The organism is Burkholderia seminalis, assembly GCF_001718535.1.
Classification (GTDB): domain Bacteria; phylum Pseudomonadota; class Gammaproteobacteria; order Burkholderiales; family Burkholderiaceae; genus Burkholderia; species Burkholderia seminalis.
Window position 1 is genome coordinate 1,643,372 of record NZ_CP013398.1, and the last position, 228,192, is coordinate 1,871,563.

Annotated in this window: 207 protein-coding genes, 5 tRNA genes, 1 pseudogene and 3 riboswitches (2 of these 216 only partly in view); of the genes and pseudogenes, 141 read left to right on the top strand and 72 right to left on the bottom strand. The window is 67.5% G+C overall.

What is annotated here, in order from left to right; all coding sequences use genetic code 11:
• From WJ12_RS07445 to WJ12_RS07465, 5 genes are all read left to right on the top strand, one after another.
• A protein-coding gene (locus WJ12_RS07445) for a 2-oxoglutarate dehydrogenase E1 component (RefSeq protein ID WP_034190136.1) crosses the window boundary here: on the top strand, positions 1-875 show its end. It extends 1,990 nt beyond the left edge of the window; the window shows 875 of its 2,865 coding nt (coding positions 1,991-2,865); the start codon falls outside the window, past its left edge; its stop codon occupies positions 873-875.
• A gap of 135 nt (positions 876-1,010) precedes the next feature.
• Positions 1,011-2,288, top strand: coding sequence for a 2-oxoglutarate dehydrogenase complex dihydrolipoyllysine-residue succinyltransferase (gene odhB / locus WJ12_RS07450; protein ID WP_059557826.1), 1,278 nt, complete (start codon positions 1,011-1,013; stop codon positions 2,286-2,288).
• Between the two features lie 81 nt (positions 2,289-2,369).
• A complete protein-coding gene (gene lpdA / locus WJ12_RS07455; RefSeq protein WP_034190134.1) occupies positions 2,370-3,800 on the top strand; it encodes a dihydrolipoyl dehydrogenase in 1,431 nt (476 codons plus the stop codon).
• Positions 3,801-3,898: 98 nt separating this feature from the next.
• Positions 3,899-4,996: a cell division protein ZapE gene (gene zapE / locus WJ12_RS07460; protein ID WP_034190133.1), complete on the top strand. Its 1,098-nt coding sequence runs from the start codon at positions 3,899-3,901 to the stop codon at positions 4,994-4,996.
• A gap of 145 nt (positions 4,997-5,141) precedes the next feature.
• Positions 5,142-5,552: a transposase gene (locus WJ12_RS07465; protein WP_034190132.1), complete on the top strand. Its 411-nt coding sequence runs from the start codon at positions 5,142-5,144 to the stop codon at positions 5,550-5,552.
• 103 nt (positions 5,553-5,655) lie between these two features.
• Here WJ12_RS07465 and WJ12_RS07470 read toward each other — a convergent pair whose 3' ends face one another.
• The 4 genes from WJ12_RS07470 to WJ12_RS07485 form a co-directional block, all read right to left on the bottom strand.
• Complete coding sequence (locus WJ12_RS07470) at positions 5,656-6,117, bottom strand: DUF2147 domain-containing protein (RefSeq protein ID WP_034190131.1); 462 nt, start codon at positions 6,115-6,117, stop codon at positions 5,656-5,658.
• Positions 6,118-6,282: 165 nt separating this feature from the next.
• Positions 6,283-7,968, bottom strand: coding sequence for a ShlB/FhaC/HecB family hemolysin secretion/activation protein (locus tag WJ12_RS07475; RefSeq protein ID WP_034190130.1), 1,686 nt, complete (start codon positions 7,966-7,968; stop codon positions 6,283-6,285).
• A 144-nt stretch (positions 7,969-8,112) separates the two neighbouring features.
• Positions 8,113-9,537, bottom strand: coding sequence for a collagen-like triple helix repeat-containing protein (locus WJ12_RS07480; protein ID WP_059557824.1), 1,425 nt, complete (start codon positions 9,535-9,537; stop codon positions 8,113-8,115).
• Positions 9,538-9,577: 40 nt separating this feature from the next.
• Entirely contained in the window at positions 9,578-11,185 is a 1,608-nt protein-coding gene (locus WJ12_RS07485; protein ID WP_059557822.1) for a collagen-like triple helix repeat-containing protein, read from the bottom strand.
• A 677-nt stretch (positions 11,186-11,862) separates the two neighbouring features.
• On the opposite strand from WJ12_RS07485, the gene WJ12_RS07490 reads away from it, so the two are divergent.
• The 14 genes from WJ12_RS07490 to WJ12_RS07555 all read left to right on the top strand — a co-directional run bounded on the left by WJ12_RS07490 (position 11,863) and on the right by WJ12_RS07555 (position 25,715).
• Positions 11,863-12,069, top strand: a complete 207-nt coding sequence (locus WJ12_RS07490) for a Flp family type IVb pilin (RefSeq protein WP_034190127.1) — start codon at positions 11,863-11,865, stop codon at positions 12,067-12,069.
• A 116-nt stretch (positions 12,070-12,185) separates the two neighbouring features.
• Positions 12,186-12,689 carry an A24 family peptidase gene (locus WJ12_RS07495; protein WP_059557820.1) on the top strand — a complete coding sequence of 168 codons (504 nt, stop codon included), beginning with the start codon at positions 12,186-12,188 and terminating at the stop codon, positions 12,687-12,689.
• Positions 12,686-13,132: a TadE/TadG family type IV pilus assembly protein gene (locus tag WJ12_RS07500; RefSeq protein WP_034190125.1), complete on the top strand. Its 447-nt coding sequence runs from the start codon at positions 12,686-12,688 to the stop codon at positions 13,130-13,132. Before WJ12_RS07495 ends, WJ12_RS07500 begins: the two co-directional genes overlap by 4 nt.
• A 93-nt stretch (positions 13,133-13,225) precedes the next feature.
• Complete coding sequence (gene cpaB, locus WJ12_RS07505; protein ID WP_034190124.1) at positions 13,226-14,152, top strand: Flp pilus assembly protein CpaB; 927 nt, start codon at positions 13,226-13,228, stop codon at positions 14,150-14,152.
• 67 nt (positions 14,153-14,219) lie between these two features.
• On the top strand, positions 14,220-15,551 hold the full coding sequence (locus WJ12_RS07510) for a type II and III secretion system protein family protein (RefSeq protein ID WP_059557818.1): 1,332 nt from the start codon (positions 14,220-14,222) through the stop codon (positions 15,549-15,551).
• A 60-nt stretch (positions 15,552-15,611) separates the two neighbouring features.
• Positions 15,612-16,886, top strand: a complete 1,275-nt coding sequence (locus WJ12_RS07515; RefSeq protein WP_059557816.1) for a fimbrial protein — start codon at positions 15,612-15,614, stop codon at positions 16,884-16,886.
• Positions 16,887-16,889: 3 nt separating this feature from the next.
• On the top strand, positions 16,890-18,257 hold the full coding sequence (locus WJ12_RS07520; RefSeq protein WP_059557814.1) for a CpaF family protein: 1,368 nt from the start codon (positions 16,890-16,892) through the stop codon (positions 18,255-18,257).
• Positions 18,250-19,248: a type II secretion system F family protein gene (locus tag WJ12_RS07525; protein ID WP_034190120.1), complete on the top strand. Its 999-nt coding sequence runs from the start codon at positions 18,250-18,252 to the stop codon at positions 19,246-19,248. Before WJ12_RS07520 ends, WJ12_RS07525 begins: the two co-directional genes overlap by 8 nt.
• A gap of 4 nt (positions 19,249-19,252) precedes the next feature.
• Entirely contained in the window at positions 19,253-20,242 is a 990-nt protein-coding gene (locus WJ12_RS07530; protein WP_034190119.1) for a type II secretion system F family protein, read from the top strand.
• Between the two features lie 18 nt (positions 20,243-20,260).
• Entirely contained in the window at positions 20,261-21,103 is an 843-nt protein-coding gene (locus WJ12_RS07535) for a tetratricopeptide repeat protein (protein ID WP_034190175.1), read from the top strand.
• The gene (locus WJ12_RS07540; protein WP_226103987.1) at positions 21,100-21,456 is read left to right on the top strand and encodes a DUF3613 domain-containing protein; all 357 of its coding nucleotides are present in this window, start codon (positions 21,100-21,102) and stop codon (positions 21,454-21,456) included. Before WJ12_RS07535 ends, WJ12_RS07540 begins: the two co-directional genes overlap by 4 nt.
• Before the next feature lie 71 nt (positions 21,457-21,527).
• Positions 21,528-23,453, top strand: a complete 1,926-nt coding sequence (locus tag WJ12_RS07545; protein ID WP_059557813.1) for a pilus assembly protein TadG-related protein — start codon at positions 21,528-21,530, stop codon at positions 23,451-23,453.
• A 108-nt stretch (positions 23,454-23,561) separates the two neighbouring features.
• Positions 23,562-24,953 (top strand): sigma 54-interacting transcriptional regulator, encoded by a 1,392-nt coding sequence (locus WJ12_RS07550; protein ID WP_034190117.1) that lies wholly within the window; start codon positions 23,562-23,564, stop codon positions 24,951-24,953.
• Positions 24,954-25,007: 54 nt separating this feature from the next.
• Positions 25,008-25,715, top strand: a complete 708-nt coding sequence (locus WJ12_RS07555) for a DUF2968 domain-containing protein (RefSeq protein WP_034190116.1) — start codon at positions 25,008-25,010, stop codon at positions 25,713-25,715.
• Between the two features lie 77 nt (positions 25,716-25,792).
• On the opposite strand, the gene hfq is transcribed toward WJ12_RS07555, so the two are convergent.
• A complete protein-coding gene (hfq, locus tag WJ12_RS07560) occupies positions 25,793-26,347 on the bottom strand; it encodes an RNA chaperone Hfq (RefSeq protein WP_034190115.1) in 555 nt (184 codons plus the stop codon).
• A gap of 295 nt (positions 26,348-26,642) precedes the next feature.
• Between hfq and WJ12_RS07565 the strand changes: the two genes are divergently transcribed.
• A complete protein-coding gene (locus tag WJ12_RS07565) occupies positions 26,643-26,918 on the top strand; it encodes a PXPV repeat protein (protein WP_059557871.1) in 276 nt (91 codons plus the stop codon).
• 27 nt (positions 26,919-26,945) lie between these two features.
• On the opposite strand, the gene WJ12_RS07570 is transcribed toward WJ12_RS07565, so the two are convergent.
• The 4 genes from WJ12_RS07570 to WJ12_RS07585 all read right to left on the bottom strand — a co-directional run bounded on the left by WJ12_RS07570 (position 26,946) and on the right by WJ12_RS07585 (position 32,062).
• Positions 26,946-27,863, bottom strand: coding sequence for a DUF1571 domain-containing protein (locus tag WJ12_RS07570; RefSeq protein WP_059557811.1), 918 nt, complete (start codon positions 27,861-27,863; stop codon positions 26,946-26,948).
• 29 nt (positions 27,864-27,892) lie between these two features.
• Positions 27,893-29,647: an AMP-binding protein gene (locus WJ12_RS07575; protein ID WP_059557809.1), complete on the bottom strand. Its 1,755-nt coding sequence runs from the start codon at positions 29,645-29,647 to the stop codon at positions 27,893-27,895.
• A 157-nt stretch (positions 29,648-29,804) separates the two neighbouring features.
• Positions 29,805-30,626: a TetR/AcrR family transcriptional regulator gene (locus WJ12_RS07580; protein ID WP_034190112.1), complete on the bottom strand. Its 822-nt coding sequence runs from the start codon at positions 30,624-30,626 to the stop codon at positions 29,805-29,807.
• Between the two features lie 215 nt (positions 30,627-30,841).
• Positions 30,842-32,062, bottom strand: coding sequence for an MFS transporter (locus WJ12_RS07585; RefSeq protein WP_049031897.1), 1,221 nt, complete (start codon positions 32,060-32,062; stop codon positions 30,842-30,844).
• 282 nt (positions 32,063-32,344) lie between these two features.
• Between WJ12_RS07585 and WJ12_RS07590 the strand changes: the two genes are divergently transcribed.
• The 3 genes from WJ12_RS07590 (at position 32,345) to WJ12_RS07600 (ending at position 35,399) form a co-directional block, all read left to right on the top strand.
• Positions 32,345-32,887, top strand: a complete 543-nt coding sequence (locus WJ12_RS07590; RefSeq protein WP_049031896.1) for a GNAT family N-acetyltransferase — start codon at positions 32,345-32,347, stop codon at positions 32,885-32,887.
• Between the two features lie 130 nt (positions 32,888-33,017).
• Positions 33,018-33,644, top strand: a complete 627-nt coding sequence (locus WJ12_RS07595) for a ParB-like protein (RefSeq protein ID WP_034190110.1) — start codon at positions 33,018-33,020, stop codon at positions 33,642-33,644.
• A gap of 24 nt (positions 33,645-33,668) precedes the next feature.
• Positions 33,669-35,399: a SulP family inorganic anion transporter gene (locus tag WJ12_RS07600; protein WP_059557807.1), complete on the top strand. Its 1,731-nt coding sequence runs from the start codon at positions 33,669-33,671 to the stop codon at positions 35,397-35,399.
• A 22-nt stretch (positions 35,400-35,421) separates the two neighbouring features.
• On the opposite strand, the gene WJ12_RS07605 is transcribed toward WJ12_RS07600, so the two are convergent.
• The 5 genes from WJ12_RS07605 to WJ12_RS07625 all read right to left on the bottom strand — a co-directional run bounded on the left by WJ12_RS07605 (position 35,422) and on the right by WJ12_RS07625 (position 41,381).
• Positions 35,422-36,357, bottom strand: coding sequence for a carbohydrate kinase family protein (locus WJ12_RS07605; RefSeq protein WP_059557869.1), 936 nt, complete (start codon positions 36,355-36,357; stop codon positions 35,422-35,424).
• Between the two features lie 130 nt (positions 36,358-36,487).
• Complete coding sequence (locus tag WJ12_RS07610; protein WP_059557805.1) at positions 36,488-37,432, bottom strand: ABC transporter substrate-binding protein; 945 nt, start codon at positions 37,430-37,432, stop codon at positions 36,488-36,490.
• Positions 37,433-37,515: 83 nt separating this feature from the next.
• On the bottom strand, positions 37,516-38,553 hold the full coding sequence (locus tag WJ12_RS07615; RefSeq protein ID WP_034190107.1) for an ABC transporter permease subunit: 1,038 nt from the start codon (positions 38,551-38,553) through the stop codon (positions 37,516-37,518).
• A 40-nt stretch (positions 38,554-38,593) separates the two neighbouring features.
• Positions 38,594-40,147, bottom strand: coding sequence for a sugar ABC transporter ATP-binding protein (locus tag WJ12_RS07620; protein WP_034190106.1), 1,554 nt, complete (start codon positions 40,145-40,147; stop codon positions 38,594-38,596).
• The gene (locus WJ12_RS07625) at positions 40,134-41,381 is read right to left on the bottom strand and encodes an ROK family protein (protein WP_034190170.1); all 1,248 of its coding nucleotides are present in this window, start codon (positions 41,379-41,381) and stop codon (positions 40,134-40,136) included. The genes WJ12_RS07620 and WJ12_RS07625 overlap by 14 nt, the downstream gene beginning before the upstream one ends.
• 361 nt (positions 41,382-41,742) lie before the next feature.
• Between WJ12_RS07625 and WJ12_RS07630 the strand changes: the two genes are divergently transcribed.
• On the top strand, positions 41,743-42,246 hold the full coding sequence (locus tag WJ12_RS07630; protein ID WP_059557803.1) for an Ohr family peroxiredoxin: 504 nt from the start codon (positions 41,743-41,745) through the stop codon (positions 42,244-42,246).
• Positions 42,247-42,466: 220 nt separating this feature from the next.
• On the opposite strand, the gene WJ12_RS07635 is transcribed toward WJ12_RS07630, so the two are convergent.
• Positions 42,467-42,553, bottom strand: a tRNA-Leu gene (locus WJ12_RS07635).
• A 237-nt stretch (positions 42,554-42,790) separates the two neighbouring features.
• On the opposite strand from WJ12_RS07635, the gene WJ12_RS07640 reads away from it, so the two are divergent.
• Positions 42,791-43,354 (top strand): flavodoxin family protein, encoded by a 564-nt coding sequence (locus tag WJ12_RS07640; RefSeq protein WP_049033213.1) that lies wholly within the window; start codon positions 42,791-42,793, stop codon positions 43,352-43,354.
• Between the two features lie 317 nt (positions 43,355-43,671).
• Here the strand turns inward: WJ12_RS07640 and WJ12_RS07645 are convergent.
• The 3 genes from WJ12_RS07645 to WJ12_RS07655 all read right to left on the bottom strand — a co-directional run bounded on the left by WJ12_RS07645 (position 43,672) and on the right by WJ12_RS07655 (position 45,285).
• A tRNA-Leu gene (locus WJ12_RS07645) sits at positions 43,672-43,758 on the bottom strand.
• A gap of 109 nt (positions 43,759-43,867) precedes the next feature.
• Positions 43,868-44,857, bottom strand: a complete 990-nt coding sequence (locus WJ12_RS07650; RefSeq protein WP_069245624.1) for an aliphatic sulfonate ABC transporter substrate-binding protein — start codon at positions 44,855-44,857, stop codon at positions 43,868-43,870.
• A gap of 341 nt (positions 44,858-45,198) precedes the next feature.
• Positions 45,199-45,285 (bottom strand) — tRNA-Leu (locus tag WJ12_RS07655).
• A gap of 268 nt (positions 45,286-45,553) precedes the next feature.
• Here WJ12_RS07655 and rnr point away from each other — a divergent pair.
• The 6 genes from rnr (at position 45,554) to WJ12_RS07685 (ending at position 52,767) form a co-directional block, all read left to right on the top strand.
• The gene (gene rnr / locus WJ12_RS07660; RefSeq protein ID WP_034187001.1) at positions 45,554-48,031 is read left to right on the top strand and encodes a ribonuclease R; all 2,478 of its coding nucleotides are present in this window, start codon (positions 45,554-45,556) and stop codon (positions 48,029-48,031) included.
• A gap of 148 nt (positions 48,032-48,179) precedes the next feature.
• A complete protein-coding gene (gene rlmB / locus WJ12_RS07665) occupies positions 48,180-48,923 on the top strand; it encodes a 23S rRNA (guanosine(2251)-2'-O)-methyltransferase RlmB (RefSeq protein ID WP_059557800.1) in 744 nt (247 codons plus the stop codon).
• Between the two features lie 99 nt (positions 48,924-49,022).
• Positions 49,023-49,895 carry an N-acetylmuramoyl-L-alanine amidase gene (locus WJ12_RS07670; protein WP_034186999.1) on the top strand — a complete coding sequence of 291 codons (873 nt, stop codon included), beginning with the start codon at positions 49,023-49,025 and terminating at the stop codon, positions 49,893-49,895.
• Positions 49,896-49,986: 91 nt separating this feature from the next.
• Complete coding sequence (gene rpiA, locus WJ12_RS07675) at positions 49,987-50,682, top strand: ribose-5-phosphate isomerase RpiA (protein WP_059557798.1); 696 nt, start codon at positions 49,987-49,989, stop codon at positions 50,680-50,682.
• A gap of 280 nt (positions 50,683-50,962) precedes the next feature.
• On the top strand, positions 50,963-51,679 hold the full coding sequence (locus tag WJ12_RS07680; protein ID WP_034186997.1) for a FadR/GntR family transcriptional regulator: 717 nt from the start codon (positions 50,963-50,965) through the stop codon (positions 51,677-51,679).
• Positions 51,680-51,780: 101 nt separating this feature from the next.
• A complete protein-coding gene (locus WJ12_RS07685; protein ID WP_059557797.1) occupies positions 51,781-52,767 on the top strand; it encodes a Gfo/Idh/MocA family protein in 987 nt (328 codons plus the stop codon).
• Between the two features lie 55 nt (positions 52,768-52,822).
• Here the strand turns inward: WJ12_RS07685 and WJ12_RS07690 are convergent, their stop codons facing one another.
• From WJ12_RS07690 to WJ12_RS07720, 7 genes are all read right to left on the bottom strand, one after another.
• On the bottom strand, positions 52,823-53,515 hold the full coding sequence (locus WJ12_RS07690) for an amino acid ABC transporter permease (protein ID WP_034186995.1): 693 nt from the start codon (positions 53,513-53,515) through the stop codon (positions 52,823-52,825).
• Between the two features lie 122 nt (positions 53,516-53,637).
• Positions 53,638-54,432 (bottom strand): cystine ABC transporter substrate-binding protein, encoded by a 795-nt coding sequence (locus WJ12_RS07695; protein WP_034186994.1) that lies wholly within the window; start codon positions 54,430-54,432, stop codon positions 53,638-53,640.
• A gap of 100 nt (positions 54,433-54,532) precedes the next feature.
• Complete coding sequence (locus WJ12_RS07700) at positions 54,533-55,570, bottom strand: quinone-dependent dihydroorotate dehydrogenase (RefSeq protein WP_059234588.1); 1,038 nt, start codon at positions 55,568-55,570, stop codon at positions 54,533-54,535.
• 98 nt (positions 55,571-55,668) lie between these two features.
• The gene (locus tag WJ12_RS07705) at positions 55,669-56,499 is read right to left on the bottom strand and encodes an arginyltransferase (protein WP_034186992.1); all 831 of its coding nucleotides are present in this window, start codon (positions 56,497-56,499) and stop codon (positions 55,669-55,671) included.
• A 33-nt stretch (positions 56,500-56,532) separates the two neighbouring features.
• A complete protein-coding gene (gene aat, locus WJ12_RS07710) occupies positions 56,533-57,297 on the bottom strand; it encodes a leucyl/phenylalanyl-tRNA--protein transferase (RefSeq protein WP_034186991.1) in 765 nt (254 codons plus the stop codon).
• Between the two features lie 11 nt (positions 57,298-57,308).
• Positions 57,309-57,854 carry an NUDIX hydrolase gene (locus WJ12_RS07715; RefSeq protein WP_021161562.1) on the bottom strand — a complete coding sequence of 182 codons (546 nt, stop codon included), beginning with the start codon at positions 57,852-57,854 and terminating at the stop codon, positions 57,309-57,311.
• A gap of 186 nt (positions 57,855-58,040) precedes the next feature.
• A tRNA-Met gene (locus WJ12_RS07720) sits at positions 58,041-58,117 on the bottom strand.
• A gap of 197 nt (positions 58,118-58,314) precedes the next feature.
• Here WJ12_RS07720 and WJ12_RS07725 point away from each other — a divergent pair.
• The 3 genes from WJ12_RS07725 to WJ12_RS07735 are packed head-to-tail and all read left to right on the top strand — an operon-like array spanning position 58,315 to position 60,340.
• Complete coding sequence (locus tag WJ12_RS07725) at positions 58,315-58,812, top strand: heme-degrading domain-containing protein (RefSeq protein WP_034186990.1); 498 nt, start codon at positions 58,315-58,317, stop codon at positions 58,810-58,812.
• A 9-nt stretch (positions 58,813-58,821) separates the two neighbouring features.
• Positions 58,822-59,154: a DMT family transporter gene (locus tag WJ12_RS07730; RefSeq protein WP_404824222.1), complete on the top strand. Its 333-nt coding sequence runs from the start codon at positions 58,822-58,824 to the stop codon at positions 59,152-59,154.
• A gap of 31 nt (positions 59,155-59,185) precedes the next feature.
• Positions 59,186-60,340, top strand: a complete 1,155-nt coding sequence (locus WJ12_RS07735; RefSeq protein ID WP_059557795.1) for an enoyl-CoA hydratase/isomerase family protein — start codon at positions 59,186-59,188, stop codon at positions 60,338-60,340.
• A gap of 108 nt (positions 60,341-60,448) precedes the next feature.
• Here the strand turns inward: WJ12_RS07735 and WJ12_RS07740 are convergent, their stop codons facing one another.
• Complete coding sequence (locus tag WJ12_RS07740) at positions 60,449-60,877, bottom strand: hypothetical protein (protein WP_034186987.1); 429 nt, start codon at positions 60,875-60,877, stop codon at positions 60,449-60,451.
• A gap of 341 nt (positions 60,878-61,218) precedes the next feature.
• On the opposite strand from WJ12_RS07740, the gene ssuD reads away from it, so the two are divergent.
• From ssuD to WJ12_RS07780, 8 genes are all read left to right on the top strand, one after another.
• Positions 61,219-62,376 carry an FMNH2-dependent alkanesulfonate monooxygenase gene (gene ssuD, locus WJ12_RS07745; protein WP_034186986.1) on the top strand — a complete coding sequence of 386 codons (1,158 nt, stop codon included), beginning with the start codon at positions 61,219-61,221 and terminating at the stop codon, positions 62,374-62,376.
• A gap of 17 nt (positions 62,377-62,393) precedes the next feature.
• The gene (ssuC, locus tag WJ12_RS07750) at positions 62,394-63,206 is read left to right on the top strand and encodes an aliphatic sulfonate ABC transporter permease SsuC (RefSeq protein ID WP_049036196.1); all 813 of its coding nucleotides are present in this window, start codon (positions 62,394-62,396) and stop codon (positions 63,204-63,206) included.
• The gene (locus WJ12_RS07755) at positions 63,203-64,162 is read left to right on the top strand and encodes an ATP-binding cassette domain-containing protein (RefSeq protein WP_059557793.1); all 960 of its coding nucleotides are present in this window, start codon (positions 63,203-63,205) and stop codon (positions 64,160-64,162) included. The genes ssuC and WJ12_RS07755 overlap by 4 nt, the downstream gene beginning before the upstream one ends.
• A 57-nt stretch (positions 64,163-64,219) precedes the next feature.
• Positions 64,220-64,435: a TOBE domain-containing protein gene (locus WJ12_RS07760; protein ID WP_006476104.1), complete on the top strand. Its 216-nt coding sequence runs from the start codon at positions 64,220-64,222 to the stop codon at positions 64,433-64,435.
• Positions 64,436-64,577: 142 nt separating this feature from the next.
• Entirely contained in the window at positions 64,578-64,775 is a 198-nt protein-coding gene (locus WJ12_RS07765; protein WP_034187036.1) for a hypothetical protein, read from the top strand.
• A 55-nt stretch (positions 64,776-64,830) separates the two neighbouring features.
• Positions 64,831-65,079 (top strand): hypothetical protein, encoded by a 249-nt coding sequence (locus WJ12_RS07770; protein ID WP_034186983.1) that lies wholly within the window; start codon positions 64,831-64,833, stop codon positions 65,077-65,079.
• A gap of 128 nt (positions 65,080-65,207) precedes the next feature.
• Entirely contained in the window at positions 65,208-66,194 is a 987-nt protein-coding gene (gene dusA, locus WJ12_RS07775) for a tRNA dihydrouridine(20/20a) synthase DusA (RefSeq protein WP_059557791.1), read from the top strand.
• Positions 66,195-66,248: 54 nt separating this feature from the next.
• A tRNA-His gene (locus WJ12_RS07780) sits at positions 66,249-66,324 on the top strand.
• Between the two features lie 365 nt (positions 66,325-66,689).
• Here the strand turns inward: WJ12_RS07780 and WJ12_RS07785 are convergent.
• A complete protein-coding gene (locus tag WJ12_RS07785; protein ID WP_226103988.1) occupies positions 66,690-67,778 on the bottom strand; it encodes a methyltransferase domain-containing protein in 1,089 nt (362 codons plus the stop codon).
• 417 nt (positions 67,779-68,195) lie between these two features.
• Between WJ12_RS07785 and WJ12_RS07790 the strand changes: the two genes are divergently transcribed.
• Together WJ12_RS07790 and WJ12_RS07795 are read left to right on the top strand one after the other, a co-directional pair.
• Entirely contained in the window at positions 68,196-69,308 is a 1,113-nt protein-coding gene (locus WJ12_RS07790) for a hypothetical protein (RefSeq protein WP_034186980.1), read from the top strand.
• Between the two features lie 615 nt (positions 69,309-69,923).
• The gene (locus WJ12_RS07795; protein WP_059557790.1) at positions 69,924-70,439 is read left to right on the top strand and encodes a GNAT family N-acetyltransferase; all 516 of its coding nucleotides are present in this window, start codon (positions 69,924-69,926) and stop codon (positions 70,437-70,439) included.
• Between the two features lie 42 nt (positions 70,440-70,481).
• Here the strand turns inward: WJ12_RS07795 and WJ12_RS07800 are convergent, their stop codons facing one another.
• Positions 70,482-70,946 carry a plasmid fertility inhibition factor family protein gene (locus WJ12_RS07800; protein ID WP_059557788.1) on the bottom strand — a complete coding sequence of 155 codons (465 nt, stop codon included), beginning with the start codon at positions 70,944-70,946 and terminating at the stop codon, positions 70,482-70,484.
• A gap of 313 nt (positions 70,947-71,259) precedes the next feature.
• Between WJ12_RS07800 and WJ12_RS07805 the strand changes: the two genes are divergently transcribed.
• Positions 71,260-71,661: a hypothetical protein gene (locus WJ12_RS07805; protein WP_034186977.1), complete on the top strand. Its 402-nt coding sequence runs from the start codon at positions 71,260-71,262 to the stop codon at positions 71,659-71,661.
• Between the two features lie 775 nt (positions 71,662-72,436).
• On the opposite strand, the gene WJ12_RS07810 is transcribed toward WJ12_RS07805, so the two are convergent.
• Positions 72,437-73,180, bottom strand: coding sequence for a DUF695 domain-containing protein (locus WJ12_RS07810; protein ID WP_059557786.1), 744 nt, complete (start codon positions 73,178-73,180; stop codon positions 72,437-72,439).
• 185 nt (positions 73,181-73,365) lie between these two features.
• Between WJ12_RS07810 and WJ12_RS07815 the strand changes: the two genes are divergently transcribed.
• The 4 genes from WJ12_RS07815 (at position 73,366) to WJ12_RS07825 (ending at position 75,399) form a co-directional block, all read left to right on the top strand.
• A complete protein-coding gene (locus WJ12_RS07815) occupies positions 73,366-73,674 on the top strand; it encodes a hypothetical protein (RefSeq protein WP_034187035.1) in 309 nt (102 codons plus the stop codon).
• Positions 73,675-73,864: 190 nt separating this feature from the next.
• Positions 73,865-74,104: a hypothetical protein gene (locus WJ12_RS37085; protein WP_082744692.1), complete on the top strand. Its 240-nt coding sequence runs from the start codon at positions 73,865-73,867 to the stop codon at positions 74,102-74,104.
• Between the two features lie 103 nt (positions 74,105-74,207).
• Positions 74,208-74,747 carry a hypothetical protein gene (locus WJ12_RS07820; RefSeq protein WP_059557867.1) on the top strand — a complete coding sequence of 180 codons (540 nt, stop codon included), beginning with the start codon at positions 74,208-74,210 and terminating at the stop codon, positions 74,745-74,747.
• A 178-nt stretch (positions 74,748-74,925) separates the two neighbouring features.
• Positions 74,926-75,399, top strand: a complete 474-nt coding sequence (locus WJ12_RS07825) for a VOC family protein (protein ID WP_034186975.1) — start codon at positions 74,926-74,928, stop codon at positions 75,397-75,399.
• Positions 75,400-75,464: 65 nt separating this feature from the next.
• Here WJ12_RS07825 and WJ12_RS07830 read toward each other — a convergent pair whose 3' ends face one another.
• Complete coding sequence (locus tag WJ12_RS07830; protein WP_034186974.1) at positions 75,465-76,436, bottom strand: sensor domain-containing diguanylate cyclase; 972 nt, start codon at positions 76,434-76,436, stop codon at positions 75,465-75,467.
• 263 nt (positions 76,437-76,699) lie between these two features.
• Between WJ12_RS07830 and WJ12_RS36345 the strand changes: the two genes are divergently transcribed.
• A complete protein-coding gene (locus WJ12_RS36345; protein WP_059557784.1) occupies positions 76,700-76,915 on the top strand; it encodes a hypothetical protein in 216 nt (71 codons plus the stop codon).
• A gap of 150 nt (positions 76,916-77,065) precedes the next feature.
• Here WJ12_RS36345 and WJ12_RS07840 read toward each other — a convergent pair whose 3' ends face one another.
• On the bottom strand, positions 77,066-77,689 hold the full coding sequence (locus WJ12_RS07840) for a phospholipase D family nuclease (RefSeq protein WP_059557782.1): 624 nt from the start codon (positions 77,687-77,689) through the stop codon (positions 77,066-77,068).
• 140 nt (positions 77,690-77,829) lie between these two features.
• A complete protein-coding gene (locus WJ12_RS07845; protein WP_034186971.1) occupies positions 77,830-78,318 on the bottom strand; it encodes a winged helix-turn-helix transcriptional regulator in 489 nt (162 codons plus the stop codon).
• A gap of 176 nt (positions 78,319-78,494) precedes the next feature.
• On the opposite strand from WJ12_RS07845, the gene WJ12_RS07850 reads away from it, so the two are divergent.
• Together WJ12_RS07850 and WJ12_RS07855 are read left to right on the top strand one after the other, a co-directional pair.
• Positions 78,495-78,932 carry a PaaI family thioesterase gene (locus WJ12_RS07850; RefSeq protein ID WP_034186970.1) on the top strand — a complete coding sequence of 146 codons (438 nt, stop codon included), beginning with the start codon at positions 78,495-78,497 and terminating at the stop codon, positions 78,930-78,932.
• A gap of 146 nt (positions 78,933-79,078) precedes the next feature.
• On the top strand, positions 79,079-80,131 hold the full coding sequence (locus WJ12_RS07855) for an NADP(H)-dependent aldo-keto reductase (protein WP_059557780.1): 1,053 nt from the start codon (positions 79,079-79,081) through the stop codon (positions 80,129-80,131).
• 77 nt (positions 80,132-80,208) lie between these two features.
• Here the strand turns inward: WJ12_RS07855 and WJ12_RS07860 are convergent, their stop codons facing one another.
• Complete coding sequence (locus WJ12_RS07860) at positions 80,209-81,495, bottom strand: MFS transporter (RefSeq protein WP_034186968.1); 1,287 nt, start codon at positions 81,493-81,495, stop codon at positions 80,209-80,211.
• Positions 81,496-81,530: 35 nt separating this feature from the next.
• Positions 81,531-82,952 (bottom strand): M20 family metallopeptidase, encoded by a 1,422-nt coding sequence (locus WJ12_RS07865; protein WP_059557778.1) that lies wholly within the window; start codon positions 82,950-82,952, stop codon positions 81,531-81,533.
• Between the two features lie 165 nt (positions 82,953-83,117).
• Between WJ12_RS07865 and WJ12_RS07870 the strand changes: the two genes are divergently transcribed.
• The 4 genes from WJ12_RS07870 to WJ12_RS07885 all read left to right on the top strand — a co-directional run bounded on the left by WJ12_RS07870 (position 83,118) and on the right by WJ12_RS07885 (position 86,836).
• Positions 83,118-84,065 (top strand): LysR family transcriptional regulator, encoded by a 948-nt coding sequence (locus WJ12_RS07870; protein WP_059557776.1) that lies wholly within the window; start codon positions 83,118-83,120, stop codon positions 84,063-84,065.
• A 69-nt stretch (positions 84,066-84,134) separates the two neighbouring features.
• On the top strand, positions 84,135-85,262 hold the full coding sequence (gene mnmH, locus WJ12_RS07875; protein ID WP_034186966.1) for a tRNA 2-selenouridine(34) synthase MnmH: 1,128 nt from the start codon (positions 84,135-84,137) through the stop codon (positions 85,260-85,262).
• Positions 85,259-86,317: a permease gene (locus WJ12_RS07880; protein ID WP_069245625.1), complete on the top strand. Its 1,059-nt coding sequence runs from the start codon at positions 85,259-85,261 to the stop codon at positions 86,315-86,317. Before mnmH ends, WJ12_RS07880 begins: the two co-directional genes overlap by 4 nt.
• 96 nt (positions 86,318-86,413) lie before the next feature.
• Complete coding sequence (locus tag WJ12_RS07885; protein WP_059557774.1) at positions 86,414-86,836, top strand: hypothetical protein; 423 nt, start codon at positions 86,414-86,416, stop codon at positions 86,834-86,836.
• A gap of 37 nt (positions 86,837-86,873) precedes the next feature.
• Here the strand turns inward: WJ12_RS07885 and WJ12_RS07890 are convergent, their stop codons facing one another.
• Entirely contained in the window at positions 86,874-87,707 is an 834-nt protein-coding gene (locus tag WJ12_RS07890) for an ABC transporter permease (RefSeq protein WP_034186963.1), read from the bottom strand.
• Between the two features lie 6 nt (positions 87,708-87,713).
• On the bottom strand, positions 87,714-88,628 hold the full coding sequence (nodI, locus tag WJ12_RS07895) for a nodulation factor ABC transporter ATP-binding protein NodI (protein ID WP_034186962.1): 915 nt from the start codon (positions 88,626-88,628) through the stop codon (positions 87,714-87,716).
• 332 nt (positions 88,629-88,960) lie between these two features.
• Here nodI and WJ12_RS07900 point away from each other — a divergent pair, with 332 nt between their 5' ends.
• On the top strand, positions 88,961-89,458 hold the full coding sequence (locus WJ12_RS07900) for a universal stress protein (protein WP_034186961.1): 498 nt from the start codon (positions 88,961-88,963) through the stop codon (positions 89,456-89,458).
• 83 nt (positions 89,459-89,541) lie between these two features.
• Here the strand turns inward: WJ12_RS07900 and WJ12_RS07905 are convergent, their stop codons facing one another.
• From WJ12_RS07905 to lexA, 3 genes are read right to left on the bottom strand one after another with little or no spacing between them, the layout of a single operon-like run.
• Positions 89,542-90,246: a DUF2939 domain-containing protein gene (locus tag WJ12_RS07905; protein WP_059557773.1), complete on the bottom strand. Its 705-nt coding sequence runs from the start codon at positions 90,244-90,246 to the stop codon at positions 89,542-89,544.
• Between the two features lie 29 nt (positions 90,247-90,275).
• On the bottom strand, positions 90,276-90,611 hold the full coding sequence (locus WJ12_RS07910; RefSeq protein WP_006476078.1) for a hypothetical protein: 336 nt from the start codon (positions 90,609-90,611) through the stop codon (positions 90,276-90,278).
• A 26-nt stretch (positions 90,612-90,637) separates the two neighbouring features.
• Complete coding sequence (gene lexA, locus WJ12_RS07915; RefSeq protein ID WP_006754655.1) at positions 90,638-91,285, bottom strand: transcriptional repressor LexA; 648 nt, start codon at positions 91,283-91,285, stop codon at positions 90,638-90,640.
• Between the two features lie 264 nt (positions 91,286-91,549).
• Between lexA and WJ12_RS07920 the strand changes: the two genes are divergently transcribed.
• From WJ12_RS07920 to WJ12_RS07995, 16 genes are all read left to right on the top strand, one after another.
• Positions 91,550-92,587 carry a sulfate ABC transporter substrate-binding protein gene (locus WJ12_RS07920; RefSeq protein ID WP_034186958.1) on the top strand — a complete coding sequence of 346 codons (1,038 nt, stop codon included), beginning with the start codon at positions 91,550-91,552 and terminating at the stop codon, positions 92,585-92,587.
• A gap of 121 nt (positions 92,588-92,708) precedes the next feature.
• A complete protein-coding gene (gene cysT / locus WJ12_RS07925) occupies positions 92,709-93,602 on the top strand; it encodes a sulfate ABC transporter permease subunit CysT (RefSeq protein WP_059557772.1) in 894 nt (297 codons plus the stop codon).
• Positions 93,599-94,540, top strand: coding sequence for a sulfate ABC transporter permease subunit CysW (cysW, locus tag WJ12_RS07930; protein ID WP_034186956.1), 942 nt, complete (start codon positions 93,599-93,601; stop codon positions 94,538-94,540). Before cysT ends, cysW begins: the two co-directional genes overlap by 4 nt.
• A 13-nt stretch (positions 94,541-94,553) precedes the next feature.
• Complete coding sequence (locus WJ12_RS07935; RefSeq protein ID WP_034186955.1) at positions 94,554-95,612, top strand: sulfate/molybdate ABC transporter ATP-binding protein; 1,059 nt, start codon at positions 94,554-94,556, stop codon at positions 95,610-95,612.
• 75 nt (positions 95,613-95,687) lie between these two features.
• Positions 95,688-96,614: a CysB family HTH-type transcriptional regulator gene (locus WJ12_RS07940; RefSeq protein ID WP_034186954.1), complete on the top strand. Its 927-nt coding sequence runs from the start codon at positions 95,688-95,690 to the stop codon at positions 96,612-96,614.
• 332 nt (positions 96,615-96,946) lie between these two features.
• The gene (locus WJ12_RS07945) at positions 96,947-97,333 is read left to right on the top strand and encodes a DUF805 domain-containing protein (RefSeq protein ID WP_059557770.1); all 387 of its coding nucleotides are present in this window, start codon (positions 96,947-96,949) and stop codon (positions 97,331-97,333) included.
• A 313-nt stretch (positions 97,334-97,646) separates the two neighbouring features.
• Entirely contained in the window at positions 97,647-98,597 is a 951-nt protein-coding gene (locus WJ12_RS07950; RefSeq protein WP_059557769.1) for a sugar ABC transporter substrate-binding protein, read from the top strand.
• Between the two features lie 145 nt (positions 98,598-98,742).
• Complete coding sequence (locus WJ12_RS07955; protein ID WP_069245626.1) at positions 98,743-100,356, top strand: sugar ABC transporter ATP-binding protein; 1,614 nt, start codon at positions 98,743-98,745, stop codon at positions 100,354-100,356.
• The gene (locus WJ12_RS07960) at positions 100,353-101,372 is read left to right on the top strand and encodes an ABC transporter permease (RefSeq protein ID WP_059557765.1); all 1,020 of its coding nucleotides are present in this window, start codon (positions 100,353-100,355) and stop codon (positions 101,370-101,372) included. Before WJ12_RS07955 ends, WJ12_RS07960 begins: the two co-directional genes overlap by 4 nt.
• Before the next feature lie 35 nt (positions 101,373-101,407).
• Complete coding sequence (locus WJ12_RS07965; RefSeq protein ID WP_034186950.1) at positions 101,408-102,439, top strand: LacI family DNA-binding transcriptional regulator; 1,032 nt, start codon at positions 101,408-101,410, stop codon at positions 102,437-102,439.
• On the top strand, positions 102,436-103,365 hold the full coding sequence (rbsK, locus tag WJ12_RS07970) for a ribokinase (protein ID WP_059557763.1): 930 nt from the start codon (positions 102,436-102,438) through the stop codon (positions 103,363-103,365). The genes WJ12_RS07965 and rbsK overlap by 4 nt, the downstream gene beginning before the upstream one ends.
• A 302-nt stretch (positions 103,366-103,667) precedes the next feature.
• On the top strand, positions 103,668-105,437 hold the full coding sequence (locus WJ12_RS07975; RefSeq protein WP_059557865.1) for a methyl-accepting chemotaxis protein: 1,770 nt from the start codon (positions 103,668-103,670) through the stop codon (positions 105,435-105,437).
• 546 nt (positions 105,438-105,983) lie between these two features.
• The gene (locus tag WJ12_RS07980; RefSeq protein WP_034186948.1) at positions 105,984-107,906 is read left to right on the top strand and encodes a PrkA family serine protein kinase; all 1,923 of its coding nucleotides are present in this window, start codon (positions 105,984-105,986) and stop codon (positions 107,904-107,906) included.
• A gap of 125 nt (positions 107,907-108,031) precedes the next feature.
• Positions 108,032-109,300 (top strand): YeaH/YhbH family protein, encoded by a 1,269-nt coding sequence (locus WJ12_RS07985; protein WP_034186947.1) that lies wholly within the window; start codon positions 108,032-108,034, stop codon positions 109,298-109,300.
• Positions 109,297-110,976 (top strand): SpoVR family protein, encoded by a 1,680-nt coding sequence (locus tag WJ12_RS07990; protein ID WP_049029302.1) that lies wholly within the window; start codon positions 109,297-109,299, stop codon positions 110,974-110,976. Before WJ12_RS07985 ends, WJ12_RS07990 begins: the two co-directional genes overlap by 4 nt.
• Positions 110,977-111,210: 234 nt before the next feature.
• A complete protein-coding gene (locus tag WJ12_RS07995) occupies positions 111,211-112,515 on the top strand; it encodes an MFS family transporter (RefSeq protein WP_034186945.1) in 1,305 nt (434 codons plus the stop codon).
• Between the two features lie 75 nt (positions 112,516-112,590).
• On the opposite strand, the gene WJ12_RS08000 is transcribed toward WJ12_RS07995, so the two are convergent.
• On the bottom strand, positions 112,591-113,520 hold the full coding sequence (locus WJ12_RS08000; RefSeq protein WP_059557761.1) for a LysR family transcriptional regulator: 930 nt from the start codon (positions 113,518-113,520) through the stop codon (positions 112,591-112,593).
• 101 nt (positions 113,521-113,621) lie between these two features.
• Here WJ12_RS08000 and WJ12_RS08005 point away from each other — a divergent pair, with 101 nt between their 5' ends.
• The 8 genes from WJ12_RS08005 (at position 113,622) to WJ12_RS08040 (ending at position 122,245) form a co-directional block, all read left to right on the top strand.
• On the top strand, positions 113,622-114,659 hold the full coding sequence (locus WJ12_RS08005; protein ID WP_059557759.1) for an agmatine deiminase family protein: 1,038 nt from the start codon (positions 113,622-113,624) through the stop codon (positions 114,657-114,659).
• 45 nt (positions 114,660-114,704) lie between these two features.
• Positions 114,705-115,619 carry an N-carbamoylputrescine amidase gene (gene aguB, locus WJ12_RS08010; protein ID WP_059557758.1) on the top strand — a complete coding sequence of 305 codons (915 nt, stop codon included), beginning with the start codon at positions 114,705-114,707 and terminating at the stop codon, positions 115,617-115,619.
• A gap of 10 nt (positions 115,620-115,629) precedes the next feature.
• A complete protein-coding gene (locus WJ12_RS08015) occupies positions 115,630-116,742 on the top strand; it encodes a polyamine ABC transporter substrate-binding protein (RefSeq protein ID WP_049031075.1) in 1,113 nt (370 codons plus the stop codon).
• 50 nt (positions 116,743-116,792) lie between these two features.
• On the top strand, positions 116,793-117,905 hold the full coding sequence (locus WJ12_RS08020) for an agmatine deiminase family protein (RefSeq protein ID WP_059557755.1): 1,113 nt from the start codon (positions 116,793-116,795) through the stop codon (positions 117,903-117,905).
• Between the two features lie 151 nt (positions 117,906-118,056).
• Positions 118,057-119,565, top strand: a complete 1,509-nt coding sequence (locus WJ12_RS08025) for an agmatine deiminase family protein (protein ID WP_059557863.1) — start codon at positions 118,057-118,059, stop codon at positions 119,563-119,565.
• A gap of 315 nt (positions 119,566-119,880) precedes the next feature.
• Positions 119,881-120,696: an ABC transporter substrate-binding protein gene (locus WJ12_RS08030; protein WP_034186939.1), complete on the top strand. Its 816-nt coding sequence runs from the start codon at positions 119,881-119,883 to the stop codon at positions 120,694-120,696.
• A 101-nt stretch (positions 120,697-120,797) separates the two neighbouring features.
• Positions 120,798-121,520 carry an amino acid ABC transporter permease gene (locus WJ12_RS08035; RefSeq protein ID WP_049031072.1) on the top strand — a complete coding sequence of 241 codons (723 nt, stop codon included), beginning with the start codon at positions 120,798-120,800 and terminating at the stop codon, positions 121,518-121,520.
• 2 nt (positions 121,521-121,522) lie between these two features.
• Entirely contained in the window at positions 121,523-122,245 is a 723-nt protein-coding gene (locus WJ12_RS08040) for an amino acid ABC transporter permease (protein WP_034186937.1), read from the top strand.
• Between the two features lie 28 nt (positions 122,246-122,273).
• Here WJ12_RS08040 and WJ12_RS08045 read toward each other — a convergent pair whose 3' ends face one another.
• Both WJ12_RS08045 and WJ12_RS08050 read right to left on the bottom strand, forming a co-directional pair.
• Entirely contained in the window at positions 122,274-123,539 is a 1,266-nt protein-coding gene (locus WJ12_RS08045) for a M23 family metallopeptidase (RefSeq protein WP_059557754.1), read from the bottom strand.
• 335 nt (positions 123,540-123,874) lie between these two features.
• Complete coding sequence (locus tag WJ12_RS08050; protein ID WP_034186935.1) at positions 123,875-124,525, bottom strand: TetR family transcriptional regulator; 651 nt, start codon at positions 124,523-124,525, stop codon at positions 123,875-123,877.
• Between the two features lie 150 nt (positions 124,526-124,675).
• Between WJ12_RS08050 and WJ12_RS08055 the strand changes: the two genes are divergently transcribed.
• The 8 genes from WJ12_RS08055 to WJ12_RS08090 all read left to right on the top strand — a co-directional run bounded on the left by WJ12_RS08055 (position 124,676) and on the right by WJ12_RS08090 (position 136,547).
• Positions 124,676-125,875 carry a MexX/AxyX family multidrug efflux RND transporter periplasmic adaptor subunit gene (locus WJ12_RS08055; protein ID WP_059557753.1) on the top strand — a complete coding sequence of 400 codons (1,200 nt, stop codon included), beginning with the start codon at positions 124,676-124,678 and terminating at the stop codon, positions 125,873-125,875.
• A 15-nt stretch (positions 125,876-125,890) separates the two neighbouring features.
• On the top strand, positions 125,891-129,028 hold the full coding sequence (locus WJ12_RS08060) for a multidrug efflux RND transporter permease subunit (protein ID WP_059557751.1): 3,138 nt from the start codon (positions 125,891-125,893) through the stop codon (positions 129,026-129,028).
• Positions 129,028-130,488 carry an efflux transporter outer membrane subunit gene (locus WJ12_RS08065; RefSeq protein WP_059557748.1) on the top strand — a complete coding sequence of 487 codons (1,461 nt, stop codon included), beginning with the start codon at positions 129,028-129,030 and terminating at the stop codon, positions 130,486-130,488. Before WJ12_RS08060 ends, WJ12_RS08065 begins: the two co-directional genes overlap by 1 nt.
• Before the next feature lie 857 nt (positions 130,489-131,345).
• Positions 131,346-131,858, top strand: coding sequence for a fimbrial protein (locus WJ12_RS08070; RefSeq protein ID WP_034186931.1), 513 nt, complete (start codon positions 131,346-131,348; stop codon positions 131,856-131,858).
• Positions 131,859-131,943: 85 nt separating this feature from the next.
• Positions 131,944-134,430 carry a fimbria/pilus outer membrane usher protein gene (locus WJ12_RS08075; protein WP_455578894.1) on the top strand — a complete coding sequence of 829 codons (2,487 nt, stop codon included), beginning with the start codon at positions 131,944-131,946 and terminating at the stop codon, positions 134,428-134,430.
• 16 nt (positions 134,431-134,446) lie between these two features.
• Positions 134,447-135,193: a fimbrial biogenesis chaperone gene (locus WJ12_RS08080; protein ID WP_059557861.1), complete on the top strand. Its 747-nt coding sequence runs from the start codon at positions 134,447-134,449 to the stop codon at positions 135,191-135,193.
• Positions 135,194-135,201: 8 nt separating this feature from the next.
• Positions 135,202-136,212 (top strand): fimbrial protein, encoded by a 1,011-nt coding sequence (locus WJ12_RS08085; protein WP_167361867.1) that lies wholly within the window; start codon positions 135,202-135,204, stop codon positions 136,210-136,212.
• Positions 136,213-136,271: 59 nt separating this feature from the next.
• Entirely contained in the window at positions 136,272-136,547 is a 276-nt protein-coding gene (locus WJ12_RS08090) for a hypothetical protein (protein ID WP_059557746.1), read from the top strand.
• 130 nt (positions 136,548-136,677) lie between these two features.
• Here WJ12_RS08090 and WJ12_RS36350 read toward each other — a convergent pair whose 3' ends face one another.
• Positions 136,678-136,815 (bottom strand): HHHH-motif protein, encoded by a 138-nt coding sequence (locus WJ12_RS36350; protein WP_167361868.1) that lies wholly within the window; start codon positions 136,813-136,815, stop codon positions 136,678-136,680.
• A gap of 46 nt (positions 136,816-136,861) precedes the next feature.
• Positions 136,862-137,089: a hypothetical protein gene (locus WJ12_RS08095; RefSeq protein ID WP_034187028.1), complete on the bottom strand. Its 228-nt coding sequence runs from the start codon at positions 137,087-137,089 to the stop codon at positions 136,862-136,864.
• A 294-nt stretch (positions 137,090-137,383) separates the two neighbouring features.
• On the opposite strand from WJ12_RS08095, the gene WJ12_RS08100 reads away from it, so the two are divergent.
• The 7 genes from WJ12_RS08100 (at position 137,384) to WJ12_RS08130 (ending at position 144,193) form a co-directional block, all read left to right on the top strand.
• Positions 137,384-138,052: an RNA polymerase factor sigma-70 gene (locus WJ12_RS08100; RefSeq protein ID WP_059557744.1), complete on the top strand. Its 669-nt coding sequence runs from the start codon at positions 137,384-137,386 to the stop codon at positions 138,050-138,052.
• Positions 138,053-138,138: 86 nt separating this feature from the next.
• The gene (locus WJ12_RS08105) at positions 138,139-138,381 is read left to right on the top strand and encodes an MbtH family protein (RefSeq protein ID WP_034186926.1); all 243 of its coding nucleotides are present in this window, start codon (positions 138,139-138,141) and stop codon (positions 138,379-138,381) included.
• A 44-nt stretch (positions 138,382-138,425) separates the two neighbouring features.
• Positions 138,426-139,433 (top strand): TauD/TfdA family dioxygenase, encoded by a 1,008-nt coding sequence (locus WJ12_RS08110; RefSeq protein ID WP_034186925.1) that lies wholly within the window; start codon positions 138,426-138,428, stop codon positions 139,431-139,433.
• On the top strand, positions 139,433-140,281 hold the full coding sequence (locus WJ12_RS08115) for an ABC transporter ATP-binding protein (protein WP_059557742.1): 849 nt from the start codon (positions 139,433-139,435) through the stop codon (positions 140,279-140,281). Before WJ12_RS08110 ends, WJ12_RS08115 begins: the two co-directional genes overlap by 1 nt.
• Positions 140,278-142,368: a Fe(3+)-hydroxamate ABC transporter permease FhuB gene (gene fhuB, locus WJ12_RS08120; RefSeq protein WP_059557740.1), complete on the top strand. Its 2,091-nt coding sequence runs from the start codon at positions 140,278-140,280 to the stop codon at positions 142,366-142,368. The genes WJ12_RS08115 and fhuB overlap by 4 nt, the downstream gene beginning before the upstream one ends.
• A complete protein-coding gene (gene fhuF, locus WJ12_RS08125; protein WP_059557739.1) occupies positions 142,365-143,165 on the top strand; it encodes a siderophore-iron reductase FhuF in 801 nt (266 codons plus the stop codon). The genes fhuB and fhuF overlap by 4 nt, the downstream gene beginning before the upstream one ends.
• Positions 143,162-144,193: an ABC transporter substrate-binding protein gene (locus WJ12_RS08130; protein ID WP_059557737.1), complete on the top strand. Its 1,032-nt coding sequence runs from the start codon at positions 143,162-143,164 to the stop codon at positions 144,191-144,193. The genes fhuF and WJ12_RS08130 overlap by 4 nt, the downstream gene beginning before the upstream one ends.
• Before the next feature lie 123 nt (positions 144,194-144,316).
• Here WJ12_RS08130 and WJ12_RS08135 read toward each other — a convergent pair whose 3' ends face one another.
• Positions 144,317-146,062, bottom strand: coding sequence for a cyclic peptide export ABC transporter (locus tag WJ12_RS08135; protein WP_034186920.1), 1,746 nt, complete (start codon positions 146,060-146,062; stop codon positions 144,317-144,319).
• 272 nt (positions 146,063-146,334) lie between these two features.
• Here WJ12_RS08135 and WJ12_RS08140 point away from each other — a divergent pair, with 272 nt between their 5' ends.
• From WJ12_RS08140 to bamE, 9 genes are all read left to right on the top strand, one after another.
• A complete protein-coding gene (locus tag WJ12_RS08140) occupies positions 146,335-155,994 on the top strand; it encodes a non-ribosomal peptide synthetase (RefSeq protein ID WP_069245736.1) in 9,660 nt (3,219 codons plus the stop codon).
• Between the two features lie 9 nt (positions 155,995-156,003).
• Entirely contained in the window at positions 156,004-160,980 is a 4,977-nt protein-coding gene (locus WJ12_RS08145; RefSeq protein WP_059557735.1) for a non-ribosomal peptide synthetase, read from the top strand.
• Positions 160,970-162,013, top strand: a complete 1,044-nt coding sequence (locus tag WJ12_RS08150; protein ID WP_059557732.1) for a GNAT family N-acetyltransferase — start codon at positions 160,970-160,972, stop codon at positions 162,011-162,013. The genes WJ12_RS08145 and WJ12_RS08150 overlap by 11 nt, the downstream gene beginning before the upstream one ends.
• Positions 162,014-162,045: 32 nt before the next feature.
• On the top strand, positions 162,046-163,422 hold the full coding sequence (locus tag WJ12_RS08155; protein WP_059557730.1) for a lysine N(6)-hydroxylase/L-ornithine N(5)-oxygenase family protein: 1,377 nt from the start codon (positions 162,046-162,048) through the stop codon (positions 163,420-163,422).
• Between the two features lie 46 nt (positions 163,423-163,468).
• Positions 163,469-165,712: a TonB-dependent siderophore receptor gene (locus WJ12_RS08160; protein WP_455578892.1), complete on the top strand. Its 2,244-nt coding sequence runs from the start codon at positions 163,469-163,471 to the stop codon at positions 165,710-165,712.
• An 86-nt stretch (positions 165,713-165,798) separates the two neighbouring features.
• Positions 165,799-166,638: a formyl transferase gene (locus tag WJ12_RS08165; RefSeq protein ID WP_059557857.1), complete on the top strand. Its 840-nt coding sequence runs from the start codon at positions 165,799-165,801 to the stop codon at positions 166,636-166,638.
• Entirely contained in the window at positions 166,638-167,654 is a 1,017-nt protein-coding gene (locus WJ12_RS08170) for a GNAT family N-acetyltransferase (RefSeq protein WP_059557727.1), read from the top strand. The genes WJ12_RS08165 and WJ12_RS08170 overlap by 1 nt, the downstream gene beginning before the upstream one ends.
• A gap of 470 nt (positions 167,655-168,124) precedes the next feature.
• Complete coding sequence (locus WJ12_RS08175; protein ID WP_059557725.1) at positions 168,125-169,288, top strand: M20 aminoacylase family protein; 1,164 nt, start codon at positions 168,125-168,127, stop codon at positions 169,286-169,288.
• A 157-nt stretch (positions 169,289-169,445) separates the two neighbouring features.
• Positions 169,446-169,985, top strand: a complete 540-nt coding sequence (bamE, locus tag WJ12_RS08180; RefSeq protein ID WP_034186913.1) for an outer membrane protein assembly factor BamE domain-containing protein — start codon at positions 169,446-169,448, stop codon at positions 169,983-169,985.
• A gap of 28 nt (positions 169,986-170,013) precedes the next feature.
• Here bamE and WJ12_RS08185 read toward each other — a convergent pair whose 3' ends face one another.
• From WJ12_RS08185 to cobA, 4 genes are read right to left on the bottom strand one after another with little or no spacing between them, the layout of a single operon-like run.
• Positions 170,014-171,318 (bottom strand): cobyrinate a,c-diamide synthase, encoded by a 1,305-nt coding sequence (locus WJ12_RS08185; protein WP_059557723.1) that lies wholly within the window; start codon positions 171,316-171,318, stop codon positions 170,014-170,016.
• A 2-nt stretch (positions 171,319-171,320) separates the two neighbouring features.
• Positions 171,321-171,923, bottom strand: a complete 603-nt coding sequence (cobO, locus tag WJ12_RS08190) for a cob(I)yrinic acid a,c-diamide adenosyltransferase (RefSeq protein ID WP_059557722.1) — start codon at positions 171,921-171,923, stop codon at positions 171,321-171,323.
• 34 nt (positions 171,924-171,957) lie between these two features.
• Positions 171,958-172,335 (bottom strand): cobalamin biosynthesis protein, encoded by a 378-nt coding sequence (locus tag WJ12_RS08195; RefSeq protein ID WP_059557720.1) that lies wholly within the window; start codon positions 172,333-172,335, stop codon positions 171,958-171,960.
• Complete coding sequence (gene cobA, locus WJ12_RS08200; protein ID WP_185732779.1) at positions 172,332-173,141, bottom strand: uroporphyrinogen-III C-methyltransferase; 810 nt, start codon at positions 173,139-173,141, stop codon at positions 172,332-172,334. The genes WJ12_RS08195 and cobA overlap by 4 nt, the downstream gene beginning before the upstream one ends.
• Before the next feature lie 110 nt (positions 173,142-173,251).
• Positions 173,252-173,487: riboswitch (cobalamin riboswitch) on the bottom strand.
• 114 nt (positions 173,488-173,601) lie between these two features.
• Positions 173,602-173,867: riboswitch (cobalamin riboswitch) on the top strand.
• A gap of 329 nt (positions 173,868-174,196) precedes the next feature.
• On the opposite strand from cobA, the gene cobW reads away from it, so the two are divergent.
• The 7 genes from cobW to WJ12_RS08235 all read left to right on the top strand — a co-directional run bounded on the left by cobW (position 174,197) and on the right by WJ12_RS08235 (position 182,473).
• Entirely contained in the window at positions 174,197-175,285 is a 1,089-nt protein-coding gene (gene cobW / locus WJ12_RS08205; protein WP_034186908.1) for a cobalamin biosynthesis protein CobW, read from the top strand.
• 6 nt (positions 175,286-175,291) lie between these two features.
• Positions 175,292-179,101 carry a cobaltochelatase subunit CobN gene (cobN, locus tag WJ12_RS08210; RefSeq protein ID WP_059557718.1) on the top strand — a complete coding sequence of 1,270 codons (3,810 nt, stop codon included), beginning with the start codon at positions 175,292-175,294 and terminating at the stop codon, positions 179,099-179,101.
• Complete coding sequence (locus WJ12_RS08215; protein WP_059557717.1) at positions 179,098-180,174, top strand: magnesium chelatase ATPase subunit I; 1,077 nt, start codon at positions 179,098-179,100, stop codon at positions 180,172-180,174. Before cobN ends, WJ12_RS08215 begins: the two co-directional genes overlap by 4 nt.
• 140 nt (positions 180,175-180,314) lie before the next feature.
• Complete coding sequence (locus WJ12_RS08220; RefSeq protein ID WP_059557715.1) at positions 180,315-180,851, top strand: vWA domain-containing protein; 537 nt, start codon at positions 180,315-180,317, stop codon at positions 180,849-180,851.
• Positions 180,852-180,912: 61 nt separating this feature from the next.
• Positions 180,913-181,365 carry a YaiI/YqxD family protein gene (locus WJ12_RS08225; RefSeq protein ID WP_049028295.1) on the top strand — a complete coding sequence of 151 codons (453 nt, stop codon included), beginning with the start codon at positions 180,913-180,915 and terminating at the stop codon, positions 181,363-181,365.
• Between the two features lie 177 nt (positions 181,366-181,542).
• Positions 181,543-182,115 carry a DUF1993 domain-containing protein gene (locus WJ12_RS08230; RefSeq protein ID WP_034186904.1) on the top strand — a complete coding sequence of 191 codons (573 nt, stop codon included), beginning with the start codon at positions 181,543-181,545 and terminating at the stop codon, positions 182,113-182,115.
• A gap of 31 nt (positions 182,116-182,146) precedes the next feature.
• A complete protein-coding gene (locus WJ12_RS08235) occupies positions 182,147-182,473 on the top strand; it encodes a low molecular weight protein tyrosine phosphatase family protein (protein WP_059557713.1) in 327 nt (108 codons plus the stop codon).
• A gap of 21 nt (positions 182,474-182,494) precedes the next feature.
• On the opposite strand, the gene WJ12_RS08240 is transcribed toward WJ12_RS08235, so the two are convergent.
• Positions 182,495-182,917 (bottom strand): NUDIX hydrolase, encoded by a 423-nt coding sequence (locus WJ12_RS08240; protein WP_034186902.1) that lies wholly within the window; start codon positions 182,915-182,917, stop codon positions 182,495-182,497.
• Between the two features lie 142 nt (positions 182,918-183,059).
• Complete coding sequence (locus WJ12_RS08245) at positions 183,060-183,296, bottom strand: hypothetical protein (protein WP_034186901.1); 237 nt, start codon at positions 183,294-183,296, stop codon at positions 183,060-183,062.
• A gap of 276 nt (positions 183,297-183,572) precedes the next feature.
• Between WJ12_RS08245 and WJ12_RS08250 the strand changes: the two genes are divergently transcribed.
• From WJ12_RS08250 to WJ12_RS08265, 4 genes are all read left to right on the top strand, one after another.
• A complete protein-coding gene (locus WJ12_RS08250) occupies positions 183,573-184,736 on the top strand; it encodes a CaiB/BaiF CoA transferase family protein (protein ID WP_059557711.1) in 1,164 nt (387 codons plus the stop codon).
• 103 nt (positions 184,737-184,839) lie between these two features.
• On the top strand, positions 184,840-186,141 hold the full coding sequence (locus WJ12_RS08255) for a CitMHS family transporter (protein ID WP_059557709.1): 1,302 nt from the start codon (positions 184,840-184,842) through the stop codon (positions 186,139-186,141).
• 37 nt (positions 186,142-186,178) lie between these two features.
• Complete coding sequence (locus WJ12_RS08260) at positions 186,179-187,345, top strand: acyl-CoA dehydrogenase family protein (protein WP_059557707.1); 1,167 nt, start codon at positions 186,179-186,181, stop codon at positions 187,343-187,345.
• 53 nt (positions 187,346-187,398) lie between these two features.
• On the top strand, positions 187,399-188,142 hold the full coding sequence (locus WJ12_RS08265; RefSeq protein WP_059557705.1) for an IclR family transcriptional regulator: 744 nt from the start codon (positions 187,399-187,401) through the stop codon (positions 188,140-188,142).
• 85 nt (positions 188,143-188,227) lie between these two features.
• On the opposite strand, the gene WJ12_RS08270 is transcribed toward WJ12_RS08265, so the two are convergent.
• The 6 genes from WJ12_RS08270 to cobG all read right to left on the bottom strand — a co-directional run bounded on the left by WJ12_RS08270 (position 188,228) and on the right by cobG (position 194,503).
• On the bottom strand, positions 188,228-189,583 hold the full coding sequence (locus tag WJ12_RS08270; RefSeq protein ID WP_059557703.1) for a chitinase: 1,356 nt from the start codon (positions 189,581-189,583) through the stop codon (positions 188,228-188,230).
• A 237-nt stretch (positions 189,584-189,820) separates the two neighbouring features.
• Positions 189,821-190,015 (bottom strand): type 2 periplasmic-binding domain-containing protein, encoded by a 195-nt coding sequence (locus WJ12_RS08275; RefSeq protein WP_049034975.1) that lies wholly within the window; start codon positions 190,013-190,015, stop codon positions 189,821-189,823.
• A 67-nt stretch (positions 190,016-190,082) separates the two neighbouring features.
• Positions 190,083-191,792 (bottom strand): precorrin-3B C(17)-methyltransferase, encoded by a 1,710-nt coding sequence (gene cobJ, locus WJ12_RS08280; RefSeq protein ID WP_059557699.1) that lies wholly within the window; start codon positions 191,790-191,792, stop codon positions 190,083-190,085.
• A complete protein-coding gene (locus WJ12_RS08285; RefSeq protein WP_059557697.1) occupies positions 191,789-192,523 on the bottom strand; it encodes a precorrin-2 C(20)-methyltransferase in 735 nt (244 codons plus the stop codon). The genes cobJ and WJ12_RS08285 overlap by 4 nt, the downstream gene beginning before the upstream one ends.
• The gene (locus tag WJ12_RS08290; RefSeq protein WP_034186893.1) at positions 192,520-193,146 is read right to left on the bottom strand and encodes a precorrin-8X methylmutase; all 627 of its coding nucleotides are present in this window, start codon (positions 193,144-193,146) and stop codon (positions 192,520-192,522) included. The genes WJ12_RS08285 and WJ12_RS08290 overlap by 4 nt, the downstream gene beginning before the upstream one ends.
• Positions 193,139-194,503, bottom strand: a complete 1,365-nt coding sequence (gene cobG, locus WJ12_RS08295) for a precorrin-3B synthase (protein WP_319000383.1) — start codon at positions 194,501-194,503, stop codon at positions 193,139-193,141. Before cobG ends, WJ12_RS08290 begins: the two co-directional genes overlap by 8 nt.
• 107 nt (positions 194,504-194,610) lie before the next feature.
• Positions 194,611-194,801, bottom strand: a riboswitch (cobalamin riboswitch).
• A gap of 322 nt (positions 194,802-195,123) precedes the next feature.
• Between cobG and cbiE the strand changes: the two genes are divergently transcribed.
• The 4 genes from cbiE to cobM are packed head-to-tail and all read left to right on the top strand — an operon-like array spanning position 195,124 to position 198,992.
• On the top strand, positions 195,124-196,404 hold the full coding sequence (gene cbiE, locus WJ12_RS08300; protein ID WP_049032346.1) for a precorrin-6y C5,15-methyltransferase (decarboxylating) subunit CbiE: 1,281 nt from the start codon (positions 195,124-195,126) through the stop codon (positions 196,402-196,404).
• Positions 196,404-197,492 carry a cobalt-precorrin-5B (C(1))-methyltransferase gene (locus WJ12_RS08305; RefSeq protein WP_059557693.1) on the top strand — a complete coding sequence of 363 codons (1,089 nt, stop codon included), beginning with the start codon at positions 196,404-196,406 and terminating at the stop codon, positions 197,490-197,492. Before cbiE ends, WJ12_RS08305 begins: the two co-directional genes overlap by 1 nt.
• Positions 197,489-198,220 (top strand): cobalt-precorrin-6A reductase, encoded by a 732-nt coding sequence (locus tag WJ12_RS08310; protein ID WP_059557691.1) that lies wholly within the window; start codon positions 197,489-197,491, stop codon positions 198,218-198,220. The genes WJ12_RS08305 and WJ12_RS08310 overlap by 4 nt, the downstream gene beginning before the upstream one ends.
• A gap of 43 nt (positions 198,221-198,263) precedes the next feature.
• Complete coding sequence (cobM, locus tag WJ12_RS08315; protein WP_034186888.1) at positions 198,264-198,992, top strand: precorrin-4 C(11)-methyltransferase; 729 nt, start codon at positions 198,264-198,266, stop codon at positions 198,990-198,992.
• Between the two features lie 26 nt (positions 198,993-199,018).
• Here cobM and WJ12_RS08320 read toward each other — a convergent pair whose 3' ends face one another.
• Complete coding sequence (locus WJ12_RS08320) at positions 199,019-200,197, bottom strand: MFS transporter (protein ID WP_059557689.1); 1,179 nt, start codon at positions 200,195-200,197, stop codon at positions 199,019-199,021.
• 131 nt (positions 200,198-200,328) lie between these two features.
• Between WJ12_RS08320 and WJ12_RS08325 the strand changes: the two genes are divergently transcribed.
• A complete protein-coding gene (locus tag WJ12_RS08325) occupies positions 200,329-200,832 on the top strand; it encodes a MarR family winged helix-turn-helix transcriptional regulator (RefSeq protein WP_059557687.1) in 504 nt (167 codons plus the stop codon).
• A gap of 333 nt (positions 200,833-201,165) precedes the next feature.
• On the opposite strand, the gene WJ12_RS08330 is transcribed toward WJ12_RS08325, so the two are convergent.
• A complete protein-coding gene (locus WJ12_RS08330) occupies positions 201,166-201,849 on the bottom strand; it encodes a glutathione S-transferase (protein ID WP_049031797.1) in 684 nt (227 codons plus the stop codon).
• Between the two features lie 135 nt (positions 201,850-201,984).
• Here WJ12_RS08330 and WJ12_RS08335 point away from each other — a divergent pair, with 135 nt between their 5' ends.
• On the top strand, positions 201,985-202,560 hold the full coding sequence (locus WJ12_RS08335) for a TetR/AcrR family transcriptional regulator (protein WP_059557685.1): 576 nt from the start codon (positions 201,985-201,987) through the stop codon (positions 202,558-202,560).
• 204 nt (positions 202,561-202,764) lie between these two features.
• On the opposite strand, the gene WJ12_RS34555 is transcribed toward WJ12_RS08335, so the two are convergent.
• Positions 202,765-203,223, bottom strand: a complete 459-nt coding sequence (locus WJ12_RS34555; protein ID WP_167361869.1) for a phosphotransferase-like protein — start codon at positions 203,221-203,223, stop codon at positions 202,765-202,767.
• Positions 203,224-203,508: 285 nt separating this feature from the next.
• On the opposite strand from WJ12_RS34555, the gene WJ12_RS35845 reads away from it, so the two are divergent.
• Positions 203,509-204,054: a hypothetical protein gene (locus WJ12_RS35845; protein WP_156444769.1), complete on the top strand. Its 546-nt coding sequence runs from the start codon at positions 203,509-203,511 to the stop codon at positions 204,052-204,054.
• A gap of 109 nt (positions 204,055-204,163) precedes the next feature.
• On the opposite strand, the gene WJ12_RS08340 is transcribed toward WJ12_RS35845, so the two are convergent.
• The gene (locus WJ12_RS08340; RefSeq protein ID WP_059557683.1) at positions 204,164-204,454 is read right to left on the bottom strand and encodes a hypothetical protein; all 291 of its coding nucleotides are present in this window, start codon (positions 204,452-204,454) and stop codon (positions 204,164-204,166) included.
• Between the two features lie 201 nt (positions 204,455-204,655).
• Positions 204,656-205,360: a glutathione S-transferase N-terminal domain-containing protein gene (locus WJ12_RS08345; protein WP_034186882.1), complete on the bottom strand. Its 705-nt coding sequence runs from the start codon at positions 205,358-205,360 to the stop codon at positions 204,656-204,658.
• Positions 205,361-205,485: 125 nt separating this feature from the next.
• On the opposite strand from WJ12_RS08345, the gene WJ12_RS08350 reads away from it, so the two are divergent.
• The 7 genes from WJ12_RS08350 to WJ12_RS08380 all read left to right on the top strand — a co-directional run bounded on the left by WJ12_RS08350 (position 205,486) and on the right by WJ12_RS08380 (position 211,042).
• On the top strand, positions 205,486-205,713 hold the full coding sequence (locus WJ12_RS08350) for a hypothetical protein (protein ID WP_059557682.1): 228 nt from the start codon (positions 205,486-205,488) through the stop codon (positions 205,711-205,713).
• Between the two features lie 277 nt (positions 205,714-205,990).
• The gene (locus WJ12_RS08355) at positions 205,991-207,157 is read left to right on the top strand and encodes an ABC transporter substrate-binding protein (RefSeq protein ID WP_059557681.1); all 1,167 of its coding nucleotides are present in this window, start codon (positions 205,991-205,993) and stop codon (positions 207,155-207,157) included.
• 50 nt (positions 207,158-207,207) lie between these two features.
• Positions 207,208-208,287: an ABC transporter ATP-binding protein gene (locus tag WJ12_RS08360; protein WP_059557680.1), complete on the top strand. Its 1,080-nt coding sequence runs from the start codon at positions 207,208-207,210 to the stop codon at positions 208,285-208,287.
• Positions 208,284-209,153 carry an ABC transporter permease gene (locus WJ12_RS08365; protein WP_034186878.1) on the top strand — a complete coding sequence of 290 codons (870 nt, stop codon included), beginning with the start codon at positions 208,284-208,286 and terminating at the stop codon, positions 209,151-209,153. The genes WJ12_RS08360 and WJ12_RS08365 overlap by 4 nt, the downstream gene beginning before the upstream one ends.
• Entirely contained in the window at positions 209,153-210,076 is a 924-nt protein-coding gene (locus tag WJ12_RS08370) for an ABC transporter permease (protein ID WP_059557678.1), read from the top strand. The genes WJ12_RS08365 and WJ12_RS08370 overlap by 1 nt, the downstream gene beginning before the upstream one ends.
• A 113-nt stretch (positions 210,077-210,189) precedes the next feature.
• On the top strand, positions 210,190-210,627 hold the full coding sequence (locus WJ12_RS08375) for a hypothetical protein (protein WP_034186876.1): 438 nt from the start codon (positions 210,190-210,192) through the stop codon (positions 210,625-210,627).
• 202 nt (positions 210,628-210,829) lie between these two features.
• Positions 210,830-211,042, top strand: a complete 213-nt coding sequence (locus WJ12_RS08380) for a hypothetical protein (protein ID WP_006497261.1) — start codon at positions 210,830-210,832, stop codon at positions 211,040-211,042.
• A gap of 196 nt (positions 211,043-211,238) precedes the next feature.
• Here the strand turns inward: WJ12_RS08380 and WJ12_RS08385 are convergent, their stop codons facing one another.
• Positions 211,239-212,204, bottom strand: coding sequence for a D-2-hydroxyacid dehydrogenase (locus WJ12_RS08385; protein WP_059557855.1), 966 nt, complete (start codon positions 212,202-212,204; stop codon positions 211,239-211,241).
• 241 nt (positions 212,205-212,445) lie between these two features.
• Here WJ12_RS08385 and WJ12_RS08390 point away from each other — a divergent pair, with 241 nt between their 5' ends.
• From WJ12_RS08390 to WJ12_RS08410, 5 genes are all read left to right on the top strand, one after another.
• Positions 212,446-213,636 (top strand): CaiB/BaiF CoA transferase family protein, encoded by a 1,191-nt coding sequence (locus WJ12_RS08390; RefSeq protein WP_059557677.1) that lies wholly within the window; start codon positions 212,446-212,448, stop codon positions 213,634-213,636.
• A 22-nt stretch (positions 213,637-213,658) separates the two neighbouring features.
• Entirely contained in the window at positions 213,659-214,621 is a 963-nt protein-coding gene (locus tag WJ12_RS08395; protein WP_059557675.1) for a hydroxymethylglutaryl-CoA lyase, read from the top strand.
• 21 nt (positions 214,622-214,642) lie between these two features.
• Positions 214,643-215,026, top strand: a complete 384-nt coding sequence (locus WJ12_RS08400; protein WP_034186872.1) for a VOC family protein — start codon at positions 214,643-214,645, stop codon at positions 215,024-215,026.
• A 210-nt stretch (positions 215,027-215,236) separates the two neighbouring features.
• Complete coding sequence (locus tag WJ12_RS08405) at positions 215,237-216,064, top strand: alpha/beta hydrolase (RefSeq protein ID WP_059557673.1); 828 nt, start codon at positions 215,237-215,239, stop codon at positions 216,062-216,064.
• A 94-nt stretch (positions 216,065-216,158) separates the two neighbouring features.
• A complete protein-coding gene (locus tag WJ12_RS08410) occupies positions 216,159-217,052 on the top strand; it encodes a LysR family transcriptional regulator (protein WP_034186870.1) in 894 nt (297 codons plus the stop codon).
• Positions 217,053-217,111: 59 nt separating this feature from the next.
• Here the strand turns inward: WJ12_RS08410 and WJ12_RS08415 are convergent, their stop codons facing one another.
• Both WJ12_RS08415 and WJ12_RS08420 read right to left on the bottom strand, forming a co-directional pair.
• Positions 217,112-218,563 carry an MFS transporter gene (locus WJ12_RS08415; protein ID WP_059557671.1) on the bottom strand — a complete coding sequence of 484 codons (1,452 nt, stop codon included), beginning with the start codon at positions 218,561-218,563 and terminating at the stop codon, positions 217,112-217,114.
• Positions 218,564-219,013: 450 nt separating this feature from the next.
• The gene (locus WJ12_RS08420; protein WP_059557670.1) at positions 219,014-219,652 is read right to left on the bottom strand and encodes a hypothetical protein; all 639 of its coding nucleotides are present in this window, start codon (positions 219,650-219,652) and stop codon (positions 219,014-219,016) included.
• Between the two features lie 234 nt (positions 219,653-219,886).
• On the opposite strand from WJ12_RS08420, the gene WJ12_RS08425 reads away from it, so the two are divergent.
• The 6 genes from WJ12_RS08425 to WJ12_RS08445 all read left to right on the top strand — a co-directional run bounded on the left by WJ12_RS08425 (position 219,887) and on the right by WJ12_RS08445 (position 224,763).
• Positions 219,887-220,813, top strand: coding sequence for a LysR family transcriptional regulator (locus tag WJ12_RS08425; protein WP_034186867.1), 927 nt, complete (start codon positions 219,887-219,889; stop codon positions 220,811-220,813).
• Positions 220,814-221,019: 206 nt separating this feature from the next.
• Positions 221,020-222,276 carry an MFS transporter gene (locus WJ12_RS08430; protein ID WP_049035546.1) on the top strand — a complete coding sequence of 419 codons (1,257 nt, stop codon included), beginning with the start codon at positions 221,020-221,022 and terminating at the stop codon, positions 222,274-222,276.
• Between the two features lie 211 nt (positions 222,277-222,487).
• Entirely contained in the window at positions 222,488-223,588 is a 1,101-nt protein-coding gene (locus tag WJ12_RS08435) for an NAD(P)H-dependent flavin oxidoreductase (RefSeq protein ID WP_059557668.1), read from the top strand.
• Between the two features lie 117 nt (positions 223,589-223,705).
• The gene (locus tag WJ12_RS08440) at positions 223,706-224,077 is read left to right on the top strand and encodes a GFA family protein (RefSeq protein WP_059557666.1); all 372 of its coding nucleotides are present in this window, start codon (positions 223,706-223,708) and stop codon (positions 224,075-224,077) included.
• Positions 224,074-224,202, top strand: a complete 129-nt coding sequence (locus WJ12_RS37025) for a hypothetical protein (RefSeq protein ID WP_257786206.1) — start codon at positions 224,074-224,076, stop codon at positions 224,200-224,202. The genes WJ12_RS08440 and WJ12_RS37025 overlap by 4 nt, the downstream gene beginning before the upstream one ends.
• Before the next feature lie 102 nt (positions 224,203-224,304).
• Entirely contained in the window at positions 224,305-224,763 is a 459-nt protein-coding gene (locus tag WJ12_RS08445) for a MarR family winged helix-turn-helix transcriptional regulator (RefSeq protein ID WP_034186863.1), read from the top strand.
• Between the two features lie 48 nt (positions 224,764-224,811).
• On the opposite strand, the gene WJ12_RS08450 is transcribed toward WJ12_RS08445, so the two are convergent.
• The 7 genes and pseudogenes from WJ12_RS08450 to WJ12_RS08475 form a co-directional block, all read right to left on the bottom strand.
• On the bottom strand, positions 224,812-225,528 hold the full coding sequence (locus tag WJ12_RS08450) for a GNAT family N-acetyltransferase (RefSeq protein ID WP_034186862.1): 717 nt from the start codon (positions 225,526-225,528) through the stop codon (positions 224,812-224,814).
• A gap of 166 nt (positions 225,529-225,694) precedes the next feature.
• The gene (locus WJ12_RS08455) at positions 225,695-226,024 is read right to left on the bottom strand and encodes a DUF4148 domain-containing protein (protein WP_049035551.1); all 330 of its coding nucleotides are present in this window, start codon (positions 226,022-226,024) and stop codon (positions 225,695-225,697) included.
• A 74-nt stretch (positions 226,025-226,098) separates the two neighbouring features.
• On the bottom strand, positions 226,099-226,428 hold the full coding sequence (locus tag WJ12_RS08460) for a DUF4148 domain-containing protein (protein WP_034187022.1): 330 nt from the start codon (positions 226,426-226,428) through the stop codon (positions 226,099-226,101).
• A gap of 60 nt (positions 226,429-226,488) precedes the next feature.
• Entirely contained in the window at positions 226,489-226,815 is a 327-nt protein-coding gene (locus WJ12_RS08465; RefSeq protein ID WP_059557853.1) for a DUF4148 domain-containing protein, read from the bottom strand.
• Positions 226,816-226,881: 66 nt separating this feature from the next.
• On the bottom strand, positions 226,882-227,301 hold the full coding sequence (locus WJ12_RS08470; RefSeq protein ID WP_034187020.1) for an organic hydroperoxide resistance protein: 420 nt from the start codon (positions 227,299-227,301) through the stop codon (positions 226,882-226,884).
• 273 nt (positions 227,302-227,574) lie between these two features.
• Positions 227,575-227,661: pseudogene (locus WJ12_RS37090) on the bottom strand (RidA family protein); the annotation flags it as partial.
• Between the two features lie 212 nt (positions 227,662-227,873).
• On the bottom strand, positions 227,874-228,192 hold the 3' portion of the coding sequence (locus tag WJ12_RS08475; RefSeq protein WP_059557664.1) for a shikimate kinase. It continues 245 nt past the right edge of the window; only the last 319 of its 564 coding nucleotides appear in the window; the start codon falls outside the window, past its right edge; the stop codon is at positions 227,874-227,876.

A 228,192-nucleotide genomic window follows, 5' to 3' on the forward strand; every position in this document is an offset into this window, starting at 1 on the left:
AGTTCACGGTGATCGACTCGGTGCTGTCGGAAGAAGCGGTGCTGGGCTTCGAATACGGTTACTCGACCGCCGAGCCGAACACGCTCGTGCTGTGGGAAGCGCAGTTCGGCGACTTCGTCAACGGCGCGCAGGTCGTGATCGACCAGTTCATCTCGTCGGGCGAAGTGAAGTGGGGCCGCGTGTCGGGCCTCACGATGCTGCTGCCGCACGGCTATGAAGGGCAAGGTCCGGAACACTCGTCGACGCGTATCGAGCGTTTCCTGCAGCTGTGTGCCGATCACAACATGCAGGTCGTTCAGCCGACGACGCCGGCGCAGATTTTCCACCTGCTGCGCCGCCAGATGATCCGCCTGTTCCGCAAGCCGCTGATCGTCGCAACGCCGAAGTCGCTGCTGCGTCACAAGGAAGCCGTGTCGGACCTGTCGGAACTGGCGAAGGGTTCGTTCCAGCCGGTGCTGGGCGAAACCGACGGCGGCATCGACGCGAAGAAGGTCAAGCGCGTGCTGGTGTGCTCGGGCCGCGTGTATTACGACCTCGTCGCACATCGCCGCGAAGCGAAGGCGAACGACGTCGCGATCATCCGTATCGAGCAGCTGTATCCGTTCGCGCACAAGCAGTTCGAAGCCGAAATGAAGAAGTACGAGAACGCGACTGAAGTGGTCTGGGTGCAGGACGAGCCGCAGAACCAGGGCCCCTGGTTCTACGTCGAGCACCATCTGAAGGAAGGCATGAAGGAAGGGCAGAAGCTGGCATACAGCGGCCGTCCGGCTTCGGCCTCGCCGGCGGTTGGCTACTACGCGAAGCACTACGAGCAGCAGAAGGCCCTGATTGAAGGTGCTTTCGGCCGCCTGAAGAGCGCATCGATCGCGAAATAACCGACGGAAGCGAAACGGGAAGGCGCGCGGCGCTTTCCCGTCTCTTCCGGCCTGCCGGGCGCGTGGCGCGCCGCATCGGCCGAAGGAATCGCACGAACCTCGTCATACCCCAGATTAAGCATCCAGGAAAATCACATGGCTATCGTAGAAGTCAAAGTCCCCCAGCTTTCGGAGTCGGTTTCGGAAGCGACCATGCTGCAGTGGAAGAAGAAGCCGGGCGAAGCAGTCGCACAGGACGAAATCCTGATCGAACTCGAGACCGACAAGGTCGTGCTCGAAGTGCCGGCACCGGCAGCGGGCGTGCTTGCGCAAGTGCTGCAGAACGACGGTGACACGGTGGTTGCCGATCAAGTGATCGCGACGATCGACACCGAAGCGAAGGCAGGTGCCGCCGAAGCAGCGGCGGGCGCCGCCGAAGTCAAGCCGGCCGCCGCGCCTGCTGCGGCTGCACCGGCAGCCCAGCCGGCCGCCGCGACGGCATCGAGCTCGGCCGCCGCATCGCCGGCTGCATCGAAGCTGCTGGCCGAGAAGGGCCTGTCGGCGGGCGACGTCGCAGGTTCGGGCCGCGACGGCCGCGTCACGAAGGGCGACGCGCTGGCCGCAGGCAGCGCACCGAAGGTCGCTCCGGCCGCCGCACCGGCCAAGGCCGCTGCCGCGAAGCCGTCGCTGCCGGAAGTGAAGGTGCCGGCGTCGGCAACGACCTGGCTGAACGACCGTCCGGAGCAACGCGTGCCGATGTCGCGCCTGCGTGCGCGTATCGCCGAGCGCCTGCTCGAATCGCAGCAGACCAACGCGATCCTGACGACGTTCAACGAAGTCAACATGGCTCCGGTCATGGATCTGCGCAACAAGTACAAGGACAAGTTCGAGAAGGAACATGGCGTGAAGCTCGGCTTCATGTCGTTCTTCGTGAAGGCGGCTGTCCACGCGCTGAAGAAGTTCCCGCTCGTGAACGCGTCGATCGACGGTAACGACATCGTCTACCACGGCTACTTCGACATCGGTATCGCCGTCGGCTCGCCGCGCGGCCTCGTGGTGCCGATCCTGCGCAACGCGGACCAGATGAGCCTCGCCGACATCGAGAAGAAGATCGCCGAATTCGGCCAGAAGGCGAAGGACGGCAAGCTGTCGATCGAGGAAATGACGGGCGGTACGTTCTCGATCTCGAACGGCGGCGTGTTCGGCTCGATGCTGTCGACGCCGATCATCAACCCGCCGCAGTCGGCCATCCTCGGCGTGCACGCGACGAAGGAGCGTCCGGTCGTCGAGAACGGCCAGATCGTGATCCGTCCGATCAACTACCTGGCGCTGTCGTACGACCACCGCATCATCGACGGTCGCGAAGCCGTGCTGTCGCTCGTCGCGATGAAGGATGCGCTGGAAGATCCGGCACGCCTGCTGCTCGACCTGTAAGCCGAGTCTCACTGCATCGACCCGCTCCGCGGGTTCGCGCACACGCGTGAACCCGCGGGCGTACAAGTAGAAAGGATTGTCATGTCCAAGGAATTTGACGTCGTCGTGATCGGCGCCGGCCCCGGCGGCTACATCGCCGCGATTCGCGCCGCGCAGCTCGGCAAGACCGTTGCCTGTATCGAGAAATGGAAGAACCCGGCCGGCGCGCTGAAGCTCGGCGGCACCTGCCTGAACGTCGGCTGCATTCCGTCGAAGGCGCTGCTCGCCTCGTCGGAAGAGTTCGAGAACGCGTCGCATCACCTGGTCGACCACGGCATCACGGTCGACGGCGTGAAGATCGACGTCGCGAAGATGCTCGGCCGCAAGGATGCGATCGTCGAGAAAATGACGAGCGGGATCGAGTTCCTGTTCAAGAAGAACAAGATCACCTGGCTGAAGGGCCATGGCAAGTTCACCGGCAAGACCGACGCCGGCGTGCAGATCGAAGTGAGCGGCGAGGGTGAAACCGAAGTCGTCACCGCGAAGAACGTGATCATCGCGACGGGCTCGAAGGCGCGTCACCTGCCGGGCATCCCGGTCGACAACAAGATCGTGTCGGACAACGAAGGTGCGCTGACGTTCGACTCGGTGCCGAAGAAGCTCGCCGTGATCGGCGCAGGCGTGATCGGCCTCGAGCTCGGCTCGGTGTGGCGTCGCCTCGGTGCCGAAGTGACGGTGCTCGAAGCGCTGCCGGCATTCCTCGGCGCGGCCGACGAAGCGCTCGCGAAGGAAGCGGCCAAGCTGTTCAAGAAGCAAGGTCTCGACATCCATCTCGGCGTGAAGATCGGCGAAGTGAAGGCGACCGCGAACGGCGTGTCGATCGCCTACACCGACAAGGACGGCAACGCGCAGACGCTCGACGCCGACCGCCTGATCGTGTCGGTCGGCCGTGTGCCGAACACCGACAACCTCGGCCTCGAGGCGATCGGCCTGAAGGCGAACGAGCGCGGCTTCATCGACGTGGACGACCACTGCCGTACGGCGGTGCCGAACGTGTACGCGATCGGCGACGTGGTGCGCGGCCCGATGCTCGCGCACAAGGCGGAAGACGAAGGCGTGCTGGTCGCGGAAGTGATCGACGGCCAGAAGCCGCACATCGACTACAACTGCATTCCGTGGGTGATCTACACGTACCCGGAAATCGCGTGGGTCGGCAAGACGGAGCAGCAGCTGAAGGCGGAAGGCCGCGAGATCAAGTCGGGCAAGTTCCCGTTCTCGATCAACGGCCGCGCACTCGGCATGAACGCGCCGGACGGTTTCGTGAAGATGATCGCGGATGCGAAGACCGACGAGCTGCTCGGCGTGCACGTGATCGGCGCGAACGCGTCGGACCTGATCGCGGAAGCGGTGGTGGCGATGGAATTCAAGGCGGCGTCGGAAGACATCGCCCGCATCTGCCATCCGCACCCGTCGATGTCGGAAGTGATGCGCGAAGCGGCGCTCGCCGTCGACAAGCGCTCGCTGAACAGCTGAGCATGGTGTAGCGCCTGTCGGCCATCGGCCGGCGCAGCCGTCTCTTGACGAAGGCGGGCGGGGTTTCCCGCTCGCCTTCGTTCTTTCCGGTTTGCCCGATGAACGTCACCGAATACTACACGCGCGAACTGACCACGCGCGGCTATCAGTCCGATCCCGCCCAGCGCGCGGCCGTCGATCGCCTGCAGCGTTGCTTCGACGAGTGGGTCGAATACAAGGCGCGCCGCTCGAACGCGTTCAAGAAGCTGATCAATCACCCGGATCTCCCGCGCGGCGTCTACATGTGGGGCGGGGTGGGCCGCGGCAAGAGCTTCCTGATGGACAGCTTCTACGCCGTCGTGCCCGTGCAGCGCAAGACGCGCCTGCATTTCCACGAGTTCATGCGCGAAGTGCACCGCGAGCTCGAGGAACTGAAAGGGCAGGCCGATCCGCTCGACGAACTCGCGCGGCGCATCGCGAAGCGCTACCGGCTGATCTGCTTCGACGAATTCCACGTGTCGGACATCGCGGACGCGATGATCCTGTACCGTCTGCTCGACCGCCTGTTCAACAACGGCGTGCAGTTCGTGATGACGTCCAACTACGATCCCGACGACCTGTATCCGGACGGCCTGCATCGCGACCGCATGCTGCCGGCGATCGCGCTGATCAAGGACAAGCTCGACGTGCTGAACGTCGACGCGGGCGTCGACTACCGTCAGCGCACGCTCGCACAGGTGAAGATGTATCACACGCCGCTCGGTGCGGACGCCGATCGCGAACTGCGTCATGCGTTCGGCAAGCTCGCGGCGGTACCCGACGAAAGCCCGATCCTGCATATCGAGAAGCGCGAGCTGAAGGCGCTGCGCAAGGCGGACGGCGTCGTCTGGTTCGACTTCGCGACGCTGTGCGGCGGCCCGCGATCGCAGAACGACTATCTCGAGCTGGCGAGCCGCTTCCATGCGATCGTGTTGTCCGAGGTGCCGCAGATGTCGCCGCGGATGGCGTCCGAGGCGCGACGCTTCACGTGGCTCATCGACGTGCTGTACGACCACAAGGTCAAGCTGCTGATGTCGGCGGCGGTGCCGGCGGAGGCGTTGTACGTCGAAGGCCCGATGGCCAACGAATTCGCGCGCACGGTGTCGCGAATCGTCGAGATGCAGTCGAAGGAGTATCTCGAAACGCCGCGTCGCATCGTCGATACGTCGCTGACCTGATTGCGTCGTCCGGGTAATCGACGGGATTCAAACGTCAATTCCGGTCAAATTCGCGCAATCTCGGGGTATTTTCGGATTTGTCTTATATTCATCGTTGAGGTGAGCCGATATCGTTGTGTCATGGTTACCAAGGCTGGAGATGTCCATGACACCGTATCGCGATCTGACCGACCACGAGTGGCGCTGCGTTGCGCCGCTTCTGCCCGAAATGCAGCCGCGCACCGAGTTGCGCGGTCGTCCGTTAGCCAATACGCGCGCCGTCCTGAACGGCGTGCTTTGGGTGATCTACAGCGGCGCAACGTGGTCTGCCATACCGCGCCGTTACCCGTCGTATCAAACTTGCCATCGCCGCTTCAAGGTCTGGCACGAGACGGGCACGCTGTTGAACGTGATGCGTGAACTCTACGGCGATTCGGGCGTGAATCTGTGCAATGAATTGTCCGCACGGATGCGCAAGCACACGCAATCGAAGGCGGCGGAGGCGCGTAGCAATGCGGTACCCGCGTATCGCACACCGGGCGCCTACGCGCCCGACTCGCTGAAGCACGCGGCGTGATGCGGATCGGTTTCCGTCACGCCCGCACCCAAAGAAAATCGGCCTGACGACTTCGTCGCAGGCCGATTTTTCATTGCGCCGCGCGAGTCGGCAGCGTGCTGCGTTATTGCTGGCGAACCCAGGTCTGCGACCGGCCGAGCAGCGATACGCCGATGTAACCGCGCACCACGAGTTTCTGGCCGCCGTCTTCAAGCGTCATCTTGCACTTGTAGACCTTGCCGTTTTCCGGGTCGAGGATGTTGCCGCCGTCCCAGTGGTCGCCTTCCTTCTTCATCGCCTTGATGATCGTCATGCCCTTGATGAGCTGATCCTTGCGCTCGTCCGTGCAGGCGGTGCAGCGGCGATCGGGCGTATCGTTCGCGCCGAGGCCCTTGACGACCTTGCCCGTCAGCGCACCGTCGCCGTCTTCGGCGATCTGCACGAGTGCCTTCGGCTGATGGGTGTTGTCGTCGATCGTCTGCCACATGCCGATGGGGCTGTCGGCCTGTGCGAACGTGGGGGCTGCGCAGGCGAGCAGTGCACCGGCAACGGCGATTGCACGCAACGGGCGGGTCAGTTGAATCATTGTCATCCTCCTTGTTTTGCATGTCGTGTTCATTCGCCCGCACGACCGTCTGCATGGGGCGGGCATGTTGCGAGCTTCGCCAGAATACGTGAAACCGCGTGCCACGTTTGATAGAGGGGACTCTAATCGAAACAGCCCGCATGACGCGGGCTGTTTGGTGTCCGATCAGTTGAGCTGATACGAGAAGGCCGCGTTGATGCGAGGGCTGCGCGATGCGCTTTCGACGGGTGCGTCGCCGATCGGCTTCGCGATGTTCAGGTCGAGACTGTAGAAGCGGCTGTCCGTGAATCGCACGCCGATGCCGACCGACGACATGCGGTTCGGTGACGGCGTGCCCGAGTGCAGGTATACGCGCGCCATGTCGTAGGCGACGTACGGCGTGATCGATTTCAGATACGTCCAGCCCGGCGTGAAGCCGCGATTGACCTCCAGCGACATCCCCCAGCCCGAGTCGCCCGACGTTTCGCCGGGCTGGTAGCCGAGCGCGTAGCGCGTCGAGCCGAACGAGATCTGTTCGGAGGTCGGTAGCGAGTCGGGACTGTATTGACCGGTCAGCGAAACCGACGTCCCGATTCGGAACGGCCATTCGTTGGTTTGCGTGAAAGTCGCCCCCGTGCGAACGAAGGTCAGCGAAATCGGGCTGTCCACCGAGGTCGTCGTCGTGCCGACGGTGATGTCCTGCGACTTCGACGCGCCGAGAATGTTGAAACCCTTCGCGACGTTGACGCTCAGCTTCTGGACCTGCTTCGGCTGGACGCTCGTGTAGTCGAGCTGCATCTGCAGCACGCGGACCTGCGAGCGCGTGTCGAGGCTCGCACCGTTGATCTGGTTCTGGTAGCGATCCTCGTTGTGCGATGCGTAGCCCGACACGGTGCCGAGCAGGCTGCGCTGATTATTCAACAAGATCGGATAGGATGCCGAAAGACCAAGCTTCTCGTTCTTGACCGTACGCTGCACGTACGACGGCAACCCCGGATTGTCGGTCGGCTTGCCGCGATACGTACTTGCATCGAGGCGCGTGATCAGGCCGCTGCTGCCGACGGGCACCGCGCCGCTGAACGCGAAGTAGGTCTGCTTGTCGCGTCCCGGCGGCGCGAGCGCCGAGATGCTCAGCTGCTCGCCGAATCGCGTGAGGCCGTTTTCGGTCGCGGTGATCAGGCCCTGGACGCCCGGGTGGTTGAAGTCGATGCCGGTGCTGACGTTGAACGGCTTGCGGTCGACCGCGAGTTCGAGCGTCGTGGCGCCGTCGGTGGTTTGCGGCGGCGGGACGTTCGCCTTCACCGTGAGGCCGGGCAGCAGGCCGAACGTGTTGACGTAGCGCTCGAACGTCGCGCGGCGCAGCGGGCGATCGTCGGTGATGTGCGCGGCGATCGCGCGGATCTTCGGTTCCATCGCACCGGGCTTGCCGGTGACCTTGACGTCCGACACGTAGCCTTCGACCACCGTGATGCGCACGACGCCGTTCTCGAACGTCTGCGCGGGAACGAACGCGAACGACAGCGCGTAGCCGCGCTCCTGGTACAGCTTCGTCACGCCGTTCGCGGTTTCGATCAGGTCGCCGATCGTGATGTCCTTGCCGACGAGGGGCGTGAAGCGACGCGAGATTTCCTCGAACGGCACCGACTTCACGCCTTCGACCTGAAACGTCGACGGCGTCAGGTGGCGCGACAGCAGCTCCTGCAGTTGCGGCGCTTGCGGCGCGACCTGCACGGTAACGTTCGGGCCGGTCTTCGGTGCGTTGATCTGCGGAAGGGAGTCGAGCGGGTTACCGCCGACGCGCGATTGTGCATGTGCCGTGCTTGCCGCCGCGACGGCGAGCAGCATCATCCATCTGTCGAGTCTGGATTTCATTGTTCTTCCTCGTAGGCCTTGCTTTTCGTCTTCTTTGTAATGCCGGCGCGCGACACCAAGGTGTCGCGCGCCGCGTGCCGCCATGCCGGTTGTGTATGTACGGCCGCGCCATTCGCTCCGGCTGCGATGGTGCGACCGTCGTCCTTACTTGCCAACGCTACCCAGCGTGCCCAGCAACCCCGTTACCGGTGCCAGCAGGCCCGTCGAACCGCTGCCCGACGATGCCGTACCCGTGACACTGCCGACCAGCGACGTGACCGGCGCGAGCGGGCTCGCACCACCCGATCCTGCTGCACCGCCCACTGCTCCGGTGACAGTATTCAGCAAACCGGTGACGGGCGCGAGAGGGTTTGCACTGCCTGCGCCGCCCGTTGCGCCACCGAGCGTGCCCGTGACCGTCGACACGAGATTCGTGACGGGGGCGAGCGGGCCGCCGCTGCCGCCTGCCGCGCCGCCCAGTGCGCCGGTGACCGTCGACACGAGGCCCGTGACAGGTGCGAGCGGGCCGCTGCCCGAGCCGCCGGTTGCGCCGCCGAGTGCGCCCGTGAGCGAGCCCAGCGGCGTCGAGCCGAGACCGGACAGCAGGCCGCCGAGCGGGTTCGTCGAGCCGGAACCCGACGACGTGCCGTTCTGGACGGTCGCCGTCGAGCCGCCGACGAGGCTCGTGATCAGGCCGGGGATCGGTGCGGCGCCGTTCGGGCCGTTCGGGTTGACGAGGCCGCCCGTGTTGGTCACCGTGTTGCCGACCGCGGTCACGAGCTGACCGACGTCGCCGACGAGCGGCTGGCTCGACGTGCCGCCGACTTGCTTGCCCGCCGAGCTGATCGCGCCGCCGATCTGGCCGAGCAGGCCGGAGACGGGTTGGCCGAGGCCGGTCGTCGTGCCGACCTGTTGCGTGACCTGGCCGGCCGTGATCACGAGCGGCGTGATCGCCGAGCTGATCGGTTGCGTGACCTGCTGGACGGCGCCCGACGACAGCGTCGAGCCGATCGTCGTGCCGGCGGCCGTCAGGCCGTTGGCGACCGTGTCGAGCACGGTGCCGACCGGCGTCGTGACGGGGGCGAGCGGCGCGAGCGGACCCGTGCCGAGCGCCTTGACCGTCGAGCTCAGGCCGGACACCGTGTTGCTCGTCGCGCCGACGACATTGCCGAGGCCGGCAACCGTCGTGCCGACCGGATCCTTCGTCGAGCCGATCTGTCCCAGCCCGTTGCTCACGGCATCGGCGGCCGCACCGATGATCGTGCCGGTGCTGGACAGCGTGCTGCCGACACCCTTCGTCACGCCGTCGCCGAGGCCCGGCAGGCTGATGTTGCCGACCGTGCTGCCAAGGTCGCTGGCCGTCTGGCCGACCGTGCTGACGACACCCTTGGTGCCGGTGGACGAGCCACTGGTGCCGCTGGTGCCGGACGTGCCGCTCGTGCTCGGATTGTTGTTGTTATTGCTGCTGCTCGGCGGCGAGCTGACGCCGCCGCCGCCGCACGCGGCCAGCAGGCAGGCCGCGGCGAAGGCGGTGAGGGGCGCACGCCACTGGCGCAGGGCGGCCGTCGTGATGGAACGTTGCTGGGACATGATGGACTCCTCGCTGTCTTTTCGATGAATGGATGTCGGATTACTTGCCGTGCGTGCCGCCGAGCAGGCCGCCGATCAGCGACGTGACAGGCGCGAGCGGGTTCGACGACGAGCCCGAGTTCGTGACCGCACCCGTGCCGCCGCTCAGTGCCGGTACGCCGACAGAGCTGGTGACCGTCGAGACGGCGTTCGTCACCGGGGCGAGCGGGCTGCTGCCGCCTGCGCTGCCCGCCACGCCGCCAAGCGCACCCGTGACTGCACCGAGGAGACCCGTGACCGGGGCGAGCGGACCGCCGCTCGTTCCGCCCGTTGCACCGCCGAGCGCACCCGTGACCGTCGAGACGAGACCGGTAACCGGTGCGAGCGGGCCGCTGCCGCCGCCTGCTGCGCCACCGAGTGCGCCGGTGACCGTCGAGACGAGACCGGTAACCGGTGCGAGCGGGCCGCTGCCGCCGCCTGCTGCGCCGCCGAGTGCGCCGGTGACCGTCGAGACGAGACCGGTAACCGGTGCGAGCGGGCCGCTGCCGCCACCCGTTGCGCCGCCGAGTGCGCCGGTAACCGTGGAGACGAGGCCCGTGAGCGGGGCGAGCGGGTTGGTCACGCCGCCGGTGCCGCCCGTGAGCAGGCCGCCGACGGCCTTCACGGTATTGCCCGTCGCCGAGACGGTGTTGCCGAGGCCTGTCGTGACCGGATTGCCGCCCGTCGACGCGAGCAGTGCGCCGGCCTGGTTCAGCCCGTTGCCGATCGTGCCGAGCAGCGTGTTGACCGGTGCGCCGAGGCCGGTGGCCGTGCCGATCGTCTGGGTCGTCTGGCCGACCATCGTCGTGATCGGCGTGATGGCCGAGCTGACCGTCTGCGTGACTTGCTGGATCGGGCCGGTCGACAGCGCATTGGTGAGGGTCGTGCCGCCGTTCGATACGGCGCCGCCGAGCGTCGACACGAGGCCGCCGACGGCACCCGTGACCGGTGCGAGTGGCGACAGCGGGCCGCTGCCGAGGCTCGTGACCAGTTTGCCGGTGTCCGTGACTGCGCCGCCCAGCTGGTTGACGACGCCTCCCGTGCTGGCGAGCGTGGTGCCGAGCGGATCCTTCGTTGCGCCGAGCTGGCCGAGACCGTTGCCGAGGCCGTTGCCGAGTGCGGTCACCGCGCCGCCGACGCTTTGCACGATGCCGCCTGCGGCTTGCGTGGTGGCCGGGTTGACGCCCGGCAGCGACTGGCTGCCGATGACCGAGCCGAGACCGGAGACGGTGCCGCCGACACCCGTGACGATATTGCTGCTGCTTGCGAGGACCTGTCCCACCGCGTTCGACGACACACCCGACGTGCCCGACGTACCGCTCGTGCCCGAGGTTCCGCTGGTACCGGAGGTGCCGCTCGTGCCCGAGGTGCCGCTGGTGCCGGAGGTACCGCTCGTGCCCGAGGTTCCGCTGGTGCCGGAGGTACCGCTCGTGCCCGAGGTGCCGCTCGTGCCGGAGCTGCCGCCACCCGACGTCGAGATCGTGTCACCGCCGCCCGAGCTCGAGCCGCCGCCGAGCCCTTGGCTGATCGAACCGGAACCGCCGCACGCGGAGAGGGAAAGCATGGCTGCAACGGTGGCCGCGATCAGAGTCGTCCGGAACACGCCATGAGGGATAACCTTGATGTCCATTTCTTCCTCGCATTAAAAATGTGTTGTGAACTGCGTTGTGTTGAGTGGTGCGAGGACTACTCTGCAACTGTCGTGCCATTTCGATGCCCGGCAGGTCGACAACCGGTTTTAAACGACGCAATTCCTTGTCGGGAAAGGAAGTCGAGGAGATTGAAAGATTGTTGAATCTGTTTAAGTGCAGATGAATGAGAACGGTTTCGGCCGTTTCGTAACGTAACGTCACAACATTGGCGTTACGCGTGCGGCGTAACGTGGGTGGCGAGCGGGCTTGATGGACGAGGCAATTGTTTTACTGGTGGATTAGGCGTGCACATCTAACCTATCGTAAATCCTATGTGTAAGTCGTACCGAAACGCCGTACAAATACGCTGTGCTCCTGAAGATTTTTTCCGACAGAGTCGTTAAAAGAGGTTGGAACTTAAATAGGATCGGATATAGAATCCGGAGCAGATGTAAGCAAATGTACGGTTCGGTACACAACGTTCGAGGAGGGTCACTATCGCGAATGTTAACTTGCATCAAATTGTGAGCAATGCCCTTCGGGGCGACCTATAAAGAAAGCGCACCCGGTTGTCGTTGCAGCAGATGTGGCGAACGAGCGGGGCAAAGCGGCCAGATATGCGGGGACGTATACGTATAAAAGGCCAGAAAACGTAAATACAGGCACGAGGAATAAAATGAAAGCAATGATGATTCGCTTCCTTCGGGAAGAAGACGGGGTTACCGCGATCGAGTACGGTCTGATTGCGGGTCTTATCGCTGTCGCGATCGTTGCCGGAGTGACGTCGATCGGCGGCAGTCTCGGTAACATGTTCACCAATCTCGGCACTTGCGTGAGTACTCGAACGGCTGCCGCCTGTTCGGCCGCTACCATCTGGGGCTGACCTTCCGTAAATAATTAGAACGACTTCTTCACGTCGTGAAAGTCGTTTTGGTTCGGTAGCGAGTTGATTGCCTCGGCAATCTGCTCGCGCCGACATTTGCGGCGGGCAGTTGCGCGATGGCACATCCTATTTTCGGCGGGGCATTCCTGGTCTGGGCGACGCTTGTTGCGGCCAGCGATATCCGATTTCGACGTATTCCGAATTCGCTCGTCCTAGCGGGGTTGGTCGTCGGGTTCGCCAGTGCATTTTTCAACGTGAATCCATTCGGAGTCTCGCCATTTCAGGCACTGCTCGGCATGCTGGTCGGGCTGGCCGGCCTTTTTCCCTTTTTCATGCTGCGCCTGATGGGCGCGGCAGACGTCAAAACATTCGGCGTGCTCGGTGCGTGGTGCGGCATGCATGCGCTGCTCTGGCTTTGGGTTGCCGCGAGCCTGGCTGCCGGCGTGCATGCCGTTGTCCTGATCCTGTTGTCTCGCTCGTCGCTTGGCGGCGCATTGTGGCGCCGCGGCGAACCTACGCTGATGCTCGGTCGATATCGGGCAACGCCCTACGCGGCCTGTCTCGCGATACCGGCTGCGGCGTGGCTCGTCTATCTGCTTGTAACGGGGGGCGTGCAATGAAGCGATTGAGGGAGCTCCGGGGGGCGCGGCGGCAGCGCGGGGCGACAGCGGTCGAGTTCGCGATCGTCTTTCCGCTGTTCTTCATGATTTTCTACGCGATCCTCAGTTTCGGGATGATTTTCGTCTTTCAGCAAAGCCTGACGCTGGCAGCCAGCGAGGGTGCGCGAGCGGGCCTGAATTACGCGCCGACCCTGGCGGCACGTGTGACGAACGCAACGACGACTGCACAGAATGTCGCGGGCTGGATGAATATCAACCCGCCGCAAGTGAGTGCGCCGCAGTGCAGCTACGACACGACGAATCCGCCGACGCTGTATTGCCTGACGGTGACGGTGAGTTACTCGCCGGAAGCGTGGGTCACGACCATGCCGTTTCTCGGAGCCATCATTACCCAGCCGCTGACGAGCACGGCGGTCGTGCAGATCCCGCAGGCCATCCTGTGAGCGGGGTTGCGTGACGCGACGGATTCGCGAGCACATGAATCGGGCAACAGGAAAAACTTACTCGGACTTTTATTCCGGCATCCATACAAACACATGGCCAACAACCTAACCAAGATCATCGCCGGGCTGCTGATCGCGATAGCCGTCCTGCTCGGAATCTATGCATGGATGCTTGGGCGCAGTTCGCCGGCGCCCGTGCCTGGGCAGCAGATTGCGGCGGCAACCCAGGTACCGGTCGTGATCGCGATGCGCACATTGCCGGCGGGCCAGCCGATTACCGCTGATGCGTTGAAGGTTCAGCCGACGGCGTCGATGCCGGCAGGCGCGTTCGGGAGTGCGGCCGAACTCGTTGGCCGGGTGCCGACGCGCGACATCCCTGCTTCGTCGCCGGTGGTCTCCGGCGCATTGGTGTCGGGTCTGGCCGAGGACGTGCAGCCGGGGGAGCGCGCGATCTCGATTCACGTCGACGAGACCAACGCAGTGGGCAACCGGCTGCGTCCCGGCAATTTCGTCGACGTGTTCCTGAATCTCAAGCGCGAGGGTAATTCGTCGATGTTCGACGGGGAAATCGCGCAGACGCAAGCCCGGCTGCTGTTGTCGAAGGTGCGTGTGCTGGCGTTCGGCGATGCAACACCTGAACGCGATAGTGGCAGCAACACGAACGGCAACAACGGCCAGCCGTCGAATGTGCGCATCGCGGTGCTGGCGGTGCCGACTGCGCAGGTTGACGCGCTGACGCTCGGCGAGGCCAGCGGCCGGCTGACTCTTGCATTGCGTAACCCGCGGGACGACGAACTTGCGATGCAGACGGTTGCGGTGCGCACGGACAACAAACTGTCGCCGTCGGCAATCGCGGCAGCCGGCGTGTCGCTACAGCAGTTGTCCGGCACGCAGCGCAACGCGGTGGTCAACGTACCCGTACCGCCGTTGCCATCACACCTGCCGCCTGCGGTGCGGCCGAGCGGGGGCGGCGGTATCGAGGTGATTCGCGGCGGCCGGTCGGAAACGGTGACCTACTGACAGAAATCGGCGGTCATCGGTATCAGCGACGACATGTAAAAAGGGTCGAGAGACGGTTCAACAAACAATGAAAAACACACTGATTGCATTCGCGATTGCTATCTGGACCATGACATTCGCATCGTTCGCCAGCGCGAGCGGTATGATCGAACTCGCCGTGGGCGCGCAACGGCAGATTTCGGCGGGCCGTGCACTGCAGCGCGTCGCGGTTGGCGATCCGGCCGTCGCCGACGTGCTGATCATGAAAGGCAGCCGCTCCGGATCGGTGCTGTTGACCGCGAAGGCGCCGGGTGCGACGAACGTGATGCTGTGGGAGCGCGGCCGCGACGAGCCGATGATCTGGAATGTCGAAGTCGTCGACGCAGCCGCCCACGCGGTGCTCGATGGATCGACGCCGCGCGTGAATGCTTATGGCGGCACGGCGGTGCTGCAGGGAACGTCCGCATCGCTGGATGCGCACGACCGCGCGGTCGCGGTCGGCAAGACCATGGGCGCGAAGGGCGTCGTGATCGATCGCTCGACGATCGCCGGGAAGAATGTCGTGCAGGTCGATGTGCGCGTCGTTGAATTCAGCCGCTCGGTGCTCAAGCAGGTCGGTTTCAATTTCTTCAAGCAAAGCAACGGGTTCTCGTTCGGCTCGTTCTCGCCGGGTGGCGTGCAGTCTTACGGCGGCGGATCGGGCCCCGGCACCGCCGCGTATATTCCGACGCTCGGCGCGCCGGTCGCGTCGGCCTTTAATCTGGTCGTGAACGCGGCCGGACGCGGCATTTTCGCTGACCTCTCGCTGCTGGAAGCAAGCAATCTGGCGCGCGTGCTCGCGGAGCCGACGCTCGTCGCGTTGTCTGGGCAGAGCGCCAGTTTTCTCGCAGGTGGCGAGATTCCGGTGCCTTCGCCGCAAGGCCTCGGCTCGACTGCGATTCAGTGGAAGCAGTATGGCGTCGGACTCTCGTTGACGCCGACAGTGCTGAGCCCGCAGCGGATCGCGTTGAAGGTCGCGCCCGAGTCGAGCCAGCTCGACTACGTGAACAGCGTGACGATCAGCGGCGTTGCGGTGCCCGGGATCACGACGCGTCGTGCCGACACGACGGTTGAACTCGGTGACGGTGAGAGCTTCGTGATCGGCGGCCTGATTGATCGCCAGACGTTGTCGAATGTGAGCAAGGTGCCGCTGCTCGGCGACTTGCCGATTATCGGTACATTCTTCAAGAATTTGAACTATCAGCAGAACGACAAGGAATTGTTGTTCATCGTGACACCGCATCTCGTTGCGCCAATCGCGAAGGGCGCGGTGTTGCCTGCGACGCCGGGTGAGCTGTCCGAGCAGCGCAACGGGCCGGTCTGGCAGTCGTATCTGGGCGGTGCAGCTTCGCCGGACGCTGCACCGGGTTTTTCGAAATGAGTGCGAAGCATCGCGCGTTGCGATGCTTCGGCACGCAATGCGTAATCGGGGGTGTTCAACATGAACGCGCGAATCCAATCATTGTGTGAACCCGCCGTGACCGACTATTTTGTTTGCGCATCGCAACAGGAGGCGCATGTCCGCTGGCTGGCCGATACGCTCGTGTCGGCCGGCGCGGTTGAGGCCGCATCGCTCGAGCCGGGCGTGCTGGCACAGCGCATCACGGGGCTCAATCCGGCGCTCGTCTTCATCGATTTCTCGGACGGCAGTCCGGCCGCGAGCGTCGCGGCTGCGGCAGTGCGTGCGACGCATCCCGGGCTGCCGATCGTCGCGCTCGGTTCGCTGGCGCATCCGGAGAGCACGCTTGCGGCATTGCGTGCCGGCGTGCGTGATTTCATCGACGTGTCGGCTCCGGCGGAGGAGGCATTACGCACGACGCGCGGGCTGCTGGCGAACGTCGACGAGCCAGCGAGCCGCCATGGCAAGCTCGTCGCATTGCTCGGCGCCCGCGCGGGCATGGGCGTGAGCACGCTTGCGGCGAATCTCGCCGTCTGGCTGCAGAAACGCGCGGCGAGCGCGGAGGCGGGCGGCATGCCGAATGGCGGCACGCCTGCCGGTCGACAGACCGCGCTCGTCGATCTGGGGCTGCCGGCAGGCGATGGCGCGCTGTTCCTGAACACCCGTTGCGAATTCCATTTCATCGATGCGGTTCACAATCTGCGCCGCATCGACCGGACCTTCGTGAATACCGCGTTGACGCGGCATGAGAGCGGGGTCGCATTGACGACGCTGCCGGCCGATCTTGGTGGATTGCGCGACGTGTCGTACGCATCGTGCGCCGGCTTGCTGAACCGGTTTCGTGCATTTTTCGATCAGCAGATCGTCGACCTTGGCGGTTTTTCGAACCGCGAGTTCGTCGCGCAAATCGCAAGCTCGGCCGACGAAGCGTGGCTTGTCTGCGATCAGGGCGTTGCGTCGATCGTGTCGGCGGCGGACCTGCTCACCGGGTTGCGCGACGCAGGTGTCGAGACCGACCGCGTGCGGCTCGTCGTCAACCAGTACGATCCTGCGCTCGACCTGACGCCCGGGCAGATCGCAGAGCGTCTCGGCGTGTCGTTGGTCGGCACCTTGCCGTCGCGCCGCGTCGCGATCGGCCATGCCGCGAACCAGGGCCGGCTCATCGTCGACATGGCGGAGCGCGACCCGTACGTGCGTGCGCTCGAGTCGCTTGCCGCGCGGCTACCGGGCGTGTCGATCAGATCGACCACAGCGCGTTCGGCATCCGGCCTGTCCGCGCTGAAGCGCTTCATTCAACCCTCGTCCAAGCGGTCGTAAGCGATGCCACACGACATTCAATTCGCCGACGGCGCAGCGCCGTTCTCCCAGACGCAGCAATTCCACGACATCAAGAATGCCGCGCACGAGCACTTGCTGACGCGCATCGAAGAACTGGGCGCGGAGTTCGGCCGATGGTCCCGCCAGGCGATCAACCAGTTTGTCGATCTCGAGATCGACAGCTTCGTGCGCCTGCGCCGCATTCCGCTCAACGAGAACGAGGTGCGTACGATCGCCGAGGCGTTGACGAAGGAACTCGCGGGCTTCGGGCCGATCGAGGACCTGCTCGCGGACCCGGCCGTCGAGGACATCCTGATCAACGGCTACAACGACGTGTACGTGTCGCGTCACGGGATCCTCGCGAAGCTGCCGGTGCGTTTTACCGACAACGCGCATCTGCTGCGGATCGTGCGACGAATCCTTGCGCCGATCGGTCGCCGTCTCGACGAATCGAACCCGATGGTCGACGCGCGGCTACCCGACGGTGGTCGCGTGAACGTCGTGATCGAGCCGCTGTCGATCGACGGGCCGGTCGTGTCGATCCGGAAATTCCGCAAGGATCCGCTGAAGCCGTCCGACCTGCTCGGCAACGGGACCTTCAACGAAGAGATCAACACGCTGCTTCAGGCAGCGGTCGAGGCACGCTGCAACATTCTCGTGTCGGGCGGGACGAGTTCCGGCAAGACGTCGTTGCTCAATGCGCTCGCATTCCACATTCCCGAGATCGAACGTGTTGTGACGATCGAGGATACGGCGGAGTTGTCGCTGAACCACCCGCACGTCGTGCGGCTCGAGAGCCGTCCGGGCGGATTCGATGGCACCGGTGTCGTGTCGATTCGCGACCTGCTGCGCAATACGTTGCGGATGCGCCCGGACCGGATCATCGTCGGTGAAGTGCGCGGCGGTGAAGTGCTGGAAATGCTGCAGGCGATGAACACGGGTCACGACGGCTCGATGGGCACCGTGCACGCGAGCTCGCCGCGCGAGTGCCTGTACCGTCTCGAGATGCTGGCCGGCTTTGCGGGCTTCCAGGGCACCGAGTCGAGCCTGCGCCGGCAGATCGCGAACGCGATCGACTTCATCGTGCAGATCGGGCGCCTGTCGAACGGCCGGCGGCGGATCCTGTCGATCACCGAAGTGACCGGTCTGTCCGACAACATCATCGCAACGCAGGAGCTTTATCGCTACGAGGCGCGCGTGACGGCGGAGGGCGAGGAAGTCGACCACTGGGAAACGCTGGGCATTCATCCGCACTCGCCGAAGCTTGCGCGCTTCCGTCAGGCGTTGACGAGCGGTGGGTTCGGGGAGGGCGGGTTCGGTGGCGGCTTCGGCGGTGGGTTCGGCCGTGGCGGCGGGGGCTTCAATGTATAGCGCGATGGTATGGGTGCTGGCGATCGCGATGCTGTGCGTCGCGGCCGCGATGATGCTGTGGCGGCACGCGGAGACCCGGCGCGTGCGGACCGATGCGAAGCGTTTCATCGACAGCCGGCTCGAGCCGGGCGCGCGCGCCGGTGTCGCGGCGCAGGCGGCACGGCCGGCGGCAGCCGGTGCGACGCGCGTCGTACCGCAGCCGGGTGCAGCACGAAATGCCTCGTCCGACGCATTCTGGGCGCACTGGTACGCGACGGCATCCGAGTATCTGTCGAACCTCGCGAGCCGCGCGGGAATCGAGGATGCGCGCGGCAAGACGCTTGTTGCGCTCGCTGCGCTTGTCGCGGTTGCGTTCATCGCCGGCAGCCGGGGCGGTGTACTGGCGTGCTTTGCGGCAATCACTTGCGGAAGCGCGATGCTCGGCGTCTGGCTCGCGTCGCGGATCCAGCGGCGGCGCTTGAAGATCGTCCGGCAGATCCCGTCGTTCCTGGACGGGATCGTGCGTCTGGTGACGCTCGGCAACAGCGTGCCGGCCGCGTTCCAGGCGGCGCTGCTGACGACCGAGGAGCCGCTGCGCGGCTGTCTCGATCTCGTATCGCGCATGCTGCGCGGCGGCATTGAGATCGATCGCGCGATGATGCACATCGCCAAGATCTACCGCACCGAAGAGTTCGAACTCGTGGGCTCGGTGCTGCGCTTGTCCGTCAAATACGGCGGCCGGGCCGATGTGATGCTGGAGCGCATGGCCGTGTTCATGCGTGACCTGGAGCAGGCGGAGCGCGAGTTGACCGCGATGTCGTCGGAAACGCGATTGTCGGCGTTCGTCCTCGTCATGCTGCCGATCGCGATCGCCAGCTTTGTCGTGATGACCAATCCCAAGTACCTGCACGGGATGTGGAACGATCCGAGCGGACGGACGCTCCTCACGATCGCGTTTCTGATGCAATTGGCCGGCAGCGTATGGCTGTATCGAATGGCTCGGCTCAGGTGAGGCTATGACAGCGACTCAAATCGGAGCGATTGCGTTGGCGGTGGGGGCGCTCGGGGTGCTGCTGCTCGGCATGGTGGCGATGCTGCGCGCGAGTGCGGCGACGCGCGCCGAACGTGCGCTGGTGGATGCGCTGGACCGGCGCATGGCCACGCTCGAGGCAGCGAAAGCGCGGACCGCACCGGACGGCGACGCGGCGGCGAAGCCCGACGTGCGCCGTCAGCGCGTCGAGCGTTTCCTCGATCGGCTGTCAGCCGCGGGCGTGCGCTGGCTCGATACCGGGCTCGGCAAATACGCGGTCGCGGAAGAGGATCGCCGCCTGCTCGAGCAATGCGGCTACGTCGACGCGCGCACACGCGGGCTGTTCCTGAGTGCGCGGGTCGCGTGCGGGACCGGGTTGCCGTTGCTGTTCGCAATCTTCGCGAGCGGGCGCGTGAAGGGCGGTATCTGGATGGTCGGCATGTTCGCCGTCTTCGGGCTCGGCTTCATGCTGCCGAAGCTCTATGTGCAGCGTCGTGCGGCGGCGCGCCGGCAGAGCGTGGTCGACGAACTCCCGTTGCTCGTCGACATGTTGCGCTTGCTGCAAGGCGTCGGGTTGTCGCTCGATCAGAGCCTTCAGGTCGTGACGAACGATTTTCGCGGAATGATGCCGGTGCTGTCATCGGAGATGGGGATCGCGCAGCGCCAGTTCGCGGCGGGCCGTACGCGCGAGCAGTCGCTGCAGCGGTTGTCCGGCGGATTCGACAATGAGGATTTGCGCGCGATCGTGCGTTTGATGATCCAGGTCGACAAGCACGGTGGTGCGGTTCAAGAGCCGCTCAAGCAGTTCGGAGACCGTCTGCGTGAGACGCGCCGGGCGATGCTGCGCGAGCGGATCGGGCGATTGACCGTGAAGATGACAGGTGTGATGGTGTTGACGCTTTTGCCTGCGCTGTTGATCGTGACGGCGGGGCCCGGCATGCTGGCGGTGATGCGAGCGTTGTCGTCGCATCATTGAAGGATGGAAGGAAAAACGATGAAGCGGATCGGCGGAATGGTGACACGGGCGGGCGCGGTGGCGGCGGTGCTGCTGCTGGGTGCGTGCGCGACCAAGGATAGCGGTTATGGCGTGAACGCGCAGACGGAGCGCGCTGCGCTGATACAGGCGGCCGACCGGAAGGAAGCCGTGCCGGACACGCCGGGGATGTACCTCGGTCTGATCCAGCGGATGCAGTCGCAAGGGCTCTATTTCGCGTCGCTTGCGCATATCGATGCGTACGAAAAGACCTATGCCCCCGTGCCGGAGTCGATCCTGCTGCGTGCAGACGCGTTGCGGATGACAGACCAACCGGCCGCGAGTGCGGCCTCCTACACGCAGTTGCTGAAAACGCCGCTCGCGGCGCGCGGCTATCGAGGTCTCGGGCTGCTCGCGGGTGCTGCGGGTGATTTCGAGCGTGCGGCGCAGTCGCTGACGCAGGCTTCGGAACTCGCGCCGACCGATGCGTCGATGCTGTCCGATCTCGCCTACGCAAAGTTGCGCAGCGGCGATGTCGTCGGGGCGCGCGTGCCATTGATGAAGGCTGCGGAGCTGGAGCAGCGCAATCCGAAAATCGTCAGCAACCTCGTGCTTTACCTGTTTGCAGCAGGCCGCGCGCAGGACGCGCAACGGCTGATGAACCAGCAGCATCTGTCGGCGGATGTCCGCAAGGACATCGTCAGCGATGCCGCGAAGATTGCGGCCGCGGCGCGTGCGCAGCAACGCGCGGTTGCGACGCCGCCGGTCGTGTCACGACGCGCTACCGCCGCGCCGATTACGCCGATGGCGAACAATTTTGGCTACGATCAGACCGTGCCGTTGCTGCAACGGTTTGCACAATGAACACGCACCGGGGGAACGACATGAACGATAACCAACAGCATCGCGGCGTGCGCGCGGGACGGATTGCGGCGTTGGCCGCGATCTTCTGCGCGGTGACCGGTTCCGCCGCAGCGTATGGGCAAGAGTCGGTGACGGCGGGCGCGTCCGATGTCGGCCGGTCGACCCGGGACTGGCTCACGATGCAGCGCGATAATCGCGCGTCGGCGCCCGCGCAGCCGTTGCTCGGTGACGTGGCCTCGCTTGTCTACCAGCGCTACCTCGACTCGTTCAAGAACAAGATTCCGAATTCGATGAGCTCGCAGTTGGGTTCCGCCGGCGGCATGTCGGGCGGTGGCGGTCAAGGCATGCAGTAAGCGGGACGGCGATGCGCGCAGATCAGCCACACATAGCGCGGCGGCAGCGCCAGCGCGGCACCATTGCGGTCATGGCCGCGATCTGGGTGTCGGTTGCGTTCATCATGCTGGGTGCGATCGATATCGGGCATTTTTATTCCGAGCGCCGCAGCATGCAGGCGGCCGCCGATCTGGCCGCGCTCTCGGCCGTGTCGCAAATCAGCGCCGATTCGACCTGCACGGCGGCGACGACCGCCGCCAATCGAATCGCGAACCCCGCATCGAATCCGCTGCCGGTCAACTCGACCGTCTCCGTGACGTGCGGCGTCTGGAATGCACCTCAAGGCAGTGGCAGTCCGCTGTTTACGCCGACTTCGGGCGCGACGACCAACGGTCAATGCGCGGGCTTGTCGTCCGGGACGGTCAACGCCCAATCGGTCGGCGCTGTATGCGTAACGGTTTCCGAGCCGATCTCGGGCCTCTTCACAAACGGGGTGACCGTCAGCGGGGCAGCAATCGCCAAGAGCGTGCCAACCGATACCTTCACGCTGACCACGTCGCTGGCGGCGTTGAACGGCGGACTGGCCAATCAGTTGCTGCAGGCGTTGCTGGGTACGCCCAATCCGTTGAATCTGCAACTCGTCGACTATCAAGGGCTCGCGCAAGTCAACCTGAAGCTCGCCGGCATTCTCGCCAATCTGCCGGTCGGCACGAGCACGTCCGTGCTGAACGGCACCGTGACGCTGGGTCAACTGGCCAACGCGGCAATCCAGGCGGCGACGCAGCAGAACCTGGTCGGCGTGAACCTGAACGTGCTGAACGCCATCGTCGCCGCGCTCTGTTCCGGCAGCGTATGCGGTGGCCCGCAAATCGCGCTCGGTCAGTTGGTTTCCGCCGCAACCGCGACGGGAACCTCGGCCGTCAACGCCAGCGTCAATGCGCTCGGTCTGCTGTCGACGGCGCTGCAGCTCGCGAACGGCACGAACTCGGTCAGCATTCCGAGTGTCACGGTCCAGACGCCGACCTTGCTCGCACCGTTGCTCAACGTGACCGTGTCCGGCTCCGTCAAGCTGGGGGCGAATCCGCCGTCCACCGCAAGCGGTCCGCCCGGGCCGGCGAATTGCGGGACGTCCAATTGCACGACCAACACGTCGACCGCGCAGGGGAACGTGTTCCTCAATACGTCGATCTCGTTGCTGTCGACGTGCTCGAACGGTGGGCTGGTCTTTCCGGGCGGCAGTTGCTCGTCCGGCACGGCGACGCCGCTTGCAGCGGTGCAATTGCCGGTCACGGCCTATGTGGCGCCGGCGACGGCGGGCCTGATGTCCGTCACCTGCACCGCGGATGGAACGAAAAGCGCGACGGTGAACGTGCAGACCGGGGTCGTGGCCGTCTACATCGGCGGCACGGCGAATACACCGATCAATCTCAATGCGCCGAGCGGCTATACGACCGGCAGCGGAACGCCGATCACGCTGGTATCCGTGAACCTGCAGAGCCTGCTCAACCTGCTGGGCCTCAATGCCGTGACCTCGGCGCTCAATGTGCTGACGCTGGGGCTGATCAACCTGAATCAGATCTCCGTCAATATCAGTCTGAAGCCAGGGCAGTTGACGGTTCCGGTTGCCAATCAAACGGCGACTCCGTTGACGTTCACGTATCCCGGCCCGGGTTCATCCGCTTCGCCGAGTCCGGCGTCACCGTACATGCTGGGCACGGGAACGGACCAGTTCCTGTCGCCTGCGGTTCAGGGTATCGTCGGCAGCGGCCTGTCGGTCTCCGTGTCGGCAGCCGGCGGATTGGCTGGCGTGCTGGCCGGCATCTTGAACCCGTTGCTGGATATCCTGACCGGCCCGCTTCTGACTGCATTGGGAAGCACGCTCGTCCCGCTCCTCCTGCAACCGATCGATTCGCTCCTGACCTCGGTCACGGGCCTGCTTGGTCTCAGCCTGGGGAACGCCTATGTCACGAACACACCGGACTCGATCAAATGCGGCAATCCCATGCTTGTTCAATAAATGCCTGAGCGTTCCGTTACCGAAGCGGGCGGTGTCGATGCCGTCCGTAACCGGTCACTGACCTGCAATGCCGAGCAACTCGTCAATTACTGAAGCCGTACCCGAAACATGAGAACCACGCCCGCAATCGAAGAGCTCGACCTGTACGTCTGGGAAGGCAAGGCGGACATTGTCGACCGCGTCGCCCGGTGCATGGCGAGCTTCGACGTCGAAGTGATCCGCGCCGACAACGCGGAGATCTCGCCCGAGCGCGCCGCATTGCGGCCGTCGCTCGCGATCATCAGCGTGACGATGATCGAAGGCGGCGCCGCGTTCCTGCGCGACTGGCAGGCCAACATCGGCATGCCGGTGGTCTGGGTCGGCGCGGCGCGCGACCACGACGCGTCGCAATATCCGCCCGATTATTCGCACATCCTGCCGCTCGACTTCACGTGCGCCGAGCTGCGCGGGATGATCGGCAAGCTCGTCACGCAGCTGCGTGCGCACTCGGCCGAAACGTCGCAGCCGTCCGAACTCGTCGCGCACTCCGAATCGATGCAGGCGCTGCTGCATGAAGTCGATACCTTCGCCGATTGCGACACCAACGTGCTGCTGCACGGCGAAACCGGCGTCGGCAAGGAACGCATCGCGCAACTGCTGCACGAAAAGCATTCGCGTTACCGGCACGGCGAATTCGTGCCGGTGAACTGTGGCGCGATTCCCGACGGTCTGTTCGAATCGCTGTTCTTCGGTCATGCGAAAGGATCGTTCACGGGCGCGGTTGTTGCGCATAAAGGCTATTTCGAGCAGGCGGCCGGCGGCACGCTGTTTCTCGACGAAGTCGGCGATCTGCCGCTGTACCAGCAGGTCAAGCTGCTGCGCGTGCTCGAGGACGGCGCGGTGCTGAGAGTGGGGGCGACTGCGCCGATCAAGGTCGATTTCCGGCTGGTCGCGGCGAGCAACAAGAAGTTGCCGCAGCTCGTGAAGGAAGGGCTGTTCCGCGCCGATCTCTACTACCGGCTCGCGGTGATCGAGCTGAGCATTCCGTCGCTCGAAGAGCGCGGCGCCGTCGACAAGATCGCGCTGTTCAAGTCGTTCGTCGCCCAGGTCGTCGGCGAGGAGCGGCTCGCAGAGCTGTCGGACCTGCCGTACTGGCTGACGGATTCGGTCGCGGACAGTTACTTCCCCGGCAACGTGCGCGAATTGCGCAACCTCGCCGAGCGCGTCGGCGTGACGGTGCGGCAGACGGGCGGGTGGGATGCCGCGCGGCTGCAGCGGCTGATCGCGCACGCGCGCAGTTCGGCCCAGCCGGTGCCGGTGGAGAGCGCGGCCGAGGTGTTCGTCGATCGCAGCAAGTGGGACATGAACGAGCGCAACCGCGTCATTGCCGCGCTCGACGCAAACGGTTGGCGCCGTCAGGATACGGCGCAGCAACTCGGCATCAGCCGCAAGGTACTGTGGGAAAAAATGCGCAAATATCAGATCTTCGACGAAGAACCCGAGACACGCGAAAGCGAGTAATTAATGCGATAAAATCGCGCTGAATCACAACGACTCGGGCGGGAATAAAACTTCATGAGCCATATGACGGGGTTGGGGCGGGTGAGCGTGTTGCTCGCCCTGGTAGGAGGCATGCAGGGCGCTTTCGCGCAGGGGCTGGCCGGCAGCGATTCGCCGGCGGTACAGCAGGCGTCGGCGCCGGTAGCAGCGATTCCGGCGATCGATTCGCAGGCCCAGACGTCGCTGCAGCCGCAAGCGGGCGAGACGACGGGGCCGAGCACGGTCGACGATCTGCAGCGCCAGATCCAGGCGCACTCGCTGACGGAAATGCGCACGAGCTACAACGGCAGCTACGGCGCGAGCCTGCTGTTCAATGTGAAGGACGGTGCGTACTTCGTCGCGCTGTTCCAGCAGAAGGCGTTCTGGCGCGTGATCAAGACGTACGACGAAACGCGCGCGGAAGCGATCTATCGCGATTTCTCGCGCCAGGCGGAGCGGTTGGCCGTCAACGAACTGCGGGCGGCGAAGCTGGAATCGCAGAAGGCGCAATTGGACAAGCAGCTCGAGGTCACGCAGGATCGCGCACGACGCCTGCAGGCCGACATCTCGATCGCACGCCAGCAGCAGGCGGCGGTCGCGGATCGCCAGAAGAGCGTTCGCAGCGAGACGGCGGCATTGCAGGCGCAACAAGCCGAACTCCAGTCGCAATTGCGCGCGTTGCAGCAGCAGGTACGTTCGTTGCAGCGTGAGGCCGACGCGGGCCTGCCGACGTCGGCACGCTGAACCCGGCGGCGGTGCGGCGACATGCCGCGCCGGCTGCACAAGCGAAAAGGGCAAGCCGGTTGGCTTGCCCTTTTGTTTTACTGGCCGTCCGGCACGATCCGCCGGCGGCGTGTGACGATCACCGGACCGTTGCCGCCGCGTGTATCCGGCGACGACGTGTTGCCGGAGGCATCGCCGCTGTCGCGCGGCGCGCCATAGCTCTCGCGCGGTTCACGGGGTTCGCGCGGGGCGCCGTAGCCTTCGCGCGGCTCACGCGAGCCATAACCTTCACGCGGTTCGCGGGAGCCGTAGCCGCCGCCGTCGCCACGCGATTCGCGCGGGCCGCCGTGCGAGCCGTACGGGCTGTGACCGCCGCCTTCACGACCGCCGGGGCGGCCGCCGGTGCGCGGCCCGCGGGGGCCGCCGCCGCCCGGGCGCGAGCCGCCCGTGTCGAGCTGGATGGTGGAAATCGCGCGCTTGTAGATGCCTTGCAGACCCACGGGGGTGCGCAGCATCACCAGGTACTGGTCGAACGACTCGATACACCCCGTCAGACGAATGCCGTTGACGAGATAGATTTCAACGCGCTTACGTTCCTTGCGCGCCGAATTGATGAAGTCGTTTTGCGGATGGGATTCTGCGGGATTGGCCATTGAGGTGCGGCAGGAGCCTGCGTCAGAGAATATGTTGTGCGTGTGTGTGGCGTGTTCGTCCACAAGGTGTTTGGCGGGATTCTACCCTGTTCAATAGGGAAGCGCGCAGTCGTGATTGTGTCGAACCGTAACCCACTATAGACGTTCCAGCGCATTTTCGCGATTCGGCCGAATGGCCGAAGCCGTTTCGTTACGTCGCGTTACGACTCTCGCAGCGCCGTATCACCTCGCCGCGTGCGGTGCGCTTACATTGGCCGCGCGAGCCGGGCAGGCCGGCGTACCAGGGGTGCAGAACATGAACACGAGGCAATGGGCGGGGTGGGTCGGGGGTGTGGCGTTGCTGGCCTCCGGCAGTGCAATGGCGCATGTCGACCTGTCGGTCGGCATCGGCGTGCCGGTCGCGCCGGTCTATGTCGAGCCGGCACCGGTCTATGTGGCGCCGCAGCCGGCCGTTGTCGCCTATCCGGGCTACGGATACGGCTACTACGGCGATGACGACGACGACCGCTACCGGAAGTGGCGCAAGCACTATGACAAGCATTGGCGCAAGCACCACGGCGACGACGATTGATCCCGACTTCAGCCGCGCCGGCGCGAATCAGAATGCGTAGTCGGGGTTTTTCGGGTCAAATGCGGTGTCGTCGAGCGTGGCCGGCGCGATTTTCTCGATGACGATCCGCTCGAAGATCCTGCCGTCGTTGTCATAGGACTCGACGGTCCGGAAATAGGGCGCGTGCAGGTCGAGCCCGAGGACTTCCTTTTTCGCATAGAACTGCGGCCGGCCGGTCGGCGTCTCGTAGGTGAGCGCGACCACGCGCACGCCGCCGATCGATTTTGCCTCGACCTGGGTCGGTCGCTGCACACCGGCTTCCAGGTACTTCTTCCCTTCGGTCAGGTACAGGTTCGTGATGAACTCGGTGCCGAGATCCTTCACCTGGTGATTCGACTGGGCACGCGCCAGCGCGCCGTCGAGCGACGTCCACAGCGGAATCTTGCCGAGCAGGCCGCCCAGGTGGCCATACATCTCGTCCTTGCGCTGCGTCGTGTCGTAGATGGTTTCCTGTCCCGCGTGCGCGCCGCCCGGCAGCCATTTCGCATAGACGCGCAGCGGCTCGCGGGTGGTCTTCACCAGCATGCGGTCGGGCGTGTCGGACCATTTTCCGCTGATGCGCTCCTGGCGCACCATCGTGAACTGGTACGACGGATAGCCGTTCGGACCGTTACGGATATAGAGCGGCACGGCAAGCGGATCGAGCGCCTTGAAGAGCGCGGTGAGCGTCGCGTCGTCGAGCTGCGCGAGCGTGCCGCGCTGCGCGGCCGTGCGCAGCCAGCGTGCCTGTTGCGCGAGCGGCTCGCGCGCGACTTTCGCCAGGTCCGCCGGCAATGCGGCCTCCTGCGCCGCACTCGCGGCATCGGCCGTTTCCTGCGCATGCAGGCCCGCGTGCGCGAGCGACAGCAGGCAGGCGACAGCCGCGGCGGCGGCATGTCGTGCGCGGCGCTTCATTCCTTCGTTCATCGACAGTGTCTCCCGGAGCGATGGATCGTTCAGCCTTGCTTCGCGGCCTTGATTTTGGCGAGCTCCTCGTCGCGCAGCGCGCGGCGCAGGATCTTGCCGACGTTCGTCTGCGGAAGCGCGTCGCGGAACTCGACGAATTTCGGCATCTTGTAGCCGGTCAGGTTCTTGCGGCAGTGCGCGAGCACGTCGTCGACCGTCAGCGACGGGTCGCGGCGCACGACGAACACCTTGATCCGTTCGCCCTGGACTTCGTCCGGAATGCCGATCGCCGCCGCCTCGCTGATGCCCGGATGCATCACGAGCACTTCCTCGATCTCGTTCGGATACACGTTGAAACCCGACACGAGGATCATGTCCTTCTTGCGGTCGATCAGGCGGATGAAGCCGCGTTCGTCCATCACGCCGATGTCGCCGGTGCCGAGCCAGCCGTCGGCGTCGAGCACCTTGGCGGTCTCGTCGGGGCGCTGCCAGTAGCCGCGCATCACCTGCGGGCCGTGCACGCACAGTTCGCCCGGCTCGCCGACGGGCGCCCAGGTGCCGTCCTCGCGGCGAAAGCGCACGGAGGTGGATGGCGCGGGCAGCCCGATCGAGCCGCTGAACGCGGCCATGTCGTTCAGGTCCACGGGGTTCATCGTGACGATCGGCGAGCACTCGGTGAGCCCGTAGCCCTCGACGACCGGCCGGCCCGTCACCTGCTGGAAGCGCTCCGCGACCGCGCGTTGCATCGCCATCCCGCCGGCCATCGCAAGCTTGAGCTTCGAGAAGTCGCGCTTGCGGAATTCCTCGTTGTCGAGGAACGCGTTGTACAGCGTGTTGATGCCGGTGATCCCCGTGAACGTTTCGTTGCGGATGATCTTCATCACCATCTTCATGTCGCGCGGGTTCGCGATCAGGATGTTGCGTCCGCCCAGTCCCATGAAGATGAACGCGTTCACCGTCAGCGAATAGATGTGATACAGCGGCAGCGGCGTGAGCACGGTCTCGACGTTGCCCGACACCTGGTCGGCGATCCACGCCTTCGCCTGCAGCAGGTTCGCGATCAGGTTGCCGTGCGTGAGCATCGCGCCTTTCGCGACCCCGGTCGTGCCGCCCGTGTATTGCAGGAACGCGAGGTCGTCGCGCGTCGTCAGCACGGGCTGCGGCTTGCCGCGCGCGCCGAGCGCGAGGGCGGAGCGCAGCCGGATGGCCTGCGGCAGGTGGTAGGCCGGCACGAGCTTCTTCACGTGCTTCAGCACGAAATTGATCAGGCGTCCTTTCGCATTGAAACCGTCGGCGAGCAGGTCGCCGAGTGCTGTGACGACGATGTGCTTCACCTGCGTTTCAGGCAGCGCGTCCTGCAGCGTGCGTGCGAAGTTCTCGAATACGACGATCGTCTGCGCGCCGCTGTCCTTCAGCTGGTGCGCGAGTTCGCGCACGGTGTAGAGCGGATTGACGTTGACGACGATCGCACCGGCCTTCAGCGTGCCGAACAGCGCGACCGGGTACTGGAACGTATTCGGCAGCATGATCGCGACGCGATCGCCCGGCTTCACGCCGAGGCTTTGCAGGTACGACGCGAATGCGTCGACCTTCCGCGCGAGCGTGCGGTAGGTCATCGACGCGCCGGCGCTCACGTATGCGACGCGGTCGGCGAAGCGGGTCGTGCATTCGTCGAAGAACTGCATGAGCGACGCGTATTGCGTGACGTCGATGTCGTGCGGGACGCCGGGCGGATATGACGCGTACCAGATGCCGTCGGTGTTCGGCGGGATCTGGGCCGTCGTGGTTGCTGCGGAAGATGACATGACGTGTCTCCGGTCTTTGCTTTCGGCGAGGGCGGGCGCTTCGGCGCCTGCCCATGCCCCGTGCTTCGCGGTCGATCGGCGCGGGCGCCTCGACGCCCCGCCTGACCGCGCGTATCAATCAAATCGTGAACAGGAAGCCGCGCGTGGCCTCGCGCGCTCAGTTCGTGGAATGCAGCGTCGCCGTGCCGGCGCTCGTCGCGCCCGATTGCGGCAGCCCGAACGCTTCGCTCGCGCCCGCGTCGTCGAGTACCGCGGCGAAGATCGACAGCTGCGCGCTGTCGGGCATCGGCGCCTTCAGCGCGGCGACGATCAGCGACGACAGCCGCGCGATCATCTGTACGTCGTTCATCGTGCGACCTTGCGAGAATTCGTCGATCAGGCTCTCCGTTTCGGCGCCGGCGAGCGCGCCGGACAACGCGCCGATCGCGAAATGCAGCCGCCAGCCGAGCTCGGTGCGCGGCAGGTGCGGCAGCGCGCGCTGGAATGCGTCGAAGAAGCGGCCCGCGACGCTCGCGTAGTGGGCGGTCAGGAAGTTGCGTACGAACGGCGACGGATCGGTATAGGCGCGCCCGATCAGCCGGAGGAACCCGGGCCCGCCGCGTTCCGGGTCGCGCGACGCCTTCAGCGCGGGGATGAACATCGCGCCGAGCACGTGCTCGCAGGTGATATGCGTGCCGAGCTGCGCATCGAAGCGGTCGAGGATACCGAGGCGTTCCTGGTTGAGCTGGTCGAGCCGGCGCGACAGCATCGCGTGGATCAGCGCCTCCTTGCTGCCGAAGTGGTAGTTGACCGCGGCGAGATTGACCGCCGCGCGCGACGTGATCTGCCGCATCGACATCGCCTCGAAGCCATGCTCGATGAACAGGTCCTCGGCCGCATCGAGGATGCGCGCCTTCGTCCCGCCGGTCTGCCGCGTGCCGGATGACCGTGCCCCGGACGGCCGTCCCGCGGATGGCCGCCCCTCCTGACTTACTGCCATGTTCCGCCTCCCATGCCGGTTTCCCGGCCGCGAACAGGTGATTTGATTATCTGATTCAAACAGTCGTTTTTATTAAGATAAAAAAACGCGGGCACGGCGGGCAAGCGGGGAATCTGGACAAATTCCTCTAGTTCGATGTGCGAATGCGGAAAGTGCGACGCGCGGCCCCGGCCTGGCGGGGCGCGCGCGATGGTGCGATGCGCAAACGTGCGGATTCAGCCGACGGTGCTACGCGTATTGACCGATTGCGTCATGTCGATGCCGCGCCGTTCGCGGCTGAACAGGATCAGCACGGCGATCACGACCGCGACGGTGCCGGCCACGAGCGCAAGCGCGAGGCTGTAGTTGTTGCCGTGCGAAACGGCGAGCGACGCCTGCATCGTCGCGTTGCCGGACGCGAGCAGGTTGCCGAGCTGATAGACGACACCGGGAAAGGTTGCCCGGATTTCGTCGGGCGAGATCTCGTTCAGGTGAACCGGGATCACGCCCCACGCGCCCTGGACCGAGATCTGCATCAGGAACGCACCGGCGGCGAGGGCAACCGGCCCGCTCGAGAATGCCCACAGCGGCAGCACGGGCAGCGCGATCAGTGCGGCGATGAAGATCGCGCGGCGCCGGCCGATCCGCTCCGAGATCGTGCCGAACGACAGGCCGCCGACGATCGCGCCGAGGTTCAGCACGATCGTGATCCACGACACGGTATGCGGGTCGAAGTGATGCTGTTCGCGCAGGAAGGTCGGGTAGAGATCCTGCGTGCCGTGCGAGAAAAAGTTGAACGCGGTCATCAGCACGATCGCGTAGACCGTGAGCTTCCAGTTCTGCTTCAGCGTGGCGCCGAGGCTCGGGCGCGGGCGCTTCTCCATCTGTTTCCATGCGGGCGATTCCGGCACGTGCGCCCGGACATACAGCACGAGCAGCGCGGGCAGCACCCCGATCATGAACATGCCGCGCCAGCCGATGTACTGGTAGAACAGGCCGAACACGACGGACGCGAGCAGGTAGCCGCTCGGATAGCCGGCCTGCAAGAGCCCCGATACGAAGCCGCGCGCATGGGTCGGCACGGTCTCCATCGTCAGCGCGGAGCCGACACCCCATTCGCCGCCCATCGCGATGCCGAACAGCGCACGCAGCACGAGCAGCGCGGTGAGGCTCGGCGCGAAACCGGACGCGAGCTCGAGCAGCGAATAGCACGCGATGTTGACCATCAGCGTCGGGCGGCGGCCGAAGCGGTCGGCGAGCCGGCCGAAGATCAGCGCGCCGAGCGGGCGCATCGCAAGCGTCAGCGTGAGCGCGAACGCGACGGCGGGGATCGTCGACGCGAATTCCGCGGCGATGTCCTTCAGCACGAAAACCATCAGGAAAAAATCGAACGCATCGAGCGTCCAGCCCAGGTAGGCGGCGATCGTGACGTTGCGTTGTTCGCGGGTCCAGCTCATGTCCGGGGTCTCCTCGTTGGCTTGCGCGCTCGCGATATGCATGCGGATGCCGGCCCGGCATGCGCGCGGCGCGGGAGGCACTGATCGAGTGTAGGCCTCCGCGCCGCGCGATGTGGGGCGCGATAAGCCCGAATCGGGAATAATCCCTACGAAATGAACTGTTTCGGAAATGGCAACGAGGCTGCGCGGGCCAAGCGACAGGCATCTGTATCATTCCGGAAGGCTTTTTGTATCAATTCTGTAATGCGCCCGATGCGCATCGTCACCGAATCAGGAGTCCGGATGAATCAACGTTCCGCCGCCGAATTGCCCGTGCTCGAAACCGACAGGCTGTGGCTGCGTCCGCGCGTGCTGGCCGACCTCGAGGCGTGCGTCGAGATGGATCGCGATCCGGAAGTCACGCGGCACATCGCGGGCCCGTGGCACGACCCCGACGCGCATCGCCGCTTCGTCACGCACCGGATCACGCGCGACTATCCGCCGGGCCTCGGCTACTGGTCGATCTTCGAGAAGGCCGCGCCCGACGCGTTCATCGGCTGGGTCCTGCTGATTCCCGACTACGCGGACGGCGCGCGCGACGTGGAGATCGGCTGGCGGCTCGTGCGTGCGGCCTGGGGGCGCGGCATCGCGAGCGAGGCTGCGCAAGCCCTCGTGCGTCACGCGTTCGACACCGTGCGCCTGCCGCGCGTGATCGCCGATATCGCGGAAGCCAACGGCGGCTCGCTGAACGTCGCGCGCAAGCTCGGGATGCAGCGCGTGAGCGTCGTGCACGACGGCATTCCTTACATTCGTCATCGTCTCGAACGCAACGACCTGCGCGCGTAGCGCCGTGTCGCGCGCAGGCGCGGACGGTTGTCAGGGATTGTCAATCGGAGGCGTATCGAGGTCATGACGGATTAACGGCCCATGCGATCCGGAGTATCGTTGCCGGAATTTCGCAACATGGGGTACGACCATGGCACTCGGCAACGACGTTCATCTCATTCCCGTCCGGCTCGACGCGCTGCGTCCGACGCAGATGACGGTCGGGTATCGCGAGGTCAAGGCGAAGCGCAAGCACTGGAAGGGGCTCGACAAGCGTGCGCGCAAGGCGGCGATCGAATCGCACTGGTTCCCGGCCGTCCTCGGCCCGGACGGGCTGCACTACATCACCGATCACCACCATCTCGGCCTCGCGCTGATCGAGGAGGGCGAGTCGCGCGTGAACGCGATGCTGCTGAAGGATCTGTCGTGGCTCGACGACACGATCTTCTGGCGGATGATGGAGCACAATCAGTGGGTGCATCCGTTCGGCGCGGACGGATCGCGGCGCGACTATGCGCATCTGCCGAAGGCGTTGACGGGGCTCGAGGACGATCCGTACCGCAGCCTCGCGGGCGAACTGCGCACGGCGGGCGGTTATGCGAAGGACGCGACGCCGTTCAGCGAATTCCTGTGGGCCGATTACCTGCGCCAGCACGTGTCGCTCGACCAGATCCGCAAGAATTTTTCGAAGGCGCTCGATATCGCGCTGCATCGCGCGCACGAGCAGGATGCGCGCTACCTGCCCGGCTGGTCGGGCGTCATCGCCGTCAAACCCTGACCGGCGCACGGCGCCGACCGCCTCATGACGACCACCCCGATCCGCCCCGATGCCGGCCCGCAGCATGCGGACCATTTCGCCGCGCTCGATACGGCTTCGCCGCCGCCCAGGCGGCGCATCGGCCTCGATGCGCTGGCCGGCCTGTCGATCGCGGGGCTGCTGATTCCCGAAGCGGTCGCGTATGCGGGGCTGGCCAACCTGCCGCCGCAGGCCGGCCTGATCGCGCTGTTGTCGGGGCTCGTCGTCTATGCGCTCACGGGCAGCAGCCGCTTTGCGATCGTGTCGTCGACGTCGTCGTCGGCCGCGGTGCTCGCGGCAACCGTGCTCGCCGAATCGGGCATGGCGCTGGCCGCGCAACTCGCGCTCGCGGCGGCGCTCGTCGCGATGACGGGCGTGCTGTTCATCCTCGCGGGCGCCGCGCGGCTCGGCGGCATGTCGGATTTCGTCGCGCGGCCCGTGCTGCGCGGCTTCACGTTCGGCCTCGCGCTGACGATCGTCATCAAGCAGTTGCCGAAGATCCTCGCGATCTCCGTCCAGCACAGCGATGCGCCGCACGTCGCGCTCGACCTGATCGCCGGCGCGCCGCACGCGAACCTCGCGAGCATGGTGCTCGGCGCGACCGCGCTGGCGCTGCTGTTCGTGCTCGGGCGCGGCGCGCGCGTGCCCGCGACGCTCGTCGTGATCGTGCTGTCGATCGCGGCAGGTTACGCGATCGACTGGCAACGGTACGGCATCGCGATCGTCGGCCAGATCGACTTCCGGCACCTCGAATTCGGCTTGCCGCGTCTCGACCGCAACGCGTGGATGCAGACGGTCGAACTCGCGTTCGCGCTGATGCTGATCCTGTACGCGGAGTCGTACGGATCGATCCGCAATTTCGCGCTCAAGCATGGCGATACCGTGTCGCCGAACCGCGATCTCGTCGCGCTCGGCTGCGCGAATCTCGTGTCGGGCCTGCTGCACGGCATGCCGGTCGGCGCCGGTTATTCGGCGACGTCGGCGAACGAGGCGGCTGGCGCGCAGTCGCGCTTTGCCGGCCTGTGGGCGGCCGGCGTGGTCGCGCTGATCGTCTGGCTGCTGCTGCCGCAGCTTGCCCGCACGCCGGAGCCCGTGCTCGCGGCGATCGTGATCTTCGCGGTCAGCCACTCGCTGCATCCGTCCGTCTTCCGGCCGTATTGGGCGTGGCATCGCGACCGGCTCGTCGTGATCGCCGCGTTGCTCGCGGTGCTCGTGCTCGGCGTGCTGCACGGCTTGCTCGCGGCCATCGGCGTGAGCCTGCTGCTGACGCTGCGCAAGCTGTCCGAGCCGAACGTGAGCGTGCTCGGCCGGCTACGCGACAGCCATGATTTCGTCGATGTCGCGAGCCATGCCGATGCGAAACCGGTGCCGGGCGTGCTGATCGTGCGGCCCGAGGCGCAACTGTTCTTCGCGAACGCGGACCGGATGCTCAATCGCGTGCGTGCGCTGATGAAGGCCACGCCGGATACGCATACCGTGATGCTGAGCCTCGAGGAGACGCCGGACGTCGACGGTACGACGATCGAATCGCTGCGCACCTTTGCGGCCGAATGCGCGGCGCGCGGGTTGCGGCTCGCGATCGTGCGGCTCAAGGTGCATGCGCTGCATGCATTGCGCCGCGCGGCGGACGATACGCTTCACGGCGACGCGATGTCGGAGCTGAGCGTCGACGAAAGCCTGCAGCTGTTGCAGGTCGGCATGCCGCCGGACGGCGGCGACGGCGCGACTGCCGCATGACCGCCGGCCGTGTCGGTGCCGTCTATCGCGAAAGCGCGACGTCCGTCGTGCGATCGATCATGTCGGCCACTTCCCCGGCCGTCGGCGCATAGGCGCCTGCGTGCGCACAGGCGACCGCCGCGCATGCGGCCGCGTAGCGCAGATGGTCGGCGGCCGTTGCATCGGGGCGCGCAAGCTGGCTCGCGAGCCAGCCGCCGATGCTCGCATCGCCGCAGCCGACCGTATCGGCGACTTCGGCCGGGAATGCGGGCTGGAACAGCACGGTGTCGCGATGCAGGAGCTGCATCCCCGATGCTCCGCGCGTGACGAGCAGTGTCGCGTCGGGCGACCATGCGCGCAGTTGCGCGAGCGCGGCGGCTTCGTCGAGTTCGGGAAACAGCCCGCGCAGATCCTCGTCGGAAACCTTGATCCAGTCCGCGAGCGCGGACAGCCGGCGCAGCGTGTCGCGATACGACGGCGCGGCCATCGGTGCGCGGAAGTTCGGGTCGAACGAGATCCGCTTGCCGGCCGCACGCGCGGCCTGTGCGACCTCGATCAGGCGCGACGCGAGCGGTTCGCGCACGACGCCGAGCGAGCCGACGTGCACGATCTCGGCCGCGTCGAAGGCGCCGGCGGGCAGGTCCGCCGGATCGAATGCGAGATCGGCGCTGTTCTCGCCGATGAAGAAATAGTGGGGCGGCTGCTTCGACACGACCATCGCGAGCAGCGGTGCGCGGTCGACCTGCCGGATGAAGCGCATGTCGAGTCCGGCGTCGGCGCTCTTGCGCATCAGCTCGTCGCCGAAGGTGTCGCGGCTGACCGTGCCGGCGAAGGCCGTCGGCACGCCGAGTCGCGCGCCGACGCGCGCGACGTTCCAGCATGAGCCGCCGGCAACGCTGTGCCAGTGCTGCGCGTCGTCGCGGATGAAATCGGTCAGCGCTTCGCCGAATACGATCAGGCGGGGGAACGTGGTCGTCATGTCGAAACCTTGTGCCGTGGCGTCGCGCACGGCCGTACGGCGGTTGATCCGAAAGGGCGGGCAGCGCGGGCCGCCGCGCATGGCGACCCGGCCCGGCACTGCCCGGTTGCGCGGGCGGACGGCGGCGCGCTCAGCGCGGCGCGCTCCAGCCCTTGTAGGTCTTCACGTTGTCGCGCGTGATGAGCGTCGGCTCGATCAGGATCATCGGATTGGCCGGCTTCTGGCCGTTCATGATCCCGTAGCCGACGTTGACGGCCTGCTGCGCCATCGCCCACGGGTCCTGGCTCGACGATGCCTGCACGAGCGTGTTGGACTTGAGCGCGACCTCGATGTCGGGTGCGCCGTCGACCGACGTGATCACGATGCCCGGACGGTTCAGCTGCTTCGCGGCGAGGTCGCTGCCGATCGCCTGCGGGTCGTTGATCGTGAACACCGCGTCGAGCTTCGGAAAGCGCGTCAGGTAGCCTTGCATCGCGTTCATCCCGCCTTCGCGCGAGCCCTTGCCGTCCTGGTCGCTCGACAGCAGCTTGATGCCGGCGTTTTTCGCGAGCACGGCCTTGCAGCCGTTGACGCGATCGATCACGGCCGACACCTGCGGGCCGTTCTCGATGATCACGTTCCCCTTGCCGTTGAGCTTCTTCGCGATGTAGTCGCAGGCGAGCTCGCCTGCCTTCACGTTGTTGGTCTGCACGGTCGCGTTCGCGCCAGCTGCCGCGACGTCGACCGCGACGACCGTGATGCCGGCCGCCTGCGCCTTCTTCACCGCCGGCTCGATGGCTTTCGGATCGGTTGCGTTGAGCAGGATCATGTCGACGTGCGCGGAGATGAAGTTGTCGATCTGCGTGAACTGCTTGTTCAGGTCGTAGTCGGCCGACACGGCCGTCACCTTCGCGTTCGGGTTGAGCTGCTTCGCGCGCGCTTCGGCGCCCTTGACGATGGTGACGAAGTACGGGTTGCCGAGCGATCCGACCGTGACGCCGATCGATTTGAGCGGCTTGTCGGCCGCGTGTGCGGCGGAAGCGCCGAAGGCAAGCGCGCAGGCGACGGCGGTCAGGGCGGCGGTGTGCTTGAACATGTCGTGGTGTCTCCGAGAGGTTTGTTGGCGAACGGGCGCAGGCGGACCGGCCTGCGCCGCGAGGTTGAATCGACGGGATGCTGTCAGGTGCGCGCCGAGTCGCGCTGGCGATAGCGGTCGAGCGCGACGGCGCCGATGATCACGAGCCCCTTGATGATGTACTGCCAGATGTCGGACACGCCGAGCAGCACGAGCCCGTTCGTCAGGACGGCGATGATCAGCGCGCCGATCAGCGTGCCGACGATCGAGCCGACGCCGCCGACGAAGCTCGTGCCGCCGAGGATCACCGCGGCGATCGCGTCGAGTTCGTAGGACTGGCCGAGCTGCAGACCGTTGGCCGCATAGAGCCGCGCGGCCGACATCACCGCGCCGAGGCCGGCGAGCAGCCCCGACGCCGCATACACGAACATCTGGATCGCCCGCACGTTGATGCCCGACAGGCGCGCGGCTTCCGGGTTGCCGCCGACCGAATAGATTCGCATCCCGAGCACCGTGCGGCGCAGGATGAACCACGAGATCGCGATCACCGCGCACGCGATCACGACGAGCCACGGCACACCGAGGATCGTGCCGTTGCCGATGAACGCGAACGGCAGCTGCGGGTTGAAGACGGTCGTGTCGTTGCCGATCAGGCGCGCGACGCCGCGCACGGCCGTCATCGCGCCGAGCGTGACGATGAACGGCGGCAGGCGCAGGAACGAGATCAGCCCGCCGTTGATCGCGCCGAACACGAGGCCGACGACGAGTGCGAAAGGCACGCCGAGCCAGCCCCAGCCGGGGATCGTCGACGCGAGCAGCGCGGCGACGGCCGCGGCGGCGAGCACCGAGCCGACCGACAGGTCGATGCCGCCCGTCAGGATCACGAAGGTCATGCCGGCCGCGAGCACGATGTTGATCGACGCCTGCTGCGTGACGATCGACAGGTTCTGCAGCGTGAAGAAGCCGTCGGTCAGGAAGCCGAAGCCGATGCACAGAACCAGCAGCACCGGCAGCATGCCGGCCGTGCGGATCAGCGATTGCATGCGGGCGCGTTGATCGGCGCCGCGCAGCAGCGGCGTACGGTTGGGCACCGGATGGGCCGTCGCGGAAGCGAGGTTCCGCTGCTTGGTCGGATTGATCATGTCGGTAACCTGAAGGTAAGAGTGAAATGAAAGGGCGGGCTCAGTGCGCGTCGGCGAGTTCGGCCTGCGAGCCGGTGGCGAGCGCGATGATCGCTTCCTGCGTGATGGGCGTATGCGTGTGGCCGCCGAGTTCGCCGGCGATCTCGCCCTCGCGCATCACGAGCACGCGGTCCGCGACGCCGATGATTTCCGGCAGCTCGCTCGAGATCACGATCACGCCCACGCCGGCGCGGGCCAGTTCGTTGATGATCCGGTAGATCTCGGATTTCGCGCCGATGTCGACGCCGCGTGTCGGTTCGTCGAGGATCAGCACGCGCGGCTTCGTCTCGAGCAGCCGCGACAGCAGCACCTTCTGCTGGTTGCCGCCCGACAGCGCGCCAACGTTGACGTTCGCGTGCGGGACACGGATCGACAACGACGCGATCGCGTCGCGTGCGCGTTCGGCGCCGCGTGCGAGGTCGAGCGCGCCGAGCCGTGCGTCGCGGTTGCACACCGAAATGTTGATGTTGTCGCGCACGCTCATGTCGAGGAACAGGCCCTGGCGCTTGCGGTCCTCGGTCAGGTAGACGAGGCCCGCGTCGATCGCGTCGCGCGGCGAGTGCGCGCCGAACGTGCGCTCGCCCAGCTTCACGTCGCCGCGCACGCGTGGTTCGGCGCCGAAGATCAGCCGCGCGAGCTCGGTGCGGCCCGCGCCGACGAGGCCCGCGATGCCGAGCACTTCGCCGGCGTGCAGGTCGAGGCTGCAGCCGCGCACGCGCGTGTCGTCGGCGATGTCGCGGACCGACAGCAGCAGGTGGCCGGGGTCGTACGGCGCATGTTCCTTCTTGTAGAAGCCGGAGATGTCGCGGCCGACCATCATCGCGACGAGCCGCTCGGCCGACAGCGATGCGCGTTCGAGCGTGCCGACGTATGCGCCGTCGCGCAGCACCGACACGCGATCGGACAGTTCGTAGATCTCCGCCATCCGGTGGCTGATGTAGATGATCGCGAGGCCTTCCTCGCGCAACTGGCGGATCAGGCTGAACAGGTGTTCCGTTTCGCGCGACGACAGCGGCGTCGTCGGCTCGTCCATCACGAGGATGCGGGCACGCGTATGCACCGCACGCGCGATTTCGACGAGCTGCTGTTCGGCGATCGACAGCGTGTCGACGAGCGTGTCGGGGCCGAACGGCGCACCCAGGCGCGCGAGCACGTCCTGGCAGCCGCGCGCCATCGCCGCGCGGTCGATCGTGCCCCAGCGCCGGTTGCCGCGCCGCAGTTCGCGGCCGATGTAGATGTTTTCCGCGACGGTCAGGTTCGGTGACAGGCACAGCTCCTGGTAGATCACCGCGACACCCGCATCGCGTGCGGCGAGCGGTCCGTCGATCTCGATGCGTTCGCCGTCGATCAGGATTTCGCCGCCGGCGTCGGCGCGGTATGCGCCGGACAGGATCTTCATCAGCGTCGATTTGCCCGCGCCGTTCTCGCCCATCAGCGAGTGGATCTCGCCGGGATAGACGGTCAGGCTGACCTTGTCGAGCGCGCGTACGGCCGGGAACGTCTTGCTGATCCCGCGCATCTCGAGCAACGGACGGGGCGACTCAGAACGCGACATGGTGGACCTCCTGCGAGTCGGTGCGGGCGCCCTTGAGGATGCCGGCCCGCGGGGAGAAGTTGAAGAACATCGGCAGCGTGGCGGCGCCGATCGCGCCGGCGTCCGCGCCGAACGTGCCGCGCACGAGCGTCGGCGTGCCGCGTGCTTCGGGGGCGGTCGCGACCAGCGCCGAGCGCAGGCGCGTCGTGACTGCGTCGAGCAGGCCCGCGTCGGTGTCGGCGTCGAGTACGACGACCGGCGCGTCGACCACGCACAGCACCGCGCGCAACGCCGGTGCGAGCGCGTCGACGCAGTCGTCGATCCACTCGTCGACGGCCGGCAGGCCGCGGGCGATGCACGCTTCGAGATCGGCGCGGTTCTCGACCGTCTCGCCGTGATGGCGCAGGTGACGCACGAGCGCGTGCAGCGACGCGCGCGCGAGCAGGATGTCCCACGCGCCGCGCGGCGGCGGTGCGGAGGCGAGCCGGCTCGGCAGTACCGGAATCACGGCGATGTCGCCTGCATTGCCGGTCACGCCGCGCAGACAGTCGCCGTCGATCGCGATGCCGCCGCCGATCGCCGGCCCGATGAACAGGTAGACGAAGTCGTCGCACTGCCGGCCGTAGCCGTAGAACAGCTCGGCGATCGCGGCCGCATTGCCGTCGTTTTCGCCGAACACGGGCAGCGCCAGCATGCGGCCGAGGTCGGCCGCGAAATCGACGTCTTCCCACGCACGGAACGTGTCGGGCGCGAGGCCGAGCTCGCGCATCCACGCGCCGAGGTTGTAGGGTTGCGCGACGCCGACGCCGGTCAGGCGCGCGCGTTCATGGTCGGGGAGCAGGGCCTGCATCGCGTCGATGTCGCGACGCACGATCTCGAGCACGTCGGCGGGGGGCGGCAGCAGCGTGTCGTGCGAGCGGCGGCCGAGCACGTCGCCGGCGAAGTTGACCAGCGCGGTCTCGATGCGCATCCGGTCCAGGTGGACGCCGATGCCGAACGCGCCGCGCGGGTCGAGACGGATCAGCGAGGCCGGCTGGCCGCGCTGGCCCTCGGTGCGGCCCGCGAATTCGATCAGCTTTGAGTCGGCGAGCGATTCGATGATGCTGCCGACCGCCGTGCCCGTCATGTTCGCGAGACGGGCGAGGTCGGCCTTCGACGCGCTGCCCACGCGGCGCAGCGTCTTCAGCAGCAGGCGCTCGTTGTAACGGCGCACGTTGGCCGAGTTGCTTCCCTGGCCGATGTGCGGGCTTCTCATGGCGTCTCCTTCCATGTTGCACCGTGTGGCGGTGCATTAAATAAATCACGTTGATTTATTTAACCGCGTGCGCGCCGACATGTCAGCCTAGGGAAATCCCGGTCGGGTGGTGGGGTGGGAGCGCTTCGTGTCGGCGCGGGGAATCGGGGATGGATCGTGAATGCCCTCAAATCGGGAAATTTGGAATTCGTCTGATGGACCGGGATGCGGCTGCGCGTCACGATTGCTCGCGGGATGGCGGGTCGCCGCGATCCGCGCGAGGCGAAGCCCGACGGTGCCTGCTGGCACGGTCCGGTATCGTTCATTGGACATCCGGCACGGCGCGATCGGGAGGGCGCCGTGCCTTTTCCGGGAGAAACCCATGCAACCTGCGACGCGGCCTTCGGAGTCGCTGCTTGATCCTTATTCCGGCAGCGAGCCGCTGCCGCTTTACACGACGACGGTGGTCGTGACCGGCGGCGAGGCGGCGCACGGCCGATCTTCCGGGCACGCACGCGCGGCAACCGGCGAACTCGATCTGTCGTTGCGTTTGCCGGTGGAGTTGGGCGGTGTGGGTGGCGGGACGAATCCGGAGCAGTTGTTTGCCGCTGGGTTTGCCGCATGTTTTCACGGTGCGCTGACGCTGGTCGCGATGAAGCGCAGGGTTCGCTTGCCGGCGGACCTCGCCGTCTCGGCCCGCGTGACGTTTCAGCGCGATCCGTCGGACGGCTTGTTCGAACTGGAACTGGATGTCGAGGTCGGCATGCCGGGCGTCGATCCCGATGACGCGCGTGCGCTGGTCGCGGAAACCGAAGCGATATGTCCGTATGCGAAGATGGCGAGAGGCGGCATCCGGCACGCGGTGCGTGTGATCGGGGCGAGGTAAGTCGCGATTCCGGAGCTTGGAATGAAAAAAGGTCGGCTAGAAGCCGACCTTTTTTTATAAATCAAGTGGTGCCCAGGAGAGGACTCGGTCACACGGGCGCGACCCCGGCTGCGCTTGCAAGCGCAGCCCTTCGAGTCCTCGCGCAAAGCGCGCAGGCGCTTTGCTTCCTGGGCTGAAAATGAAAAAGGCCGGCTAGAAGCCGACCTTTTTATAAATAAAGTGGTGCCCAGGAGAGGACTCGAACCTCCACGATGTTGCCACCGCTAGGACCTGAACCTAGTGCGTCTACCAATTCCGCCACCTGGGCACGTTTCGCTTTTTGTTGCGAAGCGAAGACCGCAATTATAGCGTGGCCGGAATCGTTGTCAACAGTTTCCTGCAAAGTATCTTCATTGGCACGATCCGGCAGCGCGTGACGATGGCTCGCACGTTGTTTCGTCCACGGAAGAGGGGGCAACCATACACATGAACCAAGAGGCCCGAGCCAGCATTTTATGTTACTGTCTCGGTAACGTTTTTTGTCCCTGCCAACAAGGAGTGCTTCATGTCTGAAATCGCAGTCGTTTTTCATAGCGGTTATGGCCACGCGGCCGTCATTGCGGACGCGGTCGCGCGCGGTGTCGAGAAAGTCGACGGTGCATCGGTCAAGCTGATTCCGGTCGATACGATCGATGAACACTGGGCGTATCTGGAGCGTGATGCCGACGCGATCATCTTCGGTTCGCCAACTTACATGGGCAGCGCATCCGCCCAGTTCAAGGGCTTCATGGATGCGTCGTCGAAGTATTGGGGAAAGTGGCGGGACAAGCTGGCGGCGGGGTTCACGGTGTCGGCTTCGCAAAGCGGCGACAAGCTGTCGACGTTGCAGCAGCTCGCCGTGTTTGCGGCCCAGCATCAGATGCTGTGGGTCAGCCTCGGCCTGATGCCCGGCAACAATAGCAGCACGGGGTCCGTCAACGATCTGAACCGGCTCGGTTCGTTTCTCGGCGCGATGGCGCAGGCGAATGCGGACCAGAGCGGCGACGCGATTCTCGAGAGTGACCGCAAGACGGCTGAAGTGCTGGGCGAGCGCGTTGCGATTGCGGCGAAGCGCTGGAGCGGCGCCTGATCTGCGTCGAATGCCTGAGATTGCCACGCGGCCGGTGTGCGTGACGCCGGTTGCGCTTGCAAGCGCAGCCCTTCGAGTCCTCGCGCAAAGCGCACTGGCGCTTTGCTTCCCGGGCTGAAAATGAAAAAGGCCGGCTAGAAGCCGACCTTTTTTATAAATCAAGTGGTGCCCAGGAGAGGACTCGGTCACACGGGCGCGACCCCGGCTGCGCTTGCAAGCGCAGCCCTTCGAGTCCTCGCGCAAAGCGCGCAGGCGCTTTGCTTCCTGGGCTGAAAATGAAAAAGGCCGGCTAGAAGCCGACCTTTTTATAAATAAAGTGGTGCCCAGGAGAGGACTCGAACCTCCACGATGTTGCCACCGCTAGGACCTGAACCTAGTGCGTCTACCAATTCCGCCACCTGGGCACGTTTCGCTTGCTGCAGTGCGAAGACCGCTATTCTAGCGTGTGGCCGGAGTCTGTCAACAGAATTTCATCCGAAGTGATAAAAATATTTGCGCTTGCGCGGCAGGGCTTCACGCGCCGACCGGCTCCGCACGCTTTGCCGCGAAATTCCAGCGCAGCGCCTGTCCCGTATCGACGCGGGCGGGCAGCAGTCCCGCCGCGAGGAAGGTGTCGGCGATCTTCTGTTGTTCGCTGAAGTTTTGCGCGACCACGGTGCGGACGAGATAGCTGCGCCGCGCGTTTGCGCGCGCGATCGTTGCCGCGTCGAGCCCCCAGATCGGCGCGAGTGTGTTCGCGGCGTCCTGCGGGTGGTCACGCAGCCACGTGCCGGCCTGCGACAGCTGGTCGAACAGGACCTGGACGACGTCGGGTCGCGCGGTCGCGAAACTGCTCGAGGCAAGGTAGTAGCGCTGGTACGATGCGAGCCCCTCGCCGTCGGCGAGAATCCGCACGTCGGGATTCCGGTCGACCGATGCGACATAGGGATCCCACGTGATCCATGCATCCACGCTGCCGCGCTCGAACGCCGCGCGCCCATCCGCAGGCGTCAGGTAGTGGATCGCTGTATCGGCGGGCGCGAGCTTCGCGCGTGCGAGCGCCGCGAGCAGCAGGTAGTGGCTGCCGGCCGCCTTCGTGACCGCGATGCGTTTGCCCTTGAGATCGGCGAGCGTGTGCAGCGCGCTGTCCTGCTTCACGACGATCGCCTGCGCTTTCGGCGAAGGTGCTTCCTGCGCGATGTACACGAAACGCGCATGGGCTGCCTGCGCGAAGACCGGAACCGTGTCGGCCACGTCGGCGCTGAAATCGACGGCGCCGACGTTGAGCGCTTCGGTCAGCGGCAATCCGCTCGCGAATTCATGCCGCGACACGCGCAGGCCGAGCGGTGTCAGCGCCTGCTCGAGCGTGCCGCGTGTCTTCAGTAACGTGATGAGCGTCGAAGATTTCTGGTAGCCGATGCGCAGCGTCGCGGGCGTGTTCTCGGCGCGGGCCCTGACGCCCGCGACAGTGAGGCCGGCGGCCAGCATCGCGCGCGCGAATGCGCGGCGGTTCATCGACGTCATGAATCGTGCTCCTCGTTGGATGCATTGAAAGCAAGGCGGCTAACGTAGCAACGGGGAGGGCGATTGATAAGCGATAAATTCTGCTATCGATCGGAATGGCCGACATAAGGGCCGACGGCAGTCGCCGCGATGCGGGTGCCGAAATGAAAAAAGGCCGGCAGAAGCCGACCTTTTTTATAAATCAAGTGGTGCCCAGGAGAGGACTCGGTCACACGGGCGCGACCCCGGCTGCGCTTGCAAGCGCAGCCCTTCGAGTCCTCGCGCAAAGCGCGCAGGCGCTTTGCTTCCTGGGCTGAAAATGAAAAAGGCCGGCTAGAAGCCGACCTTTTCTATAAATCAAGTGGTGCCCAGGAGAGGACTCGAACCTCCACGATGTTGCCACCGCTAGGACCTGAACCTAGTGCGTCTACCAATTCCGCCACCTGGGCACGTTTTGCAGTGAGCTGCTTGCTGCAAAGAAGCAAAATTATAGCGCCCCAATTATTCGTGTCAACACTTTTTTGCGATGCATCGCAAACCGGCTGCTGTCGCGCCCGCTCGCGGCATTCCCGTCATTTGGCGACTCAGGCGGGTGATAGAATGACCCGCCGCCGTCAATATAGAACTGTCTGACGGACTAGAACTGTCTGACGGACACCTCTATGTTGATGCCGTGCACCATCAGTCAACGCAACGAGAACAATCATCGACAAACCCTTGAGCAAATATCCGTACCCCATTCCGAGCCGTGAAGAAATTCTCGGCGTGCTGCGTACGAGCGACGCGCCGCTGGCTGCCAACGACATCGCCGAGGCCCTGTCGATCAAGCGTCAGGAGCGCGAGGGGTTCTTCCGGCGTGTCGCCGCGATGGAGCGCGACGGCCAGATCCGCCTCGACAAGCGCGGCCATTACCAGTTGACCCATCCGTCGAACTTCGTCGCCGGGCGCGTGCAGGGGCATCGCGACGGCTACGGGTTCGTGATCCGCGACGACGGCCAGGACGACCTGTTCCTGCCGAACGGCGAAATGCAGAAGGTGATGCACAACGACCGCGTGCTCGCGCGGATCGTCGGCTACGATCGCCGCGGCCGCCCGGAAGGGCATGTCGTCGAAGTCACCGAACGCGCGAACAAGCGCGTGATCGGCCGCCTGCTCAACGAGAACGGTGCGCTGATCGTCGCGCCGGAAGACAAGCGCATCGGCCACGACATCCTGATCACGCAGAACGTGAAGAAGGCGAAGGTCGGGCAGGTCGTCGTCGTCGAGCTGACCGATTTCCCGAGCCGTCATTCGCAGCCGCTCGGCCGTGTCGTCGAAGTGCTCGGCGACATCGACGATCCGGGCATGGAAATCGAAATCGCGGTGCGCAAGTACGGCGTGCCGCACGAATTCAGCCAGCCGGCGCTCGACGAAGCCGCTGCGTTGCCGGACAAGGTCCGGCCGGGCGACCTGCGTTTCCGCGTCGATCTGCGCGACGTGCCGCTCGTGACGATCGACGGCGAGGACGCCCGCGACTTCGACGACGCCGTGTACTGCGAGCCGGTCAAGGTCGGCCGTGGCGACGGCTTCCGGCTGATCGTCGCGATCGCCGACGTGTCGCACTACGTCCAGCCGGGCACGGGCCTCGACGCCGATGCGCTCGAACGCAGCACCTCGGTCTATTTCCCGCGCCGCGTGATCCCGATGCTGCCGGAGAAGCTGTCGAACGGCCTGTGCTCGCTGAATCCGCACGTCGACCGCTGCGTGCTCGCGTGCGACATGGTGATCACCGCGCGCGGCGAGATCAAGGCCTACCAGTTCTATCCGGCCGTGATCCATTCGGCTGCACGCCTCACGTACACCGAGGTCGCGGCCGTGCTGTCGAACACGAAGGGGCCGGAGGCCGCGCGCCGCGCCGACCTGTTGCCGCACCTGCAGGATCTGTACGGCGTCTACAAGTCGCTGTTCGCCGCACGCCAGAAACGCGGTGCGATCGACTTCGACACAACCGAGACCTACATCGTCTGCAACTCGCAGGGCAAGATCGAGCAGATCGTGCCGCGCCAGCGCAACGACGCACACAAGCTGATCGAGGAATGCATGCTGGCCGCGAACGTCTGTGCGGCCGACTTCCTGAAGCGCAACAAGCATCCGGGCCTGTACCGCGTGCACGCGGGGCCGACGCCGGAGAAGCTCGAGAACCTGCGTGCCTTCCTGCGCGGCATGGGCCTGTCGCTCGGTGGCGGCGACAAGCCGCATGCGAGCGACTACGCGGCGCTGATGGCGCAGATCCGCGACCGGCCCGATGCGCAGATGCTGCAGCCGATGCTGCTGCGCTCGATGCAACAGGCCGTCTACAGCCCGGACAACATCGGCCACTTCGGCCTCGCCTACGACGCGTACGCGCACTTCACGAGCCCGATCCGCCGTTATCCGGACTTGCTCACGCACCGTGCGATCTACGCGATCCTGTCGGGCAAGAAGTACGTGCCGAAGGCGCCGGACGGCTTCGAGCTGAACACCGCGCTGTCGCCGCGCGCGCGCGCCATGCAGCAGGCCGACGACGAATCGCGCGGCCGCTCGCGCTCGAACACGGCGATCTGGGAAGAACTCGGCCTGCACTGCTCGGCGAACGAACGTCGTGCGGACGAAGCGTCGCGCGACGTCGAGGCATGGCTCAAGTGCTACTTCATGCGCGACAAGCTCGGCGAGGAGTACGGCGGGATGGTGAACGGCGTCACGTCGTTCGGCATCTTCGTGCAGCTCGACACGCTGTTCATCGAAGGGCTCGTTCACGTCACGGAACTCGGCTCGGACTACTTCCAGTACGACGAGATCAAGAACGAGCTGCGCGGCGAGCGGACGGGCATCCGCTATCGCCTGTCCGATCGCGTGCGCGTCCAGGTGAGCCGCGTCGATCTCGACGCGCGCAAGATCGACTTCCGCCTCGTGCGCGATACGCCGGTGAAGGCGCCGCGTCCGTCGCCCGCGCCGGCTGCCGCCGGTGCCGATCGCAACGGCAACGGTCCGCGCGTGCGCGCGCTGCCGCCGTCGGAAGAGTCGGCGCCGCGTCGCAAGCAGGCCGCGAGCGCGCCGAGCGTCGCGGTGAAGGACGCGCGCGCCGCGCGTGCCGCCGCGAAGAAGAAGGGCGGTGGCGGGAGCGGTGCACCCGCGAAGCCGACCGCGAAGAAGACTCGCGCCCGCAAGAAGTATTGAGCGTTCGGGGCGTCGCAAGCGCACGCTCCGCAGTATCGAGAGACGCCGCGTCACCGGTCATCGGCCGGCAACGCGGCGCTTTCCTTTTCCATGGATCGCGGCTGCGCGTGTCGCGCGGCCGCACGTTTGATCGAAGGTTGTTCCAGTCATGTCACGTCTGAAGGTTCTTTACGGTTTTCATGCGGTGACCGCACGTTTGCGGCACGATGCATCGACGGTTGCGGAGGTGCTGTACGACCAGACGCGCCGCGACCGCCGCATGCAGGACTTCCTGCACGCCGCGAAGGAAGCGGGCGTGCGATTGATTGCAGCCGACGAAACGCGCCTGTGGGGCCTCGCGCACACCGAGCGCCACCAGGGCGTTGTCGCGCGGGTCGAGGACATGCCGCTTGCGCAGAACCTGTCGGAGTTGCTCGACGGCATCCAGGGTCCCGCGCTGCTGCTCGTGCTCGACGGCGTCACCGATCCGCACAACCTCGGCGCGTGCCTGCGTGTCGCCGATTCGGCCGGCGCGCATGCGGTGATCGCCCCGCGCGACCGCGCAGTCGGCCTGAACGCGACGGCGGCCAAGGTGGCGAGCGGCGCGGCCGACACGGTGCCGTACATCACGGTGACGAACCTCGCCCGCGCGCTGCGCGAGCTGAAGGAAGCCGGCGTGTGGGTCATCGGCACGTCGGACGAGGCGCCGGCGACGCTCTACGAGACCAAGCTCGACGGCCCCGTCGCGCTCGTGATGGGCGCCGAAGGCGAAGGCATGCGCCGGCTTACGCGCGACACCTGCGACGAAGTGATGAGCATCCCGATGGCCGGCAGCGTGGAAAGCCTGAACGTGTCGGTCGCGAGCGGCGTGTGCCTGTACGAGGCCGTGCGCCAGCGGCGCGCGAAGGGCTGACGCCCGCCCGTCCCGCGCGAGCCGCGCGGGGCTTCGAATGACCCGAACGACGCGTGCCGTGATGGGGTGCGGCACGCGGCTCTCCGGAACCCGCGACCGATGACCCTGCTCCGTGTTGGCGCCTCCTGCGCCGTGCTGTGCCTGCTGGCGGCCTGCACGTCGCCGTCGCTCGTCGAACGCGGGACCTACTACGCCGACACGAGCCTGCATGCGCGCGGCGCCGATTCGCGGGTTCGCTTTCTCGTGATGCACTACACCGAAAGCGACGAGGCGAAGTCGTTGCGCACGCTGACGGGCGATTCGGTCAGCGTGCATTACGTCGTCCCGCCGCAGCCGCGCATCGAGCGCGGGATGCCCGTCGTCTATCAGCTCGTGCCGGAAGCGCAGCGCGCCTGGCACGCGGGCGTGAGTGAATGGCAAGGCACGACCGAGCTGAACGCGGTGTCGATCGGCATCGAGAACGTGAACCGCGGCCCGCTCGATCCGCAGAATCGCACCTGGCAGCCGTATCCCCCCGAGCAGGTCGTCGCATTGATCGACCTGTCGAAGGACATCGTCGCGCGCTACGGCATTCCACCGACACGCGTGGTCGGGCACAGCGACATCGCGCCGCAACGCAAGATCGATCCGGGGCCGCTGTTCCCGTGGCATGCGCTGGCGCAGGCCGGTGTCGGCGCGTGGCCGGACGAGGCGACCGTGGCCGCGCGGCTCGGCGGCCGCGACCCGCGCGCGCCGGTCGACGTGCGTGAACTGCAGCTCAAGCTCGCACGCTACGGCTACGACGTGCCGACCGACGGAATGCTCGATGTGCGCACGCGGCGCGTGTTCGCCGCGTTCCAGATGCATTTCCGCCCGTCCGACTATGCGGGCAATCCGGACGCCGAAACCGACGCGATCGCACAGGCGTTGCTCGACAAGTACTTCCCCGGCACGCAGCCGGCGGATAACGCACCCGCGTCCGGCGCACCGTGAACACGCGGCGCGTCGCACGCCGAAAAACACGGGCCGTCCCCCGACTCCGGTAAACTGGCGGTTTTTCGCAATCCCGCAGCATTACCACGCCATGACTCAAGACGAACTCAAACGCCTCGTCGGCCAGGCCGCCGCCGACTACGTGATCCAGAACGTGCCGGAAGGCGCCGTGATCGGCGTCGGCACCGGCTCGACCGCCAACTGCTTCATCGACGCGCTCGCCGTCGTCAAGTCGCGCTATCGCGGTGCCGTATCGAGCTCGGTCGCGACGACCGAGCGCCTGAAAGCGCACGGCATCAAGGTGTTCGACCTGAACGAGGTCGACTCGCTGCAGGTGTACGTCGACGGCGCCGACGAGATCGACGCGAGCGGCGCGATGATCAAGGGCGGTGGCGGCGCGCTGACGCGCGAGAAGATCGTCGCGTCGGTGGCCGACACGTTCGTCTGCATCGCGGACGGCAGCAAGCGCGTGCCGGTGCTCGGCGCGTTCCCGCTCCCGATCGAGGTCGTGCCGATGGCGCGCACGGCGATCGGCCGGCGCGTCGCCGCGCTCGGCGGCGTGCCCGTGCTGCGCGTGACGAAGGACGGCGCACCGTACATCACCGACAACGGCAACGAGATCATCGACGTGAAGGGGCTGCAGATCGCCGATCCGCGCGGTTTCGAAGCGCGGGTGAATGCATGGCCGGGCGTCGTGACGGTCGGCCTGTTCGCCGGGCGCGGCGCGAATCTGTGCTTGCTTGGCACGGAAAACGGCGTTGAAACGATCGTTTATCCGGCTGGCTGAACCTGAATGAGAAGCAGTCCGTAACGGCGTTGTTGATCATTAATGGACTGAAGGTTTAAATCTTGTGGAAATCGGGGCCCGGCAAGCGCAGCGCGCTTCCCGGGCTTTTTTTTTAGCCGTATAAATCACCTCGTCAAAAAAGAGGGATAACCCTGTCAGGTGTTTACCAGATAGCGGAATATCGTCGAACTCATCAACTTATAGATCATAAGAACAGTGGTAACCAGGGCCGGCGGAACTGCGGAGCAGGTGTTCGCAAATCGACGCACGGGGAGGTGTCATGGAGCAGGGCAAAGACCGGTCACTGGTCGCCAAAGTGATGGATGGGCTTGTCTCGGGTATCGTCGAGGACAAGTATGGCGGCATCTTGCCGCCGCAAGACGTGCTGTCGAAAGAGTTCGATGTGAGTCGTACGGTGATGCGGGAAGCATTGTCGATGTTGCTTGCGCGCGACATGCTCGACGTGCGCCCGAAAGTCGGCACGCGTGTGCGCCCGATGCGCGACTGGCGCATGATCGACGAAGACGTCGTGAGCTGGCGATTTCGGGCGAAACCCGACCCGCAATTCATGCGCGACGTCATCGAGTTTCGGATGCTGATCGAGCCACGTGCGACCGCGCAGGCGGCGGTGCGTGCGACGGCGACCGACATCGCGGGCATTCGCGAAGCGTTCGATGCGTTCAAGGTGCTGCAGCCGGGGGATTCCGGCTACGACACGGCGGACGAGTTGCTGCATACGCGGATCGTCCAGGCCAGCGGCAACCAGTTCTTCCAGCAGATGGCGGCGATCGTGCGCGGTGCGGTGCGCCTCGTGAACCCGCGCGTCGTGCAGAAGGAAGGGGCGCACGAGATCGCGGTGAAGGCGCATGCGCGCGTCGTCGATGCGATCGAGCGGCGCGACCCGCGCGAGGCCGAGGCGGCGTCGCTCGCGCTGATCGATTTCAGCGCCGACGAAATTTCGCGCGATTTCTCGGTCGACGTGCCCGTGCGCGCCTGACGTTGCGCGTGTCGCTCATCCGTGTGCCGCCGGGCCGTTTATCATGACGGCCGGCCGGCAGCGTGCCGGCTACCGTCATACGACCGACACGGAAGATCAGGATGAACGACAACGACCATCGCCCGGTGCGCTTCGGCATCGTCGGCGTGGGCAGCATTGCGCGCCGCTTCGCGCAAAGCCTCGCGCACGTGCCGGGTGCCACGCTCGCCGGTGCCTGGGCTCGCCGCGCCGACGCCGCGGCCGCCTTTTGCGGGACTTGCGGCGGTACGCCTGCCGCGAGCCTCGACGCGCTCCTCGCGAGCGATATCGACGCGGTCTACATCGCGACGCTCCATGACAGTCATGCGCAGTACGCGCTGGCCGCGCTGGCCGCCGGCAAGGCCGTGCTGTGCGAAAAGCCCGCGACGCTGAACGCGGCGCAGCTCGACACCGTGCTGCAGGCGGCAAGCGAGGCCGGGCGGCTGTTCATGGAAGCGATGAAGCCGCCGTTCTTTCCGCTGTACCGTCAATTGCGTGCGCATCTGCGCAACGACCCGATCGGCGAGATCCGGCTCGTCCGGGCAGGATGCGCATCGTCGTCGGTGCCGGACGACCACTCCGTCTACCGCCTCGATCGCGCGGGCGGTGCGCTGCTCGATATCGGGATCTACGAGGCGTTTCTCGCGGTCGACTGGCTCGGGGCGGCGCTCGACGTGCAGACGCTCGGCCGCGTCGGCGCGACGGGCGTCGACCTGTTCGCGAGCCTGAACAGCGTGCATGCGAACGGCGGGATCGCCCAGCTCTTTTGCGGACTCGACGTGATGGGGCGCGGCGACGCGCTGATCGCCGCGGCCGGCGGCCACGTGACGATTCACGAGAAGTGGTGGAACCCGGCGCGCGCGACGATTTGCTATGCGGACGGGCGTACCGTCGAACTCGACGCGCCGGCCGAGGGCGGCGGGTTGAACTACGAGACCGCGCATTTCTGCGACCTGCTGCGCGCGGGCGAAACGGAAAGCCCGATCATGACGCACGACCATTCGCGGCGGATGATCGCGATGACCGATGCGGCGCGCGCCGCGCTCGGCGTGCGCTATTCGGGCGAGTAGGCGGGAAGGAGAGGGGGCGGGGCGCGCATGCGCACCCCGGCGGGAGCGCGTGCGCTCAGTGCCGCGACGGCAGCGACAGGCGCTTTTCGTACCAGCGCTGCACCCATTCGAGGATCTGGCACAGGATCCAGTACACGGCCGCGGCGGCGAGGTAGAGCGGCAGCGGCTGATAGGTCGCCGCGATCACTTCCTGCGCGCTGCGCAGCAGTTCGGTCACGGTGATCACGGAGACGAGCGACGTGTCCTTGATCAGGCTGATCAGGCTGTTCGACAGGCTTGGCACCGCGATGCGCAGCGCCTGCGGGCCGATCACGTAGCGCAGCGTCTGCCCCCACGACAGCCCGAGGCTGTACGCGGCGAGCCATTGGCCGCGCGCGATCCCGTTGATGGCGCCGCGCATGCTTTCGGACATGTAAGCCGCGACGTTCGCGGACAGCGCAATGACGCCGGCCGGCGTCGGGTCGAGCGAGATGCCGAGGCTCGGCAGCCCGTAGTAGATGACGAAGATCTGCACGAGCAGCGGCGTGCCGCGCATCAGGCTCACATACCCGCGCGCGAGCCACGCGAGCGCGTTGACCCAGACGCGTTCGAAGCCGTCGAGCGCTTCGCTTTGCCGGATGCCCATCATCGCGAGCACGACGGCGCCAAGCAGGCCGAACACCATCGACAGCACGGCGAACTTGACGGTCAGGACGGCGCCCTGGGCGAGCACCGGCAGCGATTGGACGAGCAGGGACGTTGTCGACATGGAGTACGAATCGAATGCGTGCGCGAAAGCGCAATCATAAACCGGACGCATAAAACAAAGGGCGGCATCGTGACGGATGCCGCCCTTTCCGGCCCGCCGTCAGGCGGGACATGCAGGCGTGCTTACTTGATCGGTTTGGTCACGTCGATGCCGAACCACTTGTCCGAGATCTTCGTGAACGTGCCGTCGGCCTCGAGTTGCGTCATCGCGTCGTCGATCGCCTTCTGGAACTTCGGGTTGCCCTTCTTGAACGGGATGCCCGACGGGTTCGCCGAGCCGACGTTCGCGCCCGGGCGCAGCGGCAGCTGCGCGTTCTTCGTCAGGTACGCGAGCATCAGGCGGTCGTTGAGCGCCGCGTCGAGGCGGCCGGCGGCGAGGTCGCGCAGGTACTCGGGCGCGCCCGGGTACGTCTTCACGTCGATGCCGGGCACCGACTTCGCCATGTCCATGTAGTTGGTGCCGAGCGCGACGCCGAGCTTCTTGCCCTTCAGGTCGTCCAGCGACTTGAACTCGCGCGTGTCGTCCTTGCGCTGGATCAGCTGCGCGGACGAGAACGTGTACGCCGGCGAGAAGTCGAGCGTTTCCTTGCGCTTGTCGGTGATGCCGACCTGGTTGGCGATCACGTCGAACTTGCCGGCCTGCAGGCCCGCGATGATGCCGCTCCATTCGGTCGTCACGAATTCGGCCTTCACGCCGAGCTTCGCGGCGACGGCCTTCGCGATGTCGACGTCGAAGCCGACGAGTTCGCCTTGCGGGTTCTTCGAGTTGAACGGGGGGAACGTGCCTTCGAGGCCGACGCGCAGCGTGCCGCGCTGTTTGACCTGGTCGAGGAGGTCGGCCGCGTGCGCGGTCGCGGCGGCGAACGACGTGCCGACCAGGCCGGCAACCAGCAGCTTCTTCAGCAGCGAAAATTTCATCGTGTGTGTCCTTGCCCTGTCCGGGTCAATGATTCTGATAGTGAGGCCGATGATAGCAAAAACGCTATCGATCATTAAATATAGTTTGTTTATGTCTATATTACGCGGTGCGCTCGCGGGCGATCGCCTTCACGCATTCCGACACGAGCGCCGGGCCGCGATAGATGAAGCCCGTGTAAAGCTGGACGAGCGCCGCGCCGGCCGCGAGCTTCGCGCGGGCGTCCTCGCCCGAGAAAATGCCGCCGACGCCGATGATCGGCACGTCGTTGCCGACTTCCGCGTGCAGCTTGCGGATCACTTCGTTCGACGCGTCGAACACGGGGCGGCCCGACAGGCCGCCGGCTTCGTCCGCATGCGGCAGGCCCTGGACGGCCGCGCGCGACAGCGTCGTGTTGGTGGCGATGACCGCTTCGATCTTGTGGCGCAGCAGCGTGTCGCCGATTTCCTTGACCTGTTCGTCGTCGAGATCGGGGGCGATCTTCAGCGCGAGCGGCACGAGCTTGCCGTGCAGGTCGGCGAGGCGCTGCTGCTTGTCCTTCAGCGCGGCGAGCAGTGCGTCGAGTTCGCCGGCGCCCTGCAGTTGGCGCAGGTTCTTCGTGTTCGGCGACGAAATGTTGATCGTCACGTAGCTCGCGAACGGGTATACGCGCTCGAGGCAGTACAGGTAATCCTCGGCGGCGCGCTCGATCGGCGTGTCGGCGTTCTTGCCGATGTTCAGGCCGAGAATGCCGCGATAGCGGGCGGCCTGGACGTTCTTCACGAACTGGTCGACGCCATGGTTGTTGAAGCCCATCCGGTTGATCAGCGCTTCGGCTTGCGGCAGGCGGAACATCCGTGGGCGCGGGTTGCCCGGCTGCGCGCGCGGCGTGACCGTGCCGACCTCGATGAAGCCGAAGCCGAGCGCCGCGAGGCCGTCGATGGCCGCGCCGTCCTTGTCGAGGCCGGCCGCGAGGCCGACCGGGTTGCGGAACGTGAGCCCCATCACGGTGCGCGGTGCGTCGGGCACGCGGGCCGACAGCGCGCAGGCGAGGCCCGTGCGGCCGGCCGCGCCGAGCGCGCGCAGCGTGAGGTGGTGAGCATCTTCCGCATCCATTTTGAACAGGGATGCGCGGGCCAGCGGATAGAGGGAACTGAACACGGGAATGGGGCGGGCAGCCGGAATGAATGACAACCCGCTATTTTACCGGGAGTTGCGCGGCAGGGGCGTGCTTCGCTTCGTAGCCCCCGCCGCGTGCGTCAACCCGAGCCGGAATGCCCGCCCGGCAACGGCGCGCGGGCCAGCGCCGCGTCGACGGGCGGCAGGTCGATCCGTTCCGGATCGAGCGTCTTCCAGCGGCCGTCGATCAGCCCCTCGAGCGGGTGGAAGTTCGCCTTGTACGCCATCTTCGGGCTCTCGCGGATCCAGTAGCCGAGGTACACGTACGGCAGGTCGAGGCTCTTCGCCTGCTCGATCTGCCACAGGATGTTGTAGGTGCCGTAGCTCGTATGCCGGTCGTCGGGCTCGAAGAATGTGTAAACCGACGACAGCCCGTCGCCGAGGATGTCGATCATGCTGACCATGCGCAGCTTGCCGGGTTCGCCGCCCGGCGCGTCGAGGTCGCGGAATTCGACGAGGCGCGAGTTGATCCGGCTCTGCAGCAGGAACTGCTCGTACTGGTCGCGGCTGTCGCGATCCATGCCGCCGCCCGCGTGGCGCGCGGACTGGTAGCGCATGTAGAGCGCGTAGTGCTCTTCGTCGTAGTGCAGCGGCGAAACCGTCGCGATCAGCGCGCGGTGGCGCTTCCACATCCTGCGCTGCGTGCGCGACGGCGCGAACGCGCCCACGGGGACGCGCACCGGCACGCATGCGCGGCAGCCGTCGCAGTACGGGCGATACGTGAACACGCCCGAGCGGCGAAAGCCGGCCTTCACGAGTTCGGTGTAGATGTCGGAATTGATCAGGTGGCTCGGCGTCGCGACTTGCGAGCGCGCGATGCGACCGTCCAGATAGCTGCACGGATAGGGCGCCGTTGCATAGAATTGCAGCGCCGAAAGCGGTGAAAGCGGCAGCTCAGTCGGGTGAGTCATGGGCAGCTCTCGATGCAGGGAAGGAGTGCCGCGCTAGCGCTCGATCCCGGAGGGCGCCGCCTTCTCGGCGGAGCCCGTCAGCGCGGCGAGCACGCGCTTGTCGAACTGCCACGGAATCGGCGGTTCGGCCACCGCGCTGCGCACGTGAGCGACAAACGCCTTGCGTGCGATCTCGCGGCCGCCGAGCGACGCTAGATGCGACGTATTCTGCTGGCAGTCTATCATCTCCAGCCCCTGCTCGCGAAGGTGCGCGATGAGCGCGGCCAGCGCGATTTTCGACGCGTCGGTCACGTCCGCATACATCGACTCGCCGAAAAACATCCGCCCGAACGACACGCCGTACAGGCCGCCGACGCGGCGTCCGTCGTGCCACGTCTCGATGCTGTGCGCGTTGCCGGAGCGGTAGAGCGACGTATACGCGTCGATGATCTCGGCCGTGATCCACGTGCCGCGTTGCCCGCGCCGCGGCGCCTGCGCACAGGCGCGCATCACGCCCGGAAAGTCGTGGTCGACCCGCACTTCCCATTCGGGATCGCGCAGCACGCGCTTCAGCGTCTTGCGCAGCGACGGCGACACCTTGAATTCGGCCGGCACGAGGATCATGCGCGGATCGGGGCTCCACCACAGCACGGGCTGGCCGTCCGAGTACCACGGGAAAATGCCGCGCAGGTACGCCTCGATGAGGCGCGACGGCAGCAGGTCTGCGCTCGCGGCCAGCAGCCCGGGCGCGCCGGTCGCGGGGCCGAGCGCGCGCTCGATGGGCGGAAACGGATCGTCCGGGCCGAGCCAGGGGACCATGGGGCGCGGGCTCAGCCGTTGCGCAGCGAGCGGAAGATGTCGCCGGTGTGCACGCCGTAATCACCGGCGGCGCGATCGGCGAAGAAGAAACGCAGGGTCTGGCTGACGGTCGGGAACGCGATCTCGTCCCACGGAATGTCGGCTTCGTCGAACAGCTTCACTTCGAGGCTTTCCTCGCCGGCTTCGAACCCCGGATCGGTGAGCCGCGCGAGGTAGAACAGGTGGACCTGGTGCACGTGCGGCACATTGAGCAGCGTGAACAGGTTCTGCACCTCGACGCGTGCGCCGGCTTCCTCGAGCGTTTCGCGCGCGGCGGCTTCGGCCGTCGTTTCGCCCATTTCCATGAAGCCTGCCGGCAGCGTCCAGAATCCGTAGCGCGGTTCGATCGCGCGGCGACACAGCAGGATCTGGTCGCCCCAGACCGGGACCGTGCCGACGACGTTGCGCGGATTCTGGTAGTGGATCGTGCCGCAGTGATCGCAGACGAAGCGCTCGCGGTTGTCGCCCGGAGGAATGCGCGCGATGACTTCGTGACCGCAGACGGAGCAGAATTTCATGTCGAGTGGAAGGGACGAGGTGATGCGAGTGTATCACCGGGGCACGCCATTCCAGAACGCCTGCGCATGCGGGCGGCATGTCGCGCGAAGCGGAGGTGCGCGTGCGCGAAAAGGGTGCCGTGCCCGGGCGCGGAAAAACAAAAAGCCCGGCGCGAGGCCGGGCTTTTTGCGGAATGCTGGACGGGTTGGTTGCGGGGGTAGGATTTGAACCTACGACCTTCGGGTTATGAGCCCGACGAGCTGCCAGACTGCTCCACCCCGCGTCCGTCGAAGAAATGAATTATAAGGAGTTACCCGAGGGCATGCAAGCACTTTCTGACAATCGCGTGTCGCGTCTCGTAGGGACGGTACGTGGAGCGCGTGCGCTAGAATCGAGCGGTTTGTGTCGTCATCCCGGCAGCAGGGCCGTGCGCGATCGCGTCGGCGCCGTTGCGGCTCCCTTTACTGTATCGACGGATTCATGGACATCGCTCACGATCTGCAATCGATCGGCGCGCAGGAACAGGCGCTCGTGTTTCCCCATTTCGATCCCGCGCGCGCATGGGCGCTCGGCAACCGGATGCATGCGCTCGCGACGACGCGCGGCCATGCGATCGCGATCGACATCGTCACGTTCGGCCAGCCGCTGTTCTACGCGGCGCTCGCCGGCGCGACGCCCGACAACGCCGACTGGGTGCGCCGCAAGCGCAACGTCGTCGCGCATTTCCGCCGCAGCTCGTACGCGATCGGCCTGCGCATGCAGCAGGCCGGCGCCACGCTCGCGGACAAGCACGGGCTGCCGATCGCCGAATATGCGCCGCACGGCGGCTCGTTCCCGCTGACCGTCGCCGGCGCCGGCGTGATCGGCTCGATCACCGCGTCGGGGCTGCCGCAGCGCGCGGATCACGAGTTCGTCGTCGAGGCGCTGTGCGCGGAGCTCGGCCACGACTACGCCGTGCTGGCCCTCGCCAGGAGCTGAGCGATGCAACTGCCCGGTTATGCATGGCTCGCGATCGCGATCGTCGCGGAAGTGGTCGGCACGTCCGCGTTGCGCGCGGCGGACGGCTTCACGCGCTTCTGGCCGTCGGCGCTCGTCGTCGCCGGTTACGGCATCGCGTTCTACTGTCTGTCGCTCACGTTGCGCACGATGCCCGTCGGCATCATCTATGCAGTCTGGTCGGGCGCCGGCATCGTGCTGATCACGCTCGTCGCGATGCTGCTCTATCGTCAGGTGCCTGACCTGCCGGCGGTGATCGGCCTCGGGCTGATCATCGCGGGCGTCGTGGTACTGAACCTGTTCTCGAAGATGCAGGCGCACTGACCGTGCGACTGCCGTTTGCCGGATGACTTCCATGACCGATTCCACTTCCGCCGTTGCTACCGCCGAATCCGCCCGGCCCGACGTCCACGCGTATGTCGCGAACCGCATCGGCTTTCTCGAGCTGAACCGGCCGAAGGCGCTGAATGCGCTGTCGGTCGGCATGATCCGGCTGATGCAGCAGGCACTCGACGCGTGGCGCAACGATCCCGAAGTCGTCGCCGTCGTCGTGCACAGCCCGCACCCGCGCGCGTTCTGCGCGGGCGGCGACGTGCGTTTCTTCCACGACGCATGGCAGCGCGGCGACCGCGACGCGGTCGACACGTTCTTCATCGAGGAATACACGCTGAACCATGCGATCTTCACGTATCCGAAGCCGTACATCGCATTGATGCATGGTGTCGTGATGGGCGGCGGCATGGGTATTTCGCAGGCCGCGCGGCATACGGGCGGCCTGCGCGTCGTGACCGACTCGACCAAGATGGCGATGCCGGAAACGCGCATCGGCCTGTTCCCGGACGTCGGGATGAGCTGGTTTCTCGCGCGCACGCCCGGCGCGATCGGCCGTTATCTCGCCGTGACCGGTGCGGCGCTCGGCGCGGCCGACGCGCTGTACGCGCAACTCGCCGACGTCTATCTGCCCGATGCCGCGCTGCCGGCACTGCTCGATACGCTGCGCAGCGCGCCGATCGACAGCGGTGCGCGGGCGGTGGCTTGTGTCGCCGAGGCAGCGGCCGCGCACAAGGTCGTGCCGACGCCCGACACGTCGGCGCTGGCCGATGCGCGCGCCGGGATCGACCGGCATTTCGCGCAGCCCGACGTCAACGCGATCCTCGCATCGCTCGACGCCGAGCAGGATTGCGCGGCTGTCGACGGTTGGGTCGAAAAGGCGACCCATGCGATGCGCGAACAGCTGTCTCCGCTGTCGATGGCCGTGTCGCTCGAGGTCGTCGAACGCGCACGCGGCGCGACGATGGCCGATTGCCTGCGGCGCGATCTCGATCTCACGCGCTCGACGTTCGCGCGCGGCGACGTGATCGAGGGCGTGCGCGCGCTGATCGTCGACAAGGATCACCGGCCGGCCTGGCGCTTCAAGTCGGCCGCCGATGTCGATCGCGCCGACGTGCTCGCGATGTTCGACAGCCCGTGGGCGCCGGACACGCATCCGCTGCGGAATCTGCAGGACTGACGTCGGTCGGGCCGGCCGGCACGCTAGACAGAAACGAAAAGGCCGCCTGCGGATGCAGGCGGCCTTTTTTGCGGAGGGCGATCGAAGGGCATCGCGCCCGAGCGTGCGTTATTCGTCGCCCGCGTCGTCGGACATGAACGCGCGCATGAACACGAGCGCGCCGAAGCCCCACACCGCGTTCGCCGCGAAGCCGGCCGCGAGCACGGGCATCATGTTGCCCGACGGCCAGATGCCGCGCAGCGGATCGATCGCGAACACGCGGGCGGCCGTCAGCACGATGCCGCCGAATATGAGCGCACCGATCCACGATGCCTCGCGTTCCGGCGATACGCGCAGCAGCCACGCCATCGGAATGGCGCAGCATGCGCTGATCAGCGCATTCGCGACAAATTCAGGAATGCCGAGCGGCGCGAACGGCTGCGTCGAGAAGCCGGTTGCGGCGATCAGGTCGGCGGTGTGAAGGAGCGCGAGCGTCGCCTCGCGGAAGAACAGGGCGGCCAGGAAGCCGGACAGGAATGGCAGGATGACTTTCTGCATCGATGAGTGCACCGCAGGCGCGCACGGCCGGGGCCGGGCGCGCGGAGTTATTCGGATAGGTGCGCCATTATAGGGCCCGTCCGCGGCGATATTCGCTCCAGCGTCGTGCTAATCACGAAAGCGGAAAACCTAAGCTCAAAAAAATCGTTCCAAAGCCCTGCACCGATCCCTAGACTGATTTCCCAGAAACAGCCGCGCAATCGCGTCCTCGCCCGCCGCGCGGCCTGACCGGCGAGCTATCCCGAATCGAACGCACACCATGCATGCGCCGCGCATCCGCGACGCGAGCAGGGCGATGTCTTTTCCAAATTTCGGCAGTGACAGTCAAGCAGGAGCAGCAGATGAATGTGTTCTGGTTTATCCCCACGCATGGCGACAGCCGCTATCTCGGCACGGCCGAAGGTGCGCGCGCCGCGGATTACGATTACTTCAAGCAGGTCGCCGTCGCGGCCGATACGCTCGGCTACGAAGGCGTGCTGCTGCCGACCGGCCGTTCCTGCGAGGATGCGTGGGTGGTCGCGTCGAGCCTCATCCCGGCGACGCAGCGCCTGAAATTCCTGGTTGCCGTGCGTCCCGGCATCGCGTCGCCGGGCCTGGCGGCACGGATGGCCGCGACGTTCGACCGCCTGTCCGGCGGCCGCCTGCTGATCAACGTCGTGACGGGCGGCGACGCGGCCGAACTCGAAGGCGACGGCCTGTTTGCCGATCACGACACGCGCTACGAGATCACCGACGATTTCCTGAACATCTGGCGCGGGCTGCTGGCCGCGTCGCACGACAACGGCGGCTTCGACTACATCGGCAAGCACCTGCAGTCGAAGGGCGGCAAGGCGCTTTATCCGCCCGTGCAGCGTCCGCATCCGCCGCTGTGGTTCGGCGGTTCGTCGCCGGCCGCCCACGCGATTGCGGCCGATCACATCGATACCTACCTGACCTGGGGCGAGCCGCCCGAGGCCGTCGCGAAGAAGATCGCCGACATCCGGGCCCGCGCGGAGGCGCGCGGTCGCAAGATCAAGTTCGGCATCCGCTTGCACGTGATCGTGCGCGAAACCGAGGACGAAGCGTGGCGTGACGCCGAGCGCCTGATCAGCCGTCTGGACGACGACACGATCGCGCGTGCGCAGCAGGCGTTCGCGAACATGGATTCGGAAGGCCAGCGCCGGATGGCCGCGCTGCATGGCGGCAAGCGCGGCGGCCGCGACGCGCTCGAGGTGTACCCGAACCTGTGGGCCGGCGTCGGCCTGGTGCGCGGCGGCGCGGGCACGGCGCTCGTCGGCAATCCCGAGCAGGTCGCGGAACGCATGCGCGAATACGCGGATCTCGGCATCGAGACGTTCATCCTGTCCGGTTATCCGCACCTCGAGGAGTCGTATCGCTTCGCCGAGCTCGTGTTCCCGCTGATCAAGGGCAAGGGCGCGGAGAAGGCGACCGGCCCGCTGTCGGGGCCGTTCGGCGAAATCGTCGGCAACAACTATCTGCCGAAAGCCGCGCAGAGCTGAGCGACAGGAGGCCTGCGATGACAACGAAAACGTCGACGACGGGCGCCGTCGTGGCGGCCCGTGCCTGGCGCGGCGTCGCGCCGTGGCTCGTGCCGCTCGCGTTGCTGGTGGCGTGGGAGGTCGGTGCGCGCACCGGCTGGCTGTCGACCCGCGTGCTGCCCGAACCGGTGGCGGTCGTCCGCGCGGCCTGGTCGCTCGTGACGTCGGGTGAAATGTGGGCGAACGTGAAGGTCAGCACGTGGCGCGCGCTGTTCGGCTTTGCGATCGGCGGCGGCGTCGGCCTTGCGCTGGGGCTCGCGACCGGCCTGTCGAAGGCGGCCGAGGTCGCGCTCGATTCGACGATCCAGATGATCCGCAACATTCCGGCGCTCGCGATGATTCCGCTCGTGATCCTGTGGTTCGGCATCGACGAGAAGGCGAAGCTGTTCCTGGTCGCGCTCGGTGTGTTCTTCCCGGTCTACATCAACACGTATCACGGGATCCGTTCGGTCGACGCGAACCTGATCGAGATGGCGAAGAGTTACGGCGTGCGCGGCTTCGCGCTGTACCGCGACGTGATCCTGCCCGGTGCGCTGCCTTCGATCCTCGTCGGCGTGCGTTTCGCGCTCGGGCTGATGTGGGTGATGCTGATCGTCGCGGAAACGATCTCCGCGCAGTCGGGCATCGGCTACATGACGATGAACGCGCGTGAATTCCTGCAAACCGACGTGGTGGTGGTCGGCATCCTGTTGTACGCGGTGCTCGGCAAGCTGGCCGACGTGCTGGCGAAATGGCTCGAGCGCGTGACGCTGCGCTGGCATCCCGCTTATCAATCAGGAGCAAAGGCATGAATGCGACCACTTCGGCGGCCGCCTACGGCCCGCTCGCCGGCGCGGACCTCGAGGTCGAACTGGCACAGGCACGCGTCGCGGACGGCGATGCGCGCGACGCGGCGATTCTCGAGCGCGACGGCGGCGCATCGGTCGTGCCGCTCGCGCGACGACGCGCGGACAGCCCGGCACCCGACGACGCGGTGACGCTGTCGGGCGTCAGCAAGCGCTTCGGCGCACGCACGGTGCTCGACAACGTCGAGCTCGGTATCGCACGCGGCAGCTTCGTCGCGATCGTCGGCCGCAGCGGCTGCGGGAAATCGACGCTGCTGCGTCTCGTCGCGGGGCTCGAGCAGCCGAGCAGCGGCGCGCTCGTGACGCGCGGCGAGGGCGGCGGCGTGCTCGACACGCGGATCATGTACCAGGATGCGCGTCTGCTGCCGTGGAAGACCGTGCTGCAGAACGTGATGCTGGGCCTCGGGCGCGGCGCGCGCGATCAGGCGCGCGCGGTGCTCGATGAAGTCGGCCTGCTGGAGCGGGCCAACGACTGGCCCGCGCAATTGTCGGGCGGCCAGCGCCAACGCGTTGCACTGGCCCGCGCGCTCGTGCACCGGCCTCAACTGCTGTTGCTCGACGAGCCGCTCGGCGCGCTCGACGCGCTGACCCGCATCGAGATGCATGCGCTGATCGAGCGGTTGTGGCGCGAGCATCGGTTCACCGCGCTGCTCGTCACGCACGACGTGCAGGAGGCCGTCGCGCTCGGCGACCGCATCCTGCTGATCGAGCAGGGGCGTGTGGCGCTCGATCAGCCCGTGCCGCTCGACCGGCCGCGCGCCCGCGCCTCGGCCGCATTCGCGGCGCTGGAGGATCGCGTGCTGAAGCGCGTGCTTGCCGGTGGGCCCGGTGCGGTCGATCAGGACGCGGAGCATGAGGCAGACAAGGTTCGACCGGTCGGGCAGATCCGCTGGGCCGTTTAATTCCGGGCGGCTCCGGCCGCCCGTCTTGAGACTTTTTTCTTCGGAGCGATCATCCCGATGAGCATCACTGCAATCAACGTACGTAACCAGTTCAAGGGCAAGGTGAAGGAGATCATTCGCGGGTCCGTGGTCTCCGAAGTCGACGTCGAGACGCCGTTCGGCATCGTCACGTCGGTGATCACGACCCGTTCGGTCGACGAACTCGAACTGAAGGTCGGCGCGGAAGTCGTCGCGCTCGTGAAGTCCACCGAAGTCTCGATCGCGCGTCTCTGACCGCGCGTGTCCTGCTCCGATGCGGCGCCGGCGGGCAGTGCGCCCGCCGCGCCGCATCGGCGTTCCCGCAGCGCGCATGCCTCGGTATTCGGCGTCCGGACGAAGTGCTAGGATGGAGCGACACGACGCCGGAGGCCAACGCATGACCCCCATTCTTTCCCCTGAAGCCATCGAGGCGCTGAAGTGGATCGACCAGTTCGGCGAAAGCCGGCCGGTTCCCGCTGCGTTCGACGACGTTGTCTATGCGTTGCTGAACGAGGGGCTGATCTATCAGGCGACGGCCGACCGGGTCGACCTGACGACCGACGGCAAATCCTTTTTGTCCAACGAATACGATTGAGCGCCCGGCGCCGGCTGCCCGGGCGGCCTGGCGCCGCGTCGCCACGGAGCGTGCGATGGAACCGAAAGGCAGCGACCTCGGCGATTTCAGCGAGCCGTACCGCGGTTTCGAGATCGAGGTGAAGACCGAGCAGGTCTGGGACGGCGAGCATGCGCACTACCGCGTGCTGCAAGGCGATGCCGTGCGGATCGACTGGCGGCTCGTCAAGGTCGACGGGATGCTGCTGACCGAGCGACGCGTGATCGAGCGCGTGCTCGACGAGGCGCGCCGGGCCGTCGATGCGGAGCTGGGCGAGGGCGGCTAGCGGAGCGCCGGCAGGAGTGGCCCGGGTTGCGGTAAAATAACCGGTTGTTCCCGTGCCGGCTGGCCTGTTGCCCGAATTCCATGTCCGTTTCGTCCTCGCTTCCTCCCCGCCGCGTTTCCGTCGCGCCCATGCTCGACTGGACCGACCGTCATTGCCGGTCGTTCCACCGTACGCTGACGCGCAACACGTGGCTGTATACGGAGATGATCACGACGGGCGCGCTGCTGTTCGGCGACGCGCAGCGGCATCTTGCGTTCACGCCGAGCGAATCGCCGATCGCGCTGCAACTGGGCGGCAGCGAGCGTGACGATCTCGCGCGCGCCGCGAAGCTCGGCGAGCAGTGGGGCTACGACGAAATCAACCTGAATTGCGGATGTCCGTCCGAGCGTGTGCAGCGCGGCGCGTTCGGCGCGTGCCTGATGAACGAGCCGCAGCTCGTTGCCGACGGCGTGAAGGCGATGCGCGATGCGGTGTCGGTGCCGGTCACGGTCAAGCACCGGATCGGTGTCGACGCGGTCGAAGATTACGCGTTCGTGCGGGACTTCGTCGGCACGGTGGCCGAGGCCGGTTGCGAAACGTTCGTCGTGCATGCGCGCAACGCGATCCTGAAGGGTTTGTCGCCGAAGGAGAATCGCGAGATCCCGCCGCTCAAGTACGACTATGCGTATCAGTTGAAGCGTGATTTTCCGTCGCTGGAGATCGTTATCAACGGCGGCATCACGACGCTCGACGAGGTTGCGCAGCACCTCGAACATGTCGACGGCGTGATGCTGGGTCGCGAGGCGTATCACAACCCGTTTGTGCTGGCCGAAGTCGATACGCGCTTCTACGGGTCGACCGCAGCGGTGCCGACGCGCGAGGACGCCGAGGCGCAGCTGATCGAGTATTGCGCGGCCGAACTGAAGCGTGGGACCTATCTCGGCGCGATCGTTCGGCACGCGCTCGGACTGTATCGCGGCATGCCGGGCGCGCGTGGCTGGCGCCGCGTGCTGTCCGACAACAAGAAGCTCGCGCGCGGCGATCTGGCCGTGTTTGACGAGGCGCGCGCGCATCTGAACGAAGCCGAAGAAATTTTTGAAAAAAAGGCTTTGCAAGATTCAAAAGTCTTCGTATAATCTTGTTCTTCGCTGCTGAAACAAAACAGCGAAGCAAAGTAAGCAGTATCAGTGGTGGCTGTAGCTCAGTTGGTAGAGTCCAGGATTGTGATTCCTGTCGTCGTGGGTTCGAGTCCCATCAGCCACCCCACAGAATTCCTAGCGGTATCAAGAAGTTAAAAACGGCACTGTCCCAAAAGACAGTGCCGTTTTTGTTTTGACTTCCGCAAAGAGAATTTTCATGGGGCCTTTGCGTTTCACGATCTTGTTGCAGACGCATGCCTGCGCGTGGCTGTTGCCGTATCTGCGAGTGGGGCAGGGCATGCACCGCGCTGCTTTACGCGAACGTGCCCGGAGTCGCGTCGATCTGCGGCCAGCCGAGATCGGAAACTTGATTTCCCGATTGCCGTCCAATGGCGCGTACTCGGCAGCCGTCGAGATTCCTGATGGCGCGCCGGTATGCACCTGCTACGGATACGGCGCGACCTTCGCAGAACCTTCCAACAACAAGGGAACTCACGCGCTGCGGCGAATGCAGATTCCGGCGGAGGTGGTTGTATAGCCGGCCAACCTCAATTTGAGATGCGGGTTGTTGCTGTACGGCGGCGCGTCGACGTGGAAATCGAGTGCGTGCGCGTGTGGTGCTGGCGCGAACGACTCAACCTCGTATCCTCGATTGCGTAACCGCATGACGAGTTCTTCCATATCGCGCTTTCGGTAAATCACGGTGCCGCCTTCGCTGGACGTATCGTCGTTCGACGAAAGATTGTATTCCGTCGTGTGAACGGCAACCCCACCGGGCTTCAGTGTATCCATGCTGTTGATGACGAACTGAAGGCCGGCCTCCAGATTGCCAAGGTGCTCGAAGCAGCAGGAGGACCAGTTGAAATCAAAATCGCGCAAAGACGGGGCAATGGCGTTCATGTCGCAATGTTGATGCGTCACGGCGCGATCGAAAATTTCGTCGGCCACGATGTTCGGGAATCGCAGCTCGTTGAGGGCGTTACTGTGTTGTCCGGTTTGGGACCATCCGCTGGATTGTCCAATTTCCGGTGGCGCGTCAGTGGCGACGATGAAGCATCCCAGTTTGGCGAAAAGCGCCGGCAATCGCTCCTGACCCACGCCAAAGCCGAGCCCGCGCCGACCGGGGGTGAGCATGCCTAGCCGGTTCAGGTGGTGGATGATGTATGTCCATTCCCAAAATTTTCGCTGATACATCGGGGGGAGGCAGAGCATCGCGCAAACTCGTGCATGCTCCGGGTGAAGCATATCGGCCGCACTACATGTCGAGTACTGCATGAACGGCGCTTGATCGTCGAGGACTGGATCGGATGGAACGAAGATTCGTTGTTCGATTGCATTCGCAATGCGTTTGTCCAGATCGAAATGCTCACTTGTGCATCCGCGCTCGACGTACAGGGAGTCGATCTTTTTTTGAAGGTCGACAGTCGCCTGCTTGAGCCGCGCAATTTCTGCCCGGTCAGATTCGATGCGCCGATCGATCGCAACATTGATACGGAACTGCACCCGCTTCCAGATCGGCCTGCCGATCGCCTTCAATGCCGCCTTCACCATTTCGGTCTCCATCGATGTGGTGGGGGTCACGGTTGGCAATCTTACGTCATGTAAGTGGGATCATCCATCCACTGTCGTTCGGCGTTTGCTTCATTCTCGGGAGTGCACTACCGACGGCGTATCGGCACGCACACGTGTCGAGGGGCAGCCGCACACGGAGGATTTGTCGTTTCTCGAAACTCGAACCGTGCCTCGACGCGACCTCGTGACAGGGTGGATTCGCGATTGGCCGGCGTGAGCATCTCCCGAGCCTCAAGCCGGAATGCGTGCGCGTCAGCCAAGCGACCACGGCGACCCACGACACTTCGGTTTTTCGGGTTCGATTACGACAATGCATACTGTGCAGGCCTCGATTTCGGGCCGTGTGAAGTGCCCACGATCGTCGCTCGGAACTTGCTCGATTACATGTTCGTTCTCGACGTTTCACCTCTCGGTTGACCACTCACCATGAAGAACATCCGCATTCGCTTGCTTGTCGCGCTCGTATCGTTGGCCGCGTTGCCGTCGCACGCTCAGCCGGCGGCCGGCCTGCCACGCACGGCTTCTCAACCCTACGGCGCGTCTTCCTCGAAAACCGGCCACACGGCACCCACCGTTGCATCATTCGGAAATCAATTCACCTGGCTTAACTCATTGATTCCATGTACGACCGCGTGCGCGCAAACATGGTCGCAATCGGCCGGTGGTGGAATGGGTTTGCTGGGAGCGACGCGCACGTCGGACAATTCGCTGACCGGGTCAATGGCCGCTCAGGGTGTTGCGGGCTATGCAATCAATGACAATACGGTTCACGTCCAAACTGCCTATGCCACCTACTCCGAAGCGCGGAGAAGGCCGGGCGCCGGAACGACTCAAGGGCATGAAATCGACGTTGTAAATCAGGGCTCCGTCGTTGGACTCGACCCGTACGACATGTTCCGGAGCGGTATCACCCCGGGGCTCTGGTTGTCATCGGGACGCCGTGATGTGAAGACCGGCGCGGCCAACGCCAGTGCCGCCGTCGGCATCGTAAACAACAACACTGCCTTCGAAAACGGGATCGTGTTTCAAAGCAGCGCCTTGAACACGACGACTGGCGAAGGCAACGCAATTGTATTGCCACGAAAGGACGCTGTCGTGTGGTTCGGCAGTGCAGGGAACAAGGTTGCGGCAATCCGAAGCGATGCAACGACCGCGTCGCTTCGCGCGATATTTGCGAACGGGCTGCTTGCGTTGCAGAATCTTTCCGGCGTCAACGAGCACACGTTTTCAGATACCGGAAACTATTCCGCAAAAGGAAATATTTCGGCTGGCGGAACAGGTTCAATGCCGCTTTATAGCCCGACCGGTGCCGGCGCGAATGCTCCGCACATGGTGCATGGATCGGTCGCGTTGGCATCCGGCAGCGCCACGGTCAAACTCACCGGTCCGGCCGTTTATACGTCTGCGTCGAGTTATACCTGCACGGCCAACGACACGACCGCGGCGAACGCCGTGAAGGTCAGTCAAGATTCGGGTGCATCGATCACTTTCACCGGAACCGGCACGAATACGGTTCAGTTTCTCTGCGCGGGCAACTGATCCGCTGCTCATTCGGAGCCAGCCGCTTTGGGACGACATTCTTCAGGCGGTGTTCATCGCCACCACCAGTTGTGCGGCGGGCCAACGGCACAAGCCGTCGAATCCCGCTAGAAGCACCGGCATCAATCCTCCTGGGTGCTCGTTCGCCAGGCAAAGCGGGCGTGTGTCGAAATTGGGCTCGACATCGAACGCAGCATCGGCTGATATCGCTGCTGCTTTCCGCTAAGGTTTGCGCGCGCCGTGCCGTTATCTCTCCTGGACAGCCCTCGTGCCTCGAATGCTGATCCGTTTTCTTGCCTGCTCGCGTGATGCGCGAGCAGGCTTTTTTCGTTTACGGCATTCCATCGAAGACTGGATTGGCGGAATGGAACAGGGACTTGGCGCCAACCGACAAAGCGCAACAGTCTTTCATGGGTGTAATGTATCGCCTTCCTCGTGCCCTCATGCTTTGCAGGGCCGTTCGATCCCGACGACCCATGAAGGCGCCGGGATTTTTTTTGCATATGCAGCGATACCCCCGCGATGCGTCACCGAGAAAGGCATTTCGCAAGGCACGGTATATTTTGCGACGACACATACCGATCGATAGAACACGCTACAAGGAGTCGCCAACCCATGTCGGACACTCGGACCACGCTTCGCGCCGCGACTGCGCACGACGCGTCCCTCATCGCTCGCCTGCATACGCAGAGCTGGCAGAGCGCATACAGCCATATCCTTCCGGCCACCTACCTGTCGGATGAGGTGCCGACAGAGCACGCGATCCGGTGGCGCAAGTATCTCGATCGCAACGAAGACGAGTGGGGCCTGGTGCTGATCGCCGAGTCGGACGGCGCGCCCGTCGGCTTCGTCAGCGCGGAACGTCCTGACGATCCGGCGCTCGGTGTGCTGCTCGACTGCCTGCATGTCCATCCTTCGCATCACGGCTGCGGGACGGGCAAGCGCATGATCGAAGCCGTCCGTGCGTGGGCGCGGTCGATCGGCGCGGGCAAGGTCCACCTGCAGGTGCTGGACGGTAACGTGCGAGCGATCGGTTTCTACGAACACAACGGCTGGCAACTGGCCGGTATCGAAACGAGCCGCATCGGCCCGACGAAGGTCACCGATCGGATCTACGCGATCGACGCCTGAGGGCTTGCCGGTATCGGTGAGAAAGCCGGACGCGCTTCGCCGTTACTCGCCGCAATATCGAACGAGCAAATTAGCCTCGGTCTCGTGGATCTCGACGGGCAGCGCCGTCGCGCCCGCATGGGCAAGATAGCGCGCCCGATGCTGGCCGTTGCGAAACGACGCGACGCCGATTTTCGACAGGCCGGGAATGCCGAGCAGCGTTCGCGCTCTGGTCTCGCGAAACGTGATGAACGGCATGTCGGGAATCCTGTCCTGATCCGGAGCGAGGAATGTGCGGATACCCGCGGCTTTTCCCGGGGCCCAGTACTGGACCGACGGCAGGACATAGTCCGTCGTGTCGCGGTCGGCGCACGCCAGCAACTTCTTCAGATCGATCATCACGACCCGATGTCGCGAGTCGTCGGACGAGAATACCCGCTTGAGGTGCGTATAGGCATACGGGGCATGCCCGGGGAGCTGGATAATCCAGACATCCACGCCGCTTTGTTGTGCGTGGGCGAGTGTCATTATTTCCTCTGGTGGTGCGAGCGGGTTCTTGGGTTCGAGTTTAGCAGTGCGATCACGGCAACGGAGCAGGTCGATACGCGGAATGGAAAAACGGAACGACTCGCCGCATAGGCGCAGGGGCAGGGAAAGCCGGTGGCAAAGTAGCGGCGGTCATGCATCGGCAGTCGATATCGACAGGGGGCGAGACTATCGTGATACTGCCAGTCGGAAGGACATACGTTGTAACAGTCATGCAAGATTCACGCAGTGGCGCGCAATGCGGCACGCGTGGTTCGTCATGAGACTGGAGAGGGCGGAGTGACGGGCGCAAATCATGTCGTCGAAACTTGAGATCGAGTATCTCGATTACTGCTTCACCGCGACGCTCGAAATCAGGGCGTCCGGCCGGACAGCCGTCGTCGACTGGCGACTCGAATCCGACTCACGTGGCAAGACGCTCGCTTGGATCGTGTTCGATCGCTTTCTCGCGCGCAACGACTTCGCCGACGAAGAAGATGCGCGCGCCAATATCGTCGACTGGCTGGAACGGCTTGCCGACCCGCGGTCCGGCGCATCCACCGAGATCGCGAAGGCCGGTGCGGCGGTTTCCGGGGGCGGCGTGGCGACGGACGCATCGGCTGCCGAAATCGTCGGCGAAACCGTCGTTGAAATCGTCAGCGATCCGGACTGGATCGACATGGTTGCCGACTGGTTTTCCAGCAGCGCGCCTGGATGATGAAACCGGGTTGCCGCGTTTCCGATGTGATTTATGCTATTGCGTTCGAAAAACGCCAATTCATAAAATCAGGCGCGAGAAAATGCAGCCGGAATCACGTCGCGTGAAAAATAGAATAAACCTGCTTTGACAATGCGCGTGATTTACCGGAAACTGGCCCGATTCCGAGGACGTCCGCGTGAACTAAAAAAATAGAAGACCAGACATGAAAAGAAAAACGCCGGTAACGGCTGACATTGATCAAAATCGCTGCCGACCTGGTGGGCCGCATGGCCATGCCGTTCAATGAAGGCAGAAATTTCCTGAATCGTCGACATACCCGAGTATCGCCCGGCAATCGACCGGGAATTTCGCGCCCGGCTCATGAGGCTGTCGCCCGTTGCCGCATGTCATCAAAGGGTGAGTTGCCGCACAGACCGTCTTGTGACCCGCGATCACAATTTGGCCGGTTGACCGTTCTTCCCCGGCCCGGTCAACTATTTCCCCGCTCGCTCGCGCAGGAGCGGGGGCTTTTTGCCCGTCCGACGCCGGAAGACCGCGTCGGCGGAACCGGACAGGCGTTCGGCAGGCTGCGCGATGGCACCCACGGCGCGCCTCGGCAACCGTTCGCCTGATCCGCACGCATCGTTTTCCTCGTGCCTGAGCGAACCCTCAGGCCCATCGCCGGTTTCGGCCGGCGATGCCTTGATCCCGGCGGCGTGTCACAACGCTGCCGGGATGTTTTTTGCGCCGGACGCGTCGCGTCACGTCGTGCGCGACGGACATGCCAATCCGCTCAGCCAGCCTGTTCGACGCTGGTTTCCCATCCGTCGTATTCCCCGCCGAGTGAACGCACCTCGCGATTGATCGCGATCGTGTGACGCGTGATGTCGGCCAGCGCCATCGTGCCTTCGTGCGAAAACCGTACGGCCGACTTGCCGTCCTCGGTCGGCGCGACCGACTCGACCGGATAGCCTTTCCCTTCGGCCCAGTCCGCGAACTGGTGCGCGTCGCTCGGGTCCGGGAAGTACGCCCAGTGCATCACACGCCGGCTCACGTCGCTGGCGTCGCCTTTCTGCCGCAGCGCATCCAGTACGCGCATGTCGCGCATCATCTGCCAGTCGTCGTCGGTCGGGTATAGGGTCTGCCAGTACGATGCCTTGTCCGGATCGTCCTGGTGCGCGTACTGAAGCGCGTAGGTCGTCTGTTCGGCCAGCGCGTCGACGATCTCGGCCGCAGCCTCTTCGTCGAACGGCACGTAGAACAGGAAATCCCGGTTGCCGTCGACGGTGATGCGGCCGACCTGCACGCCGCCTTTCGCGGTGATCGCCGTGTCCAGCAGATCCTCGATCTTTGCCAGGTCGGCGAATTCGTCGCCGGCCGGCAGGCCTTCGGGCGTCGGATGCGCGAACGGAACGCGCACGGTGAGCAGCGACGTGCGCGGATCGCCTTCGGCGATTTCCGCGAAGCTGTGGTTGAAGCTGATGAAAGCCTGATGGTCGCCCATTCTGGCAGGGAAGGTTCCCCAGGCGTCGGTCATGTGTTTCTCCCGTACACGATTGTCTGTTGACGGTTGCAAAGCGTCCCAATGTATCATCGAAAATCGCGTGGGCAGCGACGCGCGCATGATCGCGTGCCGCGCGCGAACGTCGGCGATAGCCGCGGCCGACTGCGGCTTTCCGCAGGCGTGTGGCGGGCCGCGAGAAAAATCCGAAGGAGATTCCGATGTCGATGTTTGCGGTGAATGGTGTCCGAATCGATCCGCTCAGCGCGCGCGTGACGCACGTGCGCTGGGCGGCCGTGAATCCGGCCGACCGGTCGTGGGCGGCGACGCCGAGCGAGGCGCCGGTGGCGGACGTGGCACGCGCGCTTGCGTCCGGCAGCGATGTCCGCGCGATCTTTTCGGCATCGGACGCCACCGCGATCGGGCCCAGGCTGAAACGCGTGCTGTATCGCGATGCGTCGGAAGGCATCGAGCTCGACATCGATGCAACGAGCGAGTCGCGCACGTTGCGCGATCTTCCGCAAATCTGAGCGGACCGGCGCGCGCGCTGCGGCGTCGACTGCGGAACCTGGCCGAACGGCCGCTAGCACGACACTGATCGCGAGGCGTAGTATCGAATCGTCGCCATACTGCATGCGGGTTGCGCCGAACGGTCAGGAGGGGCGCGCGAGGTTCGGCGAGCCGGTATCCGAATCGAATCGCGCAAACGCGTACGAGATCATGTCCAGGCCTGTTATCGCTCCGTTGGGATCCGCACTTTGTCTGGCGCTCGCAGCCTGCCAGGCCGCGCCCGAAGCGCCGCTTCCGCCGCCGTCGCCCGAGACCGCATCGGCAACCGTGCCGGCAGCGTCGCCGGCCCAGCCGATTCGCGGCATGGGCATGGCACCTCATCTGGCAGGGCAGAGTCACTGGGCCGTCGGTCAGTGCACGACCAACGGTACCGTCAAGGTGTGCAATTGACCGGCGCCGTCGGCGCGGGGCGCATGCCGCGTAAGCAAGACTGGAATCCTGATTGGGCACCCGCGTCGATGGGCCGGTTGCCGTCGACGCGAGCCAGCGAGTAATGAACGACGAACACGTAACAGACGATTTCGGCCTGCATGTCGATCCCGCCGAGGGAACGGTCATCGGCCAGTTGCCAATGACGCTGGCGGTCGATGGCAGGAGCCTGAAGAGAAGGGCGGTGGTGTGTGCGGTGCTGGCCGTGGCGAGCCTGTGCGGTTATGCGGCCGATCCGGCACTCTGGCCCGTGGCGGCGCTGGCCGCGATGCTGGCGCTGGCCAGCGCGGCCTTCTTCTTCGCGTCGCGGCGCAAGATGGCGCTGCATATCGACGAGACAGGCTTCAGGCTGATCGGGGCCGCGCGTGAAAAACCCGTCACGCCATGGCGCGACGTCACCGAATTCCGGATCATCAGCGTGGCCGGAAATCGCTACATCGGCTACCAGTTCTCGCCGCATTCGTCGCGCACCAGGGTGCCGGGTGGCGTGATGCTGCCGATTGCCCGGTTTGTCGATCTTCCACTCGACGCGGTGGCCGGATTGCTGGAGGCATGCCGCCGTCAGTTCGGCGCGCCTGATGAGCGGGCCGACCGAATGGGGTGACGGCGGGGGTGACGGCGCCCGATTCGGGCGCTCGCGCGACCCGCGATGCGAAAAAACAAAAAATAGGCGGGGCGTCGTGTCGAATTCCGCCGTGGTCGTCCGTCGTAGCATCGGAGGCGTGCGCATCGCGCGTCCGTCCCGATTTTCGATACGACAACCGACTGAAGGAGCGACACCCATGTCCACGTCCGTCAAACCGATCCCGGAAGGGATGCGCACGCTGACGCCGCACCTGATCTGCGCCGGCGCGACAGCCGCCATCGACTTCTACAAGCGCGCATTCAATGCAGTCGAACAGTTTCGCCTGGCAATGCCTGACGGCCGGCTCGCGCACGCGTGCCTCACGATTGGCGATTCGACGCTGATGCTGGTGGATGAAATGCCCGAACACGGCGCGCTCGGGCCGAAGGCGCTGAAAGGCACGTCGGTCTGCCTGCATCTGTACGTACCGGACACCGATGCGGCGATCGCGAAGGCGGTCGCAGCCGGTGCGACGGTCACGATGCCGGCCGCCGACATGTTCTGGGGCGATCGTTACGGCCAGGTCGAGGATCCGTTCGGCCATCGCTGGTCACTCGCGACGCATCAGCGCGACCTGACGCCCGAGCAGATCGCGGAGGCCATGGCCAGCGCGCCGCCCTGCGGGAGCTGACGCAGCGGCGCCCCCGCGGCTGAACGGCGGGGCGGCGGCAAGTACCCGCGGCCGGCTTGCCGCGGTTACGCGCCGGTCATCTTGCCGCGCTGCTTGTCCTCGTACATCAGTTGATCTGCCGATGCGAGCAGGTCGGCCACGCCCGGATGGCGGGCGGGATCGTACGCGACGTGGCCGACGCTGAACCGGATCGCGTAGCCGCGTGCGTCGGCCGCGTTGCGCAAGGCGAGCGCCTGCGTCACGCGTTCGACCGGCTCGACGACGTCGGCCGGATCGGTGGCGCTCAGCAGCACGACGAACTCGTCGCCGCCGAGCCGTGCGATCACGTCGCTGTCGCGCAGCGCACCGGTCAACGTGTCGGCGAACGTCTTGAGCGCACGATCGCCTTCGGCATGGCCAAAGCGATCGTTGATCGCCTTGAAATCGTTCAGGTCGAAGAACAGCAGCACCGCGTGACGGCCGAGGCGGTCGCACAGGCTCAGCACATGACGGGCGAGGATCTCGAAGCCGCGCCGGTTCGTCAGTTGCGTGAGTTCGTCGGTGGTCGCGAAATGCAGCGCAGCGATTTCGCGTTCCGTCATGTGGGCGAGATCGCCGAGCAGGGCGAGTTCTTCGGGTTCGAGCGAACGCGGCCGCGTGTCGATCAGGCAGAGCGTGCCGATGGGGGCGCCGTTCGGTGCCGCGAGCGGCCGGCCGGCGTAGAAGCGAATGCCCGGTGCGCCGGTGACGAGCGGGTTGTCGTGGAAGCGGCCGTCGTTCAGTGCGTCCTGGATGACCATCGTGTCGCCCGCGAGCAGCGCGTGCGCGCAGAACGATACGTCGCGCGATGTCTGCGTGGCGTCGAGGCCCGCGTGGCTCTTGAACCACTGACGATTCTCGTCGACGAGGCTGACGAGCGCGATCGGTACATCGAACAGCCGGCGCGCGAGACGCGTCAAGCGGTCGAATCGCTCTTCGGGCGGCGTGTCGAGGATCGACAGCGAATGCAGCGCGTCGAGTCGAGCCGCCTCGTTGGCCGGTTTCGGTGCGATTTGCATGGGCCTGGTCGCTTGTCCCGGCTGCAAGGCCGGTCACAGGATCGTATGTTGGACAGTATCGCGCATTATTCGGCGCGTCGCCAACCCGCCCCTCGGTGACGGGCATTCCCGACGCTGTCCCGATCGACGCAGATGCAGTGAGAAGCGGGTGGCATGCGTCTGCGTTGCATCACGATGCAGAATCGGCTGCGCGATGTCTCAAGGTGCGCGGTGCAATGCCGTAAATAGGGCGAGTCCAATCGTTCTTCGCAGCCCACCGCCCCATGGTTCGAATTCTGTACGCGGGTTATCTCGCATTTGCGCTGTATCTTCTTTACCCGATGGTTCAGAACACCCTGGCGTTCAGCACGGATTGCGTGCGCAATGCGCTGCCTGCTGTGTCGACGACGCCGGCAAGCAGCGTGGACGGGCACGCGAACCGCTGTGCCCCGACCACGCAGGCCGGTGCCGCGACAGGACGGATCGCTGAAATCCATTGACTGCGCCGTCCGGCGCGCATGTCGTTCGAGGCGTGAAGCGGCGACTGGCCATTCGGCCGAATTGAGCGTCGCGTCACGCTCGCCGATCATCTGCATCACGGCGGTGCGAGCGCGGGGTATCGGGAAGCGGCGCCCAGCCCGTGGCGTGCGTCAGTAGCTGGAGCGGTACGGCGCGCCCTGGTCGAAGCGGCTTTGCCAGTGCGTGAGGTAGCGCGACGCGAGTCGCGGATTGTTCCAGACCACGACGACGTTTTCCGAATTGCGGCTGGCCGCCGACGCGGAATAGTTGAACGAACCCGTTTCGACGTGTTCGGCGTCGATCACGAGGTACTTGTCGTGGTGGATCGCATAGGTGTCGATCGTGCGGGTCGGGATGCCGGCGTTGACGAGCAGGTTCAGTGCCTGCTTGCTGCTCTTGGCACGGTTGCCCTTGTCGTCGACGACCACCGCGACATTGACGCCGCGTCGCTTCGCGTCGAGCAGTGCGCGCGTGACGGGCGGCGACGTGAACGAATACGCGGCCACGCGGATCGAACTGCGCGCGGCGCCGATCGCTTTCAGCACGAGTGCCTCGGCGCCGCCGTCGGGCGAGAACGCCGATTCGACCACCTGCGTCGCGGGCGCTTCGTGCGTGGGCGTCGGCAGCCATCGCGACACGAGGTCGATCGCCTGCTGGAGCAGCGATTCACTTTGCGTCTTGCCGAAGGCGGCGAAGGGTGTGGCGAGCAGGGAGGCGGCGAGACAGGCAGCGGCGAGGCGATTGCGCGACAACATCTTGGACAGCGAATAATTTCGAGACAGCGGGCCGTGAGTGTAACGCAGACGTAGCAGCGCGGTCACGCGCGTATCGCGACGCGATCGCCCGCGCGATGTTCGCTCGCGGCAGAGGCGATGCAGTGAAGTTGCGTCGCGCGTCAATCCTCGACTGTCGGCGTGCCGGTTTCGCGCGCAGCGATCCACCCGGGGCCGGGCTCGGGTTGCACGTCGCGCGCATCGAGTGGTTCGCCGCAGGCCGAGCAAACGGTGACCGCATGCATCAGCTGGCCGCAGGTACGGTGGCGCAATTGCACCGGCGGCCCCTGGCCGTCGTCCTTCCAGCGATCGCCCCATGCCGTCAGCGCCAGCAGCGCCGGATAGAGGTCGCGGCCCTTGTCCGTCAACCGGTATTCGAAGCGCGGCGGCCGCTCCTGATACGCACGCTTGACCAGCACGCCTTCGTCGACGAGCCGCGCGAGCCGTTCGGCCAGCACGTGGCGCGTGAGGCCAAGCTGGGTCTGGAACGCATCGAAGCGGCGGCAGCCGAGGAACGCGTTGCGCAGGATCAGCATGGTCCAGCGGTCGCCGAGCACGGCGAGCGCGCGCGCGACCGAACAGTTCAGCGTGCCGATGTCATCCCATTTCATCGTCGAGTCTCTTGCGTCTTGCTGCGGTTCAGCGAAATAGCGGGTTCGATTATAGAACCCGCCTTCGATTGTCACAGGCGCGGCTGCGTTGACAACGGCCGGCATCGTTGTCAATAATGAGTTCCAATTTAGAACTTACTCGCGCGGCGACGCGCTTTCAACCCGGAGACAACCCGATGAATCCGCTTTCCCTGTCAGGTCTTGATCTGCTGCGCGCAGCCGTCTCGGGCGATGCGCCGCTCGCGTCGATTTCCGAGACGATTCCGATGCGCCCGCTCGACGTCGAACTCGGTTACGTGAAGTTTTCCGCGCGGGCGGACGGCCGTCACCTGAATCCGCTCGGCGGCGTGCATGGCGGGTTCGCCGCGACGGTGCTCGATTCGGTCACGGGGTGCGCGGTGCATTCGATGCTCGACGCGGGCGTCGGCTACGGCACGGTCGACCTGCACGTGAAGATGCTGCGGCCGGTGCCGCGCGACGTCGATCTGGTCGCGGAAGGGCGCGTGATTCACCTGTCGCGTTCGCTGGGCGTCGCCGAGGGGACGCTGAAGACGCCGGACGACAAGATCGTCGCGCATGCGTCGGCGACCTGCTTTATCCAGCGGCCGCAGTAACGGCGGGCCGCAACGCTGCCGTCCGGGCCCGCGGGGGACGCGCCGGGCGGCGTCGAAGGCGGCTTGTAAGCGTGCGCGGCGCACATCTGAAGCGGTCGCTTCAATGTGATAGCGTTTCTGCTTTCCACCGACGCGACAGGAACAGCATGGAATACCGCACACTCGGCGATTCGGGCATCGAGGTCAGCCTGATCGGGCTCGGCACGATGACGTGGGGCGAACAGAACTCGGAGCGCGACGCGCACGAGCAGATCGACTACGCGATCGCGCAGGGCGTGACGCTGATCGATGCCGCGGAGATGTATCCGGTGCCGCCGAAGCCCGACACGCAAGGCCGCACCGAGCAGTACATCGGCACCTGGCTCGCTCAGCATCGTGCGCAGCGCGAGCGCATCGTGCTCGCGACGAAGATCGCGGGCCCCGCGCGGCAGCCGCACAACCCGCGCCATATCCGCGGCGAGGGCAACCAGTTCGATCGCAAGAACCTGACCGAAGCGCTCGACGGCAGTCTCAAGCGGCTGCAGACCGACTATGTCGACCTCTATCAACTGCACTGGCCCGATCGCAGCACGACGACGTTCGGCCGTCCCGCGTATCCGTGGGTCGACGACGCCTACACGGTGCCGATCGAGGAAACGCTCGGTGTGCTCGCGGAATTCGTGAAGGCCGGCAAGGTGCGCGCGATCGGCGTGTCGAACGAAACGCCGTGGGGCGTCGCGCAGTTCCTGCGCGCGGCCGAGAAACTCGGGCTGCCGCGTATCGCGAGCATCCAGAATCCGTACAGCCTGCTGAACCGCACGTTCGAGAACGGGCTGTCGGAATTCACGCATCGCGACGGCGTGGGCCTGCTCGCGTACTCGCCGCTCGCGTTCGGCTGGCTGTCCGGCAAGTACGAGAACGGCGCGCGTCCGGCCGGTGCGCGCATCACGCTGTTCGAGCGCTTCCAGCGCTACAGCAAGCCGCAGGCCGTCGAGGCGACGTCGCGTTACGTCGCGCTCGCGCAGCGCCACGGGCTGTCGCCCGCGCAGCTCGCGCTCGCGTTCGTCAACAGCCGGCCGTTCGTGCGCAGCAACCTGGTCGGCGCGACGTCGCTCGAGCAGTTGAAGGAGAACATCGGCAGCATCGACGTGAAACTGTCCGACGAGATCCTTGCCGAGATCGACGCGCTGCACGAACGGCAGCCGAACCCGGCGCCGTAAACGGCGCGCGGCCCGGGCGGCAGCGATGCCGCGACGGGCCGCACCGGCGGCGCAGCGATGCGCTGCCGCTGCCCGGGTTATCGCATCTTGAGCCGCGTGCGCGCGACGAACAGCGCGGCGAGGCTCAGCACCGCGCAGCCCATCAGATAGAGCGCGGGCGACAGCCGGTTGCCGGTCGCGCTGATCAGCCAGGTGATCATGAACGGCGCAAAGCCGCCGAACAACGTGACGCCCGTGTTGTAGCTGACCGCGAGCCCCGTTGCGCGCGTCTGCGACGGGAACAGTTCGGCCATCAGCGCCGGCAGCGCGCCGCAGTACATCGCCTTCAGCACGCCGATCCAGACCAGTGCGGCGAGCATCGTCGCGAACGACGCGTGATGTGTCAGCCACGCGAACGTCGGCCACACGGTGACGAGCATCAGCAGTGCCGCGGCCGCCATCATGCGGATGCGCCCGGTGCTGTCTGACAGATGGCCGACGACCGGCGTGACGAGCGTCAGCACGAAGCCGGTCGCGAGCGTTGCCGCGAATCCGGTCGACGCAGGCAGCCCGAGCTGCTTGATCGCGTAAGTCGGCATGTACAGGATCATGTAGTTGATCGCGGTCGAGATCACGAGCGCGCCGATCGACAGCAGCACCCGCACCTTCTGCTCCGCGAACAGCTCGCGCACCGGCGCTTCGGAGCGCGCCTGCGTCTTGAACTCGACGCCTTCGTCGACATAACGGCGGATATACAGCCCGACCGGGCCGATCGCGAGCCCGAACAGGAACGGCACGCGCCAGCCCCAGCTTTCGAGCTGCGCGGGTGTCAGCGTGGCCGTCAGCAATGCGCCGAAGCCCGACGCGAGCAGCGTTGCGAGGCCCTGGCTCGCGAACTGCCAGCTCGACATGAAGCCGCGCCGCTGCGGCGCGTGTTCGACGAGGAACGCGGTCGAGCTCGCGAATTCACCGCCGGCGGAAAAGCCCTGCATCAACCGCGACAGCATGATCCCGAGCGGCGCGAGAATGCCGATCGACGCGTAGGTCGGCATCAGCGCGATCAGCAACGTGCCGGCCATCATCATCGCGATCGACAGCAGCAGCGATGCCTTGCGGCCCGCGCGGTCCGCATAGGCACCGAGCACGAAACCGCCGATCGGCCGGATCAGGTAGGACAGCCCGAACGTGCCGAGCGTCAGCATCAGCGACGTCGCTTCGCTCGTCGCGGGGAAGAACAGCTTGGCGATCGTCACCGCGAAGAAGCCGTAGACGATCAGGTCGAACCATTCGAGCGCGTTCCCGATCGACGCCGCGAAGATGATGCGCCGGATCTTCGCCGCGCTGGGGCGGGCGGCGTCCTGCGAGGTCAGGGTGGTCGTGTTCATCGTATGGGCAGGTCCCGAGAAAGGAGCAAAGCGCGTTACAGGGCGGCGCCGGCCGCGGCGGATGCCGCGCGGCGAACGGGCGGCGCGTCGTCGCCGAGATCCCAGAAGAGGCCGGCCATCATCTGCAGCCCCTCGCTGACGACGCTCGCGAGCAGGTGCTCGTCGGGTGCGTGCTGCGAGCACGCCGGGTACGAGTGCGGCACCCATAGCGTCGGCAGCCCGAGCGTGTCGGCGAACACCTCGTTCGGCAGCGTGCCGCCGAGATTCGGCAGGATCGCGGGCTTCTTGCCGGTGGTGCGCGCCAGCGACGCGACGGCCCAGCGGACCCACGGATCGTCCGGCGGCACACGCGTGGCCGGCGCGCCGCGTTCGACGTCGATTTCGATGTCGGTGAACCCGTGCGCGTCGAGGTGCGCGCGCAGGTGCGCATGCAGCGCTTCCCAGTTGGTGCCGACGACGAAACGCAACTGGCAGTGCGCGTACGCGACGGGCGGGATCGCATTGACGGGATGCTCGGGATTGCCGGCCTTGAATGCGAGGATCTCGAACGTGTTCCAGCCGAACACGCGCTCGGCCGCGGTGAGGCCGGGCTCGCCCCAGTCGGCATCGAGGGCCGGGTCGCCCGGGCCGCCGCCGACGGAAAGGTCGGCGAGCGCGTCGCGCACGGCGGCCGGGATCGGCGGCGGGCGAAGTCCCTCGACGCGAATCGCGCCGCGCGCGTCGACGAGGCTCGCAAGCGCATGCGCGAGCACGATCGCCGGATTGCGCAACAACCCGCCCCAGTTGCCGGAATGGTGTGCGCCGTCGCGGGCGCGCAGGCTCAGCTTGAAGTTGACCGAGCCGCGCGAGCCGAGGAACACGGTCGGGCGCGCGGCGGCGATGCGCGGGCCGTCGGACGCGATCAGCACGTCGGCCGCGAGCGCGTCGCGCGCCTGGCGGCACAGCGCGTCGAGCCCCGGCGACCCCGTTTCCTCGCCCATTTCGATCAGCAGTTTCGCGTTGAAGCCGAGCCGGCCGCCGCGTGCGTCGAGCACGCTTGCGAGCGCGGCGAGGTTGATGGTGTGCTGGCCCTTGTTGTCGGCGCTGCCGCGGCCATACCAGCGGTCGCCGTCGGCCGTCAGCGTCCACGGCGACAGCGGCGTGCGCCACTGCGCGTCGTAGCCGCGCACGACGTCGCCGTGGCCGTAGATCAGCACGGTCGGCAGTGCATCGTCTTCCTGGCGCGACGCGAGCAGGAACGGGCCGCCGCCAGCGACGGGGTTGTCGACGATCCGCGAGGTGAAGCCGAGGCGGGCGGCCTCGGGTGCGATCTCGTCGGTCAGGTACGCGCGCAGCGCGGCGTCGTTGCCGCTGTCCTGGCTTTCGGTGCGCAGGCCGACGCGGCGGCTCAGGGTCGTGAAGAACGCGCCGGATTCGAACTGGTTCAGCGCGTGCTGGATGGCGGCGGTACGGCTCAAGTCGTATCTCCTCTGACGGGGGCGCTACACGCGCGGACCGCGCATGCAACGTGAAGTGCGATCGATTCTAGGAAGCCGTTTTTTTTGTCACAATGATCGAATTTCGAACCTTTCTTTGCCGAAAAGGCAAAGCGGCGCGGCCGGATGCGGCGCGGAGACAGAACGATGGCGGCTTTCCTGCATGGCCTGGCGTTGCGGTATTTCGTCGAAGTGGCGCGCACCGGCTCGATCAGCGACGCGTCCGCGCGGCTGCACGTGGCCGTGTCGGCGATCAGCCGGCAGATCGCGAAGCTCGAGAGCGAGCTCGGCGCGCCGCTCTTCGAGCGGCGGCCGCGCGGGATGGCGCTGTCGGAGGCCGGCGAGCGGCTGCTGGCGTTCGCGCAGCGCAGCCTGCTGGAAGCCGAGCACGTGATGAAGGACATCGGCGGCCTCGACGCGCTGCACGGCAGCCTGCTGAAGATCGCGTGTTCCGAAGGGTTCGCGATCGATTTTCTGCCCGGCGCGCTCGCAAGCTTCAAGGCGCGCCACCCGGGTGTCGATTTCACCATGTGGGTTGTGTCGCCGGCGGAAGCGACGCGGCGCGTGCGCGACGGCGATGCGGACATCGCGCTGACGTTCAGTCTTGCACCGGAGAAGGGCGTGCGCGTCGAGCATACCGAGCGCGCGCCGATCTTCGCGCTGGTGCGGCACGATCATCCGCTCGCGACGCGCGACGCGGTGTCGCTCGCCGATGTCGCGCGGCACGCGCATGTGCTGCCCGAGGCCGGCACGACGGTGCGTCAGCTGATCGACATTGCGTGTGCGCTCGACGGGCTGCTGCTCGAGCCCGAACTGACGAGCAACAACACGGCGGCGATGTACGGCTACGCGCGGCGCACGGGGGCGGTGATGTTCACGGGGCTGCTGTCGGTACGCGACCGTTTCGATGCGGACGGTTTCGTCGTCGTGCCCGTGACGAACCCGCAGCTGCGCGAGCGCAGCATCCAGGTGCAGACGATGGCGGGGCGCGATCTGCCCGCGTCGGTACGTGCGTTCCGCGACCACCTCATCGACGCGATGCGGGTTGCATCGACGCCGCCGACGGCCGTGCGCGGCCCGAGACGCCGGCCGTGAGATAATCGTCAATCCGCCTTCCGTGCCCATGCGGCTCTTCGAGCCGCATCGCCCCTGTTCGACGCCAAATTGAAGAACCTGATTGTCACCCTCGATCGCGCCGGCGAGTTCGACGAGATCATCGACGTGCGCACGCCGCTCGAGTTCGCCGAGGATCATATCCCCGGCGCGCTGAACGCGCCCGTGCTCAGCAACGAGGAGCGCGTGCTCGTCGGCACGATGTACCGCCAGGTATCGCCGTACGAGGCGACGCGCGTCGGGGCGGCGATGGTCGCGCGCAACATCGCGCGCCATCTCGACACGACGTTCGCCGACCGGCCGCGCAACTGGCGGCCGCTGATCTACTGCTGGCGCGGCGGCAAGCGCTCGGGTTCGATGACGACCTGGTTCAACCTGATCGGCTGGAAGGCGCGCCAGCTCGACGGCGGGTACAAGTCGTACCGCCAGTCGGTGTGCGCGACGCTCGATTCGCTGCCGACGCGCTTTCGCTACATCGCGCTCGTCGGCCATACCGGCTGCGGCAAGACGCGCCTGCTGAACGCATTGCGCGACGTAGGCGCACAGACGCTCGATCTCGAGGCGCTCGCGTGCCATCGCGGCTCGCTGCTCGGCGCGCTGCCGGGCAAGCCGCAGCCCGCGCAGAAGGGGTTCGATTCGGGGCTCGTCGAAACGCTTGCACGTTTCGACCCCGAATGGCCGGTGTTCGTCGAATCGGAAAGCCGCAGGATCGGGCTCGTGCAGTTGCCGATCGCGCTGATCGAAGCGTTTCATGCAGGCCCGTGGGTACATGTCGAGGCGGCGCACGACGAACGGATCGCGTTCCTTCTCGACGATTACGCGCACCTGTTCGACGAACCGGACGCGTTCAAGGCGCAACTTCATCGGCTGATCGGCCTGCATAGCCGTGAACAGGTGACGCACTGGAAGGCGTTGATCGATGCGAACGCGCGCGCCGAACTGTTCACCGAACTGATCGACAGGCATTACGATCCCGCCTACGCACGAACCTACCGCGCGGTCTACAACAAGCCGAACCGGGCGCTGACGTTCACGTTCCGGCCCAACGCCGCCGACGTGCGCGATCAGGCGCGCACGCTGCTGGCCGAACTCGCGCGAGCCGGGTTGCCCGCATCGGCCGCGCTTGCCGCAGGCACGCAATCCAAAACCGACAAAGACCAATCGACGACTACACGATGACGACCACACGCACCCAACCCAATCCGGCGCTCGGCTGGATGACCTTCCTGCTGATCGCGGTCGCGGGACTGTTCTATGTGAAATGGTTTCCGTACTACAACAAGGCGTTCGTCGCCGCCGAGCACCATTCGATCGGCCAGTCGATCCTGATGGGCACGTCGGCGAGCGCCCCCGAGCCGTCGTTGAAGGCCGCGCTCGACTACGCCTGGGCGTACGGCAAGGCGATCTGGCAGGCGATGGTGCTCGGCCTGCTGCTCGGCTCGGCCGTGCAGGCGCTGCTGCCCGCGCACTGGGTCGCGCGCGTGCTGGGCCGGACCGGATTCGGCAGCGTTGCCGCGGGCGGCCTGCTGTCGCTGCCCGGGATGATGTGCACGTGCTGCGCGGCGCCGGTCGTCGCGGGGCTGCGCGCACGCCATGCGTCGCCGGGCGGCGCGGTCGCGTTCTGGCTCGGCAACACGGTGCTGAACCCGGCCGCGCTGGTGTTCATGGGTTTCGTGCTCGGCTGGCACTGGAGCGCGCTGCGCCTCGTGCTCGGTATCGCGATGGTGTTCGGGATCGGCTATCTGCTGAACCGCATCGCGCGGTCTGAAGACCGCAGCATCGACGATGCGCAGCTCGCCGCGCTGGCGGCCGAGCAGGCCGCGGCCGGCAATCCGTTCGTCCGCTGGGTGAAGCTGCTCGCGCGCATGGCCGTGCGACTCGTGCCCGAATACATCGTGCTCGTGCTGCTGCTTGGCGCCGCGCGCGCATGGCTGTTCCCGCATATCGGCCCGGACATCGGCAATCATCTCGGCTGGATCGTCGCATTCGCGGTCGCGGGCATGCTGTTCGTGATCCCGACGGCCGGCGAGGTGCCGATCATCCAGGCGATGCTGTCGCTCGGCATGGGTGTCGGCCCGGCCGCCGCGCTGCTGATGACGCTGCCGCCGATCAGCGTGCCGTCGCTCGCGATGCTCGCGCGCTCGTTCAAGCCGTACATGCTGGCGATCGTCGCGACGCTCGTTGTCGTATTCGGGATCGTGAGCGGCTTGCTCGCGCTCGCGCTCGGGTTCTGACGCGCGCAGGCCCGGTGCGATAGCCGTATTCATATTCATCCGGCGCCGCCGCTTCACGCGCGCGGTGCCCTTTACAAGAAGCAAACAGGAAAACGCATGACCCAACCGAAGATTCATCCTCGACTCGAAAAGGCGCTGACGCGCGGCGATCTCGCGATCCGCCAGGCCAATTCCGCGCGGGCGACTGCCGTGTTGAACGCACTCGGCACGATGATCATCGAGGCCTCCGCAACGATCGGCGTCGAGGCCAGCATCGACATTCCGCAGGGCGACCGCATTTACGATCCCGTCAACGGCGTGTGGCCGCAGAAGATGCTGGTGTCGTTCGACGGCCCGGTGGAGGACGCCGACAAGGAAGAGCTGCGCTCGGTCTATCTGGTGGCCGACGATCCGGGTACGCAGTTCCGCGTCGAATGGCATCGCGCGGACGGCAAGCTCGGTCGCCAGGAAGGCGGCCCGCTCGCGACCGTCGCGTTCCTGACCGACGTCGAGATCCCGTGGAGCGACGACGACGAGTAACGTCGTCGCATCAGACCGGCGCCTGGTGCGCCGGCCGTCAGCGCATCATTCGCCGCCGGAACAGCCACGCGGACAGCACGAATCCGCCGACCGCGTAGCCGGCGAGCACCGCGACGTGCAACGCGATGTCGGTTGCCGGGCGGCCGAGCATCGCGGGCCGGATCAGTTCGACCGCGTTCGCGAGCGGCAGCGCCTGGGCGGCGTGCTGCGCGACCGGCGGCAACTGCGTGATCGGGAAGAACACGCCCGACAGCAGCAGCATCGGCGTCAGCACGAGCGTCTGATAAAACATGAAGAAATCGTAGGACGGCGCAAGCGCCGTCACGATCATCGCGACGCTGGCAAACGCGAGACCCGCGAGCGCGATCACGGGCAGCGCCGCGAGCATCGACGGAAATCGCGCATAGCCGAGCGCACCCGCGACCAGCATGATCGCGACCCCCGACAGCATCGCCTTGCTGGCCCCCCAGACGATCTCGCCGAGCACGATGTCGCCGAGCGCGAGCGGCGTATGCATGATCGCTTCCCAGGTACGCTGCACGTGCATCCGCGAGAAACCCGAATACATCGACTCGAAGCTCGCGGACATCATCACGCTCGACCCGACCGTGCCGGCCGCGAGGAACGCGATATACGACACCCCGTCGACGTGGCCGAGCATCAGGCCGAGCCCGAAACCCAGCCCGAACAGATAGATCATCGGATCGGCAAGATTGCCGAACATCGATGCGAGCGCGAGCTTGCGCCAGACGAGATAGTTGCGGCGCCAGACGGCAATCCAGTTGGTGGCGTTCGCGGGCATCGCGATCGCGAAGCGTGATTCGCGCGAAGGCGCGGACGGTGTGGCGGCGGAATAGTTGCGCACGTCCATGATCGATCAGTCCTGCATTTCGCGGCCCGTGAGCCGCAGGAATACATCTTCCAGATTGGCCGGGCGGTGCAGATAGCGCAACCCCGTGCGACCCTTGAGTCTCGCGCTGAGCGGCTCCGCGTCGCTCACATAGCAGAACAGCGTCTCGCCGCTGATCTCGGTGCGCTTCGCGAATGCCGACAACTCGTCGCGCAGCGCGGCCGGATCCGGCCCGTAGATCTCGATCACGTCGCAGCCGATCTCCGATTCGATCAGCGCGTGCGGCGCGCCCTCGGCGATCTTGCGGCCTTCCTCGATCACGCATAGCCGGTCGCACAGGCGTTCGGCTTCTTCCATGAAGTGCGTCGTGATCAGGATCGTCTTGCCGCGCGCGAGCAGCGAGCGCAAGCGCTCCCACATCAGGTGCCGCGCTTGCGGATCGAGGCCCGTCGTCGGTTCGTCGAGCACCAGCACGTCGGGATCGTTGACGAGCGCGCGGGCGAGCGTGAGGCGACGCCGCATGCCGCCCGACAGTTCACCGACCTTCGCCTCGGCCTTGCTCTCGAGCTTCGCGAATTCGAGCAGTGGCGGTACGAGTGCGCGCGCGGCTTGCGCCGATATCCCGAAATAGCGGCTGAACACGAGCAGATTCTCGCGGACGGTGAAGTCGGGGTCGAGATTGTCGAACTGCGGGACGACACCGACGCGCTGGCGTGCATGCCGCGCACGCGACGGAACCGGTTCGCCGCACAGGGAAATGGTGCCGGCATCGGGATGCGCGAGACCGAGCAGCATCTTCAGCGTGGTGGTCTTGCCGGCGCCGTTCGGGCCGAGCAGGCCGTAGCATTCGCCGGCCTGCACGTTGAAGGACAGGCCGTTGACGACGAGCTTGTCGCCATAGCGTTTTTCGACGTTGCGGAAATCGATCGGTGCGACGGACATGGGCATGTTGTCGTTGTAAGCGGGCGCGCGTGGCTATCCGATGCGTGGCCGGCAAGCGAACGGATCGCGCGAATGCGTGTCACACGGGCATGACCGAAGCGCGCGACGCCGGCGTGGCGATGGCCCGCTGGAGTACGAACGGGCCATTCTAGTGCATCGGCTGCGTCTCTTCAGGGCATGCCTGCACGGTGCGATGCATGCGGGCACCGATCGTGCACTGCATCATCGCGCACGCGCCGAGCGGGGCGAATCAGCGTTTTCCATCCCTTGCATCCTGAATTGCGGCGCACCATGATGAATGCGTAGGCTCGTTGTCGCGATAGGGAGGTTTCATGGCCAGTTACAACAAGATTTTGCTGTGTTACGACGGCACGCTCGAAGGGCGCAAGGCACTGCGCTGCGGTGCCAATCTCGCAATGGACCTGAAGGCGGAGACGCACTTGCTGTCGGTTGTCGACATGCGTTCGAGCATTGCGCAAAGCGCAGGTCTGCTGACGGACGTCGCGTGCGGCCGGTTCGAGGAAACCGCGCGGGAAATCCTGCAGGAAGGCGTGAACTGGCTGCGTGAGCGCGGTGTGCAGGCCGAAGGCCATTTCGCATTCGGTTATCCGATCGACGAAATCGCGAATCTCGCGACGGAACTGAAGGTCGATCTCGTCGTCGTCGGCCACCGGTGCCGCAGCGGGCTGTCGAGATGGTGGATGGGGTCGGGCAATACGCAACTGCTCGATCGCGTGAACTGCAGCATCCTGGTGGCGTGTTCGTCCGCGCAGGAGCAGAAGGAAGAAATCGCGCGCGAGCGTGAAGCGGCCATCGCGAACGGCAAATGATCGAATGATGCGATGACGGCCCGACCGGCGCTGCGAGCCGGTCGGGCGCCGCTGCATCAGCGGTGCGGGTACCGCGCAGCCTGCTACGCGTGCAGGTCGATCGCGGACAATTTCCACGAGAACAGGGCGAAGCGGTGGAATATCGCCGCATAGCGCGTGCCGTCGGCGCTGCGCTGGTACGTGACGACGAATTCATCGATATTCCGGTATCCCGCGCTGGTTTGCTGCTGATGCGGCGGATGCGTTGCATCGCCCGCGCTGGCCGGCGCGGCAGACGTGGATGCGGGTGATGACGCAGCCGTTGCGGCCGCGTTGCTGACGGGGCCGGCGGCGCTCGCCGGCGCCGGACGGGCGGGCGTGTCGGCTGACGCATCGACTTGCGGCTGATTCGACCATTCGGGCGGACGCTCGCCCGGATTGCCGCGCGGCGGCAATCCGCTCATCAGCGCGGCCACGCCCTCCGGCGTCGCGTACGCATCGACCAGCGGGCCGATCAGTGCGGACCCGATCAGCGCGCCGATCACCGCGAACGGATTGTTCTTCTTCACCGCGTCGATCCGGCGCATCAACTCTTCCGTCACCTGCTGCTTCAGGCTGATGCGCAGCGACGGAAAATCGACGTATTCGCTGATGGCCTGCGCGTCGCGCGCGTCGATCGCCGATTTCAGACGACCGAGCGCGACGTACGGCGACGCGTACGCGTAGCCGACCGCCGCCACGACGGCGACGGCCAGCACGACGATCAGCAGGGGCTTGAGCCGCCATGCGCGGCCCGACGATCCAGTCACGTTGCCTCCGGTGCGGGGATGTTCCGCAATCAGAGACCACCCGGCGTAGCCGATCGTTCCTCCGCGATGCAGCGGTCGATCATCCGGCATACGGCGTCGATCGTGCCGACCATGATCAGCCGCGAACGGCCGTGATAGACGCGCACCGGCGCCCGGCGCGCGGGTTCCGCATGATTCAGGCCGGCGTTCAGCGATACCCGCGCGAACGCGGGGAGCGCCGACGGCAGCAGGGACGCCTGCCGTTCGACTGCGACTTCTTCTTGCACGGGCGCGGCCGCGGACAGCGGTGCGCAGGGCGTGCGGCCGCGCAGATGACGCAGGCGGCCGAATTGACGGAAAGGCAGCAGACGGGCAAGGCGTTCCATGATGTTCTCCTCAGCGAGACGGAATGTCAGAGTTCGCCTGATCGGATCAGTCCGACGGCGATGCCTTCCAGCGCGAACTCCGCGCTGCCGGCCTTGACGAAGATGTTTTCGTAATCCGGGTTCTCCGCGATCAGCTCGAGACCGCCAGGCCGGCGCATCAGGCGCTTGACCGTGACGTCGTCGCCGAGACGCGCGACGATGATCTGGCCGTCCTTTGCCTCCGTGCGCTTCTGCACGGCGAGGAGGTCGCCGTCGAGAATGCCGGCGTCGCGCATCGACAGGCCGCGCACCTTCAGCAGGTAGTCGGGCTTGCTCGTGAACAGCGCGGGATCGCACGCGTAGTGCTGCGAGATGTGCTCCTGCGCGAGGATCGGGCTACCGGCCGCGACGCGGCCGACGAGCGGCAGCGACAGCTGCATCAGGCCGGCGTGCGGCAGCGTGAACTGATGCGGGGCGTCGTCGATGCCGAGCAGGCGGATGCCGCGCGACGCGCCGGCGGCCAGCTCGATCACGCCCTTGCGCGCCAGCGCGCGCAGGTGCTCCTCGGCCGCATTCGGCGAACTGAAGCCCAGCTCGGCCGCGATCTCGGCACGGGTGGGCGGGAATCCGGAGCGCTCGATCGCGCGACGGATCAAGTCGAACACTTGCTGCTGACGGGCGGTGAGTTTGGTCATGGCTCAACTGTATGGATAGACAGTGAGCTGTATTTTTATACAGTACTTCGCGAATTTCAAGTGTTACGTGAGGTTCGACGCGATCGCGCCGGTTCCGGCGTGATTTTGCGACGCCCCGACGGCGGTTTATCTGCCGCAACCGTCCGTCCCGTCTGCGTTAGCACTTTTGAGTATTAAAAAATGAGGAACGATTATTTTTAATCATGTAACCCGTTCGCTAGACTGGCCCGACATCGCAATACCGACAACACTGGAGAACCAAGGATGGCGAAGCGCAATACGGGGCTGGTGGGCGGAGTGGGCCGCCTGATCGCAACACTCGCGCTGGGCGCGGCGGCGGCGCTGGGCGTCGCGACGCATGCCCAGGCCGATACGACGTTCCTGAACGTGTCGTACGACCCGACGCGCGAGCTGTATCAGGACTTCAACCAGGCGTTCGGCAAGGAGTGGAAGGCGAAGACGGGCGAGACCGTCAACTTCAAGCAGTCGCACGGCGGGTCGGGCGCGCAGGCGCGCTCGGTGCTCGACGGCCTGCAGGCCGACGTCGTCACGCTGGCGCTCGCGTACGACATCGACGCGCTCGCGAACAAGGGGCTCGTGAACAAGGACTGGCAGAAGCGCCTGCCCGACAACGCGTCGCCGTACACGTCGACGATCGTGTTCCTGGTGCGCAAGGGCAATCCGAAGGGGATCAAGGACTGGGACGACCTGACCAAGCCGGGCATCTCGATCGTCACGCCGAACCCGAAGACGTCGGGCGGCGCACGCTGGAACTACCTGGCGGCATGGGCGTACGCGGTGCACAAGCCGGGCGGCAACGAGCAGACGGCCAAGGAATTCGTCACGAAGCTCTACAAGAACGCCGGCGTGCTCGATTCGGGCGCGCGGGGCGCGACGACGAGCTTCGTGCAGCGCGGCATCGGCGACGTGCTGATCGCGTGGGAAAACGAGGCATTCCTGTCGGTGAAGGAATTCGGCACCGACAAGTTCGAGATCGTCGTGCCGTCGGTGAGCATCCTGGCCGAGCCGCCCGTCGCGGTGGTCGACAAGGTGGTCGACAAGAAGGGCACGCGCAAGCTGGCCGAAGCGTACCTGAACTTCCTGTACAGCCCGCAGGGCCAGGAGATCGCGGCGCGCAACTACTACCGGCCGCGTTCGAAGAACGTGCCGGCGGAACTGACGAAGCAGTTCCCGAAGCTGAAGCTGTACACGGTCGACGACACGTTCGGCGGCTGGACGAATGCGCAGAAGACGCATTTCGCGGACGGCGGCGTGTTCGACTCGATCTACAAGCCGCAGTAACGCCATAACGACAGCGGCGCGCCACGCAGCGCGCCGCCTCCCCGACGGCCCGCCGGCGCGATTCACTGCGCCGGCGTTTGCGTCGGACCCGTGAGCAGCATCGACCCAGCAAGAGCATCCGATGACGACGTACACCTTTCGCAAGCCGAGCGCGCTGCCCGGTTTCGGCGTGACACTCGGCATCACGGTGGCCTATTTGAGCCTCGTGGTGCTGATCCCGCTCGCCGCCACGTTCCTGAAGACCGCGACGCTGTCGTGGGACCAGTTCGTCACCGCCGTCACGTCGCCGCGCGTGCTCGCGTCGTACCGGCTGACGTTCTCGGCCGCGCTCGGCGGCGCGCTGATCAACGCCGTGTTCGGCTTCCTCGTCGCGTGGGTGCTCGTGCGCTACACGTTCCCGTTCAAGCGCCTCGTCGATGCGATCGTCGACCTGCCGTTCGCGCTGCCGACGTCGGTCGCCGGCATCTCGCTCGCGGCCGTCTACGCGACCAACGGCTGGGTCGGCCAGTATCTCGCGCCGCTCGGCATCAAGATCGCGTTCACGCCGGCCGGCGTGCTGGTCGCGCTGACCTTCATCGGGCTGCCGTTCGTCGTGCGCACCGTGCAGCCGGTGCTCGAAGATTTCGAGCGCGAGCAGGAGGAAGCGGCCGCATGCCTCGGCGCGTCGCGCTGGCTCACGTTCCGCCGCGTCGTGCTGCCGGCCGTGCTGCCGGCGCTCCTCACCGGCTTCGCGCTCGCGTTCGCGCGTGCGCTCGGCGAATACGGCTCGGTGATCTTCATCGCCGGCAACGTGCCGATGAAATCCGAGATCACGTCGCTGCTGATCATCACGAAGCTCGAGCAGTACGACTACGCGGGCGCGACCGCGCTGGCGGTCGTGATGCTGGTCGTGTCGTTCCTGATGCTGCTGCTGATCAACACGCTGCAGTGGTATCTGCAGCGGCGGACGAGCAAGGGCGCAAGCGGCCCCGCGCCCGTCACCGTCGCCGCCGTCGCGGCAGGAGGCCAGCAATGAGCCAGGAGGCCACCGTCGTGCTGAAAACCCCGTCGCCGGCCGTGCGCGCCACGAAACGGCTCGATCCCGTCAGCGAGTCGCGCGTCGTGCGCTGGCTGCTCACGGGCATCGCGCTGGCGTTCCTCGCGTTCTTCCTCGTCGTGCCGCTCGCCGCGGTGTTCGTCGAGGCGCTGCGCAAGGGCGTCGGCTTCTATCTCGAATCGCTGGCCGATCCCGACGCGTGGTCGGCGATCAAGCTGACGCTGACCGTCGCCGTGATCGCCGTGCCGCTGAACCTCGTGTTCGGCGTGTGCGCGTCGTGGGCGATCGCGAAGTTCGAATTCCGCGGCAAGGCGCTGCTGACGACGCTGATCGACCTGCCGTTCTCGGTGTCGCCGGTGATCTCGGGCCTCGTGTACGTGCTGCTGTTCGGCGCGCAGGGCTGGCTCGGGCCGTGGCTGCAGAACCACGACGTGCAGATCATCTTCGCGGTGCCGGGCATCGTGCTCGCGACGATCTTCGTCACGTTCCCGTTCGTCGCGCGCGAGCTGATCCCGCTGATGCAGGCGCAAGGCACCGACGAGGAGGAGGCCGCGCGCGTGCTCGGCGCGTCGGGCTGGCAGATCTTCCGCCGCGTGACGCTGCCGAACGTGAAGTGGGGCCTGCTGTACGGCGTGATCCTGTGCAATGCGCGCGCGATGGGCGAGTTCGGTGCGGTGTCGGTCGTGTCGGGCCATATCCGCGGCCAGACCGACACGATGCCGCTGCACGTCGAGATCCTGTACAACGAATACAACTTCGCGGCGGCGTTCGCGGTGGCGTCGGTGCTCGCGCTGCTCGCGCTCGTCACGCTCGCGCTGAAGCTGATCGCCGAGCGTCATCTCGCCGCCGAACTGGCCGGCGCGAGCGACACCGCGCCCGCACATGCCGGCCCCGCCGCCGTTTCGTCGAAATCGTAAAGAGGCAACCAGAATGGGTATCACCGTCCGTAACCTTCAGAAGCGCTTCGGCGATTTCACGGCGCTCGACAACGTATCGCTCGACTTTCCGCCGGGCGAGCTGGTCGCGCTGCTCGGGCCGTCCGGCTGCGGCAAGACCACGCTGCTGCGCGTGATCGCGGGCCTCGAGCACGCGGACGCCGGCCAGGTCGTGCTGCAGGGGCTCGACGTCGCGTCGGTCGGCGCGCGCGACCGCCAGGTCGGCTTCGTGTTTCAGCACTACGCGCTGTTCCGCCACATGACCGTATTCGAGAACGTCGCGTTCGGGCTGCGCGTGAAGCCGCGCCGCGAGCGGCCGTCGGAAGCCGTGATCCGCGAGAAGGTGCACGAGTTGCTGAAACTGGTGCAGCTCGACTGGCTCGCGCAGCGCTATCCGTCCGAACTGTCGGGCGGCCAGCGCCAGCGTATCGCGCTCGCCCGCGCGCTCGCGGTCGAGCCGAAGGTGCTGCTGCTCGACGAGCCGTTCGGCGCGCTCGACGCGAAGGTCCGCAAGGAGCTGCGCGGCTGGTTGCGCCGGCTGCACGACGACCTGCACATCTCGACGATCTTCGTCACGCACGACCAGGAGGAGGCGCTGGAAGTCGCGGACCGCATCGTCGTGCTGAACCGCGGCCACGTCGAGCAGGTCGGCAGCCCGCAGGACGTCTACGATCATCCGCAAAGCGCGTTCGTGTACGAGTTCCTCGGCGCGGCGAACCGGCTGCCGGGCACGGTGGCCGGGCGCGGCTTCGTGGCCGAGGGCGCGGCCGCGCCGATCGAGGTCGACGCCGATTTCGCGGGCCCCGCGAATGCCTACGTGCGACCGCACGACCTGCAGCTGTGGCCGGCGGGCGAAGGGCACCGGGACGGCATCGCGGTGGACGTGCGCCGCGTGATCCCGCTCGGCGGTTCGGTGCGCGTGGAGCTTGAGGCGCGCGCGGGCGGCGCGCTCGAGGCGGAACTGGATCGCGATGCATGGCGTGCGCTGTCGCTGCAGGTCGGCGACGGTGCGACGGCCGTGCCGCGCGCGGTGCGTGTCTTTCCCGCGCGTTGACGAGACAATACAGGGCAGGGGGCGGGACATGCTCCGAATCGACAATCAAACAACGACAGCCTAAGAGGCATACCCATGAATTTTCAGCAATTGCGGTTCGTGCGCGAAGCGGTGCGCCAGAACATGAACCTGACGGAAGTCGCGAACGTGCTGTATACGTCGCAGTCGGGCGTGTCGAAGCAGATCAAGGATCTCGAGGATGAACTGGGCGTCGACATCTTCATTCGGCGCGGCAAACGGCTGACGGGGCTCACGGAGCCCGGCAAGGCGGTGCACCAGCTGATCGAGCGGATGCTGCTCGACGCCGAGAACCTGCGCCGCGTCGCGCGCCAGTTCGCCGACCAGGACAGCGGCCACCTCGTCGTCGCGACGACGCACACGCAAGCGCGCTACGCGCTGCCGAAGGTGATCCGGCAGTTCACCGAGGTGTTCCCGAAGGTGCATCTGGCGTTGCGCCAGGGCAGCCCGCAGCAGATCGCGCAGATGATCCTGAACGGCGAAGCCGATCTCGGCATCTCGACCGAGGCGCTCGACCGCTATCCGGACATCGTGACGTTCCCGTGCTATTCGTGGCATCACACGGTCGTCGTGCCGAAGGGCCATCCGCTCGTCGGCCGCGAGAACCTGACGCTCGAGGAAATCGCCGAGTATCCGATCATCACGTACGACCAGGACTTCACGGGCCGCTCGCACATCGACCAGGCGTTCACGCAGGCGGGCGCCGTGCCGGACGTCGTGCTGACCGCGATCGACGCGGACGTGATCAAGACCTACGTCGAACTCGGGATGGGGATCGGCGTCGTCGCCGCGATGGCCTATGATCCGCAGCGCGACACAGGGCTCGTCGCGCTCGATACGCAGCACCTGTTCGAGGCGAGCACGACGCGCGTCGGGCTGCGCAAGGGCGCGTTCCTGCGCGCCTATGCGTACCGGCTGATCGAGATGTTCGCGCCGCACCTGAACGAAGCGGAAATCGCGGGGCTGTTGCGCGAAGCCGTTTGACGGTTGCGCGCCTCGCGCGCCGTCCGGGCCGTTGCCGCGGATGGCGCGCCGTGCGCGCACGGCACCGAACATCCGGCGGCGGCGAAATGGCCGCCGGCGCGATGACCTGATTCATCGAACCATCGGCTGTGCCCGCCGCTCCCGGCCGGGCCCTTCGCCGGATGCGGCGTTCAGCATGCGTTCTCCTGCCGACAGAACAACCAGAAACGGCACGGGCGAACGCGTCGATCCGGTTTCGGCCTCCCGGCCGGGCCATGATTCGGAAGATATGATTCAATGCGCGTGCATGGTCTGATGGCGGGCGTTCACGCCGCACGACGAAGGGGCGAGCAATGAATCCGACATGGTTTCTCTTTTCCTTCAAAGGCCGGACCGAGCGCCTGCCGTGGTGGATCTACTCGCTGGTTTCCGGGTTGATCGGCGCGTTCCTCGATGCCGGTTCGCGCGGCTCACCGGACGACGATCTGCCGCTGGCAGTGGTGCTCGTCGCCGGCGCGATCGCCGTCGTGGCAACGTGGTCGTGGCTGGCGGTTACCGTGAAACGGCTGCACGACATCGACAAGTCGGGATGGTGGGTGCTGCTGCTCGTCGTGCCGATCGTCGGTGCGATCGCGTTGTTCGTGATGAACGGTTTCATCGCCGGTACGCCGCATGCGAACCGTTTCGGCGAGCCGCCGTCGGTCGATGAAGCGACACCTGCGCCGCAGGACCCTGCGTGATGCGCGGCAAGCCGCGACTGTCGCATTTGCGCGTCGTGCAGCCCGATCGCACACTCCGAATAAACCCTTAAATATTGATCAGACAGGTTGCGCGGCGAAGCGAATCGGTACAGCATAGCCTTCACTCCGCCGGCGTCCCGCCGGCGGTGGCGCGTCAACGACAGCACGCGCCAGGCAGTCGGCCGTCTGCCTCGCTTCCATTCCGTGGTACCGACAGCAGCATTGATGGCCATTGCCCGGGTAGTGTGGCGCAAACGTTTGCTCACATTAAAACAACAGTCCGGCCCGACGGGCCAGTCGCCAGGAGATGTGTATGAATGTCCGCTTTCGCCGTCGCTTCCTGACCGCCGCGCTCGCCGCCGTCGCGGTCGCCGCCGCCCCGGCCGTCCACGCGCAGTCCGCGGCCAAGCCGAAGGTCGCGCTCGTGATGAAGTCGCTCGCCAACGAGTTCTTCCTGACCATGGAAACCGGCGCGAAGGATTACCAGAAGCACAACGCGAATCAGTTCGACCTGATCACCAACGGCATCAAGGACGAGACCGACACCGCGAACCAGATCCGCATCGTCGAGCAGATGATCGTGTCGAAGGTCGATGCGATCGTGCTCGCGCCGGCCGACTCGAAGGCACTCGTGCCGGTCGTGAAGAAAGCCGTCGATGCGGGCATCGTCGTCGTGAACATCGACAACCGGCTCGATCCCGACGTGCTGAAGTCGAAGAGCCTGAACGTGCCGTTCGTCGGCCCGGACAACCGCAAGGGGGCGCGCAAGATCGGCGACTACCTCGCGAAGCGGCTGAAGGCGGGCGACCAGGTCGGCATCGTCGAAGGCGTGTCGACGACGACCAACGCGCAGCAGCGCACGGCCGGCTTCCAGGACGCGATGAAGGCGGGCGGGATGAAGGTGGTGTCCGTGCAGTCGGGCGAATGGGAAATCGACAAGGGCAATGCGGTGGCTGCCGCGATGCTCAACGAATACCCGAACCTGAAGGCGCTGCTGTGCGGCAACGACAACATGGCGATCGGCGCCGTGTCGGCCGTGCGCGCGGCCGGCAAGCAGGGCAAGGTGCTCGTGGTCGGCTACGACAACATCAACGCGATCAAGCCGATGCTGAAGGACGGCCGCGTGCTCGCGACCGCCGACCAGTACGCGGCGAAGCAGGCCGTATTCGGCATCGACACGGCGCTGAAGGCGATCGCCGAGCATCGCAAGCAGGCCGACATGTCCGGCGTGGTCGAGACGCCGGTGGATCTCGTGACGAAGTAACGCGACTCCGGTCCGGCCGCCGCCCTCAAGAATCCGGCGTGGCGGCCGTTATCCGGAGTGAGCGCGATCACGGCCACTGCATGCACATGCACTTGTGAGCGTCATACCCGCGCGCCGCGTGCGCGCGGCCGCAATCAGGATCGCGATGGAACCGACCTTCCAACCCTCCCGTTCAGCCCAACCCGTGCTGTCCGTATCCGGCATCGGCAAGACCTATGGCGAACCCGTGCTCGCCGATGTCACGCTGACGCTCGAGGCGGGCCAGGCGCTCGCGCTGACGGGCGAGAACGGCGCCGGCAAGAGCACGCTGTCGAAGATCATCGGCGGGCTCGTCGATCCGACCACCGGCACGATGCAGCTCGGCGGCCACGCCTACGCGCCGGCGAGCCGCACGCAGGCCGAGGCGCTCGGCGTGCGCATGGTGATGCAGGAGCTGAACCTGCTGCCGACGCTGACGGTGGCCGAAAACCTGTTCCTGAACCGCCTGCCGCGGCGCTTCGGGATCATCGATCGCGCGCGGCTGCGCGAGGACGCGCGGGCCGCGATGGCGCAGGTCGGGCTCGATGCGGTCGATCCCGATACGCCGGTCGGCGCACTCGGCATCGGCCATCAGCAGATGGTCGAGATCGCGCGCAACCTGATCGGCGACTGCCGCGTGCTGATTCTCGACGAACCGACCGCGATGCTGACCGCACGCGAAGTCGAGCTGCTGTTCGAGCAGATCGACCGGCTGAAGGCGCGCGGCGTCGCGATCGTCTATATCTCGCACCGTCTCGAGGAGCTCGCGCGCGTCGCCGAGCGCGTCGCGGTGCTGCGCGACGGCCGGCTCGTGCACGCGGGCGACATGGCCGCGACGACGTCCGACGGGCTCGTCACGCTGATGGTCGGGCGCGAGATCGGCGAGCAGATCGAGCTCGGCGAGCGCCATATCGGCGCGCCGCGGCTCGTCGTATCGGGGCTCACGCGCGGGACGGCCGTGCGCGACGTGTCGCTCGAGGTGCGCGCGGGCGAGATCTTCGGCATTTCGGGATTGATCGGCGCGGGGCGCACCGAGTTGCTGCGGCTGATCTACGGCGCCGATACGCCGGATGCGGGGATGATCGCGGTCGGCCAGCCGCCGAAGCCGGCGAAGATCGATTCCCCCGTCGACGCGGTGAAGCTGGGCATCGCGTTGATTACCGAGGATCGCAAGGGTGAAGGGCTGCTGCTGTCGCAGTCGATCACCGCGAACGTGTCGCTCGGCCAGCTCGACCGGCTCGCGCGCGGCGGCATCGTCGATGCCGCACGCGAGACGGCGCTTGCCGAGCAGCAGATCGACGCGTTGCGGATCCGCACGCACGGTGCGGGGCAGGCGGTCGGCGAGCTGTCGGGCGGCAACCAGCAGAAGGTCGTGATCGGCCGCTGGCTCGCCCGCGACATGGGCGTGCTGCTGTTCGACGAGCCGACGCGCGGGATCGACGTCGGCGCCAAATTCGAGATCTACACGCTGATGGGCGCGCTCGCGCGCGAAGGCCGGTCGCTCGTCGTCGTGTCGAGCGACCTGCGCGAGCTGATGCTGATCTGCGACCGGATCGGCGTGATGTCGGCCGGCCGCATGACCGCCGTGTTCGAGCGCGGCAACTGGACCCAGGATGCGCTGCTGGCCGCGGCATTCGCCGGCTTCGGCCGCGAGACGCCGCCGGGCGGCGCGCAACATCCGGACGCGGGGCAGGCGCCAGGCGCCGCCCCCGGCAATTCGACGACAGGACCCCAGCAATGACCCAGCCTCCCGTATCCCCGACCGACGCAGGCGCCCAGCAGGACGTGACGGGACGCCGCGCGCGCACGCTGTCCGGCACGCGCCTCGGCCTGTCGAACTATCTCGGGCTCGCCGGTGCGCTCGCCGCGATGATTGCGCTGTTTTCGGTGTTGAGCTCGCATTTCCTGACCTACGATACGTTCAGCACGATCGCGAACCAGATTCCCGATCTCGTCGTGATGTCGGTCGGGATGACCTTCGTGCTGATCATCGCCGGGATCGACCTGTCGGTCGGCTCGGTGCTCGCGCTCGCCGCGTCGATGGTCAGCGTCGCCGCGCTGAAATGGCAGTGGGGGCCGCTGCCGGCCGCGCTGATCGGGATCGCGGTCGCGACCGTCACGGGGGCGCTGACGGGGGCGGTCACGGTCGGCTGGCGGATTCCGTCGTTCATCGTGTCGCTCGGCGTGCTGGAGGCCGCGCGCGGCCTCGCGTACCAGCTGACGAATTCGCGGACGGCGTATATCGGCGACGCGTTCGATTTCCTGTCGAACCCGATCGCGCTCGGCATCTCGCCGGCGTTCCTGATCGCGGTCGCGGTGATGATCGCGGCCCAGTTCGTGCTCACGCGCACGGTGTTCGGGCGCTACCTCGTCGGGATCGGCACGAACGAAGAAGCCGTCCGACTTGCCGGGGTTAACCCGCGTCCGTATAAAATTCTCGTATTCGCGTTGATGGGGGCGCTCGCGGGGCTTGCGTCGCTGTTCCAGATTTCGCGGCTCGAGGCGGCCGATCCGAACGCGGGCGCGGGTCTCGAACTGCAGGTCATCGCGGCCGTCGTGATCGGCGGCACGAGCCTGATGGGCGGGCGCGGCTCGGTGATCAGCACGTTCTTCGGCGTGTTGATCATCTCCGTGCTGGCCGCGGGGCTGGCGCAGATCGGGGCGAACGAGCCGACGAAACGGATCATCACCGGCGCGGTGATCGTGGTGGCCGTCGTGCTCGATACGTATCGCAGCCGGCGCGCGCGCGCGCGGTAGAAAGACAGACAGAACAGACCAGAGAGAAACGGGAAATGGCGACGATCAAGGATGTGGCAGCCATGGCGGGCGTGTCGTTTACGACCGTCTCGCACGTGGTGAACAATTCGCGGCCGGTGTCCGCGGATGTGCGTGCGAAGGTCGAGGGCGCAATCCGCGAGCTCAATTACGTGCCGTCGGCCGTGGCGCGCTCGCTGAAGGCGCGGGCGACGGCGACCATCGGCCTCGTCGTGCCGAACAGCACGAATCCGTACTTCGCGGAGCTTGCGCGCGGCATCGAGGATCAGTGCGCGGCCAACGGCTATTGCGTGTTCTTCTGCAATTCGGACGACGATCCCGTGAAGCAGCGCAACTACCTGCGCGTGCTGCAGGAAAAGCGCATCGACGGGCTGATCGTCGCATCGGCCGGCGAGGATGCGGTGCTCGCACAGACGCTCGCGGATATCCATGCGCCGCTCGTCGTCGTCGACCGCAACATCGAGGGGCTTGCGGCCGACCTCGTGCAGATCGACCACGAGCGCGGCGCGTACCTCGCGACGCGCCACCTGCTCGAACTCGGGCACGCGAAGATCGGCTGCATCACGGGGCCGACCGACACGGCCGTCAGCGCGATGCGCGTGCACGGCTTCATCCGCGCGATGGCCGAGCGCGGCGTCGACATCGTGCCGGGCGCGATCGCGGAAAGCGACTTCTCGTGCCTCGGCGGCTATCACGCGGCGTCGCGGCTGTTCGAATCGGTGCGGCCGAGCGCGATCTTCGCGGGCAACGACCTGATGGGCGTCGGCGCGCTGCGCGCGGCGGCCGAGCGCGGGCTGCGCGTGCCCGACGACTGCTCGATCATCGGTTTCGACGACATCGAGTTTTCCCGCTACACGTATCCCGCGCTGTCGACGGTCGGCCAGTCGGTGCGCGCGCTCGGCGAAATGGCCGCGCAGACGCTGATCGAGCGGATCGGCGGCGGCTCGACGGCCGTGCCGAGCCGTCGTCGCGTGGTGTCGCCGCGCCTCGTGCTGCGCGAGTCGACGGCGGTCTATCGCGAGCCGCCCGCGTCGGGCGGCCGCGCATGACGGCGCCCGCAGCGGGTGCCGGCCGCGTCACGGTGGTCGGCAGCCTCAACATGGATCTCGTCGTGCGGGCGCCGCGGCTGCCGCTGCCGGGCGAAACGCTCGCCGGGCATGCGTTTGCCCAGGCGGCCGGCGGCAAGGGCGGCAACCAGGCCGTCGCCGCCGCGCGGCTCGGTGCGCAGGTCGCGATGATCGGTTGCGTCGGCGCGGATGCGCACGGCGCGGCATTGCGCGCGGGCCTGGAAGCCGAGGGCATCGACTGCACCGGGCTCGCGACGAGCGCGTCGGCGTCGACCGGCGTCGCGCTGATCGTCGTCGACGACGCGAGCCAGAACGCGATCGTGATCGTCGCGGGCGGCAACGGCGAGGTCACGCCCGCGACGGTTGCACGGCACGAGGCCGCGCTGGCGTCGGCCGACGTGCTGATCTGCCAGCTCGAAACGCCGCCGGACGCCGTATTCGCGGCGCTGTCGGCCGGGCGGCGGCTCGGCCGCACGGTGGTGCTCAATCCGGCACCGGCCGTCGCGCCGCTGCCGGCGGGCTGGCTGCCGCTCGTCGATTACCTGATCCCGAACGAGGTCGAGGCGGCCGCGCTGACCGCGCTGCCGGTGCGCGACCCGGCGGAGGCGGAAACCGCCGCGCGTGCGCTGCAGGCCGGCGGCGCGCGCAACGTGCTGGTCACGCTCGGCGCGCGCGGCGTGCTCGCGCTGACGGCCGACGGCGTCGCGCGGCACTATCCGGCGCCGGTCGTGCAGGCCGTCGACACGACGGCGGCGGGCGATACCTTCATCGGCGGTTTTTCCGCACGGCTCGCGGCCGGCGCGGATGTCGATGCGGCCATCCGCTTCGCGCAACGCGCGGCGGCGCTGTCGGTCACGCGGGCGGGCGCGCAGCCGTCGATTCCGACGCGCGCCGAACTGGCCGACTAGGGCCGGATCGCCGGTTTCCGTTTCCCGATCTCGGCCGGCCGTCTCATGCGACGGGCCAGCCGGCCGGTCGCGCTTGCGGCAACGTGCCCGCAGGTCGCCGGGTCTTCCCGCCCATCCATTTCTCGAATTGGCCCGAATTTGCATCATTCGTTCAGCTATTTGTAATATACAGACGAATAATTCGAAAAAATCACGCCAAAACCATCAAGTTGTGCGTCGCGCAGTCGTAAATGCAACAAGTGAAGCAATGCTTCCAGCCAACGGGCCCGGCCCGTTCATGACGACGCAATACAGGATGGATGATGGTGTTCAGGAACCTGACGATTCGTGCGCGCATCGGTTTGACGATGGCGTTTCTGGCGATGCTGCTGGGCGTAACCGGCGTGCTCGGGCTGTACGGGATGACGCGTTCGAACGTGTCGACGCGCGAGATTTTCACGAACCAGATGCCGAGCGCGGTCGACGTGGCGGTCGCGGAAATGTTTTCGGCACGCGAACGGCTCGCACTCGACCGCGCGGCGCTGCTGGCCGGCACGCCCGAGTCGGCGGCCGCCGTCGAGCGCAGCCGCGCGATGCGCGCGCAGTCCGACGCCTGGTGGCAGAAATACCTCGCGCTGCCGCGCGGCCCCGAGGAAGACCGGCTCGCGCAGGACGTCGCCGCGAAGCGCGTGGCGCTGCAGCGCGCCTGTGACGCGTTCGCGAGCCTGCTCGGGGCGGACCAGCGCGATCGCTTCGGCGACGGCGCCAAGCAGCTCCAGGCGCTCTATACCGACCTCTCGGTGGCCGGCGAAGCGCTGCGCAACTTCCAGTTCACCAATGCGCAAGTACTCTTCGATCAAGCGGAATCGGTGTTCGACACGCTGCGCGTACTGTCGATCGTCGCGCTGCTGGCCGGTGTCGGCGCCGCACTGCTGTCATGGGTGGCGCTGAGCCGCGCGATCGGTCGCCCGATCGCCGACGCGCTGTCGCATTTCGACGCGATTTCCGCCGGCGACCTGCGCCGGCCGATCGTCGTGGACCGGCGCGACGAGATGGGCCAGCTTCTCGAAGGGCTCGCGAAGATGCAGCGCGGGCTGGTCGATACGGTGCGCACCGTGCGCGGCGGCAGCGAGTCGATCGCGACCGCGGCGCGCCAGATCGCGGCCGGCAACATCGATCTGTCGTCGCGCACCGAGGAGCAGGCCGCCGCGCTGCAGGAAACCGCGTCGAGCATGGAACAGCTGACCGGCACCGTGAAGCAGAACGCGGACAATGCGCGCCAGGCAAGCGCGCTGGCCGCGAATGCGTCGGAGATTGCAAACAAGGGCAATACGGTGGTCGGCCAGGTCGTCGGCACGATGGGCGAGATCAACGACAGCTCGGCGAAGATCGCCGACATCATCGCGATCATCGAGGGAATCGCGTTCCAGACCAACATTCTTGCGCTGAATGCGGCCGTCGAAGCCGCGCGTGCGGGCGAGGAAGGCCGCGGCTTCGCGGTCGTCGCCGGCGAGGTGCGCAGCCTCGCGCAACGCTCGTCGAGCGCGGCGAAGGAAATCAAGGCGCTGATCGACGCGTCGGTGGAGCGTATCCGGACGGGGTCGACGCTGGTCGACGAAGCCGGGCGCACGATGAGCGACGTGATCGGCGCGGTGCAGCGCGTGACCGACATCATGGGCGAGATCGCGGCGGCGTCGGAGGAGCAGAGCGGCGGGATCGACCAGGTCGCGCGCGCCGTGGCGCAGATGGACGAAGTCACGCAGCAGAATGCGGCGCTCGTCGAGGAAGCCGCCGCCGCCGCGCAGTCGCTCGACGAGCAGGCCGGGCGCCTGCGCGAAACGGCGGCGGTATTCCAGCTCGACGACGAAACGGCGCGCGCCGTCGCGCCGGTTGCGGCGCGTCGCGTGACGCACGTTCCGCGCTCGCCTTCCGCCGCGGTTGCCGCGCCCGTGCAGCCGGCCGCGCGCGACGATCGCGATGCACCGCCGCAGCGCACGGCCGCCCCGATGCCCGCGCGCAAGCCCGTCGTGGCCGCTGCCGCGCCGGCACCGGCTGCCGCCACCGCCGGCGGTGACGACTGGGAAACCTTCTGATTCGCGCGTGCCGCGCATCTATCCCCATTTGGTGACGAACGACGCCCGCGACATGCGGGCGTCGTCGTTTGCGCGGCGGACGCGACGTGACGGGTGCGAACGCACGATCGCGTATCGCCGCGTGCATCGCGTGGCCCGCATCGATCGATGCGCGGCGGCGTGCGCGTCATGTTCCCGCATCCGTCGTACGGGTATCTCCGTAAGGGCGCTGCGAAAAAAATTTGTAACGGTGCACGCGGCGTGTCATCGCACGCGGCTGCTCGAACGTATAGGGATGAAGGGAGGCGGTGACGACGTCGGATGTCTCCAACGCACAAGACGTTTCGTCGTTCGACGAGAGGTGGCGGATGCAGTTTCTGCGGCTCGGGAGATCGATTGTAAAACGACGAAATGCGTTGTCAAAGCGATGTTGTCGAGAATGACGAACTTCATACGAAGAGTTCGTGAAAAAAAATAAGAAAGGGTTTAGGATGAATTCGAACGCGCTTGCTTCTGCGCAGTCGTACGAAGGCAGGCACGTCTTCAGACTTAGGCGAGGGAGGTAGCATGGATATTTACAGCAGCTTCGCGAACCGCTTCGAAAAAACGCGAGAGGAAGAGCTCTCGCTGGAGGAGTATCTCGCGCTCTGCAAGAACGATCCATCCGCGTACGCGACGGCTGGTGAACGCATGCTGGCAGCAATCGGGGAACCTGAACACATCGACACCCGCAACGATCCGCGCCTGTCGCGCATCTTTGCGAACAAGGTCATCAAGGTCTATCCGGCGTTCCGTGAGTTCTACGGAATGGAGGAAGTGATCGAGCAGGTGGTCGCGTATTTCCGCCATGCCGCGCAAGGGCTCGAAGAGAAGAAGCAGATCCTCTATCTGCTGGGCCCGGTGGGCGGCGGCAAGTCGTCGATCGCCGAGCGTCTGAAGCAACTGATGGAGCGCGTGCCGTTCTATTCGCTGAAGGGCTCGCCCGTCAACGAATCGCCGCTCGGGCTGTTCGACTACGACGAAGACGGCCCGATCCTCGAGGAACAGTACGGCATCCCGCGCCGCTACCTGAAAAGCATCCTGAGTCCGTGGGCCGTCAAGCGCCTGCACGAATACAACGGCGACATCCGCCAGTTCCGCGTGGTGCGCCGCTATCCGTCGATCCTGCGGCAGATCGGCATCGCGAAGACCGAGCCGGGCGACGAGAACAACCAGGACATCTCGTCGCTGGTCGGCAAGGTGGACATCCGCAAGCTCGAACAGTACGCGCAGGACGATGCCGACGCCTATAGCTACTCGGGCGGCCTGTGTCTCGCGAACCAGGGCCTGCTCGAATTCGTCGAAATGTTCAAGGCGCCGATCAAGGTGCTGCATCCGCTGCTCACCGCGACGCAGGAAGGCAACTTCAAGGGCACCGAAGGCTTCGGCGCGATTCCGTTCGACGGCGTGATCCTCGCGCACTCGAACGAGTCGGAGTGGAAGGCGTTCCGCAACAACCGCAACAACGAGGCACTGCTCGACCGGATCTTCGTCGTGAAGGTGCCGTATTGCCTGCGCGTGTCGGAAGAAACCAAGATCTACGAGAAGCTGATCCGCAACTCGTCGCTGGCCGAAGCCGTGTGCGCGCCGGGCACGCTGAAGATGATGTCGCAGTTCTCGGTGCTGTCGCGCCTGCACGAGCCGGAGAATTCGAGCCTGTTCTCGAAGATGCAGGTGTACGACGGTGAAAACCTGAAGGACACCGATCCGAAGGCGAAGTCTTACCAGGAGTATCGCGACTACGCGGGCGTCGACGAAGGGATGACCGGCGTGTCGACCCGCTTCGCGTTCAAGATCCTGTCGCGCGTGTTCAACTTCGATTCGAGCGAGGTCGCGGCGAACCCCGTGCACCTGATGTACGTGCTCGAACAGCAGATCGAACGCGAGCAGTTCCCGCCGGAAATCGAGCAGAAGTACCTGTCCTTCGTGAAGGACGTGCTCGCGTCGCGCTACGCGGAGTTCATCGGCAAGGAGATCCAGACGGCCTACCTCGAGTCGTATTCGGAATATGGTCAGAACATCTTCGACCGTTATGTCACGTATGCGGATTTCTGGATCCAGGATCAGGAATTCCGCGACCACGATACCGGCGAAAGCTTCGACCGCGCCGCGCTGAACGCGGAGTTGGAGAAGATCGAGAAGCCGGCGGGCATCAGCAATCCGAAGGATTACCGCAACGAGATCGTGAACTTCGTGTTGCGCGCCCGGGCGGCGAACGCCGGCAAGAACCCGGTGTGGACGAGCTACGAGAAGTTGCGCGTCGTGATCGAGAAGAAGATGTTCTCGAACACCGAGGAACTTTTGCCGGTGATTTCGTTCAACGCCAAGGGTTCGGCGGAAGAGCAGCGCAAGCATGAGGACTTTGTGAACCGGATGGTCGCGAAGGGCTATACGCCGAAGCAGGTGAGGCTGCTTTGCGACTGGTACCTGCGCGTGCGCAAGTCGTCATGACGCGCGCGGTTCCGCGCCCGTACGGCGAGTCCGTACGGGCACTTTCAGAGACGCCGCCCGCATGACGGGAGACGGCATGTGCGGCGAGCGTCCCGGCATATCGACATTCGAGCGGGAGACCGGGAGTGCTTCATCAAATCATCGACCGCAGGCTGGCCGGCAAGAACAAGAGCATCGCCAATCGCGAACGCTTCCTGCGTCGCGTCAAGAACTACATTCGTCGTGCCGTGTCCGACGCGGTGCGCGACCGTAGCATCAAGGATATCCAGAGCACGCAGAGCATCACGATCCCGCGCAAGGACATCGCGGAGCCGAATTTCCGGCACGCGCCTGGCGGGCGTCGTGAGTACGTGCACCCCGGCAACGAGGACTACGTGCGCGGCGACAAGATCCCGCGCCCGCAGGGCGGCTCGGGCGGCGGCGGCAGTCAGGCGAGCAACGAAGGCGAAGGGCAGGACGACTTCGTGTTCGAACTGTCGCGCGACGAGTTCATGCAGTATTTCTTCGACGATCTCGAACTGCCGCGCCTCGTGAAGACGCATCTGCTGACGGTGCCGAGCTGGAAGAACGTGCGCGCGGGCTGGTCGGCGGAAGGCACGCCGAACAACATCGACGTCGTGCGTTCGCTGCGCAGCGCGCTTGGCCGGCGCATCGCGCTCGGCTCGCCGCTCGTCAACGAACTGCGCGAACTCGAAGCGCAACTCGAGGCACTGAAGAACGACCCCGAGGACCGCCGCACCGAAATCGCGACGCTCGAGGCCGAGATCCATCACCTGAAAGGGCGCATCTGGCGGATTCCGTTCATCGATCCGTTCGACCTGCGCTACATCAACCGCGTGAAGCAGCCGCAGCCGTCGAGCCAGGCCGTGATGTTCTGCCTGATGGACGTGTCGGGCTCGATGGACGAGCAGCGCAAGGATCTCGCGAAGCGCTTCTTCATCCTGCTGTACCTGTTCCTCAAGCGCAACTACGAACGGATCGAGGTCGTGTTCATCCGTCACCACACGCGCGCCGAGGAGGTCGACGAGGACACCTTCTTCCATTCGACCGAGAGCGGCGGCACGGTCGTGTCGAGCGCGCTCGAACTGATGCGCAAGGTGATGGACGAACGCTACTCGCCGACCGAGTGGAACATCTACGGCGCGCAGGCGTCCGACGGCGACAACTGGACCGACGATTCGCCCAAGTGTCGCAAAATCCTGGAAGAGGATATCCTCACGAAGACGCGTTACTTCGCGTATATCCAGGTCGCGCCGGAAGAGCAGAACCTGTGGCTGGAATACGCGCAACTGGCGTTGTCGCAGCCGCATCTCGCGATGAAAAAAGTGGAATCGGCTGCCGACATTTACCCGGTGTTTCGCGAATTGTTCGAAAAGCAGGTGGAAACGTCATGACAACCCGCCATCTGCACAACGAGTCGCGCGGCTACGAGCCGCGCCCTTCCGGCGACGCCCCGGCCGGCCCTGACGCAGTGCAGCAACGCGCGCAGGCCGAACCGCCGCCGCCGGCCGCCGACTTGCCCGGTTCCGGGCAGAAGGAAGCGCGTATGAACGTTGCCGAACGCAAGCCGCTGCCGTGCCCGTCCGACTGGACGTTCGAGTTGCTCGAGGAGTACGACACGCACATCTCGCAGGTCGCCGAACAGTACGAGCTCGATATCTACCCGATCCAGCTCGAACTGATCAGCGCCGAGCAGATGATGGATGCGTACGCGTCGGTCGGGATGCCCGTCAACTACCGTCACTGGTCGTTCGGCAAGCACTTCCTCGCGACCGAGAAGAGCTATCGCCGCGGCCAGATGGGCCTCGCGTACGAAATCGTCATCAATTCGAATCCGTGCATCGCGTACCTGATGGAAGAGAACACGATGACGATGCAGGCGCTCGTCATCGCGCACGCGGCGTACGGGCACAACTCGTTCTTCAAGGGCAACTACCTGTTCCGGCTGTGGACCGACGCGCACGCGATCATCGACTATCTCGTGTACGCGAAGAACTATGTCGCGGAATGCGAGGAGCGCTACGGCCTCGATCGCGTCGAGGAACTGCTCGATTCGTGCCATGCGCTGATGAATTACGGCGTCGACCGCTACAAGCGCCCGCAAAAACCGTCGCTGTCGAAGGAAGCGGCGCTGCGGCGCGAGCGCGAGGCGTACCTGCAGTCGCAGGTGAACGAACTGTGGCGCACGCTGCCGGGCAAGAAGCCCGAGCTGATGGAGGAGCAGGAAGAGCGTTATCCGCCCGAGCCGCAGGAGAACCTGCTGTATTTCGCGGAGAAGAATGCGCCGCTGCTCGAGCCGTGGGAGCGGGAAGTGATCCGCATCGTGCGCAAGATCGGCCAGTATTTCTACCCGCAGCGGCAGACGCAGGTGATGAACGAAGGCTGGGCGACGTTCTGGCACTACACGCTGCTGAACACGCTGTACAACCAGGGGAAGCTGGAAGACGGCTTCATGATGGAGTTCCTGCATTCGCACAGCAACGTGGTCTACCAGCCGCCCGTCACGAAGCCGTACTACAGCGGGATCAACCCGTATGCGCTCGGTTTCTCGATGATGAGCGACATCCGAAGGATTTGCGAGGCGCCGACGGAGGAGGACTACAAGTGGTTCCCGGAGATCGCGGGCACCCCGTGGCTGCCGGCGATGCACTACGCGATGCGCAACTTCAAGGACGAGAGCTTCATCGCGCAGTACCTGTCGCCGAACCTGATCCGCGAGATGCGCCTCTTCTCGGTGCTCGACGACGACATGCGCGATTCGCTCGAGGTCTCGGCGATCCACGACGATTCCGGCTACCAGTACGTGCGGCAGGCGTTGTCGCGACAGTACGACATCCATCACCGCGAGCCGAACATCCAGGTGTGGGCCGTCAACACGCGCGGCGACCGCAGCCTCACGCTGCGTCACTTCATGACCGACAACCGCCACCTGTCCAGCGACAGCGACGAAGTGCTCAAGCACATGGCGCGGCTCTGGCAGTTCGACGTGTATCTCGAAAGCGTCGACGAGGCCGGCACCGTGCGCAAGCGCTACGAGTGCCGCTACGTGCCGCCGGAGATCCGCGTTTGACCGGTGTCTTCGGCAATGTTTGCATCGGACGCCAGCCTGACGGCTGGCGTTTTCATATGACGAACGCGCGGCGGGAGAAAATTTTTCTACATCCGGACGAACCCGGAGCGCCTGTTACTTTACATTTCGCTAAAATCCCGTAGCGTCGGGCACCGGAACCGGTGCCACATGCGACCGCACGCGGCGGCCCACAGCCGTCTCGCCCAGAAAGCACTAAAAGGAACAGACCAACCCATGGATGTCCAGACCGACCAAGCTGCGCTGTCTGCGCACGACACCCGGCGGCGCGTGTTCGCCATCGTCGGCGCCTCATCGGGCAACCTCGTCGAGTGGTTCGACTTCTACATCTACTCGTTCTGCGCGCTGTACTTCGCACCGGCATTCTTCCCGAGCGGCAACACGACGACGCAGTTGCTGAACACGGCCGGCGTGTTCGCCGCCGGCTTCCTGATGCGTCCGATCGGCGGCTGGCTGTTCGGCCGCATCGCCGACCGTCACGGCCGTCGCGCGGCGATGATGATCTCGGTGCTGATGATGTGCGGCGGGTCGCTGGTGATCGCGGTGCTGCCGACCTACGCGCAGATCGGCGCGCTCGCGCCGGCGCTGCTGCTGGTCGCGCGCCTGTTCCAGGGCCTGTCGGTGGGCGGCGAATATGGCACGAGCGCGACCTACATGAGCGAGGTTGCGCTGAAGGGGCGCCGCGGCTTCTTCGCGTCGTTCCAGTACGTGACGCTGATCGGCGGCCAGCTGTGCGCGCTGCTCGTGCTCGTGATCCTGCAGCAGACGCTGTCGGCCGGCGAACTGAAGGCGTGGGGCTGGCGCATTCCGTTCGTCGTCGGCGCGGCGGCCGCGCTGATCTCGCTGTACCTGCGGAAATCGCTCGACGAGACGTCGACGAGCGCTTCGCGCGACAAGAAGGACGCCGGCACGATCCGCGGCGTGTGGCAGCACAAGGGCGCGTTCTTCACGGTGGTCGGTTTCACGGCCGGCGGCTCGCTGATCTTCTACACGTTCACGACGTACATGCAGAAATACCTCGTGAACACGGCCGGCATGCATGCGAAGACGGCCAGCAACGTGATGACCGTCGCGCTGCTCGTCTACATGCTGATGCAACCGGTGTTCGGCGCGCTGTCCGACAAGATCGGCCGTCGTACGTCGATGATCCTGTTCGGCTCGTTCGCGGTGATCGGCACGGTGCCGCTGATGCATGCGCTGAAGGACGTGACGAGCCCGGTGGCCGCATTCGTGCTGATCACGGTCGCGCTGGCGATCGTCAGCTTCTACACGTCGATCAGCGGCCTCATCAAGGCCGAGATGTTCCCGCCCGAAGTGCGCGCGATGGGCGTCGGCCTGTCGTATGCGGTGGCGAACGCCATCTTCGGCGGCTCGGCCGAGTACGTCGCGCTGTGGTTCAAGTCGATCGGCAGCGAGGAAACCTTCTACTGGTACGTGACCGCCCTGTGCGCGATCTCGCTGATCGTGTCGTGGCGGATGCGCGACCCGAGCAAGGAAGGGTATCTGCGTCACGAGCCGTGATCGGCGGCGCGTTGCGCACCCCGGCATCGTGACGAACGTCCCGCCCATCGGCGGGACTTTTTTTTGTGCGCGCGCTCACGCGGACGGTGGCTTCGCGTGGTCGGGCGCCGGGGCCGCCACGCTCGACCGGATGCCTTGCTCGACCAGCCAGTCGAACATTTGCCCGACGATCGGCGAGCGCGACGGGCCTTCCATCCGCGACAGCCACCACGTGGTGCCGGGCAGGCGCGGGTAGTCGGCCAGCACGGTCAGCGCGTGCTGGTCGAGGCCGGCCTGCGCGACGAGGCGCGGCAGGCACGCAATGCCGCGGCCGCGCTGCACGGCGTCCAGCACGAGCCGCTGGTCGTCATAGATCGCCTGCATCCGGAAGTCCGACAGTCGTTCGCGAAAGACGGTCGCCATGCGCTCGTCGGTCAGGCTCGCTTCGAGGCAGACGAGCCCCGCGTGCCGCGCGTGTTCGGCGCGCGGCACGCGGGCGAGCGTCTCGGCGAGCGGTGTCGCGCACACGGTCACCCACTCGTCGCGCATGAACGGGATATCGACCAGGCCCGGCTGCAGCATCGGCCGCGTGCCGATCGTCATGTCGACGTCGATCTCGTCGACGTAGCGCGCGGTTTCGTCGGTCGACAACAGCGGGCACAGGTCCGGCAGCGCCTGTTGCAATTGATCGAGGCGCGGCTGCAGCCAGCCGTGCAGCAACGGCGCCGGACACACCAGCACGACGAGCCCCGGGTTCAGGTAGGTCGCGATGCGGTCGAGGCCGCCGCGCAACGTGTCCATCGCGCGCTGGACGCTGCGCTGCAGGACCTCGCCGGCAATGGTCAGCTCGACGCCGCGCCCGCGCCGGCGGAACAGCGGCTGCCCGAGCTGCGCTTCGAGTTGCTGGATCTGATGGCTGATCGCCGATTGCGACAGGTGCAGTTCATCGGCTGCGCGCGAGAAATTGCCCAGCCGGGCCGCGGCTTCGAAGCCGCTCAGCAGTTTCAGGGACGGAACGCGTTGCATCGAGATATGAGGTGAATTGATTGATCAAGCCAATAAATATCAATATTCATCAAGTTTAACCTGACGGAAAATCGCTCATCAATCACAACGGAGTCGGATCGATGGGTCGCTTTGATGCTCGCCAGCGCGGTTACCGGATGCCCGCCGAATGGGAATCCATGCACGCCACGTGGCTCGGATGGCCGGTGCTCGACAATCGCGAGGACCTCTGGGGGGCGCATTACGCGCAGGTCTGCCGCGAATTCGCGCTGGTCGCGCGGACGATCGCGCGTTACCAGCGCTGCGTGGTCGCGGTACACCACAGCCAGGCCGATGCCGCGCGCGAGTTGGTGGGCCCGAGCGTCGACGTGCTGCCGGTCGCGGCCGAGGACAACTGGCTGCGCGATTGCGGGCCGATCTTCCTCGTCAGCGAACGGCACGGGCTCGGCGCGGCCGTGTTCCGCTTCAACTGCTGGGGCGAGAAGTACCAGCCGTACGACGGCTGCCAGCAGGCCGGGCAGGACATCGCGCGTGCGGCCCGCGCCGAGATCTTCAATTCGCACATGGTGCTGGAGGGCGGTTCGTTCTACGTCGACGGGCAGGGTACGCTGGTCACGACCGAAAGCTGCCTGCTGCATCCCAATCGCAACCCGCACCTGAGCCGTGCGGAGATCGAGGCGGAGCTGCGCCGGATGCTGGGCGTCGAGAAGATCGTGTGGCTGCCGGGCAACCCCGACGAAGTGGAGACGAACGGGCACGTGGACGGCATCGCGTCGTTCGTCGCGCCGGGGCGGATGCTGTGCCAGACCGCAGCGCCCGAGCAGGGCGACTATTTCCGCGTGATGCGCGAAAACCGCCGTGCGCTGGAACTCGCGACCGATGCGGCGGGGCGCCGTTTCGAGCTGCTCGACCTGCCGTCGCCGATCGTCGGCGAACGCTTCGGCTCCGAGCGCTACTGCGATTGTTACGCGAACTACATCCTGGTGAACGGCGCGGTGATCGTGACCGCGTTCGGCGTCGAACAGGACGAGGCCGCACGCGATGCGTTCAGCCGCGCGTTCCCGACGCGCAAGGTGCAGATGCTGCCGATCCCGACGCTGTCGATCGGCGGCGGCAGCATTCATTGTTCGACGCAGCAGCAGCCGTCCGTCGCGCACTGAGCGACGTTTCGTCAGCGGTTTCCGGTTTCACCGAGGAGCAACGCAATGCCGTCCAAACACATCACCGTCGCCGCCGTGCAGATGGCGTCGGGCAGCTGGAATCTCGAAGACAACATGGCCACCGCGGAGCGCCTGATCCGCGCGGCCGCCGCACAGGGCGCGAATCTCGTGCTGTGCCCGGAACTGTTCGCGATGCCGTACTTCTGCCTCGACCAGAACGTGCGTCATCTCGAACACGCGCAGCCGTTCGAAGGCAACGCGCAGATCGCCCGTTTCGCGGCGCTGGCCGGCGAGCTCGGCATCGTGCTGCCGATCGGTTTCTTCGAGCGCGCGGGCAATGCCGCGTACAACTCGATCGCGGTGGCGGACGCCGACGGGCGCGTCCTCGGCGTCTATCGCAAGACGCATATTCCGGACGGGCCGGGCTATACGGAGAAGTTCTATTTCACACCGGGCGACACCGGCTTCAAGGTGTGGGACACCCGTTTCGGGCGGATCGGCATCGGCATCTGCTGGGACCAGTGGTATCCGGAGACGGCGCGCAGCCTCGCGCTGATGGGCGCGGAGATCCTGTGCTTTCCGACCATCATCGGTTCGGAGCCGTTCAGCAGCGCGTTCGATTCGGCCGGCCACTGGCAGCGCACGATGCAGGGTCACGCGGCGGCCAACATGGTGCCGGTCGTGGCGGCGAACCGGATCGGCCGCGAAGTCGGCATCGGCAACGGCAATCCGCGGCAGCAGGGGCTGACCGGCGTGTTCTACGGGTCGAGCTTCATCGCGGATCACACCGGCGAGAAGCGGGCCGAGGCGAACCGCACCGACGAAGCCGTGCTCGTGCAGACGTTCGACCTCGACGCGATCCGCGCCGACCGGCAATCGTGGGGCTTTTTTCGCGATCGCCGCCCCGAGATGTACCGCACGTTGCTGACCAGCGACGGCGTGTCGTCCTGTTATCGATGAGGGATTCGCGATGAAACACCAAGGATGGCTGCGCATCGCGGTGCCGGGCCTCGCGCTGTGCGTGCTGGCCGGTGCGGCCCGCGCCGACGAAGAGAACGTGCTGAACCTGTACAACTGGAGCAACTATTTCGCGCCGGACACGATTGCCGCGTTCGAGAAGGAAACCGGCATCAAGGTGCGCTACGACGCGTACGACAGCGACGAGACGCTGCAGTCGAAGCTGCTGACCGGCAACAGCGGCTACGACCTCGTGTGGCCGACCAACGACTTCATGGCCAGACAGATCCAGGCCGGCGTGTACCGCAAGCTCGACAAGGGCCGGCTGCCGAACCTGAAGTATCTCGACCCGTCGTTGCTGAAGCAGATGGCGCAGTCCGATCCCGGCAACCAGTACGGCGTGCCGTACATGTGGGGCACCGTGGGCGTCGGCTACGACCGCGCGAAGGTGCGCGCGATCCTCGGCAAGGACATGCCGGCCGACAGCCTCGACCTCTTGTTCAACCCGGCGATCGCGGCGCGCGTCGCCGCGCAATGCGGGCTCGGCCTGCAGGACTCCGCGAGCACGGTGCTGCCGCTCGCGCTGCGCTACGTCGGCCGCGACCCGATGCGGCCGTCCGCGCAGGATTACGCGGCCGCGCAGGCGATGCTGATGAAGGTGCGGCCGTTCATCCGCCAGTTCGTCGGCTCGTCCGACGCCGACGCGCTGATCGACGGCGAGCTGTGCGTGACGGTCGGCTTCTCCGGTGCGATCAACCTGGCCGCGCAGAAGGCGAAGGCGCGCGATCCGAAGCGCGACATCGTGTACGACATCCCGCGCATCGGCAGCCTGATGTGGTTCGATGCGATGGTGATTCCGGCATCGGCGAAGCATCCGGACAACGCGCACGCGTTCATCGACTACATCCTGCGTCCGGACGTGATCGCGAAGATCTCGAATGCGACGCGCTACGCGAACGCGAACCGGGGCGCGCTGAAGCTGATGGACCCGGCACTGGTGCGCGATCCGGGCATCTATCCGGACGAGGCGACGCGGCGCACACTGTTCACGCCGATCGCCGAATCGCCGGCCGCGATGCGCCTGGAAGGCCGCACCTGGCTCGGCTTCAAGACCGCGCGGCCGTGACGGCCCGCGCAGAAACAATCGAAATAACCGGCAAGCGAAAGAGGAATGCGATGACCACACGACGTCAACTGTTGAAACGCGGCCTGTCCGTATCGGGCGCGGCGCTGGCCGCCGGCGCGATGGGCGGGTTGTTCGGCCGCGCCGCGCACGCGCAGCAGGGCGCGACCTGGCACATGCCGGACGAAGGCGCGCCGCACACGGCGACCTGGATGGCGTTCGGCCCGAGCGCGGACATCTGGGGCGCGCGGCTGTTGCCCGTGGTGCGCGAGAACCTGGCCGCGGTCGCGAAGGCGATCGCCGCGCACGAGCCGCTCAAGATGCTGGTACGGGAGCAGGACTACGCGCTCGCATCGCGGCTGTGCGGCGCGTCGGTCGAGCTCGTCCAGCATCCGGTCGACGATCTGTGGATGCGCGATACGGGGCCCGTGTTCGTGAAGAACGCGTCGGGCCAGCTCGGCGGCGTGAGCTTCAATTTCAACGGCTGGGGCAACAAGCAGGCACACGACCAGGACGCGGAAGTCGCGCCGTTCGTGGCCGAACGCGCCGGCGCGCGGCCGATCGACACGAAGCTCGTGCTGGAAGGCGGCGGCATCGAGGTGGACGGCGAGGGCACGGCGATCATCACGCGCAGCTGCGTGCTCAATACGAACCGCAATCCGGGCGTCAGCCAGGCGCAGTGCGAAGCCGAGCTGAGCCGCCTGCTCGGGCTGAAGAAGATCATCTGGCTGCCCGGCATTGCCGGCAAGGACATCACCGACGGGCATACCGACTTCTACGCGCGTTTCACGAGCCCGGGTGTCGTGGTGGCCGGGCTCGACACGGATCCGGCGTCGTACGACCATGCGGTGACGCGGCAGCACCTCGAGATCCTGCGCAAGTCCACCGATGCGAAGGGGCGCCCGCTGAAGGTCGTTGTGCTGCCGGGGCCGAGGACCGTCCGGCATGCGTACGAGAACGACGAGTTCGCGGCCGGCTACATCAATTTCTACGTATGCAATCGCGCGGTGATCGCGCCGCAATTCGGCGACAGCCGCGCCGACCGCAACACGCGCGACACGCTCGTCGACCTGTTTCCCGGCCGCGAAGTCATCCAGTTGAACATCGACGGCATCGCCGCGGGCGGCGGCGGCATTCACTGTACGACGCAGCAGCAGCCGGCCTGAGCGGGGTCGTGGACCGGTCCGCGTGACCGGTTCGAATGCCGCTTCCATTTTTATATATTTTCGGATTACTGAATAACAATGCGGAATCCGTTTCGTGGAACGGATTCCGGCGCGTACGCATGCGCGCCGTCCGCGCAATGGAGTGGAATACATGGCGAAGCAACGAAACGACGTGATCACGAACCCGAACGCGTCGCCCATGCCGGATGCCGGCCGACGCGGATTCATCCGCTGTTCGGCCGCCTGGCTCGGCATGCCGCTGCTGGGTGGACTGGCCGCATGCGGCGGCGGCGACGGCGGTACGGCCGACGCGGCATCCGCGTCGCGCCCGACACCGTCGGCACGGCAGGCCGTGTACCGGCTGCCGGCGGAAGATGCGCCGCACGCGTCGACCTACATGACCTTCGCGTCCGGCGTGGACGGCATCTGGTCGCCCGTCACGTCACAGAGTACCGATGCCGGCATCGATCGCGTGCGGGCCGACCTGATGGACGTCGCGAAGGCGATCGGCGCGACCGAACCGGTCACCATGCTGGTGCTGCCGGTCGATCTGGACGCGGCCCGCGCGCTGCTCGCGAGCGCGAGTGTCGCGAATCCGGACCTGCATGCGCGCTATGCGGCGCGCGCCGCGGGCACGGGCGGAATCACCCTCGTGCCGCTCGCCGACGGTTTCAACGATTTCTGGGTGCGCGACACGGGGTGCGTGTTCGTCCGCGACACGGCGAACGGCAATGCACTGAACGCGATCGGTTTCAATTTCAACGGCTGGGGCAACGCCAACACCGACGGCGTCGGCCAGAGCGCGGGCACGATTGCGCCGGCGATCCTGGCCGCGAGCAACCGGTCGAAGGCCGGCAAGTTCTTCCAGCCATTCAGCCAGGACGGCAGGGTGGCGGGCTGGATGGCGCAGACCCAAGGCGCGACCCTGGTCCGCAGCACGTTGACGCTCGAAGGCGGCGCGATCGAATTCGACGGCGACGCGACGGCGATCCTCACCGAATCGGCCGTGCTGCACGTGAACCGCAATCCGCAGCTGTTCGACATCCCGAATGGCGTGATCGCCAACGCCACGCTGCTGCCGACGGCCCGCGAGGTCGTGCTCGCCGAACTGCAGCGCACGCTCGGGGTGCGGAAGATCATCTGGTTGCCGGGCACGCCGACCTATCCGCGCGGCAGCGGCGTGGGCGGTGCCGGCGGCGCGGCGACGCCGGCCGGCGAGAGCGACATCACGAACGGTCACGTCGATTTCTATGCACGTTTTCTCGCGCCCGGGGTGGTCGCCTGCTGTTACGACGCGTCGAATTCGACCGGCGAGCGTGCGTTGACGGACGCGAACCGGAAGCGTCTGGCCGGCCAGACCGACGCGAACGGCCGGCCGCTGCGGATCGTCGAGTTCGTGCCGCCCGTCAGCTTCGGGACCTCGGCCGGCACGACGCTGAGCGAGCGGCAGATGTCGCATTTCGCGGCCGGCTACATCAACTTCTATACGTGCAACGGCGCGATCGTGATGCCGAAGTTCAACGATGCGGCGGCGGACGCGGCCGCGGTCGCCGCGATCCGGCCATATGCGGGCAGTCGCGCGATCGTGCAGGTCGACATCCTCGGCATCGCGTCGGGCGGCGGCGGCATCCACTGCGCGACCCGGGAAGTACCGGCGTGAGCATGTCGCGTCATATCGATATGGAAATCGATTCGTTGTCCGTTTCACGCGAATTCCTTAATCTGGGCCTGTAGTTCGTGTGACACCTCCTTGACTGGGATTCGCGCCCGCTGCGTGCAGCGGGCGTCTTTTTTTGTGCGCCGTACCGCGCGCCTCATCACGAAACCCGCAGAGCAAAGCACCATTTGTTGGTTCGGATTCGCCGCACGCGCTGCTACGTTAGCGGCTTCGCGGCGACACACTGCGTCGCGATGTTCTTCGAACCGGGCCGCCGCGCGATCCGCGGCGGCCTTCATAACAAATCAGGTCGTGCTCATGAAATTCCACACTCTCGCTACGTGGCTCGTCGGGGCCGCGCTCATCACCGCAGGCACCGTCGCGCATGCGGACCGGCTCGACGACATCAAGAAGGCCGGCGTGCTGCGCGTCGCGACGTTCGACAGCAACCCGCCGTTCGGTTATGTCGACGCGAAGAACAACCACATCGTCGGCCTCGACGTCGACTACGCGAAGGCGCTCGCCGACAAGCTCGGCGTGAAGCTGCAACTGCAGCCGACCAATCCCGCGAACCGCATCCCGTTCCTGACGTCCGGCAAGGTCGATCTCGTGCTCGCGAACTTCACGATCACCGACGAGCGTGCGAAGCAGGTCGACTTCAGCATTCCGTATTTCTCGTCGGGCCAGCAGTTTCTCGCGAAGAAGGGCGTGCTGAAATCGGCCGACCAACTGAACGGCCTGCGCGTCGGCGCGGACAAGGGCACGACCAACGAGATCACGCTGCGCGAGAAATTCCCGAAGGCGACGATCGTCGCGTACGACGATACGCCGTTCGCATTCGCCGCGCTGCGCGCCGGCAACGTGCAGGCGATCACGCAGGACGGCCCGAAGCTGATCGGCCTGCTCGCGAATGTGCCCGACAAGCAGAACTACGAGATCCCGGCATTCACGATCTCGAACGACTACATGGGCGTCGGCGTGCCGAAGGGCGAGACGCGCCTGCTCGGCTTCGTCAACGACACGCTGAAGGGCCTCGAGGCGAACGGCCGCGCGACGCAGATCTACGACGCGTGGTTCGGGCCGACGACTAAGACGCCGCTCACGCGCATCTTCCGCATCGGCGACAAGACCTGATTCAGGCTCCGGCCGCACGCGCGCCGCGTGAGCGCCGGGATACCGGCGTCGCGGCGCTTTTCGTTTTCTTTCGATCGCGCGTTTCGCGCCCGTCATACGACATGCTCGGGTTGGCTCCCAAATATCTGTCCTGGCTCTGGCAGGGCTTCCTGCTGACGCTCGGCCTCGCGGCCGCGTCGGCCGTTGCGGCGACCGTCGGCGGGCTGCTGCTCGCCGTCATGCGTCATGCACGCGGCGCGGCACCGCGCGCGGCCGCCGCCGCGTACGTCGTCGCATTTCGCAACACGCCGCTGCTCGTGCAGTTGCTGTTCTGGTATTTCGGCGTCGCGTCGTTGCTGCCCGACACGTGGATCGCATGGCTGAATGCGCGCCATGCGGTGAGCGCCGGTCCGTTCACGCTCGCGTGGCCGTCGTTCGAATTCGTCGCGGGCTGGGTCGGGTTGAGCGCCTACACGGCCGCGTTCGTCGCCGAGGAGTGCGAAGCCGGCCTGCGCGGCGTGCGGCGCGCGCAGCATGACGCGGCCGCCGCGCTCGGCCTCACGCCGATGCAGTCGCTGCGCTACGTGGTGCTGCCGCAGGCCGTGCGGATCGCGTTGCCGCCGTTGTTCGGCCAGTACATGAATCTCGTGAAGAACTCGTCGCTCGCGATGGCGATCGGCGTGGCCGAGCTGTCGTATGCGTCCAGGCAGGTCGAGACCGAGACGTTCAAGACCTTCGCCGCGTTCGGCGTCGCGACGCTGCTGTACGTCGCGGCGGTGGCCGCGATCGAGGCCGGTGCGTACGCGGCCACGCAATGGCGTGACCGGCTCGGCGCGGGGCGGTGACGATGGACCTTTCGCTGCTCCTCTCCAACCTGCCGTACCTGCTCGTCGGCGCATATCCCGACGGCCCGCTGGGCGGTGCCGCGCTGTCGCTGGTGCTGGCGATCGCGTCCGCCATCGCGTCGGCGGTGCTCGGTGTCGCGCTCGGCGTCGCGATGGCACTCGCACGCGGCCCGGCACGCGTGCTGTTGCTCGCGTTCATCGGCTTTTTCCGCGCGATTCCGGTGCTGATGCTGATCTTCTGGACGTATTTCCTGATGCCCGTGCTGCTGCACATGGACGTGCCGGGGCTCGCGACGGTCGTGTGCGCGCTTGCCCTGATCGGCGGCGCGTATCTCGCGCATGCGGTGCATGCGGGCATCGTCGCGGCGGGTGACGGGCAATGGCAGGCCGGGCTGTCGCTCGGGCTCACGCGCTGGCAGACGGTGCGCTACGTGCTGCTGCCGCAGGCGATCCGGATCATGACGCCGTCGTTCGTCAACCAGTGGGTCGCGCTCGTGAAGGACACGTCGCTCGCGTATATCGTCGGCGTGCCGGAGCTGTCGTTCGTCGCGACGCAGGTGAACAACCGGCTGATGGTGTATCCGGCACCGATCTTCCTGTTCGTCGCGGTGATCTATCTGGTGCTGTGCACGTCGCTCGACGGCGCGGCACGCTGGCTGCTGTCGCGCCGCCCGCGCGCGCAACGCGCCGTGCAGGCGGCGGAGTGCACGGAACCCGCGCAGTAACGGCGCGCCGCACGCCGCGGCACGCGCGTTACGACGCCGAGTAGTGCGTATTGAAGACCGCGCGCAGCGTCGATTTGTCGGTCGCGAAATCGCCCCACAGCGGCCCGTCGTTCTGCGCGAACGCGAACGGCGCCGTATTGATCGACGCGAGGCGGAAGCGCCATTGCGCGGCTTCCTGGCGGAACGCGGTGAGCTGCATGTCGGACAGCGCCGTCTGCGCGCTGGCGAGCGTGACGAGCGGGTCGACCGGATCGTTCGCGACACGCACCTCGAAATGCAGGTGCGGGCCCGTGGCGGCGCCCGTCATCCCGACCGAGCCGATGCGCTGGCCCTGCTTGACGGTTTCGCCGACCTTGAGCCCGCGCGCGAACGCGGACAGGTGCGCGTAGTAGGTCGAGTAGCCGTCCGCATGATCGACGATCACGTAGCGGCCGTAGCCGCCCGGATCGAACCCGGCGAACGATACGACGCCGTCGGCCGCCGCATCGACGGGCGTGCCGCTCGGCGCGGCGAGATCGACACCCGTATGGAACGCCATCGCCTGCGACAACGGATGGATGCGCTCGCCGAAGAACGAGCTGATGCGCGTCCACTTGACCGGCATCGTGAACGCGGCCGCTTCGAGCGGCGCGCCGTCGAGCGTGTAGTACGCGCCGTGCTGGGCGCCCGGCGCACGGAACCAGATCGCGCCGAACGTGCGGCCGGCGACGCGCAGCTCGAGCGCGGTGAGGCGCGGCGTGCCGTCGTTCGTGTCGAACGCGACGCGGTAGTAGTCGCCGCGCTGCGCGCTTGCGCGCATCGCGACCTTGCCGGTGACGAGATCGCCGAGCTGGATGCGCACTTCGGGCGGTACGTCGAGGCGGTTCAGCGTGTCGGACAGCGTGAGTTCGATGTCGCCCGCGCGCATTCCGTTCTGGTTCTCGGGCGCCGCGAACTGGAACAGGCTCGCATAGCCGAGCATGTCGTTGCGGTGCGCGCTGAGCGGGGCGAACAGGCCCGGCTGCTGGCTGCGGTCGTTGAGATCGACATGCTCGTTGCGTTCGCCGATCGTGCGGGCGAGTTCGCTCGTCACGAAATGCTGCGCGGTGGGAAACGGCGTGTCGGACAGTACGCGCTGCGGCAGCGCGGCCGTGCCGGAATCGACGGCGCCGGGCAGTTGCGATACGGCCGGCAGCGCGGCGGCGAGACCGAATGCGGCGAGGGCGCCGAGCACGGCGGCCGGCACGAGCGCGCGCGCGATGCGCTGCGCGCGGCCGGGCGCGAAAGCATCAGGAGTAGCGGCAGACTTGACCAAGGTGTCCACATCCAGGAAAGCGGTTCAAAGGGGTGTGGGCAGGGGCCGCCGGCGGCTCATCCGTCGAACGGCGACGGGGCGGGCGGCGGGCGTGCAACAAAACAGGCCCCGCCAGGGGCCTGTGTCGTTTCCGTTCGACCCAACACACGGGGCGAGCCCGCTTCGAACGGCGGCGTGCATACCGGGTCGAACCCGGTTATCACGAAGACGCTAAAGAAAGATGACAGCGTCAGTCTACCGATGTTCCGGGAAACGTTAAAAATTTTAAAGAGGGTCAGCTCATTCGTTTCGCAGTGCGGTAAATCGGGCTAAATCAGCATTTGTTACGACGTTTTTCACTGGCCTGGCAATTTTTGCGCGCGAACGCGCAACGCGGCCGATGTCCGGACGGTGTCGAAACCCGCGTCGAGCATCGCTTCGGCGTCGTTCCACAGATTGCCGCGCAGCCGGTTGGTCCAGATCATCGACGCGAACACGCCTTCGAGCAGCGACACGAGATAGACGGCGGCCAGGTGCACGTCGAGATCGGCGGCGATTTCGCCGGCCGCGATCGCGCGGCGCAGCAGCGCCTTCGTGATTCGCAGCATCTGCAGTTCGAGCAGCATGCGGCGCCGCTGCAGCGCGCCGTTTTCCTCGCTTTGCTCGCACTTCGTATAGAGGATCACCAGCACGCGCTGCATCGGGCCCGGTTCGCCGCATTCCTGCAGGTAGTGCGACGCCGCGCGCCGCAGCGTGGCGAGCGGCGGCAGGCCGTCGCCCGCGTCGAAGCCTTCCGACGTGCGCGCGAACGCGCGGTCGCACATCGCGAGACACACTTCCATCTTGTTGCGGTAATGGCCGTAGACGGCGCCCCGCGACATCCCGGCGGCCTCGGCGAGGTCCGCCATCGCGGTTTGCGCGACGCCTTTCTCGAGCAGCACGAGCTCGGCGGCGTCGAGGATCCGGTGCTTGATGGCGAGCGATTCTTCCCGGGTCTTGCGGGCCATGTCGTGAAGCTCCTTACAATTCGCTGTCGTTTTATTGAGACAGTGTGTCGGTCAGATTGAAACGGCAAGTATTTAATCAGTCGTGACTGATTATAATCGACCACCCTGAGCCGCCGCATTGTATCGGCGGCGAACGATCCGAGGTCACACATGAATAACAATCGCTCCCTGTCGCGCCACGGGCTGGCGCCGTTCGCGCTGGCGGCCGTGCTGGCCCTGGCCGGATGTGGAAAGGGCGACAAGGACGCCGTGCCGGAGACCGCGAAGCAGGCCACCGTCGTGACGGTACGTCCGACGGCCGTGCCGATGACCGTCGAACTGCCGGGCCGGCTCGACGCGTACCGGCAGGCGGAAGTGCGCGCGCGGGTCGCGGGCATCGTCACCGCGCGCACCTACGAGGAAGGTCAGGAAGTGAAGCAGGGCGCGGTGCTGTTCCGCATCGATCCCGCGCCGCTGAAGGCCGCCCGCGACGCCGCGCAGGGCGCGCTCGCGAAAGCGCAGGCCGCGGCGCTCGCGGCGAGCGACAAGCGCCGCCGCTACGACGATCTGGTGCGCGACCGCGCGGTGAGCGAGCGCGACCATACCGAAGCCGTTGCGGCCGATACGCAGGCGAAGGCCGAGGTCGCATCGGCGAAGGCCGAGCTCGCGCGTGCGCAACTGCAGCTCGACTATGCCACCGTCACCGCACCGATCGCGGGCCGCGCGCGACGCGCGCTCGTGACCGAAGGCGCGCTCGTCGGCCAGGACCAGGCGACGCCGCTCACGACCGTCGAGCAGCTCGATCCGATCTACGTGAACTTCTCGCAGCCGGCCGCCGATGTCGACGCGTTGCGCCGCGCGGTGAAGAGCGGGCGCGCGACGGGCATTGCGCAGCACGACGTCGCGGTGACGCTGCTGCGCGCCGACGGCACCGCGTATCCGTTGAAGGGCAAGCTGCTGTTCAGCGATCTCGCGGTCGATCCGACCACCGACACCGTCGCGATGCGCGCGCTGTTCCCGAATCCGGAGCGCGAACTGCTGCCGGGCGCGTACGTGCGGATCGCGCTCGACACGGCGGTCGACCAGCGCGCGATCCTCGTGCCGCGCGACGCGCTGCTGCGCACCGCCGACCGTACGTCGGTACGCGTGGTCGGCACGAACGGCAAGGTCAAGGACGTCGAGGTCACGGCCGACCAGATGAGCGGCCGTGACTGGCGCATCACGCGCGGCCTCGCGGGCGGCGAACGCGTGATCGTCGACGACGCGTCGCAGTTCGCGCCCGATACGGCCGTCAAGCCCGTCGAGAAGTCGCCGCCGTCGAAGGCGGCGCCGGCCGCGGCCGCTTCGCAGGCGGCCGCCCGTCAAACCTGACCGGTTCAAACCAACATGGCACGTTTCTTCATCGATCGCCCCGTCTTCGCGTGGGTGATCGCCATTTTCATCATGCTGGGCGGCATGTTCGCGATCCGCGCGCTGCCCGTTGCGCAGTACCCGGACATCGCACCGCCCGTCGTCAGTATCTATGCGACGTACCCGGGCGCGTCCGCGCAGGTCGTCGAGGAATCGGTGACCGCGCTGATCGAGCGCGAGATGAACGGCGCGCCGGGGCTGATGTATACGTCGGCCACCAGCAGCGTCGGGATGGCGTCGCTGTACCTGACGTTCAAGCAGGGCGTGAACGCCGATCTCGCGGCCGTCGAAGTGCAGAACCGGCTGAAGACGGTCGAGGCGCGCTTGCCCGAACCGGTGCGCCGCGACGGCATCCAGGTCGAGAAGGCCGCCGACAACATCCAGCTCGTCGTGTCGCTCACGTCCGACGACGGCCGGATGACCGACGTGCAGCTCGGCGAATATGCATCGGCGAACGTCGTGCAGGCGCTGCGTCGCGTCGAGGGTGTCGGCCGGGTGCAGTTCTGGGGCGCGGAGTACGCGATGCGGATCTGGCCCGACCCGGTGAAGATGGCCGGGCACGGCCTCACCGCGTCGGACATCGCGTCGGCCGTGCACGCGCACAACGCGCGCGTGACGATCGGCGACATCGGGCGCGGCGCGGTGCCGGCCAGCGCGCCGATCGCGGCGACCGTGTTCGCCGATGCGCCGCTGAAGACGCCGGCCGAATTCGGCGCGATCGCGCTGCGCACGCAGGCCGACGGCTCCGCGCTGTTCCTGCGCGACGTCGCGCGTGTCGAGTTCGGCGGCAACGACTACAACTACCCGTCGTACGTGAACGGCAAGGTCGCGACCGGGATGGGCATCAAGCTCGCGCCGGGCTCGAACGCGGTATCGACCGAGAAACGCGTGCGCGCGACGATGGACGAGCTGTCCCGGTTCTTCCCGCCGGGCGTGAAGTACCAGATCCCGTACGAGACCTCGTCGTTCGTGCGCGTGTCGATGAACAAGGTCGTCACGACGCTGATCGAGGCTGGCGTGCTGGTGTTCCTCGTGATGTTCCTGTTCATGCAGAACCTGCGCGCGACGCTGATCCCGACGCTCGTCGTGCCGGTCGCGCTCGCGGGCACGTTCGGCGTGATGTATGCGGCCGGCTTCTCGATCAACGTGCTGACGATGTTCGGGATGGTGCTCGCGATCGGCATCCTCGTCGACGACGCGATCGTCGTCGTCGAGAACGTCGAGCGGCTGATGGTCGAGGAGGGGCTCGGGCCGTACGACGCGACCGTCAAGGCGATGAAGCAGATCAGCGGCGCGATCGTCGGGATCACCGTCGTGCTGACGTCGGTGTTCGTGCCGATGGCGTTCTTCGGCGGCGCGGTGGGCAACATCTACCGGCAGTTCGCGCTGTCGCTCGCGGTGTCGATCGGCTTCTCCGCGTTCCTCGCGCTGTCGCTGACGCCCGCGCTGTGCGCGACGCTGCTCAAGCCCGTGTCCGGCGACCATCACGAGAAGCGCGGCTTCTTCGGCTGGTTCAACCGTTTCGTCGCGCGTGCGACGCAGCGCTACGCGACGCGGGTCGGCACGATGCTGAAGAAGCCCGTGCGCTGGCTCGTGGTGTACGGCGCGCTGATCGCGGCCGCGGTGCTGATGCTCGCGCAGCTGCCGACCGCGTTCCTGCCGGACGAGGACCAGGGCAACTTCATGGTGATGGTGATCCGCCCGCAAGGCACGCCGCTCGCGGAAACGATGCAGAGCGTGCGCGAGGTCGAGTCGTATATCCGCAAGGACGAGCCGGCCGCGTATACGTTCGCGCTCGGCGGCTTCAACCTGTACGGCGAAGGGCCGAACGGCGGGATGATCTTCGTCACGCTGAAGAACTGGAAGATGCGCCAGGCGGAACGCGATCACGTGCAGTCGATCGTCGCGCGCATCAACGCGCGATTCGCGGGCACGCCGAACACCACGGTGTTCGCGATGAACGCGCCGGCGCTGCCCGATCTCGGCTCGTCGAGCGGCTTCGACTTCCGGCTGCAGAACCGCGGCGGGCTCGATTACGCGACGTTCAGCGCCGCGCGCGAACAGCTGCTCGCCGCGGGCGGCAAGGACCGTGCGCTGACCGACCTGATGTTCGCGGGCACGCAGGATGCGCCGCAACTGAAGCTCGACATCGATCGCGCGAAGGCGTCCGCGCTCGGCGTGTCGATGGACGAGATCAATACGACGCTCGCGGTGATGTTCGGTTCGGACTATATCGGCGACTTCATGCACGGCACGCAGGTGCGGCGCGTGATGGTGCAGGCCGACGGGCTGCACCGGCTCGATCCGGACGACGTGAAGAAGCTGCGCGTGCGCAACGCGCGCGGCGAGATGGTGCCGCTCGCGGCGTTCACGACGCTGCACTGGACGCTCGGGCCGCCGCAGCTCACGCGCTACAACGGCTATCCGTCGTTCACGATCAACGGTTCGGCCGCGGCCGGCCACAGCAGCGGCGAGGCGATGACCGCGATCGAGCGGATCGCCGCGCAGCTGCCGGCCGGCATCGGTTATTCGTGGTCGGGGCAATCGTTCGAGGAGCGGCTGTCGGGCGCGCAGGCGCCGATGCTGTTCGCGCTGTCGGTGCTCGTCGTGTTCCTGGCGCTCGCGGCACTCTACGAGAGCTGGTCGATCCCGTTCGCGGTGATGCTGGTCGTCCCGCTCGGCGTGATCGGCGCGGTGCTCGGCGTCACGCTGCGGGCGATGCCGAACGACATCTATTTCAAGGTGGGGCTGATCGCGACGATCGGGCTGTCCGCGAAGAACGCGATCCTGATCGTCGAAGTCGCGAAGGATCTGGTCGCGCAGCGCATGTCGCTCGTCGACGCCGCGCTCGAGGCCGCACGCCTGCGGCTGCGGCCGATCGTGATGACGTCGCTCGCGTTCGGCGTCGGCGTGCTGCCGCTCGCGTTCGCGTCGGGTGCCGCGTCCGGCGCGCAGATGGCGATCGGCACCGGCGTGCTCGGCGGCGTGATCACGGCGACCGTGCTCGCGGTGTTCCTCGTCCCGCTGTTTTTCGTGATCGTCGGCCGCCTGTTCGACGTCGGCCCGCGCCGGCGCGGCGGGGCGCGGCCGGCGGCGATGGAGGGTTCGCAATGATGGTTGCGCTGAATGCACGCGCGGCGCTGCGGGTTCGGCTCGCGCTGGTCGCCGCGCTCGCGCTCGCCGGGTGCTCGCTCGCCCCGCGTTACGAGCGGCCCGCTGCACCGGTGCCGTCGAGCTATGCGCCGGTCGACGGCGGCGCGGCGCCGGCCGCCGAACCGGTTGCGGCGCGGGATGCCGCGCTGCTCGACGACTGGCACGCGTATTTCACCGATCCGGCGCTGCAGGCGTGGATCGACGCCGCGCTCGCCAACAACCGCGACCTGCGGATCGCGGCCGGCCGGCTCGACGAAGCGCGCGCGCTGTACGGCGTGCAGCGCGCGGACCTGATGCCGTCGGTCGATGCGAATCTCGGCTACGAGCGCGCCCGCCAGTACGACCCGGTCGTGCGCGAAAGCGCGATCAGCGGGCTGTACCGCGCGGGCGTCGGCGTCAGCGCGTACGAGCTCGACCTGTTCGGGCGCGTGCGCAACCTGTCCGATGCGGCGCTTGCCGAGTATTTCGCGACGGCCGACGCGCAGCGCACGGTTCGCATCGGCGTGATCGCCGAAGTGGCGGGCGCGTACGTGTCGGAACGCTCGCTGCACGAACAGCTTGCGCTCGCGCAGCGCACGCTCGATGCGCGCGAACGCACGGCCGCGCTCACGCAGCGTCGTTATGCGGCCGGCACGAGCGACGCGATCGAGCTGCGCTCGGCCGAGATGCTGGTGGCCTCCGCGCGTGCCTCGCAGGCCGCGCTGCAGCGCGAGCATGCGCAGGCCGTGCGGGCGCTGCAGCTGCTGGCGGGTGACTTCGCACGCAACGGGCCCGACGACGCGAGCGCGCTCGACACGCTGTCGATCGCACCGGTGGCGCCGGGCGCGCCGAGCGCGCTGCTCGAACGGCGGCCGGACATCCGGCAGGCCGAGGCGCGGCTCAAGGCCGCCAACGCGCAGATCGGCGCCGCGCGCGCGGCGTTCTTTCCGCGCATCGCGTTGACCACCGACTACGGCTCGGTCAGCGACGCGTTTTCGAGCCTGTTCTCCGCCGGCACGAGCGTATGGACGTTCGCGCCGCGCATCACGCTGCCGATCTTCGCGGGCGGCCGCAATCGCGCGAATCTCGACGTCGCGAACGCACGCAAGCACATCGCGGTCGCCGAATACGAGAAGACGGTGCAGACCGCGTTCCGTGAAGTGGCCGACGCGTTCGCCGCGCGCGACTGGATCGATCGCCAGCTTGCCGCGCAACAGGCGGTGTATGCGGCCGACGGCGCGCGGCTGAAGCTCGCCGAGCGTCGTTATGCGGGCGGTGTCGCGACGTATCTCGAACTGCTCGACGCGCAGCGCAGCACGTACGAGTCGGGGCAGGAGCTGATCCGGCTCAAGCAGCTCAGGCTCGCGAATGCGATCGCGCTGTACCGCGCGCTCGGTGGCGGCTGGACGCCGGCCTCGGCCGAGGCGGCGATTTCCGCGTGACATGCGTGTCGTCGCCCGGTGCCGCGGCGCGCCGCATGACATGACGGCGGCCGTACGATCCGGCGTGCGGCCGCCGCCGCGACAGTCGTGCTGCCGGCCGTATCGCCGGTCGCTGTCGGCACTTCCTTTCGCTGTCCGGCGAATCCTCCAGGTGTGATTCATTTCGCGGCGGGGCGCACGCGCGCCTTCCGCGGCAACCCGCATCCGGCGACCGTTCGTGTCGCCTGCCGGCGCAAACGTATGCGCTGCATTCTCGTCTCTTCGTCTCGTTCCTCCGGGCCGGCCAATCGCGTTCCGATGACCGCGCAAGCGTGCGATTTCAAATGGGCAATTGACGAATGGATTAATCAATGAATTGGAATTAATCATGGCGGCAAAGTGTCGCAGTAAAACGTTTGTATCTTTTCGCAATCGTTTGCGCGGCGATTTCGTATTGGTTAAATGCCTCGGTTAATTTCCTGTCAGTTGAAAATGATTTGAGATTGCCGTTGTCTCCGGACAACGATGGCGGCATCGGACAATATTTTGTCTTTTGATTGGCGGTGATTGCCGGGGTCAATACAGGCGGGGCGATGCGGGGTGTATGCGGTTATCGGAAAGAATTTCCCTTAATCTTCAATCGGTTCCGTGAAATAAAAAAGGACTGCGGATGGAAAATACGGGATTGGAAATCGAGCGGAAGGAATGTGGTTCAAGAGGGGTAAATCGGAGATTGTCATAAGCATTTGACAATGATTTACAGAAAACTTTCACGATTATCTCGATAATGCCGCCTCGTGTCGGACGGGAGCCGCCATGCGCTGCCGTTTGTGTCCGATACGTCGTCCATTCCATTTGCACTCCTTACGGGAAACGTCATGAAAAAATCCATCCTGACCGCTGTCGCACTCGCGGCCCTGTCCACCTCGGCCTTCGCAGCGGGCACCGGCACGATCAACTTCACGGGCGAGATCGTCGCGGGCGCATGCGGCATCGACTCGGGCTCGGTCAACCAGACCGTGAACCTCGGCAAGGTGCCGACCAACGTGTTCAAGCAAGCCGGTGACAAGTCCACGCCGACCAACTTCGACATCAAGCTGACCGACTGCGACACGAGCATCGCGCAGAACGCTTACTTCACGTTCACGGGCACGTCGAGCGCGGGCCAGCCGAAGCTGCTCGCCACGATCGGTTCGGCGACCAACGTCGGCATCCGCCTGCAGGCGGCGTCGGGCGAATACCTCGACAACGGCGCCGAGCAAAAGGCACCGACCGTGCTGCAGAACGGCACGAACATCGCTCGCTTCGCAGCGATGTACGAAGCGACGGCAGCCGGCGTGACGCCGGGTACCGCCGACGGCGTCGCCAACTTCACGGTCCGCTACCAGTAAGCGGGCGTACCGGAGGAGGGATGCGCGCATCCCTTCCTCCTTCTTCCTTTCTCCCGTTTTCTTCTTGGACTTCCGGTAGCGCCGCGTGCGAATCAGACATTCCTTCCTTTGCGTCTCCGTGCTGGTCGTCGGCAGCCAGAGCCATGCGACGGAATTCAATTCGTCGTTCCTGAACATCGACGGCACGAACAATGTCGATCTGTCGCAGTTCTCGCAGGCGGACTTCACGTTACCGGGCGAGTACATGCTCGACGTGCAGGTCAACGACCTGTTCTACGGGCTGCAGGCGATCCAGTTCATCGCGCTCGACTCATCCGGCGCGGGCAAGCCGTGCCTGCCCCCGGAACTCGTCGCGCAGTTCGGGCTGAAACCGTCGCTCGCGAAGGACCTGCCGCGCTTCCAGGGCGGACGTTGCGTCGACCTCGGCGCGATCGAGGGCGCGACCGTGCGTTACCTGAAGAGCGACGGGCGGCTCAAGATCACGATTCCGCAGGCCGCGCTCGAATTCACCGATTCGACCTATCTGCCGCCGGAGCGCTGGTCCGAAGGGATTCCGGGCGCGATGCTCGACTATCGCGTGATCGCCAACACGAACCGCAACTTCGGTGCGGGCGGCGGGCAGACGAATTCGGTCCAGGCCTACGGGACGGTTGGCGCGAACTGGGATGCATGGCGCTTTCGCGGCGACTACCAGGCGCAATCGAACGTGGGCAACACGGCGTACGCGGACCGCACGTTCCGCTTCAGCCGGCTGTATGCATTCCGCGCGCTGCCGTCGATCCAGTCGACGGTGACGTTCGGCGACGACTACCTGACCTCCGACATCTTCGACACGTTCGCGCTGACCGGCGCGTCGATCCGCAGCGACGACCGCATGCTGCCGCCTTCGCTGCGCGGCTATGCGCCGCTGATCTCGGGCGTCGCGCGCACCAACGCGACCGTGACGGTGTCGCAGGCGGGCCGCGTGCTGTACGTGACGCGCGTGTCGCCCGGCGCATTCGCGCTGCAGAACATCAACACGAGCGTGCAGGGCACGCTCGACGTCGCGGTCGAGGAGGAGGACGGCAGCGTCCAGCGCTTCCAGGTGACGACGGCCGCCGTGCCGTTTCTCGCGCGCACCGGGCAGCTGCGCTACAAGGCCGCGGTCGGCAAGCCGCGCCTGTTCGGCGGCGCCGGCATCACGCCGTTCTTCGGCTTCGGCGAAATCGCGTACGGCTTGCCGTTCGACATCACCGCCTACGGCGGCTTCATCGCGGCATCGGGCTATACGTCGGTCGCGCTCGGCGTCGGCCGCGATTTCGGCGCGTTCGGCGCGGTGTCGGCCGACGTCACGCATGCGCGTGCACGGCTGTGGTGGAGCGGCGCGACGCGCAACGGCAACTCGTATCGCATCAACTACTCGAAGCACTTCGACGGGCTCGATGCCGACGTGCGCTTCTTCGGCTATCGCTTTTCCGAGCGCGAGTACACGAACTTCGCGCAATTCTCGGGCGACCCGACCGCGTACGGTCTTGCCAACAGCAAGCAGCGCTATTCGGCGACGATGTCGAAGCGTTTCGGCGACACCTCGACCTATTTTTCATACGACCAGACGACCTACTGGGCGCGTTCGTCCGAGCAGCGTGTCGGCCTCACGCTGACGCGTGCGTTCTCGATCGGCACGCTGCGCAACCTGAACGTCAGCGTGTCGGCGTTTCGCACGCAGAGCGCGGGCGCGAGCGGCAACCAGTTCTCGGTGACCGCGACGCTGCCGATCGGCGGTCGCCACACGGTCACGTCGAACCTGACGACCGGCAGCGGCAGCACGAGCGTGAACGCCGGCTACATCTACGACGATCCGGCCGGCCGCACCTATCAGGTCAATGCGGGTGAAACCGACGGCCGCGCGTCGGCGAACGCGAGCTTCCGCCAGCGCACGTCGGCGTACCAGCTCACCGCGCAGGCGTCGACGCTCGCGAATGCCTACGCGGCCGCGTCGCTCGAAGTCGACGGCTCGTTCGTCGCGACGCAGTACGGCGTGTCCGCGCACGCGAACGGCAATGCGGGCGATACGCGCCTGCTGGTGTCGACCGACGGCGTGCCCGACGTGCCGCTGTCCGGCACGCTCGCGCGTACGGATTCGCGCGGCTACGCGGTGCTCGACGGCATCTCGCCGTACAACGTGTACGACGCGACGGTCAACGTCGAGAAGCTGCCGCTCGAAGTGCAGGTGACGAACCCGATCCAGCGCATGGTGCTGACCGATGGTGCGATCGGCTTCGTGAAGTTCTCCGCCGCGCGCGGCAGCAACCTGTACCTGACGCTGACGGATGCAGCCGGCAAGCCGTTGCCGTTCGGGGCGTCGGTGCAGGACGCGGCGAACGGCAAGGAGCTCGGCATCGTCGGCGAGGGCGGTGCGGCGTTCCTGACCCAGGTTCAGCCGAAGTCGACGCTGGCGGTGCGCGCGGGCGAACGCACGCTCTGCACGGTCGATGCACTGCCGAACCAGCTTCAACTCGAAGGCACGCCGATCCCGGTGACGTGCCAGACGTCCGGCGAGTCGCATGCAGCGGCCGCGCGGGTCGAACGATGATTTCATGGATCCAGCGATGAAGAACGCTTTCTCCCTTTCCTTTTCGCGGCGCGCGTGGTGCGTGCTCGCGACCGCCGGTACGTTGCTCGCGGGCGCCGCGCAGGCGGCGATCGTGCCCGACCGCACGCGCGTGATCTTCAACGAAGGCGAACAGGCGGCGATCGTCACGATCACCAACAAGAGCACGACGTATCCGTATCTCGTGCAGTCCTGGCTCGAGGACACGAAGGGCAACAAGATCGCGACGCCGCTGATGGTCGTGCCGCCGCTGCAGCGCGTCGAGGCGAACGAGCGCAACGTGCTGCGGATCGCGAAGCTGCCGGGCACCGAGCTGCCGGCCGACCGGGAATCGGTGTTCTACCTGAACATCCGCGAAGTGCCGCCGAAGACCGACACGCCGAACACGCTGCAGATCGCACTGCATACGCAGATGAAGCTGTTTTACCGGCCGAAGGCCGTGCAGCCCGCGCGCGACGAGGACTGGACGCTGCCGATGACGCTGCGCGTCGACGCGGCCGCGCACAAGCTGGTGTTCGACAACCCGACGCCGTATCACGTGACGGTGGTCGACGTGAGCGCGGGCGCGCAGAAGACGCCGGTGCCGATCGAGCCGGTGATGGTGAGCCCGATGAGCACGGCCGACGTGCCGTTCAAGGCCGCGACGCCGTCGACGCTGTTCGTCACGCATATCGACGATTACGGCGGCCAGGTGGCGGTCGAGTATGCGTGCGACGCCGGTGCCTGCAGGAGCGTGAAGAAATGAGCGGGCGAATGCATCTTCGGGCATCCTCCGCGGCCTGGTTACGCTGGATCGTGCTCCTGCTGCTGGTCGCGGCCGTGCAGCCCGCCTGGGCGCTGCGCTGCCTGACCAACAGCGGCGCAACTTCGTTGACGGAGCCAATCGGCGGCGTGGCGTCGTATCCGACCGATGCGCCGGACGGCTATGTGATCTGGGTGTCGCCCGTGCGCACAACCTCGGGTTATTGCTACAAGGACCTGGGTGACGACAGCAGCCTGAAAGTGGTCGACAACATCTATTTCTACGCGAATCCGAACCGCACGAATCCTGCCGCATGGGGGCTCGAGATCGGTATCCGCTACCAGGGGGTCGATTACTTCGACAAGACCAGCAACCGCGGGGGTGGGGTGTTCACCGGCTATTCGGTGCCGCCGTGCAGCAGGTACGACTTCGACCGTAAGCGTTGCCAGCAGACGCGAATCAGCATCGACTATCAGGTTGTCGTACGCAAGAAGGGCAACTGGGTTCAACCGCCGAGCGACATCTATACGGTGTTCCAGTTCGACGGCGAGTTCGGGCTGAATGCTTACAACCCGAGCTTCCAGTACCGCCTGAGCGGGCTACGCAATCTCAAGCCGACACCGTGCTTCGTCGACGTGCTCGTGACTCCCGAGCCGGGCATCGTCAATTTCGGGCAGGTGCAGGCGGTGGGCAACGGCTTCCTGCCGGCGGTGCCGCGCAAGCGGTTTTCGCTGTCGTTGACGAAGAAATGCAACGTTGCGGTACGCGTCGACGGGTACTTCGAAACGAGCTATCCGGTGCAGAACGGCTTGCTGGTGCCCGCGAAGGACAGTAATTTCGGGATCGGCATCGAGGACAGTCAGGGCAAGGCGATTCCGTTCAACGAACAGTTCAACCTGGCTCAATTCCCGTCCAACGTCATGAACCAGAGCGTATTGATGGACGCGGTGCTGAAGTCGTTCGGGCCGCCGAAGATTGGTCGGTTCGACGCGACGGCGACGATCCGGCTGTTCATCTACTGACGCGGGCGAATGCGAGGGGCGACAGCCGGGCGTTTTGTCCCGGAGGAGACGGGATACGCTTGAAGGGCACCACGATGGCCGTCCTGTTCGTTGTCTCGACGATGGGCGCGGCGCATGCGCAGACGATGTCGGTCGGCGGGTATGCGTTGACGGTACTCGACGACCTCGGCGGGCCGCGCGGCGGTCACGACTATGGTGCGACGGTCAGTGCGGCCGGGAAGACGATCGCTGGCTTTTACCAGCGCGACGCGTCGCCCTCCCATGTCGAATCGCGCAGTCTCGCGAAGGGGCGGTCGAGTTGGCGGACGGTATCAACGGCGCCGGGCTCGCGGTGATCCTGTCGTTTCAGGCAGGGCTGGCGCCGGAGCACTGGAAGCGCTAGCGCCCGGCCATCCGGTCCGTTCCTGTCGCGACGATAAAAAAGCGCCGGCTTGCCGGCGCTTTTCCGCATCTGCCGCACGGCGCTCAACGCACCCAGCGGCACACCTTGTGGTGGTGATGCTCGAAGTGGCATACGCGGTGCGGATGCGCTTCGGCCATGGCCGGTACGAGCACGGCGGCGGCGACGGCCGCGGCGGTCAGGGTTTTCAGTAGCGTTTTCATGTCGAGTTCCTGTCGTTGAATGGCGGATCAGGGGAGCGGCCTTTCTTTACCACTGCGGCCGCTGATCGTCGCGACGGTCGTCGCGGCGGTCGTCACGCGGGCCGGGGTGCCGGGCTTCCCAGTCGCGGCGCTCCCAATAGCGATTGCCGTCCCAGTACCGATCGCCATGCCAGCCGATCGTGACTTCGGCAGGGCCGGGGTAGGCAACGCATCCGGTCAGCATCACGCTCGACAACGCGCCAGCCATGACAGCGGACAACACGATCGATTTCATGGTTTTCTCCCTTGGAAACGGCAAGTCGATCGTACGAGCCCCCAAAATTTCACGTAGTAAGAAGTTGCTACCGCCCATGACACGTGAAGGCGTTTCGTCAGGCGCGTGAAAGATCGCGTCGGCCGCCCGCAAGCCGGGTACGCCGGACGAACGCACGCTCCCTCCGCCCGCACAACGATTCCGTCGATTGTTCAGACAAATCCTGACAACTGAAAGGGTCATCCTGTAATCGGATTGAGAATGATTTGCGTTTACGTTAAATTGCGCTATCTCGGAATTAGACGGAGCAGATCGATGGCCATGGCGGAAGTGCTCGACCGACCGGCGGCGGCAGCGGCGAACCCGTTCCTCGGCAGTTGTCCGGACCTGCCGCCGCGCGCCGCGCCGCGTATGCGCCGTGCGTCGGAGCCCCGCGCGCAGGGCGCGCTGCTCGATGTGCTGATCTCGCATCGCGCGATGCTCGTCAATGTCGCGCGCGGCTTCGTCGGGTGCGCGAGCCGCGCCGAGGACGTCGTGCACGACGTGTTCGTGAAGCTCGTCGAATTCCCGAACCAGGACGCGGTGCGCCAGCCGGTCGCGTACGTGACGCGGATGGTGCGCAATGCGTCGATCGACGCGTGCCGCCGGCAAAGCCTCGAAAACGTCTATCACACGGAAGAGGACGACGGCTTCGACGTGCCGTCGCCCGAGCCGACACCGGAAGCCGCGCTGATGACGCGCGACACGCTACGGCGCGTGTGGGCCGCGCTCGACGACCTGCCGGCGCGCAGCCGCGCGGCCTTCGAGATGGTGCGGCTGCGCGAGGAAACGCTGCAGACCGCGGCGCGCGCGCTGAACGTATCGCAGACGCTCGTGCATTTCATGGTGCGCGACGCGGAGCGCCACTGCGCGGAATGCCTCGACGCGTGCCATCGCGGCGTCGCATGCCCGGTGTTCCTGGGCGGCCGCGCGCGGCGGCGGTAAAAAAACGCGCCGGCCAATCGTCTATCAGACAGGAGCGGCCGAAACCGCCGCTTCGCCTCCTTCAACCGCCTCAGCGATTTCCGATCATGACGCAAGCCCCGACGCCTACCGCCGACACCGACGATCTCGTCTACACGGTCGTCATCAACGACGAAGAACAGTATTCGATCTGGCCGACGTTCCGGCCCGTGCCGGCCGGCTGGCGCGAAGTCGGCGTGAGCGGCCCGAAGGCGGACTGTCTCGCGCACATCGAGACCGTCTGGACCGACATGCGCCCGGCGAGCCTGCGCCGCGCGATGGACGGCGAGCGCGCGACGCGCGCATCGTGACCTGCTGCGCCGTGATCCGGCGCGCCACCTGAAGAGGACGTTGCATGACCCTGCTTTCGTTGCCGACGCTCGACGACCTGCGTATCGAGCCGGGGCTGCCCACCGTCGTGTCGCCGCGCGGCGGCGACGGGATGTCGATCGACGATGTCGCGCCGCTCGCGCGCGAGATCGCGGCCGACACGCTCGAACGGGCGGGCGGTGTGCTGTTCACGGGTTTTCACGTGCCGTCGATCGACGCGTTCCAGCAGTTCGCGGCATCGTTTGGCGATCCGCTGATCGGCTATGAATACGCGTCGACGCCGCGCAGCCAGGTCGAGGGCGCGGTCTACACGTCGACCGAATATCCGCCGCACCGCGCGATTCCGCTGCACAACGAGCAGTCGTACACGCGCGAATGGCCGCTGCGGATCTGGTTCCACTGCGCGCTCGCCGCGCCGAAGGGCGGCGCCACGCCGATCGCGGACAGCCGCGCGGTGTATCGCGCGCTCGATCCGGCGCTGGTCGCGCGTTTCAAGAAGCGCGAGCTGCTGTACGTGCGCAATTTCGGCCAGGGGCTCGACCTGCCGTGGCAGCAGTCGTTCGGCACCGACGAGCCGGCCGAGGTCGAGCGGATGTGCGCGGCGCGCGGCATCGAATGCGCGTGGCGCACCGACGACGACGGCGAGCTGCTGCTGCGCACGCGCGAACGCTGCCAGGCCGTCGCGCGCCATCCGCGCACCGGCGACCGCGTGTGGTTCAACCAGGCGAACCTGTTCCACCTGTCGGCGCTCGACGACGACATGCAGGAAGCGCTCGTCGATGCGGTCGGGCTCGAGAACGTGCCGCGCAACGTGTACTACGGCGACGGCGAACCGCTCGAGGCCGACGCGCTCGCGGAGATTCGCGGCGTGCTCGACCAGCAGCGCATCGTGTTCCCGTGGCGCACCGGCGACGTGCTGATGCTCGACAACATGCTGACCGCGCACGCGCGCGACCCGTTCGAGGGGCCGCGCAAGGTCGTCGTCGCGATGGCGCAGAGCTATACGGTCCCGCGCGACCGAACGGAGGATTGATGACGCGTAGTACCGCCGCGCTTGCCGCGCGCGGGCTGTCGGTAGGGTATCGCGACCATGTCGTGATCGACGGGCTGGACCTGTCGATCGCGGCCGGCCGCGTCACCGCGCTGTGCGGACCGAACGGCTGCGGCAAGAGCACGCTGCTGCGCACGCTCGCGGGCCTGCAGCCCGCGCGTGCCGGCCATGTCGAGGTGAACGGCCGGCCGCTCTCATCGTTTCGCCGTCGCGCGCTCGCGCGCGAGCTGACGATGCTCGCGCAGTTCAACCAGATTCCGTCGGGCCTCACGGTGCGCGAACTCGTCGCCTACGGGCGCTATGCGTACGGCGGCTTCCTGCGCGGCCTGTCGCGGGCCGACCATGCGGCGATCGACGAGGCGCTCGACACGAGCGGCCTCGCCGACGACGCGGAGCGCGACGTCGGCGCGCTGTCGGGCGGGGAACGCCAGCGCGCGTGGATCGCGATGGCGCTCGCGCAGCAGGCGCCGATCGTGCTGCTCGACGAACCGACGACCTATCTCGACATCCATCACCAGCTCGACATCCTCGACGCACTGCGCACGCTGAACCGCACGCGCGGGCTGACGATCGTATGGGTGCTGCACGACCTGAACCAGGCGGCCGCGTACAGCGACGAGATCGTGCTGATGCGCGCGGGCCGTCTCGTCGCGCAGGGCACGCCCGACGCGATGCTCGATCCGGCGCGGCTGCGCGCGGCGTTCGGCGTCGACATGCTGAAGCTCGCGCATCCGCAGACGGGCGCGCCGATGTGCGTACCGGCCTACGGTCCGACCACCGACGGCGCGCCGCGGGCGGCCGGCGTCTTCGACCGGGATCTCGCCGTATGACGACGTTCGCGATGCGCAAGCGCCTCGCGGCGGCGGGCAAGGGCGCGGCTACCGGGCGGGCCGGCGCGATCGCGTTCGGCCTTGTCGCGCTGATCGCCGTACTCGCGGCGCTGCGTGTCGCGCCCGACCTGCGCGTGTGGTGGGACGCGGCGCCCGGCAGCGATGCCGCGGCGCTCGCGCACGTGTTCCTGTTCGACCTCAACCTGCCGCGCGTCGCGGCCGCGCTCGTCGCGGGCGGTTGCCTCGGGATCGCCGGCGCGTTGTTCCAGTCGCTCACGCGCAATCCGCTCGCGTCGCCCGACCTGCTCGGCGTCACGGGCGGCGCCCAGCTCGGCCTGCTCGCGGCGATGCTCGTGCCGGCGCTGGCGGGCGTCGCGTCGGTGCCGCTGCTGTTCGTCTGCGGGCTGGCCGCCGCCGCGTGCGCGATCGCCGCGGCCGGCGGCTGGCGCGCGACGCCGCTGCGGCTCGTGCTCGCGGGCAGCGTGTGCATGCTGCTGTTCGCCGCGCTGTCGACGCTCGTGCTCGCGTTTTTCGAGCAGAACATCGCGGGCGCCGCGCTGTGGACCAACGGCAGCCTTTACCAGCCGGGCGCGACGGGCCTCGCGCTCGCCGCGCGCTGGCTCGTCGTGCCGCTGGTCGCGCTGCCGTTCGTGATCCGGCCGCTGAATCCGCTCACGCTCGGCGACGACGCGGCGGCCGCGGCCGGCGTGCGTGTCGATGCGACACGGCTCGCCGCGACGATCGTCGCGGTCGCGTTCACGAGCGTGGCCGTCAGTATCGCGGGCCCGCTGTCGTATGTCGGCCTCGTCGCGCCGAACCTGCTGCGCCAGGTGCGCGGCGCGCGCGCCGCGCGGCTCGGCGTGCTGGTGCCGCTGTCGGCGCTCGCCGGCGGCGCGCTCGTGCTCGTCACCGACAGCGCGGTACTCGCGTCGGGCCTCGACGCGACGCTGTCGACCGGCGTCGCGATCGCGCTGGTCGGCACGCCGTTGATGCTCGCGATGATCCGGCGCGGCGCCGCCTGGTCGGGCGTGCTCCATGCCGCGGCGGAACCGGCGGCGGGCGGCGGCTCGGCGCGGCTCGTCGGCTGGCTCGAACGGCTCGGCTGGCCGCTGCGCACGGCGCTGTTCGTCGTGGCCGGCGCACTCGCGGTGTGGGTCGGCGTGTCGGCCGGCCCCGAATGGCTGTCGCCCGCGCGCTGGTCGGCCGCGCTGTCGGGGCAGGATGGGCTCGCGCGGATGCTGATCGACCTGCGCATGCCGCGCCTGCTGTGCGCGCTGCTCGCGGGTGCGCTGCTCGCCGTCAGCGGCGTCGCGATGCAGAGCGTCGTGCGCAATCCGCTCGCGGGCCCCGAAGTGCTCGGCGTCACGCAGGGCGCGGGGCTCGTCACGTTGTTCGCGTTGTCGACGTGGCCGCTGATGGGCCACGTGACGCTCGCGGCCGCCGCGCTGATCGGCGGCGGCCTGTCGCTCGCGATCACGCTCGCGCTGAATCACCGGCATCGCTACGCGCCGCTCGCGGTCGCGCTGACCGGGATCGTCATCGGCGCGTTGTGGACCACGCTCGCGCAATGGCTGATCACGCAGGAAAGCGTGCAGCCCGCGCGCTTCGTCGTGTGGCTCGTCGGCGGCACCTATGGCCGCAGCTGGGGCGAGGTGTCGATGCTGCTGCCGTGGTGCGTGTTCGCGGTGCCCGTGTTCGCATGGCTCGCGAAACCGCTCGACATGCTCGCGCTCGGCGACGACCAGGCCGCCGCGCTCGGCTTGCCGGTGGCCGTGCTGCGGCCGCTCGCACTGACGATCGCGACGCTCGCCGCGTGTGCGGCCGTCGCGGCGGTCGGGCCGGTCGGCTTCATCGGACTGATGGCGCCGCACGTCGCGACGATGCTCGGCGCGCGCCGGCATCGCACGCGGCTGTGGCTCGCGGCCGCGTGCGGCGCGCTGATCCTCGGTGTCGCGGATCTGGCCGCGCGCACGGTCGTCGCGCCGCGCGAAGTGCCGGCAGGCGTGCTGACCGCGCTGATCGGCGCACCGTATCTGCTCGGGCTGCTGATCCTCGAGGGGCGCCGCGCCCGGCGCGCGGGGCGATGACGCCGGTGCTCGACGAGACGCGCGCCACGCGCTTTTCGGCGTTCGCGCCGCAACCGTTCGCCGAACCTCTCGATGTCGTCTGGCTCGGCATGCCCGACGACGCGCACGCGCCGGATCGCATCGTCGTGCCCGTCACCGAATTGCCCGCGCATCGCGACATCGTGCTCGACGCGATGGTCGGCCACTACGGCGGCGATCCCGCGCGGCACGCGCGCGCGCTGATGTCGCAATGGAGCAAATACTATTTCGGCCGCGCGGCGCCGGCCGGTGTCGTCGCCGCGTTGACGCTCGGCCGGCCGCTCGACATGAACCCGGCGCGCACGTTCGTCGCGCTCGACGACGGGATGCCGGCCGCGCTGTATTTCGCGCCGGACGCGCTCGGCGCGCCGTGCGACGATCCCGCGCCGCGCTATGCGGGGCTCCTCGCGCATCTCGGCGCGGTGATCGACCTGCTCGCGGCGATGGGCCGCGTCACGCCGCGCGTGCTGTGGAGCAACGCGGGCAACCTGCTCGACTATCTGCTCGATACGTATCGTTCGCTGCCGTGCGCGGCCGACCCCGTCCGCGATGCGGACTGGCTGTTCGGCTCGACCTGCGTGCGCGGCGAACCGAATCCGCTGCGGATGCCCGTGCGCGACGCCGTGCCGCGCTCGGCACTGCTGCCGACGCCGTTTCGCGCGCGCCGCGTGTGCTGCCTGCGCTACGAAATTCCTGGAGAAACGCAACTGTGTGGAAGCTGCCCCCTGCTACTGACGATGGACGACGCGGCGCTGGCCGAGCAGGACGCGATCCGGTGACGCGCGCCGGCCGCCGGCATGCGCTCGGCGCACTCGCGGCGGCACTCGGCGCCGCGTGTTGCGGCGCGTTTCCCGCCTCGGCTGCCGCGGCTTCCGTTGCCGACGGCGCGCGCGGCACGCAGGGCACCGCGTCGCTCGCCGGCAACCCCGTCGTGTCGCAGGCGAGCGCGAAGATGCCGGTGCGGCCGCAGCGCGTGGTCGCACTCGACTTCATGTTCGCGGAAAGCGTGATCGCGCTCGACCTCGTGCCGGTCGGGATGGCCGATACCGCGTTCTACCCGGGCTGGCTCGGCTACCGGAGCGAGCGGCTCGCGCACGTGACCGACATCGGCTCGCGGCAGGAGCCGGGGCTCGAGGCGATCGCGGCGGTCAAGCCCGACCTGATCATCGGCGTCGGCTTCCGCCACGCGCCGATCTTCGACGCGCTCGACCGGATCGCGCCGACGATCCTGTTCCAGTTCAGCCCGAACGTATCCGACGGCGGCGTACCGGTCACGCAGCTCGACTGGATGCGGCAGATCTTCCGGACGATCGGCGCGGTGACGGGGCGCGACGCGCGTGCGCAGGCGGTCGATGCGCAGCTCGACGCCGGCATCGCGCGCAATGCGGCGCGGCTCGCGGCCGCGGGCCGCACGGGCGAGCGCGTCGCGCTGCTGCAGGATCTCGGCTTGCCCGATCGTTACTGGGCCTACACGGGCAACAGCACGTCGGCGGGCCTCGCGCGTGCGCTCGGGCTCGATCCGTGGCCGCGCAAGCCGACGCGGGAAGGCACGCTGTACGTGACGTCGGCCGATCTGCTTCGTCAGCGCGACTTGGCCGTGATGTTCGTCACCGCATCGGGGATGGACGTGCCGCTGTCCGCGAAACTCGATTCGCCGGTGTGGCGCTTCGTGCCCGCGATGAAGGCGCGCCGGATCGCGCTGATCGAACGCAACATCTGGGGGTTCGGCGGACCGATGTCGGCGCTGAAGCTGGCCGACGTGATGACCGATACGATGCTGACGCTGCCGGCCGTGCGCAAGAGCTGACGGGCAGGGTGTCGCGATCGGCGCGATCAGTGCATTGCGCCCGCCGGCACGATTCGCTTTCGAAATGCGAATCGCCGACGCACTGCCATGGCAGCGCGTCGGCGATTTTTTGTCGCCCGTCGCTCAGGCGCTCAGCGCATCGACACCATCCTGCGCACGCGAGCGCGCCGGCATCGTGTCGCTGACGATGCGCCCGTTGTCGAGCTTCAGCAGCCGGTCGGCGAGATCGAAGTAGCGGTCGTCGTGCGTGATCACGATCACGGCCTTGCCGCGCGCGCGCAGCTCGGGCAGCAGCTGCTCGTAGAACACGGCCTTGAACGACGGGTCCTGGTCGGCCGCCCATTCGTCGAACAGGTAGAACGGCCGGTCTTCCAGATAGGCGACGACGAGCGCGAGCCGCTTGCGCTGACCGGTCGACAGCGCGCGCGTCGAGAACGCGCCGTCGACCACCTTCACCTTGTGGTCGAGCGCGAGCTTCGCGACGAGCGCGTTCGCCCGTGCGTCGGCCTGCGCGCGCGACGGATCGTCCGGATCGACGATGCCGAGCAGCGCATCGAACAGGTGGAAGTCGTTGAATACCGCGCTGAAGCGCTGCCGGTACGCGGCGCGCTCGCGCCAGCCGATCGTGCGGCCGTCGACCTCGATCGTGCCTTCCTCCGGCTCGTAGAGCCCCGTCAGCACCTTCGCGAGCGTCGTCTTGCCGCTGCCGTTGCCGCCGACGATGAACACGAGTTCGCCCGGCTTGATCGTCAGGTCGATCGGCCCGATGCTGAACATCCGTTCGTCGCGTTCGTGGAAGTACGCATGCGTGACGCCGCGCAGCGTGACGGCGCCGGCCGGCGGCACGTCGGGTGCGTCGGCGGCGGGCGGCACCGTGCGCAGCGCGCCGAATTCGGCCATCACGCCTTCGATCCGCGTGAGCGACACGCGCGCGGCGTTGACGGTCGGCAGGTTGTTCAGCAGACCGTCGAGCGGCACGAGCATGAACAGGAACACGACGACGTAGCCGGCGGCGGCGGCCGGGTCGGCATGCACGCCGAGCTGCGGCCAGAACGACGCGACGCCGAGGAACACGTAGAACAGGAAGATGATCCAGCCGACCCCGACCGCGTATGCGCTGAACGCGCGGCGGCGGTGGTCGCGCACTTCGCCGATCGCGGCGCCGAGCTGGCCGTCGACGAACTGGCGGGCGCGCGCGTCGTGCAGCTTCAGTTCCTTCGCGCCGGAGAACAGCGAGCCCAGATAGCCGAACAGGCGGTCCTGCGCGTGGCCGGCCGCCTCGAGCGACGCGATCGCGCGGCGGTCGCCGGTGTGATAGCCGAGCGAGCCTGCGATGATCGCGGCCAGCGCCAGCAGGCACACGGGCCACGACAGCCAGGCGAGATAACCGAGGCAGCCGAACACGATCGAACCGTGCATGACCAGGTTCGGCAGCGCGAAGAACAGCATCGACACGTTGGTCGCGTCGTCGGTCAGCACCGACTGCACGGGCGCCGCGCCGATTCGCTCGATGTCGCGCAATTCGGCGGCGCCGACGCGTCGCGCGAGATGGACGCGCAACCGCGCCATCGTGTCCTGCGACAGGCGGGCGAACAGCGTGCCCGACACGATCCGCGTGACGAGCGCGATCACCGCGCACAGGGCGAAGCGCCACGCGAGCGATGCATCGGCCGCGCCCGGTTGAGAGAGCGCACGGTTCAGCGTCGCGACGAGCAGCACGCTCGCGACACCATTCAGGACGCACGCCGTGAGCGCAAGCGTGAGCGACACGCGGCTTTCGCGCAGCAGCGCAAGGATCAGGCGCGCCGCGGGGCGGCCGGGAGAGGCGTCGAGGGACGGCGGGGAGGAAGGCTCGTGGGCGGCTGTCATCGGCAACGTCGGTAAAGGGAAGGCAGGCAAAAACGCGGAAACGGTGAATCTGACGCGAAAGCGGCGGGCGAGGCGGGGCCCCGTTCCGGCTTCCTCCCTGATAGACGAACGGGGCACGCAAATATTTAGCGGCACCGTCAAAAAAATGCGGCCGCACGCACTTTGCGTGCAAAACGGTAAAAAATCGGCCGCGTCGTTCGTCACACCAGTGAAGCCGCCCCAAGCGGCCCCGAGACTTGGCCGAAGCGGCCGGACCGAAGGACTTCACGCACATGACGAGTTTCCCGACTGCGCTGCATCACCGAATCCGCGAACTGGCGCGCATCGCGCCCGACGCACCCGCGATCGCGGTTCCTTTCCAGAATGACCTGCGCCTGTCGCGCGGCGCGCTCGACGCGCGGGCGGCGTACCTGGCTCGGCAACTGCGCGCGGCCGGCGTCGGCGCGGAAGTGCGGGTCGGCGTCTGCGTCGAGCGTTCGTGCGAACTGTTCGTCGCGCTGCTGGCCGTGCTGAAGGCGGGCGGCGTGTTCGTGCCGCTCGATCCGCGCCATCCCGCCGCGCGCCTCGACTGGATCGTCCAGGATGCGCAACTGCGGCACGGCATCGTCGACGCGGCCGGCCGCGCGGCGCTCGGCACGCCGTTCGAACATGCGTTTGATCCGGCGGCGGCATCGGGCGAGCAGGATCTCGTCGCCGGCGACGAAGCCGTGCCGGTTCACCCGCGTTCGGCCGCCTACATGATCTATACGTCGGGCTCGACCGGCACGCCGAAGGCGGTCGTCGTCGAGCACGGGCCGCTCGCCGCGCATTGCGCCGCGCTCGCGGCCGCGCTGCCGATCGAGGCCGGCGACCGCCTGCTGCATTTCGCATCGGTCAATTTCGACGCCGCGCACGAATGCTGGCTCGCGCCGCTCGCCGTCGGCGCCGGCATCGTCGTGGCGCCGCCGCAGCCGTTCGCGCCGGACGCCGCGCATGCGCTGCTCGTGCGCGAGTCGGTCAACGTCGCCGCGTTCCCGCCTGCCTACCTGCGCGAATTCGCGGCCGTCGCCGCGCGCGACGGCGTGCCGCCGGCGCTGCGCGTGCTCGCGTTCGGCGGTGAAGCGCTGCCGCAACAGGCATTCGAGTTCGTACGCGGCACATTTCCGTCGGTACGACTGATCAACGGCTACGGGCCGACCGAGGCCGTGATCTCGCCGATGCTGTGGCCGGTCGAGCCGGGCGAGACGCCCGTGCTGGCGGCCGACGACGCGTATGCATCGCTGCCGATCGGCCGCGTGATCGGCCCGCGCGTCGCGCGCGTCGACGGCGCCGCGGCCGATGGCGTGGGCGAGCTGCTGCTCGGCGGCGTCTGCGTCGCCCGCGGTTATCACGGTCGCCCGGCCTTGACGGCCGAACGTTTCATTCCCGATGCGCAGGGTGAACCCGGCGCGCGCGTCTACCGCACCGGCGACCTCGCGCGGCTGCGCGACGACGGCGCATTCGATTATCTCGGCCGCCTCGACGATCAGGTCCAGGTGCGCGGCGTGCGCGTGGAGCCGGCGGAAATCGCCGCGTGCCTGCGCTCGCACCCGGCCGTGGCCGACGCGGCCGTGGTCGCCGAAACCGGCAACGGACCGACGCGGCTGATCGCGTGCGTCGCGCTGCGCGCGGCGGCCGACGATGCGGCGCTGAAAGCGCACGTGGCCGCGCAATTGCCGGCCGCGTGGCAACCGCACCGCTTCGTGCGGGTCGATGCGTTGCCGTATACGTTGAACGGCAAGATCGACCGTGCCGCGCTGCGCGAACGGATTGCCGCCGCGCGCGACACGGCGCAAGGCGCCGGCGATGCGCCGCGTACGCCGACCGAGCGGCAGCTCGCCGCCCTCTGGCAGACGCTGCTGGGCCTTGACGTCATCCCGTCGCGTGACGACCGGTTCTTCGCGCTGGGCGCCGATTCGCTCGCCGCGATGCAGCTGCAGGCCGCGATTCGGGCGACTCTGCGCGTGAACCTGCGGCTCGACACGCTGTTCGCCGATCCGGCGCTGGTCGAACTGGCCGGGACGGTCGATCGGACGGAACGCGAGACCGGCGAGCCGCTGGCCGCGATTTCCGCCCGTCGCGCCGCGGCCGATCCGGCGGCATTGGGCGCGCCGCATGTCGACCGTGCGGCCTCTCTTGCGCAGCAACGTTTCTGGGTGCTCGCGCAAACGCGTGACGCGAGCGCCGCGTATCACATCGCCGCGCACTGGACGATCGACGGTGCACTCGCGCGCGACGCGCTGCAGCGCGCGCTCGATCACGTGATCGGGCGTCATGAGGCGTGGCGCACGACGCTCGTCGACAACGACGACGGCATCGTGATGCAGCGGATTCATGCGCATCTGCCGGTGCCGATCGCCGATATCGACCTGCGCGACCAGCCGCCCGCCGCCCGCGACGCACAAGCCGCGCGCCTCGCCGAGCGCGACGCGGCCGAGCCGTTCGACCTCGCGCGCGGCCCGCTGCTGCGCGCGACGCTCGTCGCGCTCGCCGACGATCGTCACCGCCTGCTGTTGACCGCGCATCACGCGATCACCGACGGCTGGAGCTCGCGCTGCGCGTTCGACGAACTGTCGGCCGCGTACCGCGCGTACGCCGAGGGCCGCGAGCCGTCGCTGCCCGAGCTGCCGATCCAGTACGCCGACTACGCGGACTGGCAGCGCGACATGCTGGCCGGCGGCGAGGGCGAGCGCCAGCTCGACTACTGGCGCGGCGCATTGCGCGACGTGCCGGGCCCGCTCGTGCTGCCGGTCGACCGCCAGCCGGGCGCCGTGCGCACGCTGCAGGGTGCGCGCGTGTCGGTGCGCCTGCCCGACGCGGTCGCGGCCGACGTGCGGCAACTCGCACGCGATGCGCAGGCGACCGTCTTCACGGTGCTGCTCGCCGCGCTCGACGCGTGGCTGTCGCGCCTGACCGGCGCAACGGATGTCGTCGTCGCGGTGCCAGTCGCGCATCGCCAGCGCCCCGAAACGCGCGCGCTGCTGGGCCTGTTCCTGAATACCGTCGCGCTGCGCGTGCAAGTGGCGCCCACGCTGCCGTTCCGCGCGCTCGTCGACGCGGCGCGCACGGCGGCGCTCGATGCGGTCGCGCACCAGGATGTGCCGTTCGAGCGCGTCATCGATGCGGTGAAGCCGCCGGTCAAGCGCGGCGACGAATGGCTGCGCGTGAAGTTCGCGCAGCAGTTCGATGCGCGGCACGACAGCGTGCTGCCGGGCGTCACGGCAGTCGCGACGCCGGGGCCCGATCTCGCCGCGCGCTTCGATTTCGCGGTGGATTTCACCGACGACGCGAACGGCATCGAACTGGTCGCCGCGTACGCGACCGACTGCATCGACGCGGACACCGCGCGTGCCTGGCTCGACAGCTATGCGGCGCTCGTCGGCGCGGCCGCGCACGATCCGCAACACCCGACGGCCGTACTGCCGTGCGACGCGTCGGCAAGCTCGCGCCAGCCGCGCGACGGGCGCGCACTGCGCATCGAGCATGCCGACGTCGTCGCCGCGTTTGCGCGGCAGGCGGCTGCCTACCCGCATCGCGTCGCGCTGTCCGACGCATCGACCTCGCTGACGTTCGCCGAGCTCGACGACGCGTCGAACCGCGTCGCACGCGCACTGGTGCAGCGCGGCATGGCCGCCGAGGCGTCCGTGATCGTCTGCATAGAACGGTCGGCACGTTTCGTCGTCGGCCTGCTGGGCGCGCTGAAGGCCGGCGCGCTCGCCGTGCTGCTCGATCCCGCGCAGCCGGCCGCACGACTCGGTGCCGCGGCGGCCGACTGCGGCGCACGCTGGGCGCTCGTGGCGGACACGGCCGCGTGGCCGGCCGGCATCGATACGCAGCCGCTCGACGTCGACACGCTCGCGCAGGATGCGACGCTCGCCCACGCGGCCGGCGTGCGCGTCGCGCCGCATCCGGAGCAGGGCGCGTACCTGATCTACACGTCGGGCTCGACCGGCACGCCGAAGGGCGTCGTCGTGTCGCACGGCGCACTGGCCGACTACGTGCAGGGGATGCTCGATGAACTCGCGTTCGCACCCGACGCCTCGTTCGCGATGGTGTCGACCGTCGCGGCCGACCTCGGCCATACGACGCTGTTCGGCGCGCTGTGCGCCGGCCGCACGCTGCATCTGCTGCCGGCCGCCTGCGCGTTCGATCCGGACCAGTTCGCGGACGAAATGCGCCGCCGTGAAGTCGGCGTGCTGAAGATCGTGCCGAGCCACCTGCAGGCGCTGCTCGACGCGCGCGTGCCGGCCGACGTGCTGCCGCGCCACGCGCTCGTGACGGGCGGCGAGACGCTCACGTGGGCGCTCGTCGCGCGCCTGGCCGCGCTCGCGCCGGCCTGCCGCGTGATCAACCATTACGGGCCGACCGAAGCGACGGTCGGCGCGATCGCGTGCGACACCGCGTCGATCGCCGCCGATGCGCGCGACCCCGCGAGCGGCGTGCCGCTCGGGCTGCCGCTGCCGAATGCGCGTGCGCTCGTGCTCGACGCGTTCGGCGCCTGCGTGCCCGCCGGCGCGACGGGCGAGCTGTATCTGGGCGGGCCGGGCGTCGCGCGCGGTTACCTCGGGCGCCCGGCGCAAACCGCCGAGCGTTTCGTGCCCGATCCGTTCACGCCCGGTGCGCGGCTGTATCGCACGGGCGACCGCGTGCGACTGCGCACGGATGGCCGTCTCGCGTTCCTCGGCCGTATCGACGACCAGGTGAAGATCCGCGGCTACCGCGTCGAGCCGGGCGAGGTGAGTGCGGCCGTGCGCGCGGCCGCGCCGGTCGCGCAGGCCGAAACGCTCGCGATCGAGCACGACGGCCGCCTGCGGCTCGCGACGTTCGTCGTGATGCGCGACGACGCGGCCTTCGACGAAGCCGCCGTGCGCGCGGCACTTGCCGCGAAGCTGCCCGACTACATGGTGCCCGCGCAGTTCGTCGCGCTGGCTCGCCTGCCGGTGACGGCGAACGGCAAGATCGATCGCGCGGCATTGCGCGAGCTGGCTGCCGCGCCGGTTGCGGTTGCGTCCGGCGATGCGCCGCGCGGTGCGGTCGAAACCGTGCTCGCCGACGTCTGGCAGGCCGTGCTGAAAGCGCCGAAGGTCGGCCGCGACGACAATTTCTTCGAACTCGGCGGCGATTCGATCCTCGTGCTGCAGGTGATCGCCCGTGCCCGCAAGCGCGGCGTGCGCTTCACGCCGAAGCAATTGTTCGACGGCCCGACGGTGGCCGAACTCGCGCGCATCGCGAAGACCGACGACGCGGCCGCCGCCGTCCAGCCCGCGAGCGCTGCCGCGACGCCGGTGGCCGCATCGGTCCTGACGCCCGCGCAGCAGCGCTTCTTCGCGCTCGACGTTCCGCATCCGGACCACTGGAACCAGTCGGTTGCGTTCGACGTGCGCGGTGCATTCGACGCCGACGCATTCGCGCGCGCATTCGACGCGCTGCTGACGCATCACGACGTGTTCCGCCAGCGCTTCGCGCGCGGCGCGGACGGCGTCTGGCGCGCAAGCGAGGCAGCCAAGCCGTACGACGCATTGCCGTTCGTCGAAGTCGCCGCACGCGACGCAGCCGACGGGCTCGCACGCTTCGACGCGCTGCAGCGCCGTCTCGACCTCGGCCGCGGGCCGCTCGCCTGTGCATGCGCGGCGCGCCTGCCGGACGGCTCGACGCAGCTGTATCTGGCGATTCACCACGCGATCGTCGACGGCGTGTCGTGGCGCATCCTGCTCGACGACCTCGACACGGCCTACCGCGCCGCATGCGAACACACGCCGGTCCGCCTGTCGCAGCCGGGCCTGCGCGCAGACGCATGGGCCGCGCGGCTCGCGCGTGCCGCGACGGAACCGGGCTCGCCGTTCACGGCGGAGGCCGCATACTGGGCCGGCATGGCGCAGGGCGACGACGTCGTCCCCGATCATCCGGACGCAACGGCCACGAACGCCGATGCGGCCGTCGTCGTGCAGACGATCGACGCGGCATTGACCCGCGCCGCGTTGACCGACGCGCATGCCGCCTATCGCACGCAGACGATCGAGCTGCTGGGCGCGGCGCTCGCGCTGGCGCTGGCCGGCGCGCGCGACGCCGCTGCGTGCCGCGTCGAACTGGAAGGACACGGCCGCGAAGCGCTGTTCGACGATGCGGACGCGAGCCGGACGATCGGCTGGCTGACGAGCCATTACCCGGTGACGCTGCCGGTCGCGGCGACCGCGCGCGACACGCTATGCGCGGTCAAGGACACGCTGCGCGCCGTGCCGCACAAGGGGCTCGGCTTCGGCGTGCTCGCGCACTACGGCGATGCGGCGACGCGCGCGGCGCTGGCCGCCGTGCCGCGCCCGCGCGTCACGTTCAACTATCTCGGCCAGTTCGACGCGCCGCGCGATGCCACGCTCGTACCGCGCTTCGGCGGCACCGGCGTCGAGCGCGATCCGCGGGGGCCGCTCGGCAACACGCTCGCGATCCACGCATACCTCGATACGGACCGCGACGGCGCGCGTACGCTCAAGGTGCACTGGGTCTACGGTGCGCCGCAGTTCGAGCGCGCGACGATCGACGCGTTGGCCGAACGCTTCGCGTCGGCGCTGCGCGAACTCGTCGACGCGTGCGCGTCGCGCATCGCGCATCGCGGCGCCGGCGCGACGCCGGGCGATTTCCCGCTCGCGCAGGCCGCCGGGCTCACGCAGGCCGCGATCGAACGCACGCCGCTCGACTGGCGCGCGATCGACGACGTGTATCCGCTGTCGCCGATGCAGCAGGGCATCCTGTTCCACGCGCTGTTCGCACCGGGCCACGCGAGCTACGTGAACCAGCTCGTCGCGACCGCGACCGCGCTCGACGCCGACCGGCTCGCGGCGGCGTTCGACGCGTCGATCGCGCGTCACGACATTCTGCGCACGAGCGTGATGCCGGACGAAGCCGCGCCGCTGCAGTGCGTGCACCGCCATGCGCGGATCCCGGTCGAGCAGCTCGACTGGCGCGAGCGCGGCGACACGCTCGACGCCGATTTCGACGCCTGGCTCGCGGCCGACCGCACGCGCGGCTTCGACTGGCGCGAGCCGCCGCTGATGCGGCTGACGCTGATTCGCGTGTCGGACGACGCATGGCGCGTCGTGTGGACGCGTCACCATGTGCTGCTCGACGGCTGGAGCACGGCGCGCCTGCTCGCGGACGTGCTGCGCGACTATCGCGACCCGGATGCCGTGTCGCCGTTCGCGAGTCGTCCGGCGCTGCGCTACCGTGACTTCATCGCATGGCTCGGCACGCGCGACCGCGACGCCGACGAGCGTTTCTGGACCGGGCGTCTTGCCCGCCTGGATGCACCGACGCTGATTGCCGACCGGTCGGCCGACCGCGCCGAGGCCGAGATGGTCACGTGGCGCGCGACGCTCGATGCGCACGCGCTGACGCGCGTCGCGCAGACGGCGCGTGCGCTGAAGCTGACCGTCAACACGCTGGTGCAGGGCGCCTGGGCGCTCGCGCTGCAGCGGATGACGCATCAGCCGGCCGTCGCGTTCGGTGCGACCGTCGCGGGCCGTCCCGACGCGCTCGCGGACGTCGACTCGGTGCTCGGCCTGTTCATCAATACGCTGCCGGTCATCACCGCACCGGCGCCGCAGCAACGCGCGGCCGACTGGCTGCAGGCGCTGCAGCGCGAGAACGCGGCCGCCGCCGAACATGCCCACACGCCGCTGGCCGACATCCAGCGCTGGGCGCGCGGGGCAGGCGGCGCACTGTTCGATACGCTGGTCGTGTTCGAAAACTACCCGGTCGACGACACGGCGCGCGACGCCGATCCGCGCGCGCTGGCATTGAGCGGCGTGCGCAGCATCGAGGCAACCGATTTCGCGCTGACGCTCGTGATCGAAAGCGGCGCCGAACTGACGATCGACTACGGTTACGACGCCGCACGTGTCGATGCGCGTCAGGTCGAGACCTGGCATCGTGCGTTCGCATGTGCGCTCGATGCACTGGCCCGTACGCCGGACGCGCTGCTCGGCACGCTGTCGATCGCCGACGCCGCCACCCGCGACGCACTGGCGCATGCGCAAGACACCGCGCATGCGTGGCCGATCGCGCAACGGCAGCCGCTGCACCTGCAATTCGCCGAGGCGGCGCGGGCGACGCCGGACGCGATTGCACTCGAATACGCCGACGTTCATGGCGGCGTGCATCGTGCGACCTATCGCGAGCTCGACGTGGCAACCTCGCGCATCGCGGCCGCGCTGCGCCGGCGCGGTGTGCGGCCCGACACGCCGGTCGCGCTGTGCGTCGAGCGTTCGTTCGACATGGTGATGGCGCTCGTCGGCGTGCTGAAGGCCGGCGCCGCGTACCTGCCGGTCGACCCCGACTATCCGGCCGAGCGCATCGCGTACCTGCTGCGCGACGCGCGGCCGGCCGTCGCGATCACACAGGCCCATCTGCGCCAGCAGGTCGAGGCCGCGCTGGGTGAAGGCGCCGACACGCAGTTGCTGACGGTGGCGGACCTGCTTGCCGATGCGGCGGGCGAAGCGGCCGGCGCGCCCGCAAGCGGCACCGCCGCGATCGACGACGCACGGCTCGCCTACCTGATCTATACGTCCGGCTCGACCGGCAAGCCGAAGGGCGCCGGCAACACGCACGGCGCACTCGCGAACCGGATTGCGTGGATGCAGCACGCGTACCGGCTGACGCGCGACGACGTCGTGCTGCACAAGACGCCGTTCGGTTTCGACGTGTCGGTCTGGGAATTCGTGTGGCCGCTGGCGATCGGCGCGAAGCTCGCGATCGCCGCGCCGGGCGACCATCGCGACCCGGCGCGTCTCGCGGCCGCGATCCACGCGCACGGCGTGACGGTGCTGCATTTCGTGCCGTCGATGCTGGCCGCGTTCGCCGCTCATCTCGACGACTTCTCGGCCGCCGCGCAATGCGACAGCGTGCGCCTGATCGTCGCGAGCGGCGAAGCGCTCGCGCCCGAACTCGTCGCGAAGATGGCGCGGCTGCTGCCGAATGCCACGCTCGTGAACCTGTACGGACCGACCGAAGCCGCGATCGACGTGTCGCACTGGACTTGCGGCCCCGACGACGCGAATGCGGTCGCGGTGCCGATCGGTCATCCGATCGCGAACCTGCAGCTGCACGTGCTGGACGCCGCGTGGCAGCCGGTGCCGGCTGGCGCGACCGGCGAACTGTACCTGGCGGGCGCCGGTCTCGCGCGCGGTTATCTCGGCCGCCCGGCGCTGACCGCCGAGCGCTTCGTGCCCGATCCGTTCGTGCCGGGCGCGCGCATGTACCGCACCGGCGACCTCGCGCGCCGGCGCGCCGACGGCGCGCTCGACTACCTTGGCCGCGTCGACACGCAGGTGAAGCTGCGCGGCCAGCGGATCGAGCCGGGCGAGATCGAAGCGCTGCTGCGCGCGGCGCCCGGCGTGAACGATGCGGTCGTGATCGTGCGCGACGAGCAATTGATCGGCTACGTGGCCCGCGGCGATGCGGGCCCGCTCGACCGCGCGGCGCTGCTCGACGCACTGCGCGCGCAACTGCCGGCGTACATGGTGCCGTCGCAACTGATCGAGCTCGACGCGTTGCCCGTCACGCCGAACGGCAAGTGCGACCGTCATGCGCTGCCCGCGCCGGTGCGCGACACGGCCGAAGCCGTCGAACTCGCGACCGACACCGAACGCGCGCTCGCGGCAATCTGGCAGCGCGTGCTGCACGTGGACGCGATCGGCCGCGACGGCGATTTCTTCCTGCTCGGCGGCCACTCGCTGCTCGCGACGCAGGCCCACGCGCAGGCCAACCTGCACTGGGGTCTTGCGCTGCCGCTGCGCACGCTGTTCGACACGCGCACGCTGGCGCGCTGCGCGGAAGCGATCGACGCGGCCTGCGCGGCGCGCGGCGAGACCGATGCGGCGAGCGCGATCGACGCGCTGCTCGGCGAACTGGAAACCCAATAAGGACGACGGATGACGAAGGCTCAACCCGACTGGCTCGCGCTCGCGACGCGTTTCGCGCAACTGCCCGACGCGCAGCGCGCGGTCTTCATCGACAAGCTCGGCGCGGCCGGCATCGACTTCCGCGTGCTGCCGATTCCGCCGCGCGCGCCGCGCAGCGAGCGCGTGCCGGCTTCGTTTGCACAGACGCGGCTGTGGTTGCACGCGCGGCTGATCGACGCGCCCGACGCGTATCACATCACCGAGCGCCTCGCGCTGACGGGCCCGCTCGACGTGCATGCGCTGCGTCTCGCGTGCGATGCGCTGATCGCACGTCATGAAGCGCTGCGCACGACCTTCGACGAAGCGCAGGACGGTGTCGCGCAAACGATCCACGCGCCGCTGCGCTGCCCGTGGCGCGAGACCGACCTGGAAGCGTTGCCGGCCGCGCAGCGCGCGGCGCGCGCGGAGGCCGTCGCGACGGCCGACGAAGCCGAGCCGTTCGATCTCGGCACGGCGCCGCTCGTGCGCGCGCACCTGGTGCGCTTCGACGCGACGCATCACTGGCTCGCGCTGACCGTCCATCACATCGTGTCGGACGGCTGGTCGTCCGGCGTGATGCTCGACGAACTCGCGGCGTTCTATCGTGCGTATGCGTCCGACCGGCCGGTGCCGCTCGCGCCGCTGCCGATCCAGTACGCCGACTACGCGCTGTGGCAGCGCCGCTGGCTCGATGCCGGCGAGCGCGACCGTCAGCTCGCGTTCTGGCGCGAGCGCCTCGACCCGCAGCGCGGCGTGCTGACGCTGCCGGGCGCGGCCGCGCGGCCGGCGCGCCGCAGCGCACGCGGCGCGCGTCATGTGTTTTCGCTCGACGCGCGCGTCGGCGCGCAACTGCGCGCGTTTGCGGCCGCATCGGGCGCGACGCCGTTCGCCGTGCTGCTGGCCGCGCTCGATGCGCTGCTCGCGCGCGCGACCGGCGACGCGCGGATCTGCGTCGGCGTGCCGGCCGCGAACCGCGAACGCGCGGAAGTCGCCGGCCTGATCGGCTTCTTCGTCAACACGCTGGCGATCGACGTCGACGTGCCTGCGCACGGCGATTTCTCGTCGCTGGTCGCACGCACGCAGCGCGCGCTCGTCGACGCGCAGATGCACCAGGACGTGCCGTTCGAGCAGGTGGTCGACGCGCTCGGCGTGCCGCGCAGCGCGAGCCATCATCCGCTGTTCCAGGTCATGGCCGCGTATGGCGAGCGGCGCGCGCTGCCGGCGCTCGGCGCGGCGTCGGCCGCGTTGCTGCCGTCCGGCACGCCGTCCGCGAAATTCGACCTGACGCTGTCCGTCGAGGCGACGCCCGACGGCACGTTCGACGCCGCTTTCATCTACGCGCTCGACCTGTTCGACGCGGACGCGATCGCGCGGCTGGCCGCGCGATTCGTCACGTTGCTGACCGATGCGCTCGCACGCCCCGACAGGCCGGTCGGCGATCTCGACTGGCTGCCCGCCGACGAGCGTGCCCAGCTCTTTGCATGGAACGCGCCGGCCGGCGCGACCGATGCCGAACCGTTCGTGCCCGTGCATGCGCGTATCGCCGCGCATGCGCAAGCGCGGCCGCACGCGCGCGGTGTCGCCGATATCGACCGCGCGCTGACGCGCGGCGAAGTCGATGCACGCGCGGCGCGCCTCGCCCGCCATCTGGTCGCGGCCGGCGTCCGGCCCGAGATGCGCGTCGGCGTCGCGCTGCAGCGCTCGGTCGACCTGCTCGTCGCGCTGATCGCGGTGCTGAAGTCGGGCGCCGCGTTCGTGCCGCTCGATCCCGCGCATCCGCGCGAACGGCTCGCGCAGATCGTCGGCGACGCGAACATCGCGCACGTGCTGACCGACGGCGCGAGCGCCGCGTCGCTGCCCGAACTGCCGGCGTTGCGCGTCTGGCGCGCCGATGCGATCGATGCGCTCGACGAGGCCGGGCACGTCGTGCTGCCGGACGTGCTGCCGGGCCACGCGGCCTATGCGATCTACACGTCGGGCTCGACCGGCAAGCCGAAGGGCGTGATCGTCGACCATGCATCGTTCGCGCTGCATTGCGCGGCGATCGCCGAGCGCTACGGCGCGAGCGAGCACGACGTGTTCCTGCTGTTCCAGTCGGTCAACTTCGACGGCGCGCATGAAGGCTGGTTTTCGCAATACATGTCGGGCGCCGCCGTGTCGGTGACGGCCGACGTTCTGTGGCCGCCCGCGCAGACCTGCGCGATGATGGTGCGCGACGGCGTGACGATGACCTATGTGCCGCCGGGCTGCGCCGCGCAACTCGCCGAATGGGCGCTCCAGCACGGTGCGCCGCCGACGCTGCGTTCGCTGACCGTCGGCGGCGAGGCGACGTCGCGCGAAGCGTTCGCGATGCTGCGCCGTGCGCTGCCGAACGTGCGCGTGGTCAACGGCTACGGCCCGACCGAGACGGTCATCACGCCGACGCTGTGGATGTTCCGGCCCGGCGACGATCTGGCGAAGCTCGGCGACGCCGCGTACCTGCCGATCGGCACGCTGGTCGGCGCGCGCACCGCGCATGTGCTCGACGCGCGGCTGCATCCGCTGCCGGTCGGCGTGATCGGCGAACTGTATCTGGGTGGCGAGGGGATCGGCGTCGCGCGCGGCTATCTCGACCGTCCGGCACTGACGGCGGAGCGCTTCGTGCCCGACCCGTACGGCGCGGCGGGCGCGCGGCTGTACCGCACCGGCGACCTCGTACGCCGCCGCGCGGACGGCGTATTCGACTTCATCGGCCGCGTCGACCACCAGGTGAAGCTGCGCGGGCTGCGCATCGAACTCGGCGAAATCGAGGCGCAGCTGGCCGCGCACGATGCGGTGCGCGAGGCGTGCGCGGTCGTGCACGGGCAGGGTGCGCTCGCGCAGCTCGTCGCGTATGTCGAGCTGACCGCCGATGCGCGGGCCGCCGCGCAGCCGGTCGAAGCCGCGACGCTCGATGCGCACCTGCGCCGCACGCTGCCCGATTACATGGTGCCCGCGCAACTGATCGTGCTCGACGCGCTGCCGCGCAACGCGAACAGCAAGGTCGACCGTGCGCGGCTGCCGGCGCCGGTGCGCGTCGAACGCGCGTACGAGGCGCCGCGCGACGGCGACGAAACCGCGCTCGCGGCGATCTGGTGCGACGTGCTGAATCTCGAGCGCGTCGGCCGCGGCGATCACTTCTTCGATCTCGGCGGCCATTCGCTCGCGGCCGTGCGGGTCGCGACACGCGTGGCGGAACGGCTCGGCCGCGACGTGCCGGTACGCGCACTGTTCGAGGCGCCCGTGCTCGCACAGTACGCGCGGCAGGTAGTCGATGCGCCGCGCGCCGCGCATGCCGGCGCCGCCGCGCCGGGCGTCGCGGTGGCGAAGCCCGACGCGCATGGCGTGTGGCCGCTGTCGCCCGCGCAGCTCGGCCTGTGGTTCCTGTGGCGCGCGCAGCCGGACAGCGCCGCGTACAACATTCCGGTTGCGCTGCGCGTGCGCGGCCCGCTCGACGTCGATGCGCTGCGCGCGGCGTTCGCGGATGCCGCGGCCGTTCATCCGGCATTGCGCGCGCGGCTCGTGGCGCGCAACGGCGCGCTGCCGGGCCAGCGGATCGACGCGGATGTTGGCGTCGAACTGCCCGTGATCGACCTGTCGGCCCAGGCCGATGCGCTTGCCCGAGCCGCCGCACTGACCGACGAGGATGCCCTCGCGCCGTTCGACCTTGCGGCCGATGCGCCGCTGTGGCGTGCCCGCGTGCTGCGGCTCGACACGGACGACCACGTGCTGTCGGTGACGATCCATCACATCGTGTCGGATGGCGAATCGATCGAGCTGTGGCTCGATGCGGTGCGCACGCGTTATGTCGCTCGGGTGCACGGCGACGCGCTGCCGGCGCTGGACGCGATCCAGCCGGCCGCGCCGCTCGTGCTGCCCGCGCCGTGCCATCCGGCCCGCGTCGCGTATTGGCAGGATGCGCTGGCCGATCTGCCGTCGCGCGTGCTGCCGCAGCGTGCGGACGCGCCGGCCCATCCGCAATGGCGAGCGGCCCGTCTCGCATTCGAATTCGATGCGCACCTGATCCGCGCCGCACGCGACGCCGCATCGGCCGCGCACGCCACGTTGCCGATGCTGCTGCACGCGGCGCTCAATACCGCGCTGTTCCGCGTGACGGGCGCGGCCGACCAGCCGGTCGGCGTGCTGGCGTCGACGCGCGCGCTCACCGGCGATGCGGCCCGCGACGCGCTCGGTCTCTTCATCAACTCGGTCGTCGTGCGCACGCGGATCGACCCGGCAGACCGCCGCGCGGACGTGCTCGCGCAGGTGCGCGATACGGCGCTCGCCGCGTATGCGCATGCCGACGTGCCGTTTGCCGACGTCGTCGCCGCGCTGCGCGCACCGCGTGCCGCGCAGGCCAATCCGCTGTTCCAGGTGATGTTCAACTACCTGCGTCCGACCGGCGCGGCCGCGCGCGACTGGGCCGGTCTGTCGCTCGCCGAATTCGACGACGTGCGCCATCGCGTCGTGTTCACGCTGGAGCTGGACGTCGTCGAGCATCCGGACGGGCGCGTCAGCGCTGCGTTCTCGTATGCGGACGAACTGCTCGACCGCGGTTTCGTCGATGCGCTCGTCGATGTCTATCACGATGAAGTTGCCCGCTTCGCCGGTGCGTCGGAAGCGGCGCTCGGCGTGCCGGACGCACGCGACGCCGCGTTCGGCGCGCATGCACACGCGGCAGCACGGGGCCACGCGCCGTCGTCGCACGCGGCGGCGGTGCTGGCGGCCTTGTGGTCCGACACGTTCGCGACCGCCGCACCCGAGCCCGATGCGGACCTGTTCGAAGCCGGCGCGACGTCGTTCGACGTCGTGCGCTTCGTCGACGCGGCCGGCCGTGCCGGTCACGCGCTGACGGTCGCCGACGTGTTCGCGTCACCGACGCTCGCAGCCCTCGGTGCACGGCTGGATGCGCGTGCGGAAACAGCACAGGAGGCGCGCCATGCTGGCTGAAGTGCGTCCGGACGGATTCACGATGCTCGATACGTACCGCCTCGCATTCGCGGACGGCCTGTTCGCGCTGCGCGACGGCACGGAGATCCGTGTCGCGCAGGGCGACGGCATCGGTGCGCAGCTGCTGCGCGCGCAACTCGGCGACGACGGTGCGCTGCGCCTCGTCGCATACAACCATCGCGCGGCGCCGGCCGACCAGCGGCGCGCGCTGCTGGCGGCGCTGGCCGCGGCGTTTTCGGACAGCGCGCGCCATGCGGCGATCCGGCTCGACCCGGCCGCATGGCCGGCGGTCGCGCTCGATGCGCTGCGCGCGAGCGGCGTGCTCGCCGACGGCGGCCGCTGCGTGCGTGACGGCTGGGCGCAACAGGCCGACCTGTGGCTCGTCGGCCCGCATCTGCCGTGCGCGACGCTACCGATGCTCACCGACGGCCGGCGCCACCCGCGCCGGCCGCCCGCGCCGCGCGGCGACGTCTACGCGCGCGACCTGCCGGCGCTCGGCGTGCGCTTCACGCTGCGCGGCTGGCAGCCGGCGGAGGACACCGAACGGCTCGCGCGCTGGTTCGACGAACCGCGCGTGCGCGACGGCTGGCCGGGTGCGCACCCCGCGCCCCGCGGCACGGACGGCGCGCCAGGCGCCGCCCTCGACGCCGATCCGCACGTGACGCCGCTCGTCGGCTGTTTCGACGGCGAGCCGTTCGCGTATTTCGAAGCGTTCTGGCTGAAGGAAGACGCGCTCGCGCCGCACGTCGCGGCGCGCGACTACGACCGCGGGCTGCGGATGCTGGTCGGCGAGTCGCGCTGGCGCGGCCCGCATTGCGTGGCCGGCTGGTTGCCGTCCGTCGTGCATTACCTGTTTCTCGACGACCCGCGTACCGAAGCGGTCGGCTGTGCCGTTCCGGCCGGCCACGCGCGGGTTGCCGACCATCTCGCGCGGCATGGCTTCGCGCGGCAGCGCCGTCTCGCGCTGGCCGACGCGCAGCCGCTGTGGATGCGCACGCTGCGCGAGACGTTCTTCTCCGGCCGTCACGTCTGACGGGCCGGATTCACCGACAAGGGAGCTGAGACATGCAGAGAGAAACCGTATTCGACCTGATCGGCGTCGGCTTCGGGCCGTCGAATCTGGCGCTGGCCGTGCGCCTCGCGGAGCGCAGCGGCGCGCGCACGTTCGCCCATTGCTTCGTCGAGCGCCAGCCGGAATTCGGCTGGCATCGCGGGATGCTGCTCGACGACTGCCGGATGCAGATTTCGTTTCTGAAGGATCTCGTCACGATGCGCGATCCGAAAAGCCGCTACACGTTCATCAACTACCTGTTCGAGCGCGGCCGGCTGAACGAATTCGTCAACCTGAAGAACTTCTATCCGACCCGCGTCGAATTCCACGACTACCTGAGCTGGGTCGCCGACGCATTCGACGACCGCGTGCACTACAGCGAGACCGTGCTGGCGATCGAGCCGGTACGTGGCGACGGCGCGAAGATCGACGCGCTGCGCGTGCTGTCGCGCGACGCGGCGGGCCACGAGCGCCAGCGCGTCACGCGCGCGCTGTCGGTCGGCGTCGGCGGCACGCCCGCGATTCCGGACGCGTTCGCCGCGCTCGGCCGCGACCGCGTGATCCATTCGTCGTCGTACCTGACCGACATCGACCGACTCGTCGCATCGCCCGACGGCGAGCGCCGCCGCGTCGCGGTGATCGGCGCGGGGCAGAGCGCGGCCGAGGTGTTCATCGACCTCGCGCGCCGCTTCCCGCATGTCGACGCGAGCCTCGTGATGCGTGCCGGCGCGCTGAAGCCGGCCGACGACAGCCCGTTCGTCAACGAGATCTTCAGTCCCGAGTTCACCGACGTCGTCTATGCGCAGCCGCACGACGCGCGCCGCGCATTGCTCGAGCGCTACCGCGACACCAACTACGCGGTGGTCGACCGGCCGCTGATCGAGCAGATCTACGAAATGCTGTACCTGCAGCGCATCGACGGCACGCCGCGCCATGCATTGCTTGCGAACAGCGCGATCGAGGCCGCGGTGCGCACGGCCGACGGCCGCATCGAGCTGACGCTGCGCGACCGGTTGAGCGGCGCCACCCGCGTCGAGCGCTTCGACGCGCTTGTGCTCGCGACCGGCTACCGCCGCGACACGCACTCGGCCTTGCTCGAAGGGCTGGCGCCGCACCTCGGCGATGCGCTCACGCGCGGCGACGTCACGCGCGATTACCTGCTCGCGACGCCCGCGGACTTCGCGCCGCGCATCTACCTGCAAGGCTGCTGCGAAGACAGCCACGGATTGTCCGACACGCTGCTGTCGGTACTGGCGCGCCGCGCGGACGAAATCTGCGCGTCGCTCGAAGACGGGATCGCGCCCGCCCATGACGAAGGCGCGGCCCGGGCAATGCACGAAAAACGACCGGAAAACGGGGTGAGCGCGGGCCGGATGGCTTTCGCTCTTTGACAAAGGCGCGGTCGGAGACCGCATGAAAAAAGTGGAGCAGAGAAAGATGGAGTGGGCAACAGGCACGCGTTTGCGTGCGATCGCAGCCGCGGCGAGCGTGGCGTTCGGTACGGCGGCGGCAGGGCACGCATACGCCCAGACGGCGCCGGCCGTGAACGCGGGCGTCGCGGCGTCGGCCAGCAGTGCACAGAACGGCGCGGCGGCCGGTTCGTCGACCAGCGCGCAGAACGGCACGCTGCCGGCGATCACCGTCAACGCGGCCTCGGCCGGCGACGGCACGGTCGGGCTCGTCGCGAAGCGCAGCCGGTCCGGTACCAAGACCGACACGCCGATCAACGAGATCCCGCAGACGATCAACGTCGTCACCGCGCAGCAGATCGAGATGACCGGCGCGACCGACGTGAACGCGGCGCTGCGCTACGTGCCAGGCTTCTCGTCGTACGGTTCGGACAACCGTTCGGACTGGTATGCGGCGCTGCGCGGCTTTACGCCGACGGCCTACGTGAACGGCCTGCAGGTGCCGAACACGATCAACCTCGCCAGCTGGCGTGTCGATCCGTACATGATCGACAGCATCAGCGTGCTGCGCGGGCCGACCTCGGTACTGTACGGCGCGGGCGACCCGGGCGCGATCATCGACGTGCAGACCAAGCTCGCCGACGGCGAGCGCGTGCGCGAGGCCGGGGTGCAAATCGGCAACTACGCGCGCAAGCAGTTCATGATCGACGTCGGCGACAAGCTCGACCCGGACGGCAAGTACGCGTACCGGTTCGTCGGCGTCGCGCGCGACGGCAACGCGCTGACCGGTCCGAACAACGACCAGCGTGTCGCGCTCGCGCCGTCGTTCCGCTGGCGCCCGGACGCGGATACGTCGCTGACGCTGTCCGCGACGTACCTGCAGGACTGGGGCGACATCTCGTCGAACTTCGTCCCGGCGGTGGGCACGGTGCTGCCGAACCCGAACGGGCAAATCAACAAGGACGTCTACGAAGGCGACCCGAACTTCAACTACTACCGCAAGAAGCAGTGGTCGGTCGGCTACCAGTTCGAACGAAACCTGACGCCGGCGTGGACGTTCCGCCAGAACACGCGCCTGATGCACCTGTCGCTCGACAACGGCTCGGTGTTCGGCAACGGCTTCGTCGACGGCAGCACGACCGACGTGTCGCGCTGGGCCGGCGTGTTCCAGATGAACTACAGCCGCTTCGACATCGACAACAACCTGGAAGGCCGGTTTGCAACGGGCCCGCTCCAGCACACGCTGCTGCTCGGCTTCCAGTACAACCGCCAGACCGCGACCGACAGCGAATGGCTCGCCGCCGCGTCGCCGCTGAACATCTACAACCCGGTCTACACGCCGGTCACGCTGTCGGTGTTCTCGAATCCGGACACCACGTTCCGTACGAACACGTACACGACGATGAACACGTTCGGCCTGTACGCGCAGGACCAGATCAAGTGGAACCGCTGGACGCTGACGCTCGGCGGCCGCGAGGACTGGGTCAACATGCGGATGGACGACCGCGCGGGCGGCACGTCGACGAAGGCGGACGTCACGGCGTTTACCGGCCGCGTCGGCCTCACGTACCAGGGCGATTACGGGCTGTCGCCGTACGTCAGCTACGCGACGTCGTTCAACCCGCTGATCGGCGTGAACCTGCTCGGCGGCGGGCTGCCGCAGCCGACGCGCGGCAAGCAGATCGAGGCCGGCCTGCGCTGGCAGCCGCCCGGCAAGAACCTGATGCTGAACGCGGCGATCTACCAGATCAACCAGACCAACGTGCTCACGTCGGCGTTGCCGAGCCAGGACCCGACCGGCACGAAGTCGGTACAGACGGGCGAAGTGCGTTCGCGCGGGATCGAGCTGAGCGCGACCGGCAAGGTCACGTCGAATCTGTCGGTGATCGCGTCGTACGTCTACCAGGACGTGAAGAACGTGCAGGCCAACGACGTGTCGCTGAACAACTGGCCGGTCGACATTCCGCGGCCGCGCCAGATGGCGTCGCTGTGGACCGACTGGACGTGGCACACGGGGCCGCTCGCGGGCTTCGGCCTCGGCGGCGGCATCCGCTACCAGAGCGCGTCGGCCGGTGCGGCGGACAACTCGCTGACGGTGTCGAGCGTCACGTTGTTCGACGCGGGGCTGCATTACGACGTGCGTAACTGGCGCTTCGCCGTGAACGGGACGAACCTGTTCAACCGCCATTACATCAGCGGTTGCCAGTCGTACAACGTCTGCGTGTTCGGAACCGACCGCACGGTGATCGCGACCGCGAAATACAACTGGTGACGTTGCGCGCCGCGGCCCGCCGGCCGGCCTTCGCGGCCGGCGCGGGCGGGCCGCGGCGCCTTCGTCCGCTTTTCCTCGACGCATCCATGCCGAAAAAAAATCTCGTCTACATCCAGTCGCTGCGCAACGGCGCGGCCGATCGCGCCGGCCAGCCGGTCGCTTATCGGGGCGGCACGCGCTACATGAAGGCGCCGCTCGAATTCCTCGTCGAACGCCTGAACGATTCGCCGCTCGGCGAGCGCTACACGCTCAAGGGCGTGATCGTCGACGACGACGAAGGCTCGCCGGCCGACCGCGCGAAAGTGGCCGACTACGGCTTCGCGCGCACGCCGGGCCGCCCGTGGATCCTGCCGGAGGGGTTGACGGTGCAGGGCACGCCGGTCGACGCGCTGTTCAGCGCGATTCCGTCGACGTACCGGCGCCTGCCGCGCGACGCGCGCGAGCGCGTGGCCGGCAAACAGGCGTTCGAGCGCCGCCTGCTCGAGCGCCTGCTCGAACTCGACGCCGACATCGTCGTGCTCGACGGGCTGCTCGTGATTCTCGACGAGCTCGTGCGGCCGGGCGCGCGCTTTCACCGGCGCATCGCGAACATCCACCCCGGCATCACGGCCGACGATTCGCCGTACCAGCGGCGCGGCGCGTGGGCGACGCTCGATGCGCTGCACGGCGCGCGCGGCGAACGGGTCGACTGGGCGAGCGGTACGACGTCGTCCGTCGAGCCCGTGACGATGACGGGCGCGTCGTTTCACTACGTCGACAACGGCATCGATTCCGGCGAGGTGATCTGCGACGTGCTCGACACGCCGATCGCGCCGGACGACACGATTCTCGAACTGCGCTGGAACAACTTCCAGCGCAGCCTGTTCCCGGCGCTCGAGCGGGGGCTGCATGTCCTCGCCGACCGCCACGACGCGGGAGTACTGTGATGGAAGACACGCTGACGAAACCTGCCGGTGCCGCCGACGCCGTCGCAAGCGAGGTGGCTGCCGCGCTCGACGGCGCCGCGCAGGGGCAGGCCGTGGCGGTCGTCGAGCACACGCTCGACGCCTGGCGGCCCGACGGTGCGCCGGACGAACTGCTCGCGGCGTTCGTCGCGCTGTTCAACACCGACACGCGGTACGACATCGCGACGATTTCGGTGCCGCTCGCCGGCGCGGAGGCGGCAGCCGTCGAGTCGTACGTCGCGCGCGCGGTGCGCGAGGGCGTGATCGACGGCGCGCAGGTCGTGGGCGACACGCTGCGGCTCACCGTGTCGCGCACGACGTTCTGGCAGAACCCGCGGCCGTGGCTGAAGGCGCCCGCGTCGGGCGGGATGCCGCTGCGCTACGCGATCACGAACGGCCATCGGCATCCGGTGCGCCCGCCGTCGCCGGCCGGCGAGATCTATGCGCGCTACATGCCGCAGGTCGGGATGACCTTCAGCCTGCGCACCGTCGACGTCGACGCGCATGCGGACCTGTTCAGCGGCTGGATGAACCTCGATCGGGTCGCGCATTTCTGGGACCAGCGCGGCACGCGCGACGAGCACGCGGCCTACCTTGCCGAGCGGCTCGCCGATCCGCACATGCACCCGATGATCGGTTATTTCGACGATACGCCGTTCGGCTATTTCGAGTTCTACTGGGCGAAGGAGGACCGCCTCGCGCCGTTCTACGACGCGCACGACTACGACCGCGGCTTGCACCTGCTGATCGGCGACTCGCGCTTCCAGAGCGCCGGCAAGCTGCATGCGTGGTGGAGCGGGGTGCTGCACTACATGTTCGTCGACGAACCGCGCACGCAGCGGCTCGTCGGCGAGCCGCGCGTCGATCACGTGCGGCACATCGCGTACATGCACCGGCTCGGGTTCTACACGCTGAAGGAATTCGATTTCCCGCACAAGCGCGCGGCGCTCACGGTGATCGAGCGCGATACGTTCTTTGACACTTTCCGCTTGCCGTGACGGCGCGGGCGCGCGGCGTCGGCACGCGCACGGGCCGCGCATCGAAGCGCCGGGTTGCGCGGCCGAACGCAGGGCAGGCTTCGTCGAGAAGGTGCTGTTTCGACCTCGGGAGCGTGGTGTTCTCGCGCATCAGGAAGGATCGCTTGTTCACTTTTGCATCAGCGCACACAAAAAACGTACAAGCGTCAAAAAGTGAACAGGATTTCGCAAGCCTTTGATGTAAAGCCACTATTTTCTCTACATGAGCGGCCACGCTTTCCTCTCATACGAACCATCGATGTGAAGCGCGCAGTTTTGCGTGTCGACGGCACGCCGGGCAGTCGTCCAGATGGTCGGGCCCCTGCGGCGCGAGTCGTGCCCGCATCCGGCAACTCCAGGTTGCCACCGCGACGACTTTCCGTCTGTCCGGTTGCCGTCGAATCGACTATCGTTGCCTGCATGTTCCGCACCGTACTTCAGGAGACGACACCGTGACGCACAGCGTGATCCCCGCAGGCCTGGCCGACGAAATGATCCAGATCCGGCACCGCATTCATGCCCACCCCGAACTGGGTTTCGAGGAATTCGCGACGAGCGACCTCGTCGCGGAGCAGTTGCAGTCGTGGGGTTATACGGTGCATCGCGGGCTCGGCGGAACCGGCGTCGTCGGGCAGTTGAAGGTGGGCGATGGCGCGCGGCGCCTCGGCCTGCGTGCCGACATGGACGCGCTGCCGATCCACGAGGCGACCGGGCTGCCGTACCAGAGCACGATCGCCGGCAAGATGCATGCGTGCGGCCACGACGGCCACACGGCGATGCTGCTCGCGGCCGCGAAGCATCTCGCCCGCGAGCGCCGTTTCTCGGGCACGCTGAACCTGATTTTCCAGCCGGCCGAGGAAGGGCTCGGCGGCGCGAAGATGATGCTCGACGAAGGGCTGTTCGAGCAGTTCCCGTGCGATGCGATCTTCGCGATGCACAACATGCCGGGCTTCCCCACCGGCCAATTCGGTTTCCTGCCGGGGCCGTTCATGGCGTCGTCGGATACCGTCGTCATCGACGTGCAAGGCCGCGGCGGCCACGGCGCGGTGCCGCACAAGGCGATCGATCCCGTCGTCGTGTGCGCGCAGATCGTGCTGGCGCTGCAGACGATCGTGTCGCGCAACGTATCGCCGCTCGACATGGCGATCGTCACGGTCGGCGCGATCCACGCGGGCGACGCGCCGAACGTGATTCCCGATCGCGCGCAGATGCGCCTGTCGGTGCGCGCGCTGAAGCCCGACGTGCGCGACCTGCTCGAAACGCGCATCAAGGAAGTCGTCCACGCGCAGGCCGCCGTGTTCGGCGCGACCGCGACGATCGACTACCAGCGCCGCTACCCGGTGCTCGTCAACGACGCGGAAATGACGGCGTTCGCGCGCGGCGTGGCGCGCGAGTGGGTCGGCGATGCAAACCTGATCGACGGGATGGTGCCGCTCACCGGCAGCGAGGATTTCGCGTTCCTGCTCGAAAAGCGGCCGGGCTGCTACCTGATCATCGGCAACGGCGACGGGGAGGGCGGCTGCATGGTGCACAACCCCGGCTACGACTTCAACGACGCGGCGCTGCCGACCGGCGCGTCGTACTGGGTCAAGCTGGCCGAGGCGTTTCTGGTGTGACGCGGTTTCGCGAACGTCGTCGTTGCCGGGCTCGCATGAGCTTTTCCGGCCGCGACGGATGTGCTCGGATTTGACGCTCCTTGACATCGGCGGGACAGGTCGCGTGCTACGCTGCGCGCGACGCCGGATCGGCTCGATGAATACAGGTGTGAATGACATGCGAAAACAGCTTCTGACCGTGCTGACGGCCTGTGCGGTGGGCGTTCTGGCGGCCGGGTGTGACGACCAGAAGGTGGCGGACGCGGTGAATTCGATCAAGCCCGACCCGCTCGCGTTCGGCAAACTGCAGCCGGGTGTCTCGACGACCGAGGACGTGCTCCGCCAGGCAGGCAAGCCCGAGATGGTCAGGCAGGGCGACGACGGCTCGCAGCGCTTCGAGTACCCGCGCGGCCCGTACGGCACGCGTACCTACATGCTCGATTTCGGGCCGGACGGCCGGCTCGTGTCGATCACGCAGGCGCTGACCGCGGCCAACATCGCGAAAGTCGTGCCCGGCATGTCGAAGGACGACGTGCGGCAACTGCTCGGCAAACCGACCGAAGTCGCGCAATACGCGTTGAGCCATGAAGAGGTGTGGAGCTGGCACTGGGCCGAGGGCGGCGTATCGGGCGACGCGATGTTCAACGCGCATTTCTCGCCCGACGGCACCGTGATCCGGACGTCGCGCTCGGAGGCGCCGGGGCGCGAAAAGCCCTGACGTCGCGGCACGCACGCAGGCTGTTCCGTCAGAATGCCGTGCCGCCGAACAGGGCCGCCGCCATCTCCGGATTCGACGGCCAGTACATGTGCATGTACGTCGCGACGATCGCGCCGCAGCGGTAGACGGCTTCGCCGCTGCCCGGCGCGCCGTCGGGGCGCGCGGCGCTCGCGACCGGCACCAGCGGCGTCGCGAACCGCGAATAGTGGAACGTATGGCCGCGCATCGGCCCGTTGCGCGTCTCGAGTTGCTGCATGCCGAGCGCCGCGAACCGGCGCTGCATCGTCGCATGACCCGGCAACACGCCCAGCATCGGCGTCGTCACGCCGTCCACGTCGGTCAGCGATTCGCACAGATACACCATCCCTCCGCATTCCGCGACGATCGGCCGGCCGGCCGCCGCGTGCGTGCGAATCGTCCGCGCGGTCCCGGCATTCGCCGCGAGCGTCGCCGCATGCAATTCCGGATAACCGCCCGGCAGGAACAGCGCGTCGCAATCGTCGGGCACCGGTTCGTCGGCGAGTGGCGAGAAGAACCGCAACGCCGCACCGAGCGCATCCAGCAGCGCGAGGTTCGCCGGATAGATGAACGAGAACGCCGCATCGCGTGCGACGGCGATCCGCTTGCCCGCAAGCACGCGCGGCAGCGGCGCCGCGGCGTCCGGTGCCGCGAACGCGACGGCCGGCGGCAATTCGGCGAGCGCCGTCCGCGCGAGCACGTCGGCCGCGCGCTCGAGCCGCGCGTCGAGATCGTCGATGTCGGCCGGTTGATGCAGGCCGAGATGCCGCTCCGGCAGCGTGATGCCCGCATCGGCCGGCACGTGTCCGAGCCAGCGGAGGTCGCCGGGCAGCGCCTGTTGCAGCAGTTCCGCATGCCGCGCGGAGCCGACGCGGTTTGCCAGCACGCCGTGAAACGGCAGTGTCGGCCTGAACCGGGCGAGCCCGAACGCGATCGCCGCGAATGTCTGCGCCATCGCCTTCGCCGAAATCACCGCGACGACCGGGACGCCGAACGCGGCCGCGAGATCGGCGCTGCTCGGCGTGCCGTCGAACAGCCCCATCACGCCTTCGATCAGGATCAGATCCGCGTCGCGCGCGGCATCGGCGAGCAGCGCGCGGCAGCCGGTTTCGCCGACCATCCCGAGATCGAGCGCATGCACGGGCGCGCCGCTCGCGCGCTCGAGCAGCATCGGATCGAGAAAGTCGGGCCCGGTCTTGAACACGCGTACGCGGCGGCCGAGCCGGCGGTGCAGCCGTGCAAGACCGGCCGTCACCGACGTCTTGCCCTGGCCCGACGCGGGTGCGCTGACGAACAGCGCGGGGCAGGCCGGCACGCTCAGAACTCCACGCCGCGCTGCGCCTTCACGCCTTGCTCCTTGTACGGGTGCTTGACGAGCCGCATTTCGGTGACGAGGTCGGCCGCGTCGATCAGCGCATCGGGCGCGTGCCGCCCCGTGACGACGACGTGCACCGAAGCGGGACGCGCGACGAGCGTCGCGAGCACTTCGTCGAGCGGCAGGTATTCATACTTCAGCACGGTGTTCAGCTCGTCGAGGATCACCATCCGGTAGTCGCCGCTCTCGATCATCCGGCGCGCCTCGTCCCAGCCCTTGCGCGCGGTCGCGATATCGGCGTCGCGGTTCTGCGTGTTCCACGTATAGCCGTCGCCCATCGTCACGAAATCGCATTCCGCGACCGCGCCGAGAAAGTCGCGCTCGGACGTATGCAGCGCGCCCTTGATGAACTGCACGACACCGAGCCGCATGCCGTGGCCGAGCACGCGCACGGCCATGCCGAACGCGGCCGTGCTCTTGCCCTTGCCGTTGCCGGTATTGACGATCAGCAGGCCCTTTTCCAGGGTGGCGGCGGCCTGCTTCTTCTCGTGGCCGGCGCGGCGGCGTTCGGTCATCCGCTGATGGGATTCGGCATCGGTCTTCATCGGAAATCGTCCTGTCGAAAGCGAAACAAAGGGTTCAGAGCGGGCCGGCGAGGGCAACCGTCACGCCGTCCCGGATGGATTTGGGGCCCAGCAGCCGGCCATGCGGCGCCGCGAGCTGCGCGCAGGGTTCGGCCACGCCCGCCACCCCGAAGCGCGCCAGCGCGGCGTCCGACGGGCCGCTCGCGGCCAGTTCGGGACGGCTCGCCAGCTGCGCCGCGTCGAACGCGACGAGCGGCCAGCCGCGGCGCGCGCACAGCATGCGCAGCGCCCGCGCACACGCCTTGTCGGCGAGCGTCGCGACGAGCGCCGGTTCGGCGGCCGGGTAACGCGCCAGCGCCGCACGGATCGCGGCATCGAGCTGCGCGGCCGTGACGCCCGCGCGAAAACCGATGCCGAGCGCGACGCGCATCATGCGCGGCCGCCGAGCGCCGCACGCACGGCCGGATCGTCGGCAAGCGCCGCGACGCGGCCGATCACGACGATGGCCGGTGAACCGATGCCGGTTGCGCCGACGCGTTCGACGAGCGTGTCGAGCGTCGCGAGGACCTGCCGCTGCTCGGGGCGGGTCGCATGCTCGATCGCCGCGCACGGCGTATCGCCGGGCAGGCCGCCGCCGCGCAGCGCGGCGGTGATCGCGTCGAGCCGGCGGATGCCCATGTAGATCACGATCGTCATGCGCGTGGCCGCGAGCGCGCGCCAGTCGGGCTCGTCGGCGCCCGCGCCGTGGCCCGTGACGAAGATCACGCCCTGCGCGGCGCCGCGCTGCGTGACCGGGATGCCGAGCGCGGCCGGCGCGGCAATGCCTGCGGTGATGCCGTTCACGATCTCGACCGCAAAACCCGCCGCGCCCAGCGCGGCCAGTTCCTCGCCGCCGCGGCCGAACACGAACGGATCGCCGCCCTTGAGCCGCGCGACGCTGCGGCCCGCCCGCAAGTGCGCGAGCATCGCGGCGACGATCGCTTCCTGCGGCGTCGACGCATGGCCGCCGCGCTTGCCGACGTGCTCGACCTGCGCATCGGCGCGTGCATGGCGCAGCACGTCGGGATTCACGAGATCGTCGACGAGCAGCACGTCGGCCGCGCCGATCGCACGCACGGCCTTGAGCGTCAGCAGGTCGGCGTCGCCGGGGCCGGCGCCGATGAGCCACGCGCGGCTCATCGCACGCGGCACGGCACGCACCGTGTCGAAACAGTGGAAAGGAACAGGCGGGCGGCACATCGGCGGCCGGCGGGCAGGCAGTGCATGACGGATCGGACGAAGCCCGCGCGGACGCGGGCGGAATGCGCACCCCATCCGTCCCCCGCGGATCGGGCGTTCGGCGAGCATTGGGCTCGCCCCTTGCGTCGGCCGGTATCCGGGCTGGCCGCTTGCCAGGCCGCAGCCTTCCCGCCCGGTGAAGGGCAGTGGCATCGCGGGCGGCCTGGGCGCGTGCGCGGGGAGCGCGGCGCGCGGGCGGCGTACCGTTGCGGGGACAGCACAGGCCGGGCGGTCGTCCGCCTCCTGTTTCCCGTTTAACTGCATGCACGGAATGCGCATGCGAGCACCGAACGCGGCGCATACGATAGCACAGCGGTTCGCCCGCGCGAACCGGCCACGGCCGGCCTCCGGCACGGTGCGCCGGCGGTGCGCAACGCAGTCCGGCGCCCCGTGCCGCCTTGACGCTCCCGGCCCCGCCGCCTACACTCGCACGCGTTTTGGTGCTCGCGCGTGCCGCTCCGGCGCGCGCAGTTAAACGGGAAACAGGGAGCCTGCCTGCACCGCAGTCGAGCCAACCTGTGCTGCCCCCGCAACGGTAAGCGAACGTGTCGCGCGCGAGCGCGATGCAGCGCCGCTTCGCCGCCTGCCGCGTGCAGGCGGACGACCGCCACTGGATGCCGCGCGCATCCGGGAAGGCGAAGCGGCGTGTTCGCCAGCCCGGATACCGGCCTAAACGTTGGGGTTCAGCGCCGCGGGGAGGCGGCGCATCGTCCACGGCCGCAGCAGGCCCGACGCCCGGGGTGTTCCGCTTCCTCCGCCGATCAGCCCCCCGCGCGAACGCGCCGGGCCGGGACGGCGAACGGCAGGCGGCGCGGGCAGGGCCGGCGGCAGCCGTGTTGGCATTCACGATGTCGACCGTTCGCAAGGAAGCACCATGTCCGATTCGTTGTTCCGCCCGTCGCGCGGTTGTTCGCGCGGATCGCGCGGCGGTCTGCCTGCGCGTCGCCCGATGAATGGCCTCGCCGCCGCCAACGCGACGATCCCGTCCTGATTCCCTCTTCGACACCGGACCTACCATGACCCTACGCAAGCTTCCCGTCACGATCGTCACGGGCTTTCTCGGCAGCGGCAAGACGACGCTGATGCGCCACATCCTGCAGCACGCCGCGGGCCGCCGCATCGCGGTGATCGTCAACGAATTCGGCGAGCTCGGCATCGACGGCGAGATCCTCAAGGGCTGCGGCATCGGCTGCGAGGACGCCGACGGCGCGCAGGGCGAAGCGTCGGGCCAGCTGTACGAACTCGCGAACGGCTGCCTGTGCTGCACCGTGCAGGAAGAGTTCTACCCGGTGATGGAGGCGCTCGTCGAACGGCGCGCGGACATCGACCACGTGCTGATCGAGACATCGGGCCTCGCGCTGCCGAAGCCGCTCGTGCAGGCGTTCAACTGGCCGACGATCCGCAACAGCTTCACGGTCGACGCGGTCGTGACCGTGGTCGACGGGCCGGCCGCCGCGAGCGGCCAGTTCGCGGAAAACCCGCAGGCCGTCGACGCGCAGCGCCGCGCCGATCCGAACCTCGACCACGAATCGCCGCTGCACGAACTGTTCGCCGATCAGCTGTCGTCGGCCGATCTGGTGATCGTGAACAAGGCCGATCTGGTCGGCGACGCGGAATTCGCCCGGATCGAAACCGCGATCCGCGACGAGATTCCGCCGCAGGTGAAGATCGTGCGCGCGACGCGCGGCGAGCTCGATCTCGCGATGCTGCTCGGCCTCGAATCGGCATCGGAAGAAACGATCCACCTGCGTCACGATCATCACGGCTCGGCCGACGACGGTGATCACGATCACCATCACGACGATTTCGACTCGGTGGTCGTGTCCGGCGACGCCGGCACGCGCGAGGCGACGATCGCCGCGCTGCAGCGCGTGGTCGAAGCGCACACGATCTACCGCGCGAAAGGGTTCGCCGCGCTGCCCGGCGCGCCGATGCGGCTCGTGATCCAGGGCGTCGGCCGCCGCTTCGACAGCTATTTCGACCGACGCTGGCAGGACGGCGAAACGCGCGCGAGCCGCTTCGTGCTGATCGGCGAGGATCTCGACGCGGCCGCGCTGCAACGCGCGTTCGACGCCGCGTGCGCGGCCGAGCCGCAACAGGCGTAACGCACGATGCATCTGCTGCGCACCACGCCGGGCGGCTTCGTCGACGATACGCAGGGCGTCGTCCGGATCGACCAGCAGCCGGCCGACATCGTGATCCTGAGTTCGGCCGACACGACGCTGTCGCTGCTCGCGAGCGTCGTGCCGCGGTTGCCGGCCGGGTTCCCGAGCGTGCGGCTCGCGAACGTCACGTTCCTGCGGCAGCCGGCGTCCGTCGATTTCTACGTCGACGACGTGCTGCGTCATGCGAAGACGGTCGTGATCGATCATCTCGGCGGCGAAGCGTACTGGCCGTACGGGATCGAGCAGGCCGTGTCGCTCGCGTCGAAGCGCGGGCAGCAGCTCGCGATGTTCTCGGGCGACCTGCAGGAAGATCCGAACCTCGTCGCGAAGAGCACCGTCACGCCGGCGCTGTGCCGGCTGTGGTGGCGCTATCTGCGCGAGGGCGGCGTGCACAATGCCGACGCGCTGCTGCGCAGCATCGCGTTCCATACGCTCGGTTTCGGCGCCGAACCCGAGCCGCCGCGCCCGCTGCCGGCCGCCGCGCTGTATCACCCGGCGCGCGACCGCGCGAGCGTCGACGACTGGCGGCCGCGCTGGACGCCCGGCGCGCCCGTCGTCGCGATCCTGTTCTATCGCGCGCACTGGCAGGCCGCGAACACGGCCGTGTTCGACGCGCTGGCCGACGCACTGATCGCCGAGGGGCTGAATCCGTTGCCGATCGCGGTGACGTCGCTGAAGGATGCAGTGAGCCGCGAAGTCATCACGCAACTTTGCGACACGCACGGCGTCGCGCTCGTATTGAACACGACCGCGTTCGCGGCCGGCGCGATCGACAGCCCCGAACACGACGTGCTCGCCGGCGACGCACCGGTGCTGCAGGTGATCCTGTCCGGCGGCAACCGCGACGCATGGGTGGCCGACAACCAGGGCCTGCATGCGCGCGACATCGCGATGCATATCGCGCTGCCCGAAGTCGACGGGCGCATCGTCACGCGTGCGGTGAGCTTCAAGGGGCTCGCGTATCGCTGCCCGCATACCGAGGTCGACGTCGTGCGCTATCAGCCGGACGCCGAGCGGATCGCGTTCGTCGCGGCGCTCGCGCGCGGCTGGTGCCGGCTGCGCACGCTCGACAACGCCGACAAGCGCATTGCGCTGATTCTCGCGAACTATCCGCAAAGCGAAGGGCGGATCGGCAACGGCGTGGGGCTCGACACGCCGGCATCCGCGCTGCGCGTGCTCGCGGCGCTGCGCGACGCGGGCTACACGCTGGCCGACCTGCCGCCCGATGGAGACGCGCTGATCGCGCGCCTCACCGAAGGCGTGACCAACGACGCGGCCGTGCATGCATTGCGACCCGCGTTCCAGAGCTTCCCGCTGGCCGACTACATCGCGCGCTTCGCGCGGCTGCCGGCCGCCGTGCGCGACGCGCTGAACCAGCGCTGGGGGCCGCCCGAAGCCGACCCGACGCTGCGCCATGGACGTTTCACGATCGCCGGCTGGCGCGCCGGCAACGTGTTCGTCGGCATCCAGCCGTCGCGTTCGCGCGGCGAGAACGACTACGCGAGCTATCACGATGCGGATCTCGTGCCGCCGCACGCGTATCTCGCGTTCTATTTCTGGCTGCGCGATGCGTATCGCATCGACGCGGTCATCCACCTCGGCAAGCACGGCAACCTCGAATGGCTGCCGGGCAAGAGCGTCGCGCTGTCCGACGCGTGCTGGCCCGACCTGACGCTCGGGCCGTTGCCGCATCTCTATCCGTTCATCGTCAACGATCCGGGCGAGGGCAGCCAGGCGAAGCGCCGCGCGCAGGCCGTGATTATCGATCACTTGATGCCGCCGCTCACGCGCGCGGAAAACTACGGGCCGCTGCAGGATCTCGAGCGGCAGGTCGACGAATACTACGAAGCGCTGATGGTCGACGCGCGGCGCGCGAAGCTGCTGCGCAAGACGATCCTCGCGACGATCGCCGAGCATCGCCTGCACGACGAGCTGAGCGTGTCGCCGCCGCGCGATGCGGGCGACGAGGATGCGCTGCTCACGCGCGTCGACGCGTGGCTGTGCGAACTGAAGGAAGCGCAGATTCGCGACGGGCTGCACGTGTTCGGCGCATCGCCGGCCGCCCGCCAGCGCCGCGACACGCTGCTCGCGCTCGCGCGTTTTCCGGTCGGCGACGGCAAGGGCGCGCGGGCGGGGCTGATCGGCGCGCTGGCGCGCGATCTCGCGCTCGGCGACGACTTCGATCCGCTGTCGGCGGACTGGGCCGCGCCGTGGGTCGGCCCGCGCCCGGCGATCCTGCAGGCGCTCGACGCATCGCCGTGGCGCCACGCGGGCGATACGCGCGAGCGCCTCGAATGGCTCGCGCAACAATGGCTGGACGGGCTGTGCGCGGCCGACTGCGGAAACACGGGTGCCGACGCGACGCCGCCCGGCGAATGGCCCCACACGCTCGCGGTGCTCGGGCGCGTTTGCGCGACGCTGCTGCCCGCGCTCGACGCGTGCGGCGGCGAGGAAATGCGCCAGCTGCTGCGCGGGCTCGACGGCCGTTTCGTGCCGCCGGGGCCGAGCGGTTCGCCGTCGCGCGGCCGCCCCGACGTGCTGCCCACCGGCCGCAACTTCTACTCGGTCGACACGCGCGCGGTGCCGACGCAGGCCGCGTGGTCGCTCGGCCTGAAATCCGCGCAGCAACTGATCGAGCGCCATCTGCAGGATCACGGCGACTATCCGCGCGCGATCGGCCTGTCGGTATGGGGCACGGCGACGATGCGCACGGGCGGCGACGACATCGCGCAGGCATTCGCGCTGCTCGGCGTCCGGCCGAAATGGGCGCACGGCAGCCATCGCGTGACCGACTTCGAGATCCTGCCGATCGAGATCTTCGACCGGCCGCGCATCGACGTGACGCTGCGCGTGTCCGGCTTCTTCCGCGACGCGTTCCCGAACCTGATGCACCTGTTCGACGCGGCCGTGCAGGCCGTCGCCGCGCTCGACGAGCCCGAGGAACTGAACCCGATCCGCGCGCGCGTCGAGCGCGAGCGCGCGAAATGGATCGCGCAAGGGGTGACGCCCGACGAAGCGCGGCGCCGCGCCGGCTGGCGCGTGTTCGGCGCACGGCCGGGCAGCTACGGCGCGGGCCTGCAGGACCTGATCGACCAGCGCCGCTGGCAGACCGACGCCGATCTCGCCGATGCGTATCGCCAGTGGGGCGGCCACGCGTATGCGCAGAACAGTGCCGGCGACGCGGCGGCCGACGTCTTCGGCGAGCGGCTCGCGACGATCGACGTCGTCGTGCAGAACCAGGACAGCCGCGAGCACGACATCCTCGATTCGAACGACTACTACCAGTTCCAGGGCGGGATGACGGCGGCCGTGCGGCACTTGTCCGGGCAGCAGCCGAGCATCTACCACGGCGACCATGCGAACCCGGTCGCGCCGACGATGCGCACGCTGCGCGAGGAAATCGCGCGCGTGATCCGCTCGCGCGTCGTCAACCCGAAATGGCTCGACGGCGTGAAGCGTCACGGCTACAAGGGCGCGGCCGAGATGGCCGCGACCGTCGACTACCTGTACGGTTATGACGCGACCGCGCGCGTGCTGTCCGACCACCAGTACGCGCTCGTCGCCGACGCGTACCTGTTCGACGACGCCACCCGCGCATTTCTCGAACGGCACAACCCGAAGGCGCTGCACGGCATCTGCGAACGCTTCGTCGAGGCGATGCAGCGCGGCCTGTGGCAGCAGCCGGGCGACTATCGCGAGCGGATCGAAGCGGTCTGGCTCGCGAGCGAACAACTTCAGGAAGGGGGGCGGCGATGACCGATCCGACGACGCACCGCGCCCGCGCGGTCTTTCCGTTTGCGGCGCTCGTCGCGCAGGACGCGCTGCAGCAGGCGCTGCTGCTCGCCGCGATCGACCCGTCGCTCGGCGGCGTGCTCGTGAGCGGCCCGCGCGGCACCGCGAAATCGACCGCCGCACGCGGCCTCGCGGAACTGCTGCCGGAAGGGCAGTTCGTCACGCTGCCGCTGTCGGCGAGCGACGAGCAGGTGACGGGCACGCTCGATCTCGCGCATGCGCTGGCCGGAAACGGCGTGCGTTTCCGGCCGGGCCTACTCGCACGCGCGCACCTCGGCGTGCTGTATGTCGACGAAGTGAACCTGCTCGCCGACGGGCTCGTCGATACGCTGCTGGACGTCGCCGCGAGCGGCGTGAACATCGTGGAGCGCGACGGCGTGTCGCACGCGCACGACGCGCGCTTCGTGCTGGTCGGCACGATGAATCCGGAGGAGGGGGAACTGCGCCCGCAACTGCTCGACCGCTTCGGGTTGATGGTCGAACTGGAGAACTGTTTCGACGCCGCGCAGCGCGAACGGATCGTGAAGGCGCGACTCGCGTTCGATCTCGACCCGGACGCATTTCGTGCACGTCATGCGCCCGTCCAGCGTGAACTCGGCGACCGGATCCATGCGGCGCGCGCGCGGCTGGCGACGCTCGATTTCGACGATGCAGTCCATGCGCGCGTCAGCGCGCTGTGCATCGACGCGGCCGTCGACGGGTTGCGCGCCGACCTCGTGATGCTGCGCGCCGCGCGCGCGCTGGCTGCGCTGGAGCAGGCCGACGCGGTGACGGTGTCGCATGTCGAGCGTGTGGCGCAAGCGGTGCTGCGGCACCGGCGCCATGCGGATACGCCGCCGTCGCACGGGTCGTCGCAACACGGCGGCGAACACGACGAACGTTCCCCGCCGGATGCGCGCCAGCGGGACGACAACCGGCAGGACGAGACGCGAGGTGAGGCATCCGCCGCGCAGAGCGACTGGGGTTACCTGCCGCCCGAGCCGGCCGGCCTGCGCGAAGTGAAAGGCGTGGTGCCGCTGCCGCTAAAAAAACGCTGAGCCATCGAGCCGGCGCCGCCGCGAACGCCGTTCGCGGTCCTCGATGGCAGTCAGGCGCAGCCGCGCACGTACCGGGCACGGCCCGCGCGGGCACGACCGTTGCGTGGCCGGCGACGCTCGCCGCGAAACGCGGCGGCCCGCTGCTTCACGAACATGTGCGGTTCCGGAAACGCGCAGGGACACCGCATGCACTGCATTGCTTCGTGCTCGACTGTTCGGCGTCGATGCTGTCGAACGACCGGCTCGCGCTCGCGAAGGGCCTGATCGTCGCGTATTTCGATCGGGCCGCGCGCGATCGGGTCGAAACCGCGCTGATCTGCTTCGGCGGTCAAGGCGCCGCCCGGCGTTTCGGCCCGGCCGTCCCGCGCTGGTGGAACGCACGCTGGCTCGAACCGGTCGACGGCGGCGGCGGCACGCCGCTCGCGGACGGCATCGCCGCGGCCGCGCAGCTGCTCGCGCGAGACGCACGGCGCGAGCCCGGCAAGCAGCGCTGGCTGTGGGTGCTGTCCGACGGACGCACGCGCGAAACGCCGCCGAAACCCGCGTCGGCCGACCACGTCGTGTTCGTCGACTTCGACGATGCGGCCGTGCGGATCGGGCGGGGCGCGCGGCTCGCCGCCGCCTGGGGCGCGCAGTGGCTGACGGCCGACGCGCTTCGCACGGATCTCGCGCGCTGAGGGCCGGCTGGCGGTGCGCTATGATCGCCGCTTCTGCTCATGCCTACTGGAAAACCCCGCCATGCAAGTACTGGTCGATGCCGACGCGTGTCCCGCCGTCATCAAGGACATGCTGTTTCGCGCCGCGCGTCGTGCCGAAATCAGCGTGACGCTGGTCGCGAACCAGTTCCTGCGCACACCGCCGTCGCCGTTCATCAAGGCCGTCCAGGTGCCGGCCGGCTTCGACGTGGCCGATGCGCGCATCGTCGAGCTGGCGGAAGCCGGCGACCTGGTGATCACGGCCGACATCCCGCTGGCCGCGGCCGTCCTCGACAAGGGCGCGCATGCGCTCGACCCGCGCGGCAACTGGTTCAGCCGCGAGAACATCGAGGAGCGCCTGTCGACGCGCGCGATGATGGACCAGTTGCGCAGCGCGGGCATCGACACGGGCGGGCCGGCGCCGTTCAGCGCGCGCGACGGCAAGGCGTTTGCGTCGCAGCTCGACCGGTTCCTGGCGCGGCAGGGCAAGCCGTAAGGCTGCATGTCGGCAGGCACGCGTTGCCGCGTGTGCGCAGATGGAACCGAAGCGCGCACACGTGGTGTATGAATCGTCCGCCGATTCGCAGCGGTGCGCGCGCTTTGCGCCTGTCCAGGATGCAGGGTTGCGCCGACGCTGCTATCGTGACGCAAACCACAATACAGGAGCGCACGCGTGTCACCGACCCAACTTCTCGTTCCGACCTTCACCCAGATGCTGCGCGCGCAGTCCGCATGGCTCGACAAGGCCGTCGCGCACCGGCAGGCCGCGGGGATCGAACCCGACGCGGTGACGACGTTGAAGCTCGCGCCCGACATGTACCCGCTCGCCGCCCAGGTGCGCTTCTCGTGTTTCCAGGCGATGGAACCCGTCTACCGGCTGCGCGGCGAAGCGTTGCCGGCTGCGTTGCTGTCGTTGCGTGAAGCGGGATGGAACGCGGATGCGCAGCCGGGTTCGCCGGGCGACGCGCAGTCGATCATCGCCGGCACGCTCGCGTTTCTCGGCGAACTCGCGCCGGATGCGCTCGACGGCGGCGCCGCGCGGCCGATCGCGCTCGAACTGCCGAACGGGATCGCGTTCGACATGACGGGCGAACAGTACGCGCGCGACTGGGCGCTGCCGCAGTTCTACTTCCACGCGATCGCCGCGTACGCGATCCTGCGCCATCACGGCGTCGATCTCGGCAAGGCCGACTACGTGCCGCACATGCTCGCGTACGTGCGGCCGGACACCATTCCGCAAGGGTAAGCGGGCCGCCCGCGGCCAAGCGCGAGGCGACATGACACGGGCACTGTTCATCTGCAGCCGCAACCGGCTGCGCAGCCCGACGGCCGAAACGGTGTTCGCCGCATGGCCGGGCATCGAAACCGACTCCGCGGGCCTCGCGCCCGATGCCGACACCCGCCTGTCCGCCGAGCAGCTCGACTGGGCCGACATCGTGTTCGTGATGGAGCGCGCGCACAAGGCAAGGCTGTCCACGCTGTTCGGTGCGCATCTGAAGGGCAAGCAGATCGTCTGCCTCGAGATTCCCGACCGCTACGCTTTCATGCAGCCCGAACTCGTCGCGCTGCTCGAGCGCAAGGCCGGGCCGTTCCTGCGCGCGTGACCGGCGTGCGCAGCACGGCCCTCAACGAAGCGGGCCGTTGACGATCGCCGAAAAACAGTCGAGACGCAGCAGCTCGATGATCTTGCGCGTCGGCACGCTCGCATGGAGCGTGTCGAGCCGGTCGGCGGCGAACCACTTGCAGCGGGCGATCTCGTTGCTCGCGCGCGGCGTCAGGTGCGCCGGCACCTCGGCCACGAACACGTGATGGAGCTTCGTCAGCCCGCCGAACTGCACCGCGTAGTCGAGCGCGAGCCCTTCCAGCCGCGTTTCCTCGGCAAGCTCCCGCCGCGCGGCTTCGAGCGGCGTCTCGCCGCGCCGGATCGTGCCGCCCGGCAGCGACCAGCGCGATGCCGTGCGGGCGACCAGCAGCACGCTGCCGCGCTGACGGCACACGATGGTGGCGCGTTCCTTGGTGACGGCGAGGGTATCCGGCCCGGTGCTCATGTTCGGCAAAGCAGGTACTGAATCGTGGGGAAGTGCGCGGCGGCGGCGGGTTGTCCGGCAACGGGGCGCGACGGCGTACAAGCTGCCGCGTGGAGGTTACCCGCCGTTCGTGACAGTTCCGTGCATGGCGCCGGGCGCCGCGTTACGCGTGCGTATAGATGCCGTTGCGCGTCGGCTTCGCGCGGTGCGAGTGGCGACGTTTGTGAACGGCGCGCCGGTGATGCGGCGACGGCGCGTGCCGGGCCGTGGGCGCGCCGGCCTGCGGTGCCGCGGCGGGCATGCGCGTCTGTCCTTCGCCGAAATGGAAAGTTTGGGTTTGCGCGCGCGCGGCGCCGAGCGTCGACGCCAGCATGAAGGCCGCCAGCCATATCCGTTTCATGAATGCTTCGCCTGACTATTTTCGGGATGAACGTTTCCGCCAGCTTAACGAAGGGCGGGCCGACCTCGCAACCGGCCCGTATTCGGTGTCGTCCCCACTTGCGCTCGACCACGTTATCCGCGCGGCACGCCGGGTGTATCCGGGCTTGACAATGAAATTCCTGAGTGTGAATATAAATTCACACACAAGAATTATTCGTCGAGTCCGACGGGCGCGCCGTAGGCATTGGCCCGCCGGTGCCGACAGTCCGATCAACCGGAACCAGGAGCGGGACGCATGGCGGAACACGAGCAGCAGGGCGCGCTGGCGGGATTGCGCATCATCGACCTGTCGCGGGTGCTGGGCGGCCCGTACGCGACGCAGATCCTCGCCGACCATGGCGCGGAGGTGATCAAGGTCGAGCCGCCGTCCGGCGACGAGACACGTACCTGGGGGCCGCCGTTCGACGGCGACACCGCATCGTATTTCCTCGGCGTGAACCGCAACAAGCTCGGCGTTGCGCTCGACCTGACGCAGCCGGCCGACCGCGAGCGGCTGCTAGGCCTGCTCGAACACGCGGACGCCATCGTCGAGAACTTCAAGATCGGCACGATGGAGCGCTGGGGGCTCGGCTTCGACGCGCTGCATGCGCGGTTTCCGCGCCTCGTCCATTGCCGCGTGTCGGGGTTCGGCGCGGACGGGCCGCTGGGCGGGCTGCCCGGCTACGACGCGGCCGTCCAGGCGCTCGCGGGGCTGATGAGCGTCAATGGCGAAGCGGGCGGCGCACCGTTGCGCGTCGGCGTGCCGATCGTCGATCTCGTCACGGGTCTGAACGCGGCGCTCGGCGTGCTGATGGCGCTGCGCGAGCGCGATGCGAGCGGCCGCGGCCAGTTCGTCGAATCGACACTGTTCGACTGCGCGCTGTCGATCCTGCATCCGCATACGCCGAACTTCTTTCATTCGGGCAACGCACCCGTACGTACCGGCAACGCGCATCCGAACATCACGCCGTACGACAGCTTTCCGACGGCGAGCGTCGACATTTTTCTGGCGGTCGGCAACAACGGGCAGTTCGCCGTGTTGTGCGACGTGCTCGGCACGCGCGGCTGGCTCGACGATCCGCGTTTCGCGGACAACCGCGCGCGCAGCGCGCACCGCGCCGCACTGCGCGCGCTGCTCGAAACGGCGCTGGCCGGACATGACGGCGCGGCGCTCGCCGAGCAGCTGATGCGCCGCGGCGTGCCGTGCGCGCCGGTGCTCGGACTCGATGCGGCGCTCGATCATCCGCATGTCGCGCATCGGGAGATGAAGGTGACGCTGGGCCGGCATCGCGGCATCGCGTCGCCGATCAAGCTCGGTCGCACGCCGGCGACGTACCGTCGACCGCCGCCCGCGCTGAACGAGCACGCGGCGCAGGTGTTTGCGGACCGCGACGGCCGCCACGACGGCCGCAGGGACTGACCGGCATCGCGGCCGCCGGCCGCGCGGGCCGGCACGCCATCATTCTGACATCACGCCGGCTTGCGCACGGAAGACGCCGTACCGGCTGAAGAGGAGACGCATCATGCTTGCATGGATCGGCGCGATCGCCATCGTCGCGCTGTTCGGCCTGATCATCACGAAGCGGCTGTCGCCGCTCGTCGCGCTGATCGTCGTGCCGGTGGCCGCGTCGCTCGCGGCCGGCTTCGGATTGACGACCGGCAAGTTCGTCGTGCACGGCGTACAGAACATCGGCCCGATCGCCGGGATGTTCGTTTTTGCGATTCTATTTTTCGGAATCCTCACCGATGCGGGGATGCTCGACCCGATCATCGCCGGCGTACTGCGCTTGATCGGCTGCCATCCGCCGCGCATCGTGATGGGCTCGGCGCTGCTCGCGCTGCTGATCCACCTCGACGGCTCGGGCGCCGTCACGTTTCTCGTCACGCTGCCGGCGATGATGCCGCTCTACACGCGCCTCGGGATGGACCGGCGGATTCTCGCGTGCGTCGCGTCGATGGCGGCCGGCGTCAATTTCCTGCCGTGGGTCGGGCCGATGCTGCGCGCCTCGGCGGCGCTGCACATCCCCGGCTCGGCGATCTTCACGCCAATGATTCCGGTGCAGATCGTCGGGCTCGCGTTCGTGTTCGGCACCGCTTACGTGCTCGGCGTGCGCGAGGCGAAACGGCTCGGGCTCGACCGCGCCGGCGCCGCGTCGCTGGCGATCGCGCCGCGCGAGCTGACCGACGCCGAACGCGCGTTGCGCCGGCCGGGCCGCTTCGGGATCAACGTCGTACTGACGCTCGTCGTGCTCGTCACGCTGGTGTCGGGCATCGTCGACCCGATGGTGATGTTCATGCTCGGCACGGTCGCCGCGCTCGTGATCAACTACCCGGACGTGCAGGCGCAGCGCGAGCGGATCGACGCGCACGCGAAGGCCGCGCTGATGATGGCGAGCGTGCTGCTCGCGGCCGGCGCATTCACCGGCATCATGTCCGGCACCGGCATGCTGAAGGCGATGGCCGAGGTCGTCGTCGCGCACGTGCCGGTCGAGCATGCGCGCCACATGCCGTTCGTACTCGGGCTGCTGTCGATGCCGCTCAGCCTGTTGTTCGATCCCGATTCGTTCTACTTCGGCGTGCTGCCGGTGCTCGCGGAGAGCGGCAAGCTGCTCGGCGTGCCGCCGATCCAGATGGCGCAGGCCGCGCTGCTCGGCCAGATGACGACCGGCTTTCCGGTGAGCCCGCTGACGCCCGCGACGTTCCTGATCGTCGGCCTGACCGGCGTCGAGCTTGCCGAGCACCAGAAATTCACGATTCCGTTTCTGTTCGCCGCCACCGTGCTGATGGTGTTCGCCGCGGTCGCGACGGGCGTGTTTCCGCTATGAACGGCCGGGCCGTTCACGTTTCCCGGGAGAGCAGTCCATGCAGTTCGACCTGACCGACGACCAGCGCGCGATCGAAAGCGCGATCGAGAAAATCTGCGAGCGCTTCGGCGACGACTACTGGCTCGAACGCGATCGCGCGGGCGGCTTTCCGGCCGACTTTCACGCGGCGCTCGCCGAAGCCGGTTGGCTCGGCATCGCGATGGACCCGGCCCACGGCGGCGCCGGTCTCGGGATGACCGAGGCCGCGCTGATGATGCGCACGATCAGCGCATCGGGCGCCGGCCTGTCCGGCGCGTCGGCCGTGCACATGAACATCTTCGGGCTGAATCCCGTGCAGGTGTTCGGCAACGACGCGCAGAAGGCGCGCTTCCTGCCGCCGCTGATCGCCGGGCGCGACAAGGCGTGCTTCGCGGTGACGGAGCCCGACGCGGGCCTCGACACCACGCACCTGAGCACGCAGGCGCGCCGCGACGGCGACCACTACGTGCTCAGCGGGCGCAAGATCTGGATCTCGACCGCGCAGGTCGCGAACAAGATGCTGATCATCGCGCGCACGACGCCGCTCGACCAGGTCGCGAAGCCGACCGACGGGCTGAGCCTGTTCTACACCGACCTCGACCGTTCGCATGTCGAGGTACGCGAGATCGAGAAGATGGGCCGCAAGGCCGTCGATTCGAACATGCTGTTCATCGACAACCTGCGCGTGTCGCGCGACGACCTGATCGGCAACGAAGGCGACGGCTTCCGCTACCTGCTGCACGGGCTGAATCCCGAACGGATCCTGATCGCGGCGGAGGCGATCGGGCTCGGGCAGGCCGCGCTGCGCCGCGCGACGCAGTATGCGTGCGAGCGCGTCGTGTTCGGTCGGCCGATCGGGCAGAACCAGTCGATCCAGCATCCGCTCGCGCAGGCGTGGATGCAGCTCGAGGCCGCGTGGCTGATGGTGATGAAGGCCGCGGCGCGCTACGACGCGGGGCAGTCGTGCGGCGCGGAGGCGAACGCGGCGAAATACCTCGGCGCGGAAGCGGCGTTCCAGGCGTGCCAGACGGCGGTCGCGACGCTCGGCGGGATGGGTTACGCGAAGGAATACCATGTCGAGCGCTACCTGCGCGAGTGTATGATTCCGAGGCTCGCGCCCGTGAGTCCGCAACTGATCCTGTGTTACATCGCGGAGAAGGTGCTCGGGCTGCCGAAGTCGTACTGACGCGCGGCGGCTCGCCCGGCGCGCGGTTTCCCGTTTCGATTCAAGCGCTCGTCATGGACGTCAAACTCGTTGCCCGCACGCTCGACCTGTTCGAGCTGTTCGCCGCCGAACGGCGGCCGCTGCCGCTCGCCGAACTCGCGCGCCTGCTCGATGTGCCGCCGTCGAGCTGCCTCGCGATGGCGCGCACGCTCGTGAGCCGCGGCTATCTGTACGAAGTGCGCAAGCGCGGCGGCTACTACCCGACGCGGCGCCTGCAGACGATCGCCGCCGCGATCGACGCGACCGATCCCGTCGTCGACATCGTGCACCCGCACCTCGTCGCGCTGCGCGACGCGAGCCGCGAGACAGCCGTGCTCGGCAAGATCCAGGGCGTGTCGGTCACGTATCTCGACGTCGTCGAGTCGGAGCAGGCGATCCGCTATACGCGCCAGCCGGGCGAGCTGCGCCCGCTGCATGCGAACTCGATCGGCAAGGCGATCTTCGCGGAACTCGCCGGCGACGCGCAGCAGGCGCTCGGCATGCGACTGCCGTTCGAACGTTTTACCGACGCGACGGTGGCCGACCTGCCGGCGCTCGTCGCGCAGACCGCGCGGTTTCGCGAACTCGGCTGGGCCGAGAACTTAGGCGAGAGCGCGCCCGAGCTGTCGGCGATCGCGGTCGCGCTGACGCTCGACGGCGACTGGTACGGGCTGTCGGTCGTCGGGCCGACCGAACGGATCCGCCAGCAGCGCGACGCGCACGCGGCGCTGCTCGTCGACGCGAAGGCGCGGCTGCTGGCCGAGCACGCGCGCGGGTAGGGCCGCCCGCCGGCGCACGATCCTGCTGCGCCGGAAGCGGCCCGCCGCGCGTCACGCGCGCGCGCGTCGCGGCATCACGACTTCATCACGACTTCACCCACACGCCGCCCGCACTCGGGTTGTCGCCCTGTGTCCACCATTTCGCGCAGTACTTCGCGCCCTGGTACATCACGCAGGTGCCGCCCGGGTAGGCGGTCGTCGCCGACCACACCGGCGAGCCGCCGCCGACCGGCTTCCATACGGCCGCCTGGCCGGGCACGTCGCCCTGGGTCCACCACTGCGCCTGGTACGTCGTGCCCTGGTAGGTGACCGTCGCGCCGGCCGTATAGACCTGGCCGGCCGCCCAGGGCGCGCCGGGCTGCGGCGTGCCGCCGTCCGAGCCGCCCCCGTAGTTCGGATCCTGCGTGACGCCCGCGCCCCACTTGCCGTCGATCTGCTTGAAGATCGTCGCGAACGCGTACGGCTGCTGCGCGACGCCCGAGCAGGTCGGCGACGCATACGTGCCGCCGGACGGGCACGCCTGATCGCGGCCGACCGACCAGTTGCCAAAGAAACCGTAGCCGTTGCCGATCGCCGCGTTCACCACGCTTTGCGCATTCGCAAGCGTGAAGGTTTCACCCTGCACGTCGTTCACGCCGATCATCGGCGTGACGCCGACCATCTGCCAGAGCTGCGCATGGGTTTTTGGTTGGCCGGCCGACTTGAACGCCGTGTCGAGCTGCGCGTACAGCGCCTGCGCGGCGCTGATCGCGGCGGCGCCCATGTCGATGTTCGCGGGGCCGTAATCCATCGCCATCACGTTGACCGCATCAAACGCGGCCCGATTCGCGAGCGCCGCGTTGACGACGTTCAGGCCGTCCTGCGTGAGTCCGGTCGGCATCGTCGGCAGCGTCAGCGTGACGTGCAGCGGCTTGCCCTTCGCCGCGTAGTCGGACTGCAGTTGCGCGACGGCCTGGAAGTTGCGCGCGACCGCGGCCGTGTCCTGCTGCGACGCGCCTTCGATGTCGAAATCGATATGCGTGAGGCCGTACGTGTCGATCACGGTCTGGTAGGCCGCCTTCAGCGCGGGGACCGTCGAGCACGCCTGCATCAGCGGCGTGCCGTTCGCGCCGCCGAACGAGACGGCGACTTCGCCGCCTTTCGCGCGGTAGCTCGCGATCGACGTCGACAGCGCGGTCAGGAGGCCGCCGCTCGCGCCGTTGCCGATCGGCTGCACGCCGCCCCACGACGGCACGCAGCCGTTGCCCGCGACCACGAACGCGAGCGTGAATTGCTGGATGCCTTGCCGGACGCCGATCTGATCGACGAGCGGCGTCGGATAGAGCGTCACGTCGACGAAGGGCGCATAGACGCCGGCACCCTGGGACACGCTCGCCACGGCAAGCAGACAACCCGCGGCAAGTGCACGCGGGATGAAACGCGGCAACAGATTGTTGTTCATTGTGTTCTCCAAGTGGAAGAGGGATACGCTGGCCTGCGTATCGCTGCCGGCCGGGCGACCGGGCGTGCCCGGCCGGCAGCGTGCTCATCTTGGAGGATTCGCGCCGAATAGTGAATGGTTAGGTGTTCTTTTTGTTATTTGATTCCCGATACGTAACGATCTTGCCGATTCGACACGGTCGTGCAACGCGGGGCGGGCGATTTTCCCGATCGGTGCCCGCGGCGCGATACGTGCCGCTTACGTCGATGCCGGCTGCGCCAGCGAACGAGCCAGCGCAACGAAGCGCTCGACGCACGCCGACGAAAACGGCGCGTTCCACGACACGATCTGCTCGACCGCGCGCGCGCCGGCGAGCGGCACGTAGACGACACCGGCGCGCTGCAGCGTCGCCGTGAAGGCCGGCACGATCGCGACGAGCGGTTCGCGCGACACGATGAACGGCGCATCCGGCCTTACGCATGCCGACGCGCGCACCGTCACGCTGCCGCGGTAACCGCGATCAGCGATACCAGCGCGGCGTATAGACCCATTCGCGCGCGTTGCCGATCGCGAAGCGCCGCGTCGTCGACGAGCCGACGATCACCATCGTCCGCATGTCGACCTGGTCGCCGCGCAGCGCGCCGAGCGTCGTCGTCGCGAGCGTCGCGCCCGGCCGGCCGATGTCGCGGCCGAGTACGACCACCGTATCGGCCGCGCGATGCGCACGCACGAGGTCGAGCGCGCGGTCGAGCTGCCACGGCCGTGCACGCGAGATCGGGTTGTAGAACGCCATCACGAGGTCGGCTTGCGCCGCATGCCGCAGGCGCGTCTCGATCACGTCCCACGGCTTCAGGTTGTCCGACAGCGAAATCGCGCAGAAGTCGTGACCGAGCGGCGCGCCGGCCTGCGCGGCCGTCGCGAGCGACGCCGAGATGCCGGGCTCCACGCGCAGGTCGACCGCGGCCCATTGCGGGTCGCGCGTTTCGTCGAGCGCTTCGAGCACGGCCGCGGCCATCGCGAACACGCCGGGGTCGCCCGACGACACGACCGCGACGCGCCTGCCTTCGGCCGCGAGTTCGAACGCATGGCGCGCGCGCTGCATTTCCTCGCGATTGTCGGTGCCGTGCACGCGCTGGTCGCCGCGGAACGGGCCGGCCATGTTCACGTAGGTCGTGTAGCCGAGGATGTCGGTCGCTTCGGCGAGCGCGGCGCGAGCGGCCGGCGTGAGCCACGCGGCGCCGCCGGGGCCGAGGCCGAGCACCGTCAGGCGGCCGCGCGCGCGGCCGAGCGTGGCGGGATCGACCGGATGCGACGCGACCGCGCACGCGAGACCGTTCGATACCGGACGCAGCGTATGCGCGACACGCAACGTGCGGCCGAGCAGCGCGGCTGCATCGGCGGGCGCGCTGCCGTCGGCATCAGCGAAACGCAGCGGCACGTCGAGTGCCCGCGCGGCTTCCTCCAGCGCGGGTTCGCCGATCGACGACGCCGGCGCGACGAGGGCCGCGAGTGCCAGCCGCGCGAGACCTTGTGCGTCGAGCATGGCGGCGATGCGTGTGGCAAGCGCCTCGTGCGCGTGCATGGCATCGCCTGCGATGCCGACCACCACGCTGCGAGGATGGATCACGAGTTCGTCGTGCGTGCCGCGCCATGCGTCGGGCGTCACGCGAATCGCATGCTTGGCCGCGTCGTCGCGCGGCAGCGCGGCATCGTCGAGCCACGCCGCCGCGCCGTCGACACGCGTCGATGCGCCCGCGAGCAGGTCGGACACGAAGCGCTTGCCCTGCGCGAGATCGGCCAGCGCATACCCGTCGGGCGGATTGAGCACGCATGCGCCGAAACGCAGTTCGCCGCTGGTCGTGATCGCCGGCGCGACGCCCACGCATGCGGCGATTTCGCGCGCGATCACGTTGACGCCCGTCAGCCCGCCGAGCAGCGGCACGACGGCCGAACCGTCTTCCGCAACCGCGAGCACGGGCGGCTCGACGCCCTTGTCCGCGAGCGCGGGGGCGAGGCAGCGGATCACGATGCCGGCCGCGCACAGCGCGACGATCGGCAGGCCGCGTGCGTAGAGTTCGCGCAGGTGCGCACCGAGTTCGTCGAACCGCACGTCGGCATCGACGCGCGACGCGAGGCCATGCACGCTAGCGCCCGGATAGCGCGCCTGGATGCGTCGCGCGGTGTCGAGCGCGCCGGCACCGAGGATCACGATCGCGGGCGGGGTCGTCATCCTTGCCATTTTTCCCCCGGCACGACGAGCAGCGAGAAATACGGCGACGCCATCGGATCGACTGCGTCGAGCGGTACGATGCGCTGGTTCGCCATCGTCGCGCGCTCGACGTACAGCGCGCGCTTCGCGAGCCCGAGTTCGTCGAGCACGCGCCGCACCTTGTCGAAATTGCGACCGAGCTTCATCACGACGGCCGCGTCGGCGCGCGCGAGCCGCTCGCGCAGTTCATGCTCGGGCAGCACGCCGGACAGCACCGACAGGCTCTGGTTGCGATAGACGAGCGGCTGGCCGAGCACGGCCGTGCCGCCGAGCATCGCGCAGACGCCCGGGATCACCTCGGTGTCGTAGCGCGGCGCGAGGCGGTCGTGCAGGTACATGTACGAGCCGTAGAAGAATGGGTCGCCTTCGCAGATCACCGCGACGTCGCGTCCCGCGTCGAGATGGGCGGCGACGATCTCGGCGGCCGTGTCGTAGAAGTCGGCGATCACGGTCTCGTAGCAGAGCGGCGGCGGCAGCACTTCGGTCGTCACCGGATAGACGAGCGGCAGTTGCGTCTGCCCGTCGAGCAGGTGGGCTTCGACGATGCCGTACGCATTGCCCTTCTTGCCCTTCGCGACGAAATACGCGACCACGGGCGCCGCCTGCAGCACGCGCAGCGCCTTGATCGTCATCAGTTCGGGATCGCCGGGGCCGACACCGACCCCGAACAGCCGGCCGCGCGTGGTCGTCATTCGACCTCCGTCGCCAGTGCGTTGACCGCGGCGGCGGCCATCGCGCTGCCGCCGCGCCGGCCGAGCAGCGCGACGTACGGCACGCCGCGGCTGTCGGCATCGAGCATCGCCTTGGATTCGGCCGCGCCGATGAAGCCGACCGGAAAACCGAGGATCAGCGCGGGACGCGGCGCGCCGGCGTCGATCATGTCGAGCAGGTGGAACAGCGCGGTCGGCGCATTGCCGATCACGACGACGCTGCCCGCGAGATGCGGACGCCACAGTTCGAGCGCCGCCGCCGAGCGCGTGTTGCCGAGATGGCGCGCGAGATCGGGCACCTCCGGCTCGCCGAGCGTGCAGATCACGCGGTTGTCGGCCGGCAGCCGCGCGCGCGTGATGCCTTCGGCGACCATTCTCGCGTCGCACAGGATCGGCGCGCCGGCCGCGAGCGCGGTGCGGCCGGCCGTGCCGGCGCCAGCCGAAAAGCGCAGGTCGTAGACGACGTCGACCATCCCGCACGCATGGATCACGCGCACCGCGAGTTTCTCGAGGTCGGGCGGAACGCGCGACAGGTCGGCCTCGGCGCGGATCGTCGCGAACGACTGGCGGTAGATTTCCTGCCCGTCGCGAATGTAGTCAAGCATCGGTGGTGTCCTGGCTGTGCCGCGCGTCCGCCAAACGGGCCGCGGCCTGGTCAATCGTCAGATGGCGCGCGAGCGGGGCGCCAAGGCCCGCGGCCGCGTCGCGCCGGTAAAGGTCGTAGTGCGCGGGCGCCACCGCGACGAGCGTGTGCGCCGCGGGATGCGGCAGCGCGCAGTGGCGCTCGCAGCCGGTCAGGTGCACGTCGACCGGATGGCCGATGCGCGCGGCGAGGGCGAGCGCGTCGTGTTTCGTGTCGGCCCGCGCTTTCGCGCAGCCCGTGCTGCCGGTGCAGGCGACGAGGGTCGCCAGCGGGTCGGACGATGCGCAGACGAGGCCGAGCGACGCAAGTGCCGCCAACGTGGCCGGTGCACGGTCGTTCGGCACACCGTGGAGAAACACGCCTTGCCACGGCGTCATCGACAACGTGCCGTCGCCGTCGGCTTCGGCCAGCGCGGCGAGCCGTTCCAGTCGTGTCGCGTCGAGCCGCCCGAGCACGCATTGCGCGCCGACGCTGCAGCGCGCCGCATCGCGCGACGCGCGCATGCCGAAACGCAGCGCCGGGTCGGTGCGCGTGCGCCGCCAGCCGGCGAGCGCGGAATCAGCCGTGAGCGGGAAGGGCAGGTAGTGCTGCGCGCGTGCGAGCAACGCGCATTCACCGGCGGTCGCGAGCACCCCACGCATCCGCGTGACCTCGGCCGGTGCGAGATCGAGGAACGCGAGCAGCAATGCGCGAACCAGTGCGACGGCCTGATCGGGCGACACGTCGACCGATGCGGGCCGGTCGTCCTGCGCGACCGGCGGGAAGCCGGCCAGCCCGGCCGCGACGCGTACCGCGCCGTCCGCGCGGCGCCAGGCGGCCAGCCAGATGTCGTGTGGATGATCGAGCGCCGCAACCGCTTCGCCGCCGTCGAGCTGGATCGAGAATTTCGGCGACAGCTCGCCGCGGCGCGGCTCGCCGGCCAGCATGTCGAGCAGCGGCATCGCGAGCGCGCGGCTGTCGACGAGCGCGGCGGGATCGTGCCCGGCGAGCGGGCTGAGCAAGAGGTTGCGGACGTCGTCGCTCGCGGCGAGCGCGGCCGTCTCGTCGACCGCGCCTGCGGCAGCGTCGACGCGCGGGCCGAGCCCCGCCTCGAGCAATGCGCGCGTCAGCGCATCGGCGGCGCTGTCGCGAATGCCGCGCAGCTGGAGATTCGCGCGATTGGTCGCGTCGATCGCGCCGGAGCCGTACGCGCGGGCGGCGGCGGCAATCGCACGCGCCTGGCGCGCATCGAGCCGGCCGCCCGGTAACTTGACCCGGCACAGCCCGCCATCGGCGGCCGCGACCACGCGCACGAGCCCCGGGCAGGCCGACGGGCGCACGACGGGCGACGCAGGAATCGAATCGGGGGCGGAACTCAACGGGATACCGGGACAGTGTCGCGCCGCGGCCAACGCATCGGTACACCCCGCCCGACGCCGACTGGCACGCACGCACTTTCTGGCCGGCAGGTCTCCTGGCTGACAGGTCGGCGCCGGCTCCCGGCCTTCCCGGTGAAACCAGTGGCATGAGGGGGAGATCGGCTCGCTGTCTACAGTTGCGGGGGCAGCCACAGCGGCGCGCGGCGCGCCCTGTGTTCCCTCTTCGGCCCCGAAGGGCACCGGCGAACGAACGGCCGTAGGATACCCGATTTCGGCACCGGCCCGACATCGGCCATGTGCGTCGCAACCGTGTCGCAGCATGGCTGCGACGACCTGCGCGCGGCAGCGCGGATGGTACGATTGGCGGCTCGGCACTGGATCGGCGACACGCCGGTATCCGCGACGATGAAACTGGGCGGGGCCAGCTGTTCGCCATGCGGATCGCGCGGGCCTGGCCGACACCGCTGGCGCGTCCCGCGCCGGGCAGTCGGCGCCGACGGCAATCGCCGGATCGACGCGCGGCGGCGCAACGGCTGCGCATCGCAACACACTGGATGAAATCGAACGATGGGGAAGGGTGCATGACGGCGTGGCTGACGGTAGTGGGCATCGGCGACGACGGTTACGCGGGGCTCGGGCGCAATGCGCGACGCGCGCTGCTCGGCGCGACGCGCGTGGTCGGCGCGAAGCGGCATCTCGACATGCTGCCCGCGCGGTTGCCGGCCGCGCGCGAAGCGTGGCCGTCGCCGTTCGATCTCGCGGGCGTGCTCGCGCGGCGCGGCTCGCCCGTCTGCGTGCTCGCGAGCGGCGACCCGATGCTGTTCGGCGTCGGCGCGACGCTCGCGCGCCAGCTTTCTCCCGACGAATGGCGCGTGCTGCCCGCGCCGTCGTCGCTGTCCCTCGCGGCCGCACGCCTCGGCTGGGCGCTGCAGGACGTCGGCGCGGTGTCGCTCGTCGGCCGTCCGCTCGCGACGCTCGCGCGTCATCTGCTGCCGGGCCGGCGCCTGTTCGTGCTGAGCGCCGACGGCCGCACGCCGGCCGCCGTCGCGGCCGAACTCGCCGCACGCGGCTTCGGGCCGACGCGCATCAGCGTGTTCGAACATCTGGGCGGCCCGCTCGAACGGCGCGTCGACGGCCTCGCGCAGGACTGGAAAGTCGCCGAAACGGCCGCGCTCAATCTCGTCGCGCTCGACTGCCGGGCCGGCCCCGACGCGCCGCGCCGCGCGCTCACGCCGGGCCTGCCCGACGATGCATACCGCCACGACGGCCAGCTCACCAAGCGCGACTTGCGCGCGATGACGCTCGGGCGCCTCGCGCCCGCACCCGGCGAGCTGCTGTGGGACGTCGGCGCGGGCAGTGGCTCGATCGGCATCGAATGGATGCGTGCGCATCCATCCTGCCAGGCGATCGCGGTCGAGGCGCATGCGGAACGGCAGCGCTTCATCGAACACAACCGCGACGCACTCGGCGTGCCGGGCCTGCAGCTCGTCGCGGGCCGCGCGCCCGACGCGCTGGCAGGGCTCGCCACGCCCGACGCGATCTTCATCGGCGGCGGTGCGACGGCGCCCGGCGTGCTCGACGCGTGCTGGGCCGCGCTGAAACCCGGCGGCCGGCTCGTCGCGAATGCGGTCACGCTGCAGGGCGAGATGGCGCTCGCCGCGTGGCGCGACGCGCACGGCGGCACGCTCACGCGCGTGTCGCTCGCGCATGCGGAACCGCTCGGCCGCTTCGACACGTGGCGCCAGCCGCTGCCCGTCACGCTGTACGACGTGCGCAAGCCCGACGCGGCCGACAGGGTCGAGACGGCCGATGCGATCGACATAGCCGGCGCATCGAACCCGGCGAACGCAACGGACGCGTGATGCGCGACGAAACCCCCGAACAGCCCGCGCCGCTGCGGTTCGGCTACACGACCGGCAGCTGCGCGACCGCGACGTCGCTCGCGGCTGCGCGGCTGCTGCTCGCGGGCCGGGCGGACGACGCGGTCGAGATCGTGCTGCCGAAAGGGCAGCGCGTGATGATGCGGCTCGAGTTCTGCCGCCTCACGGCCGAAGGCGCGGAAGCCGGCACGATCAAGGATGCCGGTGACGATCCGGATGTCACGCACGGCGCGCTGATCTTCGCGCGTGTCGCGCTCGCGGCCGCGCCCGGCGTGCGCTTTCACGCGGGGCCGGGCGTCGGCACGGTCACGCGCGCGGGGCTGACGCTGCCGGTCGGCGAACCGGCGATCAACCCGGTGCCGCGCCAGATGATGACGACGCATCTGGAAGCGCTCGCAGCCGAGCACGGCTACGCAGGCGGCTTCGACGTGACGATCGGCGTCGAAGGCGGCGAGGCGCTCGCGCTGAAGACGATGAACCCGCGCCTCGGCATCGTCGGCGGGCTGTCGATTCTCGGCACGACGGGCATCGTGCGGCCGTTCTCGTGTTCGGCCTATATCGCATCGATCCACCAGGGGATCGATGTCGCGCGCGCCAACGGCATCGCGCATATCGCCGCGTGTACGGGCAACGCGAGCGAGGACGCGATGCGCGCGCACTACGGCCTGCCCGACATGGCGCTGATCGAGATGGGCGATTTCGCGGGCGCGGTGCTCAAGCACCTGCGCCGCGCACCGGTCGCGCGGTTGTCGATGTGCGGCGGATTCGGCAAGCTTAGCAAGCTCGCGGCGGGCCATCTCGACCTGCACAGCCGCCATTCGAGCATCGACCTGCCGCTGCTCGCGCAATGGGCGGCTGAAGCCGGCGCGAGCGAGGCGCTGCAGGCCGCAATGCGCGCCGCGAACACGAGCCAGGAAGCGCTGAAGCTCGCCCTGGCCGACGGCGTGCCGCTCGGCGATCTCGTTTGCGCGCAGGCGCTGCGGGTCGCACGCGACATCGTGCCGCCGTCGGTCGCCGTCGAGATGTTCGCGATCGACCGGCAGGGCCGCTTCGTCGGGGAAGCGCGATGAGCATGCGCATCCTGCTGCTCGGCGGCACCGGCGACGCGCTGAAGATCGCACGCGCGCTCGGCCCGCATCACGTCTACAGCCTGGCTGGTCTCGGCAAGGTGCCGGACGACCTGCGCTGCGACGTGCGCGTCGGCGGCTTCGGCGGGGCCGCCGGGCTGGCCGCGTATCTTCGCGACGCCGGAATCGGCCTCGTGATCGACGCCACGCATCCGTATGCCGCGCAAATCAGTACGAACGCCGCTGCCGCGACGCGCGACGCGGGCGTACCGCTATGGGCGCTGCGCCGCGCGCCCTGGACGCCGCAACCGGGCGACGACTGGCGGATGGTCGACGACTGGGCCGGCATCGAGGCCGCGCTCGCGCCGTTCAGGCGGCCGCTGTTCACGCTCGGCCGCGAACCGCTCGCGCACCTCGATACGATCCCGCCGCACCAGTTCTGGCTCGTGCGCTGCCTCGACGCGCATCCCGGCAATGCGCATGCGCAGGTCATCGCCGCGCGCGGGCCGTTCACGCTCGACGGCGAACGTGCGCTGTTCGCGCTGACGGGCATCGACGTCCTCGTCAGCAAGAACAGCGGCGGTGCGGCCACCGAGGCCAAGCTCGATGTCGCGCGCGAACGCAGGGTGCCGGTCGTGATGCTGCGCCGGCCGTCGCTGCCCGATGCCGACCGGGCGTTCGATTCGGTCGCGGCACTGCTCGACGCACTCGATCCGGCCGCGCGCGTTTGACGCCGCGCAGCGGATCATCCAACGTATTGACGGAGAATTTTCGATGACGGTGTATTTCATCGGCGCGGGGCCCGGCGACCCCGAGCTGATCACGGTGAAGGGCCAGCGCCTCGTGCGCACGTGCCCGGTGATCCTGTATGCGGGCTCGCTGGTGCCCGCGGCCGTGCTCGACGGTCATCGCGCGGAGCAGGTCGTCAACACGGCCGAGCTCGACCTCGACGCGATCGTCGCGCTGCTCGCGGACGCGCATGCGCAAGGGCGGGACGTCGCACGCGTGCATTCGGGCGACCCGTCGCTGTACGGCGCGATCGGCGAGCAGATCCGCCGGCTGAAGGCGCTCGGGATTCCGTACGAAATCGTGCCGGGCGTGACGGCGACGGCCGCGTGCGCGGCGACGCTCGGCGTCGAGCTGACGTTGCCCGGCGTCGCGCAGACGGTGATCCTCACGCGCTTCGCGGGCAAGACCACGATGCCGGAAGGCGAGGCGCTCGGTTCGCTCGCCGCGCACCGCGCGACGCTCGCGATCCATCTCGGCGTGCGCCATCTCGCGCGCATCGTCGACGAAGTGCTGCCGCACTACGGCGCGGATTGCCCGGTCGCGGTGATTTATCGCGCGAGCTGGCCCGACGAGGAGCGCGTGACCGGCACGCTGGCGGACATCGTCGACAAGGTGCGCGGTACGCAGATCGAGCGCACCGCATTGATCCTGATCGGGCGCGTGCTCGATGCCGACGGGTTCGCGGATTCGACGCTGTACGCGAGCGCGGGCTGATCACGCCGGCCCGGCGGACGGGCCGCTCAGGCCCGCGCCGTCTGCCGCGCCAGCCGCGGCGCAAACCCGGCCGCCAGCGCGAACAGCGCGACACACAGGCACGCCATCGCGATCCACGCGGGCGTCAGGTCCGCGAGATGCTGGCGCACGAGCCCGGCCGCGAACGGGAACAACCCGGCGACCAGATAGCCGACACCCTGCACGAACCCTGTCAGCGATGCAGCGTCGGCCGGCGTTGCCGCATGGTCGACCGTGACGATCAGCGACAGCGGAAACAGCGCGCCGATCCCCGCGCCGAGCAGCAGCGCGGCCGGCAGTGCGAACGCGTCGGGTGCGGCCAGCATCGCCAGCAACCCCGCGAACAGCGACGCGATCGCCGCATGCAGCGCGGGCCGGCGATCGGGCAGGCGGTCGATCGTTGCCGAGATCGTCAGCCCCGCGATAACTTCCGCGAGCGTCACGCCGCCGAGCAGGCTGCCGGCCGCCGTCGGCGACCAGCCGAGCCGCATGTAATACGGCGGCAGCCAAGCGAGCACGAGCGTGTAGGCGCCCGTCGCGATCCCGAAGAACAGCGCGAGCCGCCACGCACGCGCCGAACGCGACGGTCGTGCATTCGACGTCGAGACCGGCCCGGCGGCGAAGCCGTCGCCGCCGCGGCTGGCGAGCGGCCATGCGAGCGCGGCCACCGCGGCCGGCAGTGCCCAGCCGGCCAGCGCGGCGAGCCAGCCCCAGCGCGCCGCGGCAAACGGCGCGACCACGCTCGCCAGCACCGCGCCGCCCATGATCGACGTCGAATAGACGCCCATCGCACCGCCGATGCGCGTCGCGAAATGCGCCTTCACGAAACCGGGCAGCAGCGCCTGCACCATCGCGATCCCGACGCCCGCGCAGCAGGCGCTCGCGAGCAGCAGCCACGCGTGCTGCGCGCCGATGCGCGATGCGCAGGCCAGCCCGATTAGCGCGACGCCGAGCCAGACGCCGCCCGCGATGCCGGTGGCGCGCTGCAGGCGTCGCGCGCCCAGCGCGCCGAGCCCCATCAGCAGGATCGGGATTGTCGTCAGCAGGCTGGCCGCGCCGTCGCCGATACCGGTCGTGCGCTGGATCATGTCGAGCAGCGGGCCGACCGCGGCGAGCGCGGGACGCAGGTTCAGCCCGACCAGCACGATGACGGCCAGCCGCCATCCCGGGGAAGTGAAGCGATTCATCGACGAGGCCCTCGATATCGGTGCGCGGCTGCCGTCGAGACGCCGCGCGTTTTTCAGGTAAAGTATCTCGACATCAAGATAAACGCCGATTTATCTCGACGTCAAGATAACTGGTGAGCCGAGGAGGGTTAATGGATCGAGCCGCGCATGCGCTCGCGCAATGGCGCGCCGAGCGTCCGGATCTGGACGCGTCGTCGATGGTCGTGATGGGGCGGCTGCAGGAAGCCGCGCTCGTGATCGCGCGCGACCGTCTCAATCCGCTGTTTGCGCGCTACGGAATGCAGCCGGGCGAATTCGACGTGCTCGCGACGCTACGGCGCAGCGGCGCGCCGTTCGCGCTGACGCCGACCGCGTTGTACGACGCGCTGATGATGTCGTCGGGCGGCATGACCGCACGCATCGACCGGCTGCAGAAGGCCGGTTGGGTCGAGCGCCGGCCGAATCCGGCCGACGGGCGCGGCACGCTCGTCGCACTGACGGATACGGGTCGCGCGCTGATCGACGATGCGGTCGTCGCGCACATCGAGAACCAGCGCGCGCTGCTGTCCGCGCTGTCGGAGGCGGAGCAGGCTCAGTTGTCGCACCTGCTGGGAAAGCTGCTGGCCGGTCTCGAAGGTGCGGCGCCGGCGGCTTGATGCGGGCGCCCGGTGCGGGCGACAAAGGCGTCGTGGACGTCGCTTGCCGACCCCGAGCCGCCATTCGACTCAGTGGGTCGTCAGCGACCGTTGTCCAACTGGAACGGCCAACACGGTGGTCGTACGCGAAGCCGTGTGCCACGACCGCGTCCTTCCACTCCGCATCGCTACGCGAGCACCGCGCGCAGTACGCCCCTACGATTGACCGATTTGCTGTGCGGCCATCCGGTATCGATCGAGTAGGCGAGTCGTCGAGGTCGCGCGGGCAGGTCGTCTCGGATTTGCAATCAAGGATTGGTCGAACGTCGATGACGGGCGGGCACGACTTCTGTTTCAGGCGAACGCCGGCTGGTTCTTGACGCTGGGGCGCTCCCGCATTCTCGTGTACCAATCCAGCAGCGCCTCGCACTCCGCGGGCACGGTCAACTTCACGATTGACGCAAAGACCAGACCGCCGATGACGGTGATGTCGGCCATGGAGAAGGCATCCCCAGCGACAAACGGCTGCTTTTTCAGAACGTCATTGAAGTAGTGCATGCCCCTCAAGGCCTTGTCGCGCTGACGAAGCCCCCATTCGGCGTTCTGATAGCGCTCGACGTTCGGTCCCAATCCTGGCGTGGCATGGTGGAAATAGACACTGATTGCGTCGAGCAACTCCAGCTCGGCGCGCTTGCTCATCATGTGGATCACGCCCTTTTCGAGTGGCGTCCTGCCGGTCAGCGTGGGTGCGCCATCAAGCGTATCGAGGTATTCGGTAATGGCAGTGCATTCGGCGATGCACGTTCCGTCGTTTAGTTCAAGGACCGGCAGCGTTCCCGAGTAGTTTTTCTCGGAGATGAATTCGGGCCTTTTGTGCTCCCCCTTGTAAAGGTCGACCATCACGAACTCGACGCGCGATCGCAGACCTTTCTCGGCCAGGGCGATACGGACGCGTGTCGGATAAGGTCCCTTGGGGAAATCGTAAATCGTCATGATCGGGAGTTGGGTTACGTCGAAATCGGTGGTGCTGAAAGTCATGCGTGCCTCTCTATGCGGTTTGTCACACGGGATTGGACGATAAAGGGAATGGTCACTCATACCTACCTAACGTTCGTTAGGTTTACCATAGAAGGTATAATTGCGGGTGTCAACGGTCGTGGAGGCGGTAGCAGAGTGAAGAACGAGTCAGGCCTGAGTTCCAGGGAGCGAATCCTGGTGGCCGCCACAAAGATTGCCCAGGCGCACGGCTACGGCGGGCTGAACTTTCGTGATCTCGCTGAAGCCGTCGGTATCAAGGCTGCGAGCATCTACCACCACTTCGCAAGCAAGGCCGATCTTGGCGCAGCGGTGGCGAGGCGGTATTGGGAGGAATCGGCAGCTACGCTGGATGCGATCTTGGCCGAATCCGCAGATCCGATCGATTGCCTGCGCCGCTATCCCGATACGTTTCGCAAGGCGCTTGAGCGTGGCAATCGCATATGCCTGTGCAGCTTCATGGCTGCCGAATCCGATGACCTGCCGGAAACGGTGACGAAAGAGGTCCAGACTTTTGCCGATGTGAATGTTGCGTGGCTGAGCAAGGTGCTGTCCGCCGCGGCCGTGGTCAGCGCCGAGGATAGCGAACGGCGTGCTCGCGCGATCTATGCCGCGGTCGCCGGCGCTCAGCTCGTTGCCAGGAGTCGCTCCGATATTTCCGTCTACGACGGGTTGATTGAAAGTTATCGCATTGCGGGTCTTCTGCCGGCATAGCCGCCGCATCGAGCAAGTCGACTTTGCGGACTTTCGTCTCGGCGAGGTACGGACGGTTGCGTTTCGCAGTGAACGGATCTACGAACGTGGGATCAGGCGTCGCTCATGATGTCGCTTCCTGATCGAATGTGGTCGGCCTCCGCTCGGTGACACATGACCGGCGCAGATCGACCCCTTTGAGCCATTCGCTGATAGCAAAAGCGGTCATTCCGCCTGCGCGTTGATGAATGAGCGGATCCTTTGAGCGCCTTCTTCGGGACTGCAAGTCGATGTATCCAGACGCATCGAGTAGGGCCTTGAGTAAGCTGGATGCCCGAATTGGGATCGCGCCATTCCTTCTCCACGGTCCGGCCTGCTGCGTTCACGCTCTTCCAGAACATCCAATGGGCAACAAACACCTATCACGTACGTGCGGCGAGGCGCGAGTGCAGAAATACATTCTTCGAAAGCGGTTGTATCTCGCAGCACAAGGTCGAGAACAATCCCGAAATGACTTGCAGCTACGCGCTTCAGGGTGGACTGCAGATTGAGGTGATGTATCCTGAGCGCCTGATTCAACTCTTCATCCGATCTCATGTCACGCCTACGCGACATTTCGACGAATGCATCGAGCGATATGTGGAACATCGGCGCTTCGGAGCTATTCTGAAGCGCCTTGGCCAAGCTGCTTTTTCCCGCGCTGGTAGGTCCGTGCAGTACGATCGCGATCCGTGTCATATGTCTCGCCGGCAACTCTAAGTCGATCCGTGCTGACAATTGTCGGCGATATTCTCAGTGCAGTCGATTGTCCCTTCATGGTCGCACAGAGCCCGACGGTGGCCGGCTCAGGACGACCCGGAGCGGTCAGCCGGATTGCCCGAAAGCTGATGATCATTCGATCGACGCCTGATGACAGTAACCAAGCCCTGAGGTATTTTCGCTAGCCATGAATAACCACCGCGCTTCTCCATGAGCCATCGTATTGCACTCTTTTGCGCATTCTTCGCCCCTATTGTGCTCGGCGCCTGTGCCTCCCCTCAATCGACCCCAACCGCTTGGCAGCCTGATAGGGAAGCCCGAATTCGCGTGTATTGGGGGGCGACCGTGTATTTTCACTACAACACGGCTTGTATGCCGAAACAAGGGCTTTGGGGTGGATATCCTGAGCCCAGCCGCCTGGTATCCAAGCCGGGATTTTCCGCAATGGTGAATAAAACTGTCGGGATGCCGCTACCTTCTGACGCCTATCGCTATTATCAAGAATGGATCGTTCCTGCCGGCCAACCTTTGACAATTAGTGCTCAAATCACTGAGGCGACCATGATCAACGCCAAAGCTTACTGGGCAACCTATGCGCCAGGCGCCGGCACTTTTGTCCCGGAAGCTGGTCGGGATTATGAGGTCTTGATTAGCGGCCCCGGTTCCGCGCAGATTCATCTGCGACGTTTGCTCGCCGGCACTGCCGGAGTGGCAATTGAGCCCGTGGCCATCTCTGAAGCGCATGCTTGTAACTGAGCTTCCCCGAGTATCTGTAATAGCCACTGTCTGCCCTTGGTCGGCTATTGCCTGAAGCTGCCTACCGCAACCAACTCACAAGGACGCCACGCCGACGCGCATGCATAGATCACCTGCAGTTCAAATACGCGGCCTGGCGCTCGTACCAATCTTGCGGATAGGGAAGGAGATCGTCGTCGAATCGGGATGTGTACTGTCCATAGCCGACGAATTCGTAATAAACACACATCGCCTCCGCATGTGACGATGCCCAAAACGTCCATATCCACTCGCTCCCCGGCTCGTTGAGAGCACGAGCGGCATCTCCGTCCGGCCCATGAGCGATGCATGCGGGTACAACGTTGCCGAACCCGTCCGGGCAGAGCCAAACCTCGTGCAAGTAACCCAGTGTCTTGCTCATCCCGTACGATCCCAAGGAATCCCCAATACCTCTGCGAATTGTCGACGATTTTCCTCGGAAGGTCGAACGGCAGAAATTGGCCGAACGCCGACATTCCTCCCCAGCGTCCCCCCGGACATCCACGAAGAACAAAAAAAGCCCGCCGCACAATGCGGCGGGCTTGAGCGACACAGCGGCCGCCTGCAGCGTGGCCGCCCAGATTCAGCCGCGTGCCGGGATATTGAGCCCGCGCGCGACGGCCGGGCGGGCAACGAACGCGTCGAGCGCGCGTGCCACATGCCGGAATTCACTGAAGCCGACCAGGTCGCCTGCTTCGTAGAAGCCGACGAGATTGCGCACCCACGGGAAGATCGCGATGTCGGCGATCGTATAGGTGTCGCCCATCACCCACTGGCGGTTCGCGAGATGCGCGTCGAGCACGGCGAGCAGGCGTTTCGACTCGGCGACGTAGCGATCGCGCGGACGCTTGTCCTCGTAGTCGCGGCCGGCGAACTTGTGGAAGAAGCCAAGCTGGCCGAACATCGGCCCGATGCCGCCCATCTGGAACATCACCCACTGGATCGTCTCGTAACGGCCGGCGAGATCCTTCGGGATCAACTGGCCGGTCTTGTCCGCGAGATAGATCAGGATCGCGCCCGATTCGAACAGCGGCAGCGGCTTGCCGTCGGGGCCGTTCGGGTCGATGATCGCCGGGATCTTGTTGTTCGGGTTCAGCGACAGGAATTCGGGCGAAAACTGGTCGTTCGTGTCGAAGCGCACGAGGTGCGGCTCGTACGGCAGGCCGGTTTCCTCGAGCATGATCGACACCTTGACGCCGTTCGGCGTCGGCAGCGAGTAGAGCTGGAGACGGTCGGGATGCTGGGCCGGCCACTTTTGCGTGATCGGGAAGGCGGACAGATCGGGCATGAAGGTTCGCTCGTCGAAGGGAATGTTCCGCGCTCCGTCCGTACTGCCGCGCGCTCCGATGGATCACGCACGGCGGCGGGCCGGGGCGCGCCGAAAACGCCCACTGTAGCCGATCCCCGGAATCGATGCAGGCGTCGGCCGACCCCGCACGCAGGCAGCCGTCAGCGTTCGATGACGCAAACACGCGCACCGGCCTCACTTGCGCGTCGACGGACATGGTGGGGCAGGGCATCTCGATTCCGCGCGTCGCCGACCTTGAAGACCTCATGGTCGACATGGCCAACGCGAGCGTCACGAGCGAGGAACGGGCCGAATATTTCCATGCGCTCTGGGAATTGTCGCGGCCGCGCTGACAGCGTTCTCTACCGGATCATTCACATGGCAGGCCCTTGGCGGTCGTCCAGCATGAGTCGATCCGCCGCGCGACATATGATGTCCTAACACGTATCGCGTCACGCGGCATGGCGATCCCCCAAATAGTCTCTGCCAGTCGGATCGTATCTCGGCGGAAGGTTTTTGTCAGGGAAAGTCCCGTCCCGCGCGCCACGGTTTTTTGTTGACCGACATCGTATAACGCCGTCATGATTTCCTGAAAAGAAAGGTCCCATCCACCGACCGAAGTGAGGAGACATGAACACCACCACGATCGCTCGCCGTGTCCGCCGGATCGCACTCGCACTGGGTTTCTCGCTGTCTGCCGCGGCGGCCGTTGCGGCGCCCGTGTCGCTGAACATCGTCGACGTCGCGGGCAACCTCCAGCTCACGCAGAAGGCCATCGAGGCGTTCCGGGACAAGAACCCGACCCTCGTGTCGAACGTCACGTTCACGAATGCGCCGGCGCCGCAGCTGCCGGGCAAGATCAAGGCGATGCAGGCGGCGGGGCGCGCCGACATCGACCTCGTGCTGACGGGCACCGACGCGCTGGCCGCCGGCATCGAACAGAACCTGTGGCTCAAGCTCCTGCCCGACAATGCAGCCGCGTTCCCCGGCGTGCTCGACAGATACGCGCCCGGCCCGCGCAAGATGCAGGATCTCGCGCAGGGCTTCGGCCTCGAAGTCACCTACATGCCGGCCGGTCCGCTGCTCGAATACAACCCGGCGAAGGTCGGCAACCCGCCGAAGACGCCCGATCAGCTGCTCGCCTGGTGCAAGGCGCACCCGAACAAGCTGATCTATGCGCGTCCGGCGAACTCCGGCCCGGGCCGCACGTTCCTGATGGGGCTGCCGTACGTGCTCGGCGACAAGAATCCGCAGGACCCGATCAACGGCTGGGACAAGACCTGGGCGTTCCTGAAGGCGCTGAACGACTGCGTGCCGTACTACCCGGGCGGCACGTCGGCGGTGATGAAGGAGCTCGGCGAAGGCACGCGCGACATGACCGTGACCGTCACGGGCTGGGACATCAACCCGCGCGCGCTCGGCATCGTGCCGACCGAGTTCCGGATCCAGGCATTCGACGACATGACGTGGGTCAACGACGCGCATTTCATGGTGATTCCGAAGGGCGTGCCGAAAGACAAGCTCGACGTGCTGTTCAAGCTGATGAACTTCCTGCTCGAACCGGCACAGCAGGCGATGACCTACGACGACGGCTATTTCTATCCGGGCCCGGCGGTGAAGGGCGTGACGCTCGAGATGGCGCCCGCGCACAGCCAGGACGTGGTCCGCAAGTTCGGCCGCCCCGAGTACGCGAAGCTGCTCGCCGATCGCCCGCACGTGCAGCCGCTCAGCGCGCAGGCGATGGTCGCCGCGTTCCAGAAGTGGGATCGCGAGATCGGTTCGCAGAAATCGAAGTGACGCCTGAACCGGCGGGCGCCGCGGCGCCCGCGTCGAGGGAGTTCCGTGCAATGAACCACAGTTTCGAACGGTTGCGGCTCGACGGCGTGTGCCGCAGTTTCACCAATGCGCAAGGGGCGCAGGTCGCCGCGCTGAACGGCCTCGATCTCGAGATCCGGCGCGGCGAGTTCATCGCGCTGCTCGGCCCGTCGGGCTGCGGCAAGTCGACCGCGCTGAACTGCATCGCGGGGCTGCAGCCGCTGACGCGCGGCGGCATCTGGCTCGACGACACGCGCATCGACGTGCTGCCGCCCGAGCGCCGCGGCTTCGGGATGGTGTTCCAGAACTACGCGCTGTTTCCGCACATGTCGGTGCTCGAGAACGTCGGCTTCGGCCTCAAGATGCGCGGCGTGCCGAAGCAGGAAACGCGGCGGCGCGCGCAGCAGGCGCTCGAACTCGTGCAGCTCGTCGGCCATGAGGGCAAGCTGCCCGGGCAGCTGTCGGGCGGCCAGCAGCAGCGCGTCGCGATCGCGCGCGCGATCGTGATCGAGCCGCCGCTCGTGCTGATGGACGAACCGCTGTCGAACCTCGACACGAAACTGCGCATCGAGATGCGCGCCGAGATCCGCCGCATCCACACGCAGCTCGAGCGCGCGACGATCTATGTGACGCACGACCAGGACGAAGCGCTGTCGATGGCCGACCGCATCGTCGTGATGAAGGAGGGCGTCGTGCAGCAGGTCGCGTCGCCGAAGGACGTCTACACGCGCCCGCGCAACCTGCACGTCGCGCGCTTCATGGGCTACCGCAACGTGCTGCCGTTCACGCTCGAGGGGATGGCCGGCGACGACGTCCGGGTCGCGGCCGGCGGCGTCAGCCTCACGGGTGTCCCGATGGCCGGCTTCGATACGAAGGACGTCGTGGTCGCGCTGCGCCCCGACGACATCGAGCGCGCGGACGAAGGCAGCCACAACGCGTTCGACGCGACCGTCGAAACGGTCGAATACGGCGGCCGCGACTCGCTGCTCCGCGCGGTCACGCCGTTCGGCGCGATCTGGGCGCGCGTCGCCGGCGATTTCGCGCAAGGCGAGCGGTTGCGGCTGCGCGTCGCGCCTGCCCGGACGCTCGTCTACGCGGCGGAGCGGGCATGAGCACGCTCGCGTCCGGCGCGCCGCGCGACGCGAAGGCGTGGCTCGTCACGCCCGCGCTCGCGTTCATCGCCGCGCTGTTCGTCTATCCGTTCGCGTACGGCCTCGTGCTGTCGTTCCAGCCGATGAACGGCGGCGGCGCGCTCGCGAACTACGTGCAGTTCTTCACCGACACCGCGATGTGGCCGACCGTGCTCGTCACGCTGAAGCTCGCGGTGCCGGCGACGCTGCTCAACGTCGGCATCGCGGTGCCCGTCGCGTTCGCGCTGCGCCGCCACTCGCCGTACCAGAAGCTCGTCACGACGCTGCTCGTGATTCCCGTCACGCTCGGCACGGTGCTCGTCGCCGACGGGATGCTCACGTATTTCGGGCCGAACGGCTGGTTCCCGCAGGCGCTGCAGGGGCTGCACCTGTACACCGACGAGGTGCGCCTGACGCACAACTACTGGGGCGTGCTGCTGTCGCTGATCGTGTCGGGCTTTCCGTTCGCGTTCCTGCTGATGCTGTCGTACATCAGCGGCATCGACCCGACGCTCGCGCGCGCCGCGGCCACGCTCGGCGCGAACCCGTGGCAGCAGTTCCGGCAGATCTACCTGCCGCTGCTCGTGCCGGGGCTCACGATGGCCGCGTGCCTGTCGTTCGTGCAGGCGTTCTCGGTATTTCCGTCGGCCGTGCTGCTCGGCGCGCCGGCCGGGCCGACGCGCGTGATCTCGATCGCGGCCGCCGAGGCTGCGTTCGAGAGCTACGACTATTCGCTCGCGTCGGCGATCGCCATCGTGATGGGTTTCGTCCAGCTGCTGGTGGTCGCGTCGATGCTCGGCGCGCGCCGCTTCTTCTATACGGGCGCGGTGACGGGAGGCAAGGGCTGATGGCAACCGACAATCATGCCGCGCGCGCATGGCCGCCGAAGCACGACGCGCCGGATGCACGGCCCGTCGACGCAAGGAAACCGCACCGGATGAAAGGCAACCTCGCCGGCCGCGCCTGGAAGGCGCTCGTCTGGGGGCTGATGGCGTTCTTCCTGCTGAACGTGCTGCTGCTGATCGCGACCGTCGCGGTGAACTCGGTCGCGACGCGCTGGTTCGGCACGCCGCTGCCGCAAGGCTTCACGCTGCACTGGTACGCGAAGGCCTGGGCGGACTTCCAGCTCGCGAGCGTGCTGTGGGTGACCGTCGAAGTCGTCGGCGCGGTCGTGCTGCTGTCGATCGCGCTCGGCGTGCCGGCCGCGTATGCGCTCGCACGCGTGCGGTTTCGCGGCAAGCGCTTCGCGCTGCTGGTGTTCCTGCTGCCGCTGATGGTGCCGCCCGTCACGTACGGGATCCCGATGGCGACCGTGATGTACAAGATCGGGCTCGCGGGCACGCTGCCGGGCGTGATCCTCGCGAACCTCGTGCCGGCGCTGCCGTTCGTGATCCTCGTGATGACGCCGTTCATCGAGCAGATCGATCCGAACCTCGAAGCCGCCGCGCGCATCTTCGGCGCGAACACGTGGCGCTATTTCCGCTACGTGCTGCTGCCGCTGCTAGTGCCCGGCATGCTTGCGGCCGGGCTGCTCGTGCTGGTGCGCACGATCGGGATGTTCGAGCTGACGTTCTTCACCGCGGGGCCGAGCACGCAGACGCTCGTCGTCGCGCTGTATTACGCGGTGTTCTCGACTGGCGTGCGCGCGCCGCAGTCGATCGACGCGATGGCGATGATCTACATGGCCATCACGCTCGTCTGGGTCGTGATCGCGCTGCAGTTCGTGAGCCCGACGCAACTGGTCAGCCGCGTGAAGCAGGAGCGTCAGTAGACGAGGGGCAAGCGGTCGCCCGCGGCATCCGTGCAATTGGTTACAAATGGATACCGCGCCCGGCACGCGGACGTTGCAGACTACGCGGCGTTCCACTCGATCGACGGATCTCCATGAAGTTTCAAACGCTGCTGACACTCGCCGGTGCAACGACGCTGCTGGCCGCCTGCAACCTGCTCCACGACGGTCCCGGATCGAGCGACGTCGACGCGGCCGTGCGCCGCGCGCTCGAAGCGGAAAACCACGGCGGCCTGAACGCGCTGTTCGGCCAGCCGCTGCCTGTCTCGGCCGATGTCGTATCGGCCAAACCCGACGGCGACTGCAAGAAGCTCGGCGATCGTACGTACGCGTGCGACGTCGTCGTCACGTGGCGCAATGCCGACTACTCGCCGTCGCGCGCGAACCTGACCTTCGTGAAGGCCGCCGACGGCTCGTGGCAGACGTCGGGCGTCGATGCGGCGCTCGTGACGGGCACCGCGAAATCGCTGATCGACCATATCGGCAACGCGTGGCCCGGCAATGCGGCAAGCGGCGCGTCGGCGCCGCAGTGATGGGCCGGCGGCACGCCTTCGGCGCCTTCTGCCGGTACGCGGCCGCGTCCTGATCGGCCTCGCGGTCTCGCTGCTCCCCCCCCAAAAAAAGGGCGCGTACACTGGCCCGATTCCGATCGAAGGCATCCTCGGTATGCGGGCCGGCTTATAGGGAAAACCCTTATTTCGAGATATAATGGCGGCCTGAGAGAAAGGTCGGACCATGCCTGAACGCTTCCAAACCCTTGAAAAATTTGTGTTTTCCCTCGTCGTGATGTCCGCCGTGGTGTGCTCGGCATTCCTCGCGTACGAGCGTCACCCCGAGATCAAGATCGCGCTGCACGAAGGCGAAGCGCTGATGCGCGAGAGCGCGAAGTACTCGGTGATCTGCTCGCCGTCCAAGGTCGATCCTTGCGTCGAGATGTCCGCGTACTGAGCGGTTTTGCGGGCGTGCCCTGCATCGTCGGCGGTCTGAATCCCTTGAAGCCGCGCTCACCGGGTATCCGGAAACCGGCCGCAAGACAGGCCGGATGCACGAACCCGCCACGTGCCGAGTCGCTGGCGTAAGCAGCCCCGAATCCAGCCGGCCCCGCTTCGAGCAATCGAGCGGGGCCGTTCCGTTTCTGCCCGCCTCACACGACATGCCGCGGCGCGCCGCCGGCGAACGCGGCCACGTTGTCGACCAGCTGGTCGGCGAGCGCCTGCATCGCCTCGTCGCTCGCCCACGCGACGTGCGGCGTCAGGATGAACGCCGGATGCGACAGGATCGCGTGGAACGGATGCGCGGCCGGCAGCGGCTCCTGTGTTACCACATCGAATCCCGCACCCGCGATCCGCCCCGACTGCAACGCGTCGACGAGCGCGCGTTCGTCCACGAGGCCGCCGCGCGCCGTGTTGATCAGCAGCGGCCGGCGCGCCATCCGCGCGAATGCTTGCGCATCGATCAGGTGGCGCGTCGCGGGTGTAAGCGGGCAGTGCAGCGTGATCACGTCGCTGTCGCGCAGCAGCGTGTCGAGCGGCACATGGTCACCATCCGCGGTATCGCCATGCGCCGCGAACAGTACGCGCATGTCGAGCGCACGAGCGATCCCGGCCACCGCGCGGCCGAGCACCCCGTCGCCGACGATCCCGAGCGTCGCGCCCGCCAGGTCGCGGATCGGGTGATCGAAGAAGCAGAACTGCCCGCTGTCGAGCCAGCGCCCCGCGCGCACCGCATCGCGATACGCCAGGAGGCTGCGTCGCAGCGCGAAGATCAGCGCGAACGTGTGCTCCGGCACCGTGCGGACCGCATAACCGCGAATGTTGCTCACGACGATGCCGCGTGCCGCGCACGCAGCGAGATCGACGAGGTCCGTGCCGGTGGCGGCAATCGCGATCATCCGCAGGTTCCGCGCGTCGGCGAGCGCCGCCGCGTCGAGCCGCACCTTGTTGATCACGACGATGTCCGCGTCGTCGATGCGCGCGGCCACGTCGTGTGCGGCCGTCCGGTCGAACGTTCGCATCACGTGCGGAAACGGGAACGGCTTCAGCACGGTCTGCGGCGACAGCGTCGCACGGTCGAGAAACACGATCTTCGCGGGAGCGGAAACGGAAAACATGGCGGGTCTCGCTGACGGGCGCCCGGTGGCGCGGAACGGCTTCGATTCTGCCGGCGGCGCGCGCGCCGTCGTTTGACCGTTGCGCGAGCGCGCTTTCCCGGACGGAAAGGCCGGCGCGACGCTCGTGCTGCCGCGCGCCTTTCCGTTTCGGAAAGCCTGGTTGAGCATCGATCGATTTTCGCGGTGCGCGAACGCCGTCATGATCGCCGTCATCGATTCCACGATCTGAACGGAGACAACCATGACACGACCGCTCGACGGCATTCGCGTGCTGGAACTCGGCCAACTGATCGCCGGGCCGTTCGCGGGCCGGATGCTTGCCGAATTCGGCGCGGACGTGATCAAGGTCGAACCGCCCGGCCTCGGCGATCCGCTGCGCAAGTGGCGGCTGCTGCACGACGGCACGTCGGTCTGGTGGGCCGTGCAGTCGCGCAACAAGACGTCGCTTACGCTCGACCTGCGCACGCCTGAAGGGCAGGACGTCGTGCGCCGCCTCGCCGCCGAGGCCGACGTGCTGATCGAGAATTTCCGGCCCGGCACGCTCGAAGGCTGGGGGCTCGGCTGGGACGTGCTGTCCGCGATCAATCCGGGGCTCGTGATGCTGCGCGTGTCGGGCTTCGGGCAGACGGGCCCGTATCGCGACCGGCCGGGCTTCGGCGTGATCGCCGAGGCGATGGGCGGCCTGCGGCACCTGACCGGCGAGCCGGGCCGCACGCCGGTGCGCGTCGGCATCTCGCTCGGCGATTCGCTGTCGGCGCTGCACGGCGTGATCGGCGTGCTGCTCGCGCTGCGGCATCGCGAGCAGCAGGGCGGCAAGGGGCAGGTCGTCGACGTCGCGCTGTACGAATCGGTGTTCAACCTGATGGAAAGCCTGCTGCCCGAATACGCGGCGTTCGGCGCGGTGCGCGAGCCGGCCGGCAGCAGCCTGCCCGGCATCGCGCCGACCAACGCGTACCGCTGCCGCGACGGCAAGTACGCGCTGATCGCCGGCAACGGCGACAGCATCTTCCGGCGCCTGATGGACCTGATCGGCCGGCCCGACCTCGGCCACGATCCCGCGCTCGCGCACAACGACGGGCGCGTCGCGCAGGTCGAGCGCATCGACGCGGCGATCGGCGCGTGGAGCGCGCGCCACGATCTCGACGACGTGCTGGCGGCGCTGAACGAGGCGCGCATCCCGTCCGGGCGCATCTACGACGTGGCCGACATCGCGGCCGACCCGCATTACCGCGCACGCGACATGATCGTCGACGCCGCGCTGCCCGACGGCACGCCCGTGCTCGTGCCGGGCATCGTGCCGAAACTCGACGTCACGCCCGGGCGCATCGAGCGTCCGGCGCCCGCGCTCGGCGCCGATACCGACGCGGTGCTCGAATCGCTCGGCATCGATGCCGCGACGCGCGACGACTGGCGCACGCGCGGCGTGATCTGAACCGGACCCGGGAGAAGACGACATGAGCGGGCAACGCAAACGGCTCCATATCCACGAAGTCGCGACGCGCGACGGTTTCCAGAACGAAGCGGCCTTCGTCGACACCGACGACAAGATCGCGCTCGTCGACGCGCTGAGCGCATGCGGTTACGCGAAGATCGAGGTCACGTCGTTCACGTCGCCGAGGGCGATCCCCGCGCTGCGCGACGCGGAGGCGGTGATGCACGGCATCGTGCGCGCACCGGGCGTCGTCTACACGGTGCTCGTGCCGAACGTGCGCGGCGCCGAGCGCGCGCTGTCGTGCGGCGTCGACGAAGTGAACCTCGTGATGTCGATGAGCGAAAGCCACAACCGCGCGAACCTGCGGATGACGCGCGAGCAGTCGTTCGCGCAGCTGCGCGGCGTGATCGACGCGGTACGCGGCGCGCGGGTCGCGATCAACGTGTCGCTGTCGACCGCGATGGGGTGCCCGATGGAAGGCGACGTGCCGGCCGAAACGGTGCTCGCGTGGATGCAGCGCTTCGCGGATCTCGGCGTGCACGGCTTCACGCTGTGCGACACGACGGGCATGGCATTTCCGTCGCAGGTGCGCGCGTTGTCCGAACGCGCACGCGAACGCTTCCGCGCGCTGCCGCTCACGCTGCATTTCCACAATACGCGCGGGATGGCGCTCGCCAATACGCTCGCGGCGCTCGACGCCGGCATCGACCGCTTCGACGCATCGCTCGGCGGGCTCGGCGGCTGCCCGTATGCGCCGGGTGCGACCGGCAACGCATGCACCGAGGAACTCGTGCACATGCTCGAACTCGACGGCTACGATACGGGCGTCGACCTCGCGGCCGTGCTGGCCGCGTCGGCGCGACTGCCCGCGCTGATCGGGCACGACGTGCCGAGCCAGATCCTGAAGGCCGGCCGCCGCTCGGACCTGCATCCGACGCCGCGCGCCGACGCGGGCGAGATGCCCGCGCAACGCGCTTTCTCATGAACGACAACCGGAGCGAATTCCATGGCGCTGATTGACCACCTCGACCATCTCGTGCTGACCTGCGTCGATCCGGACAAGACCCGGCATTTCTACACCGAGGTGCTGCAGATGCAGCTCGAAACGTTCGGTGCCGGCCGGCTCGCGTTCCGCTTCGGCAACCAGAAGATCAACCTGCACGTGCGCGGCGCGGAGTTCGAGCCGAAGGCGCATGTGCCGGTGCCCGGCGCGCTCGACCTGTGCTTCATCGCATCGGTGCCGCTCGACGACGTGATCGCGCACCTGCGGCGCGTCGCATGGCCGATCGTCGAAGGGCCCGTCGAGCGCACGGGCGCCACGCGGAAGATCCGCTCGGTCTACGTGCGCGACCCCGACCTGAACCTGATCGAGATCGCCGAGCCGATCTGAGCGGCGGCAGCCGGCCGCCCGTGCACGCGCGGCCTTCGCAGTCCTTCGCCGAAAGCGGACAGGCGGGTGCCGCGCCCGCCGATTCCGGATAGCCGGACGCGGCCGCGCTGCGGATAATGGCGCAACGGCGTCGGCCCGGCCGTCGCCCTCGCAACGCGCACGGCGAACCCGCTCCCTGCGCATCCGCAATCCGATCCAGGCGCTCCCCGAATGACGATCCTCTATCGCGGCATGGACCGCGCGGCGCTCGATGCCGCGTACCTGAACACGAAAGCCGTTCCCGATTTCCCGGCGCTGCTCGCGTCGTGCCAGGCGCGCAGCGCCGCGTTGTACGACGCGACGCCCGGCCGCCGCGACCTGCGTTACGGCGCGCAGCCCGCGCAACGCTTCGACTGGTTGTCGTGCGGGCAGGCCAGTGCGCCGCTGTTCGTGTTCATTCACGGCGGCTACTGGCAGCACTGCACGAAAGCGGATTTCGCGTATGCGGCGAGCGGGCCGCTCGCCTGCGGCTTCGACGTCATCCTGGCCGAATATACGCTCGCGCCGGTCGCGACGATGACCGGCATCGTCGCCGAAATCGGCATGCTGCTCGATCATCTCGCCACCGACCCCGACCGCCTCGGCACCGCGCGACGCCCGATCCACCTGAGCGGCCACTCGGCGGGCGGCCACCTGACGGCCATGCATCGCGCGCATCCGGCCGTCGTGTCGGCGCTCGCGATCAGCCCGCTCGTCGACCTCGAACCGATCTCGCTGTGCTGCCTGAACGACAAGCTGCAGCTCACCGCGCACGAAGTCGACGCGTGCAGTCCGCTGCGTCATGTCGGGCCCGGCGCGCCGACCGTCGTTGCGGTCGGCGATGCCGAACTGCCCGAACTCATCCGGCAGGCGGACGAATACGCGACGGCATGCGAAGCGGCCGGCGAACGGATCGCGCGCGTCTGGCTGCCCGGCATGCAGCACTTCGCGGTGCTCGACGATCTCGCGCGCCCGGACGGCGCGATGCTCGCCGCGCTGCGGTCGATCGCGCCGCGCTAGCCGCAGCGCTTCACACGCGCACGGCCGGGCGTATGATCGGCGTCAGGCCGTCGCGGCAACGTGTGCGCCGCACGGTTTTCCCAGGACCCACGACATGGTGAACCCGCTTCATTTCGATCTGCAGTCGCTGCGCGTGTTCGCGCTCGTCGCCGAGCACGGCAGCCTGACGAAGGCGGCCGAGCATGGCCAGCTCACGCTGTCCGCGGTCAGCAAGCGCATCGCCGAACTCGAAAGCGTGACCGGCAGCGCGCTGTTCGTCCGGCATGCGCGGGGCGTCGAGCTGACGCCCGCGGGCCGTGCGCTGCTCGACCATGCAGCGAAGGTAATCGAGCAGGTCAACCGGATGGCGCACGAGATGAGCGACTACGCCACCGGCGTGCGCGGCCACATCCACGTGTGGACCAACACGTCCGCGATCGTCCAGTTCCTGCCCGCCGATCTCGCTGCGTTCCTCACCGACAACCCGGGTATCAAGGTGAGTCTAGAGGAGCGACTGAGCCACGAGATCGTCGACGCGCTTGCCTCCGGCAAGGCCGATCTCGGCGTGTTCGCCGACAACGTGCCGGCGCCCGGCATCGACCGGCGGCTGTACCGGCACGACGAGCTGGTGCTGCTCGTGCCGCGCACGCACCGGTTCGCCACGCGCGACAGCATCCGCTTCGCGGAGACGCTCGACGAGGACTACGTCGGCCTGAGCGACGGCAGTTCGCTGCTCGCGCGCATGACCGACGCCGCGTTCGCGGCCGAGCGCTCGCTGAAGCTGCGGATCCAGGTATCGAATTTCGACGGCGTGAGCCGGATGATCGAGGCCGGGCTCGGTATCGGCGTACTGCCGCGCGAGGCGGTGACGGGCGAACGCGCGGCCCGGCTCGGCGTCGTGAAGCTCGACGACGCGTGGGCGACGCGCACGCTGTGGGTCGGCGTAAAGGCGGGCAGCGTGTTGACCACCGATATCGCGAAACTGTTCGATTTCATGTCGGCGCGGTGAAGGCGCCGGCACGACGAAACACGGGGCGCGCGCCTGCGTACCCCGGCCCCGTCACCGCGTTACACCGGATTGATCTCGTCCTGGCTGCGCCGCGTGGTCAGCGGCCCGAGCACGCGCAGCGTCACCGCCACGATACCGAGCGCGACCGAAATCACACCGAACATCGCACCCGCGCCGTAGTTGCCGAGCACCGGCAGCAGCACGAACGGCAAGACGCCGCTGACGATGCGCGACAGCGCATAGGTACTGCCGATCGCCGTCGAGCGCACGCGTGCCGGGAAGATTTCCGCCTGGTACACGTGATACGCATTGCTGAACACGTTCGACGCGCAGGTCGTCAGGAACCCGAAGCCGACGATCAGCACGGTATGGCCGGAATACGCGAAGCACAGCCCGAATACCGCGATCGACAGGATCGACACGATCACGAGCGTGCGGCGCTCGATCCAGTTCAGCAGCGGAATCGACAGTAGCGAACCGATCGGGTAGCCGATGAACGACAGCGCGATGAACAGCGTGCTGTCCGTCACGTCGAAACCGCGGCTCTTCACGACCGTGCCGGCCAGCGTACCGAACCCGTAGTAGCCGAAGCCCTGGAACAGGTGAAAGATCGCGAGCATCAGGTAGCGCGCGCCGTAGGGCTCACGACGCAGCAGCGCGATGCGCTCGCGGAGGCCGAGCGGCCGCTGCGGCTCGACCGGCTCCGCGAACTGCTCGGGCACGCGCACGCCGGCGCCGTCCGCGAAACGCCGCAACGCCGCGTGCGCGTCGGCGGTGCGACCCTGCGCGAGCAGCCAGCGCGGGCTCTCGGGCAAGCGGTGCTGGACGAGCAGCACGTACACGGCGCCGAGACTGCCGATCGCGAGGATGATGCGCCAGCCGGCCACACCGGCCACATGCAGCGGGTTCAGCCACAGCGCGAGGAAGCCGACGAGCGGCACCGCGACGTAGGAAGTCGTATAGGCCCACGCGGCGAGCCGCCCGCGTTTTTCCTTCGGCAGGATCTCGGACAGGAAGCTGTCGGCGACCGGATAGATCGCGCCGACGCCGATGCCCGTCAGGAACCGGCATGCGACGAGCATGTCGGCGTTCACCGAAAACGCGCCGACCAGCGAAAACGCGCTGTACCACGCGAGCGTCAGCAGGAACGCCTTGCGCCGGCCGATGCGGTCGGCGAGGCTGCCCAGGCACATCGCGCCGACAAACATGCCGATGAAGGCCGACGCCAGCAGCAGCTTGAAATCGGCGCTTTGCCGGCTCAGCCCGTATTCGTTCTGCAGCGCGGAGCCGATCGTGCTGACGAGGAAGATCTCGTACATGTCGAAGAACAGCCCGATGCCGATCACCCAGACGACGAACCGGTGCAATGCGCCGACCGGCAGGTCGTCCATGAAATCGCCGAGCGTGACGCGACGGGCGGCAAGGGCCGCCGAATCGGCGCCGACGCCGGAGGAAGCGGCCGGCAGTCGGGCGGACGCGGGGCCGCCGAGATCGAGGGATGGGCTGTTCATCGTGTCTCCTGATTGTCGATATGCCGTGGCGCGCGGCCCGGCCGTTCGCAGCCGGCGTGACGCGCCCGGCCGCACGACGCGGCGGCAGGCATCGCAAGGCCCTCAAAGGGCCGGACATGCGCGCTGCGCCGATCGTCCGACACATGGTGGGCATATCGGCGGCGCGTGATAATTGCGGATGCTTCAAGCATCCTTTCCCGGGCAGAAAGGGTAGGGCGCGTGCGGCGGCCCGGATTCGCGCAGCGGGCCGCTGCGGCTTGCGCGGCACGTGATGCCGCGCCGGCAACGGTGTGCCCGCGCAGTCGAGCGGACCGGGAAAACCATGAGGCTTCGGCCGTCAGACCGCGCCGCGCATGGCTGCGAGAATCAGGCTTCTGAAGAACACGACGGACCCGGCGCGCGCCGGTATGCCGCATGTCTCCGCGGCATACCGGCGACGTACATCATTTCTCAACTCGCGATGACGATGAATGCCGTCAGCGCGATCGGGAACAGTGCGAGGCCCAGCAGGCCCAGCGCGCCGTCCGCCGCCATCGTGATCGGCGACAGCGCGAGCTTCGCGCCCTTGCCGAGCATCGACGGCCGCTCGACGACCTCGACGTCGTACGCATGATTGAACGCCTGCGGGAGCGTCGCCGGCGTGACGTCGTTCGGCTGGTAACGCTTGCCGCTGATCGTGCCGCTCTCCGTCAACTGGTGGCGCTGGTCCTTGAAACCGTCGGCGAGCGCGCGCTCGCGAAGCTCGGAGCCAGGCGGCGCGTCCTCGCGCGAAAGCCGCAGCACGTAACGCCCGGCGATCTGGTCGCCATGCGTCTCGAAATCGTAGAAATCGGTATACAGCTTCGGGCGATAGGGCGCCGTGAGGTTGACGGCAAGCGCCGGCGGCACATCGAAGATGTAGTGATACCGCTTGCCGATCACGACAAGTTTCTTCCCGTCCGCGCTGATCAGAAACGCCGACAGCGTTTCCCGGTATTCCGGATCCTTCATCATGCGATCGGTGACGGGGCCGATGCTGACGTCGGTGCAGCCGGCCAGCATGCCGGCCGCCGCCACGGCGGGCAGCGCGAGGAATGTTCTTCTTTTCATAGGTGCTGTAGTTGTGTTGTTGGTTATTCAGCGCAACCGCTTGAATGTCGGGCCCGGCGTTCGAGGAACGCGGCTCCCTGACGGCCGTTCGTGCGGTTTCTTCGCCCGCGCATTGTAGGGCCAAAACGGCGAGCACGGCATCCCCGCGGCCGGACGGCTTGCCCGCGTGCGGTAGACTGCACGCTCGCTTGCCCGCCGCCCATTACACGACCGCCCGCGCCCTGCACACACGCCATGGATCGAATCGATGCGATGAAGGTGTTCGTCGCCACGCTGGACGAGGGCAGCCTCGCGGGCGCGGGCCGACGGCTTGGCCGGTCGCCGGCGGCAGTCAGCCGCGCGATCGCGTTTCTCGAGGAACACACCGGCACCGCGCTGCTGTACCGCACCACCCGGACGATCCGACTGAGCGAGGCCGGCGAACGCTACGCGGCCGCGTGCCGCCGCATCCTGTCGGATCTGGAAGAGGCCGACATGCTGGTTGCCGACGAACGCGCCGCGCCGCGCGGCATGCTGACGGTCACCGCGCCGGTCGCCGCCGGCGAGGACGTGCTGCGTGCGCTGCTCGATGCATTCATCGAACGCCATCCGGCCGTGTCGATCCGCCTGCAACTGCTCGACCGTCCCGTCAGCCTCGTCGACGAAGGGATGGACGTCGCGCTGCGCATCGCGCACCTGTCCGATTCGACGCTCGTCGCGATTCCGGTCGGCTCCGTGCGGCGGGTCGTCGTTGCATCCCCCGCTTACCTCGCGAAGCATCCGGCCATCGACGCACCGGCCGATCTCGCGCGGCACCGGATCATCTCGATGACGCACTTCGGGCTCGACTCGTGGAGCTTCCCGCCGGCGGCGCCGTCGGCACTGCCGCAGGTCGTCCAGTTCGCGCCGCGCTTCATCATCAACACGATCCGCGGCGCGGTCGCGTCGGCCGTCGCCGGCCATGGCGTCACGCGGCTCTTTTCGTATCACGTCGCCGAACAGGTACGCGACGGCACGCTGCGAATCGTGCTGCGCGACAGCGAGCATGCGCCGCTACCCATCCATCTCGTGACGCCGTACGGGCGGCTGTCGGTCCCCAAGGTACGTGCGTTCGTCGATTTCGCGGCGCCGCGCCTGCGGGAGCATTTCTCGCGGCTGGCGGCCATCACCGACGGCGATTGAACCGCCATGCGGAAGAATGACTTTCGCACGACGGCGATTCTCCCGGCATTCGACTCAATCTAGACTTTCCTCGACCGACGGACGCGCCTGGCGTCCGTCCAGCGAATGGAGGTCGACATGCATCGGGCACTTCCGGATCAACCGCGCGGGCGCGCAGTCCACGCGTCGCCCGGCACGGCGGGCGCGACGCCTGCGGCGAGGGCGCGATGAGCACGACCGTCCACGCACCGGCCGCCGCGCGCGCCGAGCGTCCGGCCGTCAGCTATGCCGAACGCAACCTGCGCTACTGGCGGCGCAATCTCGCCGTCTGCGTGTTCGGGTCATTCACGACGCTCGTCAGCCTGAGCATGCTGCTGCCGTTCTTGCCGCTGTACGTGCGGCAGCTCGGCGTCGACGCGCAGTCGGCCGTCATCCAGTGGTCGGGCATCGCGTTCGGTGCGACGTTTCTCGGCACGGCCGTCACCGCGCCGTTGTGGGGCCGCCTCGCGGACCGCTTCGGCCGCAAGCCGATGCTCGTGCGCGCGGCGATCGGAATGGCGATCGTGATGTCGCTGATCGGCGTCGCGCACAACGTGGTCGAACTGGTCGCACTGCGGTTGATCGCAGGGCTCGTCGGCGGCTACGCGTCGGCGTCGACCGTGATGGTCGGCACGCAGGCGCCGCGCGAACGCGCGGGCTGGGCGCTCGGCATGCTGTCGACCGGCGCGCTCGCGGGCAATCTGGTCGGCCCGCTCGTCGGCGGATTGCTGCCCGGCTGGGTCGGCATTCGCGGCACCTTCTTCGCCGGCGGCGCGATGATCGCCGTCGCCGCGCTGCTGACGATCTTCGTCGTGAAGGAGGACTTCCACGCGGGCACCGACGCGCAAGCCCGCAGCGCCGGCACGGCCACCGGCACGACGCACCGGACGAATCGCGCAGCGGTCGCCGCCTTGCTGGTGACGGCGATGATGGTGCTGCTCGCGAACATGTCGATCGAGCCGATCATCACGGTCTATATCGGCGGACTCGGCGTCGCCGGTGCCTCTCTCGCGCGGGTCGCCGGCGTCGTCATGGCGTGTTCGGCGCTCGGCAGCATGCTGACCGCCGCGCGGCTCGGCGCGCTCGCCGACCGGATCGGCAGCTGGAACGTGATCGTCGGCTGCCTGCTGCTGACCGCGCTCGCGATGGTGCCGCAAGCGTTCGTCACGCACTGGTGGCAACTTGCCGCGCTGCGCGGACTGATGGGCATGACGCTCGCGGGGCTGCTGCCGTCGATCGGCAAGCTCGTGCGGCAATCGGTCGACGAGCGCTCGACGGGGCAGATGCTCGGCTACCTGCAGTCCGCACAGTTCAGCGGGCAGGTGATCGGCCCCGTGATCGGCGGGCAGATCGGCGTCGCATTCGGCCTGCATTCGGTGTTCTTCGTGACAGGCGCGCTGCTGGCCGCTTGCGCCGGGCTCGCGCACTGGGCACGCGGCCGCTAGCCGCCGGCCCGCGGGCCGACGTCTGGCGTAGGATGGATAGCGTTGCCGGTACCGCATCCGGACACAGGCAACACCGCACGGGCGCCCACCTTTTTCTCGTGACCGGTGCGCGCGAAGCACGACTTGCACGCGCCGGGCCGAACCGGACTCACGCGCGTCGGCGCGCAGGCGACCGGCGCCTTTCGATCACGGCTATGGGGAGACAAGCGACATGAATCAACCGACCGACAACCGGGCGCTGTTGCGCACGCTCGGTATCCGCGCACCGATCGTCCAGGCGCCGATGGCCGGCGTCAGCACGCCGGCGCTGGCCGCCGCCGTGTCGAACGCCGGCGGGCTCGGCTCGCTCGGTGTCGGCGCGACGCATGCCGATGGCGCACGCAAGATGATTCGCGAGACGCGCGCGCTGACCGACCGCCCATTCAACATCAACGTGTTCTGCCATGCCCCGGCCCGCGCGGACGCAGCCGTCGAACGCGCGTGGCTCGACTGGCTCGCGCCGGCGTTCCGCCAATACGGCGCGACGCCGCCCGCGTCGCTGTCGGAGATCTATACGAGCTTCGTCGCGGACGATGCGATGCAGGCGATGCTCGTCGAGGAGAAACCGGCCGTCGTCAGCTTCCATTTCGGGCTGCCGCCAGCGGACGTGATCGCCGCGCTGAAACGCGCGGGCATCACGCTGTTCGCGACCGCGACGCATCTCGACGAGGCACGGCAGATTGCCGCCGCCGGCATCGATGCGATCGTCGCGCAGGGCATCGAAGCCGGCGGGCATCGCGGCGTGTTCGATTCGACCGCGCATGACGATCGCCTCGGCACGTTCGCGCTGACCCGCCTGATCGTGTGCGAATGCGCGCTGCCCGTGATCGCCGCCGGCGGCATCATGGACGGCGCAGGCATTGCCGCCGCGCTCGCGCTCGGCGCGCAGGCCGCGCAGCTCGGCACCGCGTTCGTCGCGTGCCCGGAGACGTCGATCGACGACGGCTATCGCCGCGCGATCCTCGGCGACGCGGCGCGCCGCACGACGTTGACGGCCGCGATCTCGGGCCGAGCCGCACGCGGCATCGCGAACCGGCTGACCGCGCTCGGCGACGATCCGCACGCGCCGGCCACGCCCGCGTATCCTATCGCCTACGACGCGGGCAAGGCGTTGCATGCGGCCGCGAAGGCGAAGGGCGAATTCGGCTACGGCGCGCAATGGGCCGGGCAGGCGGCGCCGCTCGTGCGCACGCTGCCGGCCGCCGAGTTGTTCGCCGCACTCGAAAGCGAAGCGCGGGCGGCGATCGAGCGGCTTCGGCACGCGCTGGCCTGATCGCGCGCACCACGGATTTGCAAGGCTTTGTATCGGCACGAACTGCAGATACAGAGCGATACAACGGCCCCGCGCGGCTTCGCTATAAAGCAGGCATGACCGCTTCCGGAGTCCATCATGTCTGCAACGTGGTTCAAGGGATCCTGCCATTGCGGGGCCGTCAAATTCGAAGTCAGGGCGGCCATTACGCCGGCCGTTCGCTGCAACTGCAGCCTGTGCCGCCGCCGCGGCGCGCTGATGAGCCCGATGTTCGCCGCCGCCTGTCTGACCATCGTCGAAGGCGAGGACGTGCTGACGTGCTACCGCTTCAACACGCGCACGGCCCGTCACTATTTCTGCAGCCGGTGCGGCGTCTATCCGTTCCATCAGACGCGCAAGGACCCGGCATGCTGGCGCGTCAATCTCGGCTGCCTCGACGGCGTCGATCCGTATGCGCTCGACGCGACGGTCGCCAACGGGGCAAGCCTGTCGGTCGTGGAGGACGCATGAAACGCTGGCTGATGATCCTGCTGTTTGCCGCAGGCGGGCTCGCGACTGAAATCGCGCATCCGGTGCAATGCTCGCTGCTGTCGGTCAGCCGTCAGCAGACCGGCAAGCGCCGCGGGCACGGCTGAGGCCGCACCGGTTCATCGAGACCGATTATCATGCTTCCGATAAGATCGCATGCGATATATAATGCGGTTGTCTGCGACCGTTCGCGTCGCTGGAGGAAGCCCATGAAACCGACCGAAGCCTCATCGCCCGCCACGCCGAAGCTGTCCGAGTTCCTTTGCTTTGCGATCTACTCGGCGAATCTCGCGTTCGGCAAGGCCTACAAGCCGATCCTCGACGAGCTCGGCCTCACGTATACGCAATACATCACGATCATCGCACTGTGGGAGCAGGACAACCAGACCGTCGGCCAGCTCGGCGAGAAGCTGTTCCTCGAATCCAATACGCTGACGCCGATCCTGAAGAAGCTCGAAGCGATGGGCTACCTGGAGCGGCACCGTGACCCGTCCGACGAACGCCAGGTGCTCGTCAGCCTGACGAAAAGCGGCCGCCGCGTGCGCGAGAAGGGGCTCGACATGAATCTGGTCGAAGCCACCGGATTGAAGCCGGACGAATTCGCGAAGGTGCAGAAGGCGATCGTCACGCTGCGCGGCAACCTGATCCGTTCGACCGAAGAAGCATGAGCCGATGAACCGCCGGCGGCCGGCGCGTGCATCGCGCCGGCCGCGTCGTCATGCGTGCGCGTCGCCCAGCACCAGCAGGCGCATCTCGCGGCGCACGACGAAACCGAGCGCGACATAGCGCTCGATCGCCACCTGGTTCGTTGTGAGGACGTGCAGGAAAGGCGTTTCCGCGCGCGCACCGATCGACGCGATCAACGACCGGATCAGGCGCGCCGCAAGGCCTTGCCGCCGAAACGCGGCATCCACGCACACGGCGCTGATCTCCGTATACCCGTCGACCCGCATCCGCTCGCCAGCCATCGCGGCGAGCCGGCCTGCGCTGCGCACGCCGATGTAGCGGCCAAGCTCGACCGTGCGCGGGCCGAACGGGCCCGGCTGCGCCGCCGTGGTCAGCGCGAGCATGTCCGGCACATCGGCTTCGCCGAGCGTCACATGCTCCGATTCGTCGGCCGGATCGGGCGCGCCTTGCCAGACCATTTGCAGTAGTGTCGCGCGCCGGACGACCGCCCATCCCGCCGGCGGCTCGATTTCGTCCGGCGTGACGAGGGCCGCTGGCCCGTGCGCGGCGACCAGTTCGCGCAGCGCGTCGAACGAAGCCGCGCTCGTGTCGGCGATCGCGGCGAATGGCGCAATGGCCGACGGAAACCGCCACGCGCGGTCATTGCCGAGCGCCAGGTGGCGCTGCTTGCCCGTCAGTGCGTTCCAGGCGACCCGATCGAGCACGTGTGTATCGCCTGTCGCGTTTCCGGTCGTGGCATCCGGCATCGGCTGCTCCTCGAATGAAGATGGGGGACGCACAGCATAGACCGGATGCGCGAGGCAGGTAGCAGCGTCGATCCAGACACCGGCTTCCCCATGACAAAAGCGCATGCGATTACATCGCATGCGCTTTATAAGGCGATAGAGGGCGACCGTTTTCGTCGTGCCGCGCTCAATGGCCGAAATAAACCGAGCGCCCGGCCATGCGAACCCCGTCGCGGCTGCCCGACTGCGCCGCGCCGCTCGCGTCGCTGCCGTATCCGGCTGCCTGCGTGTCGGCCGCATCGGCGCCATTGTCGTGAATCCGGTTCAGCGCCGCCTGGATATTGTCCGGATAGTTCGGGTCGTTGGGGCGGTTCGGCAGGTAGCCGGCCGTTTGCAGCGCGACCAGTTCCGCACGCACCTGCGCGCGCGTGACGGTGCTTTCGCTGGCGAACGCCGGCGCGGCGGCGGAGGCCGACACGGCGACGAGAAGGGCTGCGATCAGTTGGGTCTTCATCATTTACCTCGACAGGGAAACAGGCATTCAGGGGTTGCGTACCGTACGCCGGCCATCGGCGCCGTTCGCGGTTTCATTCAGTGACCGAAGTAGATCGAACGTTCGGCGATGCGCGTCGCGGGCCGGCTGCCCGACTGCGTCGCGGCGGCAGCGTCGGGGCCATAACCCGACGACGCGGACGTGTCGGCCGCCACGGCGTCGTTCGCGTGAACGCGCGTCAATGCGGCCTGCAGGTCGTCCGGGTAATGCGGATCGTTCGCCCGGCCGGGACGGTAACCGGCCTGTTCGAGCTGGACGAGTTCGGCGCGCACCTGCGCGCGGGACACGGCGGCCTGGTCGGCGAACGCCGGGGCGGCGGCGGAAGCGGAAACGGCGACGAGCAGCGCAGCGATCAATTGGGTTTTCATCATTCACCTCGACAATCTGGAAACGGGAAAGGATTCAGGGTTCGCACACCGGCGCGCCGCTCAATGACCGAAGTACACCGAGCGCGCGGCCACGCTGAGCGCGGGCCGGCGGCCGGATTGCGTCGCGGCGTCGCCGTTGCTGCCGTAGCCGGACGCCGGCACGTGGGCAACGACGGCATCGTCGGCATGGATCTGCGTGAGCGCGGCCTGCAGATCGTTCGGATAGGTCGCGTCGGACGCACGGTTCAGCGGATAGCCGGCCTGTTGAAGCTGGGCAAGCTCGGCGCGTACCTGTGCACGCGTCACGGCGGTTTCGTTGGCGAACGCCGGGGCGGCAACGGTGGCCGAGACGGCGACGAGCAGGGCAGCGATCAATTGGACTTTCATCATTCACCTCGATAGAAAAGAAATCGGAAATTCGGGCGGGCCGCGTTCGGCCGCCCGATACAACGTTCAGGCGATGCGGATGTCGACGTCGATGTTGCCGCGCGTCGCCTTCGAGTACGGGCAGGTCTGGTGCGCGGCGTCGACGATCCGTTGCGCGACGTCGCGGTCGAGCCCCGGCACGCTCACGTTCAGCCGGGCCTGCAGGAAATACGCGTTGCCGCCGGTGCCGAGATCCACTTCGGCGTCGACCGCGAGATCGGCCGGCAGCGTCACCTTCGCGGCACGCGCCGCAAGCTGCATCGCGCCGATGAAACAGGCCGACCAGCCGGCGGCGAACAGCTGTTCCGGGTTGGTGCCGGTGCCGGCGCTGCCCGGCGACGACAGCTGGATGTCGAGGCGGCCGTCGGAACTGCGCGCCGCGCCGTCGCGGCCGCCGGAAGTCGTATGCGTCTTGCCCGTGTACAGCACTGTTTCGATCTTGCTCATCATTGGCTCCGTCAGTGGGGTTTGTTTCAGATGCGATTCGATCGCATGCGATGCAGTTTGGTCGAGAAGATTTCCCTAGTCAAGCGTATTCGATTAAATCGTATGCGATATTTTGTATTTCAATGTATCTGGCACGTGTCGCGCCTTTCCGGACAAGGCTTTCCGACGATCGCGCCCTGATATCGAGCAGATCGGCAAACGTGCCGGATTCCGGGCAGGGCACATGAAAACGCCCGGGAGACGGGATGACCGCCCCGCAGGGCGGCCGTTCCATCAGGCTGAGGCAATCTCGGCGATCACGACGAGGATGACGGCCGCATCGGCCGGCAACTGGCGCGGGGAGAACGCCGAACGCGCGTGTCGCAGGGAAGGCTGCTTGCCGCGCTGGCATTGGAAACGCGCCGATCTGCCTGCCTCGAAACCCGCAGTTGGATAAAACAATCGACCTATCCGGATAACTTTTCTTATCACAACACCACGATTGAATATCCAAACTCGTCACTTCAAAAACGCTTCCGACATCGAACAGGGGGTCGCCTCGCAGGGCCGGGCAGGGCAGCGAACACGCGCCGTCAATCCGGCGCGTTCAGCCGCGCCAACAGCACCGTCAGCACGTCCGCCGTCGCCCGCGCGACACCGTGAGCGGTCGTGTCGACCAGCGCATGCGCGCATTCGCGATACAGCGGGTCGCGCATCCGGTATTGCGCGGCGAGCGTTTGCCGCGGTTCGGCCACCTGCAGCAGCGGCCGCCGCGTGTCGTCGCGGGTCCGGCGCCACAACGCATCGGGATCCGCATGCAGGTAGACCACGCAGCCGCGTTCGTTCAGGCGCGCGCGGGTGCGCGGATTCAGGATCGCGCCCCCGCCGGTCGCCACGATCACGTTCGCGCGC

Excerpts from the sequence above, each read along its gene's own strand:
- odhB (WP_059557826.1), top strand. The coding sequence starts at position 1,011 with ATGGCTATCGTAGAAGTCAAAGTCCCCCAGCTTTCGGAGTCGGTTTCG.
- lpdA (WP_034190134.1), top strand. The coding sequence starts at position 2,370 with ATGTCCAAGGAATTTGACGTCGTCGTGATCGGCGCCGGCCCCGGCGGC.
- zapE (WP_034190133.1), top strand. The coding sequence starts at position 3,899 with ATGAACGTCACCGAATACTACACGCGCGAACTGACCACGCGCGGCTAT.
- WJ12_RS07465 (WP_034190132.1), top strand. The coding sequence starts at position 5,142 with ATGACACCGTATCGCGATCTGACCGACCACGAGTGGCGCTGCGTTGCG.
- WJ12_RS07470 (WP_034190131.1), bottom strand. The coding sequence starts at position 6,117 with ATGATTCAACTGACCCGCCCGTTGCGTGCAATCGCCGTTGCCGGTGCA.
- WJ12_RS07475 (WP_034190130.1), bottom strand. The coding sequence starts at position 7,968 with ATGAAATCCAGACTCGACAGATGGATGATGCTGCTCGCCGTCGCGGCG.
- WJ12_RS07480 (WP_059557824.1), bottom strand. The coding sequence starts at position 9,537 with ATGTCCCAGCAACGTTCCATCACGACGGCCGCCCTGCGCCAGTGGCGT.
- WJ12_RS07485 (WP_059557822.1), bottom strand. The coding sequence starts at position 11,185 with ATGGACATCAAGGTTATCCCTCATGGCGTGTTCCGGACGACTCTGATC.
- WJ12_RS07490 (WP_034190127.1), top strand. The coding sequence starts at position 11,863 with ATGAAAGCAATGATGATTCGCTTCCTTCGGGAAGAAGACGGGGTTACC.
- WJ12_RS07495 (WP_059557820.1), top strand. The coding sequence starts at position 12,186 with ATGGCACATCCTATTTTCGGCGGGGCATTCCTGGTCTGGGCGACGCTT.
- WJ12_RS07500 (WP_034190125.1), top strand. The coding sequence starts at position 12,686 with ATGAAGCGATTGAGGGAGCTCCGGGGGGCGCGGCGGCAGCGCGGGGCG.
- cpaB (WP_034190124.1), top strand. The coding sequence starts at position 13,226 with ATGGCCAACAACCTAACCAAGATCATCGCCGGGCTGCTGATCGCGATA.
- WJ12_RS07510 (WP_059557818.1), top strand. The coding sequence starts at position 14,220 with ATGAAAAACACACTGATTGCATTCGCGATTGCTATCTGGACCATGACA.
- WJ12_RS07515 (WP_059557816.1), top strand. The coding sequence starts at position 15,612 with ATGAACGCGCGAATCCAATCATTGTGTGAACCCGCCGTGACCGACTAT.
- WJ12_RS07520 (WP_059557814.1), top strand. The coding sequence starts at position 16,890 with ATGCCACACGACATTCAATTCGCCGACGGCGCAGCGCCGTTCTCCCAG.
- WJ12_RS07525 (WP_034190120.1), top strand. The coding sequence starts at position 18,250 with ATGTATAGCGCGATGGTATGGGTGCTGGCGATCGCGATGCTGTGCGTC.
- WJ12_RS07530 (WP_034190119.1), top strand. The coding sequence starts at position 19,253 with ATGACAGCGACTCAAATCGGAGCGATTGCGTTGGCGGTGGGGGCGCTC.
- WJ12_RS07535 (WP_034190175.1), top strand. The coding sequence starts at position 20,261 with ATGAAGCGGATCGGCGGAATGGTGACACGGGCGGGCGCGGTGGCGGCG.
- WJ12_RS07540 (WP_226103987.1), top strand. The coding sequence starts at position 21,100 with ATGAACACGCACCGGGGGAACGACATGAACGATAACCAACAGCATCGC.
- WJ12_RS07545 (WP_059557813.1), top strand. The coding sequence starts at position 21,528 with ATGGCCGCGATCTGGGTGTCGGTTGCGTTCATCATGCTGGGTGCGATC.
- WJ12_RS07550 (WP_034190117.1), top strand. The coding sequence starts at position 23,562 with ATGAGAACCACGCCCGCAATCGAAGAGCTCGACCTGTACGTCTGGGAA.
- WJ12_RS07555 (WP_034190116.1), top strand. The coding sequence starts at position 25,008 with ATGAGCCATATGACGGGGTTGGGGCGGGTGAGCGTGTTGCTCGCCCTG.
- hfq (WP_034190115.1), bottom strand. The coding sequence starts at position 26,347 with ATGGCCAATCCCGCAGAATCCCATCCGCAAAACGACTTCATCAATTCG.
- WJ12_RS07565 (WP_059557871.1), top strand. The coding sequence starts at position 26,643 with ATGAACACGAGGCAATGGGCGGGGTGGGTCGGGGGTGTGGCGTTGCTG.
- WJ12_RS07570 (WP_059557811.1), bottom strand. The coding sequence starts at position 27,863 with ATGAACGAAGGAATGAAGCGCCGCGCACGACATGCCGCCGCCGCGGCT.
- WJ12_RS07575 (WP_059557809.1), bottom strand. The coding sequence starts at position 29,647 with ATGTCATCTTCCGCAGCAACCACGACGGCCCAGATCCCGCCGAACACC.
- WJ12_RS07580 (WP_034190112.1), bottom strand. The coding sequence starts at position 30,626 with ATGGCAGTAAGTCAGGAGGGGCGGCCATCCGCGGGACGGCCGTCCGGG.
- WJ12_RS07585 (WP_049031897.1), bottom strand. The coding sequence starts at position 32,062 with ATGAGCTGGACCCGCGAACAACGCAACGTCACGATCGCCGCCTACCTG.
- WJ12_RS07590 (WP_049031896.1), top strand. The coding sequence starts at position 32,345 with ATGAATCAACGTTCCGCCGCCGAATTGCCCGTGCTCGAAACCGACAGG.
- WJ12_RS07595 (WP_034190110.1), top strand. The coding sequence starts at position 33,018 with ATGGCACTCGGCAACGACGTTCATCTCATTCCCGTCCGGCTCGACGCG.
- WJ12_RS07600 (WP_059557807.1), top strand. The coding sequence starts at position 33,669 with ATGACGACCACCCCGATCCGCCCCGATGCCGGCCCGCAGCATGCGGAC.
- WJ12_RS07605 (WP_059557869.1), bottom strand. The coding sequence starts at position 36,357 with ATGACGACCACGTTCCCCCGCCTGATCGTATTCGGCGAAGCGCTGACC.
- WJ12_RS07610 (WP_059557805.1), bottom strand. The coding sequence starts at position 37,432 with ATGTTCAAGCACACCGCCGCCCTGACCGCCGTCGCCTGCGCGCTTGCC.
- WJ12_RS07615 (WP_034190107.1), bottom strand. The coding sequence starts at position 38,553 with ATGATCAATCCGACCAAGCAGCGGAACCTCGCTTCCGCGACGGCCCAT.
- WJ12_RS07620 (WP_034190106.1), bottom strand. The coding sequence starts at position 40,147 with ATGTCGCGTTCTGAGTCGCCCCGTCCGTTGCTCGAGATGCGCGGGATC.
- WJ12_RS07625 (WP_034190170.1), bottom strand. The coding sequence starts at position 41,381 with ATGAGAAGCCCGCACATCGGCCAGGGAAGCAACTCGGCCAACGTGCGC.
- WJ12_RS07630 (WP_059557803.1), top strand. The coding sequence starts at position 41,743 with ATGCAACCTGCGACGCGGCCTTCGGAGTCGCTGCTTGATCCTTATTCC.
- WJ12_RS07640 (WP_049033213.1), top strand. The coding sequence starts at position 42,791 with ATGTCTGAAATCGCAGTCGTTTTTCATAGCGGTTATGGCCACGCGGCC.
- WJ12_RS07650 (WP_069245624.1), bottom strand. The coding sequence starts at position 44,857 with ATGACGTCGATGAACCGCCGCGCATTCGCGCGCGCGATGCTGGCCGCC.
- rlmB (WP_059557800.1), top strand. The coding sequence starts at position 48,180 with ATGTCACGTCTGAAGGTTCTTTACGGTTTTCATGCGGTGACCGCACGT.
- WJ12_RS07670 (WP_034186999.1), top strand. The coding sequence starts at position 49,023 with ATGACCCTGCTCCGTGTTGGCGCCTCCTGCGCCGTGCTGTGCCTGCTG.
- rpiA (WP_059557798.1), top strand. The coding sequence starts at position 49,987 with ATGACTCAAGACGAACTCAAACGCCTCGTCGGCCAGGCCGCCGCCGAC.
- WJ12_RS07680 (WP_034186997.1), top strand. The coding sequence starts at position 50,963 with ATGGAGCAGGGCAAAGACCGGTCACTGGTCGCCAAAGTGATGGATGGG.
- WJ12_RS07685 (WP_059557797.1), top strand. The coding sequence starts at position 51,781 with ATGAACGACAACGACCATCGCCCGGTGCGCTTCGGCATCGTCGGCGTG.
- WJ12_RS07690 (WP_034186995.1), bottom strand. The coding sequence starts at position 53,515 with ATGTCGACAACGTCCCTGCTCGTCCAATCGCTGCCGGTGCTCGCCCAG.
- WJ12_RS07695 (WP_034186994.1), bottom strand. The coding sequence starts at position 54,432 with ATGAAATTTTCGCTGCTGAAGAAGCTGCTGGTTGCCGGCCTGGTCGGC.
- WJ12_RS07705 (WP_034186992.1), bottom strand. The coding sequence starts at position 56,499 with ATGACTCACCCGACTGAGCTGCCGCTTTCACCGCTTTCGGCGCTGCAA.
- aat (WP_034186991.1), bottom strand. The coding sequence starts at position 57,297 with ATGGTCCCCTGGCTCGGCCCGGACGATCCGTTTCCGCCCATCGAGCGC.
- WJ12_RS07715 (WP_021161562.1), bottom strand. The coding sequence starts at position 57,854 with ATGAAATTCTGCTCCGTCTGCGGTCACGAAGTCATCGCGCGCATTCCT.
- WJ12_RS07725 (WP_034186990.1), top strand. The coding sequence starts at position 58,315 with ATGGACATCGCTCACGATCTGCAATCGATCGGCGCGCAGGAACAGGCG.
- WJ12_RS07735 (WP_059557795.1), top strand. The coding sequence starts at position 59,186 with ATGACCGATTCCACTTCCGCCGTTGCTACCGCCGAATCCGCCCGGCCC.
- WJ12_RS07740 (WP_034186987.1), bottom strand. The coding sequence starts at position 60,877 with ATGCAGAAAGTCATCCTGCCATTCCTGTCCGGCTTCCTGGCCGCCCTG.
- ssuD (WP_034186986.1), top strand. The coding sequence starts at position 61,219 with ATGAATGTGTTCTGGTTTATCCCCACGCATGGCGACAGCCGCTATCTC.
- ssuC (WP_049036196.1), top strand. The coding sequence starts at position 62,394 with ATGACAACGAAAACGTCGACGACGGGCGCCGTCGTGGCGGCCCGTGCC.
- WJ12_RS07755 (WP_059557793.1), top strand. The coding sequence starts at position 63,203 with ATGAATGCGACCACTTCGGCGGCCGCCTACGGCCCGCTCGCCGGCGCG.
- WJ12_RS07760 (WP_006476104.1), top strand. The coding sequence starts at position 64,220 with ATGAGCATCACTGCAATCAACGTACGTAACCAGTTCAAGGGCAAGGTG.
- WJ12_RS07765 (WP_034187036.1), top strand. The coding sequence starts at position 64,578 with ATGACCCCCATTCTTTCCCCTGAAGCCATCGAGGCGCTGAAGTGGATC.
- WJ12_RS07770 (WP_034186983.1), top strand. The coding sequence starts at position 64,831 with ATGGAACCGAAAGGCAGCGACCTCGGCGATTTCAGCGAGCCGTACCGC.
- dusA (WP_059557791.1), top strand. The coding sequence starts at position 65,208 with ATGCTCGACTGGACCGACCGTCATTGCCGGTCGTTCCACCGTACGCTG.
- WJ12_RS07790 (WP_034186980.1), top strand. The coding sequence starts at position 68,196 with ATGAAGAACATCCGCATTCGCTTGCTTGTCGCGCTCGTATCGTTGGCC.
- WJ12_RS07795 (WP_059557790.1), top strand. The coding sequence starts at position 69,924 with ATGTCGGACACTCGGACCACGCTTCGCGCCGCGACTGCGCACGACGCG.
- WJ12_RS07800 (WP_059557788.1), bottom strand. The coding sequence starts at position 70,946 with ATGACACTCGCCCACGCACAACAAAGCGGCGTGGATGTCTGGATTATC.
- WJ12_RS07805 (WP_034186977.1), top strand. The coding sequence starts at position 71,260 with ATGTCGTCGAAACTTGAGATCGAGTATCTCGATTACTGCTTCACCGCG.
- WJ12_RS07810 (WP_059557786.1), bottom strand. The coding sequence starts at position 73,180 with ATGACCGACGCCTGGGGAACCTTCCCTGCCAGAATGGGCGACCATCAG.
- WJ12_RS07815 (WP_034187035.1), top strand. The coding sequence starts at position 73,366 with ATGTCGATGTTTGCGGTGAATGGTGTCCGAATCGATCCGCTCAGCGCG.
- WJ12_RS37085 (WP_082744692.1), top strand. The coding sequence starts at position 73,865 with ATGTCCAGGCCTGTTATCGCTCCGTTGGGATCCGCACTTTGTCTGGCG.
- WJ12_RS07820 (WP_059557867.1), top strand. The coding sequence starts at position 74,208 with ATGAACGACGAACACGTAACAGACGATTTCGGCCTGCATGTCGATCCC.
- WJ12_RS07825 (WP_034186975.1), top strand. The coding sequence starts at position 74,926 with ATGTCCACGTCCGTCAAACCGATCCCGGAAGGGATGCGCACGCTGACG.
- WJ12_RS07830 (WP_034186974.1), bottom strand. The coding sequence starts at position 76,436 with ATGCAAATCGCACCGAAACCGGCCAACGAGGCGGCTCGACTCGACGCG.
- WJ12_RS36345 (WP_059557784.1), top strand. The coding sequence starts at position 76,700 with ATGGTTCGAATTCTGTACGCGGGTTATCTCGCATTTGCGCTGTATCTT.
- WJ12_RS07840 (WP_059557782.1), bottom strand. The coding sequence starts at position 77,689 with ATGTTGTCGCGCAATCGCCTCGCCGCTGCCTGTCTCGCCGCCTCCCTG.
- WJ12_RS07845 (WP_034186971.1), bottom strand. The coding sequence starts at position 78,318 with ATGAAATGGGATGACATCGGCACGCTGAACTGTTCGGTCGCGCGCGCG.
- WJ12_RS07850 (WP_034186970.1), top strand. The coding sequence starts at position 78,495 with ATGAATCCGCTTTCCCTGTCAGGTCTTGATCTGCTGCGCGCAGCCGTC.
- WJ12_RS07855 (WP_059557780.1), top strand. The coding sequence starts at position 79,079 with ATGGAATACCGCACACTCGGCGATTCGGGCATCGAGGTCAGCCTGATC.
- WJ12_RS07860 (WP_034186968.1), bottom strand. The coding sequence starts at position 81,495 with ATGAACACGACCACCCTGACCTCGCAGGACGCCGCCCGCCCCAGCGCG.
- WJ12_RS07870 (WP_059557776.1), top strand. The coding sequence starts at position 83,118 with ATGGCGGCTTTCCTGCATGGCCTGGCGTTGCGGTATTTCGTCGAAGTG.
- WJ12_RS07880 (WP_069245625.1), top strand. The coding sequence starts at position 85,259 with ATGACGACCACACGCACCCAACCCAATCCGGCGCTCGGCTGGATGACC.
- WJ12_RS07885 (WP_059557774.1), top strand. The coding sequence starts at position 86,414 with ATGACCCAACCGAAGATTCATCCTCGACTCGAAAAGGCGCTGACGCGC.
- WJ12_RS07890 (WP_034186963.1), bottom strand. The coding sequence starts at position 87,707 with ATGGACGTGCGCAACTATTCCGCCGCCACACCGTCCGCGCCTTCGCGC.
- nodI (WP_034186962.1), bottom strand. The coding sequence starts at position 88,628 with ATGTCCGTCGCACCGATCGATTTCCGCAACGTCGAAAAACGCTATGGC.
- WJ12_RS07900 (WP_034186961.1), top strand. The coding sequence starts at position 88,961 with ATGGCCAGTTACAACAAGATTTTGCTGTGTTACGACGGCACGCTCGAA.
- WJ12_RS07910 (WP_006476078.1), bottom strand. The coding sequence starts at position 90,611 with ATGGAACGCCTTGCCCGTCTGCTGCCTTTCCGTCAATTCGGCCGCCTG.
- lexA (WP_006754655.1), bottom strand. The coding sequence starts at position 91,285 with ATGACCAAACTCACCGCCCGTCAGCAGCAAGTGTTCGACTTGATCCGT.
- WJ12_RS07920 (WP_034186958.1), top strand. The coding sequence starts at position 91,550 with ATGGCGAAGCGCAATACGGGGCTGGTGGGCGGAGTGGGCCGCCTGATC.
- cysT (WP_059557772.1), top strand. The coding sequence starts at position 92,709 with ATGACGACGTACACCTTTCGCAAGCCGAGCGCGCTGCCCGGTTTCGGC.
- cysW (WP_034186956.1), top strand. The coding sequence starts at position 93,599 with ATGAGCCAGGAGGCCACCGTCGTGCTGAAAACCCCGTCGCCGGCCGTG.
- WJ12_RS07935 (WP_034186955.1), top strand. The coding sequence starts at position 94,554 with ATGGGTATCACCGTCCGTAACCTTCAGAAGCGCTTCGGCGATTTCACG.
- WJ12_RS07940 (WP_034186954.1), top strand. The coding sequence starts at position 95,688 with ATGAATTTTCAGCAATTGCGGTTCGTGCGCGAAGCGGTGCGCCAGAAC.
- WJ12_RS07945 (WP_059557770.1), top strand. The coding sequence starts at position 96,947 with ATGAATCCGACATGGTTTCTCTTTTCCTTCAAAGGCCGGACCGAGCGC.
- WJ12_RS07950 (WP_059557769.1), top strand. The coding sequence starts at position 97,647 with ATGAATGTCCGCTTTCGCCGTCGCTTCCTGACCGCCGCGCTCGCCGCC.
- WJ12_RS07955 (WP_069245626.1), top strand. The coding sequence starts at position 98,743 with ATGGAACCGACCTTCCAACCCTCCCGTTCAGCCCAACCCGTGCTGTCC.
- WJ12_RS07960 (WP_059557765.1), top strand. The coding sequence starts at position 100,353 with ATGACCCAGCCTCCCGTATCCCCGACCGACGCAGGCGCCCAGCAGGAC.
- WJ12_RS07965 (WP_034186950.1), top strand. The coding sequence starts at position 101,408 with ATGGCGACGATCAAGGATGTGGCAGCCATGGCGGGCGTGTCGTTTACG.
- rbsK (WP_059557763.1), top strand. The coding sequence starts at position 102,436 with ATGACGGCGCCCGCAGCGGGTGCCGGCCGCGTCACGGTGGTCGGCAGC.
- WJ12_RS07975 (WP_059557865.1), top strand. The coding sequence starts at position 103,668 with ATGGTGTTCAGGAACCTGACGATTCGTGCGCGCATCGGTTTGACGATG.
- WJ12_RS07980 (WP_034186948.1), top strand. The coding sequence starts at position 105,984 with ATGGATATTTACAGCAGCTTCGCGAACCGCTTCGAAAAAACGCGAGAG.
- WJ12_RS07990 (WP_049029302.1), top strand. The coding sequence starts at position 109,297 with ATGACAACCCGCCATCTGCACAACGAGTCGCGCGGCTACGAGCCGCGC.
- WJ12_RS07995 (WP_034186945.1), top strand. The coding sequence starts at position 111,211 with ATGGATGTCCAGACCGACCAAGCTGCGCTGTCTGCGCACGACACCCGG.
- WJ12_RS08000 (WP_059557761.1), bottom strand. The coding sequence starts at position 113,520 with ATGCAACGCGTTCCGTCCCTGAAACTGCTGAGCGGCTTCGAAGCCGCG.
- WJ12_RS08005 (WP_059557759.1), top strand. The coding sequence starts at position 113,622 with ATGGGTCGCTTTGATGCTCGCCAGCGCGGTTACCGGATGCCCGCCGAA.
- aguB (WP_059557758.1), top strand. The coding sequence starts at position 114,705 with ATGCCGTCCAAACACATCACCGTCGCCGCCGTGCAGATGGCGTCGGGC.
- WJ12_RS08015 (WP_049031075.1), top strand. The coding sequence starts at position 115,630 with ATGAAACACCAAGGATGGCTGCGCATCGCGGTGCCGGGCCTCGCGCTG.
- WJ12_RS08020 (WP_059557755.1), top strand. The coding sequence starts at position 116,793 with ATGACCACACGACGTCAACTGTTGAAACGCGGCCTGTCCGTATCGGGC.
- WJ12_RS08025 (WP_059557863.1), top strand. The coding sequence starts at position 118,057 with ATGGCGAAGCAACGAAACGACGTGATCACGAACCCGAACGCGTCGCCC.
- WJ12_RS08030 (WP_034186939.1), top strand. The coding sequence starts at position 119,881 with ATGAAATTCCACACTCTCGCTACGTGGCTCGTCGGGGCCGCGCTCATC.
- WJ12_RS08035 (WP_049031072.1), top strand. The coding sequence starts at position 120,798 with ATGCTCGGGTTGGCTCCCAAATATCTGTCCTGGCTCTGGCAGGGCTTC.
- WJ12_RS08040 (WP_034186937.1), top strand. The coding sequence starts at position 121,523 with ATGGACCTTTCGCTGCTCCTCTCCAACCTGCCGTACCTGCTCGTCGGC.
- WJ12_RS08050 (WP_034186935.1), bottom strand. The coding sequence starts at position 124,525 with ATGGCCCGCAAGACCCGGGAAGAATCGCTCGCCATCAAGCACCGGATC.
- WJ12_RS08055 (WP_059557753.1), top strand. The coding sequence starts at position 124,676 with ATGAATAACAATCGCTCCCTGTCGCGCCACGGGCTGGCGCCGTTCGCG.
- WJ12_RS08060 (WP_059557751.1), top strand. The coding sequence starts at position 125,891 with ATGGCACGTTTCTTCATCGATCGCCCCGTCTTCGCGTGGGTGATCGCC.
- WJ12_RS08065 (WP_059557748.1), top strand. The coding sequence starts at position 129,028 with ATGGTTGCGCTGAATGCACGCGCGGCGCTGCGGGTTCGGCTCGCGCTG.
- WJ12_RS08070 (WP_034186931.1), top strand. The coding sequence starts at position 131,346 with ATGAAAAAATCCATCCTGACCGCTGTCGCACTCGCGGCCCTGTCCACC.
- WJ12_RS08080 (WP_059557861.1), top strand. The coding sequence starts at position 134,447 with ATGAAGAACGCTTTCTCCCTTTCCTTTTCGCGGCGCGCGTGGTGCGTG.
- WJ12_RS08085 (WP_167361867.1), top strand. The coding sequence starts at position 135,202 with ATGCATCTTCGGGCATCCTCCGCGGCCTGGTTACGCTGGATCGTGCTC.
- WJ12_RS36350 (WP_167361868.1), bottom strand. The coding sequence starts at position 136,815 with ATGAAAACGCTACTGAAAACCCTGACCGCCGCGGCCGTCGCCGCCGCC.
- WJ12_RS08095 (WP_034187028.1), bottom strand. The coding sequence starts at position 137,089 with ATGAAATCGATCGTGTTGTCCGCTGTCATGGCTGGCGCGTTGTCGAGC.
- WJ12_RS08100 (WP_059557744.1), top strand. The coding sequence starts at position 137,384 with ATGGCCATGGCGGAAGTGCTCGACCGACCGGCGGCGGCAGCGGCGAAC.
- WJ12_RS08105 (WP_034186926.1), top strand. The coding sequence starts at position 138,139 with ATGACGCAAGCCCCGACGCCTACCGCCGACACCGACGATCTCGTCTAC.
- WJ12_RS08110 (WP_034186925.1), top strand. The coding sequence starts at position 138,426 with ATGACCCTGCTTTCGTTGCCGACGCTCGACGACCTGCGTATCGAGCCG.
- WJ12_RS08115 (WP_059557742.1), top strand. The coding sequence starts at position 139,433 with ATGACGCGTAGTACCGCCGCGCTTGCCGCGCGCGGGCTGTCGGTAGGG.
- fhuB (WP_059557740.1), top strand. The coding sequence starts at position 140,278 with ATGACGACGTTCGCGATGCGCAAGCGCCTCGCGGCGGCGGGCAAGGGC.
- fhuF (WP_059557739.1), top strand. The coding sequence starts at position 142,365 with ATGACGCCGGTGCTCGACGAGACGCGCGCCACGCGCTTTTCGGCGTTC.
- WJ12_RS08135 (WP_034186920.1), bottom strand. The coding sequence starts at position 146,062 with ATGACAGCCGCCCACGAGCCTTCCTCCCCGCCGTCCCTCGACGCCTCT.
- WJ12_RS08140 (WP_069245736.1), top strand. The coding sequence starts at position 146,335 with ATGACGAGTTTCCCGACTGCGCTGCATCACCGAATCCGCGAACTGGCG.
- WJ12_RS08145 (WP_059557735.1), top strand. The coding sequence starts at position 156,004 with ATGACGAAGGCTCAACCCGACTGGCTCGCGCTCGCGACGCGTTTCGCG.
- WJ12_RS08150 (WP_059557732.1), top strand. The coding sequence starts at position 160,970 with ATGCTGGCTGAAGTGCGTCCGGACGGATTCACGATGCTCGATACGTAC.
- WJ12_RS08155 (WP_059557730.1), top strand. The coding sequence starts at position 162,046 with ATGCAGAGAGAAACCGTATTCGACCTGATCGGCGTCGGCTTCGGGCCG.
- WJ12_RS08160 (WP_455578892.1), top strand. The coding sequence starts at position 163,469 with ATGGAGTGGGCAACAGGCACGCGTTTGCGTGCGATCGCAGCCGCGGCG.
- WJ12_RS08165 (WP_059557857.1), top strand. The coding sequence starts at position 165,799 with ATGCCGAAAAAAAATCTCGTCTACATCCAGTCGCTGCGCAACGGCGCG.
- WJ12_RS08170 (WP_059557727.1), top strand. The coding sequence starts at position 166,638 with ATGGAAGACACGCTGACGAAACCTGCCGGTGCCGCCGACGCCGTCGCA.
- bamE (WP_034186913.1), top strand. The coding sequence starts at position 169,446 with ATGCGAAAACAGCTTCTGACCGTGCTGACGGCCTGTGCGGTGGGCGTT.
- cobO (WP_059557722.1), bottom strand. The coding sequence starts at position 171,923 with ATGAAGACCGATGCCGAATCCCATCAGCGGATGACCGAACGCCGCCGC.
- WJ12_RS08195 (WP_059557720.1), bottom strand. The coding sequence starts at position 172,335 with ATGATGCGCGTCGCGCTCGGCATCGGTTTTCGCGCGGGCGTCACGGCC.
- cobA (WP_185732779.1), bottom strand. The coding sequence starts at position 173,141 with ATGTGCCGCCCGCCTGTTCCTTTCCACTGTTTCGACACGGTGCGTGCC.
- cobW (WP_034186908.1), top strand. The coding sequence starts at position 174,197 with ATGACCCTACGCAAGCTTCCCGTCACGATCGTCACGGGCTTTCTCGGC.
- cobN (WP_059557718.1), top strand. The coding sequence starts at position 175,292 with ATGCATCTGCTGCGCACCACGCCGGGCGGCTTCGTCGACGATACGCAG.
- WJ12_RS08215 (WP_059557717.1), top strand. The coding sequence starts at position 179,098 with ATGACCGATCCGACGACGCACCGCGCCCGCGCGGTCTTTCCGTTTGCG.
- WJ12_RS08225 (WP_049028295.1), top strand. The coding sequence starts at position 180,913 with ATGCAAGTACTGGTCGATGCCGACGCGTGTCCCGCCGTCATCAAGGAC.
- WJ12_RS08235 (WP_059557713.1), top strand. The coding sequence starts at position 182,147 with ATGACACGGGCACTGTTCATCTGCAGCCGCAACCGGCTGCGCAGCCCG.
- WJ12_RS08240 (WP_034186902.1), bottom strand. The coding sequence starts at position 182,917 with ATGAGCACCGGGCCGGATACCCTCGCCGTCACCAAGGAACGCGCCACC.
- WJ12_RS08245 (WP_034186901.1), bottom strand. The coding sequence starts at position 183,296 with ATGAAACGGATATGGCTGGCGGCCTTCATGCTGGCGTCGACGCTCGGC.
- WJ12_RS08250 (WP_059557711.1), top strand. The coding sequence starts at position 183,573 with ATGGCGGAACACGAGCAGCAGGGCGCGCTGGCGGGATTGCGCATCATC.
- WJ12_RS08255 (WP_059557709.1), top strand. The coding sequence starts at position 184,840 with ATGCTTGCATGGATCGGCGCGATCGCCATCGTCGCGCTGTTCGGCCTG.
- WJ12_RS08260 (WP_059557707.1), top strand. The coding sequence starts at position 186,179 with ATGCAGTTCGACCTGACCGACGACCAGCGCGCGATCGAAAGCGCGATC.
- WJ12_RS08265 (WP_059557705.1), top strand. The coding sequence starts at position 187,399 with ATGGACGTCAAACTCGTTGCCCGCACGCTCGACCTGTTCGAGCTGTTC.
- WJ12_RS08270 (WP_059557703.1), bottom strand. The coding sequence starts at position 189,583 with ATGAACAACAATCTGTTGCCGCGTTTCATCCCGCGTGCACTTGCCGCG.
- cobJ (WP_059557699.1), bottom strand. The coding sequence starts at position 191,792 with ATGACGACCCCGCCCGCGATCGTGATCCTCGGTGCCGGCGCGCTCGAC.
- WJ12_RS08285 (WP_059557697.1), bottom strand. The coding sequence starts at position 192,523 with ATGACGACCACGCGCGGCCGGCTGTTCGGGGTCGGTGTCGGCCCCGGC.
- WJ12_RS08290 (WP_034186893.1), bottom strand. The coding sequence starts at position 193,146 with ATGCTTGACTACATTCGCGACGGGCAGGAAATCTACCGCCAGTCGTTC.
- cbiE (WP_049032346.1), top strand. The coding sequence starts at position 195,124 with ATGACGGCGTGGCTGACGGTAGTGGGCATCGGCGACGACGGTTACGCG.
- WJ12_RS08305 (WP_059557693.1), top strand. The coding sequence starts at position 196,404 with ATGCGCGACGAAACCCCCGAACAGCCCGCGCCGCTGCGGTTCGGCTAC.
- WJ12_RS08310 (WP_059557691.1), top strand. The coding sequence starts at position 197,489 with ATGAGCATGCGCATCCTGCTGCTCGGCGGCACCGGCGACGCGCTGAAG.
- cobM (WP_034186888.1), top strand. The coding sequence starts at position 198,264 with ATGACGGTGTATTTCATCGGCGCGGGGCCCGGCGACCCCGAGCTGATC.
- WJ12_RS08320 (WP_059557689.1), bottom strand. The coding sequence starts at position 200,197 with ATGAATCGCTTCACTTCCCCGGGATGGCGGCTGGCCGTCATCGTGCTG.
- WJ12_RS08325 (WP_059557687.1), top strand. The coding sequence starts at position 200,329 with ATGGATCGAGCCGCGCATGCGCTCGCGCAATGGCGCGCCGAGCGTCCG.
- WJ12_RS08330 (WP_049031797.1), bottom strand. The coding sequence starts at position 201,849 with ATGACTTTCAGCACCACCGATTTCGACGTAACCCAACTCCCGATCATG.
- WJ12_RS35845 (WP_156444769.1), top strand. The coding sequence starts at position 203,509 with ATGAGCCATCGTATTGCACTCTTTTGCGCATTCTTCGCCCCTATTGTG.
- WJ12_RS08340 (WP_059557683.1), bottom strand. The coding sequence starts at position 204,454 with ATGAGCAAGACACTGGGTTACTTGCACGAGGTTTGGCTCTGCCCGGAC.
- WJ12_RS08345 (WP_034186882.1), bottom strand. The coding sequence starts at position 205,360 with ATGCCCGATCTGTCCGCCTTCCCGATCACGCAAAAGTGGCCGGCCCAG.
- WJ12_RS08350 (WP_059557682.1), top strand. The coding sequence starts at position 205,486 with ATGCAGGCGTCGGCCGACCCCGCACGCAGGCAGCCGTCAGCGTTCGAT.
- WJ12_RS08355 (WP_059557681.1), top strand. The coding sequence starts at position 205,991 with ATGAACACCACCACGATCGCTCGCCGTGTCCGCCGGATCGCACTCGCA.
- WJ12_RS08360 (WP_059557680.1), top strand. The coding sequence starts at position 207,208 with ATGAACCACAGTTTCGAACGGTTGCGGCTCGACGGCGTGTGCCGCAGT.
- WJ12_RS08365 (WP_034186878.1), top strand. The coding sequence starts at position 208,284 with ATGAGCACGCTCGCGTCCGGCGCGCCGCGCGACGCGAAGGCGTGGCTC.
- WJ12_RS08370 (WP_059557678.1), top strand. The coding sequence starts at position 209,153 with ATGGCAACCGACAATCATGCCGCGCGCGCATGGCCGCCGAAGCACGAC.
- WJ12_RS08375 (WP_034186876.1), top strand. The coding sequence starts at position 210,190 with ATGAAGTTTCAAACGCTGCTGACACTCGCCGGTGCAACGACGCTGCTG.
- WJ12_RS08380 (WP_006497261.1), top strand. The coding sequence starts at position 210,830 with ATGCCTGAACGCTTCCAAACCCTTGAAAAATTTGTGTTTTCCCTCGTC.
- WJ12_RS08385 (WP_059557855.1), bottom strand. The coding sequence starts at position 212,204 with ATGTTTTCCGTTTCCGCTCCCGCGAAGATCGTGTTTCTCGACCGTGCG.
- WJ12_RS08390 (WP_059557677.1), top strand. The coding sequence starts at position 212,446 with ATGACACGACCGCTCGACGGCATTCGCGTGCTGGAACTCGGCCAACTG.
- WJ12_RS08395 (WP_059557675.1), top strand. The coding sequence starts at position 213,659 with ATGAGCGGGCAACGCAAACGGCTCCATATCCACGAAGTCGCGACGCGC.
- WJ12_RS08400 (WP_034186872.1), top strand. The coding sequence starts at position 214,643 with ATGGCGCTGATTGACCACCTCGACCATCTCGTGCTGACCTGCGTCGAT.
- WJ12_RS08405 (WP_059557673.1), top strand. The coding sequence starts at position 215,237 with ATGACGATCCTCTATCGCGGCATGGACCGCGCGGCGCTCGATGCCGCG.
- WJ12_RS08410 (WP_034186870.1), top strand. The coding sequence starts at position 216,159 with ATGGTGAACCCGCTTCATTTCGATCTGCAGTCGCTGCGCGTGTTCGCG.
- WJ12_RS08415 (WP_059557671.1), bottom strand. The coding sequence starts at position 218,563 with ATGAACAGCCCATCCCTCGATCTCGGCGGCCCCGCGTCCGCCCGACTG.
- WJ12_RS08420 (WP_059557670.1), bottom strand. The coding sequence starts at position 219,652 with ATGAAAAGAAGAACATTCCTCGCGCTGCCCGCCGTGGCGGCGGCCGGC.
- WJ12_RS08425 (WP_034186867.1), top strand. The coding sequence starts at position 219,887 with ATGGATCGAATCGATGCGATGAAGGTGTTCGTCGCCACGCTGGACGAG.
- WJ12_RS08430 (WP_049035546.1), top strand. The coding sequence starts at position 221,020 with ATGAGCACGACCGTCCACGCACCGGCCGCCGCGCGCGCCGAGCGTCCG.
- WJ12_RS08435 (WP_059557668.1), top strand. The coding sequence starts at position 222,488 with ATGAATCAACCGACCGACAACCGGGCGCTGTTGCGCACGCTCGGTATC.
- WJ12_RS08440 (WP_059557666.1), top strand. The coding sequence starts at position 223,706 with ATGTCTGCAACGTGGTTCAAGGGATCCTGCCATTGCGGGGCCGTCAAA.
- WJ12_RS37025 (WP_257786206.1), top strand. The coding sequence starts at position 224,074 with ATGAAACGCTGGCTGATGATCCTGCTGTTTGCCGCAGGCGGGCTCGCG.
- WJ12_RS08445 (WP_034186863.1), top strand. The coding sequence starts at position 224,305 with ATGAAACCGACCGAAGCCTCATCGCCCGCCACGCCGAAGCTGTCCGAG.
- WJ12_RS08450 (WP_034186862.1), bottom strand. The coding sequence starts at position 225,528 with ATGCCGGATGCCACGACCGGAAACGCGACAGGCGATACACACGTGCTC.
- WJ12_RS08455 (WP_049035551.1), bottom strand. The coding sequence starts at position 226,024 with ATGATGAAGACCCAACTGATCGCAGCCCTTCTCGTCGCCGTGTCGGCC.
- WJ12_RS08460 (WP_034187022.1), bottom strand. The coding sequence starts at position 226,428 with ATGAAAACCCAATTGATCGCTGCGCTGCTCGTCGCCGTTTCCGCTTCC.
- WJ12_RS08465 (WP_059557853.1), bottom strand. The coding sequence starts at position 226,815 with ATGAAAGTCCAATTGATCGCTGCCCTGCTCGTCGCCGTCTCGGCCACC.
- WJ12_RS08470 (WP_034187020.1), bottom strand. The coding sequence starts at position 227,301 with ATGAGCAAGATCGAAACAGTGCTGTACACGGGCAAGACGCATACGACT.